This window comes from Nocardiopsis sp. iso_237 (genome assembly GCF_056173345.1).
This window is the reverse complement of the sequence record NZ_CM149669.1, coordinates 1,311,046-1,541,731: the sequence shown is the minus strand read 5'-3', so window position 1 is coordinate 1,541,731 and position 230,686 is coordinate 1,311,046. Positions and strand designations below refer to the sequence as shown.

197 protein-coding genes and 1 pseudogene (2 of these 198 running past the window's edge) are annotated in these 230,686 nt (G+C 71.2%); 94 read left to right on the top strand and 104 right to left on the bottom strand.

Annotation, left to right across the window (positions count from 1 at the left end):
- Positions 1-4,154: the 5' portion of an RHS repeat domain-containing protein gene (locus tag AC0VYM_RS07060; protein ID WP_475460324.1), read on the bottom strand. 2,311 nt of this gene lie to the left of the window's left edge; the window shows 4,154 of its 6,465 coding nt (coding positions 1-4,154); its start codon is at positions 4,152-4,154; the stop codon falls past the left edge of the window.
- Positions 4,155-4,230: 76 nt separating this feature from the next.
- Positions 4,231-7,722, bottom strand: a complete 3,492-nt coding sequence (locus AC0VYM_RS07055) for a LamG-like jellyroll fold domain-containing protein (protein WP_475460322.1) — start codon at positions 7,720-7,722, stop codon at positions 4,231-4,233.
- A 410-nt stretch (positions 7,723-8,132) separates the two neighbouring features.
- On the opposite strand from AC0VYM_RS07055, the gene AC0VYM_RS07050 reads away from it, so the two are divergent.
- Together AC0VYM_RS07050 and AC0VYM_RS07045 are read left to right on the top strand one after the other, a co-directional pair.
- The gene (locus AC0VYM_RS07050; RefSeq protein ID WP_475460320.1) at positions 8,133-9,878 is read left to right on the top strand and encodes a stealth family protein; all 1,746 of its coding nucleotides are present in this window, start codon (positions 8,133-8,135) and stop codon (positions 9,876-9,878) included.
- A 216-nt stretch (positions 9,879-10,094) separates the two neighbouring features.
- A complete protein-coding gene (locus AC0VYM_RS07045) occupies positions 10,095-10,946 on the top strand; it encodes a hypothetical protein (RefSeq protein ID WP_475460318.1) in 852 nt (283 codons plus the stop codon).
- 917 nt (positions 10,947-11,863) lie between these two features.
- Here the strand turns inward: AC0VYM_RS07045 and AC0VYM_RS07040 are convergent.
- Positions 11,864-12,634 carry an AAA family ATPase gene (locus AC0VYM_RS07040; RefSeq protein WP_475460316.1) on the bottom strand — a complete coding sequence of 257 codons (771 nt, stop codon included), beginning with the start codon at positions 12,632-12,634 and terminating at the stop codon, positions 11,864-11,866.
- A 646-nt stretch (positions 12,635-13,280) separates the two neighbouring features.
- On the opposite strand from AC0VYM_RS07040, the gene AC0VYM_RS07035 reads away from it, so the two are divergent.
- Positions 13,281-13,475, top strand: a complete 195-nt coding sequence (locus AC0VYM_RS07035) for a hypothetical protein (protein WP_475460314.1) — start codon at positions 13,281-13,283, stop codon at positions 13,473-13,475.
- Between the two features lie 125 nt (positions 13,476-13,600).
- Here AC0VYM_RS07035 and AC0VYM_RS07030 read toward each other — a convergent pair whose 3' ends face one another.
- From AC0VYM_RS07030 to AC0VYM_RS07015, 4 genes and pseudogenes are all read right to left on the bottom strand, one after another.
- On the bottom strand, positions 13,601-14,803 hold the full coding sequence (locus AC0VYM_RS07030; RefSeq protein WP_475460312.1) for an ATP-binding cassette domain-containing protein: 1,203 nt from the start codon (positions 14,801-14,803) through the stop codon (positions 13,601-13,603).
- A 58-nt stretch (positions 14,804-14,861) separates the two neighbouring features.
- Positions 14,862-15,296: pseudogene (locus AC0VYM_RS07025) on the bottom strand (class III lanthionine synthetase LanKC N-terminal domain-containing protein); the annotation flags it as partial.
- Positions 15,297-15,489: 193 nt separating this feature from the next.
- Positions 15,490-18,015, bottom strand: coding sequence for an FtsX-like permease family protein (locus AC0VYM_RS07020; RefSeq protein ID WP_475460310.1), 2,526 nt, complete (start codon positions 18,013-18,015; stop codon positions 15,490-15,492).
- Positions 18,012-18,719, bottom strand: a complete 708-nt coding sequence (locus AC0VYM_RS07015; RefSeq protein WP_475460308.1) for an ABC transporter ATP-binding protein — start codon at positions 18,717-18,719, stop codon at positions 18,012-18,014. The genes AC0VYM_RS07020 and AC0VYM_RS07015 overlap by 4 nt, the downstream gene beginning before the upstream one ends.
- 451 nt (positions 18,720-19,170) lie before the next feature.
- Between AC0VYM_RS07015 and AC0VYM_RS07010 the strand changes: the two genes are divergently transcribed.
- Genes AC0VYM_RS07010 through AC0VYM_RS07000 form a run of 3 tightly spaced genes read left to right on the top strand, consistent with a single transcriptional unit; the run spans position 19,171 to position 21,407 of the window.
- Positions 19,171-20,385, top strand: a complete 1,215-nt coding sequence (locus AC0VYM_RS07010) for a sensor histidine kinase (RefSeq protein WP_475460306.1) — start codon at positions 19,171-19,173, stop codon at positions 20,383-20,385.
- Entirely contained in the window at positions 20,373-21,017 is a 645-nt protein-coding gene (locus AC0VYM_RS07005) for a response regulator transcription factor (RefSeq protein WP_475460304.1), read from the top strand. Before AC0VYM_RS07010 ends, AC0VYM_RS07005 begins: the two co-directional genes overlap by 13 nt.
- Positions 21,018-21,068: 51 nt before the next feature.
- Positions 21,069-21,407 carry a helix-turn-helix domain-containing protein gene (locus AC0VYM_RS07000; protein WP_475462962.1) on the top strand — a complete coding sequence of 113 codons (339 nt, stop codon included), beginning with the start codon at positions 21,069-21,071 and terminating at the stop codon, positions 21,405-21,407.
- Between the two features lie 236 nt (positions 21,408-21,643).
- Here AC0VYM_RS07000 and AC0VYM_RS06995 read toward each other — a convergent pair whose 3' ends face one another.
- Entirely contained in the window at positions 21,644-21,772 is a 129-nt protein-coding gene (locus tag AC0VYM_RS06995; RefSeq protein WP_475460302.1) for a hypothetical protein, read from the bottom strand.
- A 703-nt stretch (positions 21,773-22,475) separates the two neighbouring features.
- Positions 22,476-22,766: a hypothetical protein gene (locus AC0VYM_RS06990; RefSeq protein ID WP_475460300.1), complete on the bottom strand. Its 291-nt coding sequence runs from the start codon at positions 22,764-22,766 to the stop codon at positions 22,476-22,478.
- A gap of 235 nt (positions 22,767-23,001) precedes the next feature.
- Here AC0VYM_RS06990 and AC0VYM_RS06985 point away from each other — a divergent pair, with 235 nt between their 5' ends.
- The gene (locus AC0VYM_RS06985; protein WP_475460298.1) at positions 23,002-23,979 is read left to right on the top strand and encodes a helix-turn-helix transcriptional regulator; all 978 of its coding nucleotides are present in this window, start codon (positions 23,002-23,004) and stop codon (positions 23,977-23,979) included.
- A 19-nt stretch (positions 23,980-23,998) separates the two neighbouring features.
- Here the strand turns inward: AC0VYM_RS06985 and AC0VYM_RS06980 are convergent, their stop codons facing one another.
- Together AC0VYM_RS06980 and AC0VYM_RS06975 are read right to left on the bottom strand one after the other, a co-directional pair.
- Positions 23,999-24,820 (bottom strand): AfsR/SARP family transcriptional regulator, encoded by an 822-nt coding sequence (locus AC0VYM_RS06980; protein ID WP_475460296.1) that lies wholly within the window; start codon positions 24,818-24,820, stop codon positions 23,999-24,001.
- A gap of 31 nt (positions 24,821-24,851) precedes the next feature.
- Positions 24,852-24,992: a hypothetical protein gene (locus AC0VYM_RS06975; protein ID WP_475460294.1), complete on the bottom strand. Its 141-nt coding sequence runs from the start codon at positions 24,990-24,992 to the stop codon at positions 24,852-24,854.
- Positions 24,993-25,681: 689 nt separating this feature from the next.
- Here AC0VYM_RS06975 and AC0VYM_RS06970 point away from each other — a divergent pair.
- The 10 genes from AC0VYM_RS06970 to AC0VYM_RS06925 all read left to right on the top strand — a co-directional run bounded on the left by AC0VYM_RS06970 (position 25,682) and on the right by AC0VYM_RS06925 (position 34,411).
- Positions 25,682-27,004: an AMP-binding protein gene (locus tag AC0VYM_RS06970; protein ID WP_475460292.1), complete on the top strand. Its 1,323-nt coding sequence runs from the start codon at positions 25,682-25,684 to the stop codon at positions 27,002-27,004.
- A 5-nt stretch (positions 27,005-27,009) separates the two neighbouring features.
- A complete protein-coding gene (locus AC0VYM_RS06965) occupies positions 27,010-27,270 on the top strand; it encodes a phosphopantetheine-binding protein (protein ID WP_475460290.1) in 261 nt (86 codons plus the stop codon).
- Positions 27,271-27,318: 48 nt separating this feature from the next.
- Positions 27,319-27,696, top strand: a complete 378-nt coding sequence (locus AC0VYM_RS06960; RefSeq protein ID WP_475460288.1) for an ectoine synthase — start codon at positions 27,319-27,321, stop codon at positions 27,694-27,696.
- A 15-nt stretch (positions 27,697-27,711) separates the two neighbouring features.
- The gene (locus AC0VYM_RS06955) at positions 27,712-28,875 is read left to right on the top strand and encodes an acyl-CoA dehydrogenase family protein (RefSeq protein WP_475462961.1); all 1,164 of its coding nucleotides are present in this window, start codon (positions 27,712-27,714) and stop codon (positions 28,873-28,875) included.
- A gap of 13 nt (positions 28,876-28,888) precedes the next feature.
- Complete coding sequence (locus AC0VYM_RS06950; RefSeq protein ID WP_475460286.1) at positions 28,889-29,569, top strand: transglutaminase-like domain-containing protein; 681 nt, start codon at positions 28,889-28,891, stop codon at positions 29,567-29,569.
- Positions 29,570-29,580: 11 nt separating this feature from the next.
- Complete coding sequence (locus AC0VYM_RS06945; protein WP_475460284.1) at positions 29,581-30,540, top strand: pseudouridine-5'-phosphate glycosidase; 960 nt, start codon at positions 29,581-29,583, stop codon at positions 30,538-30,540.
- On the top strand, positions 30,537-31,226 hold the full coding sequence (locus AC0VYM_RS06940) for an HAD family hydrolase (protein ID WP_475460282.1): 690 nt from the start codon (positions 30,537-30,539) through the stop codon (positions 31,224-31,226). The genes AC0VYM_RS06945 and AC0VYM_RS06940 overlap by 4 nt, the downstream gene beginning before the upstream one ends.
- Positions 31,223-32,617 (top strand): MFS transporter, encoded by a 1,395-nt coding sequence (locus AC0VYM_RS06935; RefSeq protein ID WP_475460280.1) that lies wholly within the window; start codon positions 31,223-31,225, stop codon positions 32,615-32,617. Before AC0VYM_RS06940 ends, AC0VYM_RS06935 begins: the two co-directional genes overlap by 4 nt.
- Positions 32,614-33,357 (top strand): aspartate racemase/maleate isomerase family protein, encoded by a 744-nt coding sequence (locus AC0VYM_RS06930; protein WP_475460278.1) that lies wholly within the window; start codon positions 32,614-32,616, stop codon positions 33,355-33,357. The genes AC0VYM_RS06935 and AC0VYM_RS06930 overlap by 4 nt, the downstream gene beginning before the upstream one ends.
- A 166-nt stretch (positions 33,358-33,523) precedes the next feature.
- Positions 33,524-34,411, top strand: coding sequence for a dihydrodipicolinate synthase family protein (locus tag AC0VYM_RS06925; RefSeq protein WP_475460276.1), 888 nt, complete (start codon positions 33,524-33,526; stop codon positions 34,409-34,411).
- A 239-nt stretch (positions 34,412-34,650) separates the two neighbouring features.
- Here the strand turns inward: AC0VYM_RS06925 and AC0VYM_RS06920 are convergent, their stop codons facing one another.
- Entirely contained in the window at positions 34,651-35,367 is a 717-nt protein-coding gene (locus AC0VYM_RS06920; RefSeq protein WP_475460274.1) for a helix-turn-helix domain-containing protein, read from the bottom strand.
- Between the two features lie 142 nt (positions 35,368-35,509).
- Here AC0VYM_RS06920 and AC0VYM_RS06915 point away from each other — a divergent pair, with 142 nt between their 5' ends.
- Positions 35,510-36,130, top strand: a complete 621-nt coding sequence (locus tag AC0VYM_RS06915) for a stage II sporulation protein M (protein WP_475460272.1) — start codon at positions 35,510-35,512, stop codon at positions 36,128-36,130.
- An 18-nt stretch (positions 36,131-36,148) separates the two neighbouring features.
- Here AC0VYM_RS06915 and AC0VYM_RS06910 read toward each other — a convergent pair whose 3' ends face one another.
- Positions 36,149-36,727, bottom strand: coding sequence for an NADPH-dependent FMN reductase (locus AC0VYM_RS06910; protein ID WP_475460270.1), 579 nt, complete (start codon positions 36,725-36,727; stop codon positions 36,149-36,151).
- Positions 36,728-36,785: 58 nt separating this feature from the next.
- A complete protein-coding gene (locus AC0VYM_RS06905) occupies positions 36,786-37,751 on the bottom strand; it encodes a TIGR03557 family F420-dependent LLM class oxidoreductase (RefSeq protein WP_475460268.1) in 966 nt (321 codons plus the stop codon).
- Between the two features lie 147 nt (positions 37,752-37,898).
- Here AC0VYM_RS06905 and AC0VYM_RS06900 point away from each other — a divergent pair, with 147 nt between their 5' ends.
- Complete coding sequence (locus tag AC0VYM_RS06900) at positions 37,899-38,753, top strand: SDR family oxidoreductase (protein WP_475460266.1); 855 nt, start codon at positions 37,899-37,901, stop codon at positions 38,751-38,753.
- A 57-nt stretch (positions 38,754-38,810) separates the two neighbouring features.
- Here the strand turns inward: AC0VYM_RS06900 and AC0VYM_RS06895 are convergent, their stop codons facing one another.
- From AC0VYM_RS06895 to AC0VYM_RS06880, 4 genes are all read right to left on the bottom strand, one after another.
- The gene (locus AC0VYM_RS06895) at positions 38,811-39,248 is read right to left on the bottom strand and encodes a ChaB family protein (protein WP_475462960.1); all 438 of its coding nucleotides are present in this window, start codon (positions 39,246-39,248) and stop codon (positions 38,811-38,813) included.
- Positions 39,249-39,350: 102 nt separating this feature from the next.
- Positions 39,351-40,064 (bottom strand): lysostaphin resistance A-like protein, encoded by a 714-nt coding sequence (locus tag AC0VYM_RS06890; protein WP_475460264.1) that lies wholly within the window; start codon positions 40,062-40,064, stop codon positions 39,351-39,353.
- Positions 40,065-40,147: 83 nt separating this feature from the next.
- On the bottom strand, positions 40,148-40,867 hold the full coding sequence (locus AC0VYM_RS06885) for an ABC transporter permease (RefSeq protein WP_475460262.1): 720 nt from the start codon (positions 40,865-40,867) through the stop codon (positions 40,148-40,150).
- A 46-nt stretch (positions 40,868-40,913) separates the two neighbouring features.
- The gene (locus AC0VYM_RS06880; protein ID WP_475460260.1) at positions 40,914-41,807 is read right to left on the bottom strand and encodes an ABC transporter ATP-binding protein; all 894 of its coding nucleotides are present in this window, start codon (positions 41,805-41,807) and stop codon (positions 40,914-40,916) included.
- A 162-nt stretch (positions 41,808-41,969) separates the two neighbouring features.
- Between AC0VYM_RS06880 and AC0VYM_RS06875 the strand changes: the two genes are divergently transcribed.
- From AC0VYM_RS06875 to AC0VYM_RS06860, 4 genes are all read left to right on the top strand, one after another.
- Positions 41,970-43,094, top strand: a complete 1,125-nt coding sequence (locus AC0VYM_RS06875) for a sensor histidine kinase (RefSeq protein WP_475460258.1) — start codon at positions 41,970-41,972, stop codon at positions 43,092-43,094.
- Positions 43,091-43,693, top strand: a complete 603-nt coding sequence (locus AC0VYM_RS06870; RefSeq protein ID WP_475460256.1) for a response regulator transcription factor — start codon at positions 43,091-43,093, stop codon at positions 43,691-43,693. Before AC0VYM_RS06875 ends, AC0VYM_RS06870 begins: the two co-directional genes overlap by 4 nt.
- A gap of 69 nt (positions 43,694-43,762) precedes the next feature.
- Positions 43,763-46,468 carry a protein kinase domain-containing protein gene (locus AC0VYM_RS06865; RefSeq protein ID WP_475460254.1) on the top strand — a complete coding sequence of 902 codons (2,706 nt, stop codon included), beginning with the start codon at positions 43,763-43,765 and terminating at the stop codon, positions 46,466-46,468.
- A 10-nt stretch (positions 46,469-46,478) separates the two neighbouring features.
- A complete protein-coding gene (locus AC0VYM_RS06860) occupies positions 46,479-47,168 on the top strand; it encodes a haloacid dehalogenase-like hydrolase (RefSeq protein ID WP_475460252.1) in 690 nt (229 codons plus the stop codon).
- Between the two features lie 94 nt (positions 47,169-47,262).
- Here AC0VYM_RS06860 and katG read toward each other — a convergent pair whose 3' ends face one another.
- The 4 genes from katG to argG form a co-directional block, all read right to left on the bottom strand.
- Entirely contained in the window at positions 47,263-49,485 is a 2,223-nt protein-coding gene (gene katG / locus AC0VYM_RS06855; protein ID WP_475460250.1) for a catalase/peroxidase HPI, read from the bottom strand.
- A gap of 34 nt (positions 49,486-49,519) precedes the next feature.
- Positions 49,520-49,951: a Fur family transcriptional regulator gene (locus AC0VYM_RS06850; protein WP_475460248.1), complete on the bottom strand. Its 432-nt coding sequence runs from the start codon at positions 49,949-49,951 to the stop codon at positions 49,520-49,522.
- A gap of 119 nt (positions 49,952-50,070) precedes the next feature.
- Positions 50,071-50,574, bottom strand: coding sequence for an HIT family protein (locus AC0VYM_RS06845; protein ID WP_475460246.1), 504 nt, complete (start codon positions 50,572-50,574; stop codon positions 50,071-50,073).
- A 127-nt stretch (positions 50,575-50,701) separates the two neighbouring features.
- Positions 50,702-52,150, bottom strand: coding sequence for an argininosuccinate synthase (gene argG, locus AC0VYM_RS06840; RefSeq protein WP_475460244.1), 1,449 nt, complete (start codon positions 52,148-52,150; stop codon positions 50,702-50,704).
- 171 nt (positions 52,151-52,321) lie between these two features.
- On the opposite strand from argG, the gene AC0VYM_RS06835 reads away from it, so the two are divergent.
- The gene (locus AC0VYM_RS06835; protein WP_475460242.1) at positions 52,322-53,524 is read left to right on the top strand and encodes an anhydro-N-acetylmuramic acid kinase; all 1,203 of its coding nucleotides are present in this window, start codon (positions 52,322-52,324) and stop codon (positions 53,522-53,524) included.
- Between the two features lie 35 nt (positions 53,525-53,559).
- Positions 53,560-55,095 (top strand): sodium:solute symporter, encoded by a 1,536-nt coding sequence (locus AC0VYM_RS06830; protein WP_475460240.1) that lies wholly within the window; start codon positions 53,560-53,562, stop codon positions 55,093-55,095.
- Positions 55,096-55,140: 45 nt separating this feature from the next.
- Here AC0VYM_RS06830 and AC0VYM_RS06825 read toward each other — a convergent pair whose 3' ends face one another.
- Both AC0VYM_RS06825 and AC0VYM_RS06820 read right to left on the bottom strand, forming a co-directional pair.
- Positions 55,141-56,220 carry an RNA ligase (ATP) gene (locus tag AC0VYM_RS06825; RefSeq protein WP_475460238.1) on the bottom strand — a complete coding sequence of 360 codons (1,080 nt, stop codon included), beginning with the start codon at positions 56,218-56,220 and terminating at the stop codon, positions 55,141-55,143.
- A 148-nt stretch (positions 56,221-56,368) separates the two neighbouring features.
- Complete coding sequence (locus tag AC0VYM_RS06820) at positions 56,369-57,307, bottom strand: TauD/TfdA dioxygenase family protein (RefSeq protein ID WP_475460236.1); 939 nt, start codon at positions 57,305-57,307, stop codon at positions 56,369-56,371.
- Positions 57,308-57,668: 361 nt separating this feature from the next.
- Here AC0VYM_RS06820 and AC0VYM_RS06815 point away from each other — a divergent pair, with 361 nt between their 5' ends.
- The 7 genes from AC0VYM_RS06815 to AC0VYM_RS06785 all read left to right on the top strand — a co-directional run bounded on the left by AC0VYM_RS06815 (position 57,669) and on the right by AC0VYM_RS06785 (position 64,671).
- The gene (locus tag AC0VYM_RS06815) at positions 57,669-58,664 is read left to right on the top strand and encodes an iron-siderophore ABC transporter substrate-binding protein (protein WP_475460234.1); all 996 of its coding nucleotides are present in this window, start codon (positions 57,669-57,671) and stop codon (positions 58,662-58,664) included.
- A 190-nt stretch (positions 58,665-58,854) separates the two neighbouring features.
- On the top strand, positions 58,855-59,799 hold the full coding sequence (locus AC0VYM_RS06810; RefSeq protein WP_475460232.1) for a GNAT family N-acetyltransferase: 945 nt from the start codon (positions 58,855-58,857) through the stop codon (positions 59,797-59,799).
- 128 nt (positions 59,800-59,927) lie between these two features.
- Positions 59,928-60,494: a type I-E CRISPR-associated protein Cas6/Cse3/CasE gene (locus AC0VYM_RS06805; protein WP_475460230.1), complete on the top strand. Its 567-nt coding sequence runs from the start codon at positions 59,928-59,930 to the stop codon at positions 60,492-60,494.
- A gap of 226 nt (positions 60,495-60,720) precedes the next feature.
- Entirely contained in the window at positions 60,721-62,358 is a 1,638-nt protein-coding gene (locus AC0VYM_RS06800) for a glycoside hydrolase family 10-like protein (protein WP_475460228.1), read from the top strand.
- A 121-nt stretch (positions 62,359-62,479) separates the two neighbouring features.
- Positions 62,480-62,944 (top strand): hypothetical protein, encoded by a 465-nt coding sequence (locus AC0VYM_RS06795; RefSeq protein WP_475460226.1) that lies wholly within the window; start codon positions 62,480-62,482, stop codon positions 62,942-62,944.
- Between the two features lie 112 nt (positions 62,945-63,056).
- The gene (locus AC0VYM_RS06790) at positions 63,057-63,704 is read left to right on the top strand and encodes a DUF305 domain-containing protein (RefSeq protein ID WP_475460224.1); all 648 of its coding nucleotides are present in this window, start codon (positions 63,057-63,059) and stop codon (positions 63,702-63,704) included.
- Positions 63,705-63,771: 67 nt separating this feature from the next.
- The gene (locus AC0VYM_RS06785; protein WP_475460222.1) at positions 63,772-64,671 is read left to right on the top strand and encodes a F510_1955 family glycosylhydrolase; all 900 of its coding nucleotides are present in this window, start codon (positions 63,772-63,774) and stop codon (positions 64,669-64,671) included.
- Between the two features lie 51 nt (positions 64,672-64,722).
- On the opposite strand, the gene AC0VYM_RS06780 is transcribed toward AC0VYM_RS06785, so the two are convergent.
- Positions 64,723-65,556 (bottom strand): MetQ/NlpA family ABC transporter substrate-binding protein, encoded by an 834-nt coding sequence (locus tag AC0VYM_RS06780; protein ID WP_475460220.1) that lies wholly within the window; start codon positions 65,554-65,556, stop codon positions 64,723-64,725.
- Between the two features lie 275 nt (positions 65,557-65,831).
- Here AC0VYM_RS06780 and AC0VYM_RS06775 point away from each other — a divergent pair, with 275 nt between their 5' ends.
- Positions 65,832-66,953: an ADP-ribosylglycohydrolase family protein gene (locus tag AC0VYM_RS06775; RefSeq protein ID WP_475460218.1), complete on the top strand. Its 1,122-nt coding sequence runs from the start codon at positions 65,832-65,834 to the stop codon at positions 66,951-66,953.
- Here the strand turns inward: AC0VYM_RS06775 and AC0VYM_RS06770 are convergent.
- On the bottom strand, positions 66,907-68,856 hold the full coding sequence (locus AC0VYM_RS06770; protein ID WP_475460216.1) for an SGNH/GDSL hydrolase family protein: 1,950 nt from the start codon (positions 68,854-68,856) through the stop codon (positions 66,907-66,909). The two genes, AC0VYM_RS06775 and AC0VYM_RS06770, sit on opposite strands and share 47 nt — an antisense overlap.
- A 358-nt stretch (positions 68,857-69,214) precedes the next feature.
- On the opposite strand from AC0VYM_RS06770, the gene AC0VYM_RS06765 reads away from it, so the two are divergent.
- Positions 69,215-69,544 (top strand): hypothetical protein, encoded by a 330-nt coding sequence (locus AC0VYM_RS06765; RefSeq protein ID WP_475460214.1) that lies wholly within the window; start codon positions 69,215-69,217, stop codon positions 69,542-69,544.
- 235 nt (positions 69,545-69,779) lie between these two features.
- Here AC0VYM_RS06765 and AC0VYM_RS06760 read toward each other — a convergent pair whose 3' ends face one another.
- Positions 69,780-70,268 carry a GNAT family N-acetyltransferase gene (locus tag AC0VYM_RS06760; protein ID WP_475460212.1) on the bottom strand — a complete coding sequence of 163 codons (489 nt, stop codon included), beginning with the start codon at positions 70,266-70,268 and terminating at the stop codon, positions 69,780-69,782.
- Positions 70,269-70,508: 240 nt separating this feature from the next.
- Here AC0VYM_RS06760 and AC0VYM_RS06755 point away from each other — a divergent pair, with 240 nt between their 5' ends.
- From AC0VYM_RS06755 to AC0VYM_RS06745, 3 genes are all read left to right on the top strand, one after another.
- On the top strand, positions 70,509-70,928 hold the full coding sequence (locus AC0VYM_RS06755) for a hypothetical protein (RefSeq protein ID WP_475460210.1): 420 nt from the start codon (positions 70,509-70,511) through the stop codon (positions 70,926-70,928).
- Positions 70,929-71,006: 78 nt separating this feature from the next.
- The gene (locus AC0VYM_RS06750) at positions 71,007-71,813 is read left to right on the top strand and encodes an SDR family oxidoreductase (protein WP_475460208.1); all 807 of its coding nucleotides are present in this window, start codon (positions 71,007-71,009) and stop codon (positions 71,811-71,813) included.
- 89 nt (positions 71,814-71,902) lie between these two features.
- Positions 71,903-72,253: an antibiotic biosynthesis monooxygenase family protein gene (locus AC0VYM_RS06745; RefSeq protein ID WP_475460206.1), complete on the top strand. Its 351-nt coding sequence runs from the start codon at positions 71,903-71,905 to the stop codon at positions 72,251-72,253.
- A gap of 6 nt (positions 72,254-72,259) precedes the next feature.
- Here the strand turns inward: AC0VYM_RS06745 and AC0VYM_RS06740 are convergent, their stop codons facing one another.
- On the bottom strand, positions 72,260-73,033 hold the full coding sequence (locus AC0VYM_RS06740; RefSeq protein ID WP_475460204.1) for a class I SAM-dependent methyltransferase: 774 nt from the start codon (positions 73,031-73,033) through the stop codon (positions 72,260-72,262).
- A 264-nt stretch (positions 73,034-73,297) separates the two neighbouring features.
- On the opposite strand from AC0VYM_RS06740, the gene AC0VYM_RS06735 reads away from it, so the two are divergent.
- The gene (locus AC0VYM_RS06735) at positions 73,298-74,272 is read left to right on the top strand and encodes a GNAT family N-acetyltransferase (protein WP_475460202.1); all 975 of its coding nucleotides are present in this window, start codon (positions 73,298-73,300) and stop codon (positions 74,270-74,272) included.
- A 169-nt stretch (positions 74,273-74,441) separates the two neighbouring features.
- Here AC0VYM_RS06735 and AC0VYM_RS06730 read toward each other — a convergent pair whose 3' ends face one another.
- Positions 74,442-75,206 carry a nucleotidyltransferase domain-containing protein gene (locus AC0VYM_RS06730; RefSeq protein ID WP_475460200.1) on the bottom strand — a complete coding sequence of 255 codons (765 nt, stop codon included), beginning with the start codon at positions 75,204-75,206 and terminating at the stop codon, positions 74,442-74,444.
- Positions 75,207-75,305: 99 nt separating this feature from the next.
- On the opposite strand from AC0VYM_RS06730, the gene AC0VYM_RS06725 reads away from it, so the two are divergent.
- Positions 75,306-76,136 carry a phosphotransferase gene (locus AC0VYM_RS06725; protein WP_475460198.1) on the top strand — a complete coding sequence of 277 codons (831 nt, stop codon included), beginning with the start codon at positions 75,306-75,308 and terminating at the stop codon, positions 76,134-76,136.
- Positions 76,137-76,152: 16 nt separating this feature from the next.
- Here the strand turns inward: AC0VYM_RS06725 and AC0VYM_RS06720 are convergent, their stop codons facing one another.
- Entirely contained in the window at positions 76,153-77,871 is a 1,719-nt protein-coding gene (locus AC0VYM_RS06720; protein ID WP_475460196.1) for a BCCT family transporter, read from the bottom strand.
- 391 nt (positions 77,872-78,262) lie between these two features.
- Between AC0VYM_RS06720 and AC0VYM_RS06715 the strand changes: the two genes are divergently transcribed.
- The gene (locus tag AC0VYM_RS06715; protein ID WP_475460194.1) at positions 78,263-78,862 is read left to right on the top strand and encodes an HAD family hydrolase; all 600 of its coding nucleotides are present in this window, start codon (positions 78,263-78,265) and stop codon (positions 78,860-78,862) included.
- 85 nt (positions 78,863-78,947) lie between these two features.
- Here the strand turns inward: AC0VYM_RS06715 and AC0VYM_RS06710 are convergent, their stop codons facing one another.
- Both AC0VYM_RS06710 and AC0VYM_RS06705 read right to left on the bottom strand, forming a co-directional pair.
- Positions 78,948-79,835, bottom strand: a complete 888-nt coding sequence (locus AC0VYM_RS06710; protein WP_475460192.1) for an alpha/beta fold hydrolase — start codon at positions 79,833-79,835, stop codon at positions 78,948-78,950.
- Between the two features lie 418 nt (positions 79,836-80,253).
- Positions 80,254-81,072 (bottom strand): aldo/keto reductase, encoded by an 819-nt coding sequence (locus AC0VYM_RS06705; RefSeq protein ID WP_475460190.1) that lies wholly within the window; start codon positions 81,070-81,072, stop codon positions 80,254-80,256.
- Between the two features lie 259 nt (positions 81,073-81,331).
- Here AC0VYM_RS06705 and AC0VYM_RS06700 point away from each other — a divergent pair, with 259 nt between their 5' ends.
- Positions 81,332-82,150 (top strand): TIGR03619 family F420-dependent LLM class oxidoreductase, encoded by an 819-nt coding sequence (locus AC0VYM_RS06700; RefSeq protein WP_475460188.1) that lies wholly within the window; start codon positions 81,332-81,334, stop codon positions 82,148-82,150.
- A 1-nt stretch (position 82,151) separates the two neighbouring features.
- On the opposite strand, the gene AC0VYM_RS06695 is transcribed toward AC0VYM_RS06700, so the two are convergent.
- Positions 82,152-82,388, bottom strand: a complete 237-nt coding sequence (locus AC0VYM_RS06695; protein ID WP_475460186.1) for a hypothetical protein — start codon at positions 82,386-82,388, stop codon at positions 82,152-82,154.
- A gap of 108 nt (positions 82,389-82,496) precedes the next feature.
- On the opposite strand from AC0VYM_RS06695, the gene AC0VYM_RS06690 reads away from it, so the two are divergent.
- From AC0VYM_RS06690 to AC0VYM_RS06680, 3 genes are all read left to right on the top strand, one after another.
- Positions 82,497-82,946, top strand: coding sequence for an N-acetyltransferase family protein (locus AC0VYM_RS06690; protein ID WP_475460184.1), 450 nt, complete (start codon positions 82,497-82,499; stop codon positions 82,944-82,946).
- 143 nt (positions 82,947-83,089) lie between these two features.
- Complete coding sequence (locus AC0VYM_RS06685; protein ID WP_475460182.1) at positions 83,090-83,701, top strand: isochorismatase family protein; 612 nt, start codon at positions 83,090-83,092, stop codon at positions 83,699-83,701.
- A 12-nt stretch (positions 83,702-83,713) separates the two neighbouring features.
- The gene (locus tag AC0VYM_RS06680) at positions 83,714-84,613 is read left to right on the top strand and encodes a GlxA family transcriptional regulator (protein ID WP_475460180.1); all 900 of its coding nucleotides are present in this window, start codon (positions 83,714-83,716) and stop codon (positions 84,611-84,613) included.
- Positions 84,614-84,625: 12 nt separating this feature from the next.
- Here AC0VYM_RS06680 and AC0VYM_RS06675 read toward each other — a convergent pair whose 3' ends face one another.
- Positions 84,626-86,131: an MFS transporter gene (locus tag AC0VYM_RS06675; RefSeq protein ID WP_475460178.1), complete on the bottom strand. Its 1,506-nt coding sequence runs from the start codon at positions 86,129-86,131 to the stop codon at positions 84,626-84,628.
- Positions 86,132-86,209: 78 nt separating this feature from the next.
- On the opposite strand from AC0VYM_RS06675, the gene AC0VYM_RS06670 reads away from it, so the two are divergent.
- Positions 86,210-86,935, top strand: a complete 726-nt coding sequence (locus AC0VYM_RS06670) for a TetR/AcrR family transcriptional regulator (RefSeq protein WP_475460176.1) — start codon at positions 86,210-86,212, stop codon at positions 86,933-86,935.
- Between the two features lie 101 nt (positions 86,936-87,036).
- Here the strand turns inward: AC0VYM_RS06670 and AC0VYM_RS06665 are convergent, their stop codons facing one another.
- The 3 genes from AC0VYM_RS06665 to AC0VYM_RS06655 all read right to left on the bottom strand — a co-directional run bounded on the left by AC0VYM_RS06665 (position 87,037) and on the right by AC0VYM_RS06655 (position 90,356).
- Positions 87,037-88,833: an alkyl/aryl-sulfatase gene (locus tag AC0VYM_RS06665; RefSeq protein WP_475460174.1), complete on the bottom strand. Its 1,797-nt coding sequence runs from the start codon at positions 88,831-88,833 to the stop codon at positions 87,037-87,039.
- Between the two features lie 127 nt (positions 88,834-88,960).
- Positions 88,961-89,446, bottom strand: a complete 486-nt coding sequence (locus tag AC0VYM_RS06660; protein ID WP_475460172.1) for a DUF1269 domain-containing protein — start codon at positions 89,444-89,446, stop codon at positions 88,961-88,963.
- 124 nt (positions 89,447-89,570) lie between these two features.
- Complete coding sequence (locus tag AC0VYM_RS06655) at positions 89,571-90,356, bottom strand: class I SAM-dependent methyltransferase (RefSeq protein WP_475460170.1); 786 nt, start codon at positions 90,354-90,356, stop codon at positions 89,571-89,573.
- A gap of 274 nt (positions 90,357-90,630) precedes the next feature.
- On the opposite strand from AC0VYM_RS06655, the gene AC0VYM_RS06650 reads away from it, so the two are divergent.
- From AC0VYM_RS06650 to AC0VYM_RS06620, 7 genes are all read left to right on the top strand, one after another.
- Entirely contained in the window at positions 90,631-91,542 is a 912-nt protein-coding gene (locus AC0VYM_RS06650; RefSeq protein ID WP_475460168.1) for a TauD/TfdA dioxygenase family protein, read from the top strand.
- A gap of 98 nt (positions 91,543-91,640) precedes the next feature.
- A complete protein-coding gene (locus tag AC0VYM_RS06645; protein ID WP_475460166.1) occupies positions 91,641-92,723 on the top strand; it encodes an ABC transporter substrate-binding protein in 1,083 nt (360 codons plus the stop codon).
- Positions 92,720-93,559, top strand: coding sequence for an ABC transporter ATP-binding protein (locus tag AC0VYM_RS06640; protein ID WP_475460164.1), 840 nt, complete (start codon positions 92,720-92,722; stop codon positions 93,557-93,559). Before AC0VYM_RS06645 ends, AC0VYM_RS06640 begins: the two co-directional genes overlap by 4 nt.
- Positions 93,552-94,394: an ABC transporter permease gene (locus AC0VYM_RS06635; protein ID WP_475460162.1), complete on the top strand. Its 843-nt coding sequence runs from the start codon at positions 93,552-93,554 to the stop codon at positions 94,392-94,394. The genes AC0VYM_RS06640 and AC0VYM_RS06635 overlap by 8 nt, the downstream gene beginning before the upstream one ends.
- A 389-nt stretch (positions 94,395-94,783) precedes the next feature.
- Positions 94,784-95,422 carry a TetR/AcrR family transcriptional regulator gene (locus AC0VYM_RS06630; protein WP_475460160.1) on the top strand — a complete coding sequence of 213 codons (639 nt, stop codon included), beginning with the start codon at positions 94,784-94,786 and terminating at the stop codon, positions 95,420-95,422.
- Entirely contained in the window at positions 95,419-97,650 is a 2,232-nt protein-coding gene (locus AC0VYM_RS06625; protein ID WP_475460158.1) for a glycoside hydrolase family 3 C-terminal domain-containing protein, read from the top strand. Before AC0VYM_RS06630 ends, AC0VYM_RS06625 begins: the two co-directional genes overlap by 4 nt.
- Positions 97,651-97,858: 208 nt before the next feature.
- The gene (locus tag AC0VYM_RS06620; RefSeq protein ID WP_475460156.1) at positions 97,859-98,488 is read left to right on the top strand and encodes a hypothetical protein; all 630 of its coding nucleotides are present in this window, start codon (positions 97,859-97,861) and stop codon (positions 98,486-98,488) included.
- Between the two features lie 13 nt (positions 98,489-98,501).
- Here the strand turns inward: AC0VYM_RS06620 and AC0VYM_RS06615 are convergent, their stop codons facing one another.
- Together AC0VYM_RS06615 and AC0VYM_RS06610 are read right to left on the bottom strand one after the other, a co-directional pair.
- A complete protein-coding gene (locus AC0VYM_RS06615) occupies positions 98,502-99,164 on the bottom strand; it encodes a response regulator (protein ID WP_475460154.1) in 663 nt (220 codons plus the stop codon).
- Entirely contained in the window at positions 99,161-100,396 is a 1,236-nt protein-coding gene (locus tag AC0VYM_RS06610; protein WP_475460152.1) for a sensor histidine kinase, read from the bottom strand. Before AC0VYM_RS06610 ends, AC0VYM_RS06615 begins: the two co-directional genes overlap by 4 nt.
- 166 nt (positions 100,397-100,562) lie before the next feature.
- On the opposite strand from AC0VYM_RS06610, the gene AC0VYM_RS06605 reads away from it, so the two are divergent.
- Both AC0VYM_RS06605 and AC0VYM_RS06600 read left to right on the top strand, forming a co-directional pair.
- The gene (locus tag AC0VYM_RS06605; RefSeq protein WP_475460149.1) at positions 100,563-101,663 is read left to right on the top strand and encodes an ABC transporter permease; all 1,101 of its coding nucleotides are present in this window, start codon (positions 100,563-100,565) and stop codon (positions 101,661-101,663) included.
- Positions 101,660-102,355, top strand: coding sequence for an ABC transporter ATP-binding protein (locus tag AC0VYM_RS06600; RefSeq protein WP_475460146.1), 696 nt, complete (start codon positions 101,660-101,662; stop codon positions 102,353-102,355). The genes AC0VYM_RS06605 and AC0VYM_RS06600 overlap by 4 nt, the downstream gene beginning before the upstream one ends.
- A 6-nt stretch (positions 102,356-102,361) precedes the next feature.
- On the opposite strand, the gene AC0VYM_RS06595 is transcribed toward AC0VYM_RS06600, so the two are convergent.
- The 5 genes from AC0VYM_RS06595 to AC0VYM_RS06575 form a co-directional block, all read right to left on the bottom strand.
- Positions 102,362-103,174 carry a putative hydro-lyase gene (locus AC0VYM_RS06595; protein ID WP_475460143.1) on the bottom strand — a complete coding sequence of 271 codons (813 nt, stop codon included), beginning with the start codon at positions 103,172-103,174 and terminating at the stop codon, positions 102,362-102,364.
- Positions 103,175-103,200: 26 nt separating this feature from the next.
- Positions 103,201-104,055, bottom strand: coding sequence for a 5-oxoprolinase subunit C family protein (locus tag AC0VYM_RS06590; RefSeq protein WP_475460141.1), 855 nt, complete (start codon positions 104,053-104,055; stop codon positions 103,201-103,203).
- A complete protein-coding gene (locus AC0VYM_RS06585; RefSeq protein WP_475460139.1) occupies positions 104,052-104,663 on the bottom strand; it encodes a 5-oxoprolinase subunit B family protein in 612 nt (203 codons plus the stop codon). The genes AC0VYM_RS06590 and AC0VYM_RS06585 overlap by 4 nt, the downstream gene beginning before the upstream one ends.
- A gap of 22 nt (positions 104,664-104,685) precedes the next feature.
- Positions 104,686-105,459 carry a LamB/YcsF family protein gene (locus AC0VYM_RS06580; protein ID WP_475460136.1) on the bottom strand — a complete coding sequence of 258 codons (774 nt, stop codon included), beginning with the start codon at positions 105,457-105,459 and terminating at the stop codon, positions 104,686-104,688.
- Positions 105,460-105,574: 115 nt separating this feature from the next.
- A complete protein-coding gene (locus AC0VYM_RS06575) occupies positions 105,575-106,828 on the bottom strand; it encodes an NRAMP family divalent metal transporter (protein WP_475460133.1) in 1,254 nt (417 codons plus the stop codon).
- 183 nt (positions 106,829-107,011) lie between these two features.
- Here AC0VYM_RS06575 and AC0VYM_RS06570 point away from each other — a divergent pair, with 183 nt between their 5' ends.
- Both AC0VYM_RS06570 and AC0VYM_RS06565 read left to right on the top strand, forming a co-directional pair.
- Complete coding sequence (locus AC0VYM_RS06570) at positions 107,012-107,734, top strand: GntR family transcriptional regulator (RefSeq protein ID WP_475460130.1); 723 nt, start codon at positions 107,012-107,014, stop codon at positions 107,732-107,734.
- 65 nt (positions 107,735-107,799) lie between these two features.
- Positions 107,800-108,585 carry an aminotransferase class IV family protein gene (locus tag AC0VYM_RS06565; RefSeq protein ID WP_475460127.1) on the top strand — a complete coding sequence of 262 codons (786 nt, stop codon included), beginning with the start codon at positions 107,800-107,802 and terminating at the stop codon, positions 108,583-108,585.
- On the opposite strand, the gene AC0VYM_RS06560 is transcribed toward AC0VYM_RS06565, so the two are convergent.
- The 3 genes from AC0VYM_RS06560 to AC0VYM_RS06550 all read right to left on the bottom strand — a co-directional run bounded on the left by AC0VYM_RS06560 (position 108,582) and on the right by AC0VYM_RS06550 (position 112,926).
- On the bottom strand, positions 108,582-110,708 hold the full coding sequence (locus AC0VYM_RS06560) for an MMPL family transporter (protein ID WP_475460125.1): 2,127 nt from the start codon (positions 110,706-110,708) through the stop codon (positions 108,582-108,584). The genes AC0VYM_RS06565 and AC0VYM_RS06560 overlap by 4 nt on opposite strands.
- Before the next feature lie 143 nt (positions 110,709-110,851).
- Entirely contained in the window at positions 110,852-112,339 is a 1,488-nt protein-coding gene (locus AC0VYM_RS06555) for an SDR family oxidoreductase (protein ID WP_475460122.1), read from the bottom strand.
- Entirely contained in the window at positions 112,336-112,926 is a 591-nt protein-coding gene (locus AC0VYM_RS06550) for a DUF4383 domain-containing protein (protein WP_475460120.1), read from the bottom strand. Before AC0VYM_RS06550 ends, AC0VYM_RS06555 begins: the two co-directional genes overlap by 4 nt.
- Positions 112,927-113,019: 93 nt before the next feature.
- On the opposite strand from AC0VYM_RS06550, the gene AC0VYM_RS06545 reads away from it, so the two are divergent.
- Positions 113,020-113,952 carry a MerR family transcriptional regulator gene (locus AC0VYM_RS06545; RefSeq protein WP_475460117.1) on the top strand — a complete coding sequence of 311 codons (933 nt, stop codon included), beginning with the start codon at positions 113,020-113,022 and terminating at the stop codon, positions 113,950-113,952.
- Here AC0VYM_RS06545 and AC0VYM_RS06540 read toward each other — a convergent pair.
- Entirely contained in the window at positions 113,942-115,174 is a 1,233-nt protein-coding gene (locus AC0VYM_RS06540) for a lycopene cyclase family protein (protein ID WP_475460115.1), read from the bottom strand. The genes AC0VYM_RS06545 and AC0VYM_RS06540 overlap by 11 nt on opposite strands.
- Before the next feature lie 65 nt (positions 115,175-115,239).
- Here AC0VYM_RS06540 and AC0VYM_RS06535 point away from each other — a divergent pair, with 65 nt between their 5' ends.
- A complete protein-coding gene (locus tag AC0VYM_RS06535) occupies positions 115,240-115,974 on the top strand; it encodes a class I SAM-dependent methyltransferase (protein ID WP_475460112.1) in 735 nt (244 codons plus the stop codon).
- The gene (locus AC0VYM_RS06530) at positions 115,971-117,554 is read left to right on the top strand and encodes an FAD-dependent oxidoreductase (protein WP_475460110.1); all 1,584 of its coding nucleotides are present in this window, start codon (positions 115,971-115,973) and stop codon (positions 117,552-117,554) included. The genes AC0VYM_RS06535 and AC0VYM_RS06530 overlap by 4 nt, the downstream gene beginning before the upstream one ends.
- On the opposite strand, the gene AC0VYM_RS06525 is transcribed toward AC0VYM_RS06530, so the two are convergent.
- From AC0VYM_RS06525 to AC0VYM_RS06510, 4 genes are read right to left on the bottom strand one after another with little or no spacing between them, the layout of a single operon-like run.
- Positions 117,518-118,525, bottom strand: a complete 1,008-nt coding sequence (locus AC0VYM_RS06525; protein ID WP_475460107.1) for a Rieske (2Fe-2S) protein — start codon at positions 118,523-118,525, stop codon at positions 117,518-117,520. The genes AC0VYM_RS06530 and AC0VYM_RS06525 overlap by 37 nt on opposite strands.
- A 46-nt stretch (positions 118,526-118,571) precedes the next feature.
- A complete protein-coding gene (locus AC0VYM_RS06520; protein WP_475462959.1) occupies positions 118,572-119,528 on the bottom strand; it encodes a phytoene/squalene synthase family protein in 957 nt (318 codons plus the stop codon).
- Positions 119,528-120,991: a phytoene desaturase family protein gene (gene crtI / locus AC0VYM_RS06515; RefSeq protein WP_475462958.1), complete on the bottom strand. Its 1,464-nt coding sequence runs from the start codon at positions 120,989-120,991 to the stop codon at positions 119,528-119,530. Before crtI ends, AC0VYM_RS06520 begins: the two co-directional genes overlap by 1 nt.
- Positions 120,992-121,043: 52 nt before the next feature.
- Complete coding sequence (locus AC0VYM_RS06510; protein WP_475460105.1) at positions 121,044-122,087, bottom strand: polyprenyl synthetase family protein; 1,044 nt, start codon at positions 122,085-122,087, stop codon at positions 121,044-121,046.
- A gap of 239 nt (positions 122,088-122,326) precedes the next feature.
- Here AC0VYM_RS06510 and AC0VYM_RS06505 point away from each other — a divergent pair, with 239 nt between their 5' ends.
- From AC0VYM_RS06505 to AC0VYM_RS06495, 3 genes are all read left to right on the top strand, one after another.
- Positions 122,327-122,845: a MarR family winged helix-turn-helix transcriptional regulator gene (locus AC0VYM_RS06505; protein WP_475460102.1), complete on the top strand. Its 519-nt coding sequence runs from the start codon at positions 122,327-122,329 to the stop codon at positions 122,843-122,845.
- 279 nt (positions 122,846-123,124) lie between these two features.
- Positions 123,125-124,666, top strand: a complete 1,542-nt coding sequence (locus AC0VYM_RS06500; protein WP_475460099.1) for a BCCT family transporter — start codon at positions 123,125-123,127, stop codon at positions 124,664-124,666.
- Between the two features lie 62 nt (positions 124,667-124,728).
- Positions 124,729-125,214, top strand: coding sequence for an Hsp20/alpha crystallin family protein (locus tag AC0VYM_RS06495; protein ID WP_378742925.1), 486 nt, complete (start codon positions 124,729-124,731; stop codon positions 125,212-125,214).
- 78 nt (positions 125,215-125,292) lie between these two features.
- On the opposite strand, the gene AC0VYM_RS06490 is transcribed toward AC0VYM_RS06495, so the two are convergent.
- From AC0VYM_RS06490 to AC0VYM_RS06475, 4 genes are all read right to left on the bottom strand, one after another.
- Positions 125,293-126,627: a M16 family metallopeptidase gene (locus AC0VYM_RS06490; protein ID WP_475460096.1), complete on the bottom strand. Its 1,335-nt coding sequence runs from the start codon at positions 126,625-126,627 to the stop codon at positions 125,293-125,295.
- Positions 126,628-126,739: 112 nt separating this feature from the next.
- Entirely contained in the window at positions 126,740-129,052 is a 2,313-nt protein-coding gene (locus AC0VYM_RS06485) for a polyribonucleotide nucleotidyltransferase (RefSeq protein ID WP_475460093.1), read from the bottom strand.
- 284 nt (positions 129,053-129,336) lie between these two features.
- A complete protein-coding gene (gene rpsO, locus AC0VYM_RS06480; RefSeq protein ID WP_017542637.1) occupies positions 129,337-129,606 on the bottom strand; it encodes a 30S ribosomal protein S15 in 270 nt (89 codons plus the stop codon).
- Between the two features lie 255 nt (positions 129,607-129,861).
- A complete protein-coding gene (locus tag AC0VYM_RS06475) occupies positions 129,862-130,809 on the bottom strand; it encodes a bifunctional riboflavin kinase/FAD synthetase (protein WP_475460089.1) in 948 nt (315 codons plus the stop codon).
- A gap of 80 nt (positions 130,810-130,889) precedes the next feature.
- Between AC0VYM_RS06475 and AC0VYM_RS06470 the strand changes: the two genes are divergently transcribed.
- The 3 genes from AC0VYM_RS06470 to AC0VYM_RS06460 all read left to right on the top strand — a co-directional run bounded on the left by AC0VYM_RS06470 (position 130,890) and on the right by AC0VYM_RS06460 (position 131,999).
- Positions 130,890-131,132: an alpha/beta fold hydrolase gene (locus AC0VYM_RS06470; RefSeq protein WP_475460086.1), complete on the top strand. Its 243-nt coding sequence runs from the start codon at positions 130,890-130,892 to the stop codon at positions 131,130-131,132.
- Positions 131,133-131,298: 166 nt separating this feature from the next.
- Positions 131,299-131,589 carry a hypothetical protein gene (locus AC0VYM_RS06465; protein WP_017542634.1) on the top strand — a complete coding sequence of 97 codons (291 nt, stop codon included), beginning with the start codon at positions 131,299-131,301 and terminating at the stop codon, positions 131,587-131,589.
- Positions 131,586-131,999, top strand: coding sequence for a type II toxin-antitoxin system VapC family toxin (locus tag AC0VYM_RS06460; protein ID WP_475460084.1), 414 nt, complete (start codon positions 131,586-131,588; stop codon positions 131,997-131,999). Before AC0VYM_RS06465 ends, AC0VYM_RS06460 begins: the two co-directional genes overlap by 4 nt.
- Here AC0VYM_RS06460 and truB read toward each other — a convergent pair whose 3' ends face one another.
- The 7 genes from truB to rimP form a co-directional block, all read right to left on the bottom strand.
- Positions 132,000-132,878, bottom strand: a complete 879-nt coding sequence (truB, locus tag AC0VYM_RS06455) for a tRNA pseudouridine(55) synthase TruB (protein ID WP_475460082.1) — start codon at positions 132,876-132,878, stop codon at positions 132,000-132,002.
- A gap of 54 nt (positions 132,879-132,932) precedes the next feature.
- On the bottom strand, positions 132,933-133,376 hold the full coding sequence (rbfA, locus tag AC0VYM_RS06450; protein WP_017584939.1) for a 30S ribosome-binding factor RbfA: 444 nt from the start codon (positions 133,374-133,376) through the stop codon (positions 132,933-132,935).
- A 2-nt stretch (positions 133,377-133,378) separates the two neighbouring features.
- Positions 133,379-133,675 (bottom strand): DUF503 domain-containing protein, encoded by a 297-nt coding sequence (locus AC0VYM_RS06445; RefSeq protein ID WP_475460079.1) that lies wholly within the window; start codon positions 133,673-133,675, stop codon positions 133,379-133,381.
- 85 nt (positions 133,676-133,760) lie between these two features.
- Positions 133,761-136,889, bottom strand: coding sequence for a translation initiation factor IF-2 (gene infB, locus AC0VYM_RS06440; protein ID WP_475460076.1), 3,129 nt, complete (start codon positions 136,887-136,889; stop codon positions 133,761-133,763).
- Between the two features lie 237 nt (positions 136,890-137,126).
- Positions 137,127-137,432: a YlxR family protein gene (locus tag AC0VYM_RS06435; protein ID WP_475460074.1), complete on the bottom strand. Its 306-nt coding sequence runs from the start codon at positions 137,430-137,432 to the stop codon at positions 137,127-137,129.
- Between the two features lie 13 nt (positions 137,433-137,445).
- Positions 137,446-138,468, bottom strand: coding sequence for a transcription termination factor NusA (gene nusA / locus AC0VYM_RS06430; RefSeq protein WP_475462957.1), 1,023 nt, complete (start codon positions 138,466-138,468; stop codon positions 137,446-137,448).
- A gap of 24 nt (positions 138,469-138,492) precedes the next feature.
- On the bottom strand, positions 138,493-138,975 hold the full coding sequence (rimP, locus tag AC0VYM_RS06425) for a ribosome maturation factor RimP (protein WP_475460071.1): 483 nt from the start codon (positions 138,973-138,975) through the stop codon (positions 138,493-138,495).
- Positions 138,976-139,334: 359 nt separating this feature from the next.
- On the opposite strand from rimP, the gene AC0VYM_RS06420 reads away from it, so the two are divergent.
- Both AC0VYM_RS06420 and AC0VYM_RS06415 read left to right on the top strand, forming a co-directional pair.
- Entirely contained in the window at positions 139,335-139,898 is a 564-nt protein-coding gene (locus AC0VYM_RS06420) for a hypothetical protein (protein WP_475460068.1), read from the top strand.
- 116 nt (positions 139,899-140,014) lie between these two features.
- Complete coding sequence (locus AC0VYM_RS06415; RefSeq protein ID WP_475460066.1) at positions 140,015-140,500, top strand: ferritin-like domain-containing protein; 486 nt, start codon at positions 140,015-140,017, stop codon at positions 140,498-140,500.
- Between the two features lie 84 nt (positions 140,501-140,584).
- On the opposite strand, the gene AC0VYM_RS06410 is transcribed toward AC0VYM_RS06415, so the two are convergent.
- Positions 140,585-142,318 carry a proline--tRNA ligase gene (locus AC0VYM_RS06410; protein ID WP_475462956.1) on the bottom strand — a complete coding sequence of 578 codons (1,734 nt, stop codon included), beginning with the start codon at positions 142,316-142,318 and terminating at the stop codon, positions 140,585-140,587.
- Between the two features lie 166 nt (positions 142,319-142,484).
- On the opposite strand from AC0VYM_RS06410, the gene AC0VYM_RS06405 reads away from it, so the two are divergent.
- The 6 genes from AC0VYM_RS06405 to AC0VYM_RS06380 all read left to right on the top strand — a co-directional run bounded on the left by AC0VYM_RS06405 (position 142,485) and on the right by AC0VYM_RS06380 (position 148,713).
- Entirely contained in the window at positions 142,485-143,336 is an 852-nt protein-coding gene (locus tag AC0VYM_RS06405; protein WP_475460063.1) for a spermidine synthase, read from the top strand.
- Positions 143,337-143,428: 92 nt separating this feature from the next.
- Positions 143,429-144,643, top strand: coding sequence for a sensor histidine kinase (locus AC0VYM_RS06400; RefSeq protein ID WP_475460061.1), 1,215 nt, complete (start codon positions 143,429-143,431; stop codon positions 144,641-144,643).
- On the top strand, positions 144,618-145,292 hold the full coding sequence (locus AC0VYM_RS06395) for a response regulator (protein WP_475460058.1): 675 nt from the start codon (positions 144,618-144,620) through the stop codon (positions 145,290-145,292). Before AC0VYM_RS06400 ends, AC0VYM_RS06395 begins: the two co-directional genes overlap by 26 nt.
- Before the next feature lie 199 nt (positions 145,293-145,491).
- Positions 145,492-146,829, top strand: a complete 1,338-nt coding sequence (locus AC0VYM_RS06390) for a cytochrome ubiquinol oxidase subunit I (RefSeq protein WP_475460056.1) — start codon at positions 145,492-145,494, stop codon at positions 146,827-146,829.
- A 51-nt stretch (positions 146,830-146,880) separates the two neighbouring features.
- Complete coding sequence (locus tag AC0VYM_RS06385) at positions 146,881-147,804, top strand: cytochrome d ubiquinol oxidase subunit II (protein ID WP_475460053.1); 924 nt, start codon at positions 146,881-146,883, stop codon at positions 147,802-147,804.
- 567 nt (positions 147,805-148,371) lie between these two features.
- A complete protein-coding gene (locus AC0VYM_RS06380; protein ID WP_475460050.1) occupies positions 148,372-148,713 on the top strand; it encodes a hypothetical protein in 342 nt (113 codons plus the stop codon).
- Between the two features lie 797 nt (positions 148,714-149,510).
- Here the strand turns inward: AC0VYM_RS06380 and AC0VYM_RS06375 are convergent.
- From AC0VYM_RS06375 to AC0VYM_RS06365, 3 genes are all read right to left on the bottom strand, one after another.
- Complete coding sequence (locus tag AC0VYM_RS06375; RefSeq protein WP_026128913.1) at positions 149,511-149,780, bottom strand: DUF6406 domain-containing protein; 270 nt, start codon at positions 149,778-149,780, stop codon at positions 149,511-149,513.
- A 180-nt stretch (positions 149,781-149,960) separates the two neighbouring features.
- Complete coding sequence (gene secA2 / locus AC0VYM_RS06370; RefSeq protein ID WP_475460047.1) at positions 149,961-152,267, bottom strand: accessory Sec system translocase SecA2; 2,307 nt, start codon at positions 152,265-152,267, stop codon at positions 149,961-149,963.
- Positions 152,268-152,397: 130 nt separating this feature from the next.
- A complete protein-coding gene (locus AC0VYM_RS06365) occupies positions 152,398-153,015 on the bottom strand; it encodes a GTP-binding protein (protein WP_475460045.1) in 618 nt (205 codons plus the stop codon).
- Positions 153,016-154,665: 1,650 nt separating this feature from the next.
- Between AC0VYM_RS06365 and hisS the strand changes: the two genes are divergently transcribed.
- The 4 genes from hisS (at position 154,666) to AC0VYM_RS06345 (ending at position 162,526) form a co-directional block, all read left to right on the top strand.
- On the top strand, positions 154,666-155,979 hold the full coding sequence (gene hisS, locus AC0VYM_RS06360; RefSeq protein ID WP_475460043.1) for a histidine--tRNA ligase: 1,314 nt from the start codon (positions 154,666-154,668) through the stop codon (positions 155,977-155,979).
- Positions 155,980-156,129: 150 nt separating this feature from the next.
- The gene (locus AC0VYM_RS06355) at positions 156,130-158,580 is read left to right on the top strand and encodes an ATP-binding protein (protein ID WP_475460040.1); all 2,451 of its coding nucleotides are present in this window, start codon (positions 156,130-156,132) and stop codon (positions 158,578-158,580) included.
- 167 nt (positions 158,581-158,747) lie between these two features.
- Positions 158,748-161,264 (top strand): LuxR C-terminal-related transcriptional regulator, encoded by a 2,517-nt coding sequence (locus AC0VYM_RS06350; protein ID WP_475462955.1) that lies wholly within the window; start codon positions 158,748-158,750, stop codon positions 161,262-161,264.
- Positions 161,265-161,677: 413 nt separating this feature from the next.
- On the top strand, positions 161,678-162,526 hold the full coding sequence (locus AC0VYM_RS06345; RefSeq protein ID WP_475460038.1) for an AMP-binding protein: 849 nt from the start codon (positions 161,678-161,680) through the stop codon (positions 162,524-162,526).
- 337 nt (positions 162,527-162,863) lie between these two features.
- Here AC0VYM_RS06345 and AC0VYM_RS06340 read toward each other — a convergent pair whose 3' ends face one another.
- Positions 162,864-163,400 carry an ATP-binding protein gene (locus tag AC0VYM_RS06340; RefSeq protein WP_475460035.1) on the bottom strand — a complete coding sequence of 179 codons (537 nt, stop codon included), beginning with the start codon at positions 163,398-163,400 and terminating at the stop codon, positions 162,864-162,866.
- A gap of 718 nt (positions 163,401-164,118) precedes the next feature.
- On the opposite strand from AC0VYM_RS06340, the gene AC0VYM_RS06335 reads away from it, so the two are divergent.
- Genes AC0VYM_RS06335 through AC0VYM_RS06320 form a run of 4 tightly spaced genes read left to right on the top strand, consistent with a single transcriptional unit; the run spans position 164,119 to position 169,259 of the window.
- Positions 164,119-165,723 (top strand): ABC transporter substrate-binding protein, encoded by a 1,605-nt coding sequence (locus AC0VYM_RS06335; RefSeq protein WP_475460033.1) that lies wholly within the window; start codon positions 164,119-164,121, stop codon positions 165,721-165,723.
- A 46-nt stretch (positions 165,724-165,769) separates the two neighbouring features.
- Positions 165,770-166,705, top strand: coding sequence for an ABC transporter permease (locus AC0VYM_RS06330; RefSeq protein ID WP_475460031.1), 936 nt, complete (start codon positions 165,770-165,772; stop codon positions 166,703-166,705).
- Positions 166,702-167,586 carry an ABC transporter permease gene (locus AC0VYM_RS06325; protein ID WP_475460028.1) on the top strand — a complete coding sequence of 295 codons (885 nt, stop codon included), beginning with the start codon at positions 166,702-166,704 and terminating at the stop codon, positions 167,584-167,586. Before AC0VYM_RS06330 ends, AC0VYM_RS06325 begins: the two co-directional genes overlap by 4 nt.
- A complete protein-coding gene (locus tag AC0VYM_RS06320) occupies positions 167,583-169,259 on the top strand; it encodes an ABC transporter ATP-binding protein (RefSeq protein ID WP_475460026.1) in 1,677 nt (558 codons plus the stop codon). Before AC0VYM_RS06325 ends, AC0VYM_RS06320 begins: the two co-directional genes overlap by 4 nt.
- Positions 169,260-169,318: 59 nt before the next feature.
- Here AC0VYM_RS06320 and AC0VYM_RS06315 read toward each other — a convergent pair whose 3' ends face one another.
- The 3 genes from AC0VYM_RS06315 to AC0VYM_RS06305 form a co-directional block, all read right to left on the bottom strand.
- The gene (locus tag AC0VYM_RS06315) at positions 169,319-170,548 is read right to left on the bottom strand and encodes a multidrug effflux MFS transporter (RefSeq protein ID WP_475460024.1); all 1,230 of its coding nucleotides are present in this window, start codon (positions 170,546-170,548) and stop codon (positions 169,319-169,321) included.
- A gap of 101 nt (positions 170,549-170,649) precedes the next feature.
- On the bottom strand, positions 170,650-171,489 hold the full coding sequence (locus tag AC0VYM_RS06310; RefSeq protein ID WP_475460022.1) for a GNAT family N-acetyltransferase: 840 nt from the start codon (positions 171,487-171,489) through the stop codon (positions 170,650-170,652).
- A gap of 89 nt (positions 171,490-171,578) precedes the next feature.
- Positions 171,579-173,264 (bottom strand): alpha/beta hydrolase, encoded by a 1,686-nt coding sequence (locus AC0VYM_RS06305; protein ID WP_475460019.1) that lies wholly within the window; start codon positions 173,262-173,264, stop codon positions 171,579-171,581.
- Positions 173,265-173,369: 105 nt separating this feature from the next.
- On the opposite strand from AC0VYM_RS06305, the gene AC0VYM_RS06300 reads away from it, so the two are divergent.
- Entirely contained in the window at positions 173,370-173,855 is a 486-nt protein-coding gene (locus AC0VYM_RS06300; protein WP_475460017.1) for an Lrp/AsnC family transcriptional regulator, read from the top strand.
- A gap of 54 nt (positions 173,856-173,909) precedes the next feature.
- On the opposite strand, the gene AC0VYM_RS06295 is transcribed toward AC0VYM_RS06300, so the two are convergent.
- From AC0VYM_RS06295 to dxr, 6 genes are all read right to left on the bottom strand, one after another.
- Entirely contained in the window at positions 173,910-175,634 is a 1,725-nt protein-coding gene (locus AC0VYM_RS06295; protein ID WP_475460014.1) for a flavin monoamine oxidase family protein, read from the bottom strand.
- 62 nt (positions 175,635-175,696) lie between these two features.
- Positions 175,697-176,494 (bottom strand): carbon-nitrogen hydrolase family protein, encoded by a 798-nt coding sequence (locus AC0VYM_RS06290; RefSeq protein WP_475460011.1) that lies wholly within the window; start codon positions 176,492-176,494, stop codon positions 175,697-175,699.
- Between the two features lie 238 nt (positions 176,495-176,732).
- Positions 176,733-178,193, bottom strand: a complete 1,461-nt coding sequence (locus AC0VYM_RS06285; RefSeq protein ID WP_475460009.1) for an amino acid permease — start codon at positions 178,191-178,193, stop codon at positions 176,733-176,735.
- Between the two features lie 397 nt (positions 178,194-178,590).
- Positions 178,591-179,745 (bottom strand): flavodoxin-dependent (E)-4-hydroxy-3-methylbut-2-enyl-diphosphate synthase, encoded by a 1,155-nt coding sequence (gene ispG, locus AC0VYM_RS06280; RefSeq protein ID WP_475460006.1) that lies wholly within the window; start codon positions 179,743-179,745, stop codon positions 178,591-178,593.
- Between the two features lie 258 nt (positions 179,746-180,003).
- Positions 180,004-181,359 carry a M50 family metallopeptidase gene (locus AC0VYM_RS06275; protein WP_475460004.1) on the bottom strand — a complete coding sequence of 452 codons (1,356 nt, stop codon included), beginning with the start codon at positions 181,357-181,359 and terminating at the stop codon, positions 180,004-180,006.
- 28 nt (positions 181,360-181,387) lie between these two features.
- A complete protein-coding gene (gene dxr / locus AC0VYM_RS06270; protein ID WP_475462954.1) occupies positions 181,388-182,590 on the bottom strand; it encodes a 1-deoxy-D-xylulose-5-phosphate reductoisomerase in 1,203 nt (400 codons plus the stop codon).
- Between the two features lie 313 nt (positions 182,591-182,903).
- Between dxr and AC0VYM_RS06265 the strand changes: the two genes are divergently transcribed.
- Positions 182,904-184,559: a CocE/NonD family hydrolase gene (locus AC0VYM_RS06265; protein WP_475460001.1), complete on the top strand. Its 1,656-nt coding sequence runs from the start codon at positions 182,904-182,906 to the stop codon at positions 184,557-184,559.
- Between the two features lie 194 nt (positions 184,560-184,753).
- Positions 184,754-185,830: a trypsin-like serine peptidase gene (locus AC0VYM_RS06260; RefSeq protein ID WP_475459998.1), complete on the top strand. Its 1,077-nt coding sequence runs from the start codon at positions 184,754-184,756 to the stop codon at positions 185,828-185,830.
- A gap of 109 nt (positions 185,831-185,939) precedes the next feature.
- On the opposite strand, the gene AC0VYM_RS06255 is transcribed toward AC0VYM_RS06260, so the two are convergent.
- Complete coding sequence (locus AC0VYM_RS06255) at positions 185,940-187,364, bottom strand: aldehyde dehydrogenase family protein (RefSeq protein WP_475459996.1); 1,425 nt, start codon at positions 187,362-187,364, stop codon at positions 185,940-185,942.
- A gap of 318 nt (positions 187,365-187,682) precedes the next feature.
- On the opposite strand from AC0VYM_RS06255, the gene AC0VYM_RS06250 reads away from it, so the two are divergent.
- A complete protein-coding gene (locus tag AC0VYM_RS06250) occupies positions 187,683-189,470 on the top strand; it encodes a hypothetical protein (protein ID WP_475459993.1) in 1,788 nt (595 codons plus the stop codon).
- Positions 189,471-189,472: 2 nt separating this feature from the next.
- Here the strand turns inward: AC0VYM_RS06250 and AC0VYM_RS06245 are convergent, their stop codons facing one another.
- Positions 189,473-190,069 (bottom strand): HD domain-containing protein, encoded by a 597-nt coding sequence (locus AC0VYM_RS06245; protein WP_475459990.1) that lies wholly within the window; start codon positions 190,067-190,069, stop codon positions 189,473-189,475.
- A 45-nt stretch (positions 190,070-190,114) separates the two neighbouring features.
- Between AC0VYM_RS06245 and AC0VYM_RS06240 the strand changes: the two genes are divergently transcribed.
- A complete protein-coding gene (locus tag AC0VYM_RS06240) occupies positions 190,115-190,996 on the top strand; it encodes a 3-methyladenine DNA glycosylase (RefSeq protein ID WP_475459988.1) in 882 nt (293 codons plus the stop codon).
- Between the two features lie 67 nt (positions 190,997-191,063).
- Here AC0VYM_RS06240 and AC0VYM_RS06235 read toward each other — a convergent pair whose 3' ends face one another.
- From AC0VYM_RS06235 to AC0VYM_RS06210, 6 genes are all read right to left on the bottom strand, one after another.
- Positions 191,064-191,477 carry a thiol-disulfide oxidoreductase DCC family protein gene (locus AC0VYM_RS06235; RefSeq protein WP_475459985.1) on the bottom strand — a complete coding sequence of 138 codons (414 nt, stop codon included), beginning with the start codon at positions 191,475-191,477 and terminating at the stop codon, positions 191,064-191,066.
- Positions 191,478-191,642: 165 nt separating this feature from the next.
- A complete protein-coding gene (locus tag AC0VYM_RS06230; protein ID WP_475459983.1) occupies positions 191,643-192,752 on the bottom strand; it encodes an ABC transporter ATP-binding protein in 1,110 nt (369 codons plus the stop codon).
- Positions 192,749-193,837: an ABC transporter ATP-binding protein gene (locus AC0VYM_RS06225; RefSeq protein ID WP_475459981.1), complete on the bottom strand. Its 1,089-nt coding sequence runs from the start codon at positions 193,835-193,837 to the stop codon at positions 192,749-192,751. Before AC0VYM_RS06225 ends, AC0VYM_RS06230 begins: the two co-directional genes overlap by 4 nt.
- Positions 193,838-193,839: 2 nt before the next feature.
- Positions 193,840-194,859 (bottom strand): ABC transporter permease, encoded by a 1,020-nt coding sequence (locus AC0VYM_RS06220; protein ID WP_475459978.1) that lies wholly within the window; start codon positions 194,857-194,859, stop codon positions 193,840-193,842.
- Entirely contained in the window at positions 194,859-195,863 is a 1,005-nt protein-coding gene (locus AC0VYM_RS06215) for an ABC transporter permease (RefSeq protein ID WP_475459975.1), read from the bottom strand. Before AC0VYM_RS06215 ends, AC0VYM_RS06220 begins: the two co-directional genes overlap by 1 nt.
- A 197-nt stretch (positions 195,864-196,060) precedes the next feature.
- On the bottom strand, positions 196,061-197,728 hold the full coding sequence (locus tag AC0VYM_RS06210; RefSeq protein ID WP_475459972.1) for an ABC transporter substrate-binding protein: 1,668 nt from the start codon (positions 197,726-197,728) through the stop codon (positions 196,061-196,063).
- Between the two features lie 358 nt (positions 197,729-198,086).
- Here AC0VYM_RS06210 and AC0VYM_RS06205 point away from each other — a divergent pair, with 358 nt between their 5' ends.
- Positions 198,087-198,491, top strand: coding sequence for a hypothetical protein (locus tag AC0VYM_RS06205; RefSeq protein WP_475459969.1), 405 nt, complete (start codon positions 198,087-198,089; stop codon positions 198,489-198,491).
- Positions 198,492-198,720: 229 nt separating this feature from the next.
- Here AC0VYM_RS06205 and AC0VYM_RS06200 read toward each other — a convergent pair whose 3' ends face one another.
- A complete protein-coding gene (locus AC0VYM_RS06200; RefSeq protein WP_475459966.1) occupies positions 198,721-199,215 on the bottom strand; it encodes a hypothetical protein in 495 nt (164 codons plus the stop codon).
- Between the two features lie 87 nt (positions 199,216-199,302).
- The gene (locus AC0VYM_RS06195) at positions 199,303-199,818 is read right to left on the bottom strand and encodes a gluconokinase (RefSeq protein ID WP_475459964.1); all 516 of its coding nucleotides are present in this window, start codon (positions 199,816-199,818) and stop codon (positions 199,303-199,305) included.
- A 120-nt stretch (positions 199,819-199,938) separates the two neighbouring features.
- Between AC0VYM_RS06195 and AC0VYM_RS06190 the strand changes: the two genes are divergently transcribed.
- Entirely contained in the window at positions 199,939-200,646 is a 708-nt protein-coding gene (locus AC0VYM_RS06190) for a FadR/GntR family transcriptional regulator (protein WP_475459962.1), read from the top strand.
- A gap of 4 nt (positions 200,647-200,650) precedes the next feature.
- Here AC0VYM_RS06190 and AC0VYM_RS06185 read toward each other — a convergent pair whose 3' ends face one another.
- Positions 200,651-202,027, bottom strand: a complete 1,377-nt coding sequence (locus AC0VYM_RS06185) for a GntP family permease (protein WP_475459959.1) — start codon at positions 202,025-202,027, stop codon at positions 200,651-200,653.
- A 309-nt stretch (positions 202,028-202,336) separates the two neighbouring features.
- Here AC0VYM_RS06185 and AC0VYM_RS06180 point away from each other — a divergent pair, with 309 nt between their 5' ends.
- The gene (locus tag AC0VYM_RS06180; protein ID WP_475459957.1) at positions 202,337-202,969 is read left to right on the top strand and encodes a DJ-1/PfpI family protein; all 633 of its coding nucleotides are present in this window, start codon (positions 202,337-202,339) and stop codon (positions 202,967-202,969) included.
- Positions 202,970-203,028: 59 nt separating this feature from the next.
- On the opposite strand, the gene AC0VYM_RS06175 is transcribed toward AC0VYM_RS06180, so the two are convergent.
- Complete coding sequence (locus tag AC0VYM_RS06175; RefSeq protein ID WP_475459955.1) at positions 203,029-204,054, bottom strand: MerR family transcriptional regulator; 1,026 nt, start codon at positions 204,052-204,054, stop codon at positions 203,029-203,031.
- A gap of 120 nt (positions 204,055-204,174) precedes the next feature.
- Between AC0VYM_RS06175 and AC0VYM_RS06170 the strand changes: the two genes are divergently transcribed.
- The 4 genes from AC0VYM_RS06170 to AC0VYM_RS06155 all read left to right on the top strand — a co-directional run bounded on the left by AC0VYM_RS06170 (position 204,175) and on the right by AC0VYM_RS06155 (position 208,911).
- Positions 204,175-205,179, top strand: a complete 1,005-nt coding sequence (locus tag AC0VYM_RS06170) for a threonine aldolase family protein (RefSeq protein ID WP_475459952.1) — start codon at positions 204,175-204,177, stop codon at positions 205,177-205,179.
- Between the two features lie 148 nt (positions 205,180-205,327).
- Positions 205,328-206,116, top strand: a complete 789-nt coding sequence (locus tag AC0VYM_RS06165; protein WP_475459949.1) for an IclR family transcriptional regulator — start codon at positions 205,328-205,330, stop codon at positions 206,114-206,116.
- A 374-nt stretch (positions 206,117-206,490) separates the two neighbouring features.
- Positions 206,491-207,990 carry a glycerol kinase GlpK gene (gene glpK / locus AC0VYM_RS06160; protein ID WP_475459947.1) on the top strand — a complete coding sequence of 500 codons (1,500 nt, stop codon included), beginning with the start codon at positions 206,491-206,493 and terminating at the stop codon, positions 207,988-207,990.
- Between the two features lie 159 nt (positions 207,991-208,149).
- On the top strand, positions 208,150-208,911 hold the full coding sequence (locus AC0VYM_RS06155; protein ID WP_475459944.1) for an MIP/aquaporin family protein: 762 nt from the start codon (positions 208,150-208,152) through the stop codon (positions 208,909-208,911).
- A gap of 72 nt (positions 208,912-208,983) precedes the next feature.
- Here the strand turns inward: AC0VYM_RS06155 and AC0VYM_RS06150 are convergent, their stop codons facing one another.
- Positions 208,984-209,838: a helix-turn-helix domain-containing protein gene (locus AC0VYM_RS06150; RefSeq protein WP_475459942.1), complete on the bottom strand. Its 855-nt coding sequence runs from the start codon at positions 209,836-209,838 to the stop codon at positions 208,984-208,986.
- A 456-nt stretch (positions 209,839-210,294) separates the two neighbouring features.
- Between AC0VYM_RS06150 and AC0VYM_RS06145 the strand changes: the two genes are divergently transcribed.
- The gene (locus AC0VYM_RS06145) at positions 210,295-211,863 is read left to right on the top strand and encodes a glycerol-3-phosphate dehydrogenase/oxidase (RefSeq protein WP_475459939.1); all 1,569 of its coding nucleotides are present in this window, start codon (positions 210,295-210,297) and stop codon (positions 211,861-211,863) included.
- 235 nt (positions 211,864-212,098) lie between these two features.
- Here the strand turns inward: AC0VYM_RS06145 and AC0VYM_RS06140 are convergent, their stop codons facing one another.
- The 14 genes from AC0VYM_RS06140 to AC0VYM_RS06075 all read right to left on the bottom strand — a co-directional run.
- The gene (locus AC0VYM_RS06140; protein ID WP_014912876.1) at positions 212,099-212,302 is read right to left on the bottom strand and encodes a cold-shock protein; all 204 of its coding nucleotides are present in this window, start codon (positions 212,300-212,302) and stop codon (positions 212,099-212,101) included.
- Between the two features lie 279 nt (positions 212,303-212,581).
- A complete protein-coding gene (locus AC0VYM_RS06135; RefSeq protein ID WP_475459935.1) occupies positions 212,582-215,083 on the bottom strand; it encodes a glycoside hydrolase family 2 protein in 2,502 nt (833 codons plus the stop codon).
- Positions 215,084-215,178: 95 nt separating this feature from the next.
- Complete coding sequence (locus AC0VYM_RS06130; protein WP_475459932.1) at positions 215,179-216,090, bottom strand: ABC transporter ATP-binding protein; 912 nt, start codon at positions 216,088-216,090, stop codon at positions 215,179-215,181.
- A 4-nt stretch (positions 216,091-216,094) separates the two neighbouring features.
- Positions 216,095-217,048, bottom strand: coding sequence for an ABC transporter ATP-binding protein (locus AC0VYM_RS06125; protein ID WP_475459930.1), 954 nt, complete (start codon positions 217,046-217,048; stop codon positions 216,095-216,097).
- Entirely contained in the window at positions 217,048-217,959 is a 912-nt protein-coding gene (locus tag AC0VYM_RS06120; RefSeq protein ID WP_475459928.1) for an ABC transporter permease, read from the bottom strand. The genes AC0VYM_RS06125 and AC0VYM_RS06120 overlap by 1 nt, the downstream gene beginning before the upstream one ends.
- Positions 217,956-218,951, bottom strand: coding sequence for an ABC transporter permease (locus AC0VYM_RS06115; protein WP_475459925.1), 996 nt, complete (start codon positions 218,949-218,951; stop codon positions 217,956-217,958). The genes AC0VYM_RS06120 and AC0VYM_RS06115 overlap by 4 nt, the downstream gene beginning before the upstream one ends.
- A 68-nt stretch (positions 218,952-219,019) precedes the next feature.
- Positions 219,020-220,720, bottom strand: a complete 1,701-nt coding sequence (locus AC0VYM_RS06110; RefSeq protein WP_475459923.1) for an ABC transporter substrate-binding protein — start codon at positions 220,718-220,720, stop codon at positions 219,020-219,022.
- Positions 220,721-220,891: 171 nt separating this feature from the next.
- A complete protein-coding gene (locus tag AC0VYM_RS06105) occupies positions 220,892-221,938 on the bottom strand; it encodes a LacI family DNA-binding transcriptional regulator (RefSeq protein WP_475459920.1) in 1,047 nt (348 codons plus the stop codon).
- Positions 221,939-222,136: 198 nt separating this feature from the next.
- A complete protein-coding gene (locus tag AC0VYM_RS06100; protein WP_475459918.1) occupies positions 222,137-223,015 on the bottom strand; it encodes an Fpg/Nei family DNA glycosylase in 879 nt (292 codons plus the stop codon).
- Positions 223,016-223,093: 78 nt separating this feature from the next.
- Positions 223,094-226,204 carry an AAA domain-containing protein gene (locus AC0VYM_RS06095; RefSeq protein WP_475459915.1) on the bottom strand — a complete coding sequence of 1,037 codons (3,111 nt, stop codon included), beginning with the start codon at positions 226,202-226,204 and terminating at the stop codon, positions 223,094-223,096.
- A 141-nt stretch (positions 226,205-226,345) separates the two neighbouring features.
- A complete protein-coding gene (gene phnE / locus AC0VYM_RS06090) occupies positions 226,346-228,076 on the bottom strand; it encodes a phosphonate ABC transporter, permease protein PhnE (RefSeq protein WP_475459912.1) in 1,731 nt (576 codons plus the stop codon).
- A 14-nt stretch (positions 228,077-228,090) separates the two neighbouring features.
- The gene (gene phnC / locus AC0VYM_RS06085) at positions 228,091-228,897 is read right to left on the bottom strand and encodes a phosphonate ABC transporter ATP-binding protein (RefSeq protein WP_475459910.1); all 807 of its coding nucleotides are present in this window, start codon (positions 228,895-228,897) and stop codon (positions 228,091-228,093) included.
- 86 nt (positions 228,898-228,983) lie between these two features.
- On the bottom strand, positions 228,984-229,937 hold the full coding sequence (locus AC0VYM_RS06080; protein WP_475459907.1) for a phosphate/phosphite/phosphonate ABC transporter substrate-binding protein: 954 nt from the start codon (positions 229,935-229,937) through the stop codon (positions 228,984-228,986).
- Positions 229,938-230,094: 157 nt separating this feature from the next.
- Positions 230,095-230,686 carry the final stretch of a PucR family transcriptional regulator gene (locus tag AC0VYM_RS06075; RefSeq protein ID WP_475459905.1) on the bottom strand. 848 nt of this gene lie beyond the right edge of the window, so the window shows 592 of its 1,440 coding nt (coding positions 849-1,440); its start codon lies off the right edge, out of view — the gene reads right to left on this strand; the stop codon is at positions 230,095-230,097.

The window sequence follows — 230,686 nt, the reverse complement described above, 5'->3', positions numbered from 1 at the left end:
ACGGTCTTCAGGCTCTGGCCACGGGCATCGGTCGTCTCGACCAGCCGGTCGAGTTCGTCGTAGACCATCTGGCTCACCCCGGTGTCGGGGTCGGTCTCGGTCACCTTGCGGCCGCGCAGGTCGTACTCGTAGGTCCAGGTGTTGTCGCCCGGGTCGGTGACCGTCCTCAACTCGGAACGCGCGGTGTAGGTGTAGAAGGTCGAGTCGAACTCACCCTCCGCCGCGGGACCGTGGTGCTTGCGCAGTTCCACGGTGTTGCCACGCACGTCGGTGATGGCGGTGGTACCGGTGCCGCCCTCGGGTTCGGTCACCAGGGTGCGGTCACCCTGGTGTTCGGTGGTGGTGCGGAACTGCTCCACCCCTCGCGACATGTGGACGGCGTCGGTGGCCCTGTCCGCGCCGTCGTACACGGTGTGTGTCCAGCGGGGGATCTCGTCGTGGTTGTTGACCGTGAGTAGTTCCCCGTCCGGCTCCTCCGTGTTGAAGTAGGGCTCGCGGGAGATGACCGTGTTGCCACGGCTGTCGTGGAAGACGTCGGTCAGGACCCGACCTCCGCCAGGGGCCGGAGCCTGGCTCTGGCGCTCGCGGAGCATCCCGTCGAGGATCTGGTAGCTGGTGGTGTAGCGACCTGCGGGGTTCAGCGTGTGTGTGGTGACGACCGTGGGTCTGTCCTTGGACAGGTCGTACTCGAACCTCATGGACGGCGTGAAGTTGCGGTCTCTGGGCCGGTCGGCCAGCCACACGTCGGTCATACGTCCCAGCGGGTCGTAGGCCAGTTCGGTGCGGTTGCCGTTGGCGTCGATCTCCGCAATCGGTTGGGAGCGCTCGTCGTACTCCACGGTGCTCTTGTGACCGAGGGTATTGGTCGTCTCCACCTTCGAGTCAGGGCCACCGGCGACCTTGGAGGTGTAGGCGGTCGTCGTGGTGTTTCCCTTGGCGTCGGTCACCTCCAGAGCACGCCCGAACGTGTCGAAGGTGGTCTCGGTGATGGTCTGGTAGACCGGTTCGCCGTCCTCGTAGTCGGCAACCCGCTGCGTCTCGGTGGGGCGTGCCTTGGTGGGGGCATCGCCGAAGGCACCACCGTCGTGGAGGGTTCGGGTGTCGCTGACCACGTCGTCGGGGTAGGAGACGTCCTGACCACAGGCCGCGGTCACGGTCTGGGTTCGCGCGACCGGGTCGAGCAGGTGCAGGCCGGTGTTGCGCGCGTAGGTGGTGGTGGTGCACCAGTCGTCGTCGGTCACGGCCACGTCGCCCTGGTCGTGGACCGAGGCGATCATGCCGTGGTCGTCGAAGGTGTTGACCGTACGGGTCTGGCGGAAGGATCCGTCTTCCAGAGCCGTGTAGGCGTCCACCTGCTTGGTGTTGGTCAGGTGTGCTTCCAGCGTCCAGCTGTGGGAGGTGGAGGCGGTGCGCTTCTTCCAGGGAGTACTGATGGTCTTGGAGACCACCTCACCTCCGACCCCGTCGCGGACGATGCTCTCGCGAAGTTGCCCGTTGAACACCGGGTCGTCGTCCACGCTGGTCCCGGTGGAGTCGGTGACCCGAACCGTTCTCTTGCCGCTGGGCTGGTGGTCACCGTTCATGCCCTGGTAGTAGAGGTGCTCGACCTCGGTCCGAGTCTCGTCGGGATGGCCGGTGCGTTCGATCACGCGGTCGAACCCGCGCCACTGGGACCAGGTGCGGTGGTCCTTGTCCACGAAACCGTCGTCGTCCATGTACGCCCACGCGGGTGTGCCCACGTAGTCGTAGCTGGTGATCACGTCGGGCTGCCCGCCCACGAGGTCCACCTCGACGAGGTCGGTCACCACGTACTTGGCGAACCAGTCCGTGATCTCGTCGGCTCCGGGGCGGTGGGCGCGCACGACGGGAAAACAGCGCTTGGTGTTCTCGTGGGCCTTGGGTTCCTTGCCCGCCTCACAGTCGGAGTCCGCGTAGGACACGTCCACCTGGGCTCCGGTCTCGGTGTGGATGGCGGTGATCCGCCACTTGTTCATCGGGGCCAGGCCGTCGGTGGTGGAGTCGACGCGGTTGGGCATCGGCGTGCCCGTGAAGGTGATGGCCGGTTTGGTCTCCGTCCCTTCGCCGGTGTGACCGGTGTGGGTGATGGAGTCCAGCCACAGGGCGGGGTCGGTACCGTCTCCGGGAGCGGGGAAGGAGTGCTTCAGGTCCCAGGTGTCGACGGTGGTGTACTCGGTCCCGTCGTGGAGCTGGGTGGTGATCCTGTTCAGCTTCTTGGTGGTCCAGAACGTCGGGGAGTGCTTCCCCGCGCAGTCCTTGTCACACTCCTGGTCCAGGGGGGTGTCCGGCCAGTACTTGGCGTTGGACTCCTTGCGATCCGCGACCTTGCAGCCGAAGTCGGTGTCCACACAGCGCTCTCCGACACCGTAGAGAACCTGGGCCGGGGCGGTGGTCTGGAGGTCGTCCTTGTGCAGCCCGTAGGCGGTGCGCTTGAGGTAGCCGCCTCGGTCGTACTTGACCGGGTCCGACTTGAAGTTGAGTCCGTAGTTGTTGGTCTCTGCCTGGTAGTAGTGGGCCAGCGCGTTGCCCTGGAGGTCCACGACGTAGTCCAGGTTCCAGCGCCACGCCTGATCGCACCACGCGTCGCCCAGGTTGGACTTGTGGCAGGGTTCGCCGGCGTCGTTACCGAAGACCGGGACGGTCCAGGCCGAGTTGGTCTCCTCGTCGCCGGAGGAGTGCCCGGGCAGGCGGTTGAGGCCGAAGTGGTACTGGGTGCCGTCGACGGTGGTGACCTTCCAGTGCTCACCGTCGTTGTCTGCGTTGGTGGCCCCGGTCAGGCGTTCGATCTTGGAACCGTCGTCGTTCTTGGGCGTCCACTCGCCGTCGTCGTAGACCAGTTCGGTGGAGCGCCCGCCCAGGTTCAGGGTGGCGTTGTGGTGGGACCAGCACTGGTCCGGGATGTCGGTGTCGTCGTCCTGGCAGGTCTGGTAGCGGCGTTCGATGTAACCGGGGTGGTAGTCGAAGCCCTCACCGATCCAGGAGGTCTGGTTGTTGGTGCCGGAGGTACGGCCGTCCACGGACTGGGAGGAGTAGCCCAGGCTGATCTCCGGCTGGAGACCACCCGCGACGTTGGGCGCTTGAACGGGGTAGTTCCAGGAGAACCCACCCGACTGGGTACCGACGTTCCAGGTGGAGGAGGGGCTCAGCGAGGTGGCGGTGTAGTCACCGGTCCCCTCCTCACTGTCGGCGGCGGCCACGGCGGCCACAAGGATTCCACTGCCGGTCGCGGGGACCAGGGCATGCAGTGTCCGGACGTCGGTGTCGTTGTCAGCGCCGAGTTCGTGAGTCGTCCAGCAGCCCTCGTCGTCATCGCACTCGGTGAGCGCGACCAGGTCCAGCCGGGAGCCGTAGTCGGCTCCGAAGGCCGAGGAGAAGCCCGAGTAGTCGACCTCCACCCGGACCGGTCCAGCGTCGTCGCCACCGTCGGTTCGCGTGACTCGAAGTGCGAGACCGGAGAGCCCCAACTCAGCGACCTCGGCACGGTCCAGGACCTCCACCTGAGCCGAGGTCACCGGGCCTTCCGGCTCCTCCACCTCCTGCTGCTCTTCGAGCTCAGGGGCGGGTTCGGTCTCGGGGTCCGGCTCCGCGTCGGTGTCGAGTTCGGTGTCCGGCTCCGAGGCCTCCGGGCCAGCGGAGACCGGTTCCTCAGCCTCCTCTTCAGGGTGGGAGTCAGCGTCGTCGGAACCCTCCGGCTGCGGCTCCGCCGGTGTCCGGCGCTCGTTCGCTCCCTCGGCCTCGTCCTCCTCCCGGTCTTCGACCACCTTCGGCAGCGGCGAGACCCAGGACTCGAACTCCTCGGCATCGACACCGCCCACCCAGACGGTTTCGTCACCGGTAGTAAGAGCCTGAGACGCGGCCTCCCCTTCGTCGAAGCCCAGGAGATCCGGTTCGGGCCACTCGGCCTCCGCCAGGGCCTCGACCGCAGCGTCACTCATGGTCGTGTCGTTGGGGATCGCGGCTGGTTCCGCGACGTGGCCGTCCACCGACTCTCCCAGGTCCACGTCCGGGCGGGTGTTGTAGGCCAGGGCGGAGGCGGGCAACGCGGAGACCAATCCGGTCACCAGCAACAGTGAGACGAGGGAGACGAGCGGTTTGCGGCCGCGTCGAGAGACGGGGGGCTGGGGGATGTCAGACACAGAGGGTTCCTCCCGCCCGGCAGGTGTGCCTGCCGGGCAGCTCAAGGGGCTCAGGGGACGAAGGGAAGACAGGGTGTCAGGGGACCGGCAGGTATCCCGCCATCACGTCGTGGATATCGGCTGCGGTCAGGACCCCCTGGTAGAGGTGGACATCACTGAGGTCCCCCGCCCATGGGTCGAAGAACTCCTTCTCGAACTGGGCTCCGCCGATCATGACCGGCCCGTTCGCGTGCCATGCCCGAGGAACCTCGATCGGATCCTGGGCCACTCCGTCCACGTACAGGGTCGCCTGGGCGAGCGTGTGGTCGTAGGTGGCCGCCAGGTGGGTCCACTGACCGAACTCGGCACTGCGGTCGGAGAGGGATCGGTGCCAGCCGCTGGCCCCGGACCGGTCCTCTGGCGGCAGCTTCATCACCCAGCTGTCGTGGTCGAAGGTGTGCTGGTAACTGAGGTAGAACGCGCTGTGTACCGCGCCGTTCTGGGCCACCGCGGTGGAGTTGTGGCCCACCTCGTCCAGGCGCACCCAGGCCGCGACACTGTAACTGCGGTCCGTACGCACCGCCGGGGCATCGGTGTGCAGGTGTTCCTCGCCCGCCACGTCCAAACTGACGCCGGGGGCGAAGGTGACCTCGTTCATCGCCTGGTTCCACGCGGTGAGCGGGTCCGCCTCCAGCGTGGCGTCCAGACCGTGGTCGGAGGCGTCAGTGGCGACCGTTCCGCCGGTCTCGTCCAGGCGCCAGCGCCCTTCCAGAGCAGTGGGTCGGTTCGCAAGGTCCCACACCTCGGAACGGGCTTCCTCGGTCTCGATGAAGGGCTCGTCGAAAACGACCCGGTCCCAGACTCGAACGTCGTCGATGCCACCGCGCCAGTGCTCGGAGTCGTTCGTGGAGGAGCGGGCGCCACCGACCATCAAGGGGCCCTCAGCCTGCCACGGGGTCTCCAGGGTCGCGGTGTCCTTCTGCCGCACACCGTCGACGTAGAGCACGAGTTCTCCGTCGGCCGGGTCGAAGGTACCGAGCAGGTGGGTCCACACGCCGGTCTGGGCGGGCTCGTCCGACAGGGCCCGAGACCAGCCGCTGGCCCCGGTCTCGTCGGAGGGGGCCATCTTCAGTACCCACCGGTCATGGCCCAGGGTCTGTTGATAACCCAGATAGAATCCACTGTTCTCCAGTCCGGTCTGGGCAACGGCACTACGGTTACGGTCCTTGTCGTCCATGCGCACCCACGCCGAGACGGAGAACGCTTCGCTGGTGTCCACCACGGACTCGTCGGTGACCAGCCGGGAGTTCTCTCCGTCGATGTCGATCGCCGCGCCTTCCAGGCGCTGGGTCTCACCGTTACTGGGACCCACACGGCCTCTCACCCATTCGAGGTCACCCGTGGCCTCCAGAGTGCGGTCTGCATTCGAGGCGTCCGCGGCCACTGTGCCCTCTCCCTCGTCCAAGGGAACGTACGAGACGGGTTCCCCGGGTGGAGCGACGGTGAACGTGTACGCCAGTCCGCATTCAGAGGAGTTTCCGTAGGCGTCGGTGATGCGGGCGTGGATGAGGTTGGGGCCGTCCCTGCGCGGGGTGATCGGCAGGGTCACAGAAGCGCCCTGTTCGTCGAGGTCCACCCGGGTGGAACAGCTGGCGTCGTTGACGCTGTAGTGGTACGCGGTAGCCGCGTCCACGCCGTTGTTGGCGAACGTGAACTCGCCCGTGCGCCCCACGGAACCATGGGGCTCATCTCCCGCCGGGTAGTCGGTGGAGGTCACCTTGGGGCCGGAGTCGGGTTTGGTGGTGTCGACCTCGATGAAGCACCAGGACGACCACGGTCCCCAGTTGGAGCGGTCGTGGCCGCGCACCCGGTAGGCGATCAACTCTCGCTCTGGCAGGTCCTTCGCGGTCACCGGCCGGTAACTGCCTCCGGACCACTTGCCCACGGTCACGTAGGCCGAGTCAGCGGCACCAACGCGACCGTCCACACCGGCGAGTTTCCACTCGAACTGCGACTTGACCTGCTGGCCCACCCAGTAGGAGTCACGGTCCCGGATCTGGGCGTTGAACCTGACCTCGGTGTTGTTGATCATCCGGGGCGCGGATCGGTCGGTCTGGCAGGTGCCTCCCAGGGAGTCGGAGATGGTGGAGGTGACCGGCTTCTCCGGCGGGTGGTTGTAGTTCACCACGAGCACCGGGGGCTTCTTCTTGGTGTTGACGCGCCGCCAGGCGGTCGTGCCCCTCTCGTCGCGTTCCTTGAGTCTGAGCCGGATGTGGGAGGCGTTGTTGTTGACTCCCCACCGGTAGGCGTTGGTGGCGTCGAACTCCACTCCGCTGCTCTTGGGACAGGTCGCCCAGCCGCCCTTGACGTTCTGGGTGTCCTGGAGGGTGCGGGTGGTGGGCTGGTTGTTCCAGGTGGTCTTGTTGGTGAAAGCGTCGGTGCGGTGCAGTTGGATGTGGGCGTTGCTGGTGCAGTCCCACCCCCACTCGATCTCGGTGCGTAGCGTGGCCGAGTTGATGATGGTGTTGGGGTGGTTCGTCCTGCCCATCACTGTGAACTGGAAGAACGCGCGTCGGGTGTAGGGCCGGTCCCATTCGACCCTGCCGATGCCCACGTCGTCGACCTTGGGGTTGTAGTAGGCCTGCGTGGGGAAGGCGGAGTCGACGTAGGCCCAGTTGGGGCGGCTGGCGCTCACGGAGGGGTCGATGTAGACGGGGAACTCGGTGGCCTCGTCCACGAACATGCCCTGGTCAGGCACGAGCCGGATGGAGTCGACCTCGACCGAGGTCGGGACCGTCAGCACACGCGCTCCGGAGGGCGCCGACACCGTGGGGTCTTCGCTCTCGTGTCCCTCCCCCGTGGAGTCCCACATGGCCGGGGCCTGGGCGGAGAACACGCTCTGGCCGCCGGCGTCGCCCGTGGCGTCGAGGTTGCCGTGCTCGTCCGCCGTCATGGTCACGCCGGTGGTGCGCAGCGGGAGTGCGATCTCGGTGAGTTCGGGGAGTTGGGCGGCTTCGGGGGTGTGGACGACCAGGACCTGGCTGAAGCCCTCGACTCCGGCGGTCAGGACGAGGTCCACGTCCGCAAGTACGTCGGTGTAGGTGGCCTGGTCGCCTTCCAGGACGGGTTCGGGGAGGTCGTCGATCCAGCCCAGGGCGACGTTGTTGGAGCCGATGCCGATGTGGGCCATCGCGTCGTCGCCGCCGCCGGAGAAGGCGATGTCCATGCCCGCGGCCCGTGGCCGCACGGTGCCGTCCTCGGCCTTGACCAGGGTCGTGTCGACGTCCACCCATCCGTCTTCGGAGCGCACCCGCTGGGGGATCGTGGAGATCTCCGCGGTGAGGGATCCGTCCGGGTTGGCGAAGTGCTGGGTCTTCTCGTCGGTCAGCCCGGGGATCTCGACGGGTTCACCGGTCTGCTCCGCGAGCGCGAGGGCGTCGAGCTCCTGCTGTTCCTCGGAGCTGGCAGGGTCCGGTGATGTCGGCTGTGCCGCCACCGGAGGCGCGGCGGTCAGGGTGAGGAGCAGAGCAGTGGCGGTCGAGACCGCGGTCGCACGGGTCCAGGGGCGACGCATGGGATGGCCGTTCATGTCAAAGGGGATGTGAGAACCCGGGGACAACCCTCGCACCTGGGATCAAGGCAGGACATTAACCATCTCCCTTACCTGGACACAATCACCTGATGATCCGACCGCGTCCACATGGAACCGGGAACCACCTTTGACGTGCAGATCCTTATGTTGTCCACATCTGGCCAGGCCAACCGGTAAACCAAGCTGACGTTCCCCCTCGGCGACTCCACCGGACACCCCTTGACCTTGCTGGCAACACACCTGGTCAGAGCATCCTGACGGAACGTAGGAGACGAAAGCGTCTCGATGCCAGAAAGCAGACAACGGGTCATCCGACCAACCCGTCTTCGTGCTGATCCCAGACGGAACCCGGTACCGCCGCGTTCCACGTTCACGAGCGCGCAGTACACACAGGAGGGTCGAGGTCCATGCCGCTGGCATCTCGTATCAAGAGCACCGGAGAACGTTTCCTGCCACAGGCAACCCGGGAACGCCTCGAGACCGAGCGTCAGGACGCCACCGCTCGTGTGGCCGAGGAACGTCGTCTGGCCAAGATCGCCAAGCGCCGCGAAGCGCTTCTTACGAACGATTCAACGGTGCGGGCCTTCTCCTTGGACGATGGAGAGTTCCTGGGCCGAACCGTGGAGCGGTTCACGGCCGCAGGCGCCTCGGCCCGCAACCTGGAACTGGTGACGGCCGCTCTCGAACACGCGAAGGTCGACTACTTCCTCGTACGTGGACGCTCCCCTTTGCGCCACGTGGTCGGGGTGCACCGCGCCGAACGCAAACGGGTCCTGGACGCGGTGCGTGAGCTGTACGGCGACAGCACCTTGTTCGCGATCAAACCGGGCAGTGGTGGTGTCGTCAGCGCGTTCTCGGCCTACGTGGACGGAGCCCTGGCCGAGGAGATCAAGTCCGGGCTGATCATCCGGTTCGCCGAGCCCCTGCTCTCCCCCGGTGGTCAGGTGCTGGCAGGGTTCGAGTACGGCTGCGACGTCCAGTTCTGGCGCGACGGAGCGAAGCTGTTGGAGCGGGACAACGTCGAGGAACTCCTGGGGCGGTTGCGTGTGCAGGCACCAGCCGAGGTACTGGCCGATTCCCTGGTCGCCCCCACCCGGAACAAGGTCGCAGACGTACTTCCCAGCTCCCAGCGCAAACCCGCCACGCTCTCCGTGCGCGGACGCGAGTACCCCACGTTCGAACCGTTCACCTGGAAGCTCACCGACGACGTCGACTTCCCGATCGACGTGGTCTACACGTGGGTGGACGGCGAGGATCCCGAACACGCCGCCAAGCGGGCACTCCACCAGCCGGAGGCGACCTCCGCGCACGAGCACGCCTCCAACGCCTCGCGCTTCACCAGCCGTGACGAGTTGCGGTACTCACTGCGCTCGCTGGAGGCCTACGCACCGTTCGTGCGCCACGTGTACGTCGTCACTGACGGACAGGTGCCCGTCTGGCTGGACACCGCAGTGTCCGGGATCAGTGTGGTGGACCACCGGGACATCCTGCCCACCGAGGCGTTGCCGACCTTCAATTCCCACGCGATCGAGTCACGGCTGCACCATGTGCCCGGCCTGGCGGAGCACTGGCTCTACTTCAACGATGACGTGTTTCTCGCTCGTCCGGTGGAAGCTGGTCAGTTCTTCCACGCGAACGGGATCGCTCAGGTGCCGTTCTCTCCGTTCCAGTTCGGGACCGGCTCTCCGGTCACGGGCGAGCCCGCACCGAACTCGGCGGGCAAGAACGTGCGTGCACTGTTGGAGCGGGACTTCGGCCGGGCCATCACGAACAAGTTCAAGCACGCACCACACCCCCAGGTCCGGCAGGTGGCCCTGGAGATGGAGGAACGCTACCTCGAGGAGCTGGAACGCACAGCTCGATCCCGGTTCCGCGCCCTGTCGGACGTGGCCTTCACCGCCACGCTGCACCACCACTACGCGGTGTTGACCGGTCGAGCGGTTCCTGGTGAGTACAGGATGAGGTACGTGAACATCGGGGCCCCGGACGCGGCCGAACGGCTGGAAGCGCTCCAGTCCGCGGAAGAGGTGGACTTCTTCTGCCTCAACGACGTCGACACCCCGGACGAGGCCCAGGAGGCGGTGGCCCACATGGTCCACGGGTTCCTGGAGTCCCGTTTCCCGTTCCCCTCCCGCTACGAGAAGACCACCTGACGGGACTGTGCCTGGCGGCCCATCGGATCATCCTGGCAGCGCTCCCGCGCACGCCCAGCAACACCCCCGCAACCGTCACAACGCCCCGGGAGCCCGCCAGGGGTGGCCCAGCCGTGTCAGGCACACACACCCACGGCCGCCCAAAGGAAGCCCGGCTGTCACCCAGCAGAGCTACCCTGCCCCTGACACAACACCACCGCGATCAAGGCCTCTCCCATGCCCACCCCCACCACCGCGACCAAACGCGACCAGCTCCTCACCGCGTTCCCCGAACTACACGACTGCGGCACACCCGCACTCCTGCTCCACCCCCACCTGGGAAACCCGGGACCTCAAGACAGCTCCGTTGCCGGCCCCCTCCTCTGGCCTGTGGACGAACCCTGGCCCGCCTGCTCCCACGGTCATTACGTCTTCGAAGCGCCTCCTGAGAGCGGCGACGTCTACTTCGACGAACCGCTCTACCTGCAAGCCGTCCTCCAATTGTTCGCACGCGACCTGCCCGCCGGACACACCCTCCCCGGGGGAGCCGAACTCCTCCAGGTCCTGTGGTGCCCCAACGACCACCCCAACCCACCGGATGCGGACGGCCACGACCTCACTCCCTGGCTCACCCTGCGCTGGCGGCACGACCTCACCGGGCTCGCACCGCTCCCCCAGCAGCCCTTCCCCCACACCCGCGTTGAGCAGTACGCTCTCCCACCCTGTGTCCTGGCCATCGAGGAGATCACCGACTACCCCTCCGACGCTTTCCTGCCCGAAGAACTCGCCGACCGCATGCAGGAGTGGGAGACCTCCACTCCCGTGTCCGGGCACGTCGCCCCCGAAGCCAGCTACTCTGACGATCTCGCCCACCAAGGGGGAATGAAGTTCGGCGGCCACCAACCGTGGGGCCTGACCGACCCCTCCCCTATCGAGTGCGAGTGCGGCATCTCCATGGAACACCTGCTCCAGATCGACAGTATGGAACCGGGTGGACTGGACAACCTCGTCATCAGCCGCGGCTACTCCCTCGGCCTCCACTACTGTCCCGTCTCCCCGAAACATCCCCACCGCACCGTCATGCAATAACTGATGACTTCGTGCATACGCTGACCTTTGAGCTTGTGGTCGACGAATCCGACTGACGATCGAGCGCTCTCTGACCAGGTCAAGGTCAACCCGTCAAGCTCTGCTCGTCTCCCTGACAATCGCGTTCACATGGGTCAGTTTCGAAGTGCTCGTTGGAGGACCGTCCTCCTCGGCAGAAGGTGAAGAACTCGGATGCTCGACGGCATTGGCGCGCTCCGTCCAGGTGTTCGCGAATGTCGGCGGTGTGGCTCGGGCAAGGACGTCGGCAGTCGCTCGTTCAGGGCATACACCCCTCCCGATACCCTTGACCCCACCAATCGTTGGAGGGAATCCTGCGAAGTTCCGCACCATGGACCGCGCTCACACTCGTGATCCTCCTTATCGCCCCCATTCTGGTGTCCAAACACCTACTCGTACCAGCTAACCGACCTTTCGATTACGGCAGCGGAGTCAGAGTTCGACTTCTTTCCATTTCCCACAAGAACATCAATCGAGAAGAACGAGTGACATGGGAGATCGGGATTATCAATAGTTCAGGAGATCCGCTGGAACTGAGTCTCTCCTCGACTTGTCGCTACGCCATGCCGCCACTCGAGTCCGGCCACTCCACCCTGGCTGAGCAGGGCAGCGAAAGGCTCTCGCTCCCAGTGAACCTGTCAACGAGCGTCACTGACTCATGTCCCTCGCCAGAGTCTGGGCGATGGTGGGTCTACACCCTCACTCTGGAGGACCACGCCGACAATATTGGCTCTCGTACCATCAGCTTCACGGGCAAGGCCCACTAACTTTCCCGCCATATCGCAATGCAGTTGGCGAATCCCAGATCAAGAGATTCCCGCCGCGAGCGGCCACCGGACTCTTCCCGTTCCTGTGTGCTCCGCAGTTCAGGCCGGTACTTCAGCAAGCGACATACACGTTCACAGAAGGTCATCCTGATTCGGATGTTGCGGGACGCAACGGCACGAAGTGAGACGGGGCGCCAGGGCATAGGAATCGGACATCACGGGTTCGATCCGAGGAGAGGGCAACTCCACCGCGGTCTGCGGGGGACCACCGGTGTTCGCATCAGGGCCGAATCGGATCCAGGCCAGTTCCCGCGCCCGGCGTCGGTCGAGCGCGAGCAGACTGCGCGCGCCCGGCGCGAACGCCGTCGGCCCGTTCCGGGTGGCCTCCCGAAGTCGCCGCCAGCGCCGAGAATGTATCCGGTGACTGCGCTCGGTCACCCGCCGTCCCCGGGCGCTCTGCCCGTTCCGGGCCTCCTGCGGGGTGGCGTCGATCATCAACACGTGCATCTCGTACCGGCGGAGTCGGCAGAGTAGGGCGAGCAGCACACGGACCGGCCGCCGGGTTCCGCACTCGTGCACCACCACCGGGCCGCCACGCAGGGCCGCAGCAACCTGGACCAGGTGGAGTACGTGCACCACCCAGCGCCACAGTGGGTAGCGAACCCGGCCCAGCAGAGCTCCCAGCTGGTACCGCGACTGTAGCGAGTCGATCACCCGCACACCGTCCGCGGTGAGCACGGTCCGCTCCTCGTCCCCGCGCAGACCGAACAGCCGCCGCAGCAGGGTGCTCTTCCCGGCCCCGGGCACCCCGGCGACCAGGACAAGGGAGCGCCGAGGGTAGACCGCCCCACGCACCGTCGCGTCATTCTCCGTGGGTACATGCCGCACCCGCCCCTGGAACATCTTCGGTAGCTCCTCAAAGCCGACCTTCGCGCCGGTGGGGCGCGGCTCTACAGTGGCCGTGTCACCAACGGCATGGTGCTGCTGGGCCACGACCTGGGTGGGGGAACCGGCCGTGTGTTGAAGCGGGCGATGGTGGAGCCAACCGAGACGTCCCGGGTGAGCAGTTCCATGGCGTCATCTCCGGGCCCCGGTGACCGGCTACCGCTTGGTGTACAACGGTGACCGGCCGGGCTTGACGCCCTTCGGAAGCAACGACTCCAGCACCGCCCACTGAGCATTTGTCAGATCTCTCTGAGCCACGAGACATGATCATCGCATGCCCCTGATCCACTCACGACCAGTCTCTCGGGTGCACGGTGAGAGGTGGGTGATCGTCGCTAAAAGCCCCCAATAGCCCACCCACGGCACCGCCGTGTCGGTCGAGGGTCGACCTTTGCCGACCCCGCATGTCAAAGGGTGGTTGCTACCTCTCCCGCCGGCGATCAGGCGGCCCGAGAGAGCCTCAACGCCTACTCCAGCACTGAGGTGGGCCGAGGGAGAGCGTGAAAACACGGCGGGTAGGGTGCTGATCAGGGAAGTCAGCGGATTCCGTCACCGCTCGACTGCCTAATCTCCGCGATTCCGGTGAACAGTGAGGCGAACGGCCATGGACAAGCCGCAGGGGAAGGACTCGTTCTCGGTGCTGTACAGAACGGGGTTCCGTATCAACTACGCGCTCCTGCAGGTCATGGGACCGGCGGCCCTGAGCCCCGAAACCGATCCGCGGGTCCGCGCGAAGAGGGAGTACGAGCGTCGGCGTGAACTCCACCGGGAGTGGAAGGCGCACCAGAGGTCCACATAGCACCGCGTGTTCGAAGGGCCCACCCCCTTTGCGAACCGCAGGGGGCCAGCCCCCGCCGCGGCGACGACAAATTCCGAAGCACGGCTGTAGGCGCGGTGGACCTGCTTCGGTGCCCCGCTCTTGGTTCAGAGGTCTCGAACGGCGGGGGTGATCCCTATCAGGTCACGGTAGACCGTTGAGGAGCCCAACAGTTCCTCGTGCGTACCTGACCTGACTTCCGCTGAATCGACCAACACCACTTGATCGGCTCGGTACACCACGTCCAGGCGGTGGGCCACGACAACCAGCGTGCGGCCTTGACCGCGAAGAAACCTCTCCACCCGCACGTCCATCTCAGGGCCGAGATGACTCGTCGCCTCATCCAGCACCACCACCCCCGCATCCGACAACGCCAGTCGAACCAGTGAGACCAGTTGCTGCTCTCCCGGTGACAGGGTGCGGGGGTCGACCCGGGCGTCCAATCCACCTATTCTTTCGACCAGGTCGATCGCCCCCAGTGCTCGGATCGACCGGACCGCCCGGTGGTCGTCCACTGGCCCAAAGGAGAGGTAACCCAGGTTCTCCCTCAGTGTCGCGTCGAAAACGTAGCCTTCCTGCGGGAGCACGGCGATACACCCGCTGTCCCTCGGGGCCTCTCCGGCGACGAACACTCGTCCTCCACTCGGCTCCCGCACACCGCACATAAGGTCGACGAGGGTGGACTTGCCCGCACCGCTCAATCCCACCACAGCTACGCACTCCCCCGCGGAGAAGGTTAGGTCCAACCCGTGAAAGACCGGTCGGCCCTCACCGTAGGAGAAGGTCACGGACTCGAACAGAACAGAGTCGCCACGCATCGGTTCGGGAGGCGCCGACCTTGGCCGCCGCTCAGGCACCGCCAGTGGGACAAGCCCCGTGTCCCCGATTCGCCGGAGTGCGGTGACCAGGCGTGGCAGAGCGTCACCCATAACCCCGACGAAGGAGCGGAGTGCGGGAACCAGGCCCGTGGAGACATAGGTCAACGCCCCGAGCAGCTCACCAGGGGTCAGTCCCCGGTCGATCAGTGGAGCCGCGAAGCACAGGATGAGGACCAGGGGAACATATCCACCGACCGCGATCACCAGGCACCTCATCATGCCCGCTCGGGCGACCGACACCTCGTCCCCTGCCTGCCGCAAGGCCCGAGCGGAGATTTCGTCCGTCGTATGCGCGCTGCGTCCCTGGGCCACGATGTCTCGGAAGGCCGTGACCCCACGATCGACCTCGACCGAGAGTTCCTCCTCTGCCAGGTACACCTTCTCCTGTCGCCGCATCAGCCGTCCCAGGGCCATGACGACCGGGATCAGCACGAGAGCGAGGATCTCCCCTGCCGACGTGAAGGGGACCGGTTTGCCAGCGAAGGTCGCTCAGAACGTAGGGGCCAGGAAAACCAACCAGATTGTCACCGAGCTCACTCAGGGTGGATCGAAGCTCTTCCTTATTCCTGGTGTAGATCGTACAGAATTTACCACTGGAACCACGGTCAGCATACTTTGCATTCTGACCAAGAAGCGCCTGATAACCACTCAGAAACTTGAATGATAAGTCGTTTTTGAAGCAGTGGGAAGCTACCCTGACGAGAACCTCTTGCGCATTCTTCCGAGTAGAACTGACATGAATCTTCCATCCTTGGTCGGGAATCGCCCGAGGGGAGGACAAAGAAACCCATGGATGACGAAAGTGGCGACGCCATCCAGCCGGGACCAGCGATTCATCCAAGACAAACTCGTCACCCTGGTCATCGCTCTTAGTGTCGTAGAAAACCGACCCCTCGGGACTGAAAAGCAAGTACCGCCCATCCATGAACTCCACCCCCGGACAACGCAAGGCCACACGCCGCATATATTCACTTCGACAAGGAAACGCGAACGTCTTTCCGAGAGACATTGGAGCATACCGACACGAACTATCCGGAAGGACCGACCAACCTCCGACCAACCTCCGACCAACCCCCGACCGGGCGCGGATCCCTCCGGTCGCGCTGCGCAGCGCGACCTCAACCGGAGGCGGCCACGACGTGGAGGGGCCGGGCCCGCAGGGCGGCGACTGCTGGGACCAGGCTCGACAACAGGCCCACCATCAGGACGACGGTGGCGATGAGGACATACTGACCTGCGGGCACGGCCAAGACCACGGTGTCACCCGTGAAGGCGTATCCTGTGGCCGCGAGTCCGATCAAGGCCGCGACGGTTCCGAGCGCCACCCCGGCCAACGACACCGCTGTCGCTTCGCTCGCGACCATCCCCACGACCTGTCTCCTTGAGGCCCCCACCAGGCGCAGTAGGGCAAAGCTCCTCGCACGCCCCGCCACGGAGACCACGAGTGTGTTGATCGAGCTGATGCCAGCAAGGCCCACCACCAGGGCCACCATCAGGTGGGTGATCCAGTCGTCTCCCTCTCCCTGCCCGGCCAGGATCTCCCGGTGTTCGGCCTGGTCGGTGACCACGAGTTCGGGACCAGCGTCGATCGCCGCCTCGAGTAGTCGCGCGGCCTCCGTGGGATCCGTTGTCGAATCAAGCGTGACGTAGACGGCGCTGTCCATCGCGTCCAGCATCCTGGGAGCCAGGCTCTGACGAGGCAGCAAGACCTCGGGAAAGTCGAGCCCCGCCTCGTAGAGGACCGAGACCCGGGCCTGAACCGGTTCACCGTCGGGGCCGAAGAGCGTGATGGTGTCACCCACCTGCCATCCCTCGGCCCTTGCGGTATCGGTGTGGAGTGCGACCCCGCCGACGTCGAACGCCTCCCACGTGCCCTCTTCCGCGTCGATCCGGTAGACGTCCGAGACGGTCGCGGGGTCTACGAGATACGTCGTCAGACCTGCTCCGGTGGCAGCTGTGACCGTCTGCCGAAACCCTCCGGCGGAGGCGACCCCGGGGACGGCGGCCGCCGTCTCCGCCACCGTGTCAGGAAGCCCGACCCCTACGGAACCGGCCACCACCAGGTCCGCGCGCAATCGCTCCCCATAGGCGTGCATGCGTGCCTCACTGGTGGTCGGCCCTTGGAAGAGCAGGACGCACGCGACCGCGGTCGTCACCAGGAGGGGTGTCATCACCCCTGCCACCCGGCGCGTGTCGGAGTAGGCGTCGTTCCGGGCCAGGAAGGGCACTGCCCCGGTCAGGGCCCGCGGTCGGACCAGGCCCAGGACGCCCCGGACCAGAACGGGGATGAGCAGTGCCGTCGCAAGGACGAGCACCATCGCGGCAGTGAGTGCCGCCACCACCGCCCCCTGGCTCCCCGCGGCCCCCCAGACCACCAGAAGCAGGGCCACGGCGCAGCTGAGGGTCACCGCTCCGAGAACGACTCGCGCCTTGGAATGGGGGGCGGGTCCGGTCTGTACGGTGCGCATGGCCTCGACCGGTGCGGTCCTGCCTGCCGAACGCGCGGGACTCCAGGAGGCCAACAGAGGCACCGTCAGAGCCAGGACCGTCCCGGCGGTGAGAGCTGGCCACCCCACAGCCAGTTCGAACCCCTGCGGGAGTATCCCCATGAGTTCGAAGAGCCAGGCCAACAGCAGCGCCAGGAGTGTGCCCCCTACCCACGAGAGCACCGCCGCGACGCATCCCAGGACCACCGCCTCACCGATGACCAGGCGCCGAATCAGTCCGGGTGTGGCTCCGACCAGGCGCAGAAGGGCGAATTCTCGTGAGCGATTGCGTACCGCCATGGTCAGCAGTCCCGCGACCATGACGGCGGCCACGGCCAATGCGAGACCGGAGATCGTGCCGAGAAAGTTCCCCATGCCCGAGGCCAGTTCACGGTTGGCCCGATCCAGGATCAACGCCTCGCCCCGATCGGCCCCGGTCAGTACCCTGACGCCGGGCACATCCTCCCGAATCATCTCGGCGAGGCGTGTGGGGTCCGTTCCCTCTCGGGGCCAGACCGCCGCCAGGATCGGGTCTCCACCCCGTGTGGCGGCCTCATTCGAGCTGAAGAAGACGCCTCGTCCCCGTCCTCCATCCGTCCCACCGTCCACGATGCCCGTGACCAGCACGGTAGCGGTTCCATCGGAGGTGAGTACTTCGGTGCGCTCTCCGGATTCGAGGTCGGCCTCGGAAGCGGTCTGGGCGTCGAGCGCTACCTCCCCCACCCGCTCAGGCGCTCGCCCCTGATCGAGTGTGAGGGGTTCGGCCTCCGCGAGGGTCCAGGAGTGCCCCCAGGAGCGATCCGTCTGGTCACCCAGTGCGCGCTCGTCCGTCACCACGTACGCGGGGAAGGGCGCCTCCACCTCCAGTTCACCGACGTCGGCGAGGCCCCTCAGTGTCTCCAAGGTGGCGGGATCCAGTCTCGTGGGCTCCCCGGAGGGCGTCGTGGTGAGCCTGCCGTCATCCGGCACGCCGACCACGACGATCGGCGGTTGCGAGAGTTCCCACGGGGCTCCCGATCCTTCGGCTGCCACCCGGTCGGCCGAAGCCTGCAGAGCCAGGGCTGCCACCGCCAGCCCCGCGCCCAGGGCCACGGTGAGGACTGACAACGTGAGTGAGCGCGCCCGGTCAGCGACGCCGCGCAGAACGAGCTTGATCATTCGGACTCCAAGTACCTGATCCAGTCCAACACGGTGTCCGGGGCTGGGCTGTGCAGCTCACCCTCGATGCCGCCGTCGCGGAGGAACAGCACCCGGTCGGCACGGGCGGCGGCCACGGGGTCATGGGTGACCATGACGATGGTCTGTCCCTGTTCGGAGACCGCGCGCCGCAGTGCACCCAGGACCTGGCCACCAGACCGGGAATCGAGGTTGCCCGTGGGTTCGTCCGCGAACAGCACGCTCGGCCGGTGCACCAGGGCCCGCGCCACGGCGACCCTCTGCTGTTGCCCCCCGGAGAGTTCGGCTGGCCGGTGTCCGAGGCGGCCTGCCAGGCCGAGCGAGTTCACGAGTTCCTCCTGCCAGGCCCTGTCTGTCGGCTGACGAGACAAGCGCTGACCGATGGTGATGTTCTCCTCCGCGTTCAGCATGGGAAGCAGGTTGAACGACTGGAACACGAAGCCGAAGGCACGTGCACGCATCAGCGTCAGATCCCTTTCTGCAAGCCGAGTGATGTCCCGCCCCTCCACCAGCACCGTGCCGGAGTCAGGACGCTCCAGCCCGGCCACGCAGTGCAGGAAGGTGCTCTTCCCAGATCCGGACGGTCCCATGACAGCGGTGAATTCGCCACGGAGAAAATCCACGTTCACCCCTCGCAAAGCACGGACCGGAAGGACGCCACTGGCATAGGTTTTGGTCAGCCCCATGACCCGCAGTACTGCCGACCCCATTCGTGCCCCGCCACTTGGCCAGTTGTGGTCGCCGCTCCCCGTTCCTGCCGCTTGGCGGTTCTTGTGTCTCCCCATGCTGATACTCCGCTCGCTTTCGCAGGTCGAAGGGGCCGGGCCGGACCCGGTCGGTTCTCAGGAAGAGTCAAACAAAGCGGCTCACGAACGTCACTGGCCCTGGTGGGAGAAGTCAAGTAGAGAAACCTCTACCCCCGAAGTCGACTTTCTTGACAGTCAGTAGGATCTGATCCGGTAATCGCCTCCCTTCTGTGATCGTGAGCTCACACCACTGATGTCCTCGAAAACCGAAACGGCCGACGCCGGGCTCTCTCATTCGAAGAGGGGTCTGTTCGGATCACGCTCGTTGGAGACCGTTGATGACACTGGGTCCGTCCCGTCGGGCGGCCACACCACGTTCTGGCACGCCGCCGTGTCCAGACCCTTCCTGGTCCTCGTCACGCTCTGGCCGTGGCGGTCCCTGGCCTACCTGGCCACGTCGTTGCCTGTGGCCGTCTCGTGGGCTCTGCTGTGCTGGCCTCTGCTCCTGCTCTCGGGATTGCCTCTGGCGACGGTGGAGCGACGCAGGATCGTGCTGATGGAGTCGGTGCCCACACCCTCACCCCACAGTCGGTTCCCCGGCATCGTCGGCTCCCGCGACTGGGTTCGGACACGGCTTCGTGAGACCGCCACCTGGCGCGAGCTCGCCTACGGGCTGCTGTTCCTGCCACTCGCGGTAGTGGAGGCCGTGATCGTCACGCTCCTGGTAGCGGTGCCGCTCACCCTGCTGGCCTCTCCTCTGCTACGGGTCACCGACGCCATAGGCCCTGAGGAGGCGAACATGTTGGCGGGGAGCCGTTTCCTGCCCGCCGCCCCCTGGGTCGCCGACATCGCCATCGGAATCGCGGCACTCGTGGTCTCGGCCTACCTCGCCATGGTCCTGGCCGCAGGCCGTGCGCGGTTCACCAGGCTGATGCTCACCACCGACCGTGAGGAGGAGCTGGACGAACGCCTCGGCGAAGCCGTTAGGTCCCGGTCCCGGCTCGTGGACGCCTTCACCGCCGAACGCCGCAGGATCGAGCGCGACCTCCACGACGGCGCGCAACAGCGCCTGACCTCAGTTATCATGCGGCTCGGCATGGCGCGCACCCAGTTCGACACCGACCCAGACCGATCCCGGCTCCTGATCGAGCAGGCCTACGATGACGCCAGGACCACCCTCACTGAGCTTCGCGACCTGGTGTACGGCATCCATCCCGCCGCCCTCAGCGAGAGAGGGCTGGTCGCCGCCCTTGAGGAGCTGGCCGACACGTGCCCGATTCCCGTGGTCGTCGATGCGAACGGGGCGAAACGAGCACCAGCCGTGATCGAGTCCACCGCCTATTTCTGTGCCGCGGAGGCCATCGCCAACGCTGTGCGCCATTCCCGGGCCGTCGAGATCCATCTGTTCCTCAGGACCGATGGTGACCCGATACAGCGACTCCTCTTGCGGGTGAGCGATGACGGCGTCGGAGGTGCCGCTCCGGAATCCGACTCGGGGCTGACGGGGCTCGCTGACAGGGCGGCGGCCTATGGAGGCCTGGTTCGTCTGAGCAGTCCTCCAGGCGGACCCACGACGGTCGAGGTGGAGATCCCATGCGCGTGGTGATCGCCGAGGATTCGGCGCTGCTCCGTGAGGGACTGGTGCAGCTGATCTCCATGGTCGGTCACGAGGTCGTGGCCGCTGTGGGTGACGCCCCGGGCCTGCTCGAGGCGGTGACCGAACACAGGCCGGACGTCGCCGTCACCGACGTGCGCATGCCTCCGGGCAACAGCGACGACGGGCTTCGGGCAGCGCTCCGGCTCACACGCACGCATCCGGATGTGGGCATCCTCGTCCTGTCCCAGTACGTCATACGAGGCGCGGCGGCCGACCTTCTCGAAAACGCCACCTCCGGTGTGGGCTACCTGCTCAAGGACCGGGTCGGGGACGTCGACCAACTGATCGACACCCTTGAGCAAGTGGCGTCACACGGGACGGTCATCGACCCGGAGGTGGTGCGCAGACTCCTCGGTCGCCAACGCAACCAGTCGGCGTTGGACCGACTGAGTCCGAGAGAGTCGGAAGTCCTGGCACTAATGGCACAGGGCCGGTCCAACGCCGCGATCGCCGCACTCCTGGTGATCACCGAAGCCGCCGTTGCCAAGAACATCAGCAACATCTTCACCAAACTGCGTCTCCAGGTGGCGACGGAGGACAATCGCCGGGTCCTGGCAGTCCTCGCCTACCTGGGGAACTGAACCGTCCACACGCATCCCGAAAGAGCGCAAGAGGAGCCGAACTTGCCTTCCGTGAACAGCTCGGACAATTCCATTTCCCCCTCGCAGGAGATTCCCGCACAGGTTCGACTGGGGATCGAGATCCGGCGCCGAAGAATGGCACAGGGACTGTCACAGCGCCAACTCGTCCGGTTACTCGGTCTGAGGGCCCATAGCAATCTCGTCGACTACGAACTCGGACGACGCCTCCCACCGGCGGACATCGTCTCAGCCTGCGAGAAGGAACTACGCGTGGCCGGTGGGTCGCTACTCCTCCTGCACACCACCGCCATGGACGAGCGCGCGAGCGAGTGGTCCCGCGAGGCGGAAGAGAAGCTGATGGTCGAAGGAAAGCGCGGATCCGACTCCTGACCAAGGCCTCGACGAGAAGTCATCCCGAGTCAGGAACCAACGATCCAGTCGGCCACCGATCAATCTCCCAGACTTGTCGGCACGGTGTTGTCCGACCCTTGTTCGCATGGTCGCCGACCGCCGCCCCATCCTCAACGGGGACGACGGGGGCGACCGCCTCCCACTGGCGTGCACCGCGCGGTGCTCGGGGTGATCCAGTACCACGATGAGAAAGGGCACGGAGGTGAACGCGGCGATCAGGCGTCGTTGCACGAGGGTGCTCCTGCTTCGATGCACCAGTGCCGCGCGCGCTCGTACTGATCACTGATGCGGGCGAACGCCATGCCGGTCCGCCGTAGTTCCTCGGGGGTGCGGGTCTCGTCCACCCACAGGGCGTGCAGGATCCTCGCGTCCGCTTAGTGGCCCAGACATGAGGACTGGACGAGGAGGAACAGCCACGTCGCGGCGCTGACGGCCCCGCTCGCGACCCAGGTCCGGACGGCGGAGGACCCGCTCGCCGGGGCCTCCAGCACGGCGCGCCCGATCTCCGCAACGGCGACGTAGGGCACGATCCCGCCGCCACGGACAGCGCAGACAGGGCGCCACAGACGATCAGATGCCCCCGGACGGGCCCGAGGCAGTCGCGCGAGGGCTCCGGGTCTCGCGAGGCCGGACGGCGATTCCTCTCCTTCCCCGTTCGTCCCCGTGTGTCCCGATGGGAGGGCCTGTGCGCGGTCTGCGCGGAACCCGTCGTCCGACCGGCGCGCGGTCGGCGTCGGCGGTACTGCTCCCGCGCGTGCCAGCCGCGACGTTGTCGGGAGAGAACCGGGAACCGCCTCCGACGCGCACCGTGAACACCGGCGCGGAGAAGCGGACTTCCTCCACCCCATTACCTTCGGACATCTCCCAAAGTGACGGGGCGAATACGTTCCGGCCTTTCTCCGCTTCGACTTCTCCCGACCCGGTAAACCACGCGGAAAGAGGGCGACCCCGCGTCGGGATTCCCGTGGTGGGCCTTTCGCTTCGGGCCCGCTCGGGAAAGTCAAGATCATTCTGGATTGCCCCACGTCAGGAACGGCGAAGAACGGTTCAGGGCCGCCCGGGGTCGATCGCCCGGGCGGGGTCGGCCTCCAGTACGGTCCACGCCTCCAGTGGAGGGTTGTCGCCCACGACCCTGGCCCACAGCCGCAGGACGGTCACCGTCGCGTGGCCCCCGACGTCCTCGTGGAGGAAGAAGACGAGTTCTGCCTGATCGGCGGCCATTTCGATATAGAGGTGTTCCAACATGTCACCGGGAACGGAACTGGAGTAGAGCGCCGCCTTGATCCGCTCGGGGGGAAACGGGTCGCGGACGGACAACCGCAGGCGTATGATTCTCATGTTTTCCGTCTGTTCATCGAGGCACGGGCAAGTGATTCCTGAACGGATCGTGAACCACTCTTGCGGTGGGGTCCCGCAGACTCCACACTTGGCACGGATGTTTTCGCAGGGTCTCCGTTCCGGCGTGGCCGACGCACCGTGTGGCCCCGGAGATCGATAAGGAAGAAGCGACTGGAGGAAAGTCGTGTTCGGGTCGATCGGAATCGGTCAAGACGCGGTGAGTGTTTATCGGGCGATGTTCGCCGAGCCCCACGCCGGGGTGCGGGACCTCGGACGCCTTCTGGACTGGCCCGTGGAACGGGTGCGGTCGGCGCTGGACGAACTGGCCCGGCTCTCCCTGGTCCGACGCTCCTGGGAGAAGTCCGAGGAGCTGGTCCTGGTCCGGCCCGAGTTCGCCCTCCAGTCGCTGCTGGTCCAGCAGGAGGCCGACCTCCTGGAGCGGCAGCAGCAGCTGGCCACCGCCCGCTCGGCCATCACGCAGCTGATCTCCGAGTTCGAGGAGAGCCACCGCATCCGCGCGACCATGGACATCGAACAGCTCCACGGAATCGACGCGATCCGGCTGCGCATCGAGGAGTTCGTGCACGAGTGCCGCCACTCGTTCTGGACGTTCGCCGACGGGGGCGCGCAGACGCAGGACAACCTGGAGGCGAGCCTCCCTCTGGACCGGATGCTGCTGGACCGGGGCGTCGAGCTGCGCGACATCTACCTCGACAGCGTGATGAACGACCCCAAGACCGTTCGGTACATCTCCCAGCTGACCGAGCTCGGAGCCCAGATCCGCACGGCTCCCACCCTGCCGACCAGGATGATCCTCTTCGACCGCACCACCGCGCTGATTCCCACGGACCCCGACGACTCCTCCGCGAGCGCCCTGGTCCTGCGCGGCTCCGGTGTGGTCACGGCCCTGATGGCCCTGTACGAGTACGTGTGGGAGGGCGCCAACCCCCTCGGAGCCAGCGCTCCACGCGGCCGTCACGGCCTGAGCACGCAGGAGCAGGCTGTGGTGAACCTGCTGGCCGAGGGCAACACCGACGAGACCATCGCCCGCAAGCTCGGGGTGTCGGTGCGCACCGCGCGCCGGATCACGGCGGACCTCAGCCGTCGGTTGGGGGCCCGGAGCCGCTTCCAGGCCGGTGTCCTCGCGACCGCGCTGGGCTGGATCGACACGTCCTCCCTGGACGGGGCCGCCGAGAGGGAGGACGTGGTCTGACCGCCCGCCCGCCCGGGGTTCACTCGGCCGCCAGGGAGAGGGGGATCTCCCGCCGGACGCGCGCCCGCGGGCGGCGGGTGAGCGGAACCGGACCCTCACCCAGCACCTCCTGGTGCAGGGCCTGGAGATCACCCGAGGGCTCCAGGCCGAGTTCCTCGGCGAGGGCCAGCCGCAGGCTCCGATAGGCCGCCAGGGCCTCGTCGCGGCGCCCGGCCCCGTTCAGCGCGCGGATGAGCTGGCCGTGGAACCACTCGTTCAGCGGGTACTCCATCACCAGGGACCGCAGTTCGCAGATCGACTCCCGGCCGCGACCCAGCAGGACCTCGGCCCGGATGCGCAGTTCCTGCGCGTGCAGCCGCTGTTCCTCCAACCGGACCGTGTGGGAGCCGATCAGCGGGCCCCGGGGGACGTGGGCGAGGCACGGGCCGGACCACAGGTCCAGTGCCTCACCCAGGCGCCCCGACGCCGCGTCGGGGTGGCCCTCCTCCAGGAGGCGGCGGCCCTCACCGAGCAGCCGTTGGAACTCCAACGCGTCCAGCTGCTCGGGGGCGACCCGCAGCAGGTACCCGGAGGAGCGCGTGACCAGGAGCTCGGGTTCCTCCGTCGCGGGGTCCGCCCGCTCGACGGCCTTGCGGAGCTGGCAGACGTAGGTCTGCACGGTCGTCACCGCGCTCTTGGGCGGATGGTCCCCCCACAGTTCCCTGATCAGGACGCCCATGGGGACGGGATGGTTCGCCCGCAGCAGCAGCATCGCCAGGACCTGGAGGACCTTCGGCGCCCTGGGTGTGCACGTCCGGTCCTCCCTCAGGATCTCCAGCGCGCCGAGAATCGTGAATTTCACTGGGTCACCCTTCTTCGTCCCCGTTTCGGATTCACTGCCATCCGGCGCCGCACTCGATACCGGTGCACTCCGACGGGAAGTTCGTGTCCTGGGCGAGGGCCGATCCGCCGCCTCCGATAATGGCGATGGCGGTGAAACCGGCGGCGCAGAGGAATCGCTTGATCTTGCCCATGAAGGCCACTTCCCTTTTCCGTGAACCGCGGGTGACCGCGGGGTGTCTTATCGGAGTCCAGCAGGGCCGGGTGATTCGAGGAATCCGTTTTCCCGGCCCGCTGTTCTGATTTCCATCATCGACGCTCGGAAGGGGGTTGTCAGCACGATCGACTGGCATACTCCTGCAATGGCACCTAGCTGCCAGGCGGGGCGCCCGCCGACGGTGGCCCCCACCTGCCAGAAGGCCCGGGCGCGCTCGGCACCGGGATCCGAGCGGGAGCGCCGAGGCCGCCCACACCCCCGTCCCCACGGGGTTTCCGACCCACCTCGCGCGGACTCGTGCACCGTCAGCCCCAGGGCCGCGACCCCGGCCACCCGCGCCGTCGCGACGGGCGCCAGGACCCGCCGAAACCGCGTTCGAGGGACACTCAAGCGCTCGTCCAGGCAGGGTCGAAGAACGGTCCTGGGAAATGAGAGTCCCCTTGTCCGGGGTTCGCGGTACTTGGTACCCGAATTCGGGCAAAAGGAATCTTTCCCACCAGTATTGCCAAGGGGTGTCGGCGTTACCTAAGTTCTGCTCTGGCAGCCGAACAACCACCGGATTCGCCAGCAGAATCAGACAGGGACCGGTGTCCCACACCAGCCCGGAAAATCCCGCACGAATGTGCGGACCCACCCGTAGTTCTCGTGACCGAGGAGCCGATAACCGTGGCTACTCCCGCCGTCTGGGAAATGATCCAGGAACACGCCCACCACCGACCGGAATCCGTGGCACTGAGTTTCACCGAGGGCAGCATGACCTTCGGGGAACTGGTCGCCGCGGTGAACGCGACCGAACCCGGGGATCCCTCCACCGGCGTCCACGTCGTGCGTGCCGGACGTGACGGACGGGCCGTGATCGACACCCTGGCGGTCCAGCGGCTCCGGCGGCCCGCGCTCCTCGTCCCCCACGACGCGGGTGCCGGGTACACCGACCGGATCAACCAGGACCTACGCGACCTCACCGAGGACTTCGGGGACGCGTGCGGTCTGTGGACCACGACCTCCGGCTCGACCGGCAGGCCCAAGATCGTCGCCCACGACCCCGAGGGCGTCGACCGCTTCGTCGGCTGGGCGCGCGACCACTTCGACCTGGGGACCGACACGGTCTCCCTCAGCCTCTCCCCGATGAACTTCGACATCGCGACCCTGGACGTGTGGGCGGTCCTGGCCGCCGGCGGACGGGTCGTCTTCGCCCCACAGGACGACCTCACGAACGGTCCGGCCCTGGCCGAGGCGGCCCGCACGCACGGCGTCAGCCTCCTGCAGGCCGTACCGGTCGTGCTCACCCTCATCGCCCGCGCCGGCCTCCCCGCACCACGGATCCGCACCGTGGTCTCCACCGGCGACTTCTACCCCCTGGAGACCCTGCCCGACCTGCACGCGGCCTTTCCCGAGGCCGACCTGTGGAGCGTCTACGGCAGTACCGAGACCAACGACAGCTTCATCCTGGACCTCCGCCGTGCGACGGCCGGAGAACTGGGCCGCCCCATCGACGGGGTCCACCACCGCGTCGACGCGACCGGCGAACTGGTCGTCTCCACCCCCTTCCAGGCGCTGGGCTACGTCAACGCCCCGAACGACGCCTGGCGCGACGTCGGGGGGCGACGCGAGTTCCGCACCGGCGACCTGGTCACCACCGGCGCCGACGGCGCCCTGCGCCTGGCCGGACGGAGCGACCGCCAGGTCAAGGTGCGCGGCGTGCGCCTGTCCCTCGACGCCGTCGAGGCGGTGCTGCGCCACCAGAACGGTGTGGCCGACGCCGTGGTCACGGCGCGCGGCCGGGGCTCCGGCGACAAGGAGCTCCTGGCCGCCGTGCTCGTCGAGCCGGGGGCCGCCGTCTCCAACCTGGCCCTGCGCTCGGCCGTCTCCTCCACCCTCACCCCGACGGCGGTACCGAGCCGGACGTTCCTCACCACGGAGCCCTTCCCGGTGACCGGCACGGGCAAGACCGACCGCAACGGTGCCATCCGCAGACTCCTCGAAAGGTGACCGACATGACCACCGACCTCCGCGACCGCATCCAGGAACGCATCGTGACCGCCCACGCCCCGGACCTGGCGGGCGAGGACATCCCCCGCGACTACGACCTCCTCGCCAACGGCGTCGTCGACAGCCTCTCCCTCCTCGCGCTCGTGGAGTGGATCCAGTCCTCCTTCGACGTCCCCGTCACCGACGTCGAGATCTCCCCCGCCGACTTCCGCACCATCGACTCGATCGCGGACTTCATCGGGACCAACACCGGGCCACGGCTCTGACCCTCCCCCTTCCGTCAGACCACCCGCACGACCGAAAAGAGAGATTCCATGTTCAAGCGCTCCCGTGAGAAGACCGACACCATCGACTGGGGCAACGGCACCAGCGACCGCCTGCTGGTGGAGGACGACAACCTGGGCTTCACCGTCGCGCACACCGTGGTGCGGGCGGGAACCGTCTCCCGGCTCCAGTACGCCAACCACCTGGAGGCCTGCTACTGCATCGGCGGCAGCGGGTTCGTCGAGAGCAAGGACGGCGGAACGCGCATCGACCTCACCCCGGGCGTCCTCTACGCCCTGGACCAGCACGACCCGCACCTGCTGATCGCCAGCGACCACGAGGACCTGGAACTGGTCAGCGTGTTCAACCCCCCGCTCTGCGGCGACGAGCGCCACGACCTCGACTCCCCCGAGTTCTCCTCCTACTGACCGGACGTGAACAGCATGGTGACCACCACCGCGGCACCGCCGCGAGACGAGGACACCGCGCTCGCCCGCGTACGCGAGCGCGTCGAACAGGTGGCCCCGGCCATCAACCGGGGCCACCTCGACCGGGACCGCGAGGCGGTCTTCTCCCGGGAAGCCTGGCGGGAGCTGGCGGGCACGGGCCTGTTCGGCTCCTGCCTGCCCGAGGAGGTCGGAGGAAGCGCCGGCTCCCTCACCGACCTCATGCACGTGGTCGAGGGTCTGGGCTACGCCGTCCGTGACTCCGGTCTGAACTTCAGCGCGGCCACCCACCTCGCCAGTACCGGGTTCGCGCTCAACGGCTTCGCGGGCCCCGAACTCCGCCGCCGCCACCTGCCGTCGGTCGCCGCCGGGACGTCCATCGGCTGCCACGCCATCACCGAGCCGGAGACCGGGTCGGACGTGCTGGCCATGTCCACCACGGGCCGCCTCGACGGTGACCACATCGAGCTGGACGGGCTGAAGACCTACGTCACCAACGGGCCGGTTGCGGACCTCGCTGTCGTCTACGTCCGCACCTCCGACACCCCCGGCCCGCTCGGTCTGAGCGCGGTGCTCGTCCCGAGGGGCACCCCCGGGGCGGACTTCGGTCCCCCGCTGGACAAGACGACCCTGCGGACCTCCCCCTTCGGGGAGTTGCGCCTGACCGGATGCCGGGTCCCCAGGGCCAACGTCATCGGTGGTGTGGGGACCGGGTTCCTGATCCTCGACCGCGTGATGACCTGGGAGATCCTGATCGCCTTCGTCATCAACGTGGGCGAGATGCGCCACCGCCTGGACCGGGTCGTGGAACGGGTCGGCAGCCGACGCCAGTTCGGCCGGCCGCTCGCCGAGTTCCAGGGCGTGCGCAACACCGTCGTGGAGATGCACATCGCGACCCAGAGCGCCCGCCAGGCCCTCCACTCCGCCGGAGCGGCGGTCTCCGCCGGGCACCGGGCCACCGCGGAGACCGCGGTGGCGAAGATCCTCACCAGCGAGGCCAACATCCGCACCGCCCAGGCCGCCGTCGAACTGTTCGGCGGCGAGGGCGTGCTCACCGACACCGGAATGGAGATCGGGGTCCGCGACGCCCTCAGCGGCCCCATCTACTCCGGCTCCAACGCCGTGCAACGGCAGAAGATCGCCAAGGCCCTGGGCCTGTGACCGGAGGATCACCGTGACCGAGACCCACACCCTGACGGACCCGACCCACTTCCTCGACCACCAGAGCCCCGAAGTGCGGGAGTTCGTCGACCGCGCGCTGCCCGACCGGGACGCCTCACCCCGCGAGATGGCCGTTCGCCTGCACGACGCCGTGCGCGACGGCATCCGCTACGAGGTCTACGACGCCGACCTCACCCGCGAGGGGGTCCGCGCGTCCAGCATCCTCAGACGCGGGCAGGGGTTCTGTGTCCACAAGTCCATCGTCTACGCGGCCGCCGCCCGCTCGGTGGGCATCCCCACGCGGCTGGTCTACGGGGACGTGCGCAACCACCTGGCGTCCGACCGCCTCCTGGAGCTGATGGGCGACGACCTCTTCACCTTCCACGCCCTCGTCTCGGTGCGGATCGACGGCACCTGGATCCGCGCGACCCCCGTCTTCAACACCCTGCTGTGCCGTCTCTACGGCATCCGGCCACTGGAGTTCGACGGCCGTGAGGACAGCTACTACCACCCCTTCGACAACCAGGGCCGCCGCCACATGGAGTTCGTCCGCTGGCGCGGCGAGTTCGACGACTTCCCCTACGAGACCGTGGTCGGCGGTATCACCGAGAACCATCCGAAGCTGGTCGGCCCGGAACTGGTGACCGCCCAGGGGTCCCTGACCGACGACGCCCGCCGTGAGCGTGGAGAGTGAGAGGAGTGGACATGACCGGGATCGACCAGTCGAACGTCATCGTCTCCGACGAGGTCCGTACCGCCATCGAGAACCGGGAGGCCGTCGTCTCCATGGAGACCTCGGTGGTCGCCGGGGGTTCCTACCCGCACAACCTGGAGACCGCGCTGGCGGTGGACCAGTGCGCGCGTGACGAGGGGGCGGTTCCCGCCCGTGTCGCGGTGATCGACGGCGCCCTGCGCGTCGGGGTCTCGGACGACGAGCTGGAGCGACTGGCCAAGGCCGCGGACAGTCAGAAGATCAGTACCCGGGACCTGGCGGTCGCCCTGCACGGCGGCCGCACCGGGGGCACCACGGTCTCCTCCAGCCTCATCGCCACGGTCGCCGCCGGGATCAGGGTGTTCGCCGTGGCGGGGATCGGCGGTGTCCACCGGGGCGCCGAGGTCTCCTTCGACATCTCCACGGACCTCACCGAGTTCACGCGTTCGCCCGTGGCGGTCGTCTGCGCGGGGGCGAAGTCCCTGCTCGACCCGGCGCTGACCCTGGAGTACCTGGAGACCGTGGGCGTGCCCGTCATCGGGTACCGGTCCGACGACTTCCCCGGCTACTACACCCGCAGCACGGGGCAGCCCGTCCCCTACCGGATCGACGACCTGGGAGAGCTGGCCGCGGTCATGCACCGGCACTGGGGGGCGGTCTCCCCCTCCTCGGTGCTGGTCACCCACCCCATCGAGGAGGAGTGGAGCATCGACGCCGACCTGCTCAACACGATGGTGGAGGACGCCCTGAGCGAGGCCCGCGCGAGCGGTGCGACGGGGCCCGCGCTCACCCCCTTCGTCCTGTCGGCCATCTCCAAGGCGACGGACGGGCGCAGCGCCCTGGTCAACCGGGCGGTCCTGGAGTCCACGACCCGGCTGGCGGCCCGCCTCGCGGTCGCGGAGGCCGACGTCCCCGCCGGCGGGCGGCCCACGGGACCGGCGGTGCGGACATGACGCGCATACGCGGTGTGCTCCTGGACCTGGACGGCACCCTGGTGGACTCGCCCTCGGTGATCCTGGCCGCCTTCCACGACGCCTGCGCCCCGCACGGCGCGGTGCCGCTCCCGGCCGACGCCCGCGGGCTCATCGGCAAGCCGCTCGACACGATCCTGCCCCGACTCCTCCCGCGAGGCGACGAAGCGGTCTGGGAGGAGGCCAAGGCGCTCTTCCGGGAGTCCTTCGCCCGCCGCAGCCGCGCCGCCGCCTCGACCCTGGTGTTCCCGGGGATCCGGGAGCTGCTGACGGACCTGGCGGCGGAGGGGCTCCGGATCGCGGTGGTCACCAGCAAGATCACCCGAAGCGCCCACGAACTGTTGGAGTCCACCGGGCTGGACCAGCATCCGGACCTGGTGGTCGGGCACGACCAGTCCCCCCGGGGCAAGCCCGCCCCGGACCCGGCCCTGCTGGCCGCGAGCTCCCTCGGGCTGGCGCCCGAGGAGTGCGTGGTCGTGGGCGACTCCCCCGACGACGTCGCCATGGCGGTCTCCGCCGGGATGGCGGCGATCGGGGTGGACTGGGGTGTCTCCGACGCCGACACCCTGTTCTCCGCCGGTGCCGACCACGTCGCCACCACCGTCAACGAACTCGCCGGTCACCTGCACGGTCCGGTCATGCAATCCGCCAGGAAGGTGACTCAGTGAACACGGTACGCAGACTGACGGGGAGTCCCCAGGCGATGGGCGCGCTCGGCGTCCTGTGCCTGGCGCAGTTCCTCATCGCGCTGGACTACTCCATCATCTACGTGGCGATGCCCAGCGTCGGGCACGACCTCGGCCTCTCGTCGTCCGTGCTCCAGTGGATCGTCAGCGCCTACGCCCTCCTGTTCGCCGGTCTGCTCCTGGTGGGCGGACGCGTCTGCGACCGGGTCGGCGCGAAGCGGGTCTTCCTGGTCTCGGTCGTCGTCTTCGGCGCGGCCAGCGCCCTGGGCGGGTTCGCCCAGGAGGGCGTGGCGCTGCTGGTCAGCCGGGGCGCGCAGGGGTTGTCGGCGGCCTTCCTCCAACCGGCGACCATCGGCCTCATCAGCGCGACCTTCGCGGCCGGTCCGGCCCGCTCCCGGGCCCTGGCGATCTGGGGCGCCATCGGTGCCTCCGGTCTCGCCGTCGGCGCCATCCTGGGCGGCGTCCTCACCGAGTTCTCCTGGCGCTGGACCTTCCTCATCAACATTCCCCTCACCCTGCTGGCGGCCCTGGGCGGCCTGCTGTGGCTGACCGCGGCCTCCAGGAAGGAGAGGGGCGCGCGGATTCCCCTGTCCGCCGCGATGATGGGGACCGGTGCGCTCCTGGCGCTGGTCATCGGTCTGACACTGGTGGCGGACCCGGAGGCCTCGGGTGCCTACGCCGGAGCCGCGTGCCTGGTCGCGGTGGTGCTGGGGCTGGCCTTCCTCACCCACGAGTCGCGGGCCGACAACGTGATGGTGGACCGTTCGCTGCGCCGGACCCGCTCCCTCGGGGCCGGTGTGGTGGCCACCTACCTGTACATGGCCAGTGTGGGATCGGAGTTCTACCTCGTCACCCTGCTGCTCCAGAAGCTGGAGGGCTTCACGCCGCTCCAGGCGGGGCTGGGCTTCCTCCCGCTGGCCGTCATGGTGACCCTGGGGAACATGGCCGCGGGCCGCGCGGTGGAGCGGATCGGCGCGGGAACGACCATGACGGCGGGCTTCCTGATCAGCCTCGTCGGCCTGGCGCTGCTCGCCGCCATGCTGGGGTCGGGCACGTACACGACCCACCTGCTGCCCGGTCTGCTGCTCAGCGGGTTCGGCCACGGGGTCATCTACACCTCCATGTTCGTCATCGGGACCCGGGACGTGCCCGACCGGCACCAGGGCACCGCCGGGGCGCTCATGACCACGTCCCAGTACCTGTCGGCGGCGGTCACGGTGGCCCTGCTGACGATCATCCTGGGCACCGACCCGACAGGTGTGGAGTTCCGGTGGGCGTTCGGCCTCACCGCCGCCTTCGCCGCCGCGGGCATGCTCATCTCCCCGCTGATCCTGCGCCGCCAGGAGAAGCCGAAGGTGGAGGTCCGGGTATGAGGACGAGGCTCGGCATCCTGGTCATCCACAACGACCCCGTGCCCGAGGCGGAGATCTGGCGCTCGGCCGGGCCCGACACGAGCGTGCACACCGCGAGGTTCTGGACGCCGCGCCCCTTCGGCACCGAGTTCACCGGCCTGGACCTGGGGGTGCTTCTCTCCGAGACGGGGCTGGACACCGCCGTGCGCCAGCTGGGCGACCTGGGCGTGCACGCCCTGGGCTACTGCTTCGCCAGCAGCAGCGTGTTCGGCGGGACGGCGTTCGACGACGCCTTCGGCGCGCACGTCGAGGAGCTGTCGGGCGGGGTCCCGACCGTCACGGCGGGCCAGGCCATCCGGGAGGAACTGGACCGCGGCGGGGACGACGGGATCGCCGTGGTCGCCCCGCCGTGGTTCAGCGACGGCACGCTGGAGGCCATCCGCGCCTACCTGCCGGTGCGGGTGCGCCAGGTCATGAGGTTCGAGCTGCCACCGGAGTGGGACGGCATCGAACGGCCGGACCTCTTCGACCGGGGCGCGCGCTTCGCCGTGGACCAGGCCGAACTCGAACGCCAGGTCCTGCGGCGGCTGGAACCGGGGATCGGGACGGTCGTCGTGCCCGGCGGCGGTTTCGCCAGCCTCGCCGCCGCCGAACGGCTGCGCCGGGCGCGGGGGCTGAGGGTCGTCTCCTCGAACTCGGCCCTCCTGCGGTCCATGGAGCGGCGCGCGGCCTCCGCCGCGCGGGCGGTCCCGGCGCCCTGACACGGCTGATCCCCCAGGGGCACCGGGCGAGGTGAACGGGGGCGGCGCGCCGCCGCCCCCGATCCGCCCGCCCGCGGCGTCGTCCGGGTGATGTCCACCCCGCTCGGAACCCGGGTGGGGCGCCTGTGCGAATCTGGGGCGCCGACGCGGACGAACGGAGTTGACGATGGGTGACCTGATGAGACCGGGCGTGTGGGGTGTGCTGGCCACACCCTTCAGGGGTGACGCCCTGGAGGTGGACACGGCGGGGATCGAACGGCTGGTCAAGCACGCCGAGGGCGCCGGGGTCACCGGGTTCACCGTGCTGGGCGTCTTCGGAGAGGCCGCGCAGCTCGACCGCGAGGAACGCCGCCTGGTCCTGGAGACGGTCCTGGCCGCCACCGACCTGCCGTTGGTCGTGGGCTGCACGAGCCTGGGCACGGCGCCGACCGTCGAGGAGGCGGCGACCGCCGTGGAGCTGGTCGGTGACCGGCTCGCCGGGGCCATGGTCCAGGTCAACAGCGCCGATCCCGGAGTACTCGGCGCGCACCTGGACGCCGTCCACGAGGCCACCGGCGCCGACCTGGTGGTGCAGGACTACCCGGTGGTGAGCGGGGTCCGGATCTCCGCGGCCGTCCTGGGTGACCTCGTCGCGCGTACCCCCTACGTCAGTGCGGTCAAGGCCGAGGCGCCGCCGACCCCCGCCGCCGTGGCCGAGCTCACCGCCCGCTGCGACGTGCCCGTCTTCGGCGGTCTGGGCGGGATCAACCTCCTCGACGAACTCGCCTGCGGCGCCGCGGGCGCGATGACCGGCTTCTCCTACCCGGAGGCCCTGGTGGCGTGCGTGGACGCCTGGAACCCGGCCGACCCGGGCCGCAGCCGCTCCGCGCTGCTGGAGTACCTGCCGCTGATCACCTTCGAGCAGCAGGCGGGGATCGCCCTGGCCATCCGCAAGGAGTGCCTGCGCCAGCGCGGCCTGATCGACGAGTCGGGCGTCCGCGCTCCGGCCAGGAGCCTGCCCGAGTCCCTGCGCCCGTTGCTCACCGACCACATCACCCGCGCCCAGGCGCTGTGAGCACCGGGGCGGGGCCCGGACCCACCCGGTACGTGCCCCGCCCCGGTACCGGCGGCCGTCACCCCTCGGACGCGTTCCGAGCGGCGTCGAATCCACCAGGGAGAACGGACACGCGATCCGCGAACCCCGTTTCGAGACCCCCTGGGGTGGTCCCCGGCACCGGAGACGCGTCGCGCCCTCGGCGGAGGCCCGGGTGATCGGTGCCGGTCCCGGATCGACCGCCTCGCGGGCGGCTTCGGTCAGGGTTCCTCTTGAAGCAGCTCGTTCAGGCGCTTCAGCACCCGCAGCTGCGCGGGGTTGTACAGCTGCACCAGGGCCTCGGCCATGGTGTGTTCGGCGCGCGCGGCGCCGCGCGGCGCGTCCGAGGCGGGCTCCGCCGACCACGGGTTCTCCTCGCGTCCCCTGCGGACGACCGGCAGCAGGCGCGCGGCGAGCGACTCGATCACGGCGCCGTCGGCGTCCGGCGGCAGGGCCTCGAACTCCGCGTCCGTCTCCTCGGGTTCGCTGACCATCTCGCGGAACCGCTCCATGGCGTCCTCGCTGAGCACGGAGGAGTAGACCATCAGCAGGGACCGCTGGCGCTCGGAGAGGTCACCGGAGAGCGGGGCGAACCCGGGCGGGACGTGCGCCGGAGCCCGGTGGCGCAGGAGCAGCGCCAGCTCCGCCCGGACCCGGTTGAGCCGGTCGACGGTCGCCTCCAGCTCCCGGTCCAGCGCCAGGATCGCCCCGTCCGGGTCCTCGTCGGCCCGGTCCATCGTCCCGATCCGCGACAGCGGCACCCCCAGGTCGACCAGGCGCCTGATCTGGAGGAGCCGGACCAGGTGCGCGACCTCGTACCGCTTGTAGCCGTTGGCCGCCCTTTCCGGGACGTCCAGCAGGCCGATCCGGTGGTAGTGGCGCACGGCCTTCACCGTGGTTCCGGCGAGTTCGGCGACCTGCCTGGTGCTCCACGCCACGAGTTGCCCCCCTGGGTCCGAACGGTGTCTCCACGCATTCCACACCCTGCCCCGGGGGCAGGGTCAAGGGCTTGACCCTGCCCCAAGGGCATGGTTTCGGATGGGCACCGCACCGCCAACCACTCGATCCAGGAGAACTACCATGCGGTTCCTCCGTCCGTCCTTCCAGATCATCCGCGCGCGGCTCGGCGCCTACCTCGTGCTCAACGCGGTCGTGTACGGGCTCTTCCTCCTCGGGATGGTCGCCGCGCTGGTGTTCCCCGAGCTCAACACCGCCAAGGTCGGTTCCATGGAAGAGGACGGGACCATCGACCTGGTCACCACGCTGCTCGGGAACGCCTGGCTGTTCGCGCTGACCATCCTCGCCGTCAACGTGCTGACGGTCGCGCTGCTCACGATCCTGCTGCCCTCGATGATCGTGCCCTTCGCGGGGATCGCGCTGTTCGCGTACAAGGCGTTCACCATCGGTGTCGCCCTCGCTCCGACGGACGCGGTCGTGGCGAAGACGCTGATCCCGCACTCGTTGACGATCCTCATCGAGCTCCAGGCCTACGTCCTCGTCGCGCTCGGCGCGTACCTCCTCGGGAGGGCGTGGACGCGTCCCCGGACGGTCGGCGCCCGCAACCGCCGCGAGGGGTATGTCCACGGTCTGCGGCAGATCGGTTGGCTCGGCCTGCCCGCGATGGCGCTGTTCGTCGTCGGCGCCCTCTACGAGGCCTTCTCGCTCATCCACATCGTCCCGCTCCTGTTCGCCGGGGGCTGAGCGCGGCGGCGAGGGCGGTCACGTTCCGGCCAGGGGGCCGCGGGCGCGCCTCACGGCGGCGTACCCCAGGGCCTCCTCCAACTCGGTCACGGCCAGTCGCATCCGCTCCACCACCGAGGGGTCGGTGTACTCGCCCCGGGCGTTCGTCCGCGACCCCGCCCGCGAGACCACCACGCAGTCCACGAGCACCGCGCCCAGCAGTGTGAGGGTGGGCATGAGCGGGGCGTGGGCGCGCATGCCGCCCGCCTGGCCGGGGGACGCGCTCACCAGGAGTGTCGGCCGCCCGACCAGCCCGCCGGAGCCCACCAGCCAGTCGATGGCGTTCTTCGTGACCCCGGCCGGACCGTGCGCGTACTCCGGGGTCGCGATGATCACTCCTTCCGCGCGCTCCGCCAGCTCACGGAACTCCCGGACCGCCTCCGGCCAGGAGTCCTCGTCGTTCTCCACGTCCGGGTTGAACAACGGCAGGCGTCCGGCCAGGTCACCGCCGACCACGGTGGTCCGCGTCCCCACGCTCTGGGCCAGGTCCAGGAGGGCCGCGTTGAACGACCCCCTCCGCAGACTGCCGCAGATGCCCAGTACGACGTGGTCCGGCATGAGCCCGCCCTCCGTGGTCCGTGTGGCACGAGTGTGTCACGCGGTGCGGGCCCCTCGCCTAGGACTGCGCCATGTTCCGGATCGGTTCGGCCAGCTCCGTCTCGAAGAAGGCGAAGAAGCCCTCCGGGTCGGGTCCGGCGTTGGTCAGGACCAGGTGGTCGAAGCCCGCCTCCGCGAATCGCCGCACCATGTCGAGGTGGCGTTCGGGGTCGGGCCCGTATCCGAAGGCCTCCGCCATGTCGTCGGTCCTGACCAGTGCGGTCGCCGCCTCGAAGTTGACCGGGTTCGGCAGCTCGGACTGGACCTTCCACCCGGTGAGGCCGAACCGGAAGAGTTCCCGGGCGGACTCCAGCGCGGTGCGGTCGTCGGCGGCCCAGGCCAGCGGCACCTCTCCGTAGCAGGGGCCGTTGCCGCCCCCTTCGCGGTAGGTCTCCGTGAGCGCGGAGTTAGGTTCGGTGGCGAAGAGGCCGTCGCCGTGTTCGGCGGCCAGGCCCGCCGCCTTCGCCCCGCCCGCGGCCATCACGATCCTGGGCGGGAGCTGGGGGAGGTCGAAGACCCGCGCGTCCTCCAGGACCAGGTGCTCGCCCCGGTAGGAGTGGTAGCCGCCGGACCAGAGCAGCCGCATGATCTTCACGGCCTCGACCAGCATCTCGTGGCGGACGGTCACGTCGGGCCACCCCCGGCCGACCACGTGTTCGTTGAGGCGCTCCCCCGCGCCCACGCCGAGGGTGAAGCGGCCCTCCGAGAGGATCGCCGTGGTCGCGGCCGCCTGCGCGACGATCGCCGGGTGGACGCGCAGGAACGGGCAGGTCACGCCGGTGGCGATCTCGATCCGTCCGGTCCGTTCCGCGATCGCCGCCAGCATGGACCACACGAACCCGGAGTGCCCGTGGCTGAACAGCCAGGGGTGGAAGTGGTCGCTGACCTCGACGAAGTCGAACCCGGCCCGCTCGGCGCGCACCGCCTGGTCCACGATCTCCCGGGGCCCGTAGCCCTCGGCGAAGAGCTTGTAGCCGATTCTCATGGATTCCTCCTCCACCTGTGGCCCTGACCCGTGTGGCCTCTACGGAAACTCCGTCAACCGGAAAGTCGTCGTGTACGGCTCCGACGTGTACGGGATCCGCAGGTCGGGCAGGGCGGTCGGAGAGGGCCCACGGAAGGGAGGACCACCATGGAGGACCGACGACCACCGGCACAGAGCCAACCCCACCCGGGCCGGACCGAACCGATGGATCCCCAGCCCCGGGACGAGATGCGCGACTACGAGGGCAGGGACCTGCTCAGGGGAAAGCGGGCCCTGATCACCGGGGGCGACTCCGGGATCGGCAGGGCGGTGGCGGTGGCCTTCGCCAAGGAGGGCGCCGACATCGTCTTCGGGTACCTGAGCGAGGACGCCGAGGCCCAGCACACGGTCGACCTGGTCCGGGCACAGGGCCGCCGTGCCGTGGGCGTGCGGGGCGACCTGGCCGACGAGTCCGTGTGCGCGCACCTGGTCAACCGGGCCGTGGAGGAGCTGGGCGGGATCGACGTCCTCGTGGAGCACGCCGCCACCCAGACCCCGGTGGACGACTTCACGGATCTGACCACCGAGCAGCTGCGCCGGACCTTCGACGTGAACGTGATGGGGGTGTTCTGGACCGTCCGCGAGGCCCTTCCGCACATGTCCGAGGGCGGTTCCATCATCATCACGGGGTCGATCAACGGCCTGCGGGGCAACAGGTCGCTGATCGACTACGCGTCGAGCAAGTCAGCCGTCATGAACCTCGCCGTGTCGCTCTCCCAGGTACTCATGGACCAGGGGATCAGGGTGAACTGCGTGGCCCCGGGGCCGGTGTGGACGCCGCTGATCCCGGCCACCCTCGGGGAGAGGGGGAGCGAGGGGTTCGGCGCGCAGGCGCCCATGGGGCGTGCCGCCGACCCGGACGAGATCGCGCCCTCCTACGTGTTCTTCGCCAGTGAGCGACTCTCGTCCTACTACACCGGCGAGACCCTCACCCCGACCGGCGGGGAGATCCAGGGCAGCTAGGCACAGCCGGAACCGGCACGCCCGGATCACGTCCCGGGCGTGCCGGTCGCTTCGGGTTCAGCGGGATCCGCTCCGTGAGGAGCGGCGGCTCCCCGAGGTGCGGCGGTTGCTCTCCTTGCGCAGAGCCTCGACCAACTCGTCCTTGTTCATGGTGGAACGTCCGGCGATGTCGAGCTGGCGGGCCCGCTTGTAGAGGTGGCCCTTGGTGGCGTTGGCGTCGACTCCCCCGGCCGTGGGGCGGTCCGCGCCCGGGCGCCGCCCGGCCCTCGGGTTCCTCGCCTGCTCGTCCGAGGGTCCGCTCCCGTTGCCCTCCTTGGGCTCCCAGCGGTCCCCGACCTTCTCGAACTTGCGCTTGACGGCGGCGAAGGCGACCCGGTGGGCCCGTTCGCCCTCCCCGTACTCGTCGACCGCGCTGTCGTGCGCCTCGATCCAGGTGCGCTGCGCCTTCTTCGGCGACCTGCGCAGGGTGTCGGGCAGTTCGTCCACACCGGGCATCGTTCTCATCTCCCGTCGGTTCGGGTGTCCTTCGGGCAGGCCCTTCGGCCCTCCCTGTTCCCGTTGCCCGCGATGACCCGCGCAAACATCCCCCCGGCGGGATCAGGACGGGAGGCTGGCGCCGGTGAACAGCACCAGCAGGGGCAGGGCCAGGTTGTTGACCGAGTGGACGGCCACGGCGGGCCAGACCGAGCCGCTGCGGCGCATGACCTCGGCAGCGATCACGCCCACCACGAAGGCGGCGGGCAGGATGAGGTTGACGCCATGGAAGACCGCGAAGATCGCCGAGCTCCCGAGGACCCCGATCCAGGGGCCGTAGCGCAGCAGCGCGTTGGTGACGACCCCGCGGAACAGGAACTCCTCACCGATCGGGGTGAGCACGGCCAGGAACAGGATGGTGAGGACGAGGCCGACCGCGCCGCTGCCCGCCGTGTCGTAGTACACGCCCTGGGGGTTGCTGTCGTACCCGGTCAGGCCGGTGATGGCGAGGATGACCAGCCCCTTCGCCACGAGCGCGACCACACCCCAGCCAGCGCCGAGGAGCATCCAGCGCCAGGTGGTGCGCCGGACCCCGAAGGCGGCGAGGGAGCGGACGCGCACCGCGTAGGCCACCCCGAACCCCGCGAGGCCGCCGACACCGGACCACGCGGACACGAGGAGGCCGTAGACCAGCGGGTCCAGGTCCAGCGGCCCCACCGGGCCGAGGAGGACGAGTGCGACCACGCTGATCGCCATGCCGAGCAGGCCGAGCACCACCTCGGGCCAGCCCGGGCGCTCCGGGGCCGTGTGGGAACGGACGGTGTGCTCCGCGGACATGGTGGGCTCCTTGGTCTCGGTGCGGGCGGACGGGGGCGGTGCGGTGTCGGAACCACCCTGGCCGCCCGGGTTCGGCTGGTCCGTCAACGACGCGGTTCCCAGCGGAAGACGCGGGTGGCGAGGGCGACGGCCACGACGACCCAGGCCAGGGTGGGCGCCAGGAGGAGCAGGGAGTCGGAGACGGCCACGCCGCCGCTCCAGGCGTTCACCACGAGCTCGGCGGCGGATCCGCCGGGGAGCAGGCGCTTGACCAGGGTGAGCTCCTCCGTACCGGTGAACCCCACCCAGCCGGAGATGACGAGCACCCCGAGCATGACGGGCAGCGTGGTGACCTGCGCGTGCTCGGGTGAGTTGGTGACCCCCGCCGTGGCCAGGGCCAGGCCGAGCATCATGACCACGGTGGTCAGGACCGCCGACACCAGGAGGAGGGGCTGGGCGGGCGCCTCCGCGACCACGGACAGCACGGTCAGGACCACGGAGACCTGGACGACGGTGACGACGGTGACCGGCAGCAGCAGCCCCGTGAGGATGCGGACGTCGTCCACGGCCGTCGAACGCAGCCGCTTGAGGAAGAGGTTCTGACGGCGCGAGGCGAGCGTGGTCACGGCGGTGGTGTAGAGAGCCATGACCACCACGAGGAACATGAGGACCGAGGCGACGGCGCCCAGGTCCAGCAGCTCGGGCGCGCGGTCGTGCAGGTACACGTAGAAGGCGCTGCCGGCGAGGGGCACCAGGAGCATGGTGACCAGGACCAGCCGGTTCCGGAGGATCTGGATCAGCTCACTCCGAGCGATGGCGAGCATGGCGGATTCCTTTGCGTGGGAAGGTCGTGCGGGTTCGGGGGGTGCGTTACTCGGTGCCGATGGAGCGGAAGACGTCGTCGAGCCGGGTGGGTCCGGCCTGGAGGTCGCCCAGCTCCACCGCGTGGTCCCGCGCCCAGTCCAGGAGGACGTGCAGGTCCTTCTGGAGGCCGGTGGTCTCGACGAGCAGGGATCCGTCGCCCTGGCGCACGGCGGGGAGCGGCGGCTCCGGGGCGGACGCCGCCAGGGTGAAGCGCACCGTGGCGGGCAGGGTCCGGGTGAGTTCGGAGACCGTCCCCTCCTGGTGGAACACCCCCCGGTGCATGAGCCCGATCCGGTCGGCGCGCTGCTGCGCCTCCTCCAGGTAGTGCGTGGTCAGGACGATGGTCGAACCGTCCTCGCGGAGCCGGTCCACGGCGTCCCAGAGGTCGTCCCGGGACTGGATGTCCAGCCCGGTGGTGGGCTCGTCCAGGAAGACGAGTTCCGGGGTTCCGTAGACGGCGGTGGCGAAGTCCAGGCGCCGCTTCTCGCCGCCGGAGAGCTGGGACACGCGCGTTCCGGCCTTCTTGGTGAGGCCGACGACGTCCAGCAGGCGCTCGGCCCGGTCGGTGCGCCCGGAGAGGCTGCCGATGAGCCGGACCGACTCCCTGACCGTCAGGTCCGGCGAGAAGCCGCTCTCCTGGAGCATGATGCCGGTGCGGGGGCGGACGGCCCGGCGGTCGCGCGGGTCGTGCCCGAACACCCGGACGGTGCCCGAGGTGGCGGCGCGGTGGCCCTCGATCGTCTCCAGGGTGGAGGTCTTTCCCGCGCCGTTCGTGCCGAGCAGGGCGTAGAACTCTCCCCGACCGACCTGGAAGGAGAGGTCGCGGACGGCGTGGAAGTCGCCGTAGCGGACGTTCAGGCCCTCGACGTCGATGACTGGTGTGGCGGCTGTTGAGGTCATGCCCCCATTCCAGCCGTGCGCGCGGATTCCCGGCAGTGCGGCCGTGTCACCACCTGGAGGTGACATCCGTGGGGTCAGGAGATGACGTGGTGTCACTGGTGGGTCGGCGGGGCCGGAAGAATACTGGTACGGTCCGCGCAGTCGTTCCCCGGAAGGGTCCGCATGACGTCAGAACCCACCGAGGTCACGCAGGGGCAGCTGCGCGTGGTCAACATGAACATCGTGTTCGGGTCGGTCTCGGCGGTCGGGGCCCTGCTGATCTCGACCAACGCCCAGAGCGTCGGCCAGGTGCTGGTGCTGTGCCTGGGACTGCTGGCGGCCCTGATATCCGTGCGGGCGTGGTCCGGGCAGGCCTTCAGGATCGTGGCGCCGCCGTGCCTGGCCGTCAGCGCGGCCGTGCTGGTCGTCGGGATCCTGTGGTTGGACAGCGCCTCGGCCGCCTTCGGCTTCTCGGTGGTGGGCACCGTGGTCGTGTTCCGGTTGCCGGACCGGTACCAGCGCCCGGCCGCCCTGGGGCTGCTGGCCCTCGTGATCGGCGTCATCGCGCTGAAGGTGCTGACCGGCCCCGGTCCCGTGGGCGACATCGTGTGGGAGTACACCGTGGGCGCGGCCAGCGTCGCGATCGTGGGGGTGGTCTTCGCGACCCTGAATCACCTGGTGGCCAGGCTGATCACGGAGTTGGAGAGGGCGCGTGAGCGCGACGCGGAGTTGGCTGTGGCCCGGGAGCGCGTCCGTTTCGCCGGGGACCTCCACGACATCCAGGGGCACACGCTGCACGTGGTGAAGCTCAAGGTGGCGCTGGCCCGGAAGCTGGTGCACGCGGACACCGACCAGGTGGTGCGGGAGCTGGACGAGGTCTACGCCCTGGTGGGCGAGACCATCGCCGAGACCAAGGAACTGGCCCACGCACAGCGGCGGCTCAACCTGTCCGCCGAGCTGGAGAACGCGAAGAACCTCTTCGAGGCGGCCGGGATCGACGTGCGCGTCGTACGCCGGGGCGAGGGCGAACCGGACACCCGGGCGGCGGAGATGCTCGGGCAGGTCCTGCGGGAGACGACCACCAACATCCTGCGGCACGCCGAGGCCGAGCAGGTGCGGATCACGCTCACCGGGTCCGGCATCACCATCGTGAACGACGGGGTGCGCGGGGAGGCCGCTCCCGAGCTCGGGGGCCTGGCCACCCTCCGCGACCGCGTGGAACGGGACGGTGGAACACTGACAGTGGAACAGGGGGACGGGCGGTTCCTGACCGCCGCCGCGTTCTCCGGGCGGAGGGACGACCGATGATCACCGTGGTACTCGCTGACGACGAGGCCCTGCTGCGCAAGGCGATGGCGGCCCTGCTCCCCCTGGAGGGCGAGATCACCGTGCTGGCCGAGGCCCATGACGGCGAGTCCGCCGTGGCGGCCACCCTGGAGCACCGCCCCGACGTGCTCGTCATCGACCTGGAGATGCCGGGGGTGGACGGGCTCGGCGCCGTGGACCGCATCCGTCGGGAGCTGCCGGACCAGGTGATCCTGATGCTGACCCGGCACGCCCGCCCCGGTGTGCTGCGCCGAGCGCTCCGGCTCGGTGTACAGGGGTTCGTGAGCAAGTCGGCCGACCCCGCGCACATCACGTCGGTGATCGGCACCCTGCACGGGGGCAAGCGGTGGGTGGACCCGGACGTGTCCGCGCTGGCCGTGATCGACGACTGCCCGCTCACCGAACGGGAGATCGACGTTCTGCGGGCCACCAGGGACGGGTACTCGGCCGCCGACACCGCCGCGCGCCTGCACCTGGCCGAGGGCACCGTGCGCAACTACCTCTCGAACGCGATGCGCAAGACGCAGACCCGGACCAGGCACGAGGCGGCGCGGTACGCGCGGGAGCACGACTGGCTCTGACGCCGGAGCCCCTCAGACGCTGAAGCCCTGTCCGGTAGGCTCGTCCGAACCCCCACCGGAAACGGCTTCATGCATTCCCTGCGTCCTGAGGACCCGCGTCGGCTCGGTCCCTACCGTCTGCTGCGCCGGGTCGGCTCCGGCGGCATGGGCGTGGTCTTCCTGGCGGTCGCGGCCGACGGCACCGGAGACGACCTGGCGGCGGTGAAGGCGGTCCGCACCGAGTACGCCGAGGACCCGGAGTTCCGCGCCCGCTTCGCCGCGGAGGTGGCCCTCGCCCGCCGGGTGCGCGGCCCCTACACGGCGCGGGTGCTCGACGCCGACACCGAGGGTCCGCGCCCGTGGTTGGCCACCGAGTACGTGTCCGGCCCCTCACTCCATCAGGCGGTACGCGAGGGCGGCCCCTTCCCCGAGGACTCGCTGCTCGCCCTGGCGGCCGGACTGGCCCGGGCCCTGGACGCCATCCACTCCGTGGGGCTGATCCACCGGGACCTGAAGCCCTCCAACGTCCTGCTGTCCACGCGCGGGCCACAGGTGATCGACTTCGGCATCGCCCGCGCCACCGACGCCACGGCGCTGACCCGGACGGGGCAGACCCTGGGCACCCCGGCGTTCATGTCGCCGGAACAGGCGACCGGGGCGTACCTGGGGCCGGGCAGCGACCTGTTCGCCTTCGGCGGGGTGCTGCTGTTCGCGGGAACGGGTCGGCACCCCTTCGGTACCGGTGACCCGGCCGCGCTGCTGTACCGGGTGGTCAACGAGGAGCCCGACCTGAACGGGCTCCCGGAGGGGCTGCTCCCTCTGGTCACCGCGTGTCTGGCCAAGGACGCGTCCGACCGCCCCGGACCGGAATCGCTCCTGGCCGACCTGACCGGTACCGCCCTGCCGGAAGCGGGCGCTGACGATCCCACCGCGTGGCTGCCCACCGCCATCGCCACCCGGGTGAGGGGAACGGTCGCCTACACCCGGAGGCAGGTGGCCGCCCCGGACCCCGTGGCTGAGCGTGCGGAGGCCCAGGGTTCGGCGGAGCACGGTGGCGGGTCCGAGACCACCGGCGCCACGGGCACGGATGGTCCACCAGCGACACCGGAGACGCGCGGCCCCGCCGAAGTCGAGCGCGGGCCCGCCGAGGCGAACGTGCGTGGAACGGGGACGGCGTCCGAGGCCTCACCGGGTGGGGCCGAACCGGGGAACGGCTCCACAGTTGATCGCGGTGAGGGCGCCGCGGGGGCGGACGGTGCGCCTGGGAACCCTGAGGCGCACGAGACCCCTGTGAATGGCCGGAACGAGCCGCCCGGGGCGCGGGATCGGAACCCCGGCGAACTGCCGAGCTGGGCGAGAACCAGGTCCTACCTCCCGAAGACCGCCTCGGCCGAAAGGTCCCCCGAGGCCGAGGGCGACCGGGAACCCGAAGCGGCCGAGAAACCCCGAGTGGGTGGGAGCCCCCGAAGGGAGCCCCCGGTCGACCGGGGCCCGGTACGGAGGTCGTCTTCCAACGGCGGGCGGTATCCGGCCCCGCGTTCCCCGATCCGTGAGACCGGGACCACGGGGTACACCGCGGGTGCCGACCCCCACACCGGTGTGTACGAGGCCCCGGAACCCGCAAGGCTCTCCCCGAAGACCCTCTGGGGTGTCGGCCTGGCGGTGCTGGCTCTGGTGGTGGGCCTGGTCCTGGTCCTCGACACGGACGACTCGGCGAAGCAAGGGGGAGACGACACCTCACCCCCGCCCACGTCCCAACCCGCCGCACCGAACGAGGGCGCGGCTGGCGGAGGTCCACCGGCGAGGATCGACAGGGTCGTCTTCGCGGGGCCGGACCGGTTCGTCACCCTCTCCGAAGCGGGAGTGCACCTCTATGAGACGCGTCAGCAGGCCCCGCTCCGGCGCCTGGACGAGCTCGACCCCCGACGACTGCGCGACTCGCACCTGGTCGCGGACCCCGAGGGCGGCACGGTCGCCGTCCTGCGCGGGGGTCCCCTCTCCGTCGCCTTCGTCTGGGATCTCGCCGAGGCGCGGGAGTACGAGGTCAGCCTGGCCGACGAGTTCGAGGGCGGCGAACCCATGGCGCTGTCCCCCGGCGGGCGGAACCTGTACGTGGGCCCGGGACCCGAGTCCGATCCCCGGGCGGACCAGGTGATCGCCTATGACACGCACAACGGCGAGAAGCTGTACTCCGTCGACCTCCCCGTGGAGGACACCGAACCGGGGAGCCTGAAGGATCTGGGTACCACCCCGGACGGCGAGCTGCTGATCGCCGCGCTGGACTCCGGTATCGCGGTGTGGGACGCCAAGAGCGGCGAGCCGCTGCCGGACGTCCCCGAGTTCCGGCCGTGGCCTGGGGGCGTCTCGGGACCCATGGCGGTCTCGGACAGCCTCGTGGCGGTCGCCTCCCACCACCAACTCCTGCTCCTGGGCCCCCGGTCACCCGAGGCTCCGGAGGCCTTCACCGTGCCCTTCAACGAGGACGAGACCGACGAGGAGGCCAGACCCCTGGTCACCTCGCTGTCCTTCGGTGCGGACGGGGACACCGTCGTCGCGGCGGGCAGCGTCCGGGAGCGGCTGGCCTACCTGCACGTGTGGGACAGCGACGGCAGCCCCCTGAACGAGCGGTACACCGAGTCCGTGCGGTACCCGTCCGTCCAGGCCGCCCCCTCGGGGGAAGGCGTCCTGGTCGCCGCGAACACCAGGAGCGGACAACAGGCACCGCTCCAGCTCGTGGACGACGATTTGAGCGTCACGAGGGAGTACGACCTCCCCGCCGTGACCGACGAGTTCTGAGGGGGGCACCGTGGCCTGGGCACTGTTCGACCTCGACGACACCCTGCTCGACCACGACTCGTTCTCACGGTTCACCCTGCACCTGCTCCGCCGCGCTCCTCTACGGGCGGCGGGCGCCCTGCTGCTGTCACCGCTGGTCGCGGCGGCGTTCGCGCGGCGTTCCTGGCGCGTCCACGCCGGATCACTCCTGCTGTGGGCGGGCACGGTCGGCGTGGGCGAGGCCCGCCTGGACCGGATCGTCCGCGACTACATGCGGGACCTGGGCGTGCGGGAACGGCTGAGACCGCGCGGGGCCGCCGCCCTCGACGGGCACCTCGGGACGGGCGACGACGTGGCGGTGGTGACCGCCTGCGCCGACCTGCTCGCCGTACCCCTGTGCCGGGAGATCGACCCCCGTGTGCGCGTGGTCGCCTCGACGCTCCGGAGGCGGTGGGGAGGTCTGGTCGCTGAGCACCACTGCCACGGCCCCCGCAAGCCCCGGATGGCCGCCGACGCCGGGGTTCGGGGAGAAATCACGGCAGCCTACGGGGACAGCGCCTCCGACGCGGCGATGCTGGACCTCGCGCGGGTGGCGTACCTGGTCAACCTGGACGGCGGGGCCGCCGAACGGCTGCGGGGACAGCTCCCCGGGCCGGAGCGCGTGGAGTGCGTGGAGTGGCCCGTGAGGGGGCCGGACACACGAAACCGGCCCGACCGGTGAGGGTCGGGCCGGTGACGCGGGCGGTGTCCGAAGGGTCTGGCTCTGGGAACTCCGGGAACCCGGGACCACTCCTCGGGACGCGCCCGGGGTCGAACTAGACCAGGTCGAACCGGTCGGCGTTCATGACCTTGTTCCACGCGGCGACGAAGTCCTGGACGAACTTCTCCTTGGCGTCGTCGGAGGCGTACACCTCGGCCACGGCGCGCAGCTCGGAGTTGGAGCCGAACACCAGGTCCACGCGGCTGCCGGTCCACTTGACCGCACCGGAGTCGTCCTTGGCGACGAAGGTCTCCGAGGTCTCGGAGCTGTCACCGGTCGCGTACCAGTTGGTGTTGAGGTCGAGCAGGTTGACGAAGAAGTCGTTCGTCAGCGCGCCCGGGTGGTCCGTGAGGACGCCCAGGTCCGAGTTGTCGAAGTTGGCGCCCAGCACACGCAGGCCGCCCACCAGGACGGTGGTCTCCGGGGCGCTGAGGCCGATCAGGTTGGCGCGGTCCAGCAGCAGGTACTCGGCGGGAAGGCGGTTGGCCTTGCCGTAGTAGTTGCGGAAACCGTCGGCGACCGGCTCCAGGTAGGAGAAGGAGTCGGCGTCGGTGTGCTCGTCGGTGGCGTCCACGCGGCCCGGGGTGAACGGGACGGTGACGTCCTGACCAGCGGCCTTGGCGGCCTGCTCGACACCCACGCCACCGGCGAGGACGATCACGTCGGCGACGGAGACCTTCTTCGCGGAGGAGGCGTTGAACTCGTCGACGATGCCCTGGAGCTTCGCGAGCACGCGGCGCAGCTCGGCCGGGTTGTTGACCTCCCAGTCGACCTGCGGCTCCAGACGGATCCGGGCACCGTTGGCGCCGCCGCGCTTGTCGCTGTCGCGGTAGGTCGAAGCGGAGGCCCACGCGGTGGAGACCAGCTCGGCCACGGACAGGCCGGACTCGGCGATCTTCGCCTTCAGGGCGGCGATCTCCGCGTCACCGATGACCTCGCCCTCCTGGGCGGGCAGCGGGTCCTGCCAGACGAGGTCCTCGGCGGGGACCTCGGAGCCGAGGTAGCGGACCTTCGGGCCCATGTCGCGGTGGGTCAGCTTGAACCAGGCGCGGGCGAAGGCGTCCTTGAAGGCCTCGTGGTCCTCGTAGAAGCGGCGCGAGATCTGCTCGTAGACCGGGTCGACGCGCAGCGACAGGTCGGTGGTGAGCATGGTCGGCTTGTGCTTCTTGCCGGGGACGTGGGCGTCGGGGATGATCTCCTCGGCGTCCTTGGCGATCCACTGGTTGGCGCCGGCCGGGCTCTGGGTGAGCTCGTACTCGAACTCGAAGAGGTTCTTGAAGAAGCCCTCGCTCCACTGGGCCGGGGTGGTGGTCCAGGTGACCTCCAGGCCCGAGGTGATGGCGTCGCCTCCCTTGCCGGTGCCGTGGTTGTTCTTCCAGCCCAGACCCTGCATCTCCAGGCCGGCGCGCTCGGGCTCGGCCTCCAGGTTGCTGTCCGGGGCGGCGCCGTGCGTCTTGCCGAAGGTGTGGCCACCGGCGATGAGGGCGACGGTCTCCTCGTCGTTCATGCCCATGCGGCCGAAGGTCTCACGGATGTCGCGGGCGGCGGCCAGCGGGTCCGGGTTGCCGTTCGGGCCCTCGGGGTTGACGTAGATGAGGCCCATCTGCACGGCGGCGAGGGGCTTCTCCAGGTCGCGGTCGCCGCTGTAGCGCTGGTCGTCGAGCCAGGTGGTCTCGGGGCCCCAGTAGACGTCGGCCTCGGGCTCCCACACGTCCTCGCGGCCACCGCCGAAGCCGAAGGTCTTGAAGCCCATGGACTCCAGGGCGACGTTGCCGGTGAGGATGAAGAGGTCGGCCCAGGAGATGTTCTGGCCGTACTTCTTCTTCACGGGCCACAGCAGACGGCGGGCCTTGTCCAGGTTGCCGTTGTCGGGCCAGCTGTTGAGGGGGGCGAAGCGCTGCTGACCGGCGCTGCCGCCGCCGCGGCCGTCGTGCGAGCGGTAGGTGCCGGCGCTGTGCCAGGCCATGCGGATCATGAGCGGCCCGTAGTGACCGAAGTCGGCGGGCCACCAGTCCTGCGAGTCCGTGAGGAGGGCCGCGATGTCGGCCTTCACGGCGTCCAGGTCGAGGGCCTCGAAGGCCTTCGCGTAGTCGAAGCCCTCACCGAGCGGGTTCGACACGGGGGTGTTCTTGGCGAGGATCCTCAGGTTGAGCTGGTTGGGCCACCACTCACGGTTGCCGTCGCCCTGGGTGGGGTGCGTGAGCCCGTCACCGTGCGCGACGGGGCATCCTCCGGTCTGCGGCGGGGTGGGGGCAACGACCTCGTTGTTTTCAGACATCGACTTCCTTACGGGAAGAGGTGAACTTTGTGGTTCAGGAGCTCCGCGCGCCGTAGCACTCGGCGCACTGGCCCCAGTAGACGACCTCGGCCTCGTCGATCGAGAAGCCGTGGTCAGCGGACGCGGTCAGGCACGGCGCGTGGCCGACCGCACAGTCCACGTCCGCGATGGCGCCGCAGGACCTGCATACGACGTGGTGGTGGTTGTCCCCCACCCGTGTCTCGTAGCGGGCCACGGAGCCCTGTGGCTGGATACGTCTCACCAGGCCAGCGCCGGTCAGTGCCTTGAGCACGTCGTAGACGGCCTGGACGGACACCGCGCCGAGTTCCGCACGCACGTGGTCGATGATCGACTCCGTGTCCGCGTGTGGGTGCTCGTGCACGACGGAGAGGACAGCTAACCGCGGGCTCGTCACCCTCAGAGCGGACTCGCGCAGCATTTGCTCGAAATCCGAAGAGGTGGGCATGGCCTGGAGTCTGCCGCCTTTTCTGGAATTAGTCAAATGATGGACCTGATCCGCTGTAGCCCCCCGGGGCAGCGAGAAGGCCCCTCTCCGGCGGAGAGGGGCCTGGTCACGGCGGCGGGTCAGGCCAGTCGGCCGCGGACCCGGATGGCGGTGCGGACCCGCTCGGCCCTCGCGGCGTACTCGGCGGGATCGACGACCAGCACGCCGTTCTCCGTCATGAGCGCGTGGTACTGCTGCTCCTCGTACGGAACCCCGGGCGGCAGGGCGGCGATGTGCCAGTGGAGGTGGCGGTTGCCCTGTTGGCTGCCGAGGGAGAGCAGGTAGGTGCGCTCGGACTCGAACACGTCCTCGACGGCGAGCGCCACCTCGCGGACCACCAGCATGGTCCGGGTGTAGGCGTCCTCGTCGAGGTCCCGGACGACGTGTTCCACGTGCGCCTTCGGGGCCACCAGGGTGTGCCCGGGCAGGGTGGGGTGACGGCCGAGGAAGGCGATGTGGTCGTCGTCCTCGAAGAGCACGTCGTGCTCGAAGCCCGGTTCTCCGGACACCAGCGAGCAGACGAAACAGGGGCCGTTCCGGGTGCGCTCGGTGTAGGCCTCGATGTCCATGGGACGCCGCTCCACGCGGACCCTCCTTCCGTTGGGGGCGGGGAGGCTCAGGGTAGGCAACGGGGGCACGCCCCGCCAGGTCCGGGCACACGTCCGCCCCGCACGGGAGGTCCCGTGCGGGGCGGAGCGGCGTCGGCCTGACCTAGTCGGTACCGGCCTCCATGGCCGCGTAGTCGAGCAGGTCGTCCTCGGAGCCCTGACCGCGCGAGGCGATGGTCTCGGCGCCGCCCTCGGGCATCGCGCCGATCAGCCCGGTGGAGGCGGCCTGCGCTGCGCCGATCGAGGTCGAGGGCGTACTGTCCCCGACCATGCCCAGGGCCGCGTACTCCTCCAGCTTGGCGCGGGAGTCAGCGATGTCCAGGTTGCGCATGGTCAGCTGGCCGATGCGGTCGCTGGGACCGAACGCGGAGTCCTCGGTGCGCTCCATGGACAGCTTGTCCGGGTGGTAGCTGAACGCCGCGCCGGTGGTGTCCATGATCGAGTAGTCGTCGCCGCGACGCAGACGCAGGGTCACCTCGCCGGTGACGGCGGTGCCGACCCAGCGCTGGAGGGCCTCGCGCTGCATGAGGGCCTGGGGCTCCAGCCAGCGGCCCTCGTACATGAGGCGGCCGAGGCGGCGGCCCTCGTTGTGGTAGGTGGCGAGGGTGTCCTCGTTGTGGATCGCGTTGACCAGGCGCTCGTAGGCGGCGAACAGCAGGGCCATGCCGGGGGCCTCGTAGATGCCCCGGCTCTTGGCCTCGATCACCCGGTTCTCGATCTGGTCGGACATGCCCATGCCGTGGCGTCCGCCGATGGAGTTGGCCTCCAGGACCAGCTCGACGGAGTTGGCGAAGGTCCGGCCGTTGATGGTGACGGGGCGGCCCTTCTCGAAGCCGATCGTCACGTCCTCGGCGGCGATCTCGACCTCGGGGTCCCAGAAGCGGACGCCCATGATGGGGTCGACGATCTCGATGCCGGTGTCGAGGTGTTCGAGCGCCTTGGCCTCGTGGGTGGCACCCCAGATGTTGGCGTCGGTGGAGTAGGCCTTCTCGGTGCTGTCGCGGTAGGGCAGGTCCCGCTCCTGCAACCACTCGGACATCTCCTTGCGACCGCCGAGCTCGGTGACGAAGTGGGCGTCGAGCCACGGCTTGTAGATCCGCAGGGAGGGGTTGGCGAGCAGACCGTAGCGGTAGAACCGCTCGATGTCGTTGCCCTTGTAGGTGGAGCCGTCGCCCCAGATCTGGACGCCGTCCTCCAGCATGGCGCGGACCAGCAGGGTGCCGGTCACGGCGCGGCCGATCGGGGTGGTGTTGAAGTAGACACGACCGGCGGAGCGGATGTGGAACGCCCCGCAGGCGAGGGCGGCGAGCCCCTCCTCCACGAGGGCCTCGCGGCAGTCGACCAGGCGCCCGATCTCCGCGCCGTAGTCAGTGGCACGAGCCGGCACCGAGGCGATGTCGGGTTCGTCGTACTGGCCGATGTCGGCGGTGTAGGCGCAGGGGACAGCGCCCTTCTCGCGCATCCACGCGACCGCTACGGACGTGTCGAGGCCTCCGGAGAAGGCGATTCCGACACGTTCACCGACAGGCAGGGAAGTGAGCACCTTGGACATGCAAAAAGTATGCGCCTAAATGTATGAACATGCAAACTGGTGCCGTGACCACGCCCGCGTTCCCGGTCTGGCGGGGAAATCCGGACGGGACCGGTGACGCGGCGGGACGGGCGGGGTACCGTCCTCGGACGGGCTCCCAGCCCGCCCCCTGACCCCTGCCTCAGGAGCCGCATGATCGTCATCGGTGTGTCCTCCGGGACCTCGGCCGACGGGATCGACGTCGCCGCCGCCCGCCTCGACCTCGAGGACGGCGGCGCCCACGTCCGGCTCGTCCCCCTGGGGTTCGCCTCCACGCCCTACTCCGACACCCTCCGCGAGGCGATCCGCGGCGCCCTGCCGCCCGCCGCCACCACGATGGAGACCGTCTGCCAGCTGGACACCCGGATCGGCCAGGAGTTCGCGGCGGCGGCACGGAGCGGGATCGAGGAGTTCGCGGACGGCCGGGCCGACCTGGTCGCCTCCCACGGCCAGACCCTCTTCCACTGGGCGGAGGGCAACTCCGTGCTCGGCACCCTCCAACTCGGCCAGCCCGCCTGGATCGCGGAGGCCACCGGGCTTCCCGTGGTGTCGGACCTGCGGGTGGCGGACGTGGCCGCCGGAGGCCAGGGCGCACCGCTGGCGAGCACCCTGGACCTGCTGCTGCTCGGCGGTCGCGCCGAGCCCACCGCCGCGCTCAACCTCGGCGGCATCGCCAACGTGACGGTGGTCCGCGACGGACTGCCTCCCCGCGCCTTCGACACCGGTCCCGCCAACGCGCTGATCGACGCCGCCGTGCGCCTGGTCACGGACGGGCGGGCCGAACTCGACGCGGACGGCGCGCTGGCCCGGACCGGCCGCCCCGACCCCCAACTGCTGGAACGTCTGCTGGCCGAGCCCTACTACCGGCTGCCCGCACCCAAGACCACCGGACTGGAGCTGTTCGGCCCCGACCACCTGGACGCGGCGCTGACGTTCGCCGGGCGCGCCTCGGACGGGGGCCGGGTCTCCGACGGCGACCTGCTCGCCACCCTGGTGGAGCTCACCGCCGTCACCGTCGCGGACGCGCTGGAACCCTTCGGGGTGACCGAGGTGCTCGCCTCCGGTGGGGGCACCCGCAACCCCGTGCTGATGGAGCGGCTGGCCGCGCGCCTGTCCCCCGCGCGGCTGGACACCACGGAACGGGTCGGTCTGGACGGTGACGCCAAGGAGGCGTACCTGTTCGCGCTGATCGGGTTCCTGAGCTGGCACGGCCTGGCAGGGTCCGTACCGGACTGCACGGGCGCCCGTCGGGCCCCGGTGGCCGGACGCCTCACCCCGGGCATCCGACCGCTGCGTCTGCCCGAGCCCGCGCCCACCGCCCCGCGCCGTCTGTACGTGGAGGCGCCCGGCGCCTGAGCCGGCCCCGCCCCAGGAACCCCCAGGAGGACGCAGTGCAGACCATCGACCTCGTCGTCATCGCGGTGTACCTGCTGGCCTCGGCCTGGCTGGGACTGCGCCTGTCCGGGCGCCAGCGCGACGTCAGGGACTACTTCATCGGCAACCGGCAGCTGCCCTGGTGGGCGGTGTGCCTGTCGGTGGTGGCCACCGAGACCAGCGCCCTGACCGTGATCAGCGTCCCCGGGGTGGCCTACCTCGGCAACGTCACCTTCCTCCAGGTGGCGATCGGCTACCTGATCGGGCGGGTGGTCGTGGCCTTCCTGCTGCTCCCCCGCTACTACCGGGGCGAGATGACCACCGCCTACGCGTACCTGGGGCTCCGGTTCGGGCGGGGCATGCAGGCCACCGCCTCGGTCACGTTCCTGTTCACCCGGCTGCTCGCGGACGGGGTGCGGCTGTTCGCGGCGGCCATCCCCATGAAGATCGTCCTGGACTCGCTCGGGCTGGACACCTCGTACTTCGTGATCGTGGCGGTCCTGGGCGTGGTCACGATCCTCTACACCCTGGTGGGCGGGATCAGGGCCGTGGTCTGGGTGGACGTGCTCCAGATGGGCGTGTACGTGGTGGGCGGCGTGGTCACGCTGGCCGTCATCGCCTCCAGCCTGGACGTGAACTTCCTCGCGGCGGCGGCCGACGCCGGGAAGACCCAGTTCCTGGACCTCACCTCGAACCCGGTCTCGGCGCCCTACGCCACGGTCACGGCCCTGGTGGGCGGCGCCCTGCTGTCCACGGCCTCACACGGGGCCGACCAGATCGTCGTGCAGCGCCTGTTGGGCTGCCGAAGCCTGCGGGACGCCCAGAAGGCCGTGATCGTCAGCGGAGTGGTGGTGTTCCTCCAGTTCGCGCTGTTCCTGACCGTGGGCCTGGCGCTGTACTCGTACTTCGAGGCGGCCTCGGTGGCGGAGCTCGGGCTCCGCACCTCCGACGAGCTCTTCCCGGTGTTCATCGTCGAGGGCCTGCCCACGGGGCTGGCGGGCCTGTTGCTCGCGGGGATCATGGCGGCGGCGATGAGCACGCTCTCCTCGTCGCTGTCGGCGCTGTCCTCCTCGACCATGGCCGACCTGTACCAGCAGTTCTCCCGGCGGAGCCTGCCCGACGCCCAGGCGCTGCGGCTGAGCCGACTGTTCACCCTCGGCTGGGGGCTGGTGTTCGTCGGGGTGGCGGCGTTCTTCACCGGCACCGACAACCCGGTGGTCGAACTCGGGCTGTCCGTGGCGAGCCTGACCTACGGCGGCCTGCTGGGCGCCTTCCTCCTGGGGCTGTGGGTGCGCCGGGCACGGCAGACCGACGCGATCCTGGCCTTCGCCGTGGCGGTGGCGACCATGTCCTGGCTGTTCCTCTTCCAGCCGGGGCTGATCGGGTTCACCTGGTACACGGCGATCGGGACGGGCATCGTGCTGGGGCTCGGCTACCTGCTGTCGCGCCGCCACCCGGACGACGCCCCCTCGGCGGACGCCGGGGCGCCCGACACTCCCGGGGAGTCCACCGCGCCCGTCGCCCGGGAGGAGGGCCCGAGCCCCGCCGCGTGAGTCCGCGTGCCACGGGACGGCCGCTGGGGCGCGGCCGTCCCCCGGCTACTCGAACTCGGTGCCTCCCCGGCGGGTCAGGTAGGCGTCGGAGACGAACTTGGCGACCGCCCGGCCGCCCAGGACCTCCGAGTAGCGGTCCAGGGCGGGCCGTACGACCACGCCCTCACGCAGGTGGAGGTCGGACCCGCTCCAGGTCTCCGTACCGCTCGCGGCGTCGAACAGCGCGGACTCCTCGTAGGGTCCCTCGTACACCACCGGTATCGGGGGCAGGTCCACCTCCGCGAGCAGGGCGGGCAGGTCGGCGGCGTCGATCCACCGGCGTTCTCCGTCCACGTCCAGGCGGACGTCGAACACCGCGTAGCCGGGCCGCTCGCCGCGGCCGGACTCGCCGTACGCGAGATCCTGCACCCCGGCGCCGAACACCTCTCCGAACACACCCACCCGGTCGGCTCCGAAGCGCTCCGCGAGGGCGCGCGCGGCCTTGCCGACGCCGTACGTGATCACGGCCCTCCAGTAGAGGTTGGCCTCCGAGCGCACCAGCGCCAGGCTCCTCGCCCCCTGACCCTTGGAGGAGACGTACTCCTCCCCGGATCCGGCGACCAGGGTGTACAGGCAGGCCGTGCCGTGGATCTTCTCCGTGGCAACGACCGGTTCCCCGGGCTCGAACACATCGGGGTGGCGCTTGATGTTCTCGACCTCGATCCACCGCAGCAGATCGGGGGCGGGCGCCATGTCGCCGCTCATGTGCAGCGGAACCTCGGGCACCCACTTGGTGACGCCGAGCTCGCCCGCGAGGTCGGTCCCGGCCTCGTGCTCGGCCGCGAGGTCGCGGTCGGCCAGCGCCGAGGGGCGGCAGACGATGCCCTGGGAGACCTCGCCCCGCAGCCGGACGGGCCGCACGCGGTTCCTCTTCGCGCCCGCGAGCCTGCCGGTCAGTCCGAGCTCGTCGACGAGCCCCTCGGGCAGGACGGCGTTCTCCGGGATGTAGACCGCCCAGTCCCCGGTGCGGTAGGCACCCTTGGCGACGACCGCGCGGAAGAGCCCCACCTGGGCCAGCTCCAGCGCGTCGGCGTTGGGGTGGGGAAGGATCGTGAGCCGCTCGGCGGTGACCCGGAGGGTGGACATGTCGCTCCTCGGACGCGGGGGTTCGGGCGTGGGTGCCCGCTGTCCGAGCCAGTGTGTCCGAGGCCCCACTGGGCCACAACGCCTTTTCCGTGGGCCCTCCGGGGTGAGCGGGCCCCCGGCCCCGGGGCGGGGGCGGGGGCCGCGGGGATCAGAAGGGGCGGTCCCCGACGATCGCGACGCGCTCGGCCACGCGCGGGTGCGGGTGGTAGTCGTTCACCGCGTAGTGCTGGGTGGCGCGGTTGTCCCAGAACGCGACCGAGTTCCGCTCCCACCGGAACCGCACCTGGTACTCGGGGGTGTGTGCCTGCTGGAAGAGGTAGCGCAGCAGTTCGTCGCTCTCCGCCTTCTCCATCCCGACGATGCGCGTGGTGAAGGAGACGTTCACGAACAGGGTGCGGCGGCCGGTCTCGGGGTGGACGCGCACCACGGGGTGCTCGACCGGCGGGAAGCGGTCCTGCCACTCCAGCAGGCGCTCCTCGTCCAGGAACCGGACGAACCCGGGGATCACGTCGTGCACGGCGGTGCGCCCCTCGATGCGCTCCTTCACGTCGTCGGGCAGGTTGTCGTACGCGGCGGCCATGTCGGCCCACATGGTGTCGCCGCCCATCGGCGGGACCTCGACCAGGCGCAGGATGGCGCCGAGGGCGGGCGCCTCGCGCCAGGTGACGTCGGTGTGCCAGACGTTCTCGTAGCTGGGCGGGGCCTCACCCTTGGCGAACCGGGCGACGTGCGCGTCGTCGCCCCGCTCGATGAACGGGTTGGTCTCCAGGTCGCCCCACAGGCGGGCGATCTCCTGCTGGCGGGCGGAGTCGATGGGCTGGTCGCGGAAGAAGATCACCTTGAACTCCAGGAGCGCGCGGTTGAGCTCGTCGCGCAGCTCGTCACCGATCTCGTCCCGGAGGTCGATCCCGTGGATCTCCGCTCCGATGAGCGCCCCGAGCGGCCGGACCTCGAACAGTTCGTAGGGGCGGGAGACGGCGCCCTCGGGGAGTCGGCGCAACGTGCGCGGCCCCTCGACCAGGGCGGTGTCCACTGCGGAGCTCTCCCGGAGGGTCCGGACGGCCTCGGGAGCGGCGGTCGGGGTCATGTTTCCTGCCTTTCTGGTCGGAAATAACGACAAAACGGATCGGGAACGATCACGCTGGGTGATCAGGGACTGGTCAGCACCTACCCGCGGAAGGTGGAATCGACGCACCGGCGTCACGGGCCACGGGGGCCCGGAGGGTCAGCAGTGCGGAGGGGAACCCAGACGGCCACGGCGCTGGATCAGACCCGGCGTTCCGCGACGGGCCCGCGCGGACCGGCGGGCGGTCGGGCGACTCGGCAAGGGGGTTCCCATAGGAGCGAGGGTGAGGCACCGGGGTCGCCCTGTCAACCACCCCGAACCGACACAAGGGGGACCAGCAGGGATAAGATAGGCGTGCCTAACCTTAGTCGAACGGAGTCTCATGTCCCCCGGTCCCGCCCCGCGCACGCTCGCGTGCGCCCTGGTCCTCCTCCTGCCCCTCACCGCGTGCGGGACCGCTGACGACGCCCCCGGGAACGACGCCGCGTCCCAGGCCGAGGACGGAGCCTTCCCGGTGACCGTCGAGCACGAGTTCGGCAGCACCACCATCGAGGAGGAACCCACCCGCGTGGTCACCCTCGGTGTCACCGACGCCGACGCCGTCCTGGCCCTGGGCCTCGTGCCGGTCGGCAACACCGGCTACACGTTCTACGAGTCCGGTCTCGGCCCGTGGACCGACGAGCTGGTCGGCGACGCGGAACTGACCCGGATCGACTCCGACTCCGAGCCCAACATCGAGCAGGTGGCCAGCCTCGAACCCGACCTCATCATCGGTGTCTCCGCCGGGTTCGACGACAGCACCTACGAGACGCTCTCCCAGATCGCGCCCGTGGTCGCCCGGCCGGAGGGGGTCGCCGCCTACACCGTGCCCCGCGACGAGGCCACGGAGACCATCGCCACCGCGCTCGGGCGTCCCGAGGAGGGTGCCGCCCTCAACGCGGCCACCGACGAGCTCTTCGAGCGGGCCCGCGCCGACCACCCCGAGTTCGAGGGCCTCGACGGGACCGCCGTCCTGCCCTACGACGGCAAGTACGGCGCCTACCTTCCCGGCGACGCCCGCGGCCGGTTCCTCATGTCGCTGGGCTTCACCATCCCCGAGGCGATCAGCGAGCGGGACACCGGGGACGGCTTCTTCGTGGAGCTGTCCACCGAGCGGGTGGACCTGCTCGACGGCGACCTCCTGCTGGTGATGAGCGACGACGAGGACTTCGACATCACCGAGGGGGCCAGCGTGTTCGAGTCCCTGGACGTGGTGCGTGAGGACGCCGTCGTCACCACCTCCCTGCACGAGCGCGGCGCGGTCACCTACAACTCGGTGCTGTCCGTCCCCTACGCGCTGGAACACCTGGCTCCGCGCATCGGTGACGCCCTCACCTAGGGCCGCCGGTCAATTCGCGTGCGGCACGGCGCCGGGTCCGGTAGGAAGGGGGCCCGGCACCGTGCCGGAAGCACACGAAGGAAAGGGAGGGACAACGCGATGAACGTTCCCGACGCCCCCACCGCGCCCGAGTCCCACCGACCGGCGGAGCACCGCTGACCCCTCGGGCGCCCTCCCACCGGAGTGTGCAGTGACCACCGAACACGACCGCCTCACCCTGCGCCCGATCACCGGGCGCGCGGAGCTGGACCTCTTCAACCGGCTCCCCTACACCCTCAACCACGAGCTCTCCGACGACCTCGGCGCCGGTCGGCGCCGCCCCGAGTGGATGTGGGTCGCCCTGCGCGGCGACCGCCTCGTCGCCCGGGCCGCCTGGTGGGCGTCCCGGGAGGACGACACCCCCTTCCTGCTGGACGTCCTCGACGTCGACGACGCCGCCGCCGACCGTGTGGACGCCCTGGAACGGCTGCTGCGCGCCGCCCTCCCCCGGGTCCTGCCGCCCGGCACGGTCCCGCCGGACCACGTCCGCCACGTGCCCGCCGACTGGGCCGCGCGTGCGGAGACCGCCCGTCCGGTCCGGGAGCGGTTGACCGCCCTGGAGCGGTCCGGGGCCCGCCTCTTCGTGGAGCGGCTGCGGCTGGAGTGGCTTCCCGGGACCCCGATCGCGCCGCCGGGCGGACGCCTGTCGTTCCGTCGGCCCCGGGACAGTGAGGAGCTGCTGGGCCTGATGGCCCGGGTCCTGGAGGACACCCTCGACGCGCACAGCCGCGAGAACCTGTCCCGGAACACACCGCGCGCTGAGGCCGAGCGCCACTTCGCGGAGGAGATGGGCCGGTACACCAGCCCCCGGGACTGGTGGCGGATCGCGACCCTGCCCGACGGCGCGCCCGTCGGGTTCGTCACGCCCGGCCGCAACCACTACAACCCGGTGATCGGCTACGTGGCGGTCCTGCCGGAGCACCGGGGCCACGGGTACGTGGACGACCTCCTGGCCGAGGGGACCCGTGTCCTGGCCGACCTGGGCGTTCCCCGGATCAGGGCCGCGACCGACGTGGGCAACACCCCGATGGCGGGGGCGTTCCGGCGGGCCGGGTACACCGACTTCGAGCACGCCCTGCACTCGACCTGGGCCTGACCTCCGAGGGGTCGGGCCGCCCGGTCCGTCCCTGGGCTGACCAGGCGCCCACCCCTCGTAGGCTGAGGTCCACGGCGCGGTCCCGCGCCCGCACACCGCCGCCACGGCACGACCCGGATCGGATCTCCTTGTACCTGTCCCGCATCAGCCTCGACCCCAAGCGCAGCGCCGGAATGGACCAGTGGGCGGTGATGGGCCGCGCCGTGCGCCGGGCCCTGGACCCCTCCGCCGAGACCGACGCCCGGATGCTCTGGGTGCGCCTGTCCCCCACCATGCTGGTGGTCAGCTCCGACACCGCTCCCGCCTGGGGCAAGGTCCCCGGCGCGGTCTCGGCGTCGATCCAGCCGATGACCCGGCACGTGGAGGGTGAGACCGTCCGTTGGGAGCTGGTCACCGCGCCGACCGCGCAGCGCGAGGTGGCCCCCGCCGAGGAGGGCGGGAAGCCGCGCAGCAAGAAGGTCGCGCTGCCGGAGGAGGAGTTCGAGGCGTGGCTGGACCTCAAGCTGGGTGAGGCCCTCCAGGTGACGTCGGCGCAGTGGAAGCGCCTCGGCGGCCGACCCGCGCGCCACCACTTCACCGGCGAGGCCGTGGTCCGGGACAGCGAGGCGCTCCAGGACCTGGCGCTGCACGGCGTCGGCGGGGGCACCGCCACCGGCGCCGGGCTCCTCCTCACCTCGCCGCTGGAGGCTCCCTAGCCGCAGGGCACACGGGGTGGAAAACCCACCAAGACGGGATTTTCACGAAAAAGCTCTCATTTCACCCATCTGTCGCAACCTCGCGTAGGAGTGTTGCAATCGGCGGACAAATCATGAAGGTTTTCTCCTAAGCCCGAGCTGACCGTCGCACACGGGCACCCGCAGGAGCGCCCGACGGGGGCGCCCCGCGGCCCCGGCCGTGCGGCGCAGGCCTGAAGGAGCAACCTTGGCGTACCCGAACCGGAACCGACCGTCCAGACACCACGAGGCCTCGGCTCCGTTCCCCCGCACCGCCGCACCACGCCCCCGGACCGCGTTCCTCGCGGGAGCCCTCGCCACGGCCCTGACCGCGGCGCTGTTCCACGCTCCGCAGGCCGCGGCCGCACCGGAACCGGTGAACCGACAGCCCTGCGAGACCGACCCCGAGGCCCCGCCCAAGCACCAGATGCGGGCCGAGTGGATCGCCGGGGTGCAGAACATCGACTGGCCCACCGAGCAGGGTCAGAGCCCGGAACAGCAGCAGGCCGACCTGACCGACCTGTACGACGAGGCCGTCGACAACGGGCTCAACGCCGTGTTCGTGCAGATCAGACCGACCGCCGACGCCTTCTGGCCGTCGCCGTACGAACCCTGGTCCGAGTGGCTCACCGGTGAGCAGGGCGGCGACCCGGGGTACGACCCGCTGGCGTTCGCGGTCGAGGAGGCGCACGCCCGCAACCTGGAGTTCCACGCCTGGTACAACCCGTACCGCGTGGCCATGCACGACGACCCGAACGCCCTGGTCGAGGACCACCCGGCCCGCCAGAACCCCGACTGGGTGTTCGAGTACGGCGGGAAGCTGTACTACGACCCGGGCATCCCCGAGGCACGCGAGTTCGTGATCGAGGCGATGATGCACTCGGTCGAGAACTACGACCTCGACGGCGTGCACTTCGACGACTACTTCTACCCGTACCCGGTCTCCGGCGAGGAGATCCCGGACGCGGCCACCTACGCCGAGCACGGTGCCGGGTTCGACGACATCGCTGACTGGCGGCGGAACAACGTCGACCTCATGGTTCAGGGCATGAGCGAGGCGGTGAACTCCGTCAAGCCGTACGTGAAGTTCGGCATCAGCCCCTTCGGTATCTGGCGCAACGCCAGCACCGACCCGAACGGCTCGGACACCAACGGCTCGCAGTCCTACGACAACCAGTTCGCGGACAGCCGCAAGTGGGTGCTGGAGGGCTGGCTCGACTACATCAACCCGCAGGTCTACTGGGAGATCGGGCTGCCCGTCGCGGACTACGCCGCCCTGGTCCCCTGGTGGGAGGAGGTCGCGGAGGGCACCGGCACCCACCTGTACATCGGTCAGGCCGCCTACAAGGTCGGCAACGCGGGCGCCTGGCAGGACCCGAACGAGCTCTCCTCGCACCTGGACTTCAACCGCGACCACCCCGGGGTCCAGGGGGACGTCTACTTCAGCGCCACCTCGCTGCGCACCAACGCGCGGGAGGCCATGGGGATCCTCGTCGAGGACCACTACTCCAGCCCGGCGCTGGTCCCGGTCAAGGAGGACCTCGGCGGGACCGTCCCGGCCCCGCCCAAGGTGACCGCGAACGGCGGGGGCACCCTGGAGATCGCGCCCGGACCGGGCGAGGCGCCCGCGTACTACGCGGTGTACGCCTTCGACGGCAAGCCCGTCCGAGGGCAGGCGCCGTGCGGGATCGAGGACCCGCGCAACCTGCTCGGCACCGTGCGCGCGGGCGACGACGGCACCGCGGTCTACGCGGTTCCCGAGTCCGCCGACACCACGTACCACGTGACCGCCGTGCACCGGCTGCACCACGAGAGCCGCGCCAGCAAACCGGCGTACCTGCCCTAGCGACGACCGAGGGGCCCGGCACCGACCCGTGCCGGGCCCCTCGCGTGTGCGGCGCGACCTCCCGGAACGGTGCGCGCGACCCGATCACGTACCCCATCGGGGTAAGGGTATGCTGGCGCACATGTCGCCGTCGGAACCGAGCAGCCGTGCGGGACTCGCCTGGACGCGGGTCCTGCTGATCGCCGCGCTGCTCATCGGGTTCTCGGCCATGCACACCCTGGGCCACCTCCAGCACGAGGCGCACGCCTCGACCGCCGCGGTCCAGTCGGCCCAGCCCACACAGGCCCCGCACGCGGATTCCCTGTACGCCGCGACGGACGACCACGGCACGCTCGAACGCGTCGCCGCGAGCGTCTCCCCCGCACCCTCCGCGAGCGTGTCGGACCTTCCCGAACTGGACCCGACCTCAGTCTGCCTCACCCTCGGGTCCTTCGTGGTCGTGTTGCTGGGGGTCGCCGCCGTCGCCTTCACGCGCTGGCCCGGGGCACCGGCCGAACCCGTGGCCCCGTTCCGCAGCGCTCCCCTGCCGCCCTTCCCCACCCCCGACGAACCCTCGCTGGCCCGCCTCCAGGTGCTGCGCGTCTAGATGCCCGCGCGGACCCGGCACGCCCGTGTCGGCTCCGCGCCCACGCGCCACCGACGGCCGCGCCGGACCCGGTTCCCGCGCGGCGAGGAGACCACCGAGAGGAAGGGTCGACATGACCCCGTACCAGCGTGCCCTGAAGAAGCGAGCCCTCGGCGCGGCGGCCGCCGCACTCGCCACCGCCCTGTTCGCCACCGCCTGCGGCGACGGGGGTGACGACGCCGCCGACACCACCTCGGAGAGCGAGGAGCAGGTGGCGGAGCACAACGACGCGGACGTGATGTTCGCGCAGATGATGATCCCCCACCACGAGCAGGCCGTCACGATGGCCGACCTCGCCGACACCCGCGCGGGTGACGAGGTCAAGGAGCTGGCAGTGGAGATCCGCGACGCCCAGGGGCCCGAGATCGAGCAGATGGAGACGCTGCTCGACTCCTGGGGGGCCGACCGCGAGTCCGAGATGGACCACTCCGACATGGACGGCATGCTCACCGAGGAGCAGATGACCGAGTTGGAGGGCGCCGAGGGCGAGCGGTTCGACACCCTGTTCCTGGAGTTCATGGTGCTGCACCACGAGGGCGCCGTGGACATGGCCCGCACCGAGCTCGACGACGGCGTCAACCCCGAGGCCCGCGAGCTGGCCCAGGAGATCATCGACGCCCAGGAGAGCGAGATCCAGCAGATGAACGAGCTGCTGGGCGTCGAGGACTCCGGCGAGGACGGTGCCGAGGCCACCGAGGAGGGCGACCACTCGGAGCACTGAGGTCCACGAGGGGGCGGCGCCCGAAGCGCCGCCCCCGTGAACCGAGGTCGGACCGAGAGGGAGAGACATGAAAAACGGAACACGCACACGGGCCCTCACCGCGATGGCCGCGGCGGGACTGATCACCGTCGCCTCCGCCTGCTCGAACGGGGACGGTGACAGCGCCCAGGCGGGGGCGGGGGCGGGGGCGGCCTCGGGCAACACGGTGGGGGTCGCCCTGCCCGAACAGGCCCAGCACGTGCACGGTGCCGGGGTGGACCCGGAGTCCGGCGAGGTCCTGGTGGCTTCGCACGCGGGCCTGTACACGCTGCCCGCGCCGGACCGCCGCACTCGGGAGGCGACGGTCCCGACACACGTCGGCCCGGCGATCGACCTCATGGGATTCGCGGTCCAGGGCCCCGGCCACTACCTGGCCAGCGGGCACCCGGAGGGCGACACGGACATGCCGAACCCGGTCGGGCTGATCGAGACCCGGGACGGCGGCGGCAGCTGGGAGGCCCTCTCCCTGGCCGGGGAGTCCGACTTCCACGCGCTGGCCTCCGCCGGTGACCTGGTGGTCGGTTTCGACGGCGCGCTGCGCGCCACCGAGGACGGCGTCGAGTGGACGGACCTGGACCCGGACGTGGAGGCGGCCGCCCTGGCCGTCTCGGACGACGGGCGGACCGTCGTGGCCACCACCCAGCAGGGACCGGTCCGTTCCACGGACGGCGGAGCCGGGTTCGAGGCGGTCCCGGACGCTCCCCCGCTGGCCCTGGTGGACTGGGTCCCCGGGGGTTCGACGGTGTTCGGAGTGGCGGTGGACGGCGGCGTGTACCGCAGTGACGACGCCGGTGGGAGCTGGGAGCGCACCGGTGAGCTGCCCGGTACGCCGGAGGCGTTGCACGCCGACGAGGACCAGGTCATCGTGGTGGCCGACCTCCACGTGGCTCGTTCCACCGACGGGGGCGCCACCTTCGACGGCTGGTGACGCCCTGAGCGCCGGGGCTCCCCCCTCCGGGGGGAGCCCCTCCGGGCCGGGTCAGCCCGTGGTGGCGGGGATGACGCTGCCCTGGTACTCGTCCTCGATGAACTGGACCGTCTCCGGGGAGGTCAGCAGTTCGACGAGGGTGGCGACGCGGGGGTCGTCGGCGTTGTCGGAGCGGGCCGCGAGGACGTTCACGTAGGAGTTGCCCTCGACCTCCTCCAGGAGGATCGAGTCCTCCTCGAAGTCCAGCCCGGCCTCCTGCGCGTAGTTGTTGTTGACGATGGCCGCGTCGACGTCGTCCAGGGAGCGGGGCAGCTGTGCCGCCTCCACCTCGCGGAAGTCGAGGTCGAGGGGGTTGTCCTCGATGTCGTTCAGGCTGAAGGTGGCCTCGTCGATCCCGTCCGCGAGGGTGATCAGGCCGCCCTCCTCCAGCAGGAGGAGCGCGCGGAACTCGTTGGTGGGGTCGTTGGGGAGCGCGACCTCGGCGCCCTCCTCCAGCTCGTCGAGGGAGTCGACACGGTTGGAGTAGAGGCCGAGCGGGGGCAGGTAGATCTGCTCGACGGCGACCAGGTCGGTGCCGTTGCCCTCGTTGAACTCCAGGAGGAACGGCTCGTGCTGGTAGAGGTTGACGTCCAGCTGCCCCTCCGCGAGGGCCGTGTTGGGGGCGATGTAGTCGGAGAACTCCTGGATCTCCAGGTGGAGGCCGGCGTCGGCGGCCAGTTCCTCCTGGACGAACGCGAGGATGTCACCGGCCGGGACGGCGGTGGCTCCGACGACGAGGGTGTCGGCTCCGTCGGAGGGGGCCGAGGCGTTCTCGGAGGGAGCACCGCAGGCGGTCACCGCGAACAGGGCCAGAGCGGCGGGGACGGCGAGTGTGGCGCGGCGCATGAGGGTCCTTTGCGTACTGCGGGCTTGTGGTTCAGGAGACGGGAGGAACGTCCCGAATTTCCTATTAACCCGATCTTAAATCAGAGATAACCGGGAATCCCAGCCCTCGTGACCAACCGCACAGGCCCTGACCAGCCCGAAGGGCGATGGTCAACCCTTGAAGGATCGCACACCGCTCACCGCGGGTCCCGCGCCGGGGTCACCGAGCGCCGCGCTTCGGAAGAGCCCGTCCCGCCGGGCTTGTACGCGGGACCGCTGGCGCCTAGCATCCAGCAATGCGGACCCCCCACCCCCTTCCCGACCGCCTGACCGGCTGCCTGATCGGCGGCGCGGTCGGTGACGCGCTCGGCGCCCCCGTCGAGGGACTCGGACTCGACCAGATCCACGAACGCCACGGCCCCCAGGGGCTCACCGAGTACGTCGAAGGCTCCTACGGGATCGGTGCGATCACGGACGAGACCCAGCTGACCCTGCGCACCTGTGACGCCCTCGTCCGGGCCTCCGTACGCGCGCGGAACAGGGGGATCGGCGGGGCGTCCGTGGGCATGGTGCTCGACGCCTACCTGGAATGGGAGCGCATCCATCGGGACGACGGCCCCGGGCCGCTGGACTCCGACGACCCCCTGAACGCTCCTCGCGGCTACGGCGCCGCCACGGTGGCGGCGCTGCGCCAGGCGCGGAACCGCCCCGCGCCGGTCAACAACTCCAAGGGATGCGCGGCCGTGGTGCGGGTGGCCCCGTGCGGGTTCGGTGTACGCGCGGCGGAGGACGCCTTCGAGCTCGCGACCCGGGTGGCGGCGCTGACCCACGGACACCGGACCGCCCACCTGGCCGCGGGGGTGTTCGCCGCGACCATCTGGGGGCTGGTCCGGGGCGGGGAGATCACCGCCTCCCTCACGCGGGCCCGCGAGCTGCTGGAGGAGCGGACCGGCCACGAGGAGGTCTCCCGGGCGCTGGACGCGGCCGCGGCGAAGGCCGACGCGGGTGTCCCCACCGCCCGGGACCTGGCCGAACTCGGTCACGGGTGGACCTCGGAGGAAGCCCTCGCGGTGGCGGTGTGCGTGGCCCTGCGCGCCGACGACCTCGCCCGCTCACCAGGAGAACCGAACGTGTCCGGGATCGGCCGGTCCGCGCTGCGGCTGGCCGTCAACCACTCGGGGGACAGCGACACCCTCGGGGCGCTGTGCGGGAGCCTGGTCGGCGCCCGGTACGGGGTGCACGCCTTCCCCGGGGACTGGCAGTCCCGGCTGGAGGTGCGGGGCCACGTGATCGGGCTGGCCGCCGACGCCGCGCTGGAGTACGGCCCCTGCCCGCCCTCGACCGAGGACGAATCCTGGACCGGGGTGTCCCCTAGGCGTCCGCGCGTTCGAGTTCGAGGTAGCGCTCCTCGACCCTGAAGCCCAGGGCCGTGTTGATGGCGCGCATGTACCCGTTGCCCACGGCGTTCCAGGTCCGCACCGCCGGGCGGTCGGGGAAGTCGCGGATCAGGCGCTCCAGGTTGTGGACCTTGAGGGCCAGGCCCAGGCGGTGGCCCCGGTGCGCGCCCGCCACCAGGGTGTCCTCCTGGCCCACGACGTCCTCGCCCTCCACCAGGGACAGGACCGTGAAGCCCGCGAGCTCACCCGAGGGCGCCTGCGCGACGGTGACCAGGGCGACCGTGCCCGTCGCCGCGCGCCGAGCCTCCAACGCGCGGACGCGTTCCACGTCCCAGACCTCGGGCGCGTACGTCAGGTCCCCGGCGGGCATGTCCCGCTGCATGACCGTGTACAGGTCGGCGTAGGCCTCGACCAGGTCGTCGGGGCAGGCGCCGGTCCACTCGAGCATCCGGTAGGCGCCGGTGTCCGGGCGGAGCCGGGCGAGGAGTGCCGGGTCCACGGGCAGGTCCAGGAGGAGCGAGTCCTCCTCCAGTCCGACGGTGAACCCGTGCGCGAGCGCGAAGCGGGCGCCGGGCCAGGTCTGCCTGGACTCCCCGGCCGGGACGGGGACCTCGGTGGCCGCGACGGTGCGTCCCAGCTCCGCCATCTCCCGTTCGGCCACAGCCAGGAGCCGGGTTCCCAGACCGCGTCGGCGCCGGTCGGGGACGACGGTTACGGACACGTCGGCGTGTTCGGTGTTCTCCTTCAGGCCGAGCTCCAGCATCAGGGTGCCCACCACCCGGTCCCCCTCGTGGGCCGCGTGGAGCTGGTAGGCGATGTCGTCCCGCTCCGTGGTCACCGATCCGCGCAGGGCCTCGCGCGGGATGGCGGCCCCGGTCCCCCGCCCCTCCATCCAGGCCTCCCGGTAGGCCTCGTACCAGGACTCGAAGGCGTGGGCGTCGTGCGGGTCGATCCGGGCGATCATGTGCGTTCCTCCAGGCGTGACGTCGGCCCCGACATCATGCACGGACCGGACCCACCGGTGCCACGGGTTTTGCCCGTGTCCGCCACCACGTCCCGGAACGGCCGGGTGGGCCCGGCCGTTCGCGGGTCCGGTCAGGGTGCCTCGGCTGGCTGGGGGACGCCGACGGCCTCGGCCAGGGCGGCGCCGAAGGCGGCCATTCCCCTGGGCGTTGGGGTGCAGGGGGGCCGCGACGCTGGTGGGGACCAGGCCCTCCAGGTAGCGCTCGCGGGGCGGCGCGCACACGTCATGCCCCTCGCTGGCGGCGGCGAGGTCGACGTAGGTGCCGCCGTGCGCGAGGGTCTGCCGCTCCAGCACCTCGTTGAGGTGGTTCACCGATCCCTGGATGTAGTCGGCGTCGCGGCCCCACACGGGCTGGACCGGCCAGCAGCCGCCCTCGCGGACGTAGGTTCCGTAGCCCGCGACCACGATCTCGGCCTGGGGAGCGCGGTCCCGGATCTCCGTGAGGGCCTGGTCGAGCACCGGCTCCCAGGCGTCGATGTCCCCGGCGACGCGGTCCGTGGTGCCGCCCCGGGTGAAGCGCTCCTCGCAGGAGAGGCCGAGCGGCTCACGCAGGAGGTTGACGCAGCTCAGCGCGGCGCCGACCAGTTCGACGTCGTTGCCGCCGATGGTCAGGGAGACCAGGTCGGTCTCCTCGCTCAGGGCGTCGTACTGCGGGGCCAGGAGCCCGAACTGCCGACCGGAGAAGTCGGAGACCTTGGCCCCCGAGCAGGTGACGTCGGTGAGGTCGGCGCCGAGCAGGTCGGCGGCGACGCGGGGGTAGTTGCGGTCGGAGCGCAGGCACGCGATGTTCGGGTCCTGGTCCGGAATGAGGGGCCCGGCGGCCGCGGAGTCCCCGAGCGCGACGTAGGCGAGGGGTTCGGCCTCCCGCTCGTCGGCCTGGACGGCAGAGCCCGTAGCCATCCCTATACTCACAGTGACCACGGTGGTCACCGCGATCCTGGTCAACCCTTGCCTGCCCACGGGGCCTCCGTTGGTCCTCGTCTTCGTGTGGCGCTGCTCTCACATGATGTCGAGCCCCGACTGCCCGTGGGAGTGAAAACCACGGAGAGTGATCGGACTGATGCCTTCCGTCCCGCGTTTCCGCAGGTCGAGGATGTGCCCTCGGACTTTGGTGACCCGCGGCCAGAACGCGGGCTTCACGGTGGCCTCCGGGGCCCCTCGCCGCACTGGAAACCCTTACGGGGTACTTACTCCAGGCGGGTAGAAGGGTGCAGACGACTGCCATCCGGGCCCCGGCCCATGGAAGAAAAGAAGAGCGATGTTCAGTGACGTGATCGACTGGTTCAAGGGTCTGTTCGGAGATACGGCGGAACAGGTCACGGACGGGGTGACGCAGGGCCTGGACCAGGTGGGCGGCGGAGCCGAGGAGGCCATGGGCACCTTCCAGGAGACCGGCCAGGACCTGGTGGGTCAGGACTACGGCCAGTACGCGGAGGACGCCCTGGGCGGCGTGACCGAGGGCGTCACGGACCAGGTGTCCGAGGGCGTCCAGGGGTTCCAGGACCAGGCGGAGACCCTCGGCGGTATCGCTGAGGACCCGATGGGCGCCGCCGCGGACGAGGCCCGGGACCGCTTCGGGCAGGGCTGACCCCACAACGGCGCGGGTGTCCCCGGGTGACCGGGGCACCGGGAAAACCGCGTGACCTCCAGGACCGAGCGGGTTAGCCTCCCCGGCCCCGGTGCCCGCCGTCCGGCGAGGTGCCACGACCGTGGTCGGTCTGGCGTTCAGTGCTGAGGCCCCACCCTGTGGGGACGGGCGGGTGAGCTCCCCCGGAGACCCCGGGCCCGTCATGCGATGAGTGACGGACCCGAGCCGCGCGAGGCTACTCGGCGGGAGCAGCCTGGCCCAGGAACCTCTCAGCGACCACCTGGCCAAACAGAACCTCTCCGGTCGGATCGAAACCCACGCCCCGGTAGAAGCCCTCGGGGCCGCCCTCTCCCGGTACCCACAGGACCGTGATGCGGTTCTGCCTGCGACGGCGAGCCTCGCGGGCGACCGAGTCCACGGCGAACCTGCCGTAGCCCCGGCCCTGGTGCCTGGCGGACACGTTCAGTCGCCAGATCCCGCAGCGGAAGGCATCGATTTCGCTGTCGGGGTCGAAACCTCCCATGACGAAACCGACGACCTCGTCACCGGCGAGGACCAACCGGGGCCAGGCCACGTTCGGCGGGGCCGCGTAGGCCTCCGCCAGGGACCGTTCCACGGGGGCGACGAAGCGTTCCTGGTTGGGGTGGACGCGCAGGTCACAAGCGGCTCCGACGTTCTCCGGGGTGATCCTGGCGAGACGGGGGGCGGGGGGTGTGTCGTTCATGGCACGACTGTAGGACGGCCCAACACACGAAAAAGCCGCTGCGGAATCGAGCCGGGCGTCACCGCCTCCGGGGCCGAGTCGAGCATCGAGCGGCCGCGCCCACGATGGTTCCGTGCCCCCACCGGACTGCGGGCGCGGAAACGATCGGCCGACACCCGTGCGCCGGGACCGCCACATGCTGACTACTCCACGTAGCATTCTCGTTACCCAAAGTCGATGTCGATTCGCTCCGGAGTCCCCGTGAAACTGCCTCTGCGCCCCCACCAGCTGGTCCTGCGCCTCGCCACAGGCGCCTCCATCCTCAACTCCGGGCTGAACAAGCGCGGCGCCGACGAGGACACCGCCATGGGGCTGCACGGGATGGCGGTCGGCACGTACCCGTTCCTGGACAAGATCGACCCGGTCACCTTCGCCCGGCTCCTGTGCGCCGGGGAGATCACCCTGGGCACCGCGCTGCTGGTGCCGCTCGTGCCGAACCGGCTCGCCGGGGCCGGGCTGAGCGCCTTCGCGGTCGGGCTGCTCGGCATGTACCTGCGCACGCCCGGAATGCGCAAGCCGGGCAGCCTCGCACCCACGGCGAACGGTACCCCCCTGTCCAAGGACCTCTGGCTGCTGGGCGCCGGACTCTCGCTGGTGCTGGAGGGCTGCGACAGGGACTGAACCCGACCTCCGGGTTCCGGGCGGGGGACGGCTACTGTGGTGCGGGCCCACCCCTCCCCGACCCGAAGGGCCACCCCCGTGTCCTCCTCCCCTCGTCGCACCGCGCTGGTCACCGGCGCCTCCTCCGGGATCGGGGCCGCCGTGGCCGCCGCCCTCGTCGAACGCGGCTACCGCGTGTTCGGTACCAGCCGCGCCCCGGAGCGGGTCTCCGACCCGTTGCCCGGGGTCGAGTACCTGGCCCTGGACCTGACCGACTACGCGTCCGTCGAGGCCTGCGCGCGTGCAGCCGGTGAGGTGGACGTGCTGGTCAACAACGCGGGCGAGAGTCAGAACGGGCCGATCGAGGAACTGCCCATGGACGCCGTGGAGCGGGTGTTCCGGCTCAACGTGTTCGGCGCGGTCCGCCTCACCCAGCTGGTCCTGCCGGGGATGCGGGCCCGCGGGTACGGGCGCGTGGTGATGGTGGGGTCGATGCTGGCCAGCTTCCCCCTGGCGTACCGGTCCTCGTACGTGGCGACCAAGGCGGCGGTGAAGGGGTTCGCGGACGCCGCGCGGCGCGAGGTCTCGCCGTTCGGGGTGGGCGTGACCACGGTGGAGCCGGGGTCGATCAACACGGGGATCAGCGAGCGACGCACCCAGTACGTGGGCGACGACTCCCCCTTCCGGGACGAGTACCGGACCATGGTGGACACGCTCAACGCCAACGAGGCCAAGGGAATCTCCGCCGAGCGGGTGGCCCGGACGGTGCTGGGCGCGATCGAGGCGAAGCGGCCGCGCCCGCTGTACGCGGTGGGCAGCAACGCGCCGCTGGTGTTCGCGCTCCGGCGGCTGCTGCCCCGCGCCGCGATGCTGCGCGTCGTGGCCCGCAAGCACGGCCTGGGGTGAACCGTCCCTCCGGGGAGCCCGCCGTGAGCTGGCGCGTCGAGTCCCTTAGGTTGGCCCTGACAGGGATCAGACCGTCCGGAGGTACACGCGTGACCAGTGTCGTGAAGTTCAACGTCCTGACCGTTCCCGAGGGTGAGGGTTCCACGTTGGAGGAGAGGTTCGCCAAGCGGGCCGGACTCGTGGAGAACCAGGAGGGGTTCGAGGAGTTCCAGCTGCTGCGGCCGGTCGAGGGCACCGACAAGTACCTCGTGTACACCCGCTGGCGGTCCGAGGAGGACTTCCAGAACTGGGTGAACGGGCAGGCCTTCCGGAAGGGCCATGCCCAGGCCGCGGCCGACGCCAGGAAGGACGGCCACGCCCACGGCGGTCACGGCGGACCGGCGGCGACCAACAGCGAGATCTGGGGCTTCGAGGTCGTCCAGCACGTCAAGGCGGGCTGAGCCGCCTCACCCCCGCGACCGCTCCGGTCTGCGGGCCTCGACCAGGAGACGGGACGAGTGGGCCACGAACGGTCCCCGCTCCTCGATCTGTTCGTGCAGCTCCCGGAGCCGGTCGCGGTGGGCGTCCACGGTGAAGCCGGGGACCATCCACACGACCTTGCGCAGGAAGTACACGACCGCGCCGACGTCGCGGAACTCCATCCGGAGCCGTTCCGACCTCAGGTCGACGACCTCCAGCCCGGCGGCCTCCGCCCCGGCGCGGTCGTGGTCAGGGTGTCGGGCCTCGCGCGTCTCCTGCGGCTGTGGGCCGAGGAAGTACTCGACCAGCTCGAACACGCTCGACGGCCCCACGTGCTGCGCCAGGTAGGTGCCGCCCGGGGTGAGGACGCGGGCGATCTCGTCCCACCAGACGGTGACGGGGTGCCGGGACACGACCAGGTCGAAGGCGGCGTCCGCGAAGGGCAGCGGGGGTCGGTCGGGGTCCGCGACCACGGCCACACCCCTGGGGTGCAGCAGCCGGGTGGCCTCGACGACGTTGGGCGGCCACCCCTCGGTCGCGACGGTGAGCGGCGGATACACGGGGATTCCGGCGAGGACCTCACCACCGCCGGTCTGGAGGTCGAGGGCGGCGGTGGCGCGGGCCATCCGCTCGCCCATGACGCGCTGGTACCCCCAGGACGGGCGCTGCTCGGTGGCCCGGCCCTCGAACCAGGAGAAGTCCCAGCCCTCGGTCGGTTCGGCGGCGGCCTCGTCGATGAGGGCGTCGAAGTCTCGGATCATGAACCCATCGTCGCCCACCACGACGGCACCGGTCCAACCGCTTTCGTCCCGCCTGTGGACAACCTGCGCCCCGGTCCCGCAAAGGGGTTGCGGCGCCGCGAGAGCGTCGGTACAACTACTAGGGCCGCGCCGACCCCCGGCCGCGGCGACGAAGCGAAAGGAGGCACATCCGATGTTCCCCGTGATCACCGCGTCCGTGTCCTCCCGGGTCGACGACCACCGTTGACCCCGGTGACGGCGGGCGCACACACCGAAGGTGCAGCCTTGACCGTTCTTCCGAACAACCTGACCCTCCGCCCCATCACCGGTCCCGAAGAGCTCGGACTCTTCAACCGGATGCCCTACGTGCTCAACGACGAGCTCGCCGACGACCTCGCCCAGGACCGTCGGCGCCCCTCCTGGATGTGGGTCGCCCTCGACGGCGACCGCCTCCTGGCCCGCCTGTCCTGGTGGTGCCGGACCCAGGACGACTCCCCCTTCCTGTTGGACCTGCTCGACGTGGACGACGACGCCGAGGAGGTCGACCGCGTGGCCGTGGCCGACGCCCTGCTGAGCACCGCCAACGCGGCCCTGTTCCCCGACGGCGTCCCGGTCGCCCAGGGCACCACTCCCCCGCCCGAGTTCCTGCGCTTCGACGTCGCCGACTGGCGCGACGACGAGCGCTCCCGGCGCCGAGTCGGTGAACGCCTGGCCGTCGTCGAGAAGTCGGGCGCGGTCCCGCTCGTGGAGCGTCTGCGCTACGAGTGGAGGGCCGGGAACCCGCTCCCCGAGGACAGCGGCCGCCTGGTGTACCGGGGTGTCGAGGGCACCGAGGACATCCTCGGCCTCATGGCCCGTGCCCTGGAGGGCACCCTGGACGCCCACGACCGGATGGACCTCCGGGAACGCTCCTCCGAGGAGGTGGCGGCGGCCAACTTCGCCGACGAGTTCGCGAACTACTCGACACCGCGCTCCTGGTGGCGGGTGGCGACGCTCCCCGACGGCACCCCGGTGGGGTTCGTGATCCCGGCGCGCAACGCCTACCACCCGATCATCAGCTACATCGCCGTGCTGCCCGAGCACCGGGGCAACGGCTACATCGACGACCTGCTCGTCGAGGGGACCCGCGTCCTGGCACGGGAGGGCGTCACGTACGTCCGTGCCGCGACGGACGTCGGAAACGTGCCCATGGCCCAGGCCTTCACCCGGGTCGGGTACGACACCATCAGCGGTGTGGTCAGCATGACCTGGTCCAGGTAGGTTCCCGACCGCCCAAGGCACGACCTGGTCCAGGTAGGTTCCCGACCGCCCAAGGCACGACCTGGTCCAGGTAGGTTCCCGACCGCCCAAGGCACGACCTGGTCCAGGTAGGTTCCCGACCGCCCGGGGGCAGGGGTTGCGGCCCCTCCCTCGGCGCGGCGTGGCCGGGTCAGCGGGCCCCGGCGATGACGCGGCCGGTCTCCGCGACCGCGGCGAGCAGGTCCTGTGGGTCCGCGGTCATCCCGGCGACCACGAAGTCCACCTCCTCCAACCCGGCTCTGGACAGCAGGGCCTTGTCGTTGGTCACCCACTCCCCCCGTGCGGCCAGCACGGCGTGGGCCGTGTACGAGGCCGCCTGGGCGATCATCCCCGCGCACTGGGCCACCCGCCCGTGCGGGGCGTGGTCGCGCTCCGCGTAGGCGAGGGTGGCCGAGGCGAACCCGCGCCAGCGCGGCGGGGCGCTCCGCCGGAGCGCGTTCGGGTAGCCGGGGCGGGGCAGGTCCCCGACCAGGACCCGGCCCACGGCGAGTTCGGCCACCACCAGGTAGGTGGGGATGCCCACCAGGTGGAACATGAGCGGTTCCACGCGGAACCGGCCGTGCTCGGCCTCGGCCAGCTCGCGCTCCACCACGTCGAGGTCGCGGTAGTGGACGTCCACCGGGCGGCCGTCGATCCGCAGCCAGGCGCCCCCGTTGAACACGCCGTCGCTCCAGCCGCCGATCTCCGAGACCTCGCCCTCCCATCCGACGTCGCGCAGGTCGCGGGGGGAGAACTCCTCCCGGGAGCCGCGGTAGTAGACGGCGAGATCCCAGTCGCTGTCCGCCCGGTGGGTCCCCTGGGCGCGCGATCCGCCGAGGCTGACCGCCTCGACCCCGGGGAGCGCGGCGAGGCGGTCGGCGGTGGCCGTGAGGAAGTGTTCGTCCGTGAGGGTCATGGTTCCCATGATGGCCGTACCGGGCCGGGTCGCGCTCCCCGTTCCTCCCGCCTGTGGAAACCGGTGGCCCACGGTCACCCCGGTTCCTAGGCTGTGGGCATGGAGCTGCCGCGTTTCGAGGATCCCGCCCTGCGCGACCTGCGCCCGGAGGAGGTGCACGTGGGGCTGTCCGGGGCCCGGGTGTTCCGCCTGTACGACGGCACCGGCCGCCCGGTCGCGGTGTTCAAGGGGGTGCCGACCGACCGCCCCGACCTCGCGGAGGAGCTCGACGACGAGATCTCGCGGACGGTGTGGATGGCACGGTTCGGCCTGGCGACGCCGCGTGTCCTGGAGTCCGAGCCACGGCCGGAGGGGCCGTCGCGGTGGGTGGTCTCCACCCACCTGCCCGGCACACCGGCCCACGAGCCGGGGGCGGCACGGGAACACCCCCGGTTGGTCGAGGTACTGGCCGAGGCGGCGCGCACGATCCACGCGTCGCACGTCGGCCGAGTGGTGTTCCGGGAGGGACTGGCGGAGAACCTGGAGCAGGCCCGGGAGCGGGTGACGGCGGGTCTGGTCCAGCGCTCCTGGCGGGGGAGCCGGTACGAGGGCACCGACCCGGCCCGTGCTCTGGCGGAGGTGGAGCGGCGGGTGGAGCGGGCCGGTCCCCTGCCGGAGGTGGTGACCCACGGGGACTTCTGCCTGCCGAACGTCCTGGTCACCGCCGACCTCGGGTGGGGGCTCGTGGACCTCGGCCAGGCGGGGATCTCCGACCCGCACCGGGACCTGGCCGCGATGGTGGGGAGCCTGCTCAGTCACCTGAACCCCCACTTCGGCCAGGCGGACGCGGACCGGTTCCTGGACGCCTACGGCCGGGACCGCGTCGACCCCGAACTGCTCTCCCTGCACTTCGGAGTCGACGACTTCTTCTGGCCGGTGCCCCGGGGGTGACACGTGGCCCGGTGGTTCAGGGTTCCAGGGCCCCGTCGCCCCGCTTCCCGTGACCGTTTCCGTTCCCGTTGCCCTTGCCGTTGCCTCCGTTCCCGCCGTTGCCGTTGCCGTTGCCGCCGGACGACGGACCGCGGTTTCGCCTGTGCTGGCGGCGGAGCCTGCGTGACCGGGCGGACAGCGGCGCGCGGCGGCCCCGCTGGACTCCGGAGCTCTCCGCCGTCTCCGCCTGGAGCGCCCGCACCAGGGAGAACATCATGAAGAAGCCGATCACGAAGAACGGCAGCCCGAACACGATGATCGTCTGTTGCAGCGCGTCCAACCCGCCCACGCCGGAGGCCGTGAGCACGGTCGCGGCCACCACACCCTCGGTGATGCCCCAGAACACGCGCTGGCGGGTCGGGGACTCCTCCGTCCCCGAACAGAGCATGTCCACCACCAGGGACGCGGAGTCCGACGAGGTGGTGAAGAAGATGATCACGATGACGATGCACATGGCCGAGACGAAGGTGGTCCACGGGTAGTGCGTGAGGAAGGAGAACAACGCGCCGGGGATGTCCCCCTGGCCGACGACCTCCTCCACCAGGCCGCCGCCCTGGTTCATCTCGATGTCGAAGGCCGACAGGCCGAACACGCTGAACCACACGATGCTGAAGGCCGTGGGCAGCCCCAGCACACCCAGCACGAACTCGCGGATGGTGCGGCCCCGGGAGATGCGGGCGATGAAGATGCCGACGAACGGCGACCACGTGATGGTCCACGCCCAGTAGAAGACCGTCCACGTGCCCTGCCAGCCGGTGTTGCCGAACGTGTCGTTCCAGAACGAGAGCGGTATGAGCCACTGCGCGTACACGCCGGTGGTCTCGATGACTCCCTTGGCCAGGTAGAGGGAGGATCCGGCGGCGAACACGAACACCAGCAGCGCCACCGCGATGATGATGTTGATCTGGGAGAGCCACTTGATGCCCACGTCCAGGCCGGTGGCCACGGAGATCACGGCGACGCAGGTGACGATGGCGATGAGGATCAGTTGGTTGACACGGCTCTCCTCGACGCCGAAGAGGGTGTTGAGCCCGCTGTTGATCTGCATGGTGCCGAGGCCGATGGTGACCGCGACACCGAAGAGGGTGCCCAGGACCGCGAAGATGTCGATCACCCGGCCGAAGGGCCCGTTGATCCGGTCACCGAGGAACGGGTGGAAGATCGAACTCACCCGGAAGGGCAGGCCCTTGCGGTAGACGAAGTAGGCGAAGGCCAGGGCGGGCAGGCAGAAGATCGTCCAGGTGTGCAGGCCGAAGTGGTACAGCGTGAAGCCCATGGCCTGCTGCGCGGCCTCGACGGTCTCGGGCGCGGCGTTTCCCTGCGGGGGATTGGCGTAGTGGCTGATGGGTTCGGCCACACCCCAGAACATGAGGATGCTTCCGATTCCAGCCGCGAACAGCATGCAGAACCACGTGAGGTTGCTGTAGTCCGGTCTGCTGTCGGGCGGGCCCAGACGAATGTGCCCAAAACGGCTGAAAGCGATCCAGATGAGAAAGATAAGAAAGGTGGTCACACCGAGGATGTAGAGCCACCCCAGGTGCGACAGGATCCACTCGGACGTGGCACCGAAGACCAGGTCCACCTGATCGGTGAAGGTGATCGCGCAGACCACGAACAACACGGTCAGCGACGCCGAGACGAAGAAGATCGCCGGGTTCGTCTCCAGACCCAGCTTCCGTGCCAGTTTTTCGATCATACCGGCTGCTTTCTGGTGGTTCGGGCTGGTTCGACCAGCGGGGCCCATCCTTTCCCCGACCAGTCGGCCTCGGGCAGAGAGGCGCAAAGGGCAGACGTCTTCTCTTTGGTCACATGCCCACATTCTGACAGCGAAACCGGCCCTCACGGGACAAAGAACCACCACCCCGAGAAAGCCCTCTGAAAACGGTCGACAAAAGCTGACAAAACTTCATCGGCTCATGTTTCACCAGAAAAGGCGATAAAAGCCACCGAACCGGGGTCAGGGTCAGCCTCCAGGCGGTACCGCCGACCGGTCCCGGGACGGCCGTGAAAGGAGGTTCGTCGCGTGCCTGTGGGGGAAGGAGGGCCTGCGAACCGACCCCCCGACCGTTCGACCCTGGGAGTGCCTCGTGGAAGCAGTGCTGTTCGACATGTTTGGTGTGGTCGCCATGGACCAGTCACCGACGGTCCGCGCCGCGATGGTGGAGTACTCCGGACACGACCACGCCGCCTTCTGGGCCGCGTACTGGGCCCCGCGCCAGGACTACGACCGGGGCGACCTGGACGGGCCCGCCTACTGGCGCGCCGTGGGAGAACTGCTCGGTGAGCCCTTCGGTCCGGAGCGGATCGAACGGCTGGTCGCGCTGGACCTGGACAGCTGGTCGCGGCTGAACGAGGACTCGGTGGCGCTGGTGACGGAGCTCTCCGACGCGGGCGTGCCGCTCGGGCTGCTCTCGAACATCCCCCCGGAACTGGCGGCGCGCTTCGAGGAGAGACACTCCCGCGTACTGGACCTGTTCCCGACGCGGGGGCTCTCCTGCCGGATCGGCCACGCCAAGCCCGAGGTCGGGGCCTACCGGTGGTGCCTGGAGCGCATGGGCGTCCCCGCCGGTGAGGTGTTGTTCGTGGACGACAACCGGACCAACGTCGAGGCCGCCGGGAAACTGGGGCTCCGGGGACACGTGTTCACGTCGGCGCCCGAACTGCGGCGGGCGCTGGGCCGGGACTGAGCACGGGCTGGTGGCGGTCGTGCGGCCGCCACCAGTGGCGCGTCGGTGTCGTCGGTGTCGTCGGTGTGGTCCGTGGCGGTACCGGTCAGGCGTCGAACTCGCGCAGGAGCTCCGCGACCCTCTCCGGCTGCTCGTACAGGGACAGGTGTCCCGCCCCCTCGATGGTCCGCACGTCGGTGTTCAGGAACCGGCGGGCCGGTCCGTGCAGGCGCGCGGGCGAGAAGAACGGGTCGTGCGACCCCGTGGCGACCCGGACCGGGATACCGGACCAGGCCAGGAAGGACTCCGCGTGCAGCGGGGTCGGCGTGGAGTGCGTGCGGCAGTGACGGGCCACCAGCGTCAGCCACTCGGCCTCGGAGCGGTGCTCCTCGCAGCCGGTGTCCGTGGACGGACCGCTGAGGAACTCGATCAGCCTGGTGCTGGTCTGCTCGTTGGGGTGGATCATCCACGGCAGGGTCGCCCGCATCGACTCCGAGCTGACACCCGCCGCGGTCAACCCGGCCGGGTTGAGCAGGAGCATCCCCGCGACGAGCGGGTTCGGGGTCGAGGACAGCGCGATCGCGGCGCCCCTGGAGTGGCCCAGCACGATGACGGGGCCGTCCGTGATCTGGGGCAGCAGGTCGTCGAGCCACCCACCGTAGGCCTCTATCCGGGCGCCCGCGGTCCGCTGGTTGCAGCTCAGACCCGGCTGTCCCGGAAGGTCGACCAGCAGGACCGGCCGGTCCGCGGCGAGCGCGCGGGCGGCGGGAACCGTGGTGGCGGCGTTGAAGTTGGTGCCAGACAGGACCAGGACCGGGGTTCCGCTTCCACCCGAGGCGCGGAAGGCCTGTGTGGGGCCAAGCCGGGTCTCCATGGGCGGAAGGGGTCCGAGTTCGGGCCACTGGCTCAGGGCTTTGTGGCACCAGGCGTGCACTGACCGCTCAGCGGTTACGGAGCGGTACACGCGCGCTGTGCGCAGGGGGACGACGGTCATGGATCTGGTTTCGCGTAGAGAGAGATGTGGTGTCCGCCGCGTGAACTTTCCCGGCGCACCAGAGAGGACTGTACGCCTCTGTTCGGCCCCCCGCCACTCCGGAGCGGGGGCACCCGGTGTGGTGTCGCTGACCAGCCGCGCACAACGGACTCCTACCCTTCCCGATGTGTCACGGGTTGTTGGTGTTTGCCCTGGTGTAAGGGTTGCTCATCTCGTCCGAAAGTGGACATTCGGCCGAGTGAAGTTTGGTACGGACCCGGTGCGGTTCTGGGCGTTCGGGATCCGATGACCACCCCTGAGACCAGACCTCTGATCCCATGACGTGCACAGAGGGTGATGGGATGTTCGGGGCCCGCCGAGCGGGACTCGGCGGGCCCGGGGAGGGTGACCGTGACGAGGAACACGGCCGGGTCGTCGGCTAGTTGACCTCGGCGGGGTCCGGGCCGATCCGGCCGTCGCGGTCGAGCGAGCCGATCCGGTCCATGTCCTCGGCGGTCAGCTCGAAGTCGAACACGTCGAAGTTCTCCCGGATGCGCGCCGGGGTCACCGACTTCGGGATGACGACGTTGCCGAGCTGGAGGTGCCAGCGCAGGACGACCTGGGCGGCCGACTTGCCGTGGCGGGCGCCGATCTCGACCAGGACGGGGTCCTCCAGGAGCCCCTTCCCCTGCCCCAGGGGGCTCCAGGCCTCGGTGAGCAGGCCGTGGGCGGCGTTGGCCGCGCGCATCCCGGACTGCGAGAAGTAGGGGTGCAGCTCGATCTGGTTGATCGCGGGCACCACCTCCGCCTCCCCCACGAGGCGCTCCAGGGTGGCGGCCGTGAAGTTGGACACGCCGATCGCCCTGGCGCGGCCCTCGGCGTGGACGCGCTCCATCGCCTTCCAGGTCTCGACGTAGGTGTCGCGCGCCGGGGTGGGCCAGTGGATCAGGTACAGGTCGACGTAGTCGGTGCCCAGGCGCTCCAGGCTGGCGTCGAAGGCCCTCAGGGCGTTGTCGTGGCCCTGGTCGTCGTTCCACAGCTTCGTGGTGAGGAAGATGTCCTCGCGGGCCACGCCGGAGTCGGCGATGGCGCGGCCGGTGCCCTTCTCGTTGTCGTAGATCCGGGCCGTGTCGATGCTGCGGTACCCGGCCTCGATCGCGGTCGAGACGGACCGGTGGGCCTCGTCGTCGGGGACCTGCCAGACACCGAAGCCGAGCTGCGGCATGGTGAGGCCGTTGTTCAGTGTGACGTACTGCAAGGGGATGCCTTTCGACGGTGGCGTGCGGGTCGCGACTCGGGGCTCGCCACGACCCCGCGCAGGTGGGGGCCGGTTCCGGCCCGCCCGCGCGACCCGAGGGTAGACCCGAGCGGCGCGCGGCGACCAATCGGATCCCCGCCGGCGCCGGTGGCCCGGCTGGTCAATCCCGGCGACACGGCCGGGGGAAGGGGGTCGCGGTCGCCTCGGTCGGTTTCCGAAGCGCGGGACCAGCGGGGAGCAGCCGGGATACGGTCGCCGCATGAGCGAGCCGACCCGCCTCCAGGTGGTCCTGCCCAACGAGTCGCCCCGAACCCCCGCGCGGACCCTCGTCGACCTGGGCGTACGCGCCGAGGAACTGGGCGCCCACACCGTGTGGCTGCCCGACCACCTCCTGCCGCCCGCGCCCTACGGCACCGCGTTCGGGGGCGTCTACGAACCCCTCGTCACCCTGGCGTACCTGGCGGCCCGCACGGAACGGGTCCGGCTGGGCACGTCCGTCCTGGTGCTGCCGATGCGCGACCCCTTCGTGCTGGCCAAACAGGTGGCCACCCTGGACGAGTTGTCGGGGGGCCGGTTCACGCTCGGAGTGGGCGTGGGGTGGTCCCGCGAGGAGTTCGCGGCGGTGGGGTCGGACTTCGCCACCCGGGGCGCCCGGGCGGACGAGGCGCTGGCGCTGCTGCGGCACCTGTTCGAGGGTGAGGGGGGTTTCCACGGCCGGTTCCACGAGTACGAACGCGGGGTGTTCGCGCCGCGTCCGCCGCGACGGGTGCGCGTGATGGTCGGCGGGGGCTCGGAGCCGGCGCTGCGCCGAGCGGCCGCGTGGGGCGACGAGTGGCAGGGCGTGGACCCGGACCCGGAGGTCTTCCGCGCCGCCCGCACGCGGCTGGGTGAGCTCACCCACCGCCCGGTGGCCACCGGGGTGCGGATGGCGTGGACCGGGGGCGAGGAGGAGTTCGCGCGGGCGGTCGCGCGGTTCCGTGAGCTGGCGACCACCGGCGCGGACTCCGTCGCCGTGTGGTTCGGGGAGGCGGAGGGCTTCGGGGAGCGCATGGTGCGGTTCGTGGCCGCACTGCGCTGAACTACTTCTGGTTGCCCAGCAGGCCCCGGCCGCCGTACTTCTTGTGGATGGCCTGCTTGGTCACCCCGAGCGACTCCGCGATCCGGGCCCAGGTGGCGCCCTCGTTCCTCGCGCGGCGCACGAGGACCGCCTCCGCCCGCTCGGCCTCACCCCTCAACCGCACCACCGCGTCCAGTCCTTGCAGGGGGTCGCCGCCGTCCATGGCGCGGGCCAGGGCGCTGAGGTGCTCGGTGTCCATGGGTCAACTGTAATTGACCGTGTCCCGGATCGGGAGAGTCCACGCCCAACCGGGGGGAACCGGTCCAAGCCTCCGGGCCCCTCGGAAACGGGTCGCTAGGTTGGGCCCATGCTCACCATCGAACGCGCGCTGAAGACCGACGTGGAGGCGATCGTCGCCCTGCTGGCGGACGACCCCCTGGGCGCCCGCCGGGAGACGCCCGACGACCTGTCCCGCTACGTCGAGGCCTTCGAGGTCATCGACGCCGACCCGCACCAGTACCTGGCCGTCGCCCGCCGCAACGGCCGGGTCGTCGGCACGCTCCAGCTCACCGTGGTTCCGGGCCTGTCCCGGCAGGGGGCCACCCGTGCCCAGATCGAGGCGGTCCGGGTGCACGCCGAGGAACGCGGCGGCGGTCTGGGCTCCACCCTGTTGGAGTGGGCCGAACGCGAGGCCCAGGGGCGCGGCTGCGTGATGTTGCAGCTGACCTCGGACGCCAAGCGCCAGGACGCCCACCGCTTCTACCAGCGGCTGGGATACGAGCCCAGCCACGTCGGCTTCAAGAAGAGACTGGTCTGAACCGGACCCGGGTACGACCGTGACCGTTCCAGGAGTGGCGGGGTCGCACCAGACCCCGCCCGAGTCACATGGTGACCGGATCGGTCCGGCATCGAGCGTGATCGTGCCTGGATCGGCACCCGGGACGCTGCGAGGGTTCGGGTATGAGCACAGACACCCGTACCGGCGCGGCGCTGCTCGTCGTCGACGCGCAGCGGTCCTTCCTCCAGCGTGAGAGCTGGAGCGCCTCCTCCGATCCCGAGGTCGCCGTGCGGATCGGCCGACTCGTCGACCACTTCCGCGATCGGGGCGACCGGGTCGTGTGGATCACGCACGCCGAACCCGGGACCGGGACCGTGTTCGACCCCGTGCGCGGGTTCGTGGAGCCGATGCCCGGGCTGGCCCCGGCGAGCGGCGAGACCCTGCTGACCAAGACCGCGCACAGCGCCTTCACCGGCACCGACCTGCGGCGCCTGCTCACCGGGTGGGGTGTGCGGGAGCTCACCGTCTGCGGGGTGCGCACAGAGCAGTGCTGCGAGACCACCACCCGCATGGGATCGGAGCTGGGGTTCGCCATGACCTTCGCGGTGGACGCCACCGCCACCGAACCCATCGAGGCCCCGGGGTCCGCGCCCGGACGTTCCCTGCGGGAGGTCCTCGACGACCCCTCGACCCTGCGGCCCCGCGACATCGTCACCCGCACCGTCTACGCGCTGTCCGGCCGCTTCGCCGAGGTGCGCACGGTGGACCGGATCGTGGCCGACGGCCTCGGCTAGGCTGACCGGATCGTGCGTACGATCGTCTTCCTCCTGCTGCCCGGACTCCACCTGCTGGACCTGGCCGGTCCGGCGCAGGTGTTCTCCACCCTGGCCGGACCGGACCACCCGGTCGCGCTCCGCCACGTCGCCGCTCGGCCCGACGTCCCCACCGCCCAGGGGGTCGGGTTGCGGGCCGAGGTCACCTGGCCCGCGCTCGGCCCGGACGACCTGGTACTCGTCCCCGGGTGGCGGACCTCCGGTCCCCCTCCGCGCGCCACCCCGGAGCAGATCGGGGAGCTGACCTCCCACCACGCCCGCGGGGGCACGGTGGCGAGCGTGTGTTCGGGGGCCTTCGTGCTCGCGGAGGCCGGTCTGCTGGACGGGCGCCGGTGCACCACCCACCACTCCCTCCAGGAACGGCTCGCCCGGCGCCACCCGCGCGCCCGCGTCGTCCCGGACGTGCTGTACGTGTCCGACGACCGGGTGGTGACCTCGGCGGGCATTGCCAGCGGCATCGACCTCGCCCTGCACCTCGTCACCCGGTGGCACGGGCCGTCCGTGGCGGCCGCCGTGGCCCGGGAGATGGTGGTCTACGCCCGCCGCAACGGGGACGAGCCCCAGGCCAGCGCGGTGCTGAGGTTCCGGAACCACCCGGTGGACCTGGTGCACCGGGCGCAGGACACCATCGACGCCCGGTTCACCGAACCGCTCCCCCTGGGCGGCCTGGCCGCCTCGCTCGGGGTCAGCGAACGCACCCTCACCCGGGCGTTCGGTGAGGCCACAGGACTGACCCCGCTGAGGTACCAGCAGCGATTGCGGTTGGAACGGGCCGAGCTGCTGCTGGCCGAGGGGGCGACGGCGGATTCAGCCGCCCGGGCCGTGGGGTTCCAGGACCCCCGCATGCTCCGCCGCCTGCGCTCCCGGACCTGACCCTTCCCCGCGTCACGTCCGGCGCAGGAGCACCATGAGTCCCAGGGCCAGGGCGAGCAACAGCCCGGACCCGACCAGCCCCGTGGCCGCCATGCCGGTCACGAACGCCTCCCGGGCCGCGACGGTGAGCTCCCGAGCGGCATGCGGCAGCTGTCCGGCGACGGCGAGGGCGGCACCCAGACTGGAGCCGATCACCTCCACCCCCTCGGCCGGGACGTCGCCCGGAAGCCGTTCCTCGACGGCGGAACGGTAGACGACCGCACTGACCGTGCCCAGGACCGCGATCCCCAGCGCGGCGCCGAACTCGTTGGCCGTCTCCGACACCGCCGACGCCGCGCCCGCGCGATCCGGGCTGACCGCCGCGACCACCACGTCCACCGCCAGCGCGATGACCGGGCCGACCCCCATTCCCACCAGCGCGGATCCCAACAGGACCCACCAGGTGGGCGGATCGGTGGGAGCGAGCCCGAGCAGCAGCATCCCCCCGGCCGAGACCAGGGCGCCCGTCACGAACACGACCCGGTGCCCCCACCTGCGGGCCGCGCCCGCGGAGAGCGCGGAGTTCACCGCCACCGCCGCCAGGACGGGAAGCAGCAGCAGGGCGGCGCGCAGTGGGGAGAACCCCTGGACCAGTTGGAGGAACTGGGCGGTGTGGAGCATCATGCCGACCAGGGAGAACATCATGAGGGCACCGGCGAGCACCGCCCCGGTGAAGCGACGGTTGGTGAACAGGGACACGTCCACCAGAGGGACCGGGAGCCGCCGCTGGCGCCGGACGAACAGGGCCCCGCCGAGCAGACCGGCCGCCAGCGCCGCCCCGCTGGCCGGGGTCACGGCGAGCTCCTCGGCGACGGTCTTCACCGCCCACACCACCGGCAGGGCGGTGACGAAGGAGAGCACGACGCTCAGCGTGTCGAGAGGGGCGGGGCGCTCGGCCCGGTACTCGGGCAGCACCAGCGCGCCCACCGCCATCAGCGCGAGGATGACGGGGACGTTGACCAGGAAGACCGACCCCCAGTCGAAGAACTCCAGGAGGCCGCCGCCGACGATCGGGCCGAGCGCCGCTCCCCCGGCGAAGCCCGCCGTCCACAGCCCGATGGCCCAGGTGCGCTCGGCGGGGTCCGTGAAGACGTTGCGGATCAGCGCAAGCGTGGACGGCATGAGGGTGGCTCCGCCGACACCCATGAGGGCCCGGGCCAGGATCAGGGCCTCGGGCGAGGTCGCGAGGGCGGCGGCGAGGGACGCGGCTCCGAAGAGCGCGGACCCGATCAGCAGCAGGCGCCGCCTCCCGATCCGGTCACCGACGTTGCCCGCCGTGATGAGGAGTCCGGCGAGGAGGAAGCCGTAGGCGTCGAGGATCCACAGGGTCTGACCCGTGGTCGGCGCCAGGTCCTCGGTGATGGCGGGGACGGCCATGTAGAGGATCGAGATGTCCATCGAGGTGAGCAGGACAGGGGCGACGAGGACGCCCAGGGCGAGCCATCGTCGGGGATGGGTACGGCTGGTCTGCGCGGTCATGACGGTCCCGTGTGGTCGAGGAAGGGGTGGTGAGTACGGTGTACGCATCAGGTGGGTACACCGTACGCAAGTGTTAGCGTGACCGCAACGGCGAACCGGGTGGTGAGTGTGGCGGGACAGACCCTGAGCAGGGAACGCATCGTCGAGGCCGCGATCGGACTCGCTGACTCCGAGGGCCTGGACTCGGTGTCCATGCGCCGTGTCGCCACACTGCTCGGCGCGGGGACGATGTCGCTCTACCGGCACGTCTCCGACAAGGAGGAGCTGCTCCGGGAGATGATCGACTCCCTCCACTCCCGCCACGCCTACCCCGACCCCGGCGACCTGGGCTGGCGCGCGCGGATGCGCCTGCTCGCCCGGCAGGACTGGGAGATGTACACGGCGCATCCCTGGCTGCTCACCGCCACCGCCACCCTGGCCCCGCCCGCGGGCCCGCACATGCTCGCGTCGATGGAGTGGGCACTGACCGCCCTGGAACCGCTCCAACTCACTCCGGAGCAGGCCGGGCGGGCCATCATGGCGGTCACGCACTACCTCCAGGGCAGCGCGCGCCTGGCGTCGCACGCCCGGGACAGCGGAGACGGCGCGCCCGGCGCCCGCGGGACGGGCCCCGGCGAGGCCTGGCGCAGACGGCTCGGTGGCGACGACCTGTCCGCGTTCCCCCGGGTGGCCGCCCTGGTCGGCTCCGCCCCCGACCACGGGGACGACGAGGACGACGACTGGGTGATGACCGGCCTGGACATGGTCCTCGACGGGATCGCCGCCCAGTCCGGCGCGGCCCCCGCGGTGAACCCGGACCGCTGACCCGGGACCGGATCGGGATCGGGCCGGGATCAGCCGGACCGGTCCCCTCCTCGGGCCGGGCTCGCCCTCGGGTCAGGCTCTCCCTCGGGCCGGTGCCGCGGTCAGGGGGTCACGATGTCGAAGGAGGGGTCGGGCCGGTCCAGCAGGGCGATCAGCCGGTCCAGCAGCTCCCCGTCCCCCGCGAACGCCATGCCCTCGGTCCCCTTTCCCGCGAGCAGCCGCAGCAGGCGGAACTTGTTCAGGGTCACGGTGAGGCCCGGTTCTCCCCGGCGCGGCTTCTCCCGAGTGGTGAGGGCTCCGTTGGAGAGCGTCGTCCGGAACGTGGTGTCCAGGTCGGTGAACACCCAGTCGATCACGAACCGCTCGTCCCAGGCCCTCGGGCCGTTGACCCGGATCGACACCGACTCGAAGAGCTGGTCCACCGACAGCGCGGCCGCCATGCCCGTGCCCAGGTTCGACGGGAGCTCCGGTTTGCCCCGCCGCAGCTCGGCCGCGCCCTGGAGGTAGAAGTTGCGCCAGGTGCCGTTCTCCGCGCCGAACCCCAGCCGCTCGTAGACCCCGGCCAGGGCGGCCCGCGCCCGGCCGTGCTCCGGGTCCGCGAACACGGCGTGGTTGAGCAGCGTGGCGGCGAACCTCAGGTCGCCCCGGTCCCGGTACTCGTCCGCCCGGAGCACCACCTCGTCCACGCCGCCCATGCAGTCCACGTAGCGCCGCGCCGCCTCCTCCGGCGGGTGCTCCCACAGGTGGGCGGGGTTGCCGTCGAACCAGCCCATGTAGCGCTGGTAGATCGCCTTCACGTTGTGGCTGACCGACCCGTAGTACCCCCGTGTGTGCCACTCCCGCTCCAGGCCGGGCGGCATCCTCAGGTGCTCCGCGATCTCCGCGCCGACGAAACCCTGGTTCATCAGGCGCAGCGTCTGGTCGTGCAGGTAGGCGTACAGGTCCCGCTGCTGGCGCAGGAGCGACACCAGGTTCTCGGTGCCCCAGGTGGGCCAGTGGTGGGAGGCGAACAGGACGTCCGACTCGTGCGCGAAGAGCTCGACGGACTCGTCCAGGTAGCGCGACCACACCCGGGCGTCCCGCACGGGGGCGCCGCGCAGGGTGAGGATGTTGTGCAGGTTGTGAGTGACGTTCTCCGCCATGCACAGGGCCCGGTGGTCGGGGAAGTAGAAGTTCATCTCCGTGGGCGCCTCGGTGCCGGGCGTCATCTGGAAGACGATCCGCACCCCGTCCACGACCTCCTCCTGGCCCGTGCGGGTGATCTCCCGGTTGGGCGCGATGAGGGTGACCGTGCCGACCGACCTGGTCTGGCCGAGCCCCACCCCGATCTGCCCCCGCGGCCCCGCCTCCAGGTGGGAACCGGTGTGGTACAGGTTGCGGCGGGCCATGGCGGGCCCGGCGTGCACGTTCTCCGCCACCGCGCTCTCCAGGAACCCGGCCGGGGCGAGGATGGGCACGGTGCCGTCGGTGACCCCGCCGACCCCGCCGAAGTGGTCCACGTGCGAGTGCGAGTAGATGACCCCGCTGACCGGGCGGTTCCCCCGGTGCTCCCGGTACAGCTCCAGTCCGGCGCGAGCCGGTTCGGCGGAGATGAGGGGGTCGATGACCAGGACGCCCTGGTCTCCCTCCACGAGGGTCATGTTCGACAGGTCCAGACCTCTGATCTGGTAGATCCCTTCGGTGACCTCGAACAGCCCCTGTTTGGCGCACAGCTGGGACTGGCGCCACAGACTCGGGTTGGCGGTGTCCGGGCACTCCGCGTCGAGGAAGGCGTAGGCGTCGGCGTCCCACACCACGCGGCCGTTCGCGTCCCGGATCTGGCCGGGTTCGAGGCGTGCGACCAGTCCGCGCTCGGCGTTGGCGAAGTCGTCGGAGTGCTCGGGTCCGTGACCGGTCATCGCTGCTCCTCGTCATAGGGACGGGGTTCGTCCGGGCGGTGCCACCCGTGCGGCCGCCGGTGCGGGTGGCCCGCACCGGCGGCGTGAGAGGGCTCGGGTCCCGTGTACGGGCCCGGCCGATGTGTTCCTACTGGCTCTGGAGGGCCTCGACGAGCTCCCGCTCGTTGTCCTTGGACAGGTTGGTCTGGATGACCGTGGGGTCCAGCTGACGGAAGGCGTCGACGACGCGGTCGATGGTGGCGTCGGCGGCGAGCAGGAAGACGGCGGCCCGCCCCTGCTGGAGCTCGGCGCCGATGTCCTTGATCATGTCGTCGTCGATCCCGACGTCGCTCAGCCTGCCCGCGATGGCGCCGGCGCCCGCGCCGACCGCCAGGCCGAGGAGCGGGTTGAGGAAGAGCAGGCCGATGAGAGTCCCCCACAGTGCGCCGCCCGCCGCGCCGTAGCCGGTGAGGTTGACGGTCTGGTGGATGCGGGGACGGCCCTTGCCGTCCTTGTAGGCGTAGGCGGCGTCCTCCAGCTGGAGAAGCTCCTGTTTGTTCAGGTCCGAGGCGATGTCGAGCGCCTTCTCGGCGGTGTCGCGGTCGGCCACCCCGAGTACGATCAGCTGCGCCATGGGTGCTGGTTCCCCCCGTCGTCGTTGCCCGGCCCGCCGTCGGCGGGCCCGATCTGCGGGAGCGTTCCCCGGGGCGTCTCTGGCCAAGGCCAGCGGAAGGGAGCGATCCCGCAAAACCCCCGGGTCACTCGCGGCGGGCCACCACCAGCTGGGTGGTGTAGGGCATCTCGACACGGCCGTCGGGGAAGTGGCGTTCGGCCACGGCCGTGATCTCGGCTCGGGTGCGCTCCTCTCCGATCTCGCGGACGACGGCGGCCATCCTGCTGGAGGACAGTGCCATCCCCAGGTACTCGTCAGCGGTGAGCGCCCGTGTCCAGGAGTGCGTGTGTTCGGTCGCCCCGGTGAGCCCCCGGGCCTCGGACAGCTCCCGGACCAGGTCGTACCGGCGGTGGTGGCGGTCGTACCCGGGGGCGTACCGCTCCAGCAGACTCTCGTGGTCGTCGACGAACGCGCTGCCGGTGAGGTCGCGGTTGTTGTTGAGCACCGCGAGGGTGCCGCCGGGTACGAGCAGCCGCGCGGACTCCGCGAAGAAGGCCGGGCGGTCGAACCAGTGCACGGCCTGGGCGGTCAGGACCAGCACGGCGGAGCCGTCCGGGAAGGGGACGTCCTCGGCGGTGGCCCGCACGTACTCGACCCCGCCGCCCTCGGCCTCGGCGGTCCGGATCATGTCGTGGCCGGGCTCCACGCCGACCACCCGGGGCCGGGGGCCGAACAGGGCGCGCAGGGCGCGGGTGGAGATGCCGGTCCCCGCGCCGACGTCGAGCAGGAGCCAGGGGCTGGGCCAGGCGTCGGTGGCCCCGGCCTTCAGGTGGTCGGCCAGGGCGCCGAGGATCGGCGCCGGGTAGTCGGGTCGGAAGGCCTGATAGTTCCCGGAGAGCCCGGTGAAGGCCTGCGTTCGGTCGTCGCTCATCGGTGGCCCTCTCATCGGGGTGTGGGGGTCGTACCGACCGTAGCGAAGCGTCGGCCGCCGTGCCCGACATGACGTTTCGGTGACCGGTGTGAACGGGGCCTGAACGGCCCTCCACCCTTTGTGACCTCCCCATCTGCCTATTCATGGTTTTCCTACTGTTTTGGTTGACTTTGATCGCGCGGGCGCCCTACCTTCAAGTCACCCGCCGCGAACGGACCGCGACCGAACGCGTGAGGTGACCGCCGCGCACCCGCCGCCAGAACGGAGCACCAACGTGACCACCACCACGGACCTGTCCGTACGCCGCGTCGCCGGACGGATCGGGGCCGAGATCTCCGGCGTGGAGATCGGCCCCGGCCTCGACGAGGCCACCGTCGCTCGGATCCGCGAGACCCTGCTCGCGCACAAGGTGATCTTCTTCCGCGACCAGCACCACCTGACCGACGAGACCCAGGCCGGGTTCGCCTCCCTGCTCGGCCCGCTCACCACCCCGCACCCCACCACCGGCAGCGTGTTCGGCCGGGAGCACCACGTCCTGCCGATCGACTCCGAGCGCGGCAAGGCCAACAGCTGGCACACCGACGTCACCTTCGTCGACCGGCCCCCACAGGCCAGCGTGCTGCGCGCGATCCACCTGCCCCCGTACGGCGGGGACACCACCTGGGCCAACACCGTCACGGCCTACCAGGACCTCCCCGAACCCCTGCGGGCGCTCGCGGACGGCCTCCGGGCGGTGCACACCAACGACTACGACTACGCGGCCTCCACCCCCAGGACCGAGGTCGGCGGCGAGCTGAGGAAGTACCGCGAGCAGTTCGTCTCCACGCTCTACCGGACCGAGCACCCCGTGGTGCGCGTCCACCCGGAGACCGGCGAGCGGGCACTGTTCCTCGGCCACTTCGCCCAGCACTTCTCCGGACTGAGCAGCCGGGACTTCACCGCCCTCTTCGACCTCCTCCAGCAGCGGGTCACCCGCCCGGAGAACACCGTGCGGTGGAGCTGGCGCGAGGGCGACGTGGCGGTGTGGGACAACCGCGCCACCCAGCACTACGCGGTGGCCGACTACGACGACGAGGCCCGACGCCTGCACCGGATCACCGTGGGCGGCGACGTCCCGAAGGGGGTCGACGGCAGCCCCAGCCGGTCCCTGGTGGGCGACTCCAGCGAGTACACCCCGGCGGTCTGACCCCACGGGCCCGGGTGCGGGCCCGCCCCACGGCAGCACACCCCCTCGACGACGGCGGGTCGCACCACGCGCGACCCGTCGTCCTCCGGAGCCCACACATGCACTCACGACGCGACATCCTGCGCTACACCGCCTCGGCGGGGGCCGTCCTCCCCCTCGCGGCCGCCTGCGGCACCTCGGAGCGTTCCGCCGGAGACCCGGACGCGACCGTCGTGCGCTACCAGGGGGCCGCCGGTTCGGTGGTCTTCCCCGAGCTGGCCGCCGACCTCGGCTACCTGGACGGCATCGAACTGGAGTGGATCGGGGACACCACCAGCGGCCCCCAGGACATCCAGGCCGTGGCCACCGGCGACACCGACATCGGCGGGGCCTTCAACGGGGCGATCGCCAAACTGGTCGCGGCCGGGTCCCCGATCACCTCGGTCGTCTCCTACTACGGATCCGACGAGGAGTCGTTCAGCGGCTACTACGTCCTGGAGGACAGCGACATCACCCGGGCCCGGGACCTGGTCGGCCGGAAGGTCGCGATGAACACCCTGGGCGCCCACCACGAGTTCGTGGTCCGCGAGTGGCTGGAGCGGGAGGGACTGGGCGAGGACGAGATCGCCCGGGTGGAGCTCACCGTCGTGCCGCCCGCCAACACCGAGCAGTCCCTGCGCGCCGGCCAGGTCCACGCGGCGACGCTCGGGGGCATCCTGCGCGAGACCGCCGTCGAGCGCGGCGGCATCCGTCCCCTCTTCACCGACGAGGGCCTGTACGGGAGGTTCAGCTACGGGTCCCTGGTCCTGCGTGACGAGTTCGTCGAGGAGAACCCCGACGCCACCCTCTCCCTGGTCAGCGGGATCGCCCGGGCCGTCCGCTGGTCACAGGTCACTCCGCGCGAGGAGGTGGTGGACCGGTTCGCGGCCATCGTCGAGGGGCGCGGCCGCAACGAGTCCTCCGAGGTCGTCCGGTACTGGAGGAGCAGCGGTGTGGCCGGTCCCGGCGGGGTCGTCGCGGAGGAGGAGTTCGCGATCTGGCTGGAGTGGCTGCACCGCAACGGAGAGCTGCCCGAGGGCTCGGTCGAGGCCTCGGACCTGTACACCAACGAGTTCAACCCGTTCCACAACGGCACCTTCCCCGAGGACTCGGGCCCCGACGGCGAGCCCGTGGGCGGCCCCACCGAGAGCGAGGACGCATGAGCGAGCACCCCAGGCTGCGGCTGGACGGGGTCCGGCAGACCTTCCCCGTGCGCGATTCCCGGGGGCGGCCGGGACCTCCCCTGACCGCCCTCGACGACGTCACCCTGGACGTCGGGGCCGGGGAGTTCCTCACCCTGGTCGGCCCCAGCGGCTGCGGCAAGTCCACCCTGCTGGACCTGTTGGGCGGGCTCGCGAGGCCCACCGGCGGACGCATCCTGCTCGACGGCCGCCCGGTGGAGGGACCCGGGCTCGACCGGGGCCTGGTGTTCCAGCAGTACGCCCTGCTGCCCTGGCGCACCGCCCTGGACAACGTGGCGTTCGGTCTGGAGGCCAAGGGGCTGCCCCGGTCACTGCGGGCCGCCCGAGCCCGCGAGTACCTGTCGCTGGTGGGTCTGGAGGGGTTCGCGGACCGCTACCCGCACGAGCTCTCCGGCGGGATGCGGCAGCGGGTGGCGATCGCCCGCAGCCTGGCGTTCGACCCCGAGGTGCTGCTGATGGACGAGCCGTTCGCGGCGCTGGACGCCCAGACGCGCGAGTCGCTCCAGGACGAGCTCCGGGCCATCTGGCTGCGCACCGGCAAGACCGTCCTGTTCATCACGCACGGGATAGACGAGGCCGTCTACCTGGGGCAACGGGTGGCCGTGATGACGTCGCGGCCGGGGCGGATCAAGAGCGTGATCGACGTCGACCTGGACCGGGAGGCCAGTGGGGACCCGCGTTCGGACCCGGCCTTCGCCCGGTACCGGAACCGGGTCTGGCAGGAGCTCCACGACGAGGTGGCGCTGGCGCAGAGGTCCGAGTTCGCACCCGTACCGTCGGAGGCCGACCGTGGCTGACACCCTCACCCGCACCACCGCTCCCCCGGTTCCCACGGGCGGCCCTCCCACGGCCGGGGCCGGGCGCCCGGTGCTGGCGGTCGGCTGGCTCTGGTTCAGGCGTTCGGCCGCGATCGTCGCGTTCCTCCTCCTCTGGGAGGCGGCACCGCGTGTGGGCCTGGTGGACCGGGTGTTCCTGCCCCCGTTCTCGGAGGTCCTCGCGGCCACCGCCGACCTGGCCGCCAGCGGACAGCTGTGGGCGCACGTCTCCGCGAGCCTGTCCCGCGCGCTGGCCGGGTTCGCCATCGCGGTGTCCGTGGCGGTGCCGTTGGGCCTGCTGATCGCCTGGTACCGGCCGGTGTCGGACTTCCTGCTGCCCGTCCTGGAGCTGTTCCGCAACACGGCGGCGCTGGCGCTGCTCCCGGTGTTCGTGCTGATCCTGGGGATCGGTGAGTCGTCCAAGATTGCGCTGGTGGTGTTCGCCTGCACCTTCCCGATCCTGCTCAGCACGGTGACCGGGGTGCGGACGGTGGACCCGCTGCTGGTGAAGGCGGCGGTGTCACTCGGCTTCGGACCGCTCGCCCTCTTCCGGAAGGTGATCGTGCCCGCCGCCGTGCCGTCGATCTTCACCGGGGTCCGCATGGCCGGGGCGGCGTCGATCCTGGTGCTGGTCGCCGCCGAGATGGTGGGCGCCCAGTCGGGGCTGGGATACCTGATCAACGCCTCGCAGCTCAACTTCCAGATCCACGACATGTACGCGGGCATCCTGTCCATCGCGCTGCTGGGTGTGGCGCTCAACGGCGCGCTGGTCGTCCTGGAGCGCCGGTGGTCCCGGTGGCGGACGACGGCCGGGTGAGACCGGCCGTCCCGGTTGTCCACAGGCGGAGGAACCGGGGGTGGCGGGCGCGGCCCCTTCCTGGTGTGCTGGAACGGAATCCCCGATCCAGGACACCAGGGAGGGGCCCGATGCGTTCGGCCACCGTCCAGGAGCCCGTCGCCGCTCACCGCCGCCTTCCGGGAACCGACCGGCTCCCCGGCCCTCCCCCTGTCAGCGGGAGTACGCCACGGGGACCGGTGTGCCTTGTGCCACAAATTAACCAACTGGTAGATTCCGAACCGTCCGCCGCGCGGCTCGGCGGGCGCGTACCGCGGGAACGAGGGAGCGGAACCGTAGTCTCGGAGCGACCCAGGCCTTCGTCGCCACGGCGGGCCCGTGGCGACGACCAACCGCGAGGAGACCGTCCCGTGGCGGACGCAGACCACACCCGACCGAGCAAGGGCGAGCGCACCAGGCGGCGCATCATCGACTCCGCCTCGGAACTGTTCTCGCGGTCGGGCTACCGGGCGGTGTCACTGCGCGACATCGCGGCGCACGCCGGGATCACCCACGCGGGCGCGCTACACCACTTCCCCAACAAGGAAGCCATGCTCATACACGTCCTGAGCAGGCGTGACGAGGTGGACGCTCCGCTGGTCCTCAGCGACGGCCTGAGCCACCGGGAGCTCATCGACAACATCGTGCGGATCGTGGAGCGCAACACGGGCACGCCCGGGATGGTCTCGCTCTACGTCAACCTGTCGGCCGAGGCCACCGACCCGACGCACCCCGCTCACGAGTACTTCGTCCGCCGGTACCGCGTCCTGCGCGAACACCTCACCACGGCCTTCGCCGGACTCCTCGGCGACCGTCCGCACCCCGCACCGGAGACCGCCGCGCAGCAGTTCCTGGCGCTCCAGGACGGACTCCAGGTCCAGTGGCTCCTCGACCCGGACTCCGTCGACATGCGGACCGCGGTCGCCTCCTTCCTCGGGAGCCTCGGGATCACCGTCCCCGACCCGCCCCCAGCGAGCAGCACCGACCCCACGGGAGACAGGCCCACATGAACACAGACCCACGCCCCGACCTCACGGCGAAGGCCTCGGCCACCTCCGGCTCCGACACCTGGCACAGCACCGGCGTGGCGGGCGTGCTGCGCCCCCTCCACCTCGCGGACGGCCCGCACGGGCTGCGGTACCAGCCCGAGGAGGGCGACCACCTCGGCATCGGCGGCAGCGTCCCGGCGACCTGCTTCCCGCCCGCCGTCGGCCTGGGCGCGACCTGGAACCCGGACCTCGTGCGCCGGGTCGGCGCGGCGCTCGGCGGGGAGGCCAGCGCGCAGGGCGTGGACGTGGTCCTGGGCCCGGGCATGAACATCAAGCGGTCGCCGCTGTGCGGCCGCAACTTCGAGTACGTCTCCGAGGACCCCCACGTCACGGCGCGCATCGCCGCCGCCCTCGTCACCGGCGTCCAGTCACAGGGGGTCGGCGCGTGCGTGAAGCACTTCGCCGCCAACAACCAGGAGACCGACCGGCACCGGGTCAGCGCCGAGGTGGACGACCGCACCCTGCGGGAGATCTACCTGTCCGCCTTCGAGGAGGTCGTCCGCACCACCGCGCCCGCCATGGTGATGAGCTCCTACAACCGGCTCAACGGGGTGTACACCAGCCAGGACCCGTGGCTGCTCACCGAACTCCTCCGGGAGGAATGGGGGTTCGAGGGCGTGGTGGTCTCCGACTGGGGCGCCGTCGTGGACCGGGTCGCCGCCGTCCGCGCCGGGCTCGACCTGGAGATGCCGCCGAGCGGGACCGACCGGGTCGTGGTGGAGGCGGTGGAGCGGGGCGATCTGGACGAGTCCGTGCTGGACACCGTGGTGGCGCGGCTGAGGCGGTTGCAGGACCGGGTGTCCGCCGACACCTCGCGCCCGCTGGAGCACGAGGCCAACGACGCCCTGGCACGCGAGGCCGCGCGTGAGGCGCTGGTCCTGCTGAAGAACGAGGGCGGCCTACTGCCGCTGGCGGCGGACCGTTCGGTGGCGCTGATCGGGGAGTTCGCGCGGACGCCCCGGTACCAGGGCGGCGGTTCCTCCCGCGTGGTGCCGACCAGGGTGCACACCGCGCTGGAGGAGTTCGGGCGCGCGCTCGACGAGGTGCGGTTCGCCCCCGGCTTCACCCTGGACGGGACCGACGACCCCGCGCTGGTCGAGGAGGCCGTCACGGCGGCGCGCGAGGCGGACACCGCGGTGCTCTTCCTCGGACTGCCGGACGCCGCGGAGTCCGAGGGGTACGACCGCACCACCATCAGCCTGCCCGAGTCCCAGCTGGACCTGCTCGCGCGGGTGCGCGAGGTCAGCGACCGCGTGGTGGTCGTGCTGTCCAACGGCGGTGTCGTGTCGGTGTCCGAGTGGCAGGGTCTGGCCGACGCCGTGGTGGAGGGCTGGTTGCTCGGCCAGGCGGGCGGAGCCGCCGTCGTGGACGTGCTGACCGGGGTCGTGTCCCCCTCCGGAAGACTCACCGAGACGATCCCCGTCCGGCTGAGCGACCACGCCACCTACCTGAACTTCCCCGGCGAGCACGGCGTGGTCCGCCACGGTGAGGGCGTGTTCGTCGGCTACCGCCACTTCGACACCCTGGACGTACCGGTGGCCTACCCCTTCGGTCACGGTCTCACCTACACGGCCTTCGCGTACTCCGGGCTGGAGGTGGCCCCGGACGGCAACGGCGGGTGGACGGTGTCGTTCACCGTGACCAACACCGGTGACCGCTCCGGACGGGAGGTCGCCCAGCTGTACGCGGGGGTCGAGCAGGACCGCCCGACCCGGCCGCGGCACGAGCTGCGCGGCTTCGCGAAGGTGGCGCTGGAACCCGGCGAGAGCGCCCGGATCGAGCTCCCGCTGACCGGCCGCGACCTGTCCGTCTGGGACCCCCGGGACCGGCGCTGGTCCCTGGCGGCCGGCACCTACACCGTCTCCGTCGGGGCGTCCTCCCGCGACCTGCCGCTGCGCGGGGAGATCACCACCGAGGGCGACCGGTACGTGCGCCCGCTGACCAAGCACTGCACCGTGGGCGAGTGGCGCTCGCACCCCGTCGGCGGGCCGGTCATCGAGGAGATCATCGCGACGTTCCCCGGGCTCGACGACCTCCCCCCGGAGATGCTGGAGATGGCGGGTTCCCTGCCGGTCCTCACCCTGCGCACCTTCGGCCTGGGCGTCACCGAGGAGATGCTGGACCTGCTGGTGGACGACGTCGAGGCCCGGAGACGGGCGGCCGTCGACCGGGGAGAGTTCACCGGCTGACACGGGGCGGCGCGCTCGCGGCGGACCTCGTCCACACGCCCGTCCGGCGGGTTCGAGGAGTACGTCGCCGGGGCCGCCCGATCCGGGGCCCGGGAGGGGAAGGGACGCGGGGTCGACCCGTCCGGGCGGGTGCGCCCGGACGGAAACGGGTAACGGGGAAGGTGGGCCCAGGCCCTGCCCCCTCCCTCCTCACCCCCAGGAGTCACCCTTGAAGCTGTACGCCGACGCCCCGGTGCGCGCCGTCCTCCAACTGGTCTCGGACCTGTTCGCCCTGGCCTGGGCGGGCGCGTGGGTCTACGCGGCCCTGTCCCTGCGCGAGGTCCTGCTCGCCCTGCACCACTCCGGCGAGCTCGTGACCAGCACCGGGAAGGGGTTCACCGAGCACATGGGCACGGCCGCCGAGAACGTCCAGCAGGTCCCCTTCGCCGGGGAGGCGCTGGCCACGCCCTTCGTCAACCTCAGTGAGTCGGGGGCCTCGCTCAGTGCGGCGGGGGACTCCTTCCAGGAGACCGTGGCCTCGCTCGCCGTCACCCTCCCGCTGCTCGTGGCGGCGATCCCGCTCTACCTCATCGCCACGACCTGGCTGCCCATGCGCGCCCGGTGGATCCGCCGGGCCACGGGCACGAGGCGTCTCGACGCGATGGCCCCGGAGGCGCGGACCCGGCTCCTGGCGCTGCGCGCCCTGAACTCGGCCTCCGGCAAGGGGCTCCTGGAGGTGCACGACGACCCCGCCGGGGCCTGGGAGGAGAACGACCGGGCGGCGGTGGCCGGGTTGGCCGCGCTGGAACTGCGCCGTCTGGGGTTGCGCCCGGCGGCCTCACCGGCGAGGACGGCCTGACCGCGCGGGCGCCTCAGTCGACCCGGATGATCCCCCGCCGCAGCGCCGTCGTGATCGCGGCGGTGCGGTTGTCCACCCCGAGCTTGTCGAACACGTGGACCAGGTGGGTCTTGACCGTCGCCTCGCTGATGAACAGCTCCCGGGAGATCGCCCGGTTGGACAGGCCCCGGGCGAGCAGACCCAGGATCTCCAGCTCGCGCCCGCTCAACGCGGGGCTCGGTGAACGCAGCCGGTCCATGAGGCGGTTGGCGACGTCGGGGGCGAGCGCGGTCTGACCGCGCGCCGCCGTGTGTACGGCCTCGCACAGCTGGTCCGGCGGGGCGTCCTTGAGCATGTAGCCGGTGGCTCCCGCCTCGACGGCGGCGAGGATGTCGGCGTCGGTGTCATAGGTGGTGAGCACGAGGACCGGCGGCGGGGTGTCGAGCCCGGTGATGCGCCGGATCGCGGTGACGCCGTCCATCCCCGTCCCCATGCGCAGGTCCATGAGGACGACGTCCACCTCCGTCACGGGGTCCCCGGCGAGCACGTCCAGGGCGGCCCGGCCGTCGGCGGCCTCGGCCACCACGTCCATGTCGGGTCGCTCCGCGAACATCGCCTTGAGCCCGTGCCGCACGACGGGGTGGTCGTCCACCAGGAGGATGCGCAGCGCGCGGCCCCGCTCGACCGGTCCGGTCACGGTGACTCCTTCCGGGTCAGGGGCAGCCGGACGGCGACGGCGGTGCCCTCGCCCGGGGCCGACTCCACCTCCAGGTCTCCGCCCAGGGCCGCCAGGCGCTGCCTCAGCGCGGTGATCCCGTAGCCGGTTCCGTCCTCACGGAGGCGGAGCGCTCCGGGCGCGAAGCCCCGGCCGTCGTCGTACACGTCCAGGGTGACCTCCCCCTCCAGGTAGCCGAGGGTGACGACGGCGGTGGTGGCGCGGGCGTGCCCGGTGACGTTGGCCAGGCTCGACTGCGCGGCGCGCAGGAGCGCCACCTCGAAGCCCGCGGGGAGCTCGGTGGGGGTGCCGTCGGTACGGAACCGGCAGTCGATCCCGTCGGCGCGGCCCACCCGCTCGCAGAGGCGCCGCAGTGCCTCGGGCAGGTTGGCGCCGGTGAGTGAGGGCGGGGCCAGGTCGCGGACGAACCCCCGCGCCTCCGCGAGGTTGGCGGAGGCGCTCTCCCTGGCCTCGGCCACACGGGTGGCGGCGAGTCCCGGGTCCCTCGGCAGGGCGTTCTCCGCCGAGCGCAGCAGCAGGACGATGCTGGACAACCCCTGGGCGAGGGTGTCGTGGATCTCCCGGGCCAGGCGTTCGCGTTCGTCGAGCACGCCCGTGCGCCGCTGGTAGGCGGCGAGTTCGCCGCGCGTGCGGGTGAGCGCGTCGATGAGCTCCCGGTGCCGTTCGCCCTCGCGTCGCAGCGCCGTGTACCCGGCCGCGATCGCCACCGCGAAGACCGCGCCGAGCACGGGCCCGAGGACCATCCCCGCGGTCATGTCACCGGTGTGCAGGGACTGGCCGAGGACCACCGCGGCCGTGATGACGACGACCGCCAGCACCGAGTGCAGGCCGCGTAGGAGGTGGAGGTGCAGGAAGTAGAGCGGGAAGGCCAGCCACACGAAGTCCTGTCCGGCCCAGACCAGTGCGAACCACAGCAGCGTGACGGCCGCGAGCCACACGAGGGAGCGGGTCCGGTGGAGGTCGTGGCGGGCGGCCAGCGCCCCGGCGCAGTAGACGGCCCCGAGCAGTACGGCACCGCCCAACACGGTCCAGTGCACGCCCTGGGACTGGTGATCACCGAGGTGGGTGAGCGCGTACCGCGTGGTGCCGACCCCGAGCAGGAACAGGAAGCAGGCGTGCAGGAGCAGACGCAGCGCCTGGAGCACCGTCGTCACTCCGGGCAGTTCGGGCGCCCACCCTCCGCTGTTCCGCATCAGTGCAGCGTACGCCGGTGGGGACGGCGACGGCATCCATCGTTCGATGGATGCGTGCCTCCACCCGGAGCCCCCGGGGAAGGTTCCGTTCGCCCGATGCCGACGCCCCCGGTCTCCGGGGAGGCTGGAGCCACGGAACAACCGAGCTACCGGAAAGGGGGCCGTCGTGTTCGTCGCCCTTCGGGACATCCGTTTCGCCAAGGGCAGGTTCGCGCTGATGGGCTCCGTCGTCGCCCTGATCACCCTGCTGATCGTCCTGTTGTCGGGACTCACGGCGGGGCTGGCCGACCAGTCCACGTCAGCGGTCAGGAACCTGCCCGCCAGTCATGTCGCCTTCGGGACCTCCGGGGAGGGCGCGCCGGAGGAGTCCTTCGCGGACAGCACCGTCACCCGGGACCAGCTCGACGCCTGGTCCGGCACCGAGGGGGTGGAGTGGGCCGAGCCGCTGGGGATCACCCAGAGCCGGGTCGAACTGGGCGGCGGCGACGGCACCGCCGCCGTGCTGTTCGGTGTGTCGGCCGACGGCCCGTTGGCCCCCGAGGGACTGGGGACCGGCGACCGCCTGGTGGTGAGCGAGGAGATCACCGAGGAGTTCGGGGTCTCCGTGGGAGACACCGTGTCCGTCGCCGGAACCGACCTGGTGGTGGGGGCGGTCGCTCCCACCGAGCACTACAGCCACGTGCCGGTGGTGTGGACCGACATCGGGGTCTGGCGCGGGATCGACCCCCGGGTACGGCACGCGGAGGGCGCGGACGCGCCGGTCGCCAACGTGGTCGCCGCGCGCACGGGTTCGGGGGCTGGCACCCCCGAGCTGGCGGACGAGGCGGCCGACACCGTGTCCGCCACCCTGTCCGACAGCCTGCGCGCGATCGGCTCCTTCTCCTCCGAGAACGGATCGCTGGTCACCATGCAGGGGTTCCTGTACGCGATCTCCGCGCTGGTGATCGGCGCGTTCCTGACCGTGTGGACCATCCAGCGCAGCGGTGACATCGCGATCCTCAAGGCGCTGGGCGGCTCCACCCGGTACCTGGTTCGGGACGCCCTGGCCCAGGCCCTGATCGTGCTGCTCGTCGGCGCCGCCGCGGGCGGGGGTCTCGGGGTCGCGGTGGGGGCCCTGGCCGGTGCGGTCCTGCCGTTCTCCCTGACCGCCGCGACCACCCTCGGACCGATCGCCGCCATGGTCGTGCTGGGCATGCTCGGCGCGGTCCTGGCCGTCCGCCGCATCACCTCAGTCGACCCGTTGACCGCGCTGGGAGGCGTGCGATGAGCCTGGAACTGAACGACGTGACCCTGACCCACCCCGACGGCGACGGCGTGGTGACCGCCCTGGACCGTGTGTCGGTGCGGGTCGCCCCCGGTGAACTGGCGGCCGTGGTCGGCCCCTCCGGTTCGGGCAAGTCGAGCCTGCTCGCCGTGGCCGCCACCCTGATCAGGCCGGACTCCGGGCGGGTGGTGGTCGGCGGGGTCGAGACACTCGGCCTGCGCCCCCGGGAGCTGAGCGAGCTGCGGCTGGGCCGGGTGGGCATCGTCTTCCAGCAGCCCAACCTGATCGGTTCCCTCACCGCGGTGGAGCAGCTCATGGTGACCGAGCACATGCGCGCGCGTCCGGTGCGTGAGGCGCGCGGCCGGTCGGCGGAGACCCTGGCCGCGGTGGGGCTCTCCGGCAAGGAGCACCGGCGCCCGCACCAGCTGTCCGGAGGCGAGCGCCAGCGGGTGAACATCGCCCGTGCGCTGGCCGGTCGGCCGAGCGTCCTGCTGGTGGACGAGCCCACGGCGGCGTTGGACCACGAGCGGGGCGGCCGGATCATGGAACTGCTGGCCGAGGCGACCGGGACCTTCGACGTGGCGACCCTGCTGGTCACGCACGACACCGAGTACCTGGACGCGGCCGACCGGGTCCTGGAGATGCGCGACGGTCGGTTGCGCGCTCTGGCGGCCGACCGTCCGCGCGGGACCTGATCCCGGTCAGGGCACCTGGTACACGGTGTCCCGGATGTCGGTGACGGCCATGTGGCCGGGGGCGTGTCCGATGGCGAACTCGGGGGCGGACGCCGTCACCGCCGCCTGCGGGGTGACGCCGCAGGCCCAGAAGACCGGAACCTCGCCCTCGCGGACCTCCACGGGGTCGCCGTAGTCCGGCCGGTCCAGGTCGGTGATCCCCAGCGCGGCGGGATCGCCCACGTGGACCGGCGCCCCGTGTACGGCCGGGTAGCGGGAGGTGATCCGGACGGCGTCCGCGACCCGCCCGGCCGGGATCGGTCGCATGGACACCACGAGCGGCCCCGAGAGGCGGCCCGCCGGTCGGCACTCCCGGTTGGTCCGGTACATGGCGACGTTGCCGCCGGTCTCGATGTGGCGGACCGGCACCCCCGCCTCCAGCAGCGGGGTCTCGAAGGTGAAGCTGCACCCGATCAGGAAGGACACCAGGTCCTCGCACCACAGGTCGGTGACGTCGGTGCGTTCCTCCACGAACACGCCGTCGCGGTACACGCGGTAGGCGGGCAGGTCCGTGCGCAGATCGCCGTCGAACACCGAGGCCGACACCTCGCCCGGCTCGGTCACGTCGAGGACCGGGCAGGCCTTGGGGTTGCGCTGGGCGAACAGCAGGAAGTCGAACGCGAGGTCACGCGGGAGCGAGATCAGGTTGGCCTGCGCGTACCCGGGGCTGTAGCCGGAGGTGGGCACGCGCAGTCCCCGCCGGAACAGGGCCCTGGCCTGGGCGGGAGAGAGGTCGGCCGGGGACGGCCCGTCGGTGCTGTGGTCGGGTTCGGGGTTCATCGGTTCCGGGCCTCTCTCTTGGCGGTTCACGGGACGAAGCGGATCCGGGTGCCGGGGCGGGCCTGGGCGGCCTTGGGCAGGTCGGTGGAGCGCACCACCGCGATCACCGGGTAGCCGCCGGTCACGGGGTGGTCGGCGAGGAACAGCACCGGTTCACCGCCCGGAGGCACCTGGAGTGACCCGGCGACCATGCCCTCGCTGGGCAGCTCGCCCTCCCGGGAGCGTTCCAGGACCGGCCCGGCGAGCCTGGCGCCGACCCGGTCGCTGCGGGAGGTCACCTCGTACTCGCCGGAGGACAGGGCCGCGACGGCCCGCTCGGTGAACCAGTCCTCGCGCGGTCCGAGATCGACCCGCAGGTCCACGAGGTCCGCGCCGACCGCCCGGACCGGGGCGTGGTCCAGGTGGGGCAGGGCGGCGGGGGCGGGACCGACCGGCAGCAGGTCGCCGACGACGGGGACCTCGGGGCCCAGCCCGGCGAGCACGTCGGTGCTGCGCGAGCCGAGGACGGGCGCGACCGCCACTCCCCCGCGCACGGCGAGGTAGGACCGCAGGCCCCGGGCGGGGACGCCCAGGGTGAGTTCGGCCCCGTCCGGCAGGTGCAGCACCTCGTTGACGGCCGCGCCGCGCCCGTCCACCCGGACCGGGGCCTCGGCGCCGGTCACCGCGACCGTGACGGGTCCACGGGCACGGACCCGCAGACCGCCCAGGGTGACCTCCAGGGCGGCGGCGCCCTCGGGGTTGGCCAGGAGCCGGTTGCCGAGGGCGTAGGAGTCGGCGTCGGCGGCGCCGGAGCGTCCGACGCCCAGGGCGGCGTGCCCGAAGCGGCCCGCGTCCTGGACGGTGGTCATCGGTCCCGTCGCCAGGACCTCCAGCGCGGTCACGAGACCTCCTCGAAGCGCACGCGGACCCCGGGGCGCAGCAGGCCGGGCGGGTCGCGGTCCAGGTCCCAGACCACGGCGTCGGTCCGGCCGAGCAGCTGCCATCCGCCGGGGGAGCTGCGCGGGTACACACCGGTGAACTCCCCGGCGAGCGCCACGGAGCCCTTGGGGACCCGGGTGCGCGCCTCCCCTCGGCGGGGCACGTGCAGGCGGGGGTCGTCACCGACCATGTAGCCGAAGCCGGGGGCGAACCCGCAGAACGCGACGGTCCACGTGGCGGCGGTGTGGGCCCGCACCACCTCTCGCGGGCTGAGGCCGGTGAGCCCGGCGATGTCGTCGAGGTCCTGGCCGTCGTAGTGGACCGGGATGGTCACGGTCTCCCCCACGCTCCGGCTGGCCTCCGAGGTCAGGGGCAGCTCGGTGACGGCCTCCGCGACCCGTGCCGGGTCGGTGCCGGGTTCCAGCCGCAGCAGGACGGTTCGGGCGGCCGGGACGACGTCGGAGACGCCGGGCAGCGGGGCGGCCTCCAGGGCCGCGCCCAGGGCGATGACCTGGGAGAGGTCGGTGACCTCCACCAGGACCCCCGTGTCTGCGCACTTCAGGACGCGCAAGGACGACTCCAAATCGGGACGGTCAGGCGGACGGGTCGGTGCCGGTGAAGGGCGCGATGGTGACGCCCTCGGCGCGCAGCAGGTCGGCCACGGCACGGGCGATGTCCACCGCTCCGGGGCTGTCGCCGTGCACGCACAGCGAGTCGGCGCGGACGAGTATCTCGGTGCCGTCCACGGCCTCGATGGGTTCGCCCCGGGCGATGCGCAGGCAGCGGGCGGCGATGGCCTCGGGGTCGTGCAGGACGGCGCCGGGTTCGCGGCGCGAGACGAGGGTCCCGCCCGGCGTGTACGCGCGGTCGGCGAAGGCCTCACGGTAGGTGCGCAGGCCCGCCTTGTCGGCCTGGTGCAGGAAGCTCGACCCGGGCAGTCCGAGGACGGGCAGGTCCGGGTCGAAGGCTCGGACGGCCGCGACGACCGCGGCCGCCTGTTCCTCGTGGTGGACGATCGCGTTGTACAGGGCCCCGTGCGGCTTGACGTAGCGGACGCGGTCGCCGGTCAGCGCGGTGAAGGCCGACAGGGCGCCGAGCTGGTACAGGACCTCGTCGGTGAGCTCGGCGGGCGGTACGTCCACGAAGCGGCGGCCGAACCCGGCCAGGTCCCGGTAGGCCACGTGCCCGCCGACGGCGACCCCGCGCGCGGCCGCCTCGGCCGTGGTGCGGCGCAGGACCGACGGGTCACCGGCGTGGAAGCCGCAGGCCACGTTGGCACTGGTCACGATGGAGAGCAGGGTCTGGTCGTCACCGAGCTCCCAGCGGCCGAAGCTCTCACCGAGGTCGGAGTTGAGGTCGATACGCACGTGGGTCCTCCTAGTTCTCGTACCCCCGGGCGGCGCCGCCACGCCGGGGTGGTGGCGCCACCGGTGCGGGTGGTGGTCCGGCCCGGGGCGGTGACCGCCGCCCCGGGGCCGTTCGCTACTGCCAGAGCGCGGCGATGCCGCTCAGCGACCCGATCGCCATGTAGACGGTGAGCAGCCAGGCGGCGACGCCGATGACCAGCAGCCAGCGCGGGTAACGGTAGCCGTGCAGCAGGGTCTTCGAGTGCCGCGCGGCCACCCACAGGAGCAGGCCGAGACCCACCGGCAGGATGACGCCGTTGAGGGCGCCGGCCATGACCAGAAGGGTGCCCGGCGCCTGTCCGGAGACCAGGTAGATCGCCAGGGAGACACCGATGAACCCGGTGACCAGCTTGCCCTTGTGCCGCTCCAGCCACGGGGAGAACGTGGTGACGAAGGAGATGGAGGTGTAGGAGGCGCCGATCACGGAGCTGACGGCCGCCGCCCACATGATCATGCCGAACAGCCGCATACCGACCTCTCCGGCGGCCTGGTAGAAGGCCTCCGCCGGCGGGTTGGGGGCGTCCATGATGGAGACCCCGCCGACGACCACGCCGAGGATGGCGAGGAAGAGCAGGACCCGCATGAGGCCGGTGACGATGATGCCGGTGACGGAGGTCTGGGTGATGGCGGCGACGTTCTCCCGGCCGCCCATGCCGTTCTCGATGAGCCGGTGGGCGCCCGCGTAGGTGATGTAGCCGCCCACGGTGCCGCCGATGATGGTGATGGTGGCGAGGAAGAGGTCGCTGCTGGCCGCCTCGGGCAGCACCGACTGGCGCAGGGCTTCACCCACCGGCGGGCTGGACACGACCGCGACGTAGGCGGTGAGGGCGATCATCATGACGCCGAGGACCACGAGGATGCGGTCCAGGGCCACGCCCAGCCTCTTGACGGCCAGGATGACGATCGCGACGAGGGCCGAGATCACCGCGCCCAGGCGCGGGTCGAGGCCGATCATCGCGTCGAGGCCGAGGCCGGTGCCGGCGATGTTGCCGACGTTGAAGATCAGGCCGCCGAAGACGATGAGGACGGCGAGCAGGTAGCCCGCTCCCGGAAGCACCTTGTTGGCCAGGTCCTGGGCCCGCATGTTGGAGACGCCGATGACGCGCCAGATGTTCAGCTGCACGGCGATGTCGACCAGGATCGACACGAGGATCGCGAAGGCGAACGCGGCACCGAGCTGAGCGGTGAAGGTCGTGGTCTGGGTGATGAACCCGGGACCGATGGCGCTGGTGGCCATCAGGAACATGGCTCCGAGGAGACCGCTGCTCAGGGTGACTCTGCCAAGCCGCAGACGCACCTTCTGGTCTGGTGCGGGGGGCGCTTCGCCCATGGCTGACTCTCCAGGTGTACGGGAGTGGTGTGACGCCAACCTCATTGTTGGATTGTTGAACAATACTCCAATCCTTTGCCCCAAGTAAGGCACGGTTAAGTAAAATCGCGGACCCCCGGTACGTAACATTGGTGGGACCACCCCGTCTCCGGTGTGGGCGCACGAGACAGGCGGAGGGCTCACGTGACGGCGACCGAGGACCACATCGACCGGCTGCCCGCGCCCGCCCTGGCCCGGCTGACCAGCCAGGCCGAACGCGTCGCCGAACTCCTGCGCACCTTCGTCATCGACGGCCAGCTGACCCCCGGCGTGCGCCTGTCCGAGGAGAAGCTCAGCCGCAAGTACGAGGTCTCCCGCAACACCCTGCGCGAGGCCTTCCGCCTCCTCAGCCGTGAACGCCTGCTGGTCCACCACATGCACCGCGGGGTGTTCGTCAGCCGCCCCACCAGTGACGACGTGCGCGACCTGTTCAGCGCCCGCCGCTCCCTGGAACTTCCCGCCGTGCGCGGCGCGGCCGACGCCCCGGAGGACCTGGTCCGCGCCGTGGGCGGCGCCGTCGACGAGGGCGAGCAGGCCCGCGCCCAGGAGGACTGGTGGCGGATGGGCAGCGCGAACATGCGCTTCCACGAGGCGCTGGCGGCCCTGTCCGGCAGCGCCCGGGTCAACGAGTTCATGCGCCAGGTCCTGGCCGAGACCCGCCTGGTCTTCCACGTGATGGCCGCGCCCCGCGAGTTCCACGACCCCTACCTCAAGTGGAACCGGCGCATCCACCAGGAGCTGGCCCGTGGCGACGCCGACGCCGCCGCCGCCGAGCTCGGCGCCTACCTCGACACCTCCGAACGGCAGCTCGTGACCGCGTTCACCGAGATGGAGGCGGGTTCCCGGAGCCCGAACCCACCGGCCTGACCGCCGCGCCGAGCCTCGGGAACCACCCCTGCCAGAGGTCCCGAAGTGCCAGAATGGTGCCCGTAATGGAACTGAACGGACGCCCCGTCAGCACGGGAGAACTCTCAGGCCTCGCTCTGTACGGTTACGGGCACTTCACGACCATGCTCGTCACCGACCTGCGCGTGCGCGGCCTCGACCTGCACATGGAACGGCTCACCCGGGACTGTTCGGCCCTGTTCGGCGCCGAACTCGACGTCCCGCGCGTACGCGAGCTCGCCCGGCGCTCCGCCCGGGCGCACCCGTCGCCGTGCGTGGTGCGGGTGACCGTCCACGACCCCGAGTTCGACCTCGGCCGTCCCTCGGCGCGGTCCCTGCCGCAGATCCTGGTCACGACCCGACCCGCCCCGGCGTCCGACCCGCCCCCGGTCCACCTCGGCACCCGCGAGTTCACGCGGGACGCCCCGACCATCAAGGGCACCGGCCTGTTCGGGGCGATCCGCCAACGGCGCGCCGCCCAGTTGGACGGGCTCGACGACGCCCTGTTCATGGGGGTGGACGGACGCGTCTCCGAGGGCCCCACCTGGAACATCGGCTTCCTGGACGGCGAGGGGCTGGTCTGGCCCCAGGCGCCGTGCCTGGAGGGGGTCACCGCACGCCTGGTCGACCGGGTCACCGGAGCGCTCGGGGTCCCGGTCTCCACCCGCCCCCTGGCCGCCGTCGCGGCGACCAGGATGGCGGGCGCCTTCGTCACCAACGCCGCCACCGGGGTGCGCCCGGTGGCCTCGATCGACGGGGTGGACCTGCCCCGCCCCGACCTCGCGGACAGGATCTCCCGGGCCTACCGGGAACTCCCCGGCGACCCGCTCTAGCGGATCCGGGCCGCGCGTCCGGGCCACCACAGGCGCGGGCCCGCGTCCAACGCGAGGGCGGGCACGAGCAGCGTCCGCACCAGCAGCGCGTCCACCAGAACGCCGAAGGCGACCAGGAACGCCAGCTGCAACAGGAACAGCAGCGGGATCACGGCCAGCGCGGCGAAGGTGGCCGCCAGCACCACCCCGGCCGAGGTGATCACCCCTCCGGTCACCGTGAGCGCCCGCAGGACCCCCTCCTGGTGCCCGTGCGCGAGGGTCTCCTCACGGGCACGGGACATCAGGAAGATGCTGTAGTCGATCCCCAGCGCCACCAGGAAGACGAAGGCGAAGAGCGGCACCACCGGATCCGCCCCGGGCAGACCGAGGACGTGGTCGAACACGAGGGTTCCCACACCCAGGGCGGCGGCGAACGAGAGGACGTTGGCGGTCATCAGGAGCAGCGGGGCCACCAGCGACCGCAGCAGCGGGATCAGCACCAGGAAGACCACCAGCGTCACCAGCGGGACCACCACCACGAAGTCCCGCTGCGCGGTCTCCAGGGTGTCGAGGTCCGTGGCGCTCACCCCGCCCACCAGCGCGTCGGCCCCCTCGACCGCGTCCAGTTCGGCGCGCAGGTCGCGAACGGCCTCCACCGCCTCCGGGGACTCCGGGTCGGCGGAGAGCACCACCTCGACCAGGACCCGGCCGTCCTCGACCAGCGGCGGGGCCTCCGCCCCGGGCGGGCCGGGCTCGGTGGCCGGGGCCGCCGTCTCCACCTGCGGCACCCGCTCGGCGGCCGCCACCACCTCGTCCAGGTGGTCCTCCCCGGCTACCACGAGGGCGGGCGCGACGCTGGAGTCGGCCCCGAACCCCCGGGCCAGGGTCTCCTGCCCGTCCACGGCCTCGACCTCGGTGCGGAAGACCTCCGACTGGCCGGTGCCCTGAGCGCTGAACTGCGGTGCGAACACGGCGGCCGCGAGCAGCAGGGCCGCGGTGCCCAACCAGTAGGCGCGCGGTCGGCGGGAGACCGCGGCGGCGATCCGCCCCCAGAACGGGTGCTGGCTCAGGACCTCGCCGGTGGTGTTCCCGGCCGCCTCCCGGGCACGGTGCGGGGCGGTCGGCCAGAAGGCGGCGCGGCCGCACAGCGCGAGGGCGGCGGGAAGGAAGGTCATGGCGGCGAGCATCGCGGCGGCGACCCCGAGCGCGACCACCGGGCCGAGGCTGCGGGTGGAGGCCAGGTCGGCGGCGAGCAGGCAGAGCACGCCGAGGATCACGGTCCCCCCTGAGGCCAGGACCGGACCGGTCACCCCCCGCACCGCCGCGAGCACGGCCTCGGGGATCCGCTCGTGGGCGGCCAGTTCCTCGCGGTAGCGGGCGACGAGCAGCAGCGCGTAGTCCGTGCAGGCGCCCACCACCAGGATGAACAGGATGCCCTGGCTCTGGCCGTTGAGGCTGACCAGACCGGCGTCGGCGGCCGCGTAGACCAGGGCGCCGGACAGTCCGAGGGCCAGGAGCGAGGCGACGATCACCAGGACCGGGAGCAGGGGCGACCGGTAGACGGCGACCAGGATGACCAGGACCGCGACGACCGCCACGACAAGCAGCGTCGAGTCGATGCCGCCGAAGGCCGCGACGAGGTCGGCCGCGTAGCCGGCGGGCCCGGTGACCTGGGCCTGGACCCCCGAGACGGAGTGGTCGGCCAGGAGTTCCCGGAGTTCGGCCACGGAGTCGCCGGTGTCGTTCTCCGAGCCGATCGGGACGACGAGTTGGGCGACGGAGGGGTCCTCGGTGCCGGGCACGGGGCCGACGACCTCGCCGGAGACCCAGGGCCGGTCACCGATCCGCTCCGCCAGAGCGCCCGCCTCGGTCAGCTGGTCCCCGGTGAGCTCCTGGTCGGCGGACAGGACGACGATCGCCGGGACGGTGTCGCCGCGGTCGAACCCCTCGGCCAGCTCACCGGCCTCGGTGGACTCGGCGCCGACCGGCAGGAAGGCGCCGGGGTCGTTGGTCTGCACCTCGCCGAGTCGGCCGAGGAAGGCGCCGAGCGGGCCCGCTCCGAGCAGCCACACCAGGCTGACCAGCAGTGCGGCGCCGACCCACCATCGGGATCGTCCGGCCGGGGGTGCGTTTCGTGTCGGCAACGTGGGAATTCCTTCCGAGCCCGCGTCCAGTGGACCGCGCGGCCCAAGCTCCGCCGAAAAGACTCGGAAACCAAGTCTCTCGGATTCCTAGCTAATTCTTCCCACAAGGTAGCGCACCTCGGCGGTGGTCCCGCATCGGGGGCTCAGGTCCCGGCCGTCACCCCGGCGTCCTCCTCCGCCCGGGCCGCGATGTTGCTCGCCATCGAGCCGAACACGATCCCGTGGAAGGGCGTGACCGCCTTCCAGTACAGGTGGCCCGCCAGCCCCCTCGGGTGGAACAGCGCCCGCTGGCAGTAGACCGTGCGCCCCTCCAGGCGCGCCACACGCAGTTCCAGCCAGGCCGGGCCGGGCAGGCGCATCTCCGCCCGCAGCCGCAGCAGTTCACCCGGGACGATCTCCTCCACCCGCCAGAAGTCCAGCGAGTCCCCCACCCGCAGGCGCTCGGGGTCGCGGCGCCCGCGCCGGGGCCCCACCCCGCCCACCGCGAGGTCGATCCAGCCTCGGGCGGCCCAGGCCAGTGGCCACGAGTACCAGCCCCGGTCGCCGCCGATCCCCTCGATCACCCGCCACAGGCTCTCCGGTGAGCCGTCCACGTACCGGGCCCGCCGGTCGGTGTACAGACTGCCCCCCGCCCAGTCGGGGTCGGTGGGCAACGGGTCGGAGGGAGCACTGGGCCAGGCGGCCGAGGACCAGCGCGTGTCGACGCGGTCCTCGTCGATCCGCCGCAGCGCCAGGCGCACCGCCTCGTCGAACCCGATCCGCCGTTCGTCCGGCAGCGCACGCGCCAGGTCGTCCTCCCCCATCACCGCGTCGTGCCGCAGCGACTCCACCAGCGGCCGGGCCACCGAGGGGGGCACCGGCGTGATGAGGCCGACCCACAGGCTCGACAGCCCCGGGGACAGCACCGGAACCGGGACGATCAGCCGTTTGGCCAGCCCCGCCACGGCGGCGAACCGCTGGATCATCTCGGCGTAACTGAGGACCTCGGGCCCGCCGATGTCGAAGGTGCGGTTGGTCCCCTCGGGGAGCTCGTCCGCGCGCACCAGCAGGCGGAGCACGTCCCGCACCGCGATCGGCTGCACCCGGCTGCGCACCCACCGGGGCGTGGTCATCGCCGGAAGCCGTTCCGTCAGGTGGCGCAGCATCTCGAAGGAGGCCGATCCCGACCCCAGGATGACGGCGGCCCGCAGCACCACCGCCGGGGTCGGCGCCTCCAGCAGGAGACGCCCGACCTCCTCGCGCGACGCCATGTGCTCCGACAGTTCCGTGCCCTCGGGGGCCAGACCCCCGAGGTAGACGATCCGGCCCGTCTCCGCCGTCCCCGCCGCCTCCGCGAACCGGCGCGCCCCCTCGGCGTCGGTACGCACGAAGTCGCGGCCGCCGCTCATGGAGTGCACCAGGTAGTAGGCCACGTCCACACCGGCGAGCGCCTCCGCCAGGCCCTCCCCGGAGACCACGTCGCCCCGGACCACCTCCACGCGGTCGCGCCAGGGGTGGTCACGCAGTTTCTCCGGTGTGCGGGCCAGGCAGCGGACCCGGTACCCGGCGGCCAGCAGTTCGGGGACGAGCCGTCCCCCGATGTACCCGCTGGCCCCGGTCACCAGGGCCAGCCGTCCCGTGGGCGCGCTCATCCCCGCGTCTCCTCGGTGCTGTCCTCGCGCTCACGGGCCGATCGCGGTCCGGGCACGCCGTGGGTACCGCTCCGCGCCGGGGCGGCGCCCCCGTCCTCCCCGGCCGCGCCCTCACCGGACGCGCCCTCCTCCGGGTGGCGGTACCGCCGGAACGGGTTGTCCTCCGGGAGGTTCCCGGTGAACCGGCCGTACATGCCGAAGGTGATCAGGACCAGGCCCACCACGTAACTGAAGATCACGTTGGGCACGCTGAAGGCCAGGATGTTGAAGTCGGTGCTCATGAGGATCAGGTTCACCAGGCCGCTCACCAGGAAGGCCCCGCCGACCGTGACGCACACCGTCGACGCGAACTTGCCCCCCAGGATCGCCGCGCCCACCAGCAGCGAACCGATCGCGATGGACAGGAAGCTCAGGGCGCCGTTCGTGGACAGCCCCGCGACCACCTCGCCCCGGGTGTCGAACAACGGAAGTCTGGTCATCATGCCCGCGCTGCCGAAGCCCACCAGGACGAGCCCGGTGAGCCCGGCCCCGATCCGGTAGACGTGGTCCAACCGCCGGTCCGCCCGGCGCGAGGTGTCCAGATCCATGTCGTCGCCCCTTTCGGTGCTCTCAGGTTCTAGAGTCGGAGGTCAGCGACTCGCGTCACAAGTCGCACCGCTTTCGCAACGTGTTGGGGTGCCATGACCGACGCACTCGGCCCGGGGGCCGCGGCCCGCCTCCTCGGGGTCGCGCCGACCACCCTGCGCAGTTGGGACCGGCGCTACGGGATCGGTCCGCGTGAGCGCAGCCCGGGCGGGCACCGACGGTACTCACCGGCGGACATCGCCCGGCTCCGCGCCCTGTGCCACCTGGTCGGTGAGGGCGTGCCCTCGGCCGAGGCCGCCCGGCGGGTCCTCTCCACGGACCCCGCCGCCCCCGTTCCGGGGCCGCGTGCCCCCGCACCGGACCCCGTTCCACGGCCTACCGACGCCGTACCCACGCGCGGACGCGAGCACACCCCGACCCTCCGGGGCGTGGCCCGGGCCGCCATGCGCATGGACTCCGACCTGGTGGAACACCTGCTCCAGACGGCCGTGGAGCGCTACGGGACCGTCGCCGCCTGGGAGGACCTGGCGATGCCCCTGCTGTACGGCATGGGCCGCCGGTGGGAGGACACACGGCGCTACGTGGAGGTGGAGCACCTGCTCTCGTGGAGCGTGTCCTCGGTGCTGCGCCGTGTGCCGCCCCCGCCCGCGCGCCCCGGACCGCGCGTCCGTCCCGTGGTCCTGGCCTGCGTGCCCCACGAGATGCACAGCCTGCCGGTGGAGGCGCTGGCCGCGTCCCTGCGCGAGGCGGGACTGGCCCACCGTGTCCTGGGGCCCTGCACGCCGACCGACGCCACCGTCCGCACGGTCGCCCGGATCGGCCCGCGCGCGGTGGTCCTGTGGTGTCACACGGGCGGCGAGCACGACACGGAGACGCTGGTGGCGACGGCCCGCGCCACGGTCTCCGCACCCGAGCGCACCGCCCTCTACACGGCCGGACCCGGCTGGCGCGACGTCGGGGACGCGCTGCGGCTCGCGGACGGGCACCTGGGGTCCCTGGCCGAGAGCGTGCGGACACTCAGCGGTTGACCCCCCGGCGCCGCCGCGGCGGCGCCCCGCGCGCCGGGGCCGGGACCGCCGAGCGCAGCGAGTGCCAGAGGTGGTCGGCCGTGCTCAGGGACATCGCGGCGACCGGCGTGGTCAGCCCCATCACGAACTCGCGACCCGGGCGCGAGTCCCCGTCCAGGAAGGCGAGCACGTCCCCGAGGCGGTTGGCGGCGAAGAGCCGGGTGAAGAAGTCCGCGCCCGACACCCTGCCGCTGTCCAGGGCCCGGAGCATGACGGCGTCCATGGCCAGGTGCCTGGGGCGGTGCGGGACCGGGGGGACCGGGACCCGGCCCCGTTCCAGCGCCCGCGCGATCGCGGCGGTCTGGCGGGCCGTGCCGCTGAAGGTGTACCCGGTCGAGGGCCGGGTGGCGCCCCCGGCCGTACCGACCCGGAACAGCCGCCGACCCACCCTGGTGGGCAGGCGCGCGTCGGTCATCGGGATGGCCCCCTGTTCGGAGGCCGTGACCTCGAAGCCGTGCAGCCCGCTCCGCTCGCAGTAGTCCGTGAGGGCGCGCTCGTACTCGGCGGTGGTGAGCGCGGCCCGGCCGAACTCGGTGTACTCGACCAGGGCCGTGCGACGGGACAGCGGGAGCACGTAGCCGAAGGCGACACCGTGTTCGGGCTGGGGCGGGCGCAGGTCCATGAGCACCGCGGCGGCGGGGTCGAAGGCGTCGTCGGGCATGCGGACGAACCACCCCCGGAAGTGCTGGAGCAGACGGGTGCGTCCCCCGGAGGGCGGACCGGGGGGCCGTGAGTCGAAGACCCAGCGGGCGGTGAGGCGCAGGTCCTCCCCCTCCGGCGTGAGCGTCCGGACGGTGGCGCGCGCGGGTCCGTCCTCCGTGTCCCGTACGTACAGCGGCAGGAACTCGACCCCCTCACCCGCCGACGCGCGCACGTGCGCGTCCACGTCCGTGGAACGCAGCATCTTGTAGGCGTACGGCCCCGCCGGGGAGCGGTGTTCCCCTCCGTCCGGGCCGATGACCGACAGGTCCTCCCACGAGGCGGCGAGCAGGTGGTCCCAGGGGCCCGGACCGGACTCCCAGAAGCACCAGGTCCGAGGGGGCGGTGTGTGCGGGCCGGGTGGAGGCTCCAGGACCGCCGTTCTGAGCGGTGGGTCGCGCCGATCGTTGATTTGCCCGATGCGATGGGCCAGGGTGAGCCCTGCGGCCCCCGCTCCGATGATCACCACGTCGTAGTCGGCCATCGTCCCAGCATGGCCCCTGCGGCGGTCGAAGTCCCCCGTCCACCCCGACCGTCTCCGGAGGACCGATGACCACCCCGACCGAGCGGATGAAGACCGCCGCCGTGACCGACGAGTTCGACCACGCCGCACCGGCCTACGACTCCCTGGTCGCGTCCAGTCCCGGCTACCACCGGGACCTGCGCACGTCCGCGCGTCGACTCTTCCTGCCGGACCGGGGCGCGGGTCAGGTGCTGGTCGACCTCGGCTGCGGCACGGGGGCCTCGACCGCCGCCCTCGCACGCGAGTACCCCATGGCCCGGATCGTGGGCGTGGACTCCTCGGAGGGCATGCTGCGCGAGGCGGAGGCCAAGGGCTGGCCGAGCGGCGTCGGTTTCCACCTGGCGCGCGCCCAGGACCTCACGCCGGAGTGGGCCGAGGAGGTGGTCGGCGGACCGGCCGACGCGGTGTTCGCCTCCTACCTGGTGCGCAACGTCCCCGATCCGGACGCCTTCCTGGCGGGGGTGCGCGCGCTGCTGCGTCCCGGCGGGCGGCTGGCCCTGCACGAGTACTCCGTGGCGGACTCCGTCTCCGCCCGCGCGGTGTGGAGCGCGGTGTGCTGGGGCGTGGTGATCCCCGCGGGCCGGGCCCTGACCGGCCGGGACGACCTCTTCCGTTACCTCTGGCGGAGCGTCCTGGACTTCGACGGCCGCGGCGCCCTGCTGGACCGTATGCGGGCGGCGGGGCTGGGGTCGGTGGCCAGCGCGCCGATGCCGGGCTGGCGCTACGGGATCACGCACACCTTCGTCGGCGCCCGGCCGTGAACCCCGACGTGAACGACCCCCGGGCCGAGCGGATCGTCGCCCCCGCCCCGTCCGGGCGGCGCCCGGAGCACGCGCCCCGGGTCGCGGTGGTGGGCGGCGGCATCGCCGGTCTGGCGGCCGCGTGCGGTCTCGCCGAGCGCGGAGTGGACACCGTGGTGTTCGAGCGCGAGGAGGGTCTGGGCGGACGCCTTCGAGGGTGGGACACCACGCTGGCCGACGGCAGCACGGCGACCATGAGCCGCGGGTTCCACGCCTTCTTCCGCCAGTACTACAACCTGCGGGGGCTGATCCGGCGCGCGGACCCGGGCCTGGACTCGCTGGTGCCGCTGGCGGACTACCCGCTGGTGCACCGCTCCGGGGCCCGTGACCGCTTCTCGGGCCTTCCGACCACTCCGCCGTGGAACGCGTTCGCACTGGCGGTCTCGAGCCGGAGCTTCCCGGTCCCGGAACTGGCCGCGGTGAACCTCCCTGCGGTGCTCCAGCTACTGGACGTGGACGTCCCGGGGGTGCACGACCGCCTGGGGCACCGGAGCGCCCGGGAACTGCTGGAGGTCACCCGCTTTCCGCGCACCGCCCAGCACCTGGCCTTCGAGGTCTTCAGCCGGAGCTTCTTCGCCGCTCCCGAACGGCTCTCCGCCGCCGAGATGGCGGTCATGTTCCACGTCTACTTCCTGGGCTCCTCCGAGGGCCTGGTGTTCGACGTGCCGCGCTCGCCCTTCCCCCAGGCCCTGTGGAACCCCCTGGAGGGCTACCTGCGCCGGGCCGGGGTCGGGTTCCGGACGGGGGTCCGGGTCGGGCGGGTCACCCGCGGGGAGCACCTGCGCCACGCGGTCACCTGGCGCGACGCCGGTCGGACCCGCCCGGAGGAGTCCGAGGAGTTCGACGCGGTGGTACTGGCCACCGACCCGGGCGGGCTGCGCGCCCTGGTGGCCGCCTCCCCCGGACTCGGGACGGAAGCCTGGCGGGACCGGGTCGCGGGGATCGTCTCCGCTCCTCCGTTCCTGGTGTCCCGGTACTGGCTGGACCGTCCGGTGCGACCGCACCGGCAGGCGTTCCTGGCCACCGCCGGATATCCGACGCTCGACAACGTGAGCGTCCTGGACCGCTACGAGGACCAGGCACGCGCGTGGGCCGCGCGCACCGGAGGCTCCGTGGTGGAGCTGCACGCCTACGCGCTGCCCGAGGACCACGACCCCGACCTGGAGCGGAAGTCGCTCTGGGAGCAGGCGGCGGCGGTCTACCCGGAGCTGGCCCCGGCGCGCGCGGTGGACTCGCGGCACGAGCTGCGCGCGGACTGCGCGCTGTTCCCTCCCGGGGGCTACCGGGACCGCTGCGCGGTGACCACGCCGGACCCCACCCTGGTGGTCGCGGGCGACCACGTCCGCGTCGACCTGCCGGTCGCCCTCATGGAGGGAGCGGCCACCACGGGGCTGAGCGCCGCCAACGCGCTGCTGTCGCTCTGGGGGTCGACCGGGCACGACCTGTGGACCGTGCCCCGGCGAGGGCGGGGCCCGGTCCTGGCCGCGCTGGCGCGGTCCTTCCGTCAGCCCGGCCAGCGACCGGAGGTCCGCAGCAGGTAGCGGCGCTCGGCGTAGGCGAGGTCGTCCTTCCACAGACGGCGGGCCACCAGCCGCATCGCCGGACGCACCGCGCCCGCCGCGCGCCGGGCCAGGGCGAAGCCGGTGCGCCCGGAGACGGCCACGGTCGCCTCGATCACGGCGGTGCGCGGCACCCCGTCGCGGTCGGTGCCCAGCGGGGTGGCGTGGGTCTCCACCACGCTGCCCGTACCCTCCCCCTCGATGATGCGCATGACCACCGTGCGCGGTTCCGGGCAGGTGAACTCGGCCCGCACCGGAACGCCCCAGCGGCCCGCCACCCGGAACCCCAGATCCGCCACCAGCCGGTCGGGGTCGGGGTCCGCTCCCTCCGGGACCTCGGTGACCCTCAGGCCGACGAACGAGTAGGGGTGGAACCACGAACCGTGCCACGGGTCGAGCCGGTTGGCCACCACGTCCTCCGGTTCGCAGCGTCCGGCCAGACTCTCCACCGCCGCGATGCTCGCGTCGGCCCTCGGACGCTCCGGGACCACCGGCGCCTCCGTCGGCTCCTCGCCCCCGCACTCGTCCAGGCGGACCCACACGAGCACGCCGTCGTCGTGCACCGGGAACGGGCTCCAGCCGGGCATGCCCCCGGACCCCAGGGAGAGTCCGTGCCAGCGGCACACCAGGTTCCCCTCGGTCACCGCGCCCCGGCACAGGGGCGCCCCCAGGTGGGGGCAGGCGCCCGGGCCCGCGTGCGCGGCACCGTCCGGGGTGCGCCAGGCCACGAGTTCGGTTCCGGACACCACACGACCGAACGGGCGGTCCGTCCGGACCTCGGAGCTGGCGGCCAGCACGAACCAGTTCCCGGAGGGCCGGGCCAGGGCACGCTTGAGCGCTCCGCCGATGACGGAGGGCGAGGCCTCGCGCCAGGTCGGGTCCTGTCGCGCCCACACGCTCCTGGGCATGCGCCGCAGCGGCAGACGCCGGGGCTCGGGGTCGGGCAGTGTCATGGGACCTCCTCAACGGGCCTCTGGCGGCCCCTCCCGGCGCGGAGGATCAGGTGCCGACCCTCGGTCGGGGCACGGTCCGCGCCCAGAGCGCACGGGCCAGGGCGGGTGCGGCCACCGCCAGCTTGCGGGTGTCGGAGACGCGGTGGCGGACGCTCCACACGTCGTAGTCGGCGGCGGTGATCTCGTCCAGGATGGCGCGGTACAGCCGGAAGGCGGTGGCGACACACGGTCGGGCGACCGGCGAGAGCATCGCGACGCCCGGCTCGGCCTCACGGTAGAAGGCCTGGTTGGCCTCCACGAGCGCGGCGAGGGCGCCCCGGACGCGCGGGTCGGGCCGACGGACGCGCGCGCAGTGCTCCAGGAGCGGCCGGTCCACGCCGTGCGCCGCCAGGACGTCGGCGGGCAGGTAGACGCGGCCCCTGCGCAGGTCCTCCGCCACGTCGCGGAGGAAGTTCGTGAGTTGGAAGGCCTCCCCCAGCGCCGCCGCGTGCGGCGCCGCCTCCTCCCTCGGCGCGCGGGTCCCCAGGACCGGCAGGACCTGGAGCCCGATCACCGCCGCCGACCCGTACATGTACTCGCGCAGGTGGGGCAGGTCGCGGTAGTCCGTGGTGTCGAGGTCCATCCGCATCGAGGCCATGAACGCGGTGAAGTAGTCGGCGGGGAGCCCGTACCTCTCCACCGTGTGCGCCAGTGCCCGCAGCACCGGCTCGCGCGGCTCGCCTCCGGTGAACGCGGTCTCCAGGTCGGCCCCGATCTCGTCCAGGCGGGCGCGCTGGTCGTCCGGGGTCGTGTCCGCGCCGGGCTCGTCGACGATGTCGTCCACCCAGCGCGCGAACCCGTAGAGGGCGTGGATGCCGGGGCGGCGCCCGGGCGGGAGCACCCGCGTGGCGGTGAAGTAGGTGCGGCCGTGGAGGGCGTGCAGCGCGCGGCACCGCAGGTAGTCGGTTCGCAACCGTCCCGGGGCGATCCCCGCGGCGTCCAGTTCCCCGACGGCTGAGGTCATCATCGTGCGCGCTGCTCCGTTCCGGCCACGACGCGCGCGGCCGCCAGTTTCCCCGAGATGAGGACGGTCGGCAGACCCACCCCGGGCGTGGTCCCGCACCCGGCCAGGACCGCGTTGGCGGTTCCGGGGACGGTGTTGCGCGGCCGGAAGGGCCCGGTCTGGGCGAAGGTGTGGGCGAGGGAGAAGGGGGTGCCCCGGGCCAGTCCCTGTCGGGCCCAGTCGGCGGGCGTGACCAGGCGTTCGGCACGTACGGACGCGTCCAGGCCGGTCATCCCCCTGGCTTCGAGGACGGCCACGATCCGGTCCCGGTAGCGGGGGCCCTCGCTGTCCCAGTCGATGTCGGCCGCGGCCAGGTTGGGCGCGGGCGCCAGGACGTACAGGAGGTGGTGGCCGTCGGGTGCCAGGGTCGGATCGGTGACGGTGGGCTGGGTGACCAGGAGTGAGGGGTCGCTCATGGTCCGGCCCTCGTCGATGATCTCGGTGAAGGTGCGCTCCCACTGCGTGCCGAAGGAGATCGTGTGGTGGGCCAGGTGGTCCCAGGTGCGGTCGGTGCCCAGGTGGAGCACCACGGCGGACGGGGAGTACCGGTGCGGCAACGGGCGACGCGAGCGGTGGTCGAGCAGCCGGTGGGCGGCGGCCAGGTCGGTGGTGAGCACCACGTGGTCGCAGGCCAGGCGCTCCCCGTGGTCGGTGACGACCGCCGTGACCCGGTTTCCGCGACGCTCCAGGCGGTGCGCCGACTCCCCGTAGCGCAGGACCGCCCCGGCCTTGGCGGCGGCGCCCGCCAGGGCCTCGCCCATGGCGCGCATACCGCCCTTCGGGAAGTGGACGCCCGCGACGGTGTCCATGTACGCGATGACGGCGTAGGCGGCCAGGGCCCGGTCCGGGGCGACCCCGGCGTAGAGCGACTGGAAGGAGAAGATCCGGCGCAGGCGCTCGTCCTTCAGGTGGCGGCCGACGACCCGGGACAGTCGGCCGAATCCGCCCATCGCCGCGAGTCGGACGAGGTCCGGGCCGAGGAGGTCGAGCGGTGAGTCGAACCGCGCGTCGATGAACGACCGCATCTCCACCTCGTACAGGCGGGTGAGCCAGTCCCGGAGACGCAGGTAGCCCACCGCCTCCCGCAGGCCCGCGACCCGGGCCACCTCGGCGGCCATCCGCTCCCGGTCGGTGTGCACGTCGACGGTGGAGCCGTCGGTGAACGACGCGCGGTAGGCGGGGGTCAGCGGCAGGAGTTCGAGGCGGTCACCGACGGACTCCCCGACGGCGGCGAACGCCTCGTCGAGGAGTTCGGGCATGGTGAGCACGGTCGGCCCGGTGTCGACCCGGAAACCGTCCATGTCCAGGCGCCCGGCGCGCCCGCCGGGGTGGTCCTCGCGTTCGAGCACCACCACCTCGCGTCCGGCGCCCAGCAGGTGGAGGGCGCAGGAGAGCCCGGACAGACCGGCCCCCACCACGACCACGGGGTCCCTACCGTTCCTCACGGGCACGTCGACGATCCTCTCCATGCGGGCTTCACGTACGTGCCGCCGCCTCGGCGAAGCGGTGCAGTCCTTCGGAGACGGCGGGGTGGAGATCGAGTCCGCGGATCCGCCCCAGTCCGCGTTCGGCCAGCGAACGGCATCGGCGGCGGACCTCCCCACGGGCGCCGATCCGGTCGAGCACGCCTGCCGCCTCCTCGGCGTCCACCCGTTCGGAGGGGTGTCCGACCCGGGCGAGGACGCGCTGGGCCGGGAGGTCCCCCGCCTCCGCCGCCCTCCGGACGCCGCAGGCCAGGAGGAGCGTGTTCTTGCCCTCCCGAAGGTCCTCACCGGTCCGTTTCCCGGTGTGGTCGGGGGCGCCGTAGGCGTCCATCAGGTCGTTCCGGAGCTGGAAGGCCACGCCCACATCGGTGCCGTAGGCCCGGAGGGCGGTCACGATGGCCTTGTCGGCCCCGGCCATCACCGCGCCCATGTGCAGGGGTCGCTCGACGGTGTAGGTCGCCGTCTTGAGCTGGTCGATGCGCACCGCCCTCTCCTCGGAGCGGTCGCCGCGGGCCTGGGCGCCGAGGTCGAGGAACTGTCCGGCGATGACCTCGGTCCGCATGTCCCGCCACACCGCGTGCGCGGCGGCCCCGGCGGGCAGGTCGGCCAGGGACTCGTGGAGGAGGTCGTCGGCCCAGACCATGGCGAGGTCGCCGACCAGGATCGCCAGGGACTCGCCGTACCGGCGCGCGTCCCCGCGCAGTCCCCTCTCACGGTGTTGTGTCGTGTACACGGCGTGGAACGAGGGGGAACCGCGCCGGAGCGGGGCGGCGTCCATGACGTCGTCGTGCGCGAGGGCGAAGGACTGGAGCACCTCGACCGCCGAACACGCCCGCAGGGCCGACCTGGCGCCGGGCCCCGCGGCGGCGCCCCCACCGGCGAGCCATCCCCACCAGGCCAGGACGGAGCGCAGGCCCTTGCCCCCGTGCAGTGTGAAGGCGGACATCCTCGCGCAGAGCTCGTCCGCGAAGTCCCCGTCGACCGCCCGCGCCGCCGCGACCCTGTGTCCGAGGTACGCGGCCAGGAGTGCGTTCACCGCGTCCCGGACACCGTCCAGGTCGGTGGGAAGCGGTTCCTCCAGTGTGTCCGCAGGCGAGACGGTGATGGCTACCCCCGGCGAGTGTCCGATTTTTCGGGAAATACCTTGGAAACCGAGCATCTTACTCTGGGGATCATTTCACGCGCTCCCCTCCGGGGCCAGGCGACACTTGGAGGGCGGCCTAGACTCGACGACAAGTGACCGGAGGGACCGTTCACGGAGCGGTAGGGAGATCCATGGACACCGTGCCCAGGGCCGAGCCGCCTGGGAAGGCACTCGGAGACGGCCGCGGTCACAGGACGCGTGAGGAGCTGTACGAGGCGCTCCAGAACGACGGACAGCAGCTCGCCGTGCGCCTGGTCCGGCTTCTGCACCGCATGGCCGACCGCTCGGGAATGAACCCGACCGACTTCCAGTGCTACACACTCCTGCGCGCGAGCGGCACCATGACACCCGGCGAGATCGCCGACAGCCTCTGCCTGTCCACCGGCTCCGTCACCGGCGTCGTGGACCGCCTGGAGGCGCACGGACTGGTCGAGCGCGCCCCGCACCCGCTGGACCGACGCAAGATCGCGGTGCGGCTCCTGGAGGGCGCCGAGGCCGCGCTCGGTCCTCCCGCCCCGGGCATGCGCAAGGCCATGACCGACCTGCACTCCGGGTACGACGAGGCGGAACTCGAGGTGATCGCGGACTGGCTGGACCGCGCGGGCCTCACGCTTGAGGCTCTGATCACCTCACTGCCACCCCGCCCCTGACCCTCGGAGCACCCCTCCGTCCCGCAACGGCGGCGCCACACGGGACTCAAGTCCGTCATGCCGTTTTTGTCGGAACACTCCAACTCGCGGCTTTACTTTGCTGCCAGGGACCAACGGCCCTAACATCCCACGGGACCCATCCGTGGCCGGCAGCGGGACCGGCACTCTCCCAAACACCGCCCAATCCCCCGGCGGTGTCGGGAAGGAGACACCATCTCGTCCCTGCGCACATACATAAAAGAAAAGACGAATCCCACGGTCTTCGGCGTTTCGGGCGTCGTGATCATCGCCTTCATCATCATGGGCGTGGCGTTCACGACCCCCATGCTGGACGCCACTGAGGCCACCCGGACGTGGATCGGTGAGAAGGTCGGCTGGATCTACGTCCTGTCGACGGTGTTCTTCGTGGTCACCGCCGTGTTCCTGATGCTCAGCAAGTACGGGGGCATCCGGCTCGGACCGGACGACTCCCGACCCGAGTTCAGCACCCTGGCCTGGTTCGCCATGCTCTTCACCACGGGCATGGGCATCGGCCTGGTCTTCTGGGGCGTGGCCGAGCCCATCGAGCACCTGCACTGGCCGCGCGACGCCGCGCTCATGCCGGGTCAGGACGGCGCTCCTCTGCCCGAGGCGGCGGCGGAGTCGCTGGCGCTCACCTTCTTCCACTGGGGCTTCCATCCCTGGGCCGTCTACATCGCGCTCGGCCTGTCCCTGGGCTACTTCGCCTACCGCAAGGGTCTGCCGCTGCGCCCGGCCTCCGCGCTCTACCCGCTGCTCGGGGACCGCGCCTTCGGCTGGCCCGGCAACATCGTCGACATCCTCGCGGTGTTCGGCACCATCTTCGGCCTGGCCACGTCGCTGGGCCTGGGCACACTCCAGATCAACGGCGGACTCACCGAGGTGTTCGGGATTCCGAACAACGCGCTGATCCAGACCGTGATCATCGCGGTGATCACGGGTGTGGCGCTGTTCAGCGTGCTCTCCGGCATCGACAAGGGACTGCGCCGCCTGTCGGTGATCAACCTCTGGCTGGCGTTCATCCTGCTCGCCTTCGTGTTCGCGGTCGGACCCAAGCTCTGGATCATCGCGAGCACCACCACCGCCACCGGCGAGTACCTGAGCAACCTCGTCTCGTGGAGCCTCTCGTTCCCGAGCCCCCGGGTCGACGAGCAGGCGGCCGCCTGGACCCAGGCGTGGACCATCTTCTACTGGGGCTGGTGGATCTCCTGGGCGCCCTTCGTCGGCATCTTCCTGGCGAGGATCTCCTACGGACGCACCATCCGTGAGTTCGTGATCGGCGCCCTGTTCGCCCCGACCGGCGTCTGCGTGCTGTGGTTCGGCGTGTTCGGCGGCTCCGGGCTCTTCTACGACCTCGCGGGCAGGGCCAACTTCATCGAGGGAGACGAGGCCCAGGCGGCGTTCACACTGCTGGACGCCCTGCCGATCTCCGGTGTGGTCGCGATGATCGCGGCCGTGTGGCTGCTGGCCGTCGTGGCCATCTTCTTCATCACCTCCGCGGACTCCGGTTCGCTGGTCGTGGACATGCTGACCAACGGCGGCACCCGCAACCCGAGCCGCTTCCAGCGCGGCTTCTGGGCCGTCTGCCTGGGCGGCGTCACCTGGATCCTCCTGGTGGCCGGAGGCGACGACGCGTTGTCGGCGCTTCAAGCGGCCTCGGTGATCACCGGTCTGCCCTTCGCGGTGATCCTGCTGTTCATGGCGGCGGGGCTGTTCAAGGGGCTGGCCAGCGAACGCGCCCCGGGTGAACCCAAGAGATCACGGGCCGAGGATCGCTCCCGATCCGGAGACCGGGCAGAGTAGGGTCCAGAGTTCGTTCCTGACGGTGGACGGATCACCACCGACGGCGCATTGAGGAGGCAACGGTGGCACCCAAGAGGTTCAGCAACCCCTTCCACGGGGTGGTGGACATGATCACCGAGATGAACAGGATGTCGGACACGATCTCCACGATCGAGACCACCCAGGTGGGCGAGCGTGAGAGGACGTTCGCCGACGCCTGGAGCCCGTCCACGGACATCATGGCCAAGGGCCGCGACCTCGTCATCCGAGCGGAGCTGCCCGGGGTCAAGGAGACCGACGTGTCGGTCAGCCTGGCCCACGGCGTGCTCGTCATCAGCGGCGAGCGGCACCGCGAGGAGGACGACTCCACGATCTACTACACGTCCGAGCGCTTCATGGGCTCGTTCCGGCGTGAGATCAGCCTTCCCGAGGACGTCGAGGACAAGGACGTCGAGGCGGCCTTCGGTGACGGCCTCCTGGAGGTCGTCGTCCACGGGGGCGCCCACACCGGCGGCCCCCGGCAGATCGCGATCAAGAAGCGCGGTCGGCCGCGCGGACGCCCGCTGTAGGGCGGACCAGGCACAAGGAGAAGGGAGCCCGTGACCGGCGACGGTCACGGGCTCCCTTCCCTTGCGGGGTCCTCGGCCTCAGAACTCCCGGTCGGCCTCGTACGGGCCGATCACGGCCAGCGCCCTCGGGCGGGCCAGCAGCTCGGCGGCGACCCCGGCGACGTCGTCCTGCGTGACGGCGTCGAACCGGGCCAGGTCCTCGTCGATGGAGAAGTGGCGCGGCTGGGTGAGCTCGTGCGCGAGCAGACGGCCCATCCGGGCGTTGGTGCCCTCGCTGCCCAGCACCATGGCTCCCTGGATCTGGCCCTTGGCGCGGGTCAGCTCCTCCGCCGTGATCCCGGAGGCGGCGACCTTGGCCAGCTCGTCGCGGCAGACCCCGATGACCTCGTCGGCCTTCTCCGGAAGGCAGCCCGCGTAGATCTGGAAGGTTCCGGTGTCGGCGTAGGCCGTGTGGTACGCGTGCACCGCGTAGGCCAGGCCGCGCTTCTCCCGCACCTCCTGGAACAGGCGCGACGACATGCCGCCGCCCAGAGCGGCGCTGAGCAGCCGCAGGGCGTGCCAGCGCGGGTCGGTGCGGGTCAGCCCCTCCGAACCCAGGATGATGTGCGCCTGCTCGGTCTCACGCGGTTGCACGACCGTGCCACCGAACGTGCGGACCGGCTCCCCGGCTCCGCGCGGGCGGGACGGGCGGGCGTCACCGGCCGCACCGAGGCGGTTCGCGAACATGGCGCGGACCTGCTCCACGACGCTCTCGTGGTCCAGGCTGCCCGCCGCCGTCACGATGAGCTCCGAGGGCACGTAGGCGTCCCGGTACTGCTCCGCGATGCGCTCGCGGGACAGTGCCTTGATGCTGTCGGTGGTGCCGAGGATCGGACGCCCCAGCGGGGTGTCACCGAAGAAGTGCTCCGCGAAGACGTCGTCCACCAGGTCGGCGGGCTCGTCCTCGTACATGGCGATCTCCTCCAGGATCACGCCGCGCTCGGTCTCCACCTCCCCCTCGTCCAGGACGGAGTTGGCGACCATGTCGCCCACCACGTCCACCGCGAGCGGCAGGTCCCGGTCGAGGACCTTCGCGTAGTAGCAGGTGTGTTCCTTGGTGGTGTACGCGTTGTGGTCGGCGCCCACCCCGTCCAGCAGCGCGGAGATCTCCAGCGCCGACCGGGTCCCGGTCCCCTTGAAGAGCAGGTGCTCCAGGAAGTGCGCCGACCCCGCGTGCGCGGAGTCCTCGTCACGGGAGCCGGTGGTCGCGGAGATGCCGAAGGCGGCGGAGCGGCCCCCGGGGACGTTCTCGGTGACCACGCGCAGGCCGCCGGGCAGCACCGTCCGACGCACCAGACCGGAACCGCCGTCGGGCTCCAGCAGCGTGACGGTCGTGCCCGGCTCCTGCTCGGCGGCGATGGGGACAGAACTCATGAATCCTTCTTCTTCGCGTCGGGACATCCAGCAGAGCATACGCCCGGGACGACGGCGGGGCGGCCGCGTCGTGCAGACGCGACCGCCCCGTACAGGGTCACACAGGCGTGGATCAGGTGTTCTCGGAACGCCCGCCCGAGCTGCGGCGACGGCGACGGCGCGGGGCGCCCTCGGACTTGTCGTCACCCTTCTCGGCGTCCTCGTCCGCGTCCGCGGCCGCGGGGGCCTCGGGCTTGTCGGACTTGGCGGCGGTCTCGGACTCCACGACCTCGACCGGGACCAGGGAGAGCTTCCCGCGGTCGTCGATCTCGCGGATCTCGACCTGGATCTTCTCACCGATGCTGATCACGTCGTCGAGGTTCTCGATGCGCTGGCCGCCGTGCAGCTTGCGGATCTGCGAGATGTGCAGCAGACCGTCCTTGCCGGGCAGCAGCGAGACGAACGCGCCGAAGGCGGTCGTCTTGACGACGGTGCCCAGGTAGCGGTCGCCCACCTCGGGCATGGTCGGGTTCGCGATCTGGTTGATCGTGTCCCGGGCCGCCTCGGCGGAGGGGCCGTCGGTGGCACCGATGTAGATGGTGCCGTCGTCCTCGATCGAGATGTCCGCGCCGGTGTCGTCCTGGATCGAGTTGATCATCTTGCCCTTCGGGCCGATGACCTCACCGATCTTCTCGACGGGCACCTTGACGGTCAGGATGCGCGGAGCGTTCGGGCTCATCTCGGCCGGACGCTCGATGGCCTCCTGCATGACGTCGAGGATGGCCAGACGGGCGCCGCGGGCCTGCTGGAGTGCCAGGGCCAGCTGCTCGGCGGGGATGCCGTCGAGCTTGGTGTCCAGCTGGAGCGCCGTGATGAGCTCACGGGTGCCGGCGACCTTGAAGTCCATGTCGCCGAAGGCGTCCTCGGCACCGAGGATGTCGGTCAGCGTGACGAACTCGTCGCCCTCGCTGATCAGACCCATGGCGATACCGGACACCATCTCCTTCAGGGGCACACCGGCCGCCATCAGGGACATGGTGGAGGCGCAGACCGAACCCATCGAGGTGGAGCCGTTGGACCCGAGGGCCTCGGACACCTGGCGGATGGCGTACGGGAACTCCTCGCGGGCGGGCAGAACCGGCAGCAGGGCCCGCTCGGCCAGGGCGCCGTGCCCGATCTCGCGCCGCTTGGGCGAGCCCACCCGACCGGTCTCACCGGTGGAGTAGGGCGGGAAGTTGTAGTTGTGCATGTAGCGCTTGGTCTTGTCCGGGTTGAGCGTGTCAACCGTCTGCTCCATGCGCAGCATGTTCAGCGTGGTGACGCCCATGATCTGGGTCTCGCCACGCTCGAAGAGGGCCGAACCGTGCACCCGCGGCAGGATGCCGACCTCGGCGCTCAGCTGGCGGATGTCCTTGGGACCACGGCCGTCGATGCGGACCTTGTCGCGCAGGACGCGCTCACGCATGAGCTGCTTGCTGAGGCTGCGGAAGGCGGCGCTGATCTCCTTCTCGCGGCCCTCGAAGTCCTCGGCCAGCTTCTCGGCGGCCGACGCCTTGATCTTGTCGAGCTCGGACTCGCGGTCCTGCTTGTCCGCGATGGTGAGCGCCTTGGCGAGCTCCTCGCGCACGGCGCCCTCGACGGCGGCGTAGGCGTCGTCCTCGTAGTCGAGGAAGATCGGGAACTCGCCCTGCTCACGGCTGGCCTGGTCGGCCACGGCCTGCTGGGCCTTGCACAGCACCTTGATGAAGGGCTTGGCGGCCTCGAGGCCCTCGGCGACGGTCTGCTCGTTGGGGCCGACGGCGCCCTCGGCGACCAGCTTCAGGGTCCGGGTGGTGGACTCCGCCTCGACCATCATGATCGCGACGTCGCCGTCCTCCAGGACACGGCCGGCGACGACCATGTCGAAGGTGGCGCCCTCAAGCTCGCCGTGGGTGGGGAAACCGACCCACTGGCCGTCGATCAGCGCGACCCGGACGCCGCCGAGCGGGCCGGAGAAGGGCAGACCGGCGATCTGCGTGGACATCGAGGCCGCGTTGATGGCGACGACGTCGTACAGGTGCTCGGGGTGCAGCGACAGGATCGTCTCGACGATCTGGATCTCGTTGCGCAGGCCCTTCTTGAAGGAGGGGCGCAGCGGACGGTCGATCAGACGGCAGGTGAGGATGGCGTCCTCGGAAGGACGGCCCTCACGCCGGAAGAAGGAGCCGGGGATGCGGCCGGCGGCGTACATCCGCTCCTCGACGTCCACCGTCAGGGGGAAGAAGTCGAGGTTCTCCTTGGGCCGCTTCGAGGCGGTGGTGGCCGACAGGACGACGGTCTCGTCGTCCAGGTAGACCGTGGCCGAACCGGCGGCCTGACGGGCCAGACGGCCGGTCTCGAAGCGGATGGTACGGGTGCCGAACTTGCCGTTGTCGATGACGGCTTCGGCCGAGTAAACGCCCTCCATGGGCGACCTCCTGTTACACGTTGCGGGCGCCGCGCCGGGACCTCCCGGTCCGTGGCACGGCGATGTTGTTCCCGTGTCGTGCCCCGGAGGTGATGACGGTCGGTCATCGATCGAAGCCCACGGCCCGCCCGTACGGGCGGTGTCCGGAGACCACTACCGAGGACCGACCCCTGGGTCCGGGGTGGCGGCACGGGTGGTGCGGGTGGCGTCCTGTCGCGGACACCACTCTGGTCACACCTTACTAACAAAGAGGGAGCGGCCGAAGCCACTCCCTCCGAAACGACCTAGCGACGCAGGCCCAGACGCTCGATGAGCGAGCGGTAGCGGGTGATGTCCTGCTTGGCCACGTACTTGAGCAGACGGCGGCGACGGCCGACCATCAGGAGCAGGCCACGACGGCTGTGGTGGTCGTGCTTGTGGTCCTTCAGGTGCTCGGTGAGCTCGGTGATGCGGTGCGTGAGCAGCGCGATCTGGACCTCGGGGGAGCCGGTGTCACCTTCGACGGTGGCGTACTCGGCGATGATCTTTTCCTTGGTGGCGGTGTCGATCGACACGACGCTCCTTCACTGAGAAGTCGGTACGCAGGGGCGAACCCCGGTACGTGGCAGGGTTCAGACGCGGTGACCGCGCGTACGAGCAGTCACCGTCGCGTGTGGCGCGCGCGGCCCTCCGCCGATGGCGTGGGTGCACCGCGCTCCCGCGGAATCCGCTCCCCGAAAGGGGCGTGACTCACCGCGGGCACACGTGGACGGACCCCACCCTATCGCAGATGACGAGGGGCGGAACCCCGTTCCCCGGTGACGACGGACTCAGGCGACGCCGAGGACCTCACGGCAGCGGTCGACGTCGCGGCGCATCGCCACGATGAGCGCCTCGATGTCCTCGAACCGTTCCTGACCCCGGATACGCGCGGTGAAGTCGACCGCCATGCGCAGTCCGTACAGCTCCAGGTCGTCGCGGTCCAGGGCGTAGGCCTCCACCGTGCGCTCGGCTCCGTCGAACGTGGGGTTGGTGCCCACGGAGATCGCCGCGGGCCACCGCGTCTCGTGCCCCTCGACCGGCTCCAGACGGCTGAGCCACCCGGCGTACACGCCGTCACCGGGCACGGCGGTGTCCGGGTGCAGGTCGGCGTTGGCGGTGGGGAAACCCAGGAGTTCGCGACCCCGGGCGGCGCCGTGCACGATCTCCCCGGACACCCGGTGCGGGCGGCCCAGGAGTTCGGCGGCCGCCGCGACGTCGCCCTCGTCGAGCAGGGAGCGCACCCGTGTGGAGGTGATGGTGTCGCCCTCGGCCACCAGGCGCACGCCGTCCACCGCGAAGTCGTGCTTCTCCCCCAGTTCGGCCAGCACGGCGACGTTCCCGGCCGCCCGGTGGCCGAAGCGGAAGTCCTCACCGACCACGACGGCGGCGGCGCCGAGCCGGTCGGACAGCACGCGGCGGACGAACTCCTCGGCGCCGAGCGAGGACAGCGCCTCGTCGAAGGGCAGGACGCACACGGCGTCGACCCCGAGGGGCGCCATGAGCTCCACCCGGCGGTCGACCGGGGTCAGGACCGCCGGGGTGGTCCCGCGCAGCACGCGTTCGGGGTGGGGGTCGAAGGTGACCGCGACCACCGGCAGACCGAGCCGGTCGGCGTGCCCGCGCGCGGCGGCCAGGATCGCCTGGTGTCCCCGGTGCACGCCGTCGAAGACGCCGACCGCCACCACGGACCGTCCCCAGTCCGAGGGGATGTCCCCCAGCCCGTCCCATCGCAGCACTTTCGGTCCCCTTCACTCACGTCCACTCGGGCAGGGTCAACCCTGCCATGTCACGTCCCCCGCTTCAGCCAGGCACCGGTATGGTCCCGCGCACCCGCTCTCCGCCGAGGGCAGAGACGGGTTGGCACGAGCCGGACACCGTGGTCAAGGGCCTGTCGGAGGTTCCCCAGGTCCGGGCGGTCTCGGACCGGTACACCGAGGGAGTCCGGGGCTCCCGCCTCCTGGAACTGCCCGAAACCGGGCACCTGGCCTCGGTGGAGCGGCCGGGCGAACTGACCGCCGCCCTCGCCGCCTTCCTGGACGAGGTCACACGGCGCCCCTGAGCCAGATTCCGAGAAGGCTCCGGGAATCTTCGCGAAACCCGCACACATCCAGTGACGCCTCGCTATCTTCGCCCTTGTGAACAACACGCTGACATCGGACTTCAGCAAGAAAGTCGTCCAGCCACCCCTCGAACACGATGGTGGCATGGCGGGTAGCATAAGTGTCATGAACGGCGCTACCAAGAAGTACTCCGTCACCCTTCCCGAGGACCTCGCCGAGGACGCCCGCTCCCGTAGCGGCGGCTCGGGGCTCTCCGCCTACGTCACCAACGCGGTCAGACGGCAGGTCCAACGCGACCAGTTGGCTGAGCTGGTCGAAACACTGGAGGCCGAGAACGGCCCGGTCACGGACGAACGAATGAGTGAGATACGCGACGAGATGCGTCGGGCCCTGCAAGAGCAGGGAGTCAGCGCGTCCGGTTCCGCGCAGAAGCGAAAAGAGGACGAGGCCGCGTGAGTCCCGCCCCCCGTACACCGGTCAGGTCCCTCGTTCTGGACAGCGAGGGGCTCGCCGGAGCCATCCGCAGAGACGGCCGGATCAGTGAGTGGCTCGCCACCGCGCTCCAGGACGACATGACCGTCCTGACCAGTGCGGCCACGCTCGTGGAGGTCGTGCACCCCGGGATCAGGCGCCCGGCGCTGGAGTGGACCCTGTCCCGGATCACCGTCGAGCCGGTCACGGAAGAGGTCGCACGAACCGCGTGCGCCCTGCTCTCCGAGGCAGGACTCCACGGCCACAAACACGCGATCGACGCGATGCTGTGCGCCACCGCGCTCCGGGCGGAGGCCCCCGCCGTCATCCTGACCTCCGACCCGGACGACCTCCTGGCCCTGTGCGCGGGCCGGGCCGCCGTCATCAAGATCTGATCAGGCCGGGGAGAACACCACGACCGGCTTCATGTGGCCCGGGCGGTTCTCGCCCAGGGCGACCACGGTGCCGTCCGGGGCGAACAACCCCACCGGGCCGTCGCCCAGGGAGCTCTCACTGATCCGGTTCCCGTGGCGGATCGCGCGGGTCTCGGCCTCGTCCATGGTGCGTACCGGGAACGCGGCGGCCACGGCCTGGGCCAGGGGGACCTGGGTGAACTCCTTGGCGAGCTCGTCGAGCGTGCGGGCCTGGGACAGGTCGTAGGGGCCCACCCGGGTACGGCGCAGGGCGGTGAGGTGCCCGCCCACGGCCAGGTCCGCGCCCATGTCACGGGCGAGCGAGCGGATGTAGGTACCGCTGGAGCCGGTGATCACCGCGTCCACGTCCACGAAGCCGTCGGGGGTGTGCCGGACCGCGGTCACGTCGAACTGGGAGACGGTGACCGTCCGTGCCTTGAGCGCCACCTCCTTGCCCTCACGGGCCGACTTGTAGGCGCGTTTGCCGTCCACCTTGATCGCGCTGACCTGCGGCGGGACCTGCTGGATCGGGCCGGTGAGCTTCGCCACGGCCGCATGCACGTCCGCGTCGGTGACGGTGGAGGCGTCCACCCGGACCCCGGGTTCGCCCTCGGCGTCGTCGGTGTTGGTGACCAGCCCGAGGCGGATCGTGGCCTCGTAGGTCTTCTCGGTCAGGGTCAGGTGACCGAGCAGCTTGGTGCCCTTCTCGATCCCCAGGACCAGGACCCCGGTGGCCATCGGGTCCAGGGTGCCCGCGTGGCCCACGCGCCGGGTGCGCGCCAGACCCCGGGTCTTCGCGACCACGTCGTGTGAGGTCCAGTCGGCGGGCTTGTCGACGACCACGACACCGCTGTCGGCCATGGGGGCTCCTTCTGAGAGGGGGCGGCGGCCGCTGCCGCCGCCCCGGGGGTCTGGTTACTCGTCGTCCTCGTCCTCGTCCTCACGAGGCGCCTTGTACGGGTCGGCTTCACCCGCGTGCTTGGCTCCGGTGGCCTTCTGGGCCACCTCCTCGTCGGACTTGCGCGCCTCGACCAGCAGCTTCTCGATGTGCTGGGCGTTCTCCTGCACCTCGTCGATGACGAAGGTCAGGCTGGGCGTGTGGCGGATGCCGGTCTGGCGACCGACCTCACTGCGGATCACGCCCTTGGCGCTCTCCAGCGCGGCCGCGCTGGCCGCCTTCTCCTCGGGGGTGCCGAACACCGTGTAGTACACCGTGGCGTCCCGCAGGTCCGCGGTGATCCGGGCGTCGGTCACGGTGACGAATCCCAGGCGCGGGTCCTTGATTCGCCGGTCCAGCATCTCGGCGACGATCCGCTGGATTCGGTCGGCGATCTTTCGCGCGCGTGCGGCGTCAACCATCGTCAGTCTTCCTCTTCGTTGAAGAGCCGCTGCCTGGCGGAGAGCAGCTCCAGTTCGGGACGGCCCGCGACGAGACGCTCGCAGGTGTCCATCTGGTCCCGGGCGTGGGCGGCGGTCGGCGCGACCACCGCGACACCGATCACGGCCCGACGGTAGAGGTCGTGTTCTCCGACTTCGGAGACCGACACCGAGAACTTCCGTCGCAGTTCGGCGATGACCGGCCGGACCAGCGAACGCTTCTGTTTGAGCGAGTGGACGTCTCCGAGGAGCACGTCCAGTGTCAGCGCCCCAACGTACAAGTGATCACCTGTGTGTTGTGTGAGCCGTCAAAGGCGGGGCCCCGGACACGCTCGTCCGGGGCCCCAGGTGGATCAGTCCTCGCGACTAGTCGCGGGGCTTCTCCTGCATCTCGTAGGTCTCGATGACGTCCTCGACCCGGATGTCGTTGTAACCGACACCGATACCGCACTCGAAGCCCTCGCGGACCTCGGTGGCGTCGTCCTTGAACCGGCGCAGCGACTCGACGTTGAGGTTCTCGGAGATGACCTTGCCCTCGCGGATGAGCCGTGCCTTGGTGTTGCGGCGGATGATCCCGTCGCGGACGATGGCACCGGCGATGTTGCCGATCTTCGGCACCTTGAAGACCTCGCGGACCTCGGCGCTGCCGAGCTGGACCTCCTCGTAGATGGGCTTGAGGAGACCCTTGACCGCGGCTTCGACCTCGTCGATGGCCTGGTAGATGACCGAGTAGTACCGGATGTCGACGCCCATGCGGTCCGCCAGCTGGCTGTTCTTGCCCTCGGGCCGAACGTTGAAGCCGACGATGATCGCGTCCGCGGACGACGCCAGGTTGATGTCGTTCTGCGTGATGGCACCGACGCCGCGTCCGATGATCCGGATGCTGACCTCGTCGCCACCGGCGTCGATCTTGAGCAGCGACTCCTCGAGCGCCTCGACCGAACCGGACATGTCGCCCTTGATGAGGAGGAGCAGCTCGGAGCGCTCGCCCTCCTTGATGGCGGACTGCCAGTTGTCGAGGGTGACCCGGCGGGCCGACTTCGCCTGCTGGGCGAAGCGCTCGCGCGCCTCACGCTGCTGGGCGATCTGACGGGCCACGCGGTCGTCCTTGACGACCAGGAAGCTGTCACCGGCGCTGGGCACGTTGGTCAGACCCAGGACCTGGACCGGACGGGACGGCTCGGCCGACTGCACGTTCTCGCCGTGCTCGTCGAGCATGGCGCGGACGCGGCCGAAGGCGTCGCCGCAGACGATGGAGTCACCGACGTTGAGCGTGCCCCGCTGGACCAGCACCGTGGCCATGGAACCGCGACCGCGGTCCAGGTAGGCCTCGATCGCCAGACCCTGGGCGTCCATGTCCGGGTTGGCCTGGAGGTCCAGGGCCGCGTCGGACGTGAGGACGATCGACTCGAGCAGGGCGTCGATGTTGTCGCCCTTGAGCGCGGAGATGTCCACGAACTGGACGTCGCCGCCGTACTCCTCGGCCACGAGGCCGTACTCGGTCATCTGGGCGCGCACCCGCTGCGGGTCCGCTCCCTCGACGTCGATCTTGTTGACCGCGACCACGATCGGCACCTCGGCCGCCTTGGCGTGGTCGATGGCCTCGGCCGTCTGCGGCTTGACGCCGTCGTCGGCCGCCACGACCAGGACCGCCACGTCGGTGACCTTCGCACCACGGGCACGCATGGCGGTGAACGCCTCGTGACCGGGGGTGTCGATGAAGGTGATCTTGCGCTCTTCGCCGTCCACCTCGGTCGCGACCTGGTAGGCACCGATGTGCTGGGTGATTCCGCCGGCCTCGCCGCTGACGACGTTGGTCTTACGGATGGTGTCCAGCAGTCGGGTCTTACCGTGGTCGACGTGACCCATGACGGTGACCACGGGCGGACGCGGACGCAGCTCGGCGTCGCCGCCCTCGTTCTCACCGAACTCGATGGAGAAGGACTCCAGCAGCTCGCGGTCCTCGTCCTCGGGGCTCACGACCTCGATCGTGTACTTCAGCTCCTCGCCGAGCAGCTGAAGCGTCTCGTCGGGCAGCGACTGGGTCGCGGTGACCATCTCGCCCAGGTGCATCATGACCTGGACCAGCGACGCCGGGTTGACGTCGATCTTGTCGCCGAAGTCCGAGAGCGAGGCGCCACGGGACAGACGGATCGTCTGGTTGTTGCCGCTCGGGATCTTCACGCCGCCGAAGGACGGGGCCTGGAGGTCGTTGAACTCCTGACGCCGCTGCTTCTTGGACTTGCGGGCGCGTCCGGGACGACCGCCCGGACGGCCGAACGCACCGGCCGTTCCGCCACCGCGACCGCGACCGCCGCCACCGGGACGACCACCGAAGCCGCCGGGACGACCGCCGCCGCCACCGGGACGCGGACCCGCACCTGCGGGAGCGCCGCCACGGCCGCGGCCACCGCCGCCACCGGGACGACCGCCGCCGGCACCACCGCGGCCGCCGCCAGCGGGCGCGGCCGGCCGGGACGAGGGCATGTTCATCGGGCTGGGACGCGGACCACCGGGACGCGGAGCGCCGCCGGCACCGCCGGGACGCGGAGCACCGCCACCGGGGCGGGGAGCGCCCGCGGCACCGCCGGGACGCGGGGCGCGCTGGTCGCCACCGCCCTGCGGGCCACCCGGACGGGGACCCGGACGCGGGCCACCGGCACCGCCGGGACGCGGAGCGCCGCCGCCGGGACGCGGGGCGCGCTGGTCGCCACCGCCCTGCGGGCCACCCGGACGGGGACCCGGACGCGGACCGGCGGCACCGCCGGGACGCGGAGCGGAGGGCTTGGAGCCCATGCCCGAGGCGTTGGACGCGAACGGGTTGTTGCCCGGACGCGGACCCGGACGGGGACCGCCCGGACGCGGGCCGCGGCCGCCGTCACGACCACCCTCGCGGCCGCCGGAACGCTCCGGACGGTCACCGCGCTGGGGACGGTCGCCACGGGCGCCGCCCTGGGCACCGCTGGGCTTGGGGCCGCCGGGACGCGGGGCGTCGCCGCCACGGGCCGCCCTCGGAGCCGGCTTGGGGCCGGGCTTCGGAGCGGACTCGGGACGCTCGGCGGGCTTCTCGAAATGCGGGACCGCGGGCTTCTCCACCGGCGCGGCGGGCTTCTCCACCGGCGCGGCCGGTTTCTCGACCGGCGCGGCCGGCTTCTCGGCCTTCTCAGCCGGAGCTGCGGGCGTCTCGGCCTTGGGGGCCGCGGGGCGCGCGGCCGGACCGGGCTTCGGGCCCGGCTTGGGCGCGGGGCCGGGCTTGGGAGCCGCGGGACGCGCCGAACCTTCGGCGGCGGGCTTGGGACCGGGCTTGGCCGATCCGCCCTTCTTGCCGCCGTCGGAACCGTTGTCGAAAGCTTCTTGCAGGCGTCGAACGACGGGGGCCTCTATCGTCGAGGACGCCGAACGGACGAATTCGCCCATCTCGTTGAGCTTGGCCAGCACGGCCTTGCTCTCTACACCGAACTCCTTGGCGAGTTCGTACACCCGGACCTTCGCCACACTTCTCCTTCAGCTTCGGTCCGGGACATGGGCTTGTGCCGGACCGTCGTTAGCTCGAGTTACTCATCGCTGCGTACTCATCAGGCGCTCATCGCAATCTCGACCTGCTTCCTCATCGCTACACAACAATGGGCCAGCTCATAGGTGCCGACACAGCACTACACGCCGACCTCGGTCACATCAACCACGGAGTCGGCGCGGACATTCCAACCCTATCCGGAACCGAGCGGAGCTCGGTCAAGCGGGGGCGTCACCAAGGAGGGACCTCACAAGTGAGACGTCCCACCCGGTGGCGCCACCACCGTTCCGGTTCCGGAAGGCGCGGGACCATGCTCTGCGGCGTTCGGCGAGCTCCAGGCATCGCCGATCGTGGTGCAGATAGGCGCCGCGCCCCGGACGTCGACCCCGGGTGTCGGGCGTGATGACCGTGCCCACGGCCACCAGCCGCACGAGGTCGGACTGGACTGTCCGCGACCGGCACCCCACGCACGTACGCACGGGGCGGTCAGGACCGTCTCCGGCCACCCTATCGCGTCGGGACATGGGCGCGACCCGATTAACCGGCCGAAGGGGTGTCTTCGTCCCCCTGGACGGCCTCGTCCGCGTCCTCGGCCGGGTCCCGCGCGGGCTCGGCGTCGGAGCGGATGTCGATGCGCCAGCCGGTGAGGCGCGCGGCGAGACGGGCGTTCTGCCCCTCCTTGCCGATCGCCAGCGACTGCTGGTAGTCCGGCACGACCACGCGGGCCACCCGGGCGGCCATGTCGAGGATCTCGACCGAGTTGACCCGGGCCGGGGAGAGCGCGTTGGCGACGAACACGGCGGGGTCCTCGGAGTAGTCGACGATGTCGATCTTCTCTCCGTGGAGCTCGGCCATGACGTTGCGGACGCGGCTGCCGAGCGGGCCGATGCAGGCACCCTTGGCGTTGACGCCGCCCCGGTTGGAGCGGACCGCCATCTTCGTGCGGTGCCCGGCCTCGCGGGCGATCGCGGCGATCTCCACGGTGTGGTCCGCGATCTCGGGGACCTCCAGCTCGAAGAGCTTGCGCACCAGGTTGGGGTGGGTGCGCGAGAGGGTGACCGAGGGGCCGCGGTGGCCCTTGCGGACCTGCACCACGTAGGCGCGCAGACGCTCGCCGTGGGTGTAGTCCTCGGTGGGGACCTGCTCCTGCGGGGGCAGGACGGCCTCGATCTTGCCGAGGTCCACCAGGACGTTGCGCGGGTCGTTGCCCTGCTGGATGATCCCGGAGACGATGTCGTGCTCGCGTCCGGCGAACTCGCCCAGGGTCAGCTCGTCCTCGGCGTCGCGCAGACGCTGGAGGATGACCTGCTTGGCGGTGGAGGTCGCGATGCGGCCGAACCCGGTGGGGGTGCCGTCGAACTCACCGACGACCTCGCCCTCCTCGTCGGTCTCGGAGACCCAGACGACCACGTGGCCGGTGGAGCGGTTGAGCTCCACGCGGGCCTTCCTGTCGGGGCCCTCCTCGCGGTGGTAGGCGATCAGGAGGGCGTCCTCGATGGCCTTGGCCACGAGCTCGACGGCGATGTCCTTCTCGCGCTCCAGGCTGCGCAGGACACTCATGTCAATATCCATGGGGCTCCCCCTCTAGTCCGCCGCGTCGGTGTCGGCTTCGCGACGGAATTCCACCTGGACCTTGGCCTTGGCGATCGAGTCGTAGGCCAGGGTGCGGGGGCGGCCCTTGACGTCCAGGGTGACGCCCTGGTCGTCGGACCCGGTGACGCGCCCGGTGAGGTCGCCGCCCTCGACGAGGGAGACCTTCACCAGACGCCCCTGGGAACGCCGCCAGTGGCGCGGCAGCGTCAGCGGACGGTCCACCCCCGGAGAGGTGACCTCCAGCACGTAGGCCTGCTCGCCCATGACGTCGGAGGCGTCCAGGCTCTCGTTGACGGCCTGGCTGACCTCACCGACGGTGTCCAGGTCGACCCCGTTGTCGGAGTCCACGACCACGCGCAGCACCCGGCGTTTGCCCGCGGGTGTCAGCTCGACGGCCTCCAGGTCCAGTCCGGCCTCGGCCAGTACCGGCTCAAGCAGCTCGGCGATGCGCTCGTTGCGCGCCTGCGCTCCCATGCGTGATTAGCCCCTCAAACGGCGAAATCCCGCCCGCTCGGCCGTGTGCCGTTGAACGGGGCGGTCCAGCTCTGTACGTAGTCTTCGTCGAATCCGCTCCGCGCCCCCGTGAGGGGAGCGTGAGCGCCGCGCGTCGCGTGCGACGGCGGTTGTGGTGCAAGGGTATCCACACCTGAGCGCCGCCCAGGTCGGTACACGCGGACGGGGGAGGTCGCGGACGGGGGTCCGGCCCACCGGAACACCGTCCTGGCAGGGGGTGTCGGCACGACCCGTGCCCGTCGTCGACCGTGGAAAGATGGGGGCTGACCGCCGGTGACGGCGGTGCAGTCGACGCCGTGGGGCACGGGAGGAGAGCGCGCGTGGACCAGGGGAACGCCAGCGGTCGCACGGCGCCCGGGCTGACGAGGAGGTCCTTCGCGGCCAGGAGCCTCGTGCTGACGGGTGTAGCCGTGACCGGCGCCGTCGCGGGCGCGGTCGGGGTGAGTGGCTGCGCCGGGGCCGACTGGTACCCGTTCGACGTCACACCGGACGTCGCCGTCCTGCGCTCGCTCATCCGTGAGAAGGAGCGGGCCGTCGTCCGGCACGAGGCCGCGCTGGAACACGGAACGGGCCCGGCGGAACTGCTGGAGCGCCTGCTGGAGGACCACGTCACCCATCTGGACGCGCTGTTGGACGCCCTCCCCGAAGGGGTGGAGCCGCACGACGGGGCCGAGGACGGGGAGGGCGGAGCCTCCGCCGCCCCGGCGGGGGACGCCGCGCTGGAGGCCGTGCCCGACGTCGCGGGGCTGCGCGCCCTCGCCGCGGCCGCGACCGGTGCCCGGCTCGACCAGGCGGCGGCCGTGACCGACCCCGGGCTGGCCCAGCTCGTGAGCGGGATCGGTGCCTGCGAGGCCGGACACGCCCACCTGCTCGCCCGTGCCTGAGCGGGCCCGGATGCGACGGTGCCGCAGCGTCGGTGCGGCGGACGGCGCCGGAGAGAGAAACAGAGCGACATCCCAGGAACGTCCGAGCGACGTGATGGCGGAAGGCAGGTAGTCAGGTGAGCGAGAGCCCCACGCCCGCGCAGGGCTCCCGGGAACCCGGTGCGGACGCGTCCCCCTCCGAGGACGGCGACCCCACCGCCGCGGCACTGGCGGAGGCCCTGAGCGCCGAGCACGCCGCCGTGTACGGGTACGAGTTCGTCGGTGGTGCCGCCGGTGACCGGACCCGGCGTGAGCGCGCCTCGGCGTCCGCCTACGAACACAAGGCACTGCGGGACGCCCTGCACGCCGCCTCCGTCGAGCGCGGTGTGGACCCCCCGGCCGCGCTCGCCTCCTACCCGCTGCCCGAGGGCCGCGACGACGGCGACATGGACGACTTCGCCGTCCGGCTGGAGGAGACCACCATGAGCGCCTACCTGTGGCTGAGCGCGTCCGCCGACACCGACCTGCGGGTCACGGCGGCCCGCAGCCTCCAGGAGGCGACGGTGCGTTCGTTGGAGTGGGGCGCCGAGCTCGACCCCCTCCCCGCCTTCGACCGGGGCTGACCCGGACCGCCGGGTACCGATCCGGGTACACGGAGGGGGCTCCCGCGCCGGTGCGCGGGAGCCCCTCCTCGGTTGTGCCGCGCCCTACTCGGCGCAGGCGGCGACGGTGCTCTCGACGATCTCCCCGACCGGCACGTCGGTGCGCTCACCGGTGCGGCGGTCGCGCAGCTCCACCAGGCCGTCCTTGAGGCCGCGGCCGACGATGACCACGGTGGGGATCCCCAGCAGCTCGGCGTCGTTGAACTTCACACCGGGGGCCGCCTTGCGGTCGTCGACCAGCACGCGCAGGCCGCGCGCCTCCAGCTCCCCGCCGATCCGCAGGGCCTCCTCGACCTCGCCGCCCTTGCCCGTGCCAACCACGTGCACGTCGGCGGGGGCCACCTCACGCGGCCAGACGATGCCCTTGTCGTCGTGCGACTGCTCGACGACGGAGGCGACGGCGCGGGAGACGCCGATGCCGTAGGAGCCCATCGTGACGCGGCGGGGCTTGCCGTCCGGGCCGAGGGCGTCCAGCTTGAAGGCGTCGGCGTACTTGCGGCCGAGCTGGAAGATGTGCCCGATCTCGATGCCGCGTGCCGTGTAGAGGGTGCCCCGGCCGTCGGGCGAGGCGTCGCCGTCGCGCACCTCCGCGACGTCGATGGTGCCGTCCGGGGTGAAGTCGCGTCCGGCCACGAGGTCGAGCACGTGGTGGTCGGTCCGGTCGGCCCCGGTCACCCAGGAGGTGCCGGTGGCCACACGCGGGTCGACGAGGTAGCGGACCTTGTTGTCCAGCAGGGCGCGCGGGCCGATGTAGCCCTTGGCCAGGAACGTGTTGGCGGCGAAGTCGGCGTCGTCCAGGAGCGCCACCTCGGCGGGCTCCAGGGCGGCCTCCAGGCGCTTGAAGTCGACCTCGCGGTCGCCGGGCAGGCCGATGCCCAGGAGCTCCCACTCCTTGCTGCCCGGGGCGCGGGTCTTGACCAGGACGTTCTTGAGGGTGTCGGCCTCGGTGAAGTCGCGGTCGAGGCCGGCGCCGTTGAGGAAGTCGACCAGGGTCTGGATGGTGGCGGTGCCGGGGGTGTGGTGGACCCGGGCCTCGGGCAGCCCCTCCACGGGACGCTCGGCGGGGGCCGGGGTCCGCACGGCCTCGACGTTGGCGGCGTAGTCGGACTCCGTGCTGCGCACGAAGGTGTCCTCGCCGGTGGGCGCGACCGCCAGGAACTCCTCGGACGCCGATCCGCCCATGGCGCCGGAGGTCGCGGAGACGATGACGTAGTCCAGGCCCAGCCGGTCGAAGATCCGGATGTAGGCGGCCCGGTGCCTGTCGTAGGACTCCTGGAGGCCCTCGTCGTCGATGTCGAAGGAGTAGGAGTCCTTCATGTGGAACTCGCGGCCGCGCAGCACTCCGGCGCGGGGGCGGGCCTCGTCGCGGAACTTCTCCTGGATCTGGTAGAGCACCACCGGGAAGTCCTTGTAGGACGAGTACTCGCCCTTGACGAGGAGGGTGAAGAGCTCCTCGTGCGTGGGGCCGAGGAGGTAGTCGGCGCCCTTGCGGTCCTTGAGGCGGAAGAGGGTGTCGCCGTACTCCTCCCAGCGCCCGGTGGTCTCGTAGAACTCCTTGGGGAGCAGCGCGGGCAGCAGGACCTCCTGGCCGCCCATCGCGTTCATCTCCTCGCGCACGACGCGGGCGACGTTCTCTAGGACGATCTTGCCCAGGGGCAGCCAGGTGTAGATGCCGGGGGCGGCGCGGCGGACGTACCCGGCGCGGACGAGGAGCTTGTGGCTCGGCACCTCGGCGTCCGCCGGGTCCTCACGCAGGGTGCGCAGGAACAGGTTCGACATCCGCAGTAGCACGGCCACTCCTCGGTGATCGCGCCCCGGAGGGGCGCGGGTTGGGACTTCTGGGGAACCCCAGGCTAGCGCTCCTTCGACGGGGTTCGCGCGCTGGTTTCCGATGGCTCCCGGCTGCGCCTAACGTTGGGGGATCGTGAGGACTGGGGCGGGGGACATGGGCAGACGTGTACGTGACAGGGTCGAGGCCGAGGAGGAGGTCTCGGTGGTGCCCGGGGTCGACCTGCTCGCTGACGCGGACCGCGCCAACTCGTGGTTCCTGCTGGTGGAGGGCACCCCGCAGTCGCACGTGGACCTGTCCGACCCCGGTTACCTCGACTTCTCGTACGTGCGGCGGATCGCGCACGCGGTCGACCTGCTGGCCCCGGAGGGTGAGCCGGTCGAGGCGATGCACCTGGGCGCCGGGGCCCTGACGGTGGCGCGGTACGTGGCGCACAGCCGTCCGGGGTCGCGGCAGCGCGCGGTGGACGTGGACGCGGCGCTGGTGGAGCTGGTGCGGCGGCGTCTGCCGTGGGACCGGAAGACGCAGCTGAGGGTGGGGATCGGTGACGCCCGGGACTGGATCGCCGCCAGACACGAGGACAGCGCGGACCTGATCGTGTCCGATGTCTTCTCCGGGGCGCGGACCCCGGCCCGCCTGACCTCGGTGGAGTTCTACGCCGAGGCGGCGCGGGTGCTGCGGCCGGGCGGGTTCCTGGTGGTCAACGTCGGGGACGGCTACGCGCTGAAGCACACGCGCGCCCAGGTGGCCACCGTGCGTTCGGTGCTGCCGCACGTGGTGATGACCGCCGAGCCGGGCATCCTGCGCGGGCGCCGGTTCGGCAACCTGGTGCTGGTGGCGGGCCACCGGCCGCTGCCGACGGAGGAGCTGGGGCGGCTGGCGCACCGGGATCCGGAGATGGCCCGGCTCGTCGAGGGCGAGGACCTGGACCGGTTCCTCTCCGGCCACTCCCCCGTGCACGACGCGGACGCGAAGGACTCCCCCGCGCCGCCGACCGACCTCTTCTGAGGTCCGTCTACTCCGGAGGGAGTAGGCCCGTCCACGAAGAGTCACCCTGAGGAGGACGGCGGCGTCGGTGCGGCGCCCGTACCGTCGGGGGCGTGGCAGCACTACTCTCACGCGTCCCGCGTCCCACCCGCACCGACGTCCGCCTGACGGCCGCCCTGCTGTTCCTGTCGATGGGCAGCACCCTGGTGGTCGTGGTGGTCGACCCGGTCCCCGAGGACCTGGACCCCTGGCCGTGGGGGTGCGTCCTGATCCTCACGGCCTGCCTGCCGGTCCTGTGGCGGACCGCCCTCCCCCGCACGGTCGCCGTGGTCTCGGTCCTCTCCGCCACCGTCTACTACCCGCTGGGCTTCCCCGACGGCATGGTGATGCTGTGCACCGCCGTGATGCTCTACACCGTGGTGCGCTGGGGGTACCGGGCCTTCGGGTGGACCCTGGGCGTCGGCCAGTTCGTGGCGGTCAACGCCTACGAGTTCCTGGCCACGGGTACCTACCGGCCCGAGGCGGTCGGGATCGTGGCGTGGGTCATGCTGCTGCTGTGCGCCGCCGAGGTGGTGCGCTGGCGCCAGGAGTACCTGAACGCGGACCGCGAGCGCGGGCTGGAGGCCGCCCGCACCCGCGAGGAGGAGCTGCTGCGCCGGGCCTCCGACGAACGGCTGCGGCTGGCGCGCGACGTGCACGACACCGTGGCCCACAACATCTCGCTGATCAACGTGCAGGCCGGTACGGCGCTCTACCTGATGGAGAGCCAGCCGGAACGGGCCGTCGAGGCGCTGTCCACCATCAAGCAGACCAGCAAGGACACGCTGAGCGAGCTCAGGGCCATGCTGGGGGTGCTGCGCGCGGTGGACGAGGACGCGGCCGCGCCCCGCTCGCCGGTCCCGGGCCTGGACCGGGTCGGGGACCTGGTGGAGGGCGCCCGGGGCGCGGGGCTGCCCACCGAGGTGGAGGTGACCGGGGAGGAGCGGCGGCTGTCCGTGGGAACCGAGGGAGTGGCCTACCGGGCCGTGCAGGAGGCGCTCACCAACGTGGTCCGCCACTCCGGGGCGGACGGCGCCCGGGTGCGGATCGACTACGGGCCCGCGCTGCTGACCATCGAGGTCACGGACGACGGGCACGGGACGGTGGGCCCGCCCGCCGTGGGCAACGGCATCACCGGGATGCGGGAGCGTGCCGCCCTCGTCGGCGGCTCGGTGGACGCCGGGCCCGTGGAGGGTGGAGGATTCCGGGTGCGGGTGCGGTTGCCGATCGACGGTGACCCCCGTGACGAACGGGGGGAACGGGTTGATCCGGGTACTGCTCGCGGATGACCAGGCTCTGGTGCGGGCCGGGTTCCGCGCGCTGTTGGACAGCGCGCCCGACATCCAGGTGGTCGCGGAGGCTGCCGACGGCGCGGAGGCGGTCCGGCTCGCGCTGTCCGAACGACCCGACGTGGTCCTGATGGACATCCGGATGCCGGGTGTGGACGGGCTGGACGCCACCGGCCGCATCCTGGCGGAACCCTCGCTGGAGCGGACCCGGGTCGTCATCCTCACCACGTTCGACCTGGACGAGTACATCTTCGACGCGCTGCGCGGGGGCGCCAGCGGCTTCCTGGTCAAGGACACCGAACCGCGCGACCTGCTCCAGGCGGTGCGGGTGGTGCACGAGGGCGAGGCGCTGCTCTCCCCCGGTATCACCCGGAGGCTGATCTCGGACTTCGCCCGCCGCCCCGCGGGCACGCCGGTCCCCTCGGTCCGGCTGAACGGGCTCACCGACCGCGAGCGGGAGGTCCTGGCCCTGGTCGGCCGCGGGATGTCCAACGAGGAGATCGCCCGGGAGCTGGTGCTCAGCCCGGCCACCGCCAAGACCCACGTCAGCCGCGCCATGGTGAAGCTGGGCGTGCGCGACCGGGCCCAGCTCGTGGTCCTCGCCTACGAGACGGCGCTGGTGACCCCCGGCTGGTCCCAGGACGGGTAGCGGGCGGGGTCGGCACCACCGCGGACCCCGGGCGACCCCGAGGGGCCCTCGGGGTCGTCCCGTACGCCCAGGAGAGTAGGCGCGGCGCCGGAGTACCCCTCCGGACGGCCCTCGGATGCCGCCCTGGGGCCGATGTGGGGCCCATGACCGTCGGCGGAGGCTGTGGAGCGTCCCCACCGACGACCGCAGAGGCCCTCCCATGTTCGACGACCCCCTCGTACTCGCCCGGCTCCAGTTCGCGCTGACGGCGGCCACGCACTACCTCTTCGTGGCGCTCACGCTGGGCCTGGCCCCGTACATCCTCGGCACCCAGCTCGTGGCGGCCCTGCGCGGAGACCGGTCGCGCATGGTGGCCGTGCGGTTCTGGGGCGGCCTGTACCTGGTCAACTACGGCATGGGCGTCCTGTCCGGACTGGTGATGGAGCTCCAGCTCGCGGTGAACTGGAGCGGGCTGCAGGAGACGTTCGGGTACACCTTCGCCGCTCCCCTGGCCGTGGAGACGATGACGGCGTTCTTCGTCGAGTCCACGTTCCTGGGGCTGTGGATCTTCGGCTGGGACCGCATGGGCCGGTGGGCGCACCTGTTCTGCTTCGCCGTGGTCACCGTGACGGCGTACTCGTCCGCGTGGTGGGTGCTGGTCTCCAACGGCTTCCTGCGCCGTCCGGTGGGCTTCGAGATCGTGGACGGGGTCGCACACCTGACCGACCCGGTGGCCATGGTGACCAACCCGGCGTCGGTCCTCGCCTTCCTGCACGTGGTCAGCGGTGCCCTGCTGGTGGGCGCACTGGTCGTGGCGGCCGCCAGCGCCCACCACCTGCTGCGGGGGAACGACCCGCACGGCCTCTTCCGACGCGGCATGGGCTTCGCCGCGGTGACCATGACGGTGATGCCGATGGTCGTGGTGGGCTTCGGCGGCGCGCAGTTCCCGCTCTTCGGACAGGACCCGCCCACCAGCGGTCTGACCTACACGGCCGAGCAGATCGAGGCGATCGAGGCCGCGGGACCGGGCGCCCTCGTGTCCGCCGCCAACACCGCCGGTGAGGCCGTGATGATGACCGCCTGGGTGGTCATGTTCCTCCTCGGCCCGGTCATGCTGCTCGCACGGTACGGAGGGCCGCTGAACCCCCGGCGGTGGTTCCGGCGGGGCGGCCCCGCCGTCCCCGGTGGCGCCGCCCGCCCCGGCCCGTCCCGACTGGTGCCGTCCTGGTTCCGGCCGGGCCGCTGGGGGCTGGCCCTGCTCCTGTTCTCCCCCTTCCTCCCCTACCTGGCGAGCGTGGGCGGCTGGGTGTACCGCGAGACCAACCGGCAGCCCTGGGTGGTGGTGCACCACCTGACCACCGCCGACGCCGTGACACCCCTGTCGCCCGGCGCGGCCGCGGTCTCGTTCACCCTGTTCACGGTCGCCTTCGCGGTCCTGGCCTGCGTGACGTACTGGCTGCTGTTCCGCTACGCCCGGCGCGGCCCCGAGGGCGGTCCCCTCGCCGAGCGCCGTGAGGAGGGGCGGCCGGAGGCCCCCGACCCGGTCCACACGTTCTGAGCCGCACGCGCACGTTCCGAGAGTCAACGGGAATCAGAGGAAGCAGCCATCATGGAACTCCTGTCCGCAGCGCTCCTGGCCCTGTTCGTCGTCGGCTACCTGGTGCTCGCCGGGTCCGACATCGGCCTGGGCATGCTCATGCCCCACGTGGCCCGCACCCCGGACGAGCGCCGCCGCGTGGTCGCGGCCGTCGCCCCCTACTTCCTGGCCTCCGAGGTGTGGCTGGTCGCCGCGCTCGGCGTGCTGGCCGGGCTCTTCCCCGTCCTGGAACACCGGGTGGTGGGCGGTCTGTGGCCGGTGCTCGTGGTCCTGGCGCTCGGGTGGCTGGTCCGGGACGCGGGGCTGTGGTTCCGCTCCCGGGTGGACGACCGGCGCTGGTGGTCCGCGTGCGACACCGCGGTCGTGGCGGGCAGCTGGACACTGGCCGTCGCGTGGGGGCTGGCCCTGACCGGCCTGGTCGGCGGCGGCCTGGCGGCGGACCCGTTCACCGTCCTGGGGACCGTGGCGGTCGTCGCGCTGTTCGCGCTGCGCGGGGCGGCCTTCGGCGCCGAGCGCCTGGTGGGGGCCTCGGAGGCGGAGAGCGCGGACGCGGCCGCCCGGGCGACCCGCCCCCTGGCTCGGGCCGCGTTGGCCGCCGTGGTGTCGGCCGCTCTGGTCGGGGTGGGCTTCGGAGATCCGGCCCTGGCGCGTCCCGAGGTCGCGGCGCTCCTGGTCGTCACCCTCGTGGCGGCGCTGGCCGCGACCAGCGGACTGACCGGCCCGATGCTGTCCCGGCACACGTCGGCGCTGGCGATCGCGGTGCCCGGGCTGCTGGTGGCGCTCGCCGTCGAGCTGCCTCCGTCGGACCTGCCCGGGATGACCGGTGTGTTCGTGTGGTCGATGCTCCTGCCCGTGGTTCCGGTCATGCTCCTGGGCCAGGTTTGGCTGTACCGAATGACGCGCCGCCCGGCGACGGCCCCGACCTTCTTCGCCTGACCCCCGGCGTGGAAGGCACTGGTCAGGGTGGCCACCCCCGCAAAGGGCGGGTCCGACCCCGCCGGGTCATGGGAGGGCAAGGTTCCCGTCTTCGATTGGAAAAGCCGCTCAGCGGGCACTTCCTGGGGCGGGAAACTCGCCCGTGGCGCCGTGTCCGGTCCCGGACCAGGCGTGATCACGCACGGGTGACGGCGTCGAGCCCTTGAGGAGGGACTGTGACCGACCCCCTGACCAGACCACCGGGCCTGAGCGGATGCGGCTGCGGATCGAGCTGCGGCTGCGGCTGCCAGAACGGCGGTTCCTGCGGCTGTGGCGGCGGCTGCGGCTGACCGGTTCCCCAGGCGGGGCCCCCGCGCTCGTGCGACGGGTTCCCTCCCCCGACCTGCGGGCTGTCCCTCCCCTTGGGGACAGCCCGCGCCCCCACTCCCACCGGGCCGACGGCCGTGTGTCCAGGACGGACCACACCCCCAAGTCGCGACAATACGCGACGAGATGTGTACTCTATGTCACAGTGCTTTTCCTTGGGGGATGAGCCGCTGCGTATCCACCCGTTGGGGGCGATCAGCGATGCCGCCGTTCACGAGACCAGCGACACGGAGGGTCCAGGACTCCGAACACGCCCGGCTGCTCCAGTGCGTGCAGGGGATACTGGAGCGCTCCGACCGCGCCGTGCCCTGGGAACCGGACACGGTCGGACTCCCCGACGCCCGCTCCGACAGCGCCCTCGCGCGGATCAACGACGTCGCCTTCTACGCCAACGCGCGCAACGAGGTCTCCGCCCTGGCCGGACTCTGCCTGGACCTGCTCGGCCTGCACAGCCCCGACGACCGGGACGAGCCGCACTGCCAGGGGTGCCGCCTGCCCTGGCCCTGCCCGACCTTCGGTGAGATCGCCCGGCTCCTCGGCTGACCCTCCGCCCCGCCCCCTCGGAACATCCCGGAACGGACGACGCCCGCCGAGGTCGGGGCGCGATCCGACATCGACGGGCGACGGTTCCACCTGCCGCCGACGGCGCCCACGACCGAACAGTCGGGCACCCCCGCCGAGCGAGGCACACCCCGAGGCTAATACTGGAACACGTTCTACCGCAAGACCCGAACATCGCTCGGTTTCCCCGGAAGGTCCTGCTTGCACGGGGCAGTCAGGCACCGTCGGACGCGTCGCGACCCTGCAACCTGATCCATTCCGCGCCCGTGACAGGGCCTTCCCCTGGGATGAACACACGCCCGGGGAACGTCTCGGGGAGAAGGGGCGGCGCCGAGCGGTACGCACCGGCGGTCGGAGGAGTGGGCCAGGCCCAGGGGCGGGGGACAGCCCCTGGGACCGACGATGATCGGCGCGACCACCCGTACCCCTCGTGGACGATGGACCCTCCCACACGCTCCGGGGCGCGCCTGCAACACAGACGTTAACGAGACACCGGTAACGCGAACACCCCCCTTCGGGTAACCGGAATGTCTCGATTACCCCCAGGGGTTTCCCGCCAACCGGTGCCGACCTGCGATAACTCACCGCGACCGGGACGTCGCACACGTGCGTGAACGCCGCAGGGCAGGAGAAATCGCTGCGGGGACAAACAGAGAAGCCCTCGTCGGGAAACCCGGAACAGGAAACGTTCCACCGCGACCAAGAGAACGGTCGCGGGAGGAGGGGATTCCGACGAGGGCCAGAAATAAGCCTCCCCGGGTCTCACCCGGGGAGTGACCTCAGCTAATCCGTGTGGCCAGCAGATACGCACTGGGCGAATCGGCGTCGACGATTTCCGTCACCCGCCAGGCCTGGCCACCGACACTGAACACGTCATTGACGCGCACGTCGATCATGGGCGTGGGCCGCCACTCCTTCGGGCCGCCGATCTTGGCGACCGGCTGACCGTCGTCGTCGGTCCAGAAGCTCCCTCCGCCGACGGGACCGCCGGCGAAGCGGTCGTTGCGCCCGTAACTGATCTTCTCCTGCGCGCCGATCTCGTGGACCACCGTGGATTCAGTCCCAACCATCTCGAATAACCTGGAAAACGCATCCATATTAACCCGCGTGCACCAATTAAACAGGGAACCAACGGGTAAGATTAGCGCTTCAGCAGACTAGCCGACAAAAGTAATGCGCGGGCCAGGACTTTAGTCCCGACCCGCGCGAGTGGCGGTACAGAGAATTAATCAGTCACCGTTCGACGTGCCCCGACCGCCCTTGAGCCTGCCCACGAGCGTCTCCAGCGCCGAGCTGAACGGGTGGTCGTGCACCATGTAGGTCCAGGTCATCGACGGCCGCTTGACGCCGACCGAACTCACGTCCAGTTCGCCGTCCACCACCTCGAGCTCCTCGAAGCTCTCGGCGGCACGCGCCCGGGCGCCGTCCAGGAAGCCCTTGAAGACCGGGACCGCCTCGCGGTTGAACTCGTCGAGCGGGTCGCGGCGGCCCAGGTACCGCAGATGGATGCCCTCCCGCAGTTCCGACAGGAACGCGTTGTGGTCGGTCCAGCCCCGGTCCAGGTGGTACAGCGTGATGAGCTTGGCGGCCTGGGCGACCTCGTCCGGGTCCAGCTCCTCCACCAGCTCCTCGTGGCGCTCCTTGCGGTCCGCCGCGACGTGCCGGTCGCCCTGCCCCGAGGACAGGACCAGCTCGCGGTGCTCCAGGACCACCTCACGCTGCACGTCGATGAGCTTGTTGTAACGCCAGGTGTTGCGGTGGACCTCCAGCAGCTGGCCCTCGGAGACCCGCTGGGCGTGGTCGACCATGGCCAGCCAGCCCTCGTCGGTGATCTCACCGTCGGCCGTGGTCTTGTAGCCGGTGGTCTCGGGGGCGTGGTTCACCAGCAGGTCGTCGTCCATGCTGACGAAGAAGATGGAGTCGCCGGGGTCGCCCTGGCGCCCGGCCCGCCCGCGCAGCTGGCCGTCCAGACGGCTGCTGGGGTAACGGCCGAAGCCCATGACGAACAGACCGCCGGTCTCGACCACCCGGTCGCGGTCGGCCATGTCGCTGCCGCCCAGCCGGATGTCGGTACCGCGCCCCGCCATCTGGGTGGAGACGGTGATCGCGCCGTAGGTACCGGCCTCCGCGATGATGGAGGCCTCGTCCGCGTCGTTCTTGGCGTTGAGGACCACGCTCTCCAGTCCGGCACCGCGCAGCCGTTCGGCCAGCAGCTCGGACTCCGCGACGTCCTGCGTGCCGATGAGGATCGGACGCCCGGTCTTGTGGATCTCCTCCACCTTGGCGACCAGGGCGTCCTCCTTCTCCTCACGCGTGGCGTACAGGAGCGTGCCGTGGTCCTCGCGGACGTTCGGCTTGTTGGAGGGTACGACCGCCACCTCGAGTTCGTAGAACTCGCGCAGCTGTTCCGCGACGCTCATGGCGGTACCGGTCATCCCCGCCAGGGTGGGGTACCGCAGCACCAGCGACTGGACCGTGATCGAGTCCAACACCTCGCCGGTCTGGCTGACCGCGACCTTCTCCTTGGCCTCGACCGCCGCCTGGAGGCCGTCCGGCCAGCGCTGGAGGAGGGCGATCCGCCCGCGCGACTCGTTGATCAGCCGCACCTCGCCGTCGCGCACCACGTAGTGCACGTCGCGCTGGAGCAGCACGTGCGCGTGCAGGGCCAGGTTGACCTGGGGCAGCACCGAGGTGTCGTCCTCGGAGTACAGGTCCACCCCGCCCAGGGCCTTCTCCACCGCGTCGATACCGGCGTCGGTGAGCTGGACGTTGCGCCCCTCACCGTCGACCTCGTAGTGCATGCGCGGCTTGAGGCCCCGCACGACGTCGGCCATCTCGACGTCGGCGGCCACGGCCTCGGCCGCACCGGCCAGGACGAGCGGGACGCGGGCCTCGTCGACGAGCACGGAGTCCGCCTCGTCGATGATGGCGACATGGGGCTCGGGCACCACGCGGTCGTCGACGTCGGTGACCATGCGGTCGCGCAGCACGTCGAAGCCGAGCTCGCTGACGGCCGCGTAGGTGACGTCGCAGCCGTACGCGTCCTTGCGCTCGTCGACGGTGGACTCCTCGCTGACGGAGCCGACCGTGACCCCGAGCATCGCGTAGAGGGGGCCCATCCACTCGGCGTCGCGCCGGGCGAGGTAGTCGTTGACGCTGAGGACGTGGACCCGCTTGCCGCGCAGGGCGAACCCGGCGGCGGCGAGGCTTCCGGCGAGGGTCTTGCCCTCACCGGTGGCCATCTCCGCGACGTGGCCGTCGAGGAGGGCCATCACACCGAGCAACTGCACGTCGAAGGGGCGCTCGTCGAGGGTGCGCCGGGCGGCCTCACGGCCGACCGCGCACAGACTGACGAGGTCGTTCTGGGAGTAGGGAAGCTCGGCGTAGCCGAGGTCGATGGCCTTCTCCGTCAGCTCGCCATCGCTGAGTTCTCGCAGACCCTCCTCTTCGGCCTCGATCGCCGGCAGGAGCTTGGTATAGGGCCGCAGGTCCACCGCACCGGGCTTGCCCAGTAGGCGGCGGACGCTTTCCGCCATTCGTCCGAACACCACGCCAGAGTAACGCCGGACACAAGCGAATGGTTCCTCTCGGGTACCCGCTTGTCGGCTCCAACGGGGACAGAACACCCTGGACCAGGGACTCGGCGGGAACCCCGGCGCGGCCCGGTCAGTTCACGAGCTGGCGCTGGTTGCGCTGACGCGCCTCCAACGCCATGCCGTGCTTGACGAGGGTGACCAGAACCTTCACCACGGACCTGCGGTCGCGCGCGTCGCAGTAGACCACCGGCACGTCCGGGGTCAGGTCCAGGGCGTCACGCAGCTCGTCGGCGCTGTAGGCGGCCTCGGGGTCGAACTCGTTGACCGCCACCACGAAGGGCAGCCGGTACTGCCGCTCGAAGTAGTCGAGGGCCTGGAAGGTGTCCTCCAGGCGCCGCGTGTCCGCGAGGATCACCGCGCCCAGGGCGCCGCGGACGAGGTCGTCCCACATGAACCAGAAGCGCTGCTGGCCGGGGGTACCGAACAGGAACAGGGTGAGGTCGGTGTCCAGGGAGATACGGCCGAAGTCCATGGCCACCGTGGTGCTCGTCTTGTCCGGGGTGTGCGAGAGGTCGTCCACACCCGCGCTGGCCGCGGTCACGGCGGCCTCGGTGCGGACCGGGGGGATCTCCGAGACAGCCCCGACGAACGTGGTCTTGCCGACACCGAAGCCACCGGCGATGATGATCTTGGTGGACAGCTCGGTGGGGGCCTGGACGTTGTTCGTACTGTTAGCTGAGTGGATCACTGTTAGTCCTAGCGAGAATGCCGGGCCTGCGCGGACGGACGGGCGCACACGACCCGGGCTGGAGGGGCGCGGCGCTCCCGGTTCCGAACCTTCACGGGAACCACCGCAACTGGAACCTAACACCGGACGACACTGGAATCCGGAGTTTCGACACAGTGGGGGAAGACGTCACATCCCCGACCAGTGGGTCCAGACGGGTCGAAACACTCCAGAAGAGCCCCCAAGGCCCGATGTCCACCTCGTGGCGTGGAGTCCGTCCTGTCCGACGGACCGTAGTCAGACAAGCACACTCCTGTACCCTCGCACGTCGACTTTACGACATTGAGAGCGGCCATTTTCGGCCGCTTTCGGCCGCGCCAATCCCTGTCCGGCGTCCGCCCCGCCATCTACGGTGGAAAGCAGGGCACCCGCCTGAGCGCGGTCACAACGGACTCCTGGCACGAGGACGCGACCACCACGGGAGCCTGGCGGCGCCCCGGGGCGCACGACCACCACCGACGCCTCGCTCTTCGACGTCGGACCGGCCGTACACCCCACCGAAGGGCGCCCCACAGCCCCACCGGCCCACAACCGTCCACGTGGGCCGGTGGGTCGTGTTTTTTTGGGCCTCCGCTTCGCTTCGGCCCGGGGTCCGGCGCCTTTGCAGAGGGATTCTTCATCCTCGTCCACGCCTGGCTCGTTCCTCGCTGGCGGCTTGACTCCTCTTGCAGAACCCTCTCCGGCGCCGAACGGGCACCCCCTCGTGGCTTGGGCGAACAGGCGGGACTCACGGCTGTACTTCTTTGGGCCTCCGCTTCGCTTCGGCCCGGGGTCCGGCGCCTTTGCAGAGGGATTCTTCATCCTCGTCCACGCCTGGCTCGTTCCTCGCTGGCGGCTTGACTCCTCTTGCAGAACCCTCTCCGGCACCGAACGGGGCACCCCCCTGCGGCTAGGGCGAACAGGCGGGACTCACGGCTGTACTTCTTTGGGCCTCCGCTTCGCTTCGGCCCGGGGTCCGGCGCCTTTGCAGAGGGATTCTTCATCCTCGTCCACGCCTGGCTCGTTCCTCGCTGGCGGCTTGACTCCTCTTGCAGAACCCTCTCCGGCCCCGAACGGGGCACCCCCTGCGGCTAGGGCGAACAGGCGGGACTCACGGCTGTACTTCTTTGGGCCTCCGCTTCGCTTCGGCCCCGGGGTCCGGCGCCTTTGCAGAGGGATTCTTCATCCTCGTCCACGCCTGGCTCGTTCCTCGCTGGCGGCTTGACTCCTCTTGCAGAACCCTCTCCGGCCCCGAACGGGGCACCCCCTCGTGGCTTGGGCGAACAGGCGGGACTCACACCCGTGGCTGAGGTGAGCGCACGCCTCCTGCTATGGCTGAGATCACCGGGGCGCAGGGCTCGTCATCGTGGCTGGGGTGGATGGGTCGCTTGGCCTCTGGGGCCGGGGCGCAGTGCTCGCAGCCGTGGCCGAGGCGGCCGGTCGGCACTCCGGCGGTGGCCGAGGGGAACATCCCGATCTCGACCTGTGACTGGGTTTCGGGGTGGGCCCTGGGGTGCGGCTCGGGTGCGTAGGATGGACCGGCACCCTCCCCGAGCGGCGTCGGCCGTGGTCCGGGTCGAGGGGCACCTTCCCGAACAGGCCGAACACTCCCAAGGGAGCCGAGAACCCCACATGTCCGATCAGCGCGTCGTCCGCCCCACTCCCATCAGCGGTTTCCCCGAGTGGACCCCACAGGTCCGGGCCGTGGAGCAGCGTTGGCTGGACCATATCCGCGCCGGGTTCGAGTCCTTCGGCTTCGCGTCCATCGAGACTCCGTCCGTGGAGAACCTGGACGTGCTGATGGCCAAGGGCGAGACCTCCCAGGAGGTCTACACCCTGCACCGGTTGCAGGCCGACGCCAAGGACGACTCCGACGCCAAGCTCGGCCTGCACTTCGACCTGACCGTGCCCTTCGCGCGGTACGTCGCCCAGCACTTCAACGAGCTGACCTTCCCGTTCAAGCGCTACCAGACGCAGCGCGTGTGGCGCGGTGAGCGCCCGCAGGAGGGCCGCTACCGCGAGTTCACCCAGTGCGACATCGACGTCATCAACGTGGACTCGGTGCCGCTGCACTTCGACGCCGAACTGCCCCGCATCGTGCACCGGGTGCTCAGCGGGCTGGACATCCCGGCGTGGACGCTCAACGTGAACAACCGCAAGGTGCTCCAGGGCTTCTACGAGGGGCTCGGCGTCAAGGACCCGATCGCGGTGATCCGCGCCGTCGACAAGCTCCACAAGATCGGTGACGAGGGCGTCCGCGAGATCCTGGAGGGCGAGGGGCTCACCGCCGAGCAGATCGACCCCTGCCTGGCGCTGGCGCGCATCAAGGGCTCCGGTGTCGTCGAGGAGGTCCGGGCGCTCGGGGTGGTCTCCGAACTGCTGGAGGAGGGGCTGGAGGAGCTCGCCTTCGTCCTGGACGACCTGGCCGACCTGCCCGAGGGCAGCGTCGTGGCGGACCTGTCCATCGCGCGCGGCCTGGACTACTACACGGGCACCGTGTACGAGGCCTCCTTCGACGACGACCCCGGTTACGGCAGCATCTGCGCCGGCGGCCGGTACGAGAACCTCGCCGGGCAGTTCATCCGCAAGCGGCTGCCGGGCGTGGGCATCTCCATCGGCCTGACCCGCATCTTCGCCAAGCTGGTGGCGGAGGGCCGGATCGAGGGCGGCCGGGTCTGCCCCACCGACGTGATGGTCGTGGTGCCGAGCGCCGAGCGGCGGGCCGACGCGCTGCGCACCGGTGAGCTGCTGCGGGAGCGCGGGTTCAACACCGAGGTGTTCCACTCGACCGCCAAGGTCGGCAAGCAGATCCAGTACGCCTCGAAGAAGGGCATCCCCTTCGTGTGGTTCCCGCCCTTCGAGGAGGGCGGCGAGCACGAGGTGAAGGACATGGCCAAGGGTGAGCAGGGTGCGGCCGACCCGACCGTGTGGTCCCCCGCCACTTAGCAGGTTCTGGTCCGGCACGGGCGGTTTTCGACCTCCCGTGCCGGAACCGGCCATTCGCGAGACAGCCTCGGGGCCCTGGTGCCAGACTGGGACAGGCTGTTCTCCGTGCCGTACCTCAGGCACGGGCCGATTGTCCTAGTAATCGAGGCCATGTCTCCTCCTCGCCACAACCTGCCCCTGTCCGCCGGGGAGTTCATCCAGTTCGTCGGACGTGAACGCGACATCGTCGACCTGAGCCGCCTCATGGGCACGGCCAGGATGATCACGCTCACCGGCACCGGCGGCATCGGCAAGACGCGACTCGCGCTCCACCTCGCCGAGCGTGTCCTGCGCCGGTTCCCGGACGGTGTGCGGTTCATCGACCTGAGCGAGGCCACCACCCGCGAGCAGGCTCTGCGCGCGGTCGCCGCGGGCCTCCAGGCGGTCACCGCCGACTCGACGACGCTCATGGACAGCGTCATCACCGCGTTGCGCACCCAGCACCTGTTGTTGCTGCTGGACACCTGCGAGCACGCCGTGGAGCCGATGGCGGAGCTCTGCGAGGCCGTGCTGCGCGACTGTCCCCGGGTCCGCGTCCTGGTGACCAGCCGCCAGCCGCTGCACGTTCCCGAGGAGAACATCTGGCGGGTGCCGCCGCTCTCGCTGCCCGCGCGGCCCACCCCCACCGACCCCTACGCGGCGGTCCCGGCGCCGATCCCCCGTCGGGACGCGCAACGGTACGAGTCGGTGCGCCTCTTCCTCACCCGGGCGCACGCGGCGCGCTCAGGATTCGAGATGACCCGGGAGAACTCGGGCTACGTGGCGGAGATCTGCCGCATGCTCGACGGCATGCCGCTGGCGATCGAGCTGGCGGCCGCCCGGGTCCGGGTGCTGTCGGTCCAGCAGATCCTGCGCCGTCTGGACGACCGCTTCCAGCTCCTGACCAGTGACGGCACCGGCCACCTCCCGGCACGCCAGCGGACCCTGCGGGCCGTGCTGGAGTGGAGCCACGACATGCTCAGCGACACCGAGCGGCTCCTGCTGCACCGGTTGTCGCTGTTCTCCACCTGGTACCTGGAGGTCGCGGAGGACGTCTGCTCGGGCGAGGGCGTGGACTCCACGGACGTGCTCTCCCTGCACTTCTCCCTGCTGGACAAGTCCCTGGTGGTGATGGACTCCGAGATCGACGGGACCGCCCACTACCGGCTGACCGAGACGGTGCGGGCCTACGCCGCCGAGCACCTGGGCGCCGACGGGGACCTGCGCTGGGGCCGGTACCTGCGGTTCACCGTGGACCGGCTGGAGGAGGCGGCCAAGAGCTCCGCCACCTCGCAGACCTGGGAGGAGTGGCTCGGGCGGCTGCGCATGTACGACCACCACCGGGAGAACCACGCCCGCGTGGTGGAGTGGGCGCTGTCCCGGGGACGCGTGGACGAGGCCCTGCGGGTGTGCGTGGCGCTGCGGGCCTACTGGCTGATGCGGGACCTGTCCGCGGAGGGCAGCAGGCTCCTGGAGCGGGTGCTGGCGCACCAGCCCGACGACCAGGAGCCCGCGCTGCGCGCCCGTGCCCTGGCCCTGCACGCGGAGCTGCGCCTGGACGTGGACCCCGCGCCCAGGGTGGACACCCTGGCCTCCTGTGCGCTGGAGTCCGCCCGGGCCTGCCGCGAGCCGATCGCGGCCGCCTCGGCCCTGGCCACCCTGGCGACGCTCTCCCTGCACGCGGGCGCCCTGGAGGACGGTGAGCGGCAGGCCGCGCGGGCACTCGACTGGGCGGGCCAGTCCGGGGACCCGATGACCGAGGCCAGCACCCGGGGCGTCCTGGCCGAGCTGGCCCAGCGCCGGGGCGCCACCGAGGAGGCCGTCGCGCACCTGGAGGTGAGCGCCGCCGCCTCGCGGGAACTGGGCGACCGCTGGCGCGAGGCACGCGCCCTGTACGGGCTGGGCACCATCGCGGCCGAGGCCGGTGACCACGAGCGGGCGCGCGAGCTGTTCTCCGAGGCCCTGGAGGTCTTCGTCGAGCTTCCCTCCGCGCCCTTCGCGGTGCGGTGCGCGGCCGACCTGGGCCGCCTGCACCTGGCGGCACGGGACACCCTCGCCGCGCGGGAGCCGCTGAGCCGGTGCCTGCGGGTGAGTTTCACCTCCGGTCGCAGGATCGCGGTGGCCCAGGCCCTGGAGGCCCTGGCCGAACTGGCGCTGGCCGAGGAGGAGCCCACGCGGGCGGCGGCCCTGGCGGGGGTGGCGGCCGACCTGAGGACCGCCCTGGACCGCCCGTCCGCCGAGACCGTCCGGCTCCGGTCCGCGGTGGAACGGCGGGTGGGCGCGGGCCGGGCCTCCGAGGCCTGGAACGCCTGGCGTTCCCTCCCCCTGGAGCAGGTGCGGGACCGGGCCCTGGCCTTTCCCCGTCCGCCCACGTCCCGGCTGACCGGCCCGGACTCGCTCACGCCCCGGGAGCGGGAGATCGCCACACTGGCCGAGAGGGGACTGTCCAACCGGGAGATCGCGACCCGGCTCACCATCAGCCAGGCGACCGCGGCACGCCATATCGCGAACATCTTCAGAAAACTTTCGATTTCCTCAAGGACGCAGTTGACCGGCTGGGCCTCACCGAGGGAGACCGGCTGAACCAGGGGTGTTCGTGCCGAAGCACTTGCACAGTGCGCGTGCACCCGCTAAACCAGAAAGCCCAAGCCCCTTCGCCCACCTCGATGACGTCCGCGCCCATCCCCCCTCGTATCCTCCGTGGTGAGAACAACCCCCAACAGCCCCTACTTGTGAAGGCCATGGCACCTTTGACCGCGCCAGCGCGGCACAATCTCCCCCTGCCGGGCACCAGCTTCGTGGGCCGGGAGCGAGATCTGAGCGATCTGCTCCGCCTGCTCGGCTCCAGCAGATCCGTCACGCTCTGCGGCGCCGACGGCATCGGCAAGACACGGCTGGCCCTGCGTGTGGCCGAGCAGTCCACCGTGTCGTTCCCGGACGGGGTGTGGATCGCCGATCTCACCGACGTACGCACCCCCTTGGAGGTGCACGCCCGCATCGCCCAGGCGGTGGGGGTGGTCGAGGAACCCGGCCTGCCCCTCGGGGTGACCGTGACCGAGGCGCTGCGGGACCGCAGACTCCTGCTGGTGCTGGACTCCTGTGAGCACATCGCGGACGAGGTGACCGAGGTCGGGGAGACCCTGCTCGCGGAGTGCCCCGCCGTGTCGGTCCTGCTCACCAGCGAGGTGCCGGTGCGGCTGACCGGGGGGACGGTGTGGCGGGTGCCCGCCATGGCCCTGCCGGTGGCCCCGCGCAACGCCCCTCCCCCGGACCCCGCCGACGCGGAGTCGGTGCGGCTGTTCATGGACCGCGCCCGTGCGCGCGACCCCCGTTTCACCGCCTCGGGCCCCGAACTGGATGCCGTGGCGACCCTGTGCGACCTGAGCGGCGGGGTGCCGCTGGGGATCGAGGTGCTGGGCGCCCGGGCCCCCGAGGAGGGCATCGCCGCGCTCACCGCGGGGCTCCGCGCCCACCTGGCCTCCCCGGTGTTCCAACCGGGCCCCGGGCAGGCCGTCTCGCGCAGCGAGGTGCTGCCGCTGGTGCTGGACTTCGTCTACCGGGGCCTGCCCGAGCCCGAACGCGTGCTGCTGCGCCGCCTCTCGGTGTTCCGGGGCTGGGACCTGGAACTGGCCGAGCAGGTGTGCGCGGACGAGTCCGTGCCCGAGCCGACCATCCTCGATCTGCTCACGTCGTTGCTCGACCGCTCCCTGATCACGGTGACCGGTGAGTTCGAGGGCCGCGTGCGCTACCGGCTGCCCGAGGCGGTGCGCCGGTTCGCGCAGGAGCGGCTGGTGGCCTCGGGCGAGTCCGAGGTGTTCCAGGAACGCCTGCTCGCGCGCATGCTGCGCCTGGCGGAGGACCTGGGTCGGCGGCTGGAGTCGAGCCGGTCCATGCCGTGGTCCGAGCGGGACGCCGGTCGCCAGCGGGTGATCGCCGAGTACGACACGCTCCGGTCCCTGCTGCGCTGGTCCCTCCAGAAGGGCGCGGCCGAACCGGGGCTGCGGCTCTGCGTGAGCCTGGTGGCCCACTGGGTGAGCCACAACAACTACTCCGAGGGCGCGCACTGGATGGACCGCCTGCTGGCGCTGGAGGAGACCGCCAAGGCGCCCTCACGGGCGCGGGCGCTGGTCGGCCGGGCCCAGTTGGCACGTGTGCGCAGGGACCACGCGCTGGCCCTGGAGGCGGGTGAGGAGGGGCTTCGGCTGTGCCGCGAGGCCGGTGACGACGTGTTCGTCCGCACCTGCCTGAGCCTGCTCGCCCTGGTGGAGGTGCGGGAGCGCAACCTCGACCGCGCCTCGGTCCGGGTCGAGGAGGCCCTGCGCCTGTGCCGGGAGGCCGGGGACCTGTGGGGCGAGGCGATCGCCCTCGGGTGCCGGGCGGCCCTGGTCGCCCAGCAGGGCGACTACCCCACCGCCGACCAGCACTACAACGCCGCGCTCACCCTGCTGCGGGGGATCGACCACCGCTGGGGGGTGGGGGTGACCCTGATCAACCAGGCCCGCGCGGCGGAGTTCAACGACGACCTGATCACCGCCGACCGCTGTTACCGGGAGGCCCTGGACACCCAGCGGCTGATCGGCGCGGTCTCCGAGGAGGCGCGCTGCCTGGCCGGGATCGGCCGGGTCGCGCACGCCCAGGGCCACACCAGCCAGGCCTACGACTACCTGAGCGAGGGGCTGCTGCTCAGCCACGCCAGCGGTCAACGGGCCGAGGCGGCCCGGAGCCTGGTGGCGCTGGCCAGGGTGGCCTTCGGCTCCGGACTGCGCGAGCCCGCCTGCCGTCTGGCCGGGGCTGCCACGGCGCTGCGCTCCCGGGTCGGGCTGCCCGTGCGGGAGGCCCCGTGGCCGTTCGAGGACGAGGAGCGGGGGCGCCGACGCCGTCGCCAGATGGTGGTCTGGTGGGAGCAGGGGCACGCCCTGGGTCAGTCCGAGGCGGTGCGTGAGGCGGAGCGGCTGGCGGAGGAGGGCCGCTACCCGGCCCCCCGGCCCGCGCGCCGGAAACGTCCGGGGGACGCGGCGGCGTCCGCTCCGAAGCCCGTGCCGGTCCCGCCCTCGCCGGAGACGGCCAGCCCCGGGAAGCTGCTCACCCGGCGGGAGCTGGAGATCGCCCAGTTGGTGAGCACCGGCAAGAGCAACCCCGAGATCGCCCGGACCCTGTTCATCACGTCCTCGACGGCGGCCCGGCACGTGGCCAACATCAATCGGAAGATGGGCTTCAACTCGCGCACGCAGATCAGCGCGTGGATCAAGCGGCACCGTACGGGCTGACCGGGACGCGAGCACCCCGCGCGGACGGGTCGGCCGGTTCCCGCGCGGGTTGTGTAGTTCTCGCCCGACCACGAATCTACATATGCATCTGCATGGCCAGATGCATGTGCATATTGCCATGAACGCGCTAGGCTCAAAGCCATGGGACTTCGGGCTCCCGGCACCGTGCGAACGGTGTTCGGCCAGTCCCAGAAACGGCCGTCGGACCCCGGGCCGAACCCCCGGGGATCGTCGCGCCGTCGGTACCGGGAGGGTTCCCGGAACCGGTGGGCAACCGTGCTGGCGCGAGGGGAAACCTGGGGAGGTCCCTCGCGGCGAACGTCCGGCGCGGCGCTTCCGGGCTCGCCACGTGGAGGGGGCGTGACGAGCCCGGGCAGCGGGCCCACACGGAGACCGTTCGAGTGGGGGAACGCATGGGGGTAGGGCTGACTTCAGGAACCGGACGACCCGGCCGTCATCTGCCGCGTAGGGACGACCCGATCGGATCGCTCACCGGTGGGCTGTGTGAGCGGCTGCGTCTGCGGACCGCGCGCGGCGGGACGATTCGCGGCGCCTCCGGACGGATGGACGCGCTGACCTTCGCGGCCACCGTCGAGCAGGCGGCCGCGGGGCTGAGCCGTCGCGGCATGTGTCTCGGGGACGTGGTCGGTGTGCTGGCCCCCGTCTCACCCGACCGCTTCCTCGCCTCCTACACGGTCATGGCCGTGGGGGGCCGGGCACTGACGGTCACACCCGAATCCGACCTGCGCACCCAGTGCCGGGCACTGGCCGAGACCGACGCCCGGCTGCTGATGGTGAGCGAGGACCTGGCCGAGCGGGGGCTGGAACTGGCCGAGCGCTCCCGGGTCCGGCAGGTCATCACCTTCGGCAGCGCGCTGGGCACCACCCCGTTCCGGGAACTGCTGCTGCCGAGCCCGGACGGGAACGTGTACAGCCCGGCGCGGGGCCTCTTCGACAACGGCCACCTGGGTTACGAGCCCGCCGGGGACGACATCCTCACCACGCTGCACACCCACCACGACCTGCTGGCCCGCTTCGCGGAGCTGCGGGGCGAGCTGGCGCTGACCGCCGACGACGTCGTCGCGGTGGGCGAGGCCGGGGACGAGGCGACCAGGCTGGCCCTGGTGGCGCTGGCCCTGTGGACCGGGTCGTGTGTGGTCGCGGGTGAGGACTGCCCGCCTCCGGAGGGGCGGCGGATGACGGTCACCTGCGACCCCGTCCCCACGCGCATCGCCTACCCGCAGTCCGACGTCGCGAGCTAGGCCGGGTCGGTCGGCGCGGCCGGGCCCGCGTCGTGCGGCTCCGCTGACGGCGTCGGCACCGTCGGGACCGCGGGGCGGGCCCGCTCGCGGCCGCGCCGTGCCTTCGTGGGTCACGCGGGGGCGGTCTCGCCCGTCGTCTTCGGGGGTCGGTGTCAGCGCCGGAGGCGCCCGCCGGGGCTCCGTCCGCCGAGGGGTGGGAACGCCGCGTCAGTGCCATCCGACCCACGCCTGGGGAGACGTACGTCCCTGAGCGCGCCCCGGACGGGCGTGGAGCGCGTACTGAAGGGTGGGGCGGCCCGGAGGCTCCGAGGCCCGTATCCGCCCCCTGAGGGGTCTCTCAGGCGGTCTCGACGACCGCGTTCCCGTCCGCCTCGTCGTCGATCTCGAACCAGGTCACGTGGGTGGCCTCGCTCCAGTACTCTCCGCTGCGCGTGGCGCAGCTGTCGACGATGAACTTGCCGCGTCCGAAGTCGTCGCCGTCCTCGCGGGTGTGTCCGCTGTCGGTGTCCACCGGGTCGCGCTCACCCTGGTCCGCCACGGCCACCCGGAGCCTGTTCGCGTCGGAGCGGATGAACAGCGTCATCACGCCCCCGCTCTGACCCGAGCGCGAGTGCAGCAGGGCGTTGGTCGCCAGCTCGCTCACGGCCAGTTCCGCGTCGTCCAGGGCCCCGTCGCCGTGCCCGTTCCTGGTGAGGAACTCACGGACCCGCGCGCGGATGGACCGCACCGCGGTCAGGTTTCCCGCGCAGCTCCACACGGTGTGGTCGGTGACCCCACCCGTGAGGTCCCCGACGTCGATCCTCGGTGCGGTCGACGTCACGGCGTCTGGGGCCTCCGCGGGCACGTAGTCCCGGAGTTGCCTCGCCTCAGCCATCCGGTCACTCCAATCACCCGCGACGGGCGCGCGGGTTGCGCCGCCTGCACTCACCTTAGACAAGGGTGTGCCGGGTCCAGAACAGCACACCTGGGTTCCTCTCGCCGGGGATTGGTCACAAAACCTCGTCCCGTGTCCTCCCCGATGTGGACAAAGGAAACAGCCCGGCCCCCAGGACCGGCCATGTGACGTGCAACACCCGGGCAATGCCTGGCCGCATCCGGCCGCGCCCGGCGCGCGCACTCCCCCGCATCGGTGGGCGCGACGCCCCCGGGATCCCGTTCACGCCACTCCAAGAGAGTCACCCTATGTGATCGAGCGCCTGGCAAAGACGGAAAACAAGCGACTAAACGCCACGTTTTCACTACTCACAGGCAACGATGAGGACACAACAGGGGACGCCGAAAACGCGCTCGGGACGTCTACCACGGCGCGGACGGTGCTCGCGAACGGACACGCCGGGCGCCCTCCGGTCCGGCCTGAAACCCCCAGGCCACAGCAGATGTCACCAATCCCTCAATCACCATCCCGGACACGCCGTAAGAAATCCCAGAGGTGCGCCCGGCACCGCCCCGACCTCGTTTGACGCTTCCTGTAGTGCGAACAAGTATCGATTGGGGCCGATCCCGACAATCCCTACCGGGGGCACCCCCAAGCCACCGTCTGTCACCAGGGTCCCGGCCTCTCCGAAGTTCCCGTCCCCACACGAGGTGTCCCCGTGCCAGCCCAGTCCGAAGACCCCACCACCGCCCTGAACCACCTCACCTCCCGCCGCAGCCTCCTCAAGGTCGGCGCCGCGGGTGCGGCCGTCGCCCCGGTCCTGGCCGCGTGCGGCGGCGGAGGCTCCGGCTCCGGTGGTTCCGGCGACGGCGAGCCCCAGTCCGGCGGCCGCCTGAAGGTGGGTGTCGCCGGTGGCGGCGCCAGCGACACCCTGGACGCGCACGACCCCACCGACAACGTCGACATCGCGCGCAACCACGCCCTCTACGCCGCGCTGATGCGCTTCGGCAACGACGGCACCATCGAGCCCTACCTGGCGGAGTCGCTGGAGCCCAACGAGGACGGCACCGAGTGGACGCTGGTCCTCAAGGAGGGCCTGACCTTCCACGACGGCACCCCGGTCACGACCGAGGCGGTCGTGTACTCCCTCCAGCGCATCCTCGACCCCGACAACCCCATGCGCGGCGCGGGTGACATGCCCGGCGTCGACCCGGAGAAGCTGGAGGTCGTCAGCGACCTGGAGATGACGATCCCGGTCGACGAGCCGCTGGTCACCCTCCCCGAGGCGCTGGCCGAGTACTACAACTGCGTCGTCCCGGTGGACTACGACCCGGAGAACCCGGTCGGCGCCGGGCCCTTCAAGTTCTCCGAGTTCAAGGTCGGGGAGTACAGCGTCTTCGAGCGCCACGAGGGCTTCCACATCGACGGCCTGCCCTACGTGGACGAGCTGGAGATCGTGAACTTCCCCGAGGACGACGCCCGCGTCAACGCGCTCAACAGCGGCAACGTCCAGGTCATCAGCCAGGTCCCGCACGTCCAGGTCGCCATCATGGAGGGCGACCCCGACGTGAACATCCTGGAGTCCGAGACCGGCATGTGGCTGCCCTTCACGATGAACGTGGAGGAGGCCCCCTTCGACGACGTCCGCGTCCGCCAGGCCTTCCGCCTCATCGTCGACCGCCAGGAGATGATCGACCAGGCGCTGGCCGGGTACGGACAGCTCGGGAACGACATGTACGCGCGGATGGACCCGTCCTACCCCGAGGACGTCCCCCAGCGCGAGCAGGACATCGCGGAGGCGAAGCGCCTGCTCGCGGAGGCCGGTCACGAGGACGGCCTGGAGGTCGAGCTGGTCACCTCCGACATCAGCGCCGGTGTGGTCGCCGCCGCCGAGGTCTTCCAGGAGCAGGCCCGTGAGGCCGGGGTCACCGTGAACCTGCGCCGGGTCAACCCCAGCGACTACTGGAACCCGGAGGAGGGCTTCCCGTACGCCTTCGGCCAGGACTTCTGGAGCGCCCGGAACTACATCACCCAGACCGCCCAGGGCTCGGTCGTGGGCGCCCCCTACAACGAGACCATGTGGGGCGAGCACGAGGAGTGGCTGGAGCACCTGGAGGAGGCGCGTCAGACCGCCGACGAGGCCGCGCGCCACGAGCTCATCCGCAAGGCCCAGGAGATCGAGCACGAGGAGGGCGGCTACATCGTGTGGGGCTTCGTGAACCTGCTCGACGCCTACCACTCCTCGGTGCACGGTCTGGAGCCGGCGGTCTCCGGTCACCCGCTGGGTTCCTACGCCTTCCACACGATGTGGCTGGAGCAGTAGCGGACATCCGGTTCCCGCACCTCCAGACCGCTACCGAAAGCTCACCATGACTCGACTCATCGTCGTCCGCCTCTTCTTCGGAGCGCTGACGCTCTGGGCGGTGTCCCTCGTGGTCTTCGCGGCCACGCAGGCGCTGCCGGGCGACGCGGCCCAGCTCATCCTGGGCCGCGACGCCACCCCGGAGCGGTTGGAAGCGCTCCGCGACCAGCTGAACCTGCACGAGCCCGTGGCCGTGCAGTACATGCAGTGGCTCCAGGGACTGCTCCAGGGCGACCTGGGCACGTCGTTCTCCAACCGGCTGCCCGTCGCCGACTACCTCACCGACCCGGTGCGGAGCTCGATGACCCTGATGGGCCTGTCGGCCCTGGTCGCGACCCCGGTCGCCCTGTTCGTCGGGGCCTTCAGCGCCCTGCGCCGCGACCGCGCCTTCGACCACACGTCCTCCATGGGCACCCTCGTCCTGGCGTCCGTCCCCGAGTTCGTGGTCGGCATCCTGCTGATCCTGCTGCTCGGACCGGGCGGCCTCGGCGTGTTCCCGTCCGTGTACGCCCGTGACGGGGGCCCCGAACAGTGGGTCCTGCCGGTGCTCACGCTGGCACTGGCCGTGGCGCCGCCGATCGTGCGCATGATGCGGGCGACGATGATCGAGGTCCTGGAGAGCGAGTACGTGCAACAGGCGCGGCTCAAGGGCATGAGCGAGCGCACGGTGCTGTGGCGCCACGCCGCGCCCAACGCGATCGGCCCGGTCGCCCAGGTGGTCGCCCTCCAGCTGGCCTGGCTGGCCGGCGGTGTGGTGGCCATCGAGTTCCTGTTCAACTTCCCCGGTGTCGGCAAGGTCCTCATGGACGCCATCGGCAACCGTGACGTGCCGCTGATCCAGGCCGTGGTCCTGCTCATCGCGGGGATCTACATCCTCGTCAACCTGGTCGCGGACGTGATCGGGCTGGCGGCCAACCCGAAGGTGAGGGTCGCGAACCGATGACTGGACCTTCGACGAGCACACCCGCCACGGAGTCGCCGCGGCGGCGTCCGGGGCTGTTCCGGACCGCGTGGCGGTTCGGCCGCACCAGGGTCGGTGTCGCCCTGACCGGGCTCATCGTCCTGATCGCGGTGCTGGGACCGTTCGTGGCGCCCTACACGGCCACCGAGTTCGTGTCCAAGCCGTTCGAGACGGGTGTCGACGGCACCCTGTTCGGCGGTGACAACCGGGGCCGCGACGTCCTCACCCGCTTCCTGTGGGGCGGATGGACCCTGCTGCTGCTGGCCGCCGCGTCCGCCGGTATCGGTGTGGCCGCGGGAACGGTGATCGGCGTGATCGCCGGTTACCGCCGCGGCTGGGTGGACGACGTCCTCATGCGCACCAACGACGTGCTGCTGGCCTTCCCCCAGCTGATCGCCGCGCTGCTGGTGATGTCGATCCTCGGTCCGAAGGTGTGGCTGATCGTCGCCGTCATCGCGATCTCGCACATGCCCCGCGTGGCCCGTGTGATCCGCGAGGCCACCCGCAAGGTGATCGAACAGGACTACGTGAAGGCGGCCGAGGCGATCGGCCTGCCCCGCTGGCGGATCATGGCGGTGGAGATCCTGCCGAACGTGACCAGTCCGCTCCTGGTGGAGCTGGGCCTGCGCCTGACCTACTCCATCGGCGTCGTGGCGGTGCTCGGGTTCCTCGGCATGGGGCTCCAGCCGCCCACGGCGGACTGGGGCCTGATGATCAACGAGAACCGCCAGGGCATGGCCATCCAGCCGTGGGCGGTCGCGCTGCCCGTCACGGCGATCGCGGTGCTCACCGTCGGCGCCAACCTCATCACCGACGGGCTCTCCCGCGCGGCGATCGGCATCGACAGGGGGGTCGAGAAGTGACCTTGGACGAGAAGACGGAACGCGCGGACCGCCGCGACGGCGAGACCGTGCTGGTGGTCGACGGGCTGACCGTGATCGGCCGCCCCTCGGACGTCGAGATCATCAGCGGCGTCTCGATCACCGTGAAGCGCGGCGAGATCCTCGGGCTGGTGGGCGAGTCCGGTTCGGGCAAGACCACCCTGGGCCTGTCCCTGCTGGCGCACTGCAAGCGCGCCACGGAGATCGTCGGCGGTCAGGTGATGGTCGGTGACCGGGACCTGGCCACGCTCGGCGAACGCGAGGTCCGCGAGCTGCGGGGCCGCGCGGTCGCCTACATCCCGCAGTCGCCCGCCTCCGCGCTCAACCCGGCCCTGCGGCTGGGCGTGCAGCTGACCGAGGCCCTGCACGACGGCGCGCTGACGGCCCAGGAGGCCCGGGACCGGGTCCGCGAGGTCATGCGCGAGGTGGCCCTGCCCGACGACGACGCCTTCCTGCGCCGCTACCCGCACCAGCTCTCCGGGGGGCAGCAGCAGCGGGTGGCGATCGCGATGGCGTTCGTGGGCCGCCCGGAGGTGATCGTGCTCGACGAGCCGACCACCGGCCTGGACGTGACCACGCAGGCGCACGTGCTGGAGACCATCCGGTCGATGACCCGCGACTACGGCACCGCCGGCGTGTACATCAGCCACGACATGGCCGTGGTGGCCGACCTGGCCGACGACATCGCGGTGATGTACCGGGGCGAGGTCGTGGAGCACGGTCGGGCCGGGGCGGTGCTGTCCGACCCCCGGCACGCGTACACGCGCCAGTTGCTGATGGCGGTGCCGCTGCTGAAGACCTCCGGGCACGAGGAGCCCGAGCCGGAGGAGGAGCCGCTGCTGCGGGTCTCCGGGCTGGCCGCCGGGTACGGGCGCACGCAGGTGCTGGAGGGGATCGACGTGTCGGTCTCCCGGGGTGAGTGCGTGGCGCTGCTGGGCGAGTCCGGTTCGGGCAAGACCACCCTGTCGCGTTCGGTCGCGGGCCTGCACCACCAGTTCACCGGCGAGATCCTCTTCGACGGTGAGCCGCTGGCCACCAGCAGCTACCGCCGGACGGCGGAGCAGCGCCGCCGGGTGCAGTACGTGTTCCAGAACCCGTACGAGGCGCTGAACCCGCGCAAGCGGGTGCGCGAGCAGATCCTGGGCCCCTACCGGCACCTGGTGGGCCGCCCCGACGACCCGGACGCCGTGGTGGCCCGGGCCCTGGAGCGGGCCTCGCTGCCCGCCTCCTACGCGGACCGCTTCCCCGAGCAGCTCAGCGGCGGTGAGCGCCAGCGCGTGTGCATCGCGCGCGCGGTGGCCACCGGCCCGGACCTGCTGGTGTGCGACGAGATCACGTCGGCGCTGGACGTTTCGGTGCAGGCGGAGATCGTGAAGCTGCTGCGCGAGCTCCAGGACCAGGGCATGGCGCTGCTGTTCGTCACGCACAACATCGCCCTGGTGTCCAACATCGCCGAGCGGGTCGCCATCCTCAACAAGGGCGAGATCGTCGAGTACGGCCCGGTGGGCGAGGTGATGTCGTCGCCTCGGCACGAGTACACGCGCGCGCTGATCGCGGACACCCCGGACTTCGAGCTGTCCTTCCCGGGCGCCCCCGAGCGCCTGGGCATGGACGCCGAGCGGAAGGGCTCGACGGACCGCGTCTCCGAGGGCTGACCCGGACCTCGAAGGCGACGGGGGCTGGGCGCGTGGTGCGCCCCGCCCCCCGTCCTCGTTCAGGGCAGGGGGTCGACCTCACGGGCGGCGGAGTGTTCGGCGGGGCGGGCCAGGGTGACCAGGACCAGCAGGCCCAGAGCGGAGCTGCCGAACAGGAGCAGGCCCATGGGGACCGCCGTGGTCTCGTCGAGGCCGACCATGGGCGCGACCACGGCGCCGATGATCATCGGCAGGGCCCCCAGGAGCGAACTGGCGCTCCCGGCCCGGTTCTCCTGGCCCTCCATGGCCAGCGCGAACGAACCGGTGAGGATCATGCCCATGCAGGTCATGTAGACGAAGATCGGCACGACGAGCAGGACCAGCGGGCCCTGGAGGAACGCGGTGGCGAGCACCACGGCGGTGGCGGCCACCGCCCCGACCACGGCCACCGCGAGCAGGGAGCGCTCGCCGTGCCGGTCGCTGAGGCGGCCCACGGCGGTGCTCCCGAGGATGATCGCGATGCCGTTCACCCCGAAGAGGAACCCGAAGACCTGCGGGGACACCCCGTGGATCTCCTGGTAGACGAAGGGGGTCCCGGCGACGTAGGCGAAGCTGCCGCCGTGCAGCAGGCCGACGATGAGCGTGTACCCCAGGTAGCGGCGGTCCCGGAACAGCTCGCCCAGAGCGCGCAGACTGCCGCCCGGCGTGCCCGGGATGCGCCGTTCCTCGGGCAGGGACTCCGGCAGGCGCACCGCCGTGACCAGGAGGATCACGGCGCCGAGCAGGGCCAGCGCCCAGAAGACGCTGCGCCAGGTGGCCGAGGGCAGGAGCAGGACCCCGCCGCCGACGACCGGGGCGACCATCGGGGCGACCGCGACCACCACCATGATCAGGGCGAAGAACCGGGTGAGCGCGGTGCCGTCGAAGACGTCGCGCACCACGGCGCGGGAGAGCACCACCCCGGCGCTGGCGGTGAAGCCCTGGAGGAAGCGTCCCAGCACCAGGACCCCGGTGTTGGGGGCGAGCGCGCACAGGGCCGAGGAGAGGACGAACAGGGCCACGCAGACCAGGAGCGGCCCGCGCCTGCCCCGGGCGTCGCTGATCGGGCCGATCACCACCTGACCGACGGCCAGGCCCACCAGGCAGGTGGTGAGGCTCAGCTGTACCTGGGAGGCGCTGGCGCCCAGGTCGTCGGAGATCTCCGGGAAGGCCGGGAGGTACATGTCGATGTTGAGCGGGCCCAGCACCGTCAGCAGGGCGAGGAGGAGGGCCAGCCCCAGCCGTGCGCGGCCGGTCGGGTTGCGGAGCATGGGGCCTCTCTGCGGCGGGGGTGAGGGAGCCCGTCCACGTTACCCAGCGGCGTCGGCGCCGGTCCCGGGTCGGTCCGCAACCTGACGGGGATGCGTCAGGCTCAGAAGAGCACCGACATGACCTCCCCGACCTGCCGGAAGCCGACGCGCTGGTAGGTGGCCCTGGCGGGGGCGTTGAAGTCGTTGACGTACAGGGTCACCCGGGGGGCGATCTCGGCTCGGGCGTAGTTGACCACGGCCGCCATGCCCGCGCTGGCGTACCCCTGGCCGCGCAGGTCCGGGTGGACCCACACGCCCTGGACCTGGCAGGCCTGGGGGGTGACGGCGCCGATCTCGGCCTTGAACACCACGCGGCCGTCCTCGATCCGGGCGAAGGCGCGGCCGGTGCGGACCAGCTCCTCGACGCGGGCGCGGTAGAGGGCGCCGCCGTCGCCGGAGTCCGGCGGGACCCCCACCTCCTCGGTGAACATGGCCACGCAGGCGGGGACGAGGGTGTTGATCTCGTGGACGCGGACCCGGCGCACCAGGGGGTCGGGGGCGACGACGGGCGGACCGTTGATCTCCAGGACCGGCTGGCTGTCGCGGATGGCGCGGGCCGGCCCCCAGGCGGGGGTGATCTGTTCCCAGAAGTCGCTGACCGCCTCGACGGGGCCGACGATCGAGGAGCAGCGTCTGCCACGCCAACGCGCATGGTCCGCGAACCCGCGCACGGCGGCGGGCCCGGCGTTGACCGGGACGAGGTTGGCTCCCGAGTAACACAGGGCCGTGAGTCTGCCGCGTTCGGTGTGGCCCCAGACCTCGGCCCCGGCACCGCCGGTCATGCCCGTGGTCATCAGTCGTGAGGCGACGAAGACGTTGCCCACGGGGTCCTCGTCCAGGAGCGCGCGGACGGCCTCCCGGTCGCGTTCTCCCAGAATCCGTACCGCCGAGGTCCGCAGCATCGCATCTCCCCCATCTTCCCGGTCACCGTCTCCGGCGGTCACCGGATCGGTTCGTGGGCCCACGACGAATTCGCGCCGATTCCAGCCTATTAGACCGTCTGTCCGGACTCACCTGGATGTTCGAGTCCGATCGGTCCGAGGCGGTCCACCTGCGCGGCCTCGGCGCCCTGCGCGTCGCGCGGGCTGGGCTCGGGCCGGGCGTCGCAGGTGACGTCGGGGCCCTCCTCGCCGCGTTCGGGCAGGGTCCCGTCCCGGAGGTAGGCGACGACGGTCTCGTCCACGCAGGCGTTCCCGGTGAGGGCGACGCCGTGGGTGATGCCGCCGTCCTCGATCACCAGCGAGGAGCCGGGCAGGCGCTCGCGCAGGGAGTAGGCGCCCGCGATCGGGGTGGCGCCGTCCTCGGTGGCGTGCACGACGAGCACGTCGCCGTCGTAGGCGGGGTGCTCCTCCGGGCCGGTACCGACCTTGAACCAGGGGGCGGACTCGCCGGACCACGAGGCGCACGGAGCGTTGTACCAGATGTTGTGCCAGCCCAGGAAGGGCGCCTCCTCGTGGATCCGCCGGGCGTCGCTGTTCCAGGTGTCCCAGTCGCGCGGCCACGGGGCGTCGGTGCACTGGACCGCGAGGTATCCGCCGAAGCCGGGGTCGCTGTCGGCGTCGTCGCCGTAGTTCTCGTGGAGTTCCAGGAGCGGGGCCGGGTCGGAGTCGTTGACCTGCGCGGCCAGGGCGGCGGCGACCGTCGGCCAGGAGTTGCCGCTGTACGCGACGACGGAGGCGGCGCCGTCCAGTTCGGTGGGGCCGACCGTGTCCTCCAGCGGGGCCTCGCGGAGCCGGGCGCGCAGGTCGTAGAAGGCGGCGGCGACCGTCTCGCCGTCGGCGCCCAGACCGTAGGTGGCGTCGTGGCGGGCGATCCAGTCGAAGAAGTTCGCGGCCGCGTGGTCCAGGGACCGGCTCTGGAGGAGGTTGCTCTCGTACCAGGGCAGGCTCGGGTCGACGACGCTGTCCAGGACCACGGCGCGCACGCTGTCCGGGTAGAGCGAGGCGTAGACGGTGCCCAGGTAGCTGCCGTAGGAGTAGCCGAGGTAGTCGATCTGGTCGAGGCCGAGGGCGACACGGATGGCGTCCATGTCGTGCGCGGTGTCCTCGGTGCGCATGTGGTCCAGGAGCGGCCCGGTGTTCGCGGCGCAGGCGGCGGCGTAGGCCTCGGCGTCCTCGCGCAGCGCCCGCTCCTCGGCGGCGTCGGCCGGGACGGAGTCCTTGCGGACGGGGGCGAAGTAGCCGGGGTCGCAGGTGACGTTCGGTGTGGAGGCGCCCATGCCGCGCGGGTCGAAGGCGACCACGTCGTAGGTCTGGCGCAGTTCCTCGGGCATGCGGTTGTGGGTGTGGGCGGCCCACTTGCGTCCGGCGCTGCCCGGGCCGCCGGGGTTGACCAGCATGGTGTGTTCGGCGGTGCCGGTGGCGGGGACCCGGGAGAGGGCGATCTGGAGGGGCTCCAGGAGGTCGCCGACGCGCTGACCGCCGGTGGTCCTGGCCATGGGGACGGTGAGGGTGGCGCACTCCATCTCGGTACCGCTGACCGGTTCGAGGTCCTCGCAGGGTCGCCAGTCGAGCGCCGTCTGGTCGATCCGGGTGGTCGGCGGCGCGACCGCCTCAGCCGGGGCCGCCGGTACGGCGACCAGTGAGGCCAGGAGCACCCCGGCGGAGACGGCTGCCCACTGTGTGCAGGTTGAACGCACTCGCTTACCCCCGATACCGGCCAGGATGTCCTCATGCATTCTCACCGCTACTGAGCGTGACAACAGGAAGCGACACGGACCCCGTCCGAGCACTCCCCCGGTAACATGTGGCCTGGTCAGATCAGAAATGGACAAAGGGGCAGAATGCGGCTTGATCGTGTCGACGAGCGGATCATCGCGATGCTCGGCGCGGACGCGCGGACGAGTTTCGCGGAGATCGGCGGCGGGGTCGGTCTCAGCCCGTCCGCGGTCAAGCGCCGCGTGGACCGTCTGATCGAGTCCGGCGCCGTGCGCGGCTTCACGGTGGTGGTGGAGCCCCAGGCGATCGGCTGGACCACCGAGGCCTTCATCGAGCTGTACTGCCGCGCCCGCACGTCCCCCGGGGAGATCCGGATCGGCCTGTCCGGCTACGCGGAGGTCACCTCCGCCTGCACCGTCACCGGGGAGGCCGACGCCATCGTGCAGGTCCGCGCCCGCGACACCCAGCACCTCGAAGAGGTGATCGAGCGGATCGGCGCGGAGCCCTTCGTGGTCCGCACGAAGAGCACCCTGGTGCTCTCCCGCCTGGTCGACCAGCCCATCCTCGCCGGTACCGCCGACACGGACCCTCCGGACGAGAACACCCCCTGACCCTCGGCGCCTCGGCGCTGGGACAGGGGGTCGCGGGAGCCCCGCCGGATCCGGTCAGTCCTCGGGGAGGGCGACCGGGGCCAGCTCGTCGAACAGGTCGCCCGGTCCGGGGTTGGTCGGGTCGGTCTCCCCGCCGAAGTGGTGCATGACCCCCCACACCGCGTTCAGTGCGGTCTGCACGGCGCCCTCGGCCCACCCGGCGGTCCAGGACACGTCGTCGCCCGCGAGGAACAGTCCCCGGTGCCGCTCGGCCAGGTCCGCCTGGCGGAAGTGCGTGAACAGGCGGCGCTGGTACCGGTAGTGCCCGGGCAGGTTGGCCTTGAACGCGCCCATGAAGTACGGCTCGTCCTCCCAGGAGACCGTGACCGGGTCACCCGTGATGTGCGAGCGCACGTCCACGTCCGGGTAGATCTTGCCGAGCGAGGCGAGCATGACCTCCAGGCGCTCGTTGGCGGACAGCGGCAGCCACTTGAGCGAGTCGTCGCACCAGGTGTAGGAGAGGCAGATGGCCGCCGGGCCGTCCGGGTCCTCGCCCTCCAGCAGGTAGGTGCCCCGGGTCATGCGGTCGGTGAGCGTCATGCTCATGACGTCCCGACCGGTCTCCGGGTCCCGGTCCCGCCAGAACGCGCGGTCCACCGGCACGAACAGCTTCGAGGACTCCATGTAGTGGGTCCGCTCGATCGCGGTCCAGTGGTCGATCGGTAGCAGGTCGTCGTCGCAGTCGATCTTGGACAGCATCATCCAGGACTGCGCCGTGAACACGGCCGCCGGGTAGGTGCGGGTGGATCCGGAGGAGTCGGTGACGGTGAGGTTGCCCGCCGGGGACCCCTTCGCCGCCGTACGGCGCAGCGCGGTCACGGCCGGACGCGGCTCACCGCCGTGCAGCGAGGCCAACGACGTGCCCTGCGCCCAGTGCACGAGCTTGTCCGGGGCGTCCTCCCACAGACGGAGCGGGAGCTGGTCCACTCCCCCGACGATGCCCATGTGGTCGTCGTCGGCGCCCGTGTAGGTGACCCGCAGGATCTCCAGGATGGAGTTGGGGAAGTCGGTGTCCCAGCCGCCGGTCCCGAAGCCCACCTGGCCGAAGACCTCCCGGTCGCGGAAGGACGCGAAGCCCGGGGAGTCGCACAGGAAGCCGTAGAAGGTCTGGTTGTCCAACCGCTCGACCAGCCGGTTCCAGATCCCCTTCTGCGTGGCCACGTCGCGGTCGCGGATGGCCCGCTGCATGCGGGTGTGCTCCACGCTCTCCAGGGTGCGGTCCCAGGCGCGCGCCACGTCGCGGTAGAGCTCGGGCAGGTCGTCGAGGTGCGTCGCGTAGTGCGACTCGCCCTTGAGGTCGACGACGGTGCTCGGGGTCGCGGGCGAGAGCGGGTTGGGGAAGGGGCTGGTGCGCAGACCCATGCGGTCGGCGTAGTGCCAGAAGGACGTGGAGGTCGGGGGGAAGCGCATCGCGCCCATCTCCGCGACCACGTCGTCGGGGGCGCCGGGCAGGCGTTCGGTGCGCAGGCGTCCGCCGATCCGGTCGGCCTCGTACACGACCGGCCGCAGGCCCATCTTCATGAGCTCGTAGGCGGTGACGATGCCGGACAGCCCACCGCCGATGACCGCGACCTCGGTGCCGTGGTGTTCGGCGGGCACCTGGCCCAGCCCGGCCGGGTGGGCCAGGAACGCGTCGTAGGCGAACGGGAAGTCGGGCCCGGACATGGTCAGCGGACGGTCGTCGGTCCGGGGGTCGGACACGGGTGCGGTACCGGCGGACGTGGGCACGGCGGACGTCATGGGGCCCTCCTTCGCTGGGGCAGGGTGTGGACCGCCGCGGACGCGGCGGGGTGGGACGGGTGTCAGGTGGTGGGGTACAGGTCCGGGCGGCGGTCGCCCAGGTAGGAGAGCTCCGCGCGGGAGGCCTCGGTGGCGGCCGGGTCGACGTCACCGACCAACAGGGCCTCGGTGGCCCCGCCCCGCAGCAGCTCGGCGCCGTCGGGGCCCACGAGCGTGCTCAGCCCGACGTAGTCGAGCTCGCCCTCGGTGTCGCAGCGGTTCACGTAGGCCAGGTGGAGCTGGTTCTCCATGGCCCGAGCCGGGACGAGGAGGGTGGCCACCGAGGTGTTCGGGGCCATCAGCGCGGTGGGCACGGCGAGGAGGGTGGTCCCGGCCCGCGCGTGCGCCCGCACGGCCTCGGGGAACTCCACGTCGTAGCAGACGAGGAGGCCGATCCGGTGGCCGTCGAGGTCGGCCTGGACGACCAGTTCGTCACCGGCGCGGAAGTGGTCCCGGTCCAGTCCGCCGAACAGGTGGGTCTTGCGGTAGAGCGCGCGGGGGGCGCCCGTGGCGTCCACGAGCCGCACCGCGTTGTACACGTCCCCGTCGGCCAGTTCGGGGAAGCCGTAGACGATCGCCACGCCGGTGTCGGCGGCGATCCGGGAGACCTCCGCGAGGAGGGGACCGTCCGCGGGTTCGGCCAGGTCCCGGATCCGGCTCCCGATGTTGTAGCCGGTCAGCGACATCTCGGGGGTGACCAGCAGGGTCGCGCCCGAGGCCGCGGCCGCGCCGGCCCGCTCACGGAGCCGGTGGAGGGAGGAGGCGGGGTCGCCGCTGCGTCCCGCGCCCTGGTCGAGGGCCACGCGCAGTGGTGCGGGCATCGCTGCGTACCTCCTGGTGTCGCCGCTGGTCGGCCGCGTCCACTCTAGGTGGCGGGGGACGTGGGAACCGTGTGTGGGGCGTGCACTCCGTTGCGAGTTCGCACTGATCCGACCTGGTTCGTTGCGCCTGATCCCGGTCTCACGCTCCGTTCCCGCGTGCTCTCGGCAGCAGGGTGAACGCGGGGCGGGGCCGGGGGATTCCCCCGGCCCCGCCCCGTGCCCACGTGGTCGGCTCCGGTCAGGACCCGACCTCCACGGTGGGCTCGTCCTCCAGCGCGGAGCGGCGCATGCCGTAGCCGAAGTAGACGGCCAGGCCCACCACGAGCCAGGCGCCGAAGGCGACCCACACGCTGACCGGCATGCTGACCATCAGGTAGGCGCAGGCCAGGACGCCCAGGACCGGGGTCACCGGCGCGCCGGGCATCCGGAACGCGCGCTTGAGGTCGGGGCGGCTCCTGCGCAGCACGAGTACGGCCACGTTGACCAGGGCGAAGGCGAAGAGGGTGCCGATCGCGGTGGCGTCCGCGAGCGGGCCGAGCGGGATGAACGCGGCCAGCAGGGCGATGAACACCGAGGTGATGATCGTGTTGGCACGCGGGGTGCCCCGGTCGTCCACCTTGGAGAAGGCGGCCGGGATGAGCCCGTCGCGCGACATCGCGAAGAGGATGCGGGTCTGGCTGTAGAGGACGACCAGGACGACGCTGGCCAGGGCCAGGACGGCGCCCGCGGCGAAGATGACCGCCCAGATCGGGGTGCCGGTGACCACGGTGAGGATCCCCGCCAGGGAGGTCCGCCCCTCGGCGAACTCGGTCCAGTTGAGGGCGCCGACCGCGCTGAAGGCCACCAGGCAGTAGATCGCGGTGACCACGATCATGGAGAACATGATGGCGCGCGGCAGGTCGCGCTGCGGGTTCCGGGCCTCCTCACTGGCGGTGGAGGCGGAGTCGAAGCCGATGTAGGAGAAGAACAGGGTGGCGCCGGCGGCGGAGACTCCGGCCATGCCCATCGGCATGAACGGGGCGAAGTTCCCCCGCTGGACGGCGGTGACCGCGATGGCCACGAACATCACCAGCACGGCGATCTTGATGGTGACCATGACGGCGTTGGCGCGGGTGCTCTCCCGCACCCCGGCGAGCAGGGCGAACATCGACAGCAGGACCACGACGGCGGCGGGCACGTTGACCAGGCCGCCCTCCATGGGTCCGGCCAGCAGCGCGCCGGGCAGCGACAGACCCGTGGTCAGCTGGAGGAGCTCGTTGATGTACTGGCCCCAGCCGACGCCGACCGCCGCCACGGAGACCCCGTAGGTGAGCATCAGACACCAGCCGCACACCCAGGCCATGAACTCGCCCATGGTGGCGTAGCTGTAGGAGTAGGCCGAGCCGGAGGCGGGGATCATCCCGGCCATCTCGGCGTAGGCGAGGGCGGAGAAGAGCGCGGTCACTCCGGCCAGGACGAACGCGAGGATGACGGCGGGACCGGCGATCGGGACCGCCTCGCCCAGGACCACGAAGATGCCGGTGCCCAGGGTCGCGCCGATGCCGATCATGGACAGCTGCCAGAACCCCATGGTGCGGCGCAGGCCGTTGTCGCCCTCGGTCTCGGCCACGAGCTTCTCGACCGGCTTGCGTCGGCTCAGACGCCGCCCCAGCGTGGGTGCGGAAGCGTCCGCCCGCGCGGGGCTCTTCTGGTCCACCACGAAATGACTCCTCGACGTTCTGCGGGTGGGCACACCGGATCGGCGCCGCCGTGAACCAACGGGACCCCAAATGTGCCTTGGGCAACGTTAATGGTGTTGCGTGAGTAACATGACCCACATTCATTGCCCATGTCCGCTTTCCATGCCCGAATCATGCGTACTGACGCAAGAAAACGCACACGATGGTGACTCATGTCATATGAGATGACTCACGGTGATCAGGCTCACGTGACCTGCGACGACGCGGGTCCCGCCCGTAGGTGTAAGCGTCCGACCGCCCCGTGTGTTCCTGCCCCGGACCGGCGGGCCCGCGGAAACACGACACCACGGCACGACAAAGGGGAGCACGGCCGTCGCCGTACTCCCCTCGAAGCGTGGTTCCCCTGACGGGGACGCGTCAGCTCGCCACGGACACGCTGGGCTCGCCCTCGACCCCGGCCTCGCCCATCTCCTCGGCGATGCGCATGGCCTCCTCGATCAGCGTCTCCACGATCTTGGACTCGGGGACGGTCTTGATGACCTCGCCCTTGACGAAGATCTGGCCCTTGCCGTTGCCCGAGGCCACACCCAGGTCGGCCTCGCGCGCCTCACCGGGACCGTTCACGACACAGCCCATGACGGCCACGCGCAGCGGCACCTCCAGCCCCTCCAGACCGGCGGTGACCTCCTCGGCGAGCGTGTACACGTCCACCTGGGCGCGGCCGCAGCTCGGGCAGGAGACGATCTCCAGGCCGCGCTCGCGCAGCCCCAGGGACTCCAGGATCTGGGAGCCGACCTTGACCTCCTCCGCGGGCGGGGCGGACAGGGACACCCGGATGGTGTCACCGATCCCCTCCGACAGCAGGGCGCCGAAGGCGACGGAGGACTTGATGGTGCCCTGGAAGGCCGGACCGGCCTCGGTGACGCCCAGGTGCAGCGGGTAGTCGCAGGCCTGCGACAGCAGCCGGTAGGCGTTGACCATCACGACCGGGTCGTTGTGCTTGACGGAGATCTTGATGTCCTGGAAGCCGTGCTCCTCGAACAGCGAGCACTCCCAGAGCGCCGACTCCACCAGCGCCTCCGGGGTGGCCTTCCCGTACTTGGCGAGCAGGCGCTTGTCGAGCGAACCGGCGTTGACGCCGATGCGGATCGGGGTCCCGGCCGCGGAGGCGGCCCTGGCGATCTCCGCGACCTTGTCGTCGAACTTCTTGATGTTGCCCGGGTTGACGCGTACGGCCGCGCAACCGGCGTCGATCGCCGCGAACACGTACTTGGGCTGGAAGTGGATGTCGGCGATCACCGGGATCTGCGACTTCTTGGCGATGATCGGCAGCGCGTCGGCGTCCTCGTTGGTCGGGACCGCCACGCGGACGATCTGACAGCCGGAGGCGGTCAGCTCCGCGATCTGCTGGAGGGTCGCGTTGATGTCGGAGGTGCGGGTGGTCGTCATGGACTGCACGGACACCGGCGCGTCCCCGCCCACGGGCACGTTCCCGACCATGATCTGCCGGGTCTTGCGCCGGGTCGCCAGCGGGCGCGGCGGGGTGGCGGGAATACCGAGATCAATGGTCACGCTTGGTTCACCTCGTCTGCCGCCGGAGGGAGGGCGGCACTTGATGTCGTCCGGTTCGTGGAGAAAGGGCGCGCGCGGCGGCGCCCGGAGGCGTGTCCGGGTGCTCCGTCTCGGTGGCCTCCGCCACGGCGGCGATCCCGGTACGCGACCCCCAGGTTACCCGCCCTTGGGGCGACACACGGCCCTTCGTGGCCGCGCTCACACCAGTTCAACCGGTGTTCATCCCTCGGGGGCGGCGCGAAGGCCGCCCCCGAGGGGTCATCCGAACAGCCGTACGGGGTTGATGAGGTCGGCCACGAGGAGGATGACGCTGAAGACGAGGAAGCAGCCCACGATCACGTAGGCCACCGGTGTCAGCAGCGCCACGTCCACCGGCCCCGGGTCCGGTCTCCTGAACAGCCGGGCCGTCCACTTCTTGATGGACTCCCAGATCGCCCCGGCCATGTGCCCGCCGTCCAGCGGCAGGATCGGCAGCATGTTGAAGGCGAAGAGGAACAGGTTGACGCTGGCGAGGATGCTGATCATGATCGCCACGGTGTCGATCACCGGCAGGCCCTGGGACATGATCTCGCCGCCGATGCGGGAGATGCCGACGATGCCCACCGGGGAGTCCTCGGTGCGCTGTTCGCCCAGGAAGGCGGCGCCGAACACCTCGGGGACCCGGCTGGGCAGGGCGATGATCGCCTCGCCCACGCCGACCAGCATGGTGCCGACCTCGGAGACGGACTCCCCCACGGTCAGCGGCTGGCGCTCCTGGACGAACACCACGCCCAGGAATCCGACGACCTCGGTGGCGGCGACCCTGCGGCCCTGGTCGTCGTAGACGAGGTCGCCCCGCTCGTCGGTGTCGTAGACGATGTTGCCCTCGGCGTCCCGGGCGGGCAGCTCGTTCTCGACGATGTCGACGTCGGCGGTGAAGCGCTCGCCGTCGCGTTCGATCTCGAACTCGGTGCTGCCGAGGGACTGGCGGATCTGACCGTTGACGGTGTCGCCGGTCACCGGTTCGCCGTCGATCGAGAGGATGACGTCGCCCGGCTCCAACCCCGCCTCGTGGGAGGGGGTGGGCGCGAACTCGTCGGTGCACTCGGTGGCGGTCACCCCGGCCGGGACGACGCACTCGCGGACCGACCCGATCTGCGGGGTCTCCTGGTGCACGCCGATGCCCATGAAGAGCACGCCGAGCAGGATGACCGCGAGCACGAGGTTCATGCCCGGACCGGCGAACATGACGATCAGGCGCTTCCAGGGGGCGCGCTGGTAGAACTGCCGGTCCTGGTCCTCGGGAGACAGTTCCATGTAGGAGGCCTCGCGGGCGTCCTCGGCCATCGCCCGCCAGCGGGACATCTTCCGGGCGCCGGTGTCCTCCCGCTCCCGGGCGGGCGGCAGCATGCCGACCATGCGCACGAAGCCGCCCAGCGGGACGGCCTTGATCCCGTACTCGGTCTCACCCCTGCGCACCGACCACAGCGTCTTGCCGAAGCCCACCATGAACTCGGTGCACTTGATCCCGAACATCTTGGCCGTGGACATGTGGCCGAGCTCGTGCCAGGCGATCGAGAACAGCAGCCCCACGACGAACAGGACGATCCCGACCACGGTCAGCAGAACGACCATGCATCACTCCTCAAGCCGATGTCGGTCCTCAGCCGCGGGTGAGCAGCTCGCGCGCGCGGGTTCGGGCCCAGGTGTCAGCGGCGTACACGTCGTCCAGGGTCAGGGTCGAGGTACCCGGATGGTCCGCCCGCTGGTGTTCAGAGACTACCTGGGAGACAGTGTCCATGATGGCCGGGAACGCGAGGTTTCCCTTGAGGAAGGCGTCCACCGCCTCCTCGTTGGCCGCGTTGTAGACCGCCGGAGCCGTGCCGCCCGCCGCGCCGACCTCGGCGGCCAGCCGCACGGCGGGGAAGGCCTCGTGGTCCAGCGGCTCGAAGGTCCAGCTCTGGGCGCGGGTCCAGTCCATTCCGGGGGCGGCGTCGGGGACGCGCTCGGGCGCGCCGATCCCGTACGCGATCGGGATCATCATGCTGGGCGGGCTGGCCTTGGCCAGGGTGGTGCCGTCCACGTACTCGACCATGGAGTGCACGATCGACTGCGGGTGCACGACGACGTCGATCCGGTCGAAGGGCACGTCGAACAGCAGGTTGGCCTCGATCACCTCCAGGCCCTTGTTGACCAGGGTGGCGGAGTTGACGGTGATGACCGGGCCCATGCTCCAGGTGGGATGGGCCAGCGCCTCGGCGGGGGTGACGTCGGTCAGCTCCTCGGCGCGTCGGCCCCGGAAGGGACCGCCGCTGGCGGTGACGACCAGGCGGCGCACGTCGGAGCGGGCGGCGTGGACCAGGCCCTGGGCCGGGCTGGTGAGCTCGCCCTCGGGGAGGTGGGGGAAGCACTGGGCGATCGCGTAGTGCTCGGAGTCGACCGGGATGATCTGGCCGGGCGCGGCGAGGTCGCGCACCAGCGGCCCACCGATGATCAGGGACTCCTTGTTGGCCAGGGCGAGGGTGGTCCCGGCGCGCAGCGTGGCCAGGGTGGACTCCAGCCCCAGGGCGCCGGTGATCCCGTTCAGGACGACGTCGCAGGGGTGGGCGGCCAGCGCGGCCACGCCCTCCGCGCCGACCAGGACCTCGGCGTCACTGCCCTGCTCGCGCAGGAGGCGGGTGAGGTCGGCGGCGCGGGCGGGGTCCGCCACGGCCACGTGCCCGACCCCGAGCTCCACGGCCTGCTTGGCGAGCAGGTCGGCGCGGCCGCCCCCGGCGGCCAGGCCCACGACCCGGAAGCGCGCGGGGTTGCGCTGGACGATGTCGACGGCCTGGGTCCCGATCGAGCCGGTGGAACCGAGGATCACTACTGTTCGCTGCTGTTCTTCTCGCACCCCTCCATTGTCGCGCACCCGGCGGCCCTCCGCCGGGGCCTGTGGACAACCCCGGGGAACGGCGGGGCGAACCCTCGGGACCGGGGCCCGCGAGGGGCACGCGGGGGGAGGGTCCGTGTCACCGGGTCTTTACAAAGGGCACGGGATCGCCTAACTTGACTGGCGAGTAAGTTACCTCACAGTACAGTGCGACGCCGATCACCGCCGGTACGTCCGGCTCCCCCCGATGGTGCTGGCGCGAGCGACCATCGGAGCCTCCCCCGCCCCCACCTCCGAGGTTCCCGCCATGCCCCCAGTCAGCACGCCTCCCCCGTCCCGAGAGCGCACCCCGTCCGGTAGGCGCCTCCACGCCCTCTCCGCCACCGCCGTGGCGGCCGCCGTCGCCGTGGCCGCCCTGTCACCGGCCCCCGCCTCGGCGGTCACCCTCTCCTCGACCATCAGCTACGAGACGATCGTCAGCCACGACGGCACGGAGCTGAAGGCCAAGGTCATCACCCCCACCGACTCCGAGGGCCCGCGCCCGCTGCTCGTCATGCCCTCCGCCTGGGCGACCCCGCACATCCTGTACGTCGGCGCGGCCAAGAAACTGGCCGAGGAGTCCGGCTACCAGGTCGTCGCCTACTCCTCGCGCGGCTTCTGGGACTCCGGAGGCGGCGTCGAGGTGGCCGGTCCCGAGGACCGGGCCGACGCCAGCGCCGTCATCGACTGGGCCCTGGAGAACACCGAGGCCGACGCCGACCGGATCGGCATGGCGGGCATCTCCTACGGCGGCGGGATCAGCCTGCTCACCGCGGCCGAGGACGAACGGGTGAAGGCGGTCGGCTCCATGAGCGGTTGGGCCGACCTGGAGGCCTCGCTCTACCCCGGGCGGACCATCGACGTGCAGTCCGCCGAACTGCTGCTCCTGGCCGGGAACCTGCTCGGCACCCCAGGGGACTCGCTCCGTGAGATGGAGCGCGAGTACCGGCGCGGCAACGTCGACCCCATCCTGGAGATGGCCCCGGACCGCTCCGCCGCCACCAAGGTGGACCGGATCAACGCCAACGGGACCGCCGTCATGATGGCGCACGGCTGGAACGACGGCATGTTCCCCGCCGGGCACATCGCGGACTTCTACGAGGAGCTGTCCGGCCCCAAACGGCTCATGCTCACCCCCGGCGACCACGCCACCCCCGAGGCGTTCGGCGCGGTGGGGCTGCCCAACGAGGTGTGGGAGGACCTGGCCCGCTGGTTCGACCACCACCTCAAGGGCGAGGACAACGGCATCGGCGCCGAGGACCCGGTGCGCGTCAAGCCGAACAACGGGAACGGCGCGTGGACCTCGCACGCCGACTGGCCCTCGGTGACGGCGGCGACCGACGAGTACCACCTCGACGAGCCCAGCTCCACCTGGGGCCGCTGGCAGAGCGACGGCGCGATGGTCGGCGAGCCCGCCACGGGCTGGGACTACGGCTTCCGCACCGGGATCGGCACGACCGCCCACAGCGGCACGGTCATCCTGTCGGGGGCGCTCCAGCAGTTCTTCGACGTGCCCACCGGGGTCCTGCTGCCCACCGTGGACCGCTACCGGGCCGCGGTGTGGACCAGCCCCGCCTACCCCGAGGGCGCCCGCGTGGCGGGAACCCCCGAGGTGACGTTCACGGTCACCCCGACCGCCACCGACCAGTCGGTCTTCGTGTACCTGTACGCGATCAACGAGCGGGGCACCGGTTCCCTGCTGAGCCACGCGCCGCACACCCTGCGCGACGCCGTCCCGGGCGAACCGGTGACGGTCGCGACCGAGCTGTCGTCGGTGGTGTGGGACGTCCCGGCCGGGCACCGCCTGGCCGTGGTGGTCGACAGCAAGGACCCCCGCTACGTCAGTGAGAGCCGGATCGGCGACCGGGTCACCGTGACCTCCCCGGAGGAGGAGCCGACCCGGGTGACCATCCCGCTCGGGTAGGCGCCGGTGCGCACCGGCCCGGATTTCTGCCCCTGATCAGCGCCGAAACCCCGTGTTCCGGTCAACCGGACACCACGGACCGGGCGACCGGTCAACCCGCCTCGCGCGAGGTCGGCCGGTCGCATGCCCGACCAGGCCGCGACACAAACCCAAAGTAGTCATCGAATTACTCCAAGTGTGCGAAGATCGTGGTCATGACCTCGCCCACCGCACGCAGGATCCTCGCCCCGCTGGCCGCAGCCGCGGTCGCCTTCGGGGGCCTCGCCCTCATCGACCACCTGCCCGCCCCGGCCTCGGCCGTCTCCCAGGCCATCCACTCCTCCGCCGTCCTCCCGGACGCGCTCGCCCCCGAACGGCCCGCTCCCGAGAGCCGGACGCCCCTCTCCCGGACCGACGGGATCCACCACCAGTCGGGGGCCGTGACCGGCGAACAGCGCACCGCCGTCCTCGACTACTGGACCAGCGACCGCATGGCCGCCGCACAGCCCATCACCAGCCTCGTGGAGTCCACCCTCGGGCTGGCCGAACCGCTCCAGCGACCCGCCGACGTCGAACCGCAGGCCTCCAGCCCCAACAGCGACGGCGCGCGCTGGAACGACGGCGGCAAGGTCACTCAGACCACCGGCAAGGTGTACCTGACCATGGACGGCCGCGACTTCACCTGTTCGGCCTCGGTCGTGGACTCCGCCAACAGGAGCACCCTGGTGACCGCCGGGCACTGCGCCAAGGACGGCAAGGGCGCCTGGGCCCAGAACTGGACCTTCGTCCCCGGCTACTCCTCCGGCGACAGCCCCCACGGCAAGTTCACCGCCCGCGACCTCATGGTCGCCCCCGAGTGGTCCAACCGGGCCGACGACAGCTACGACTTCGCGATGGTCGTGCTGAACAAGGACGGCGGCACGCCGGTGCAGGACCGGGTCGGCGCCCAGAAGCTGTCCTTCTCCACGTGGACCCAGCAGAACGTGGACAAGGGCGTGCAGGTGTACACCTTCGGCTACCCGGCCGCCTCCCCCTACGACGGCCGCGAACTGCACTACTGCTCCGGCCGGACGGTCCCGGACACCGGTGGCACCACCGCCAACGGGGTGCGCTGCACCATGACCCAGGGCTCCAGCGGCGGCCCCTGGTTCACCGACTTCGACACGGCCACCGGCCAGGGCACCATCTCCTCGGTGGTGAGCTTCAAGTACGCCGACGACCGCAGCACCCAGTACGGCCCGCGCCTGGGCGCCGAGGCCAAGCGCCTCTACGACCACGCGGCGCAGCTCTAGGACGCGCCACGGATCCTTCCGTGCCCGGCACCCCGGGGTCACGACGGGGGGCGGCGGCGGCCGAACACCGGCCGCCACCGCCCCCCGTACGCGCGTACGCCCCGCGCCCCTACAGGTCGATCCCGGTGAGGACGAGGACCCGCTCGTGGGTGAGGTCCGTCATCGCCGCCCGCAGGCCCTCCTTGCCCACGCCCGAGCCCTTGACCCCGCCGTAGGGCATCTGGTCGGCACGGAAGGTGGGGACGTCACCGACGACCACGCCGCCGACCTCCAGCTCCCGGTGGGCACGGAAGGCGGTGGGCAGGTCCCGCGTGAACACACCGGCCTGGAGGCCGAAGTCGCTGTCGTTCACCGCCGCGAAGGCGGCGTCGGTGTCCGCGACCCGCTGGACGACCAGCACCGGGCCGAACACCTCCTCGCGCACCACCCGCGAGTCGGCGGGCGCGTCGGCCAGGACGGTCGGCGCCACCGTGACGCCGTCGCGCGTGCCGCCGGTCAGGAGGCGGGCCCCCGCGGCGACCGCCTCGTCGACCCAGGACGTCACGCGCTCCGCGGCCGCCGCGTCGACCAGCGGCCCGACGTCGGTCTTGGGGTCGGTCGGGTCGCCGGTGCCCAGCGTCTCGACCTCGGAGACCAGGCGCCGCACGAACTCGTCGTGCACGGCCTCGGTGACCACGACCCGCTGCACGCCGATGCAGACCTGACCGGCCTGGTTGTTGCCGAACAGGGCCACCCGCCGGGCCGCCCAGTCGAGGTCGGCGTCGTCCAGCACCACGGCGGCCGCGTTGCCGCCGAGTTCCAGGGTCACGTGCTTGTGCGGAGCCCGCCGCTGGAGCTCCCAGCCGAACGGACCGCCCGTGAAGGAGATGACCGGCAGCCGCTCGTCGGTGATCAGCGGAGCGGCCAGCTCGTTGGGCATGGGCAGGATCGACACCATGCCCGCGGGCAGGTCGGTCTCGGCCAGGATCTCCCCGAGGATCAGGGCGGTCATCGGGGTGGCCGGGGCGGGCTTGAGCACCACCGGCGCGCCCACGGCGATGGCCGGGGCCACCTTGTGGGCGACCAGGTTGAGCGGGAAGTTGAACGGCGAGATGCCCAGGACGGGGCCCTTGGGGACCCGGCGGACCAGCGCCATCCGCCCGGTGCCGCCGGGGTCGGTGTCCAGGCGCTGGAGCTCGCCGCTGTCCCTGCGGGCCTCCTCGGCGGCCCAGCGGAACACCGACACGGCGCGTCCGGCCTCGGCGCGGGCCCACTTGATCGGCTTGCCGCTCTCGGCGGTGATGACCTGGGCGATCTCCTCCGCGCGCTCTCCGATGCGCCGGGAGACGTGGTCCAGGGCCCCGGCGCGGACGTGCGCGGGCAGGGCGGCGGCCTCGGCGGCCACCGCGTGCGCGGCGGAGACGGCGGCCTCCACCTGCGCCTCGGTGGGCACGGAGACGACGCCCGCCGTCCCGCCGGTGTAGGGGTTGCGGACGGTCAGCTCGGTGTCGCCGGTCGCGGCGGTACCGGCCAGCCAGAACGGGTGCGTGGTCATGTGGGTGACGCTAACCCCCACCCCGAGACGCCCGCTTTGTCCACCATCACCAACCCGGAGCCCCGGCTTGGCCACTGTGGCGTACGCGGCCGACGAATCCCGGGGCGCACCGGCGCTGGGGAATCGATGACTCGGCCGTTCCGTGGGTAGACGGAGAGTACGACCCGGGGCGGCGGGGCACCGACCCGCCGAAGGGAACTTGGTCAACCGGCTGGCGCGGGGGCGGTCCTTCGTCCACAGTGGTGAGGGAGGGCCCTGCCAGCGGGTTCGGCCGGACCCTCGGGTCCACCGCCCTCGACGGGAACCCGGGAGTGCCCATTGCCGCTCGTCTACCGCACGTTGGTCGCCGTCCACGACGACGACGGGGACCTGGTCCCGGTCGCCTCCTCGGTCCTCTCCCGCTGGCTGAGCAAGCGCGGCAACTCGGGGGCGCGCGTGGACTTCACCGGATCGGGCCGGTTCGAGCTGAGCAACCGTTCACGGGCGCTGGTGGCACGGCACCACAACGCCGACGAGGGCCTGACCTTCCTGCGGCTGACCACCGAGTCCGAGAAGCCGGAGGGCGTGTGGCGCACCCTGGCCACGGTGGTGGTGGACCCCGAGCTCTCCCCGTGGAACTACGTGTGGATCGACATGACCGTCGACCCCGCCGCTCTCACCGACTCCCCCCGCGCCGAGGTGATGCCGCCCGAGGCGGCGCGCATGCTGCTGGGATCGGTGGGCGCGCACGACGGCGCCCACCCGCTTCCGTCCTCGCCCCGCATCGTGCGCGGACGTGACGACGACGACGTGGCCGCCCTCCTCTCGACCATCCGCGACCCCCTGCGACGCCTGGCGATCGTCGCCACCGGGGCGCCCCGCGACGTGACCGTGGCCGACTGGCGCACCTCCATGGCGGGAACCCTGTCCCGCTGCACCGGCATGTGCGCCGGGTACGTACTCGACGGGGCCGCCCTGGAACGGGTCTCCGAGCTCCTCCCCCGCGGTCTGGACGTACCTGCGGGCGGGGTGCGCACCTTCTTACCGGGTGTGGACCCCGCCGACGAGGCGGACGCCCAGCGCCACCCCCGGATGAGTCCGGGCACCCTCGACACGGCCCGCGACGGCGAACGCGTGCGCAACTGGGTGGGCGCCGCCCTGTCCCGGAGGGTGCGCGACAACGCGCTCGGACTGCGCCTGCCCGAGGCGCTACGGGCGATCGACGCGCTCCTGACCGAGGAGACCGAGGACCTGCGCCGGGGTCCGAACACCCGTGCCCCCGTTCCCCCACGGGCACCCTCCGGATCGGGGAACGTCATCGCACACCAGTCAGACCACGACTCCGTCTCCTCCGTGGAACTCGCCGCCGCCCAGGCACAGGAACAGCAGGTGCGGCGGCTCAGAGAGGAGGTGCGCAGACTCAACGCGCGGATCGGGGAGCTGTCCGAGGAACACCAGGCCGTGCTCGCGGAGACCGCCGACCTCGCGGACGAGCTGGCCACCGCCCGGGAGGAGCGGCGCGTCGCCCGGTTCGAGGCCGGGTGGCTGCGCGACCAGGCACGGGAGGCGGGACTGTTCCGGCTGGCCGCCACCCCCGCCCCCCGCGACCCCGAGCAGCGGCCGCCGTCCAGCGTGGCCGAGCTCCTGGAACGGATCACGGACGGCACGGCCCTGCCGCACCTGTTCTTCACCATCGAGGACCAGACCGTGTACGAGCTCTCCGACAGCCGCAAGGAGGGGCTGTGGGTGACCCGGGCCTGGGAGGCGCTGCTCGCCCTGAACGACTACGCCCGCTACCAGTTCGACAACCCCGGCAGCGGGCTGGGCTTCCACTCCTACCTGCGCGAACCCCCGGACGGGTATCGGGTGATCCCGGTCAAGCGGCTGGCCTCACAGGAGTCCGACTACGTCCGCAACCGGGGCAAGCTCAACGAGAAGCGGGTGTTCCGCGTGCCGACCGAGGTGGAGCCGGACGGCCGGGTCCCGATGTACGCGCACATCAAACTGGACATCGAGTACGGCATCTGCCCCCGGCTGTACTTCTTCCCGCACCTGGGCCCCGACACCACCAACCGGGTGTACGTGGGCTACCTGGGACGGCACCTGCCCGTCCAGCAGTCCAACTGAGCTCAGACGAGGACGTGCCCGAAGGAACGGGACAGCGCGTCCAGGTCCGGCTCGCCGTACCGGTCCACCAGCTCCCTGAACCGCAGCTCCTTGTCCGGGCCGAAGCGGCGCACCTTCGCGGCGTAGGTGTCGACGGTGAGGAAGACCGGCGGCTCGCTCTTGCTGTGGAACTTGTCCGCGTACATGACCAGCTCCTCCTCCGGAGACTCCGCGAGGTAGTCCGCGACCGGGATGGGCAGCCCCTGGTCACGCACGTCGTCGCGGGTCACGCCCACGCCCGTGTGGTGCGAGCAGAACCGGCACAGGATCTCCGGCAGCCCCTCCCCCGCCAGCAGTTCGTGGCCGAGCACCCCGTGGCTCACGTAGCGGGGGCCGTCGATCCGCCCCCGCTCGTCCATCAGCCGGTAGACGCCGACGTCGTGGAGCAGACACCCGGCGCGGACGAGGTCGGCGTCCACCCCGGCGGGCGCCGCGGCCAGCAGCAGTTCGGCCACCTCGCACACGGCCCGGCAGTGCGTGTACACGAGCTCGAAGGCCTCGGGGGTGGGCGCGTGACGCTCGTGGAGGGCCCGGATCTCTTCGTCGGTGGGGATCTGCATCCCAGCAGACTAGGGCAGGTCCGGGCCCGGACTACCCTGGGTTCCGTGACGGGAACGAGGACCGAGGCCGTGGCCGGCCTGGCGGAGACGGAGTGGCGCGAACGCGCCGAGCGGCACGGGCGTCGGGTGGACGCCCTGGTGGGCGAGCACGTACGGCGCAGGAGCGCGGGCGAGCGGCACCCCGTCGAGGACTTCCTGTTCACCTACTACAACCTCAAGCCCGCGCAGCTGCGGCGCTGGCACCCCGGCGTCGGGACGGTGCTGCTGGGCGAGGGCGCCCGCGCACGGCTCTCCGAGCGCTTCTACACCGAAGTCCCCGGCGGCGTGGGGCTGGACGTGCCCGCGTTCCTGGCCGCCCGCCCGGTGCTGGACTTCGTGGAGCGTCTGCTGTCCTCCGTGGCCGAACGCCCCGCGCACCTGGGCTGCTTCGGGCTGCACGAGTGGGCGATGGTGTACCGGACCGAGGAGGTACGGCACGGCCAGGTCCCCCTGCGGCTCGGACACGAGGGGACCGACCGCGTCGTGGAGTCGCACCGGATCCAGTGCTCGCACTTCGACGCGTTCCGGTTCTTCACCGAACCCGCCCGCCCGCTGAACACCCTCCAGCCCGCACGGGAACGCCAGGCGGAGCTGGACCAGCCGGGGTGCCTGCACGCCAACATGGACCTGTACAAGTGGGCCTACAAGCTCACTCCGGCGGTCCCCTCCGAGCTGGTCGCGGACTGCTTCGCGCTGTCGAAGGAGATCCGCGTGCTGGACATGCGCGCCTCCCCCTACGACCTCCGGGAGTGGGGGTACTCACCGGTGCGGATCGAGACCGCCGAGGGCAAGGCCGCCTACATGGAGTACCAGCGGGACTTCTCCGAGCGCGGCGCGGTGCTGCGCGAGCGGGTCCTGGACGTGTGCCGGGCCCTGCGCGCGGCCTGAGTCAGAGCGGGTCGGCTCGGCCCGCCTCCCGGGGGCCGCATCGGGTCCGAGGACGCGGCCAGGGGGTTCACGGGGGTGTGGACCGTCCGTTCGAGGGCGGGAGGGCGCAGGCGGCGGTTCCGCCGGGGAGCCGGTACCGGTTCGCGGCCACGATCCGGTAGGCGGCGCGGTTGAGCGCGCGCACCCCGGGCAGCAGCAGGAACCTGCCGAGGGCCCGCGCGGGCGGCCCCGCGCCCAGGAGCACCCCGGCGACGGCGTCGCCCCCCGCGAGCCGCCGCCCGTCCGGGTAGACGATCCAGGCCTGTTCGTCGGCCTGCTCGGGGGTGAGACCGAGGGCGGGGAGGTCGGAGTCCTGAGAGGCCGCGAAGGCGGTCCGAGTGCGCAGGCGGTCCCGCGCGAAGGCGACCGCACGCTGGCAGAAGCCGCAGTCCCGGTCGTACAGGAACAGCCCGGGGCCGCGCGCGTGAGCGGTATCCGCCATGATCCGGTTCCTCCTGGTTCGGTAACCCCTTGTACCTTCCTACCTCCCCGCTCCACCCGCCCGACAGTCAGGGAACCCGAGTCGCGTCGGACACTCCCGGGTCATGAGGCCCGGACGCAGGAGTGCGCGGGCGCCCTCGACGGGCACCCGCGCGCTCGGTCCGGATCAGCTCGCGCCGTGCACGATCCGCTCCGCCAGTTCCTCGCGGGGCTGGATCTCGCCGGAGAGGATCCGCTCGGCGTAGTGGCAGGCCACCCGGTGGGTGCCGCTCGCGTCCACGCCGTCCAGCGGGCGCAGCTCCGGGCGCTCGGTGTCGCACCGCTCCTCCTGCCGCCACGGGCAGCGGGTGTGGAACCGGCAGCCCGCGGGCGGGTTCGCGGGCGAGGGCAGGTCACCAGCGAGCAGGATGCGCTCCCGGGTGTCCTCCACCGTCGGGTCCGGCACCGGCACCGCCGACATCAGCGACCTCGTGTAGGGGTGCAGCGGGGTCTCGTACAGCTCGTCGCTGGTGGCCTCCTCGACCAGCGAACCCAGGTACATCACCCCCACCACGTCGCTCACGTGCCGCACCACCGCGAGGTCGTGCGCGATCACCAGGTACGTCAGGCCCAGCTCCTCCTGGAGCTCCTCCAGCAGGTTGAGCACCTGCGCCTGGATGGACACGTCCAGCGCCGAGACCGGCTCGTCGCAGATGATGAGGTCCGGTTCCAGGACCAGCGCCCGGGCGATCCCGATGCGCTGGCGCTGACCGCCCGAGAACTCGTGCGGGTACCGCTGGAGCGCCTTGGCGGACAACCCCACCCGCTCCAGCGCGTCCACCACTCGGCGGCGCTGGTCCTCACCGGTCCGCCGCCGCAGCTCCGCCCGGCTCAGCCCCCGGGCCTCCTCGCCCTCGGGACCGCCGATCCCGTGCGTCTGGAGACCCTCCAGAAGGATGGACCCGATGTTCTGGCGCGGGTTCAGGCTGCCCAACGGGTCCTGGAAGACCATCTGGAGGTTGGCGCGCTCCCGGCGCATCGACTCCGAGTCGAGCCCGGCCAGGTCGCGCTCACCGAACCACACCTCGCCCTCGGTGATCTCGTTCAGCCGCAGCACCGCCCGGCCCAGGGTGGTCTTGCCGCACCCGGACTCCCCCACCAGGCCGTAGGTCTGGCCCTTCTCGATGGTCAGCGACACCCCGTCCACGGCGCGTACGTGCCCCACGGTGCGGTCGACGATCACGCCCCGTTTGATGGGGAAGTGGACCTTGAGGTCCCTGATCTCCAGCAGGCTCATCCCCGCTCCTCCTCGTCGTCGCCCACCACGGCCGGGCTCTCCAGCACGGCCCGGTCCACCACGTCGGCGTGGCTGATGGGGTTCACACAGCGGTGGACGTGTCCGGGGTCCCCGTCGCCCATCCGGACGAGCCGGGGCGGCCCCTGGAGGCACTCCATGGTGTAGTGGTCGCACCGGGGCGCGAACGCGCACCCGTCCGCCCAGGCGATGTTGTCGTTGACCGAACCGCGCACCGGGGTGAGCGGTTCGCCGCGCGGCGCGTCCAGGCGCGGGATGGAACCCAGCAGGCCCACCGTGTACGGGTGGGTGGGGTCGCTGAAGAGCGGCGCGCGCTCGGCGGTCTCCACCGCCCGGCCCGCGTACAGGACGTTGATGTCGTCGCACAGACCCGCCACCACGCCCAGGTCGTGGGTGATCATCAGCAGGCCGGTGCCCTCCTGGATGACCAGGTCCTTGAGCAGCTCCAGGATCTGCGCCTGGATGGTGACGTCCAGGGCCGTGGTGGGCTCGTCCGCGATCATCAGGCGCGGCTTGCAGGCCACCGCCATCGCGATCAGCGCGCGCTGGCGCATACCGCCGGACAGCTGGTGCGGGTACTCGTTCAGACGCCTGGTGGGGTCGGGGATGCCCACCCGGTACAGGAGGTCGGCCGCCTCCTTCCTCGCCGCGGCGCCGCGCATCCCCCGGTGCCGCTTGAGGATCTCCGTGACCTGGACACCGATGGGGACCACCGGGTTGAGCGAGCTGAGCGGGTCCTGGAAGATCATCGCCAGCTGCGATCCGCGCAGGTCGCGCATCCGGCGCTGGGAGACCCTGAGCAGGTCCGCCTCCTGCGGCTCCTCGCCCCGGTCGGACAGGCGCATGACAGCGCTGCCGCCGACCTTCACGCCCCGGTCCGGCAGCAGGCCCATGAGGGCCAGCGAGGTGACGCTCTTGCCGCACCCGGACTCACCGACCAGCCCCGTGACCTTGCCCTCCTCCAGGGTGAAGGAGACCCCGTCGACGGCGCGGGTCGGGTTCTGGCCCTTGCGGTGGAACACCACGGACAGCTCGTCCACCGCCAACAGCGGCGTGCTGGAACTCATGGTCACTTCCTCAACTTCGGGTCGAGCGCTTCCCGCAGCGCCTCACCCAGCAGGGTGAAGCCGAGCGCGGTGATGATGATGCCCAGGGCCGGGTAGACGGCCAGGGACGGTGCGCTGGACAGGAACCGCTGGGCCTCGGACAGCATCGTGCCCCACTCCGGGTAGGAGGCGTCCGGGTTGCCCAGGCCCAGGTAGGACAGGGCCGCCGCGTCGATGATGGCGGTCGCCAGGGTGAGTGTGGACTGCACGATCACCGGGCCCATGGAGTTGGGCAGGATGTGCGACACGGCGATCTTCCGCTTGCGCACGCCCAGGGCCTGCGCGGCCAGCACGTACTCGCGGTTGCCCTGGGAGATCATCGCGCCGCGCAGCAGGCGGGCGAAGATCGGGACCTGGGCGATGCCGACCGCGATCATGACCGTGGTGAGGCTGGGTCCGACCAGGGCGGCGACGGTGACGGCCAGCAGCAGGGTCGGCATGGCCAGCATCATGTCGATGACGCGCATGATGACGTTGTCGACCTGGCGTCCCCAGTGACCGCCCAGAACCGAGCAGGCACCGGCCAGGCCGCCCAGGAGCGCGCCGAACAGGAATCCCACCAGGGTGGCGACCACACCGACCAGGAGGGTCTGGCGGGCCCCGATCACCATGCGGGAGAACATGTCCCGGCCGAGGTGGTCCAGGCCCAGCCAGTTCTCCGCGCGCGGCCCCACGAACTCGTTGCGGTTCGGGAAGACCTCGCCGCCCCAGGCCTGGGAGGTGGGGCTGTACGTGGCGATGAGCGGCGAGAACAGCGCGATGACGAGGAACACCGCGACGATGACCGCGCCGGTGATCGCCATGGGACTGCGCCGCATCCGCTGGAAGGCCTCGCGCCAGACCCCGGCGCCGTGGCCGCTGGCGTCCCGGTCGCCCATGAGCTCGGCGAGCCGGTCCACCTTGTCGGCCTTGCGCCTGTGGAACGGGACCTTGTCGTCGGCCCCGGCGGTGTCCGGGGCCTCGGGGTTCGGTGTCGTAGGCATCACTGGGCCCGCACTCTCGGGTCGAGGAGGCTGTACGAGATGTCGACCAGGAGGTTGATGAACACGTACATGGTGGCGATGAGGAGGATGAAGCCGGTGAGCACCGGATAGTCGCGGGTCTGTGTCGCCGCGTAGACGAACGACCCGATCCCCGGGAAGGCGAAGACGCTCTCCGTGAGGACCGCCCCGGCGAAGAGGCTGCCCGCCAGCAGACCGACCGCGGTGACCACCGGCAGCAGGGCGTTGCGCAGCACGTGGCGGGTGCGCACCGTGGTGCGGTGCAGGCCCTTGGCGTTGGCCGTGCGGACGTAGTCCTCGCCCATGACCTCCAGGACGCTGGCGCGGGTCATGCGGGTGATGACGGCCAACGGGATGGACGCCAGGGCCAGCCCCGGCAGGACCAGGTGGGCGAGGGCGTCCATGACGACGTCCCACTCCCTGGTCATGAGGCCGTCCAGGACCACGAACCCGGTGATGTCGGTGCGGCTCAGACCCGGGGAGAGCCGGAACGCCGACGGGAACACGCCCAGGTTCTCCGCGAAGACCACCTTGAGGATGAACGCCAGGAAGAAGACCGGGGTGCAGATGCCCAGGAGCGAGCCGCCCACGGCGGCGAAGTCCAGCACGGTGCCGCGCTTGCGGGCGGCGAGGTAACCGAGGGGCAGACCGGCGGCGACGGCGAAGATCATCGCGGTCACGGCCAGTTCGAAGGTCGCGGGGAAGCGGAGGAAGAACTCGTCCAGGACCGGTCGGCTGGTCTGGAGGGAGGTCCCCAGGTCGCCCTGCACGATGTTGCGCAGGAAGGTGAGGTACTGAACCGCGAGGGGTTCGTCCAGGCCCAGGGACCGGCGCAGAGCGGCACGCTGCTCCGCGGTCGCGTCGTCGGGGAGGAGGGCGTACTCGGGTCCGCCCGGCAGTCGTTGGAGCCAGACGAACAGCAGGATCGACAGACCGCCGAGAGTCGGGATCAGCTGTAGGAGTCGCCTGACGATGAATCGCAGCACCTGCGCCGCCTTTCGCCAGTGGAACGATGGACGCGAAGCGTCCCCCGCCGGGGTGTGGCGGGTTGGACGGATGGATGTCGGGGGTACCCGGGGGGGTGCGGCGGAACCGCCGGGGTGGCCGTGCGGCGGGCCCGACCGGTCAGGAACCGGCCGGGCCCGGCGGAGTCCCCTCCCGGGTCAGGGAGAGGGGACGGCGCCTACTTCCAGGAGGCCTCGGCGAAGTTCTCCTGGGTCAGCGGACTGACGTTCGGCGGGTTGACGTCCCCGGAGAACGCGATGGAGGGCGGGGAGCTGGAGATGGGCAGCCCGGGCAGGACGTCCATCACCATCTCGTTGAGCTCCTGGTAACCGGCGACGCGCTCGTCGGCGTCGGGGTTGGTGCTCACTTCCTCCATCTTGTCGAAGAGCTCCTGGTCGTCCATGCCCCACGCGTTGTTGGGGGTGGAGAACCAGGTGCCGATGAAGTTGTAGGCGTCGTTGTAGTCGCCGGTCCAGCCCAGCAGGTACAGCGGGCAGTTGCCGCTGTCGGTCTGGTTGATGTACTCGGCCCACTCGTAGCTCTTGGCCTCCACCGTCACGCCGGCCTCCTGGAGGTCCTCCGAGATGACGTCGAAGATGTCCTTGGGGGCGGGCATGTAGGGGCGGGTGACCTCGGTCGGGTAGCAGAACTCGAGTTCGAGGTCCTCCTGCCCCGCGTCGGCCAGCTTCTCTGCGGCCAGCTCCGGGTCGTACTCGAACTCGCGCACGTCCGGGGACCAGCCGTCGAGGGTGTCCGGGTGGAACTGCGTGGCGACCTCGCCGCCCTCGGGGAGGATGGTGTCGACGATGCGCTGGCGGTTCACCGCGTGCGAGAGGGCCTCACGGACCTCAAGGTCGGCCAGGGCCTCGTTCTCCTGGTGGTAGGCCAGGTAGAGGACGTTGAACACGTCACGGGTGGGGACCTCGAACCCGGCCTCCTGGAGCGGGCCGACGTCGGCCGGGGCCACCAGGTCGTAGCCGTGGATGTCGCCCGCCTCCAGGGCCTGGCGGCGCGCGTTCTCGTCCGGGATGGCCCGGATGATCATGTTCTCGAAGCCCGCCGGGTCGCCCCAGTAGTCGTCGAACCGCTTGAGGGTGATCTCCCCCTGGTCCTGGTTCCACTCCTCCACGGTGAACGGGCCGGTACCGGCGACCGTCCCCGGGACCTGGGTGTACTCGGGCAGGTTGGGGTTGCCCTCCTCACCGGTGATCTCCTGGCCCTCCATGGCCTCCAGGCTGGTGGGGCTCATGATGCCGAAGGCCGCGAGGCTGAAGCCGCCGGGGTACAGGGAGGAGAACTCGCTGACCTCGATGACGGCGGTGAACTCGTCCTCGGCCTCGCAGGAGACGAAACGCGGGTCGGGAGCCGCGTACGTCTCGTCGTTCTCCGCGAATCCGCCGAAGATCTTCTGCCAGTAGTACGAGTTGTTCGAGCTCTGGTAGGCACCGGTGAGGTTGTACCAGCGGTCGAAATTGGCGCACACCGCCTCGGCGTTCAGGTCGTCGCCGTCGTGGAACTTCACGCCCTCGTGAAGGTTGAAGGTCCAGACCGTGCCGTCCTCGGACTGGTCCCAGGATTCGGCCAGTCCGCCGACGATTTCAGAACCGCCGGATTCGTGTTCGAGAAGGGTCTGGAAGACCTGTCGGCTGTACCGGAAGGTCTCACCGTCGCTGGCGAGGAAGGGGTCGAGCGCGGTGATGTCACCGGCGGAGGCGAAGACGAACGGCTGCGAGTCGTCGCCGCCTCCTCCAGCGCGGTCACTCTCCGCGCAGGCTGTCGCCACAAGCGTGAGCGACGCCGCGACGGCCACCAGGCCGAGCGGCTTACGGGAAGACTTCGTGAACATGGTCCACCTCAGTGATGGGGGACGGGGGTTTGGGGGCCCGTAACGATGAGTCGGACCCTAAACCGCGCCACGACCACCTGGGAAGGTAGACGGCTGGGTATTAATACAACCGTTTCAGATCTGTGCCGTGATCCATAGATCGGATTTTGGCCCGCATGTGTTTAACTGAGCGTCATCTTCACCAGAACCCCTGACGCCCCTGCCCCGTGACAATGGGTATTCACCCGAGCACAATTCCTTTTTCTTTATCCGATCATGGGATGAATTAACTTTCGTTGCCGAATGTCCGTTTTTCGATTCCCCTCCCGGAGCCGGACCCGAGGCGCCGGAGGTGTGCGGTTCGTCCTATGATCTGCGGATGGACACTCCCCTTGACGACGCGGAACTCACCGCGTTCCTCGAAGGCCAGGACACCTCCTGGCTGGCCGAGCAGCTGATGCTCGTCGCCGACGAGGACCCCATCACCCGCATCCGCCTGAGCGCGGCGGCCGGAGCGGAGAGCGCGGTGGAGGAGGCCCGAGGCGTCGTACTGACACGGGTCACCGAGCACTCGCCCCAGGAGGCCGCGACCGACCCCGACGACGGGGACCCGCTGCACCGGTCGCTCGACCTGCTGGACGACCTCCTCGACTACGGCTTCGAGGACGAGGTGGGAGACATCGCGGACGAGGCCCGCGAGATCTACGTCAACCGTCACGGGGAGGACGGCAGCGAGCACCTGGCCCGCCTCCACGTCCTGGCGGACGGCGAGGAGGAGGACTGAGCGGCGGCGCCTGAGACAGGACCCACGGAACGACAGGGGCCCGGCGGTGTGTGACCACACGGTGCACACACCCCGGGCCCACGGTGTTCCGAGCACACGGGTCCGAAGGACACGGGGTCACCCTCGGGGCTTTACGGCGTAGATCTCTCTCGTGGCCGGAGAGTGGCGACGTGCCCTGGTCGGACGGCCAGGGCACGCGCCTCACGAACGGGGTGGCAGGAGCGGGGTACTAGGAGGCGCACCAGCGGCGGACGCCGGTGCTCCACAGGGCGATGTTGGTGACGATGGCGAAGAGGGCCACCACCAGTGCGACCAGCAGCATGGGGGTGTCCGCGAGCCGGGCCGCCGTGTTGAGCGCGGAGACGCCCACGCCGAGGGCGACCAGAGCGCCGAACTGGGCGGCGCGCCACAGGACGTGACCGGCGCGGCGCACGGGCACCACCAGCGCGACCAGCCCCAGGACGACCAGGGACGCCAGGACCACCTGCACCCACAGTTCGCGCACGACCGGCGCGGGCGCCCCCGCGTCGAGGGTCGCCCAGGACTGGTAGGCCAGGCCCGCGAACGCGGCGGCCGTGACGCACATCAGGACACAGGTCTGCCGAACGTCCTGCGGGGGCCGCACACCGGGGCGACCCGCGGCGAGCAGGCTCCGCCGGGGGGCCGGAAGCACGCTGAAGGGCCGGGAGTCGGAGGATACGGGGGACGTCTGGGTGTCTTGCATGACGAACAGGGTCGCGTGCCCGGGCGTACTTCACAAGTGGAGCGAAATCCCCACACAACCGGTGCCCGACTCGTGACGGAGCGTCCCCTAGTTTCGGGAGAGGCGCGTCTGCTCCGACACGTAGTCCAGGGCCTGTGCACTGAGTTCGTCGAGGTCGCCGCGCACGTCGAGCTCCAGGCCCTCCTCGTCCGGGCCCAGGCGCTCCAGGGTCTCCAGCTGGGAGCGCAGGAGCGCGGGCGGCATGAAGTGGTCCTCGCGGGCCTCGATCCGTTCCCAGATCACCTCCTCCGTCCCGTGCATGTGGACGAAGCGCACACCGGGCGCCCCGGCGCGGAGGACGTCCCGGTAGGAGCGCCGGAGCGCGGAGCAGGCCATCACGGTGGACTCCCCCAGCACCTCGTGCGCCGCGATCCAGTCGGCGAGCTCGGTCAGCCAGGGCCACCGGTCCTCGTCGGTCAGCGGCACACCGGCCGACATCTTGCTGATGTTGGCCTCCGGGTGGAAGGCGTCGGCCTCCGCGAAGGGCAGTTCCAGGCGTGCGGCGATCCGCTCCGCGACGCTGGTCTTGCCGCTGCCGGATACGCCCATGAACACGAAATGCATGCTCTCTCCGAGTCTTGGCCCGCCGCCCGTGCGCGACGCCGCCACCAATAGTGATATCAATCAATCCGGCTAGGCTGCTCCCTGACACCGACCGCGTCGCAGGAGATTCCGAGGGGCCAGATGACCACCGAGCACCGAACGCTGCACAACCGGGTGCTGGCGGTGCTCGGTCCGGCGATCGCCGCCGGCGAGTACGCCCCCGGTCACGCCTTCACCCTCCAGGGCCTGGAGAACGACTTCGGCGTGTCCCGGACGGTCGCCCGTGAGGCGGTCCGGGTCCTGGAGTCCATGGGACTCGTGGTGAGCCGCCCCCGGACGGGTATCCGGGTCCGCCCCCAGCGGGACTGGAGCGTCTTCGACCCCCAGCTGATCCGATGGCGCCTGGCCGGTTCCGGCCGGATGGCGCAGCTGCGTTCCCTCAACGAGCTCCGGGCCGCCGTGGAACCCGGCGCCGCCGCCCTGGCCGCCGAACGCGGGGCCGCCGACGAGCGGGCCCAGCTGGAGGCGGTGGCCGAGCGGATGACCCTCACCGGCCAGGCGGGCGAGCTCACCACCTTCATGGAGCTCGACATCGCCTTCCACCGCCGTGTCCTGGAGCTGTCCGGCAACGAGATGCTCTCCGGCCTGGCCGAGGTGGTGACCGAGGTGCTGGTCGCGCGGACCTCCTACGACCTGATGCCGCACAACCCCCGCCCGGAGGCCCTTCGCCTGCACATGACGGTGGCGAGGGCCGTCCGGGACGGGCTGCCCGACGTGGCCGAGGCCGCCATGAGGGCGATCGTCACCGAGGTCGCGGACGCCCTCAGGGACGACGCCCCCGGCTGCTGAGGTCCTACAGGACCAGGTGCAGGGCGAAGGCGAACCCGAAGCCGATGAAGCCGATCAGGGTCTCCATGACCGTCCAGGTCCTGAGCGTCGTCTTCACGTCCATCCCCAGGAACCGGCCGACCAGCCAGAACCCGGAGTCGTTGACGTGGGAGAGCGCGGTCGCGCCGGAGGCGATCGCGATGACGATCAGGGCCAGGTCGAGGGAGCTGAGCCCGGAGGTCGCCTGCACGGCCGGGGCGATCAGCCCGGCGGCCGTGGTGATGGCGACCGTGGCCGAACCCTGGGCGACGCGCAGGGCGAGCGCGATGACGAAGGCCGCGACGATGACCGGCATCCCCGTGGACTCCAGGCTTCCGGCGAGCGCGTCACCGATGCCGCTGGTGCGCAGGACGCCGCCGAACATGCCGCCCGCGCCGGTGATGAGGATGATCCCGCAGACCGGGCCGAGCGCGCCGCCGACGATCTCCTCGACCCGCTGGCGGGTGAAGCGCCCCCGGCTGAGGACCAGCATCGCGTAGAGCACGGTGATGAGCAGCGCGATGGGCGTCTCACCGAGGAGCCGGAGCGACTGCACCCAGAAGGCGTCGGCCGGGACGGCGCCGGTCTCGGCGAGGGTGGCCGTACCGGTGTTGCCGAAGATGAGCAGCATCGGCAGCAGCAGGATGCTGAGCACGGTGCCCAGACGCGGCGGGTCCTCGTGGGTGACGTCGCCGTTGGACATGATGTCGTCCGGGACCGGGATCTCGAAGCGCTTGCCCGCCCACAGGCCGAACAGGTAGCTGGCCAGGTACCAGGTGGGGATGGCCAGGACCGCGCCGACGAGCAGGGTCAGGCCCATGTCCGCGCCGATCTCCACGGCCGCCGTGACGGGGCCGGGGTGCGGCGGCACGAAGGCGTGCATGACGGCGAAGGCGCCGGCGGTGGGCAGGGCGTAGGTGAGCACCGAACCGCCCACGCGGCGGGCCACGCTGAAGACGATCGGCAGCATGACGATGAGGCCGACGTCGAAGAAGATCGGGAAGCCGAAGAGCAGGGAGGCGACGCCGAGGGCCAGCGAGGCGCGTTTCTCCCCGAACAGCTTGATGAGGGCTCCGGCCAGGACGGCGGCGCCGCCGGTGACCTCCAGCATGCGGCCGATCATCACGCCCAGCCCCACGAGGAGGGCCACGTTGGCGAGGGTGCCGCCGAACCCGCTGAGGAGGGTGGGGCCCACCCCGTCGACCGGGATCCCCGCGGCCAGCGCGGTGAGCACGCTGACCAGGACCAGCGCGACGAACGCGTGCAGCTTGAATCGGATGATCAGGAACAGCAGGAGCGCGATGGCACCGGCCGCGATCCCGAGGAGGGGACCCGTGCCGTAGACGGGTTCGAAGTTCTCCATGACGGAGCCTTCCGGTGGACGGGACTGGGGCTTGGTCGTGCGGGGACACGCCCTTGACCTGCTCTTGGACCAGGCTCAGTGAATGGTAATACCATTTGTGAGCATATGTGAACACCGGCTTTCGATTTTGTGAGGGTGACCCAGGCCACAGGGCCGGATCGGAGCCCCTCCGGGCGGCGGCACCCGGGCGGGCAACGGACCGGAATCTTCACGGCACCGGCGGACAAACCAGGTGATCCGTGCGGCGGATGTGGCGTCCACGGTGTGCGTGAATTGACACCCCGCCCACCCAGACCCCAACCTCATGCCATGAGCGCTGAGCCCACCCCCTCTCTGCACCTCGCCGTTTACGACCGGATGGCCGACTGGCACTACGGCCACACCGTCGCGCAGGCGCGGGAGGGAATCGGCCCCCGTCGGACCGGCAGCCTCCCGGTCGTCACCGTGGGGCTCACCGGGGCCCCGGTGACCACGGCGGGCGGGCTCACCGTGCTCCCCGACGTCACGCTCCCCCAGCTCAAACCCTCGCGCAGCGCGATGTTCCTCCTGCCGGGCTCACCCGACTGGGACACCGAACCGGAGTCCCTGGCCCCGATGGCCTCGGCGGCGGGCATCCTCCTGGACGCCGGTGTCCCCGTCGCGGCGATCGGCGGCGCGACGGCCGGACTGGCCCGGGAGGGGGTGCTCGACCACCGCGACCACACCAGCTCGGCCCCCGACTACCTCCTGGGCACCGGCTACGCGGGCGCCCGCCGCTACCGCGAGGAGCTGGCCGTCACCGACGTGGACCTGGTCACGGCGGGCGGAAGCGCCCCCGTCGAGTTCGGCCGGGCCGTCCTCGCCCGGCTCGACCTGCTCAGCCCGCGCGCCCTCGACGCCTGGTACCGGCTGCACGCCCTGCACGACGCGGACGCCTACCTGACCCTGCTCGAAGAGGCCTGAGCCGGGGTCCCGCCCGGACCGCCCGGACCGGATCCGTCGGAACCTCCTGCGGGCCGGCGTCAGGAGCCGAGGGACGCCGCGCTCATGGCGTCCGCGATCCAGACGTAGGAGGCCGGGTCCTCGTCGTGGTCCTCGGGGACTCCGTTGATCACCGCCACCAGCGACAGGTACCGGCCGTGGGTGTCGTCGTGGCCGGGCTCCCCGGAGACGGCGTCCTCCTCGGCCAGCTGGCGCACGATGTCGGGGACCTGGCGGAACCCGTCTGCCATCCGGTCGCGGACCTCCGGAGTGAGCTCCGTGCCGGAGAGGGCGACCGCCGCCTCCATGAAGCGTGTGACGGCCGACTGCGCGCGCGGGGACCGGGGGGACTCCCCCGCACGGTAGGCGGCGAGCAGGTCCTCCATGAGGGGCGTCCCGCTGTCGTGGATGAAGTCCTGGAACGGCTCGGCGGCCATCGTCCTGGCCTCGGGCGCCGCGTGGGTGTACCGGAGGTGGGCGCGGACCGCGTCGCGGAAGTCCCGGTCCCGCACCAGGTCGGCCAGGGTGATCCAGGCCTCCAGCTGCGCGGCGGTGGGCTCCTCGGGCAGGACGGGACGCGTCGCGCGCAACCGGTCGACGAACCCGTCCGGCACGTCGAGGCCCTCCGCGACGTCGTTCCAGAAGTCGTCGATGGTCCGCTCGCGCTCCTCGTCGGTCATCGTCACCAGTCCGTGCATCAGGTCGACCCGCGCGGCCTCTCCTCCCTCCCTACCTCCCTCCCTGATCAGGGCCCTGAGCACCGCCCGCCTGGACCTCAGGACGCGCTCCTGCCGTTCGACGACCTCCAGGTGGGTCACGAGCACGCCGTGCAGGGTCGTGTCACCGGAGAGCAGCCTCCGGATCTCCCTGAGGTCGGTGTCCAGCTCGCGCAGGGTGCGGACGAGCTCCAGTCCGGCGATGGCGTCGACGTCGTACATCCGGTGCCCGGCCTCGTTCAGGGCCGTGGGCCGGACGACCCCGGCCTCCGCGTAGTAGCGGACGGCGCTGACGCTCAGCCCGCTGCGTCGCGCGGCGTCTCCGATGGGGTACAGCTCCTCGTGGTTCATGGGGATCACTGTGGCGCCTCAAGCGGCTTGAGGCGCAAGCTCGCTCCGCGCCGGGCCGGTCCGGGTTCCGCGGGGGCCGCGCAGTATCGTCGTGGGCGCACCCCCACGCCGAGGAGAACCGTGATCGACCTGCGTTCCGACACCCTGACCAGCCCCACGCCCGCGATGCGGCGGGCCATGGCCGAGGCGGAGGTGGGTGACGACGTGTTCGGCGAGGACCCCACCGTGCGCGCGCTGGAGGAGGAGACCGCCGCGCTGCTGGGCCGGGAGGCGGCGCTGTACGTGCCCTCAGGACACATGGCCAACCAGCTCGGCCTGTACGTGTCCACCCGCAGCGGCGAGGAGGTGTGGGCGCACGAGAACCACCACCTCATCGGTGACGAACAGGGTGCCACCGTGGTGCTCGCCCGCGCCCTGCCCCGGCTGTACTCCGGCGACCCGTTCCCCTCCCAGGAGCTGCTGGAGTCGTGGATCGCGGGCGTCGGTGACGTGCACCGGGCCGACCCCGCCCTGGTGTGGCTGGAGAACACCTTCTCGGGGCGGGTGGTCCCCCTGGGCGAACAGCGCCGGGTGACGGACTTCGCACACGCGCACGGGCTGCGCGCCCACCTGGACGGGGCCCGGCTGTGGAACGCCGCCGCCCACCTGGGGGTCTCCCCCGCCGACGCGGCCGCGGGCTTCGACACGGTCTCGGTCTGCTTCTCCAAGGGGCTGGGCGCTCCGGTGGGCTCGGCGCTGGTCGGTGACGCCGACACGGTCCGGCGGGCCCGGCGCGGCCGCAAGCTGCTGGGCGCGGGCATGCGCCAGGCGGGGATCATCGCGGCGGGCGCCCTGCACGCCCTGCGCCACCACCGGGAGCGGCTGGTCGAGGACCACGCGCGCGCGGCACGGCTGGCCGGACGGCTGGCGGGCCTGCCGGGGCTGACGGTCGAGGCCCGGACCAACATGGTGCTGGTCACCACCCCCGACGGCCTGGCCGGACGGTACCTGGAGGCCCTCGCGGCCGAGGGGGTCCGGGCGCTCGGCGGCGGGACCCGGGTGCGGCTGGTGCTGCGCCAGGAGATCACCGACAGCGACGTCGAGGACGCGGCGAAGGCGATCACCCGGGCGGCCGCGGCGGTCTGAGGTGAACCGACCGCAGGTCAGCGCGGTGGCGCGTCGGTAGACTTGGCCGATCGCGCGCGAACCCGGGGCGCCGACAGGTGTTGCGCATCACATCGCGTAGTAGCATCGGGCGTATGACATTGTCGTACTAGAGAGTGGTAGCACCGCAATGCCGGGAAGAATCCAGTCCATCGAACGCGCCGCCGCGATCCTCCGGCTCCTGGCCAGTGGCGCCCGCGGACTGAGCCTGGCGGAGGTCTCCCGCTCCCTGGAACTGCCCAAGGGCACCGCCCTGGGCATCCTGCGCACCCTCCAGCACGTGGGCTTCGTGGAGCAGGACCCCGAGTCGGGCCGGTACCGCCTGGGCGGCGGCATGCTCAGCCTCGGCACCCGGTACCTGGACGGCAACGAACTCCGCACCCGCGCGCTGAACTGGGCCGACACCCTGGCCTCACGCAGCGGCGAGAGCGTGCGCATCGGCACCCTCCACAAGCACCAGGTCCTCGTGGTGCACCACGTCTTCCGCCCCGACTCCTCCCGACAGACCCTGGACGTGGGCACCCTGCTGCCGCTGCACGCGAGCGCCCTCGGCAAGGTCCTGATGGCCTTCGACCCCCTGGCCGTGCCGGAGGAGGTCTCCGCGGTGGAGACCGACTCCCCGGTGGAACTCACCGCCTTCACCCGCCACACCGTGACGTCGATGGCGGCCCTGGAGGCCCAGCTGTCGGAGATACGCGACAACGTCTGGGGCTGGGAGGCCGAGGAACTGGTCGACGGCGAGGTCTCCATCGCCGCGCCCATCCGCGACCGGCGCGGGGTCACCGTCGGCGCCATCGGGGTGCGCGGCGCCGTCGAGCGACTGCGCGGGGAGGACGGCAAACCCGACATGGAGCAGGTCTCCTACGTGCGCGACGCCGCCCGGGCCATCTCCCGTGAGTTGGGTGTCACACCCTACTGAGCCGGGTCTCACTCCCCGGGCCCCCGCCTGAGCGTCCGCTCCCCCGACACCGGGCGGCGGATCCGCGGGCTGTCTTCACACGCCTTCCCATACCCCGCCGGGCAACGGCCGGACCAAAGGCGGTCACCGCTTCGCCCCACTTCGGGTCAGCCCCCGGAGTGGTGCTTTCCGTGTCCGCGTCCGTCTTGAGACAGTGTCCGCCCGACCGCGTGATCCACGCAACACGATTGCGTCACACGGCCTTGACATGGGAAGGAAAGACGGTTGAAACTATCGCCTATTCATACGTCAATGTCGTACATCGTTCGGTGAGCACCGCCGATCACACCGATTCCCACCCCGTTCCAGAGCCGTCCACCTGAAGGCGAGCACCGATGAGTCAGCAGTACGTCGCCGCGATCGACCAGGGCACCACGTCGAGTCGCTGCATCCTCTTCGACCGGGACGGACGTATCGTCTCGGTCGACCAAAGAGAGCACCGGCAGATCTTCCCGAAGCCCGGTTGGGTGGAGCACGACGCCCTGGAGATCTGGACCAACGTCGAGGCCGTGGTCCAGGAGTCGCTGCGCAAGAGCGACATCACGCCCGACCAGATCGCCGCCATCGGTATCACCAACCAGCGTGAGACCACCCTGATCTGGGACCGCGCCACCGGCGAGCCGGTCTACAACGCCATCGTCTGGCAGGACACCCGCACCGACGACATCGTGCGCGAGCTCGCCGCCGACGAGGGCCAGGACCGGTTCCGCCCCAAGTGCGGGCTCCCGCTCGCCACCTACTTCTCCGGCCCCAAGATCCGCTGGCTCCTGGACAACGTGGACGGCGTCCGCGAGCGGGCCGAGCGCGGCGAACTGCTGTTCGGCACCATGGACACCTGGCTCATCTGGAAGCTCACCGGCCGCCACGTCACGGACGTGACCAACGCCAGCCGCACCATGCTGATGAACCTGGCCACCCTGGACTGGGACCCCGAGGTCCTGGAGGCCATGCGGATCCCGGCCAGCCTGCTGCCGGAGATCCGCTCCTCCTCGGAGGTCTACGGCGAGTCCACCGGCTACCTGGCGGGCTCCCCCGTGGCCTCGTCGCTGGGCGACCAGCACGCCGCACTGTTCGGGCAGACCTGCTTCGACCCGGGCGACGTCAAGGGCACCTACGGCACCGGCACGTTCCTGGTGATGAACACCGGCACCGAGCCGGTCACCTCGCACAACGGCCTGCTCACCACGCTGGGCTACAAGATCGGCGACGCTCCCGCCGTCTACGCCCTCGAAGGGTCCATCGCGGTCACCGGCTCCCTGGTGCAGTGGCTCCGCGACAACCTCGGCCTGATCTCCTCCGCCCCGGAGATCGAGACGCTCGCGCGCACCGTCGACGACAACGGCGGCTGCTACGTCGTCCCGGCCTTCTCCGGCCTGTTCGCCCCGCACTGGCGCAGCGACGCCCGCGGCGTGATCGCCGGTCTGACCGGCTACGTCAACAAGGGACACATCGCCCGCGCGGTCCTGGAGGCCTCGGCCTGGCAGACCCGCGAGGTCGTCGACGCCATGAACGCCGACTCCCAGATCGACCTCACGACCCTGAAGGTCGACGGCGGCATGACCGCGGACAACCTGCTCATGCAGATCCTGTCCGACGTGCTCGACGCCGAGGTCGTGCGGCCGATGGTCGCGGAGACCACGTGTCTGGGCGCCGCCTACGCGGCCGGGCTCGCCGTGGGCTACTGGCCCGACATCGAGACCCTGCGCGCCAACTGGCACAAGGCCGCCGAGTGGAACCCGCGGATGGAGCCCGCGGTCCGTGAGCGCGAGTACCACAACTGGAACAAGGCCGTGCAGCGCACCCTGGACTGGGTGGAGCACGAGGACGCCGGGTAGCACCGGGCCGACGGGGGCGGGCCGGTCACACGGCCGCCCCCGGCCCGCGCGTCGACCGCGCCCCAGGGGCTCCTCCCGGTGCCCCGGAGCGCGGACCCGGGGCACCGGGAGGTGTCCCCTTCATCCATCTCGGCAGCCCCGCACGGGGCGGAGGTCTCCATGGAAAACATGTCCGCGTACCTGGCGGAGTTCGTCGGTACGGCCATCCTGATCCTGCTCGGCGGCGGTGTGGTCGCCGGCGTCTCACTCGCCCGGTCCAAGGCCCTCGCCGCGGGCTGGATCGTGGTGACGTTCGGCTGGGGTATGGCGGTCGCCATGGCCGTCTACGTCGTCGGCACCACCTCCGGCGCCCACATCAACCCGGCGGTCACGCTCGGTCTGGCCAGCATCGGCGAGTTCGACTGGGGGCTGGTGCCGGGTTACGTCGCGGCCCAGATGCTCGGTGCCATCGTCGGTGCCTGCCTGGTCTTCCTCGCCTACTTCGCGCACTGGAGGATCACCGACGACCCCGAGGCCAAGCTGGGTGTGTTCAGCACCGCGCCCGGGGTGCGCAACCCGGTCGCCAACCTCACCACGGAGGTCATCGGCACCGCGATGCTGGTGCTGGGCATCCTCGGCATCGGCGGCAACGAGGGTTCGGTCACCAAGGGTGACGCCGACCTGTCCGCCCTGTTCGCGCACGGTCTGGCCCCGCTGCTCGTGGGTCTCCTGGTGTTCGCGATCGGCCTGTCGATCGGTGGCCCGACCGGGTACGCCATCAACCCGGCCCGTGACCTCGGTCCGCGCATCGCGCACGCGCTGCTGCCCATCCCGGGCAAGGGCTCGTCCGACTGGGGGTACGCCTGGATCCCGGTGGTCGGTCCCCTCGTCGGCGGTGTGATCGGTGCCTGGATCTGGCACCTGACCGGCTTCGGCACCTGAACCGGGGCGTGACGACGCTCGTTGGGGGCGCCCGGCACCGGCCGGGCGCCCTCCGGCGTTCCCGGGGCGGCGTCACGTGCTCAGGTGGACCTCCTCCAGGTAGTCGAGGGTCTCCCCGGGCCGCAGCGCCACCAGTCTGAGGTGGTTGACCAGCTGCTGGTAGCGGGCGACCTCGTCGGGCTCCTCCAGGTAGATGCCGTCCGTGGCGGTCTCCAGGTAGACCACCGTGGGGTCGCTGGCGTGCGGGAACTCCAGGATCACGCAGGAGCCCCCGGCTCCGGGGTTGAGCTTGGCGGCCCGGGTCATCTGCACGGTGACGTTGGGCCGCTGGGCCATCTCCATGATGTGCTTGACCTGGGACCGGCGGACCTCGGGGTGGTCGTGCAGGCGCAGCAGGGCGCCCTCGTCGAAGATCGCCCACAGCTCGGGAGGGTCCTGGTCCTCCAGGATGCGCTGTCGGGTCATCCGGGCGTCGATGTCCCGGCGGATCTCCTGGGGGTTGGCCAGACACGCCTGGGCGGCGACCCTCATGTACTCCGGGACCTGGAGGAGTCCGGGGATCACGACGGGCTGCCAGGACGTGATGCGTCTGGCCTCGGTCTCGAAGCCGACGAACCGGGCCGCGAGCACGTCCCGGTACCGGGACCACCAGCCGCGTTCGAGGGACTGGCGGCACAGGTCGAGGATCTCGTCGAACTCTCTGCCCCGGGGGACCTGGCAGGCGTCCAGGATCGCCCTGATCTCCGGGACGCTGGGCCGTTTCTTGACCCCGGACTCGATGTTGGAGTAGGTGGACTTGGACAGACCGGCGGCCGCCGCGGCCTCTTCGCTGGTCTTGCGGGCGGCGAGCCGCACCCGCCGCAGTTCGGCGGAGAGCCGGCGCCGCCGGATCGTGGGTGAGTACCTAGTGGCCATGATGGGGTTCATCGTAGGACCGGCGATGCCTCCCAAGCTGGACAATCCGGGGAACTCGAAGTCCAGACATCCATCTTGTTTGAGGAATCAGGAAACCGGCTTCTCAAACCCTGGATTCCAGCATGCGGCGAGGAGGAACGGGCTCCTGTCGCACCTTGGGGCGACATGCCCGGCATCGGAGCGGCCCGATACCTCGCGCACGAGGTTTCTGCCCCGACGCCCCGACCCGGATTCGACAATGCCGAACCACAGTGGACAACAAGCGACTACTCGATCCCCCAGAGTCACACCAGGCCCGGGTGGCACCAGGACAGGCGTCCACCTCCAGCGCCGACCCCCGCTACCGCGACGCCGATCGACCACATCGTTCGGCATTGTCGTATTATGCGTACGACACCCACCTGAAACGTGGAGCCCGTTCAGGTACGTGCGGTAACGCCCCCCTCCCCAACGGACGGAGCACCAGCCATGACCGCCAGCGCCCACCGCAGTGACGCCAGCACCCACCGAGGTCGCACGCGCGACGAACTCACCCGGGGCACCTTCGACCTCCTCGTCATCGGCGGCGGGATCCTCGGCACCTCGGTCGCCTGGACCGCCACCCAGGCGGGCCTGCGCGTGGCCATGGTCGACGCGGGCGACTTCGCCGGGGCCACCTCCAGCGCCTCGTCCAAGCTCGTGCACGGCGGTCTGCGCTACCTCCAGACCGGCAACGTGCGCCTGGTCGCGGAGAACCACAAGGAACGGCGCTCGCTCGCCTCCGACGTGGCCCCGCACCTGGTCAACCACCGCCCCTTCCTCGTCCCCGTCTACTCCGGGGGACCGCACGGCGCCGCCAAGATGGGCGCGGGCGTCTTCCTCTACTCCGCGCTGTCCGCCTTCGGCGACGGCATGGGCCGCCTGCTCTCCCCGCTCCAGGCCAAGCGCCTGGCTCCCGGCCTGCGTACCGAGGGGCTGAAGTCGGTGGCCGCCTACAGCGACCACCAGATGAACGACAGCCGCATGGCCGTCATGACCGTGCGCGCCGCCGTGGACGCCGGGGCCGTGGTGCTCAACCACGCCGAGGTCCGCAGGCTGCGGACGACGCGCGGCCGCGTCACCGGCGCCGACCTGCACGACCGCGTGGGCGGCGACGACTTCGGGATCGACGCGCGGCTGGTCCTCAACGCCACCGGCCCCTGGGTGGACCACCTGCGCCGCATGGAGGACGCCGCCGCCTCGCCCAGCGTGCGCCTGTCCAAGGGCGCCCACCTGGTGCTGCGCACCCCGGAGCCTTGGCGGGCCGCGCTCACCATCCCGGTGGACAAGTACCGGGTGTCGTTCGCGATCCCGTGGGAGGACCACCTGCTCCTGGGCACGACGGACGAGGCCTTCGAGGGCGACCCCGCCGAGGTGGGCGTGGTCCCCTCCGACGTCGACCAGATCCTCGGTGAGGCCGCGCTGGGCATCGACTCCCCCTACCTCGACCGCGACCGCATGACCTACTCGTTCGCGGGGCTGCGCGTGCTGCCGGGCGGGCCCGGGGACACCAGCTCCGCCAAGCGGGAGACCGTGGTCACCCAGGGGCGCGGCGGCATGCTCTCGGTGGCCGGGGGCAAGTGGACGACCTACCGGCACATCGGTCGGACGGTCCTGGAGGAGCTGCGGAAGGTGTCGGCGGTGCCGCTGGCCGAGGACATGGCCGACCCGCTGCGGACCGTGCCGCTGCCCGGTCTGGCCAGCCCGGACGCGGTCGCCCAGCGCCTGATCATCGACCGCGACCCCGGCACCCGCCTGGACCCGCTGGTCGCCCGCCACCTGGCGTCGCACTACGGAAGCCTGGCCCTGGACATCGCCGGGCTGGTGCGCGACCAGCCCGAGCTGGGCGAGCGCATCCACCCGGACGGCCCGGACGTCTGGGCGCAGGTCGTGTTCGCCCGCGACCGCGAGTGGGCGGTGACCGTCGACGACGCCCTGCGCCGCCGGACCACGGTCACCGTGCGGGGCCTGGACACCCCCGACGTGCGCGAGCGCACCCGCGCCGTCCTGGAGGCCTGAGCGCCCACGGGAGGCCCTGAAACCCCACGGGGAGGCCTCCGTACACACACAGGGACCCCGGGGCCGTCAGTGACGGCCCCGGGGTCCCTCGCGTGCGGTCCCGGCCCTCCGCCGGACCGCGGACGCCCGGGCACGGAGCCCGGACACGCGAACGCCCCCGGAGAGACGGACTCTCCGGGGGCGTTCAGCGACGTTCACGCCCACGAGGGGCGACATCGCTAACGTCTATGCGGTCTTAGATCGCGACGACGTTCTCGGCCTGCGGGCCGCGGGTGCCAGCGACGATCTCGAACTCCACGCGCTGGTTCTCCTCCAGGTTACGGAAGCCCGTGCCCTGGATGGCGCTGTAGTGAACGAAGGCGTCGGGGCCACCGTCGTCGGGGGAGATGAAGCCGAAGCCCTTCTCGCCGTTGAACCACTTCACAGTTCCCTGAGCCATGTTTTCTCCTTCAGCTCGGTGTACACGGACGCATACTCACACGCCCGAAAATTGCCGCGAGCCGACTCCAAGAGAAACCGCCCGCCGGTCACAAACTCCGCGGGCAAGACACCAACTGCGAAATTCAACGACTAACAATCTCCAATGAACGTACCACAGCCTCGCCAGCTGGCGAGGGTTTTCGATGTGGCAACCCGCACGGCCCGCCGAGGAATACCGACGGGCCGGGCGGGGAACGCGTGTGATCCCTGTGGCGGACACCGGAGTGTCACCGGAGGGTCACCCGTCGTTCACCAAAGCGTCGTTGACGCACCTCAACACAGGTGGAGCGGTCACGGCCGCGGGCTCCAGCGCCGCGCCTCCCGACACCGTGAAGGTGTGCGACTCGCCGGGCAGCAGCGTCACCAGGGCACTGTCCGCGCTCGCCCCGGGATCGAGTCGATCGACGTTCAGGACCAGATCCCGCAAGAGCACGCGAGCGCGGACCGTCACCCGCAAATCGGAACCGTCCACCCGCGTTTCCACGTCGAATTCCGGCTTTCGGTACTCCAGGTCGAGATCGCGGGAGAAGAACCACCACGCCCGCTCCCCCGCCCCGTCGACGGTCAGCACCTCGCGGGCGGGATCCCCCGGCTCCGCGACCCCGGAGGGCACCGGAACGCGCAGTGCTCCGCGCGGCGCCACCCGGACCTCGTGCGCGGAGGCCGCCACCGCGCGCCCGGTCCCGGTGTCCCGGCGGGCGAGGGTCACCTCGGTGACCCACTCCTCGTCCGTGTCGTTGCCCAGGACCACCGCGAGTCCGGCGGAGGCGGGCTGGACGGTGGCCACCCGGTCCGCGTACACGCGCCGCAGCGCGTACCACAGGGGCTTGCGGCGCCCCGCGCCGTCCACCGCCGCCCACGACGTGACCGGCCAACAGTCGTTGAGCTGCCACATCACCGTGCCGGTGCAGTACGGCCAGGTGGACCTGAAGTGCTCGATCCCCACGGTGAGGGCGCGCGCCTGGTTGACCTGCGTGAGGTAGTGCCAGTCGTCGTACTCCCACTCCCGGTCCCCGAAGTGCGCGGCGAGCCCGCGCGCGAGCTTGCCGTTGCCGTCCTCGGCCTTCTGGTGGTGCAGCACGCCCGGGGAGGTCGGCGTGAGCGGGTCGTCGGTGACCGCGCCCCGCAGGGTGGCGTGCGCGGGCGGCGCCTGGTAGCCGAACTCGGCGGCGAACCGGGGCCGGTGGTCGCGGTAGACGGTGTAGTCCTCCTGGTTCCACACGTCCCACAGGTGCATGGTGCCGTGAGCCGCGGCGTTGGGGTGGACCCCCTCGCCCTCGGAGTAGGGGCTGCCCGGCCAGTAGGGGCGGGTGGGGTCGAGCTCGGCCACCACGCGCGGGAGCAGGTCCAGGTAGTATCCGGCGCCCCACGCGCGGTCGCCCAACCGCTCCTTCCAACCCCAGTCCTCGTGGCCCCAGATGTTCTCGTTGTTGCCGCACCACACCGCCAGGCTGGCGTGCGGGGACAGCCTGGCGACCGCCTCGCGCGCCTCCGCCTCGACCTCGGAGGCCAGCGGCTCGTCCTCGGGGTAGGCGGCGCAGGCGAAGAGGAAGTCCTGCCAGACGAGGATCCCGAGCTCCGAGCAGAGTTCGTAGAAGTCCTCGGACTCGTACATCCCTCCGCCCCACACCCGCAGCAGGTTGATCCCGGCGTCGCGGGCCTGTTCGATGCGTTCCCGGTAGCGGTCCCGGCGGATCCGGCTCGGGAAGGCGTCGTCGGGGATCCAGTTGGCTCCCCTGACCAGTACGTCGCGAGCGTTGACCTGGACGGCGAAGCCCGTTCCCTCGCGGTCGGGCTCACTGCGAACGGCCACGTTCCGGAAGCCGATCCGCCGTTCCCACGTGTCGAGCCGGGGGGTGTCCGGCCCGGCCCCGGCGAGCTCCACCACGAGGTCGTGCAGGGGCTGGTCGCCGTGGCCGCGCGGCCACCACAGCGCGGGTTCGGCCACCACGAGGTCCAGGACGGCCTCTGTGCGCCCCGGCGCGAGGGTGACGGCGGTGGTGGCCCCCGCGACCGTCGCCGTGAGCGTGAGCGGGAGGTCCGTGCCCGGCCCGGTCCGCTCCACCTCCACGTGCGCGCTGACCCGGCCCAGCGAGCCGTCCTCGGAGACCGTCACGAGCGGCCGTACCGAGGCCAGCCGCGCGGTGGACCACGCGTGCAGCCGGATCGGCCGCCAGATCCCGGAGGTGACCACAGTGGGCCCCCAGTCCCACCCGAAGTTGCAGGCCATCTTCCGGATGAACTGGTAGGGCTCGTCGTAGGCGCCGGGCAGCGCGCCCATGCGCTCCCGGTTCCCCTCCGCGTACCGGTAGGGGGACGCGAACTCCACGTCGAGGACGGGGGCCGGGCCGCCCTCCGCCAGCGCCCGGGTGACGTCGAAGCGGTACGAGCGGTGCATGTTGGCGGTCCGCCCCACCTCCCGGCCGCCCACCCGGAGCGCGGCGACGGTGTCCAGGCCCTCACAGACCAGGTCCACGCGTTCGGCCGCGCCCACGGCCGGGAGGAGGCCCTCCAGGGTGCGGGTGTACCTCCAGTCGGTCCGGCCGATCCAGCCCAGCCGGTCCTCGTTGTCGTCGAGGTAGGGGTCCTCGATCAGGCCCCGGTCGAGCAGGTCCGTGTGGACACAGCCGGGCACGGTGGCCGGGACCTCTCCCAGCGCGGCGGCCGACTCCGGCAGTGCGCCCTCGTGTGGCACCGCCGTCAGGGTCCAGCCCTCGCCCAGGTCGAACCAGGAGGTCATACGCTCCCTCTCACTACTGCTCGGGTACCGCTTCGGTACTGCGTTGTTGGTCCGGGGCGGGCCCTGTGCTGACCCGGTGCGGACCCGCCCCGGGGTCAGCCCTGGTCGATGCCGACGAAGTGGTTCTCCTCGATCTCGACCAGCGGTGCGGAGTCGTCGCCCTCGGCGACGGTGGGCAGATCCACGTCCTCGGGCGGATTCGCGGCCAGTTCCGCGTCCACCTCGGCCCAGGTGCGGTGCAGTTGTGGCACGCACGAGAGCAGGTGGCGACTGTAGGGGTGCAGGGGGTTCTCGAACACCCTGCGGGTGGGTCCCATCTCCGCGATCGCGCCCTTGCGCAGGATCACCGACCGGTCGCTGACGTAGTTGCCCAGGGACAGGTCGTGGGTGACGAACAGGACGCCCAGGCCCCGTTCCTTGAGGTCGCCCAACAGGTTGAGCACGTCGATCCGGGTGGAGGCGTCCAGCATGCTGATCACCTCGTCCGCGACCAGCAGCCGGATGTCGAGGAGGAGCGCCCGCGCGATGAGCAGGCGTTGCAGCTGCCCGCCGCTGAGCTGGTGCGGGTACTTGTCCAGCACGTTCTCCGGGTCGAGGCGGACCGTGCGGACCACCTCCAGGACCCGCTCCCGCCAGTCGGCGTCCGAGACCTCCGGGAAGTAGGAGGAGCGGACCATCGCGAAGACGCGGTCGGCCTTGAAGATGGGGTTGAAGGAGCTGAACGGGTCCTGGAAGACCCCCTGCACCCTGCGGTAGTACTCCTTGCGGGCCGCGAAGCCGCGCAGCCGCGAGACGTCCCGCCCCTCGAAGCGGACGGTGCCGGAGCTCACCCCGGTCAGGCCCAGCACCATCTTCCCGATCGTGCTCTTGCCGCTGCCGCTCTCCCCGATCAGCGAGACCACCTCGCCGGGTTCGACGGTGAGGTTGACGTCCCGGACGGCGCGCAGCCTCGCGCCGCCGAACGCCCCGACCCGGTACACCTTGTGCACGTGGCTCAGTTCCAGCACGGCGCTACCTCCCCGTCTTCCAGCAGGCGGCCCAGTGGCCGGGGTCGATCTCCACCAGGGGCGGGGTCTCCTCGCACTCTTCGGAGGCGAGGGGGCAGCGTTCCCGGAACCGGCAGCCGGAGGGCGGCCGCAGCAGCCCGGGCGGCGTGCCCGGGATGCCCTCCAGCCGGGTGCCCTCGGTGGTCGTGCCGACCTCGGGCAGCGCCCCGATGAGCATCCGCGTGTAGGGGTGCCTCGGTTCGTTGATGAGCGTGGCCGCCGGGCCCTTCTCCGCGATCCGGCCCGCGTACATCACCATGACCGAGTCGGCCATCTGGTAGACGAGCGAGATGTCGTGGGTCACGAAGATCATGCTCTTGACATAGCCGCGGTCGCGGAACTCCACCATGGACTCGACCACCGAGCGCTGGGTGGACACGTCCAGGGCCGAGGTGGCCTCGTCCGCGATGAGCAGGGACGGGTTGAGCAGGGTGGCCATGACCATGACCACCCGCTGCTTCATCCCGCCGGAGAGCTCGATGGGGAACCGCTGGAGCACGTCGGGGTCGAGCCCCACGAGCTCCAGTCGGCGGTTCAGCTCCTCCGCGACCGTCGCCGGGCGGACGCCGCGTGCGCGCAGCAGCTCGTTGATCATCCGACCGATCCGGCGGGTCGGGTTGAGCGCGCTCATCGCGTACTGCGGGATGAGCGAGATCTCGTGGTACCGGAACGGGTTCATCGCGCGGTCGTCCGCGACGGGCACGTCCTTCCCGTCCAGCTCGATCGTGCCGTCCACGTGCCGCATCCGGCCGTCCAGCCGGATCAGGCTCTTGCCGAGGGTGGTCTTGCCGCAGCCGGACTCCCCGGCCAGGCCCATGATCTCCCCGTCGGCGAGGTCGAAGCTCACTCCGTCGAGGGCGTGAACGTCCCCGCGCAGGGTCTGGTAGTGGACCTTCAGGTCCTTGACGCGCAGGGTCATCACAGCTCCCGCAGCTTGGGGTTGAAGACCTCGTCCAACCCGACGTTGAGGATGTACATCGAACCGACGAGCAGGGTGATCCCCGCGCCCGGCGGGACGAACCACCACCACATGCCGAGCTGGAGGGCGCTCCAGGCTCCGGCGCTCTCCAGCATCAGTCCGAGGGAGACGCCGCCCGCCGGGCCGAGGCCGATGAAGTCGAGTCCGGCAGCGATGAGGATGGCGCCGCCGAACAGCAGGATGAACGACATCACCAGGTAGGAGCTCATGTTGGGAGCGATCTCGCTGGTGATGATCCGCCAGGTGCGCCGTCCGCTGAGCCGGGCCAGGTCCACGTAGTCGCGGGTGGCCAGGGTCAGGGCCTGGGAGCGGACCGCGCGGGCCGCCCACGGCCACGACGTCAGGCCGATGAAGAGCGCCTGGACGACCAGTCCGCGGACGTCGAGGTAGGCGACGGCGACGATCAGCACGACCATGCCGGGCAGGACCAGCACGACGTTGGTGAGCATGTTGAGGATCTCGTCGACGACCCCGCCCTTGTACCCGGCCACGAAGCCCACGGTGGTGCCGACGAGGAAGGCGATGCCGCCGCCGAGCAGGCCGGTGAGGAACGTGGAGCGCAGGCCGTACACGAACTGCGCCCAGATGTCCTGGCCGAACGTGGTGGTGCCCATCCAGTACTCGGAGCTGGGCGGCTGGCTCTGCGGGCCGATGTAGACGTTGGGGCCGTGGTCGATGAACAGGGGCCCGACGAGCCCGACCGCCAGGAGGGTGAGCACGATCCCCGAGCCGATGAGCAGCTTGGGGTTGCGCCGGGCGAAGTGCAGGGTCTCGGACATCCGGCGCTCGCCGGTCGCCTCGGGTGCGCCCCCGGGGTCGGTGGCCCCGGGGGCGCCGGGGATGCTGCTCATGACGCGCCTCCCGTCATCTGGACGCGCGTGCGCGGGTCGACCAGGACGTAGATGATGTCGATGATGAAGTTGGCGATCAGCACGCCGACGACCACGAACAGGAAGATCCCCTGGAGCAGGAAGAAGTCGCGGTTGTTCAGCGAGTTGAGGATCAGGGTCCCCAGGCCGGGGTAGTTGAAGACGATCTCGGTGAGCAGCGCCCCGGCGATCAGCGTGCCCAGCTGGACGGCGAGCCCGGTGATCTGCGGCAGCATCGCGTTGCGGAACGCGTAGCGGCGGATCAGTCGGCGGGGGGCGCCCAGGGCCTGGAGGTAGTTGGAGTAGTCCGCCTCCAGCTCGTAGATGATCATGTTGCGCATGCCGATCGCCCAGCCGCCCAGGGCCACGACGAACATGGACAGGAACGGCAGGAACCAGTGGGAGATCAGGTTCGAGACGAACGTCCACGACCATGACGGTGTGAGCGCGAAGCTGTACCCGCCCGCGGTCGGGAAGAAGCCGCCGACCACGGACAGCGAGTAGGCGAGCAGCAGCGCGATCCACATGTAGGGCATCGCGGTGAGGATGTAGCCGATCGGCAGGACGGTGTTGTCCAGGACCTTGCTCCGGGCCGCGAAGGCGCCGAAGCGGTTGCCGACGATCCAGCTGAGGATGATGGCGGGGAGCAGCAGGCCCAGGGTGAAGGGCACGTGCCGCAGGATGACGTCGGTGACGGGCTCGGGGTAGAGCCACACGCTGACCCCGAGGTCACCCCGGAAGAGACCGGCCCAGAAGCTGAGGTACTGCTGGTGGAGCGGGGTGTCGAGGCCGAAGACCTCGTTGTAGTACGCGGTCATCCGCTCCAGGGCCTCGGGGTCGGAGACCGAGGCCCTGCTGAGCATGCTCCGGACGGGGTCGCCGGGCATGAAGCGCGGGATCATCCAGTTGATGGTGACCGCCACGACGAAGGTGATGGCGTAGATGCCGACTTTTCGGCCCATGTAGCGCCACACGGGTGTCCTCCAGGTGTGGGGGCGCGGGTCGTGGGGCGCTCCCGCTCGGGGAGCGCCCCACGTGTGCGCTATTCGGCCAGTTCGATCTCGGCGAGGGTGTAGATCGCGCCCATCTGGTACATGTTGTTCCACATGGTGGCGAAGTGGTCGGGGGTTCCCTCGTCCTCACTGGGCCAGTTGGTCCACACCTGGTTGCTGGCCTGGGACCACATGCCGTTGTACCAGAGCGGGATGATCGGCAGGTCGTCCAGGAAGATGCCCTGGAGGTCGGAGGTGATCGCGGCCATGTCCTCGGTGTCCTCGGCGGGAGTCGAGGCCAGCTGTTCGGTCAGGTCCCAGGCCTCCTCGTTCTCGTACCGGGCGTAGTTGGCCGTGGTCTGCTGGTCGCGGATCGGCAGCTGGAAGATGAAGTCGTAGTACGTCCAGGGCGTGTTGCTGATGCTCCGGTCGTTGTTGATCATCAGGTCGAACTCCGCCTTGCGGAAGTTCTCGATGAGCAGCTCGTGCTCGGGGAAGGCCGGTTCGACCTTGATCCCGACCTCCTGGGCGTTCTCGGCGATGACGTTGGCCGCCTCCATCCAGTCGCTCCAGCCCGAGGGGACCTCCAGCGACAGGGTGATGGGTTCGCCGTCGGGGGTCTCGACGAAGCCGTCGCCGTCCTCGTCCAGGTAGCCCGCCTCCTCGAGGATGGCCACGGCCTCGTCGGAGTCGTAGGTGAAGCCCTCGTCCGCGACCAGCTCGTGGTCGACGAACTCCTCCCACTGCGGGAGCAGGCCGGTGGGGTCGGCCGGCTCGACGAGGTTGGTGTAGGGGCCCTCGACGATCTGGTTGACGTCGACGGCGTGGGCCAGTGCCCGGCGGAACTCGGGGTCGCCCAGAGCGGGGTGCTCGTGGTTGGGGACGAGCCAGGCGGTGTTCGCGGACTGCATGTAGGGCGGGCCCGCGAAGTAGCTCGTGATGTTGTTGTCGTTGCTGATGACCTGGTCGATGCCGGGGAGGAAGTTGTTGGAGAGGTCGACCTCGTGGTTGTTCAGCATGTTCATCGTGACGTCGTTGGACGCGTTGACGATGTCCACGATGTAGGTCGGCTGCATCTCCAGGCCGAGGGCCTCGGTGCCCCACCACTCGTCGTTGCGCCGCCAGACCATACGGTCGTCCGCGTGGTTCTCGTAGACGTAGGCGCCGGTGCCGACCGGGTCGCGGTTGGGGTCGTCGTTGACCTGTTCCTGGCTCTTGTCGGCCCAGAGGTGGTCCGGGACGATCGCCCGGTTGGCCACCCAGTTCATCCACTCCTGCGGGCGCGCCTCGGAGAAGGTGAGGGTCACCTCGCGCTCACCGGTGGCCTCGGCGCTCTCCAGGTAGTCCCAGACGTTGCTGTAGTGGATGTCGAAGTGGCCGAGCTCCAGGGTGGTGACCACGTCCTGGGCGACCAGGGGTTCGCCGTCGCTCCACTCGACCCCGTCGCGGAGGGTGATGACGTGCGTGTTCTCGTCCGGCCACTCGTCGCTCTCGGCCAACCAGGGCGTGTACGCGCCCTCGCTGGGATCGAAGACGAAGAGGGGCTCGTAGACCAAACCGACGGTCCCGACCGCGTAGTTGCCCTCCATGATGGGGTTCCAGTTGGTGGGGGGACCCCAGGCCGTACCCGTCGTGTACAGCGTCTCGTTCCGGGGGTAGCCCCCGGAGTCGCCCCCTGCGCCCTCGCCCGAGCACGCGCTGGCGACCAGCACCAGCGCCGCCAGAGCGGCGGGAAGCCTCAGAGATCTCATCTCGACTCCTCCTTTCACCCGGTCGGCCCTTCGTATGGGGGGAAGCCGATCCTGGCTCGGAAGGCTGGGAGCGCTCCCAATAGAGGGAGCGAAGGACCGTTGCTGAACCGGGTAAGTGACGTTAACAACAACACGGACCGGCGAACCCCGTCAATCCCCGACACTTCGGTGTTATCCGCTTGTAACAGCGGATTCGGGGTCCCCCACCAGCGGCCCCGTGCTTCCACGAGGGTGCAGCTCCCCCACCGGACTCTCCTCGCTCTCCACCCGCTCGCCGTCCAGGACCCGGCCGAGCATCCCGGCGACCTGGCGACCGTGACCCACCACGTCCCGGCTGATCGCGGTCAGTGAGGGCCGCACCAGACGGCACAGCGCCGAGTCGTCCCACGCCACGATCGACAGCTGGCCCGGCACGTCCACGCCCATCTCGGCGGCCACACCGAGCCCGGCCACCGCCATCAGGTCGTTGTCGTAGACCAGCGCGGTGGGCCGGTTCGCGGAGGCCAGCAGGCGCCGGGTGGTCCGGGTACCCGCCTCCCCCGTGTAGTCGGCGTTCACCGAGTACGCCTCGGCCAGCCCGGCCCCGGCCGCGGCCTCCAGGAAGGCGGCGCCGCGCACCCGGGTGTGCAGGAAGTCCTCCGGGCCCGCGATCCGGGCGACGCGTCGGTGCCCCAGCGCCGCGAGGTAGCGGACCACCTCCCGGACCGAGGCGCCGTCGTCGGAGTACACGCAGGGCAGACCGCCCACGCCGTCGGGCCCGCCGAGGAACACGGCGGGCAGGCCCAGGGAACGCACCGCCTCCGGACGGGGGTCGTCCGCCCGCAGGTCGACCATGACCACCCCGTCCACCCGGCGCTCCGAGGCCCAGCGCCGGTACACCTCCAGCTCCGCCCGGTGGTCGTCGGTGACCTGGAGCAGGAGGTCCACCCCGGCCGAGGCCAGCTCCGTCTCGACTCCGGAGACCAGCTGCATGAAGAACGGTTCGATGCCGAGCGAACGGGCCGGCCGGTCCACCACCAGCCCGACGGCGCCGACCCGGCCGCCCGGGGCCAGCGCCCGAGCCGCCTTGCTGGGTGCCCACCCCAGGTCGTGGGCGATGTCCAGGATGCGCCTCCGGGTCTCCTCCGAGACCCCGGGGCGCCCGTTGAGCGCGTACGAGACCGCCCCCTTGGACACCCCCGCCGCACGGGCGATGTCCATGATCGTCGGCCTCCGCATCAGAGCACCCACAGTGTCTCCCTCACGTCCTCTCTCCTCCCGTCCCCGGTCGCGGACCGGGGCTCCGAACAGCCGGTTCACTGAACCGGTTAAGCGATCGACACGGGATTGTACCCACGGCGGTACCGGGCACCCCAGGGGTTTTCGGGGCGGCGGCGCGGGGCGGGGCGCGCCGGAGCGGGAGGGGCGGGGAGGCGGCTACCCCTGGCAGCCGGGGCACCAGTACAGGGTGCGCCCGGACAGCTCGGTGGCGGAGACCGGCGACGAGCACACGCGGCAGGGGTCCCCGGTCCGGTAACAGACGTAGAGCGTGTCGGGCCGGGGCACCGGGAGCGCGTCGGGGTCGGGCCGGTCCTCCGGCCGCGTGGTGATGATGTAACCGTCCCTGACGCCGTCGCGCAGGAGCGCCGTGAGGTCGGCCCACAGGGCGTCCCACCGCTCCCGCGTGAGCTCCCGGCCGGGGGTCAGGGGGTCGAGCCCGGCGCGGAAGAGGGACTCGGCCCGGTAGATGTTGCCGATGCCCGCGATGACGTCCTGGCGCATGAGGAGCACCGCGAGACTGCTGCGGGACCGGCTCACCACACTCCAGGCCCGTTCGGGGTCGGCGTCGGGGCGCAGCGGGTCCGGACCGAGCCTGGCCTGGACGGCGTGCTTCTCCTCCACGGTGATGACCTCGCACGCCGAGGCGCCGCGCAGGTCCGCCCAGCCCGAGGAGTTGACCAGTCGGACGCGGACCGCGCCCACCGGCTCCGGTGGGACGACGAAGCCGTCCGGATCGCGGCGCAGGTCGAGGCGTTCGGCACCCTCCGCGCGGGGCGCGCCCAGGTGGCGCTCGCCGTCGGCGTCACCGAAGGACCAGGCACCGTAGAGGCCGAGGTGGACGCGGAGCCACTCGCCGGAGTCGAAGCCCAGGAACAGGTGCTTGCCGTGCGCCTCGCTCTCGGTGAGGACCCGGCCGTCGATCCGGGCCGCGCCCTCGACGAAGCGTCCCTGGGGGCTGCTGGCCCTCACCGTGCCGCCGCCGAAGGTCTTCTCGAAGTGTGCGGCCAGCCGGTGCAGCGTGTGACCCTCAGGCACCCGTGTCCCCTTCTGTGAGCATGTGTCCTTGGCTCCAGGATAGGGCGCGGGCCCGCGCACCCGACCGGGGTCGAGGGGTCAGCAGGCGGAGAGGATCTCCTCCACCAGCGTCCGGGGATCGGTGAGGCAGCGCCAGGCGGGCACCACCACCACGAGGTCGTCCGTGGCCTCGCTGAGTGCTTCCCCCCTGGCGAGCAGACGGCGCAGAGCGGGGCCGTCCGGCTCCCCGTCCAGCAGCAGGAGCACCCGCCGAGCGCCGTAGCCGACCACGAGGTCGGCGGCCCACCCGTCGAAGCTGCGCCCCGCCTCCACTCCGGTTCCGGCCGTGCGCAGGGCGTCCACCAGGGCGATGCCGGCCGGGGTGGCGCCGGGCCCGGAGCGTCCGCCGAGGAGGTCGCGGAGGGGGCCGTCCCCACCGGTCCAGTGCCCGCGGTCGCCCACCACCACGAGGCGTTCGCGGGTCCGGGTGAGCAGGGACGACCACAGGTGGTTCATCCGGCGCACCCTGCGCTCCGCGATGGCCGGGGCGCCCGCCGCGAGCATCGGGGAGAGCACGGTGACGTCGGCACCGGCGGCGTCGGTGTCCAGCATGTCGGGCCCGCCCACCCGGACCCGGCGGCGCAGGTGGCGTTGGCGCAGCAGCCTGCGGAGCAGCGCCACCTGCGGTTGTAGCGGGGCCACCACCGCGAGGTCGGCCCCCTCGGGCAGCTCCCGGTCGAGCTCGGCCACCACCACCGCCACCCGGTAGGCCTCCTCGCGGTTGATGTAGGAGGACCCGGGCGCCGCCTCGCACTCCCCCGCGACGTCGCGCCACTCGAAGGCGGGCCCCTCGCCGCCCCGGGGCGGGCCCGCCACCACGAGCCGCCCGCCGTAGCAGTGCCGGGAGGCGGACGCGGCCAGGACCTCGGGGGCGCCGTCGTGTTCGCCCAGCCAGAGCGTCGTCGGGGTCGCCGCGCGCACCGCCCGCAGCGCCGAACCCGCGCCGTACCGGAGCGCGCGGTCGTCCAGCTGGTCCGCGACCAGACCGGCGGTGGCCAGGGCGCGCCGCTCCTCCTCCGGTTCCAGCACGCTGGCCGGGCCCGGGTGGGCCGGGTCGCCCGCGACGACCGCGCGGTGGGCCCGGTAGAGCACCGGCAGGAGTTCGCTGACCCGGGTCCGCTCGGCGCCCACCACGACCACCAGGTCGAACATGCCCGCTTCCGAGGGCAGGGCGCGGGCCTGGTCGGTGCGGCAGGTCCACACCGGCAGCGCGTCGAGGAGGTCGGCCGGGCCGGGCCAGCTCCCTCCGTGGTTCCAGTTGAGCGCCTCCACGCGGTTCTCGATGGAGGCGCGGCCCCGCCGGAGGCGTGGGCCGGTCACCGAGGCCAGGCAGGCGGCGCTGGCCGCGCGGTGCCGGGCCCAGGCGTCGGCCAGCTCCCGGGTGAGTTCGTTCAGGGGCGCGCAGCGGGTCCGGCGGTCCACGGCCTCGCGCCACGCGCTCTCCAGCCGGGCCACGGCGCAGAGCTGGTCGAGCCCCTCGGGGTCGGTGGCCACACCGAGTTCACGGCGGACGGCGGCGCGGTGGTGGAAGCCGCCCAGACCGCCCCCGGCCGCGCGTTCGGCCCGGTGCAGCCAGTACTCGGGGCCGCCGTGCTCGGGGGTGAAGAGGGTGTCGGGGGCCCAGCCCCGGGCGATGCTGCGACCGCGCTCCTCGGCCAGGTGGGCGAGGACGTGGCCGTCCGCGGCCAGTGTGTCCATGGCCGACCAGACCCGGCGGATCCGGTTCCACGAGGCGACCAGGTCGTCCCGGTGCCCGGTGCCCTCCTCCCCGGAGGGCGGGCCCGCGACCGCCGGGGACTGTGCGTGACGGGAGAGCAGACGGGTGAGCTGGCGCTGTTCGGCGGCGCGTTCACCGGTGCCGCCCGCGCGGACCACCGGGTGCGCGGGGGCGGTGTCGGCGCGGGCCAGGACGGCGTCGAGGTCGGCCTCGGTCCGGCCGCACACCAGGACCCGCTGGCCGCTGGCGACCGCAGTGCGTACGAGCGCGTCGACCAGGTCGTGGACGCCGCTGCGGGGAGGGGCGGCCACGGCGGTGAGCTGCTCGCGCATGGCGGCGCTCAGGACCGCGTACTGGGGCTGGCTGAGTTCGGTGGCCGAGACCGGGACCGTCGGGGGGTTGTGGTCGCGGTCCCGGGGGTCGCGTCGGTGGGCGCGCGGGCCGCGGAGCGGGGACTCGGGGATCCGCCGGCCCGCGGCGGGGTCCGTGGCCCGGGCGGTGGGGGCCGCATGGGCGGAACTGCCGAGCAGGGACTCCAGCGCGGTGCCGAGGACGGCGCCGGGGTCGAGTCCGTCCTGGTGGGTGGGGTCGAGGTCCGTGAGGACCCCCTCCACCCCCTCGGCCGGGGCCGGTGCGCCGTCACCCGTCGCCGTGGGTCCCGCCCGGAAGAGCACGGCGGTGTTGTGCGCCCCGGGGGTGAGCGGATGGGGCCTGCCCCGGGTGCCGAGCGGGGCGATGTCGTCGACCCGTTCGATCTCCAGCCGGGTGAGGAGGGTGCGCACCTTGACGGCGAGGTCGGCGACGGCGGCGGGCCGGTGCGCGGGGTCGGGGGCCCCGGAGCGGAGACGGGTCCGCAGCTCGAAGAGGTCCTCGGGGTCGGTGATACCGAGCCGGGCGAGGAGGGCGGTGTTGACGTCGGGCCGACCCACGGCGCGCACCAGCGGGCCCGGGCCGGTGCCCGGGAGACCGGTGGCGCCGACCGCCCCGGGTTCGTCCACGGCCCGGACGTCCACGGTGAGGAGGGGCAGGGCCACGCGGTCCGCGCCCTCACCGAGGATCACCAGGGGGTAGCCGTAGCGCAGCGCCTGGCCGTGCCGTACGGCCAGACGGGTCACCCGGGCGCTCTCGGGGTGCGCGGGCAGCGTGTCCCTGGCCCCGCTGAACAGCAGTTCGGGACCGGCGGGAAGGCAGGCGCAGGTGTCGGTGTCCAGGCGTTCGGCGCGCACCACGTGGGTGAGCACGGACTCGCGGCGCAGGCAGGCCCGCAGGTAGGCCAGGAAGGAGCGGATCCCGCCCCGGTCCGCCGGGGCCTTCCAGCGCACGGACGGCGCACCGACCCCGGCGGCCCCCCGGTCCCGGCCCGCGAACCGGCCGCCGGTGGTCGGGTAGGAGCCCAGACCGCCGATCTGCTCGTCGTCCTGTAGTGACCTCACGACGCCCCCCTGACCACCCGACCACGCGTGATCAGATGACTACCCCCAGCTATCAGGGCCATTGTGGTGCATTTTCCGCGCCCCCACCCGGCGAACGCCGGAACCGGTGCCACTTTCCCCGGGGCCCGGTCCGGCGCGCGCTCAGTGGGACGTCCGGCCGCCGACCACCCCGCGCAGCCACACGGCGACCAGCTCCACGGCCAGCACGACCCCGAAGACCATCAGGGTGATGAGGGTGACCACCCCGAACTCCAGCACCCGGGCGGCGTTGAGCAGTTCGTAGCCGATCCCGCCCGCGCCGACGATGCCCAGGACGGTGGCCGACCGGATGTTGACGTCCAGCTGGTACATGGCGTGTCCGACGAAGGCGGGGAGCGCCTGGGGCAGTGTGGCGCCGAAGAACACCTGGACCCGGCTGGCCCCGGTGGCCCGCAGCGCCTGCTCGGGACCGGGGTCGACCTCCTCCACCGAGTCGGCGACCAGCTTGCCGAGCAGTCCGACGGCACCGATGGCCAGGGCGAGGGTGCCCGCCACCGGACCGAGCCCGATCATCACCACCAGGACGATGGCCAGGATGAGTTCGGGGACGCCGCGGACCAGCACGACGAACATCCGGCAGGCCTGCCCCACACGGTGGTGGGGGGCCACGTTGCGCGCGGCGAGCACGCCCACCGGGAGTGCCAGCACCAGGCCGAGCAACGTGGCGGCGAAGGCGATCTGCACGGTGACCAGCAGGCCCTGGAGGAGGCGTTCCCCGATCCCCCCGGTCTCCGGCGGCCAGAACAGTGCCAGGGCGCCCAGCGGCCCCCGGCCGGAGTCGACGAACCCGGTGAAGTCCGCCAGCGAGTAGCCGACCGACCCGGCCAGGACCGCCACGGTGACCAGCGCGTAGAGGGCCCGGCGCACCCGGGAGGGGGTCCAGGGCGGGCTCACCCGGGCCGAGGCCCGTGCGGCGGCGGAGGCCGCCCGGGGGTCCACCGCGGCGTGTGGCTCCCCCACCATGCCGGGGGCACGTCGGCGCAGGCGGGCCGTGATCCCGGTGATCCCGGTGGGGCGCTGGTCGGTGTGCGGCAGCAGGGCCCGGCGCACGGCGACGGACGCCAGCTCGATCACGACGCACAGCACCAGCACGACCACCGCCAGGGCCATGCCGCGCTGGTAGTCGAGGCGGCCCAGGGCGTGGGCGAGGTCCTGGCCGATCCCGGCGACGCCCACGAAACCGAGGATCACGGAGATCCGGAGGTTGATGTCCAGCCGGTGCATGGCGGTGGCGACGAAGGCGGGCAGCACCTGGGGCAGCACCCCGCCGGTGAGCTCCTGGAGGCGGCTCGCGCCCGCCGCGCGCAGCGCCTGGCGCGGACCCTCGTCGATCTGCTCGACGGCGTCGCCGTAGAGCTTGGCGACCATGCCGACCGAGTGCAGCCCCATCGCCAGCACACCGGTCACGGCGCCGAAGCCGAAGAGGCGGAAGAACAGGATCGCGAGCACGACGTCGGGGACGGCGCGGGCGACCACGATCAGGGCCCGCGCGGCCAGCCGGGCCGGTCGCCCGGGGGTGGTGTTCCCGGCCGCCCACACCGCGAGGGGAAGGCTCAGGACCACCGACAGCAGGGTGGCGGCGATGACGATGGCCAGGGTGGTGGCCAGGGGTTCGACCAGTTCACCGGGGGCGGGGAAGTCCAGCGGGAGGGTCCGGGAGAGGAAGTCGGACGCGTTGTCGGCGCTGGAGACGAGGGTGGCGACGTTGACGCGGAGGTCGAGGACGGACCACACGCCGATCCCGACCAGGGCGAGCAGGGTGAGCGCCGCGGCCGTCCCGCTCGGGCCGGGCGCGGCCAGGGTGCGCGGTCGGACGGCGGGTTCGGGCCTCATTCGCACGTTCACCGTCAGCCGACCGTCACGGGGGCGCCGCCCACACGTCCGTAGACGGACATCGCCCGGGCCCGGTCGAGTTCGCGGACCGGGCTGTCCAGCACCACCCGTCCCGAGCGCAGGCCGACGATCCGGTCGCCCCAGGAGAGGGCGAGGTCCACCTGGTGCAGGCTGCACAGCACGGTCAGCCGCTCCTCGGCGGCGACCTCCCGGATCAGCTCCATCACCTGGTGCGCCGACTCGGGGTCCAGGGAGGCGACCGGTTCGTCGGCCAGCAGGACCTCGGGGCGCTGGAGTACGGCGCGGGCGATGGCGACCCGCTGCTGCTGGCCGCCGGAGAGGGTGTCGGCCCGCTGGAACGCGCGGTCGGCCAGGCCGACCCGGTCCAGCTGGGCCAGGGCCTCCTCGCGGACGGCGCGCGGGTAGGTGGGCAGTCCCAGGCGGGGTCCGCGCAGGCGCCCGAGGGCCCCGGTGCACACGTTCTCCAGGACGGTGAGCGATCCCACCAGGTGGAACTGCTGGAAGACGAAGCCGATCCGGCGGCGCAGGGCGCGGAGTTCGCGGCCGCGCGCGGCGGTCACGTCCACGCCGAGGACCTCGACCCCGCCGCTGGTCGGCGCCTGGAGGCCGTCCACGTGGCGGAGCAGGGTGGACTTGCCCGAACCGGACAGACCGAGGAGGACGAGCACCTCCCCGGCGTCGGCGGTCAGTGACACCCCGTCGAGGGCGACGGTGTCACCGAAGCGTCTGGTCACGTCGTCGAAGCGGACCACGGGCGGGGTGCCGGGTGCGGCGGCTGGTGCGGCTGGTGCGGTGTCCACGCGACTCCTCAAGGTCAGTGGAGGGGGCGGGTCGGGAGGTGGGGGCGCCCGTCGGAGGAGGGCGCCCCGTGGTCACGCGGGTTCGGTCAGGCGTCGGCGCACTGCGGCGCCCCCGTCGTCTCGCAGACCGCGTCGAGCGGGGCGTAGAAGTCGTCCGGGACGGCCTCCCACCCCCAGATCCGCTCGTCGGTGAGGTCGCAGTCGCCCGCCTCGCAGTAGCCGTTGGCGGCGAGGTAGTCCTGGTTGGCCTTCTCCTGGAGGGCGGTCACCACCGTGTCGAACAGCTCCGGCTCCAGGCCGTTGTAGACGGTGACCGGGGAGCTGGTGATGGTCTCGGACTCCCAGACGACGCGCAGGTCGCCCTCCTCCAGGGAGCCGCTGTCGACGAGGGTCTCGTCCACCATCGAGTCGAAGGCGAAGCCCGCGTCGCACTCACCGGCGGCGACCGCGACGGCCGAGGCGTCGTGGCCCCCGGCGAAGGTCTCCTCCCAGTCGCCCTCCTCGATCCCGGCCTCCAGCAGTCCGGCCAGCGGATACAGGTACCCCGAGGCGGAGTTGGGGTCGACGAAGCAGAGCTGCTTCCCGGCGAAGTCCTCGATGCCCTCGATGTCGGAGTCGGCCGGGACGACGCCGTAGGAGACGTAGCCGGGCGGCTGGCCCTCCTCCTGCACCATGGCGCCCGCGACGCTGATGTCCGAGCCGGCGTTCTTGGCGATGTAGTAGGAGAAGGGGCCGTACTGGGCGATGTGGATCCGGCCGCTGCGCTGGCCCTCGATGACCGCCGCGTAGTCGGTCGCGGTCTGGAACTCCACCTCCAGGCCGGTCTCGTCCCTGAGCATCCTGATGACCGGCTCGTAGCTGTTCTGGAGCCCGCCCGCCTCCTCCGAGGGGACCGCGGCGATGACCAGGGTGTCGGGGGAGGCCCCGTCCCCGCCCGCCGAGGCGTCCTCCTCGGCGCTCGGCCCGCAGGCGGCCAGGAGGGCGAGGGCTGAGGCCGCGGCGGCGATGGCGCCGACCCTACGGCCGGGTCTGGTCTGCATGGTTCGGAGGACTCCTCGACGTGGTCCGCCCGGAAGCGGACATTTCACTCATGGGGACGTCTCCACTGTGCAGATCCCCGACTGTCGTGAGCCGAAGCCGAGGTGACCGGGCAGGGAACGCGGCACGGCGTCTTGGTGCGGACGCCGACGGCGGGGGTCAGCGGCGGCCCTCGCGGACGCGCAGCGCGATCCACAGTTCGGTGCGGTGGTCGGGGTCGTCCAGGTCGCCGGGGAGCAGTTCCCGGATGCGCCGCATCCGGTAGCGCAGGGTGTGCCGGTGCACGCCCAGCCGCTCGGCGGCGGTGTCCCAGCGGCCCGAGGCGGCCAGGTAGGCGCGCAGCGAGGCGAGGAGTTCGGGTGCGGCCCGCTGCCGGTCGATGGGGGCCAGCAGCTCGTCGGCCAGCCGGGCCCCGGCGGAGGTGTCCAGCAGACCGAGCAGGCCGCCCGGAAGCTGGTCGAAACGCTGGAGCTCGCGCCCCTCCTCCTCGGCGGCGGTCAGCGCCCGCTCGGCCTGGGAGCGCGCGGCGGCCAGCTCCGGGTAGCCGACCGGGGCGCTGACCCCGACCGGTCCGGCCAGGACCTCACCGAACACGGTCGCGTCGGCACTCGCGGCGGCCAGCACCGCGGTGCGGCCCTCGTGCTCGGCCACCAGGACGCCGTCGGGTCGGGGTCCGTCCGGCACGGCCCTCCCGACGGCCACCACCACGGGTTCGGCGGGCAGCACCGACCGCAGGTCGGCGGCGCCCGGG

Bases quoted from the DNA above. Each gene is read 5' to 3' on its own strand.
- AC0VYM_RS06245 (WP_475459990.1), bottom strand. From the start codon at position 190,069: ATGCAGATCCCCACCGACGAAGAGATCCGGGCCCTCCACGAGCGTCAC.
- secA2 (WP_475460047.1), bottom strand. From the start codon at position 152,267: ATGGCGGAAAGCGTCCGCCGCCTACTGGGCAAGCCCGGTGCGGTGGAC.
- AC0VYM_RS06135 (WP_475459935.1), bottom strand. From the start codon at position 215,083: ATGACCTCCTGGTTCGACCTGGGCGAGGGCTGGACCCTGACGGCGGTG.
- AC0VYM_RS06910 (WP_475460270.1), bottom strand. From the start codon at position 36,727: ATGCCGGACCACGTCGTACTGGGCATCTGCGGCAGTCTGCGGAGGGGG.
- rimP (WP_475460071.1), bottom strand. From the start codon at position 138,975: ATGGGAGCGCAGGCGCGCAACGAGCGCATCGCCGAGCTGCTTGAGCCG.
- AC0VYM_RS06835 (WP_475460242.1), top strand. From the start codon at position 52,322: ATGATCGTCATCGGTGTGTCCTCCGGGACCTCGGCCGACGGGATCGAC.
- AC0VYM_RS06465 (WP_017542634.1), top strand. From the start codon at position 131,299: ATGAACGGCGCTACCAAGAAGTACTCCGTCACCCTTCCCGAGGACCTC.
- AC0VYM_RS06880 (WP_475460260.1), bottom strand. From the start codon at position 41,807: ATGACCTCAACAGCCGCCACACCAGTCATCGACGTCGAGGGCCTGAAC.
- AC0VYM_RS06820 (WP_475460236.1), bottom strand. From the start codon at position 57,307: ATGACCCCGACCGCCGCTCCCGAGGCCGTCCGGACCCTCCGGGAGAGC.
- glpK (WP_475459947.1), top strand. From the start codon at position 206,491: ATGAGTCAGCAGTACGTCGCCGCGATCGACCAGGGCACCACGTCGAGT.
- AC0VYM_RS06765 (WP_475460214.1), top strand. From the start codon at position 69,215: ATGTTCAGTGACGTGATCGACTGGTTCAAGGGTCTGTTCGGAGATACG.
- AC0VYM_RS06960 (WP_475460288.1), top strand. From the start codon at position 27,319: ATGTTCAAGCGCTCCCGTGAGAAGACCGACACCATCGACTGGGGCAAC.
- AC0VYM_RS06525 (WP_475460107.1), bottom strand. From the start codon at position 118,525: ATGACACTGCCCGACCCCGAGCCCCGGCGTCTGCCGCTGCGGCGCATG.
- AC0VYM_RS06290 (WP_475460011.1), bottom strand. From the start codon at position 176,494: ATGCCCGCACCACTGCGCGTGGCCCTCGACCAGGGCGCGGGACGCAGC.
- AC0VYM_RS06225 (WP_475459981.1), bottom strand. From the start codon at position 193,837: ATGAGTTCCAGCACGCCGCTGTTGGCGGTGGACGAGCTGTCCGTGGTG.
- AC0VYM_RS06505 (WP_475460102.1), top strand. From the start codon at position 122,327: ATGGACACCGTGCCCAGGGCCGAGCCGCCTGGGAAGGCACTCGGAGAC.
- AC0VYM_RS06220 (WP_475459978.1), bottom strand. From the start codon at position 194,859: ATGCCTACGACACCGAACCCCGAGGCCCCGGACACCGCCGGGGCCGAC.
- AC0VYM_RS06890 (WP_475460264.1), bottom strand. From the start codon at position 40,064: ATGTCCGCGGAGCACACCGTCCGTTCCCACACGGCCCCGGAGCGCCCG.
- AC0VYM_RS06315 (WP_475460024.1), bottom strand. From the start codon at position 170,548: ATGCTCCGCAACCCGACCGGCCGCGCACGGCTGGGGCTGGCCCTCCTC.
- AC0VYM_RS06545 (WP_475460117.1), top strand. From the start codon at position 113,020: ATGACCGACGCACTCGGCCCGGGGGCCGCGGCCCGCCTCCTCGGGGTC.
- AC0VYM_RS06625 (WP_475460158.1), top strand. From the start codon at position 95,419: ATGAACACAGACCCACGCCCCGACCTCACGGCGAAGGCCTCGGCCACC.
- AC0VYM_RS06330 (WP_475460031.1), top strand. From the start codon at position 165,770: ATGACTCGACTCATCGTCGTCCGCCTCTTCTTCGGAGCGCTGACGCTC.
- nusA (WP_475462957.1), bottom strand. From the start codon at position 138,468: ATGAGTGTCCTGCGCAGCCTGGAGCGCGAGAAGGACATCGCCGTCGAG.
- AC0VYM_RS07050 (WP_475460320.1), top strand. From the start codon at position 8,133: ATGCCGCTGGCATCTCGTATCAAGAGCACCGGAGAACGTTTCCTGCCA.
- AC0VYM_RS06975 (WP_475460294.1), bottom strand. From the start codon at position 24,992: ATGGGCAAGATCAAGCGATTCCTCTGCGCCGCCGGTTTCACCGCCATC.
- AC0VYM_RS06725 (WP_475460198.1), top strand. From the start codon at position 75,306: ATGGAGCTGCCGCGTTTCGAGGATCCCGCCCTGCGCGACCTGCGCCCG.
- AC0VYM_RS06410 (WP_475462956.1), bottom strand. From the start codon at position 142,318: ATGTCGAACCTGTTCCTGCGCACCCTGCGTGAGGACCCGGCGGACGCC.
- AC0VYM_RS06675 (WP_475460178.1), bottom strand. From the start codon at position 86,131: ATGACCGCGCAGACCAGCCGTACCCATCCCCGACGATGGCTCGCCCTG.
- AC0VYM_RS07055 (WP_475460322.1), bottom strand. From the start codon at position 7,722: ATGAACGGCCATCCCATGCGTCGCCCCTGGACCCGTGCGACCGCGGTC.
- AC0VYM_RS06940 (WP_475460282.1), top strand. From the start codon at position 30,537: ATGACGCGCATACGCGGTGTGCTCCTGGACCTGGACGGCACCCTGGTG.
- AC0VYM_RS06340 (WP_475460035.1), bottom strand. From the start codon at position 163,400: ATGGCTGAGGCGAGGCAACTCCGGGACTACGTGCCCGCGGAGGCCCCA.
- rbfA (WP_017584939.1), bottom strand. From the start codon at position 133,376: ATGGTTGACGCCGCACGCGCGCGAAAGATCGCCGACCGAATCCAGCGG.
- AC0VYM_RS06790 (WP_475460224.1), top strand. From the start codon at position 63,057: ATGACCCCGTACCAGCGTGCCCTGAAGAAGCGAGCCCTCGGCGCGGCG.
- AC0VYM_RS06230 (WP_475459983.1), bottom strand. From the start codon at position 192,752: ATGAGCCTGCTGGAGATCAGGGACCTCAAGGTCCACTTCCCCATCAAA.
- AC0VYM_RS06120 (WP_475459928.1), bottom strand. From the start codon at position 217,959: ATGAGCAGCATCCCCGGCGCCCCCGGGGCCACCGACCCCGGGGGCGCA.
- AC0VYM_RS06385 (WP_475460053.1), top strand. From the start codon at position 146,881: ATGGAACTCCTGTCCGCAGCGCTCCTGGCCCTGTTCGTCGTCGGCTAC.
- AC0VYM_RS06945 (WP_475460284.1), top strand. From the start codon at position 29,581: ATGACCGGGATCGACCAGTCGAACGTCATCGTCTCCGACGAGGTCCGT.
- AC0VYM_RS06925 (WP_475460276.1), top strand. From the start codon at position 33,524: ATGGGTGACCTGATGAGACCGGGCGTGTGGGGTGTGCTGGCCACACCC.
- AC0VYM_RS06770 (WP_475460216.1), bottom strand. From the start codon at position 68,856: ATGGCTACGGGCTCTGCCGTCCAGGCCGACGAGCGGGAGGCCGAACCC.
- AC0VYM_RS06390 (WP_475460056.1), top strand. From the start codon at position 145,492: ATGTTCGACGACCCCCTCGTACTCGCCCGGCTCCAGTTCGCGCTGACG.
- AC0VYM_RS06195 (WP_475459964.1), bottom strand. From the start codon at position 199,818: ATGCATTTCGTGTTCATGGGCGTATCCGGCAGCGGCAAGACCAGCGTC.
- AC0VYM_RS06865 (WP_475460254.1), top strand. From the start codon at position 43,763: ATGCATTCCCTGCGTCCTGAGGACCCGCGTCGGCTCGGTCCCTACCGT.
- truB (WP_475460082.1), bottom strand. From the start codon at position 132,878: ATGGCCGACAGCGGTGTCGTGGTCGTCGACAAGCCCGCCGACTGGACC.
- AC0VYM_RS07015 (WP_475460308.1), bottom strand. From the start codon at position 18,719: ATGGGGCTGACCAAAACCTATGCCAGTGGCGTCCTTCCGGTCCGTGCT.
- AC0VYM_RS06785 (WP_475460222.1), top strand. From the start codon at position 63,772: ATGAAAAACGGAACACGCACACGGGCCCTCACCGCGATGGCCGCGGCG.
- AC0VYM_RS06185 (WP_475459959.1), bottom strand. From the start codon at position 202,027: ATGGAGAACTTCGAACCCGTCTACGGCACGGGTCCCCTCCTCGGGATC.
- AC0VYM_RS06775 (WP_475460218.1), top strand. From the start codon at position 65,832: ATGCGGACCCCCCACCCCCTTCCCGACCGCCTGACCGGCTGCCTGATC.
- AC0VYM_RS06300 (WP_475460017.1), top strand. From the start codon at position 173,370: ATGCGGCTTGATCGTGTCGACGAGCGGATCATCGCGATGCTCGGCGCG.
- AC0VYM_RS07035 (WP_475460314.1), top strand. From the start codon at position 13,281: ATGGACAAGCCGCAGGGGAAGGACTCGTTCTCGGTGCTGTACAGAACG.
- AC0VYM_RS06815 (WP_475460234.1), top strand. From the start codon at position 57,669: ATGTCCCCCGGTCCCGCCCCGCGCACGCTCGCGTGCGCCCTGGTCCTC.
- AC0VYM_RS06740 (WP_475460204.1), bottom strand. From the start codon at position 73,033: ATGATCCGAGACTTCGACGCCCTCATCGACGAGGCCGCCGCCGAACCG.
- AC0VYM_RS06640 (WP_475460164.1), top strand. From the start codon at position 92,720: ATGAGCGAGCACCCCAGGCTGCGGCTGGACGGGGTCCGGCAGACCTTC.
- AC0VYM_RS06875 (WP_475460258.1), top strand. From the start codon at position 41,970: ATGACGTCAGAACCCACCGAGGTCACGCAGGGGCAGCTGCGCGTGGTC.
- AC0VYM_RS06595 (WP_475460143.1), bottom strand. From the start codon at position 103,174: ATGAACCCCGAACCCGACCACAGCACCGACGGGCCGTCCCCGGCCGAC.
- AC0VYM_RS06720 (WP_475460196.1), bottom strand. From the start codon at position 77,871: ATGATCGAAAAACTGGCACGGAAGCTGGGTCTGGAGACGAACCCGGCG.
- AC0VYM_RS06255 (WP_475459996.1), bottom strand. From the start codon at position 187,364: ATGACCACGCACCCGTTCTGGCTGGCCGGTACCGCCGCGACCGGCGAC.
- AC0VYM_RS06210 (WP_475459972.1), bottom strand. From the start codon at position 197,728: ATGTTCACGAAGTCTTCCCGTAAGCCGCTCGGCCTGGTGGCCGTCGCG.
- AC0VYM_RS06710 (WP_475460192.1), bottom strand. From the start codon at position 79,835: ATGACCGTCGTCCCCCTGCGCACAGCGCGCGTGTACCGCTCCGTAACC.
- AC0VYM_RS06110 (WP_475459923.1), bottom strand. From the start codon at position 220,720: ATGAGATCTCTGAGGCTTCCCGCCGCTCTGGCGGCGCTGGTGCTGGTC.
- AC0VYM_RS06155 (WP_475459944.1), top strand. From the start codon at position 208,150: ATGGAAAACATGTCCGCGTACCTGGCGGAGTTCGTCGGTACGGCCATC.
- AC0VYM_RS06985 (WP_475460298.1), top strand. From the start codon at position 23,002: ATGTTCGCCGAGCCCCACGCCGGGGTGCGGGACCTCGGACGCCTTCTG.
- AC0VYM_RS06850 (WP_475460248.1), bottom strand. From the start codon at position 49,951: ATGCCCACCTCTTCGGATTTCGAGCAAATGCTGCGCGAGTCCGCTCTG.
- AC0VYM_RS06930 (WP_475460278.1), top strand. From the start codon at position 32,614: ATGAGGACGAGGCTCGGCATCCTGGTCATCCACAACGACCCCGTGCCC.
- AC0VYM_RS06825 (WP_475460238.1), bottom strand. From the start codon at position 56,220: ATGTCCACCCTCCGGGTCACCGCCGAGCGGCTCACGATCCTTCCCCAC.
- AC0VYM_RS06165 (WP_475459949.1), top strand. From the start codon at position 205,328: ATGCCGGGAAGAATCCAGTCCATCGAACGCGCCGCCGCGATCCTCCGG.
- AC0VYM_RS06695 (WP_475460186.1), bottom strand. From the start codon at position 82,388: ATGGACACCGAGCACCTCAGCGCCCTGGCCCGCGCCATGGACGGCGGC.
- AC0VYM_RS06275 (WP_475460004.1), bottom strand. From the start codon at position 181,359: ATGGTCGTTCTGCTGACCGTGGTCGGGATCGTCCTGTTCGTCGTGGGG.
- AC0VYM_RS07020 (WP_475460310.1), bottom strand. From the start codon at position 18,015: ATGATCAAGCTCGTTCTGCGCGGCGTCGCTGACCGGGCGCGCTCACTC.
- AC0VYM_RS06565 (WP_475460127.1), top strand. From the start codon at position 107,800: ATGGAACTGAACGGACGCCCCGTCAGCACGGGAGAACTCTCAGGCCTC.
- AC0VYM_RS06780 (WP_475460220.1), bottom strand. From the start codon at position 65,556: ATGCGCCGCGCCACACTCGCCGTCCCCGCCGCTCTGGCCCTGTTCGCG.
- AC0VYM_RS06600 (WP_475460146.1), top strand. From the start codon at position 101,660: ATGAGCCTGGAACTGAACGACGTGACCCTGACCCACCCCGACGGCGAC.
- AC0VYM_RS06125 (WP_475459930.1), bottom strand. From the start codon at position 217,048: ATGACCCTGCGCGTCAAGGACCTGAAGGTCCACTACCAGACCCTGCGC.
- AC0VYM_RS06760 (WP_475460212.1), bottom strand. From the start codon at position 70,268: ATGAACGACACACCCCCCGCCCCCCGTCTCGCCAGGATCACCCCGGAG.
- hisS (WP_475460043.1), top strand. From the start codon at position 154,666: ATGTCCGATCAGCGCGTCGTCCGCCCCACTCCCATCAGCGGTTTCCCC.
- AC0VYM_RS06990 (WP_475460300.1), bottom strand. From the start codon at position 22,766: ATGAGAATCATACGCCTGCGGTTGTCCGTCCGCGACCCGTTTCCCCCC.
- AC0VYM_RS06345 (WP_475460038.1), top strand. From the start codon at position 161,678: ATGGGGGTAGGGCTGACTTCAGGAACCGGACGACCCGGCCGTCATCTG.
- AC0VYM_RS06795 (WP_475460226.1), top strand. From the start codon at position 62,480: ATGTCGCCGTCGGAACCGAGCAGCCGTGCGGGACTCGCCTGGACGCGG.
- AC0VYM_RS06235 (WP_475459985.1), bottom strand. From the start codon at position 191,477: ATGGCGGATACCGCTCACGCGCGCGGCCCCGGGCTGTTCCTGTACGAC.
- AC0VYM_RS07045 (WP_475460318.1), top strand. From the start codon at position 10,095: ATGCCCACCCCCACCACCGCGACCAAACGCGACCAGCTCCTCACCGCG.
- AC0VYM_RS06175 (WP_475459955.1), bottom strand. From the start codon at position 204,054: ATGAACCACGAGGAGCTGTACCCCATCGGAGACGCCGCGCGACGCAGC.
- AC0VYM_RS06260 (WP_475459998.1), top strand. From the start codon at position 184,754: ATGACCTCGCCCACCGCACGCAGGATCCTCGCCCCGCTGGCCGCAGCC.
- katG (WP_475460250.1), bottom strand. From the start codon at position 49,485: ATGTCTGAAAACAACGAGGTCGTTGCCCCCACCCCGCCGCAGACCGGA.
- AC0VYM_RS06965 (WP_475460290.1), top strand. From the start codon at position 27,010: ATGACCACCGACCTCCGCGACCGCATCCAGGAACGCATCGTGACCGCC.
- AC0VYM_RS06205 (WP_475459969.1), top strand. From the start codon at position 198,087: ATGGACACTCCCCTTGACGACGCGGAACTCACCGCGTTCCTCGAAGGC.
- AC0VYM_RS06645 (WP_475460166.1), top strand. From the start codon at position 91,641: ATGCACTCACGACGCGACATCCTGCGCTACACCGCCTCGGCGGGGGCC.
- AC0VYM_RS06485 (WP_475460093.1), bottom strand. From the start codon at position 129,052: ATGGAGGGCGTTTACTCGGCCGAAGCCGTCATCGACAACGGCAAGTTC.
- AC0VYM_RS06655 (WP_475460170.1), bottom strand. From the start codon at position 90,356: ATGAGCGACGACCGAACGCAGGCCTTCACCGGGCTCTCCGGGAACTAT.
- AC0VYM_RS06660 (WP_475460172.1), bottom strand. From the start codon at position 89,446: ATGGCGCAGCTGATCGTACTCGGGGTGGCCGACCGCGACACCGCCGAG.
- AC0VYM_RS06535 (WP_475460112.1), top strand. From the start codon at position 115,240: ATGACCACCCCGACCGAGCGGATGAAGACCGCCGCCGTGACCGACGAG.
- AC0VYM_RS06490 (WP_475460096.1), bottom strand. From the start codon at position 126,627: ATGAGTTCTGTCCCCATCGCCGCCGAGCAGGAGCCGGGCACGACCGTC.
- AC0VYM_RS06955 (WP_475462961.1), top strand. From the start codon at position 27,712: ATGGTGACCACCACCGCGGCACCGCCGCGAGACGAGGACACCGCGCTC.
- phnE (WP_475459912.1), bottom strand. From the start codon at position 228,076: ATGAGGCCCGAACCCGCCGTCCGACCGCGCACCCTGGCCGCGCCCGGC.
- AC0VYM_RS06915 (WP_475460272.1), top strand. From the start codon at position 35,510: ATGCGGTTCCTCCGTCCGTCCTTCCAGATCATCCGCGCGCGGCTCGGC.
- AC0VYM_RS06905 (WP_475460268.1), bottom strand. From the start codon at position 37,751: ATGAGAATCGGCTACAAGCTCTTCGCCGAGGGCTACGGGCCCCGGGAG.
- AC0VYM_RS06685 (WP_475460182.1), top strand. From the start codon at position 83,090: ATGAGCACAGACACCCGTACCGGCGCGGCGCTGCTCGTCGTCGACGCG.
- AC0VYM_RS06355 (WP_475460040.1), top strand. From the start codon at position 156,130: ATGTCTCCTCCTCGCCACAACCTGCCCCTGTCCGCCGGGGAGTTCATC.
- AC0VYM_RS06405 (WP_475460063.1), top strand. From the start codon at position 142,485: ATGGGCAGACGTGTACGTGACAGGGTCGAGGCCGAGGAGGAGGTCTCG.
- AC0VYM_RS06900 (WP_475460266.1), top strand. From the start codon at position 37,899: ATGGAGGACCGACGACCACCGGCACAGAGCCAACCCCACCCGGGCCGG.
- AC0VYM_RS06470 (WP_475460086.1), top strand. From the start codon at position 130,890: ATGGTCCCGCGCACCCGCTCTCCGCCGAGGGCAGAGACGGGTTGGCAC.
- AC0VYM_RS06690 (WP_475460184.1), top strand. From the start codon at position 82,497: ATGCTCACCATCGAACGCGCGCTGAAGACCGACGTGGAGGCGATCGTC.
- AC0VYM_RS06140 (WP_014912876.1), bottom strand. From the start codon at position 212,302: ATGGCTCAGGGAACTGTGAAGTGGTTCAACGGCGAGAAGGGCTTCGGC.
- AC0VYM_RS06730 (WP_475460200.1), bottom strand. From the start codon at position 75,206: ATGACCCTCACGGACGAACACTTCCTCACGGCCACCGCCGACCGCCTC.
- AC0VYM_RS06665 (WP_475460174.1), bottom strand. From the start codon at position 88,833: ATGACCGGTCACGGACCCGAGCACTCCGACGACTTCGCCAACGCCGAG.
- AC0VYM_RS06200 (WP_475459966.1), bottom strand. From the start codon at position 199,215: ATGCAAGACACCCAGACGTCCCCCGTATCCTCCGACTCCCGGCCCTTC.
- AC0VYM_RS06380 (WP_475460050.1), top strand. From the start codon at position 148,372: ATGCCGCCGTTCACGAGACCAGCGACACGGAGGGTCCAGGACTCCGAA.
- AC0VYM_RS06265 (WP_475460001.1), top strand. From the start codon at position 182,904: ATGCCCCCAGTCAGCACGCCTCCCCCGTCCCGAGAGCGCACCCCGTCC.
- AC0VYM_RS06540 (WP_475460115.1), bottom strand. From the start codon at position 115,174: ATGGCCGACTACGACGTGGTGATCATCGGAGCGGGGGCCGCAGGGCTC.
- AC0VYM_RS06105 (WP_475459920.1), bottom strand. From the start codon at position 221,938: ATGCGGAGGCCGACGATCATGGACATCGCCCGTGCGGCGGGGGTGTCC.
- AC0VYM_RS06295 (WP_475460014.1), bottom strand. From the start codon at position 175,634: ATGACGTCCGCCGTGCCCACGTCCGCCGGTACCGCACCCGTGTCCGAC.
- AC0VYM_RS06520 (WP_475462959.1), bottom strand. From the start codon at position 119,528: ATGACCTCAGCCGTCGGGGAACTGGACGCCGCGGGGATCGCCCCGGGA.
- argG (WP_475460244.1), bottom strand. From the start codon at position 52,150: ATGTCCAAGGTGCTCACTTCCCTGCCTGTCGGTGAACGTGTCGGAATC.
- AC0VYM_RS06190 (WP_475459962.1), top strand. From the start codon at position 199,939: ATGACCACCGAGCACCGAACGCTGCACAACCGGGTGCTGGCGGTGCTC.
- AC0VYM_RS06435 (WP_475460074.1), bottom strand. From the start codon at position 137,432: ATGTCCCGACGCGATAGGGTGGCCGGAGACGGTCCTGACCGCCCCGTG.
- AC0VYM_RS06145 (WP_475459939.1), top strand. From the start codon at position 210,295: ATGACCGCCAGCGCCCACCGCAGTGACGCCAGCACCCACCGAGGTCGC.
- AC0VYM_RS06700 (WP_475460188.1), top strand. From the start codon at position 81,332: ATGAGCGAGCCGACCCGCCTCCAGGTGGTCCTGCCCAACGAGTCGCCC.
- AC0VYM_RS06325 (WP_475460028.1), top strand. From the start codon at position 166,702: ATGACTGGACCTTCGACGAGCACACCCGCCACGGAGTCGCCGCGGCGG.
- AC0VYM_RS06310 (WP_475460022.1), bottom strand. From the start codon at position 171,489: ATGCTGCGGACCTCGGCGGTACGGATTCTGGGAGAACGCGACCGGGAG.
- AC0VYM_RS06180 (WP_475459957.1), top strand. From the start codon at position 202,337: ATGAGCGCTGAGCCCACCCCCTCTCTGCACCTCGCCGTTTACGACCGG.
- AC0VYM_RS07040 (WP_475460316.1), bottom strand. From the start codon at position 12,634: ATGTTCCAGGGGCGGGTGCGGCATGTACCCACGGAGAATGACGCGACG.
- AC0VYM_RS06610 (WP_475460152.1), bottom strand. From the start codon at position 100,396: ATGCGGAACAGCGGAGGGTGGGCGCCCGAACTGCCCGGAGTGACGACG.
- AC0VYM_RS06870 (WP_475460256.1), top strand. From the start codon at position 43,091: ATGATCACCGTGGTACTCGCTGACGACGAGGCCCTGCTGCGCAAGGCG.
- AC0VYM_RS07005 (WP_475460304.1), top strand. From the start codon at position 20,373: ATGCGCGTGGTGATCGCCGAGGATTCGGCGCTGCTCCGTGAGGGACTG.
- AC0VYM_RS06305 (WP_475460019.1), bottom strand. From the start codon at position 173,264: ATGCATGAGGACATCCTGGCCGGTATCGGGGGTAAGCGAGTGCGTTCA.
- AC0VYM_RS06895 (WP_475462960.1), bottom strand. From the start codon at position 39,248: ATGCCCGGTGTGGACGAACTGCCCGACACCCTGCGCAGGTCGCCGAAG.
- AC0VYM_RS06550 (WP_475460120.1), bottom strand. From the start codon at position 112,926: ATGGATCTGGACACCTCGCGCCGGGCGGACCGGCGGTTGGACCACGTC.
- AC0VYM_RS06080 (WP_475459907.1), bottom strand. From the start codon at position 229,937: ATGCAGACCAGACCCGGCCGTAGGGTCGGCGCCATCGCCGCCGCGGCC.
- AC0VYM_RS06150 (WP_475459942.1), bottom strand. From the start codon at position 209,838: ATGAACCCCATCATGGCCACTAGGTACTCACCCACGATCCGGCGGCGC.
- AC0VYM_RS06555 (WP_475460122.1), bottom strand. From the start codon at position 112,339: ATGAGCGCGCCCACGGGACGGCTGGCCCTGGTGACCGGGGCCAGCGGG.
- AC0VYM_RS06885 (WP_475460262.1), bottom strand. From the start codon at position 40,867: ATGCTCGCCATCGCTCGGAGTGAGCTGATCCAGATCCTCCGGAACCGG.
- AC0VYM_RS06575 (WP_475460133.1), bottom strand. From the start codon at position 106,828: ATGGGCGAAGCGCCCCCCGCACCAGACCAGAAGGTGCGTCTGCGGCTT.